185 protein-coding genes, 8 tRNA genes and 1 other RNA gene (1 of these 194 running past the window's edge) are annotated in these 230,686 nt (G+C 33.2%); 125 read left to right on the top strand and 69 right to left on the bottom strand.

Annotated features, from left to right (window positions below; translation table 11 throughout):
• From CLU81_RS04720 to CLU81_RS04735, 4 genes are all read right to left on the bottom strand, one after another.
• Positions 1-1,909: the 5' portion of a molybdopterin oxidoreductase family protein gene (locus CLU81_RS04720; RefSeq protein WP_099708770.1), read on the bottom strand. Its footprint begins 308 nt before the window's first position; the window shows 1,909 of its 2,217 coding nt (coding positions 1-1,909); it begins with the start codon at positions 1,907-1,909; its stop codon lies beyond the left edge, outside the window.
• A 134-nt stretch (positions 1,910-2,043) separates the two neighbouring features.
• Positions 2,044-3,096: an MFS transporter gene (locus CLU81_RS04725; RefSeq protein WP_099708771.1), complete on the bottom strand. Its 1,053-nt coding sequence runs from the start codon at positions 3,094-3,096 to the stop codon at positions 2,044-2,046.
• A 27-nt stretch (positions 3,097-3,123) separates the two neighbouring features.
• Positions 3,124-4,716, bottom strand: coding sequence for a magnesium transporter MgtE N-terminal domain-containing protein (locus tag CLU81_RS04730; protein WP_099708772.1), 1,593 nt, complete (start codon positions 4,714-4,716; stop codon positions 3,124-3,126).
• A gap of 27 nt (positions 4,717-4,743) precedes the next feature.
• A complete protein-coding gene (locus tag CLU81_RS04735) occupies positions 4,744-6,219 on the bottom strand; it encodes a nitrate/nitrite transporter (RefSeq protein WP_099708773.1) in 1,476 nt (491 codons plus the stop codon).
• Positions 6,220-7,508: 1,289 nt separating this feature from the next.
• Here CLU81_RS04735 and CLU81_RS04740 point away from each other — a divergent pair.
• The 17 genes from CLU81_RS04740 (at position 7,509) to CLU81_RS04820 (ending at position 33,844) form a co-directional block, all read left to right on the top strand.
• A complete protein-coding gene (locus CLU81_RS04740; RefSeq protein WP_099708774.1) occupies positions 7,509-10,640 on the top strand; it encodes a TonB-dependent receptor in 3,132 nt (1,043 codons plus the stop codon).
• 17 nt (positions 10,641-10,657) lie between these two features.
• Entirely contained in the window at positions 10,658-12,130 is a 1,473-nt protein-coding gene (locus CLU81_RS04745) for a RagB/SusD family nutrient uptake outer membrane protein (protein WP_099708775.1), read from the top strand.
• Between the two features lie 4 nt (positions 12,131-12,134).
• The gene (locus CLU81_RS04750; RefSeq protein WP_099708776.1) at positions 12,135-13,703 is read left to right on the top strand and encodes an arylsulfatase; all 1,569 of its coding nucleotides are present in this window, start codon (positions 12,135-12,137) and stop codon (positions 13,701-13,703) included.
• 239 nt (positions 13,704-13,942) lie between these two features.
• Entirely contained in the window at positions 13,943-15,838 is a 1,896-nt protein-coding gene (locus tag CLU81_RS04755) for an arylsulfatase (RefSeq protein ID WP_099708777.1), read from the top strand.
• A gap of 60 nt (positions 15,839-15,898) precedes the next feature.
• Positions 15,899-17,842: an arylsulfatase gene (locus tag CLU81_RS04760; RefSeq protein WP_099708778.1), complete on the top strand. Its 1,944-nt coding sequence runs from the start codon at positions 15,899-15,901 to the stop codon at positions 17,840-17,842.
• Positions 17,843-17,938: 96 nt separating this feature from the next.
• Positions 17,939-19,867 carry an arylsulfatase gene (locus tag CLU81_RS04765; RefSeq protein ID WP_099708779.1) on the top strand — a complete coding sequence of 643 codons (1,929 nt, stop codon included), beginning with the start codon at positions 17,939-17,941 and terminating at the stop codon, positions 19,865-19,867.
• 67 nt (positions 19,868-19,934) lie between these two features.
• A complete protein-coding gene (locus CLU81_RS04770) occupies positions 19,935-20,486 on the top strand; it encodes a DUF1254 domain-containing protein (protein ID WP_099708780.1) in 552 nt (183 codons plus the stop codon).
• Between the two features lie 290 nt (positions 20,487-20,776).
• The gene (locus CLU81_RS04775; protein ID WP_099708781.1) at positions 20,777-21,370 is read left to right on the top strand and encodes a DUF1214 domain-containing protein; all 594 of its coding nucleotides are present in this window, start codon (positions 20,777-20,779) and stop codon (positions 21,368-21,370) included.
• Positions 21,371-21,659: 289 nt separating this feature from the next.
• Positions 21,660-22,715, top strand: coding sequence for a sterol desaturase family protein (locus CLU81_RS04780; protein ID WP_099708782.1), 1,056 nt, complete (start codon positions 21,660-21,662; stop codon positions 22,713-22,715).
• A 12-nt stretch (positions 22,716-22,727) separates the two neighbouring features.
• Positions 22,728-23,447: a thioredoxin domain-containing protein gene (locus CLU81_RS04785; protein ID WP_099708783.1), complete on the top strand. Its 720-nt coding sequence runs from the start codon at positions 22,728-22,730 to the stop codon at positions 23,445-23,447.
• A 166-nt stretch (positions 23,448-23,613) separates the two neighbouring features.
• The gene (locus CLU81_RS04790; RefSeq protein ID WP_099712671.1) at positions 23,614-25,230 is read left to right on the top strand and encodes a sulfatase-like hydrolase/transferase; all 1,617 of its coding nucleotides are present in this window, start codon (positions 23,614-23,616) and stop codon (positions 25,228-25,230) included.
• Positions 25,231-25,454: 224 nt separating this feature from the next.
• The gene (locus CLU81_RS04795; RefSeq protein WP_099708784.1) at positions 25,455-26,717 is read left to right on the top strand and encodes a YeiH family protein; all 1,263 of its coding nucleotides are present in this window, start codon (positions 25,455-25,457) and stop codon (positions 26,715-26,717) included.
• Positions 26,718-27,379: 662 nt separating this feature from the next.
• Entirely contained in the window at positions 27,380-29,026 is a 1,647-nt protein-coding gene (locus CLU81_RS04800; protein WP_099708785.1) for an arylsulfatase, read from the top strand.
• 29 nt (positions 29,027-29,055) lie between these two features.
• Positions 29,056-29,880, top strand: a complete 825-nt coding sequence (gene epsC / locus CLU81_RS04805) for a serine O-acetyltransferase EpsC (RefSeq protein ID WP_099708786.1) — start codon at positions 29,056-29,058, stop codon at positions 29,878-29,880.
• A gap of 35 nt (positions 29,881-29,915) precedes the next feature.
• The gene (gene cysK, locus CLU81_RS04810; RefSeq protein WP_099708787.1) at positions 29,916-30,836 is read left to right on the top strand and encodes a cysteine synthase A; all 921 of its coding nucleotides are present in this window, start codon (positions 29,916-29,918) and stop codon (positions 30,834-30,836) included.
• A gap of 166 nt (positions 30,837-31,002) precedes the next feature.
• Entirely contained in the window at positions 31,003-31,923 is a 921-nt protein-coding gene (locus CLU81_RS04815; protein WP_099708788.1) for a family 2A encapsulin nanocompartment shell protein, read from the top strand.
• A complete protein-coding gene (locus tag CLU81_RS04820; protein WP_099708789.1) occupies positions 31,907-33,844 on the top strand; it encodes a family 2A encapsulin nanocompartment cargo protein cysteine desulfurase in 1,938 nt (645 codons plus the stop codon). The genes CLU81_RS04815 and CLU81_RS04820 overlap by 17 nt, the downstream gene beginning before the upstream one ends.
• 371 nt (positions 33,845-34,215) lie before the next feature.
• Here the strand turns inward: CLU81_RS04820 and rocD are convergent, their stop codons facing one another.
• Positions 34,216-35,469, bottom strand: a complete 1,254-nt coding sequence (rocD, locus tag CLU81_RS04825) for an ornithine--oxo-acid transaminase (RefSeq protein WP_099708790.1) — start codon at positions 35,467-35,469, stop codon at positions 34,216-34,218.
• Between the two features lie 194 nt (positions 35,470-35,663).
• Between rocD and CLU81_RS04830 the strand changes: the two genes are divergently transcribed.
• From CLU81_RS04830 to CLU81_RS04845, 4 genes are all read left to right on the top strand, one after another.
• Positions 35,664-36,116, top strand: a complete 453-nt coding sequence (locus CLU81_RS04830; RefSeq protein WP_099708791.1) for an Lrp/AsnC family transcriptional regulator — start codon at positions 35,664-35,666, stop codon at positions 36,114-36,116.
• 132 nt (positions 36,117-36,248) lie between these two features.
• Complete coding sequence (locus tag CLU81_RS04835; RefSeq protein ID WP_099708792.1) at positions 36,249-37,022, top strand: dienelactone hydrolase family protein; 774 nt, start codon at positions 36,249-36,251, stop codon at positions 37,020-37,022.
• A gap of 183 nt (positions 37,023-37,205) precedes the next feature.
• The gene (locus CLU81_RS04840; RefSeq protein ID WP_099708793.1) at positions 37,206-38,216 is read left to right on the top strand and encodes a DUF3667 domain-containing protein; all 1,011 of its coding nucleotides are present in this window, start codon (positions 37,206-37,208) and stop codon (positions 38,214-38,216) included.
• Between the two features lie 8 nt (positions 38,217-38,224).
• Complete coding sequence (locus CLU81_RS04845) at positions 38,225-39,241, top strand: M28 family peptidase (protein WP_099708794.1); 1,017 nt, start codon at positions 38,225-38,227, stop codon at positions 39,239-39,241.
• 283 nt (positions 39,242-39,524) lie between these two features.
• Here the strand turns inward: CLU81_RS04845 and rho are convergent, their stop codons facing one another.
• A complete protein-coding gene (rho, locus tag CLU81_RS04850; protein WP_099708795.1) occupies positions 39,525-41,417 on the bottom strand; it encodes a transcription termination factor Rho in 1,893 nt (630 codons plus the stop codon).
• Positions 41,418-41,600: 183 nt separating this feature from the next.
• Between rho and CLU81_RS04855 the strand changes: the two genes are divergently transcribed.
• The gene (locus tag CLU81_RS04855) at positions 41,601-42,008 is read left to right on the top strand and encodes a DUF4293 domain-containing protein (protein WP_099708796.1); all 408 of its coding nucleotides are present in this window, start codon (positions 41,601-41,603) and stop codon (positions 42,006-42,008) included.
• 161 nt (positions 42,009-42,169) lie between these two features.
• Positions 42,170-42,832 (top strand): response regulator transcription factor, encoded by a 663-nt coding sequence (locus tag CLU81_RS04860; RefSeq protein ID WP_099708797.1) that lies wholly within the window; start codon positions 42,170-42,172, stop codon positions 42,830-42,832.
• Positions 42,833-42,939: 107 nt separating this feature from the next.
• Here CLU81_RS04860 and CLU81_RS04865 read toward each other — a convergent pair whose 3' ends face one another.
• Both CLU81_RS04865 and CLU81_RS04870 read right to left on the bottom strand, forming a co-directional pair.
• The gene (locus CLU81_RS04865; RefSeq protein WP_099708798.1) at positions 42,940-43,434 is read right to left on the bottom strand and encodes a metallophosphoesterase; all 495 of its coding nucleotides are present in this window, start codon (positions 43,432-43,434) and stop codon (positions 42,940-42,942) included.
• Between the two features lie 203 nt (positions 43,435-43,637).
• Positions 43,638-45,554 carry an SPFH domain-containing protein gene (locus CLU81_RS04870; protein ID WP_099708799.1) on the bottom strand — a complete coding sequence of 639 codons (1,917 nt, stop codon included), beginning with the start codon at positions 45,552-45,554 and terminating at the stop codon, positions 43,638-43,640.
• 514 nt (positions 45,555-46,068) lie between these two features.
• Between CLU81_RS04870 and truA the strand changes: the two genes are divergently transcribed.
• The 30 genes from truA (at position 46,069) to CLU81_RS05025 (ending at position 71,714) form a co-directional block, all read left to right on the top strand.
• On the top strand, positions 46,069-46,809 hold the full coding sequence (gene truA / locus CLU81_RS04875) for a tRNA pseudouridine(38-40) synthase TruA (RefSeq protein WP_099708800.1): 741 nt from the start codon (positions 46,069-46,071) through the stop codon (positions 46,807-46,809).
• 89 nt (positions 46,810-46,898) lie between these two features.
• On the top strand, positions 46,899-48,653 hold the full coding sequence (locus CLU81_RS04880) for an ABC transporter ATP-binding protein (RefSeq protein ID WP_099708801.1): 1,755 nt from the start codon (positions 46,899-46,901) through the stop codon (positions 48,651-48,653).
• A 143-nt stretch (positions 48,654-48,796) separates the two neighbouring features.
• Positions 48,797-49,381: an NUMOD4 domain-containing protein gene (locus CLU81_RS04885; protein WP_099708802.1), complete on the top strand. Its 585-nt coding sequence runs from the start codon at positions 48,797-48,799 to the stop codon at positions 49,379-49,381.
• Positions 49,382-49,720: 339 nt separating this feature from the next.
• Complete coding sequence (gene lpdA / locus CLU81_RS04890; RefSeq protein ID WP_017496030.1) at positions 49,721-51,109, top strand: dihydrolipoyl dehydrogenase; 1,389 nt, start codon at positions 49,721-49,723, stop codon at positions 51,107-51,109.
• Positions 51,110-51,522: 413 nt separating this feature from the next.
• Complete coding sequence (locus tag CLU81_RS04895; RefSeq protein ID WP_099708803.1) at positions 51,523-52,272, top strand: DUF2314 domain-containing protein; 750 nt, start codon at positions 51,523-51,525, stop codon at positions 52,270-52,272.
• Positions 52,273-52,628: 356 nt separating this feature from the next.
• The gene (locus tag CLU81_RS04905) at positions 52,629-54,080 is read left to right on the top strand and encodes a DUF1254 domain-containing protein (RefSeq protein ID WP_099708805.1); all 1,452 of its coding nucleotides are present in this window, start codon (positions 52,629-52,631) and stop codon (positions 54,078-54,080) included.
• A gap of 168 nt (positions 54,081-54,248) precedes the next feature.
• Positions 54,249-54,740, top strand: coding sequence for a YgcG family protein (locus CLU81_RS04910; RefSeq protein WP_099708806.1), 492 nt, complete (start codon positions 54,249-54,251; stop codon positions 54,738-54,740).
• Between the two features lie 109 nt (positions 54,741-54,849).
• Positions 54,850-55,749 carry an arginase family protein gene (locus tag CLU81_RS04915; RefSeq protein WP_099712672.1) on the top strand — a complete coding sequence of 300 codons (900 nt, stop codon included), beginning with the start codon at positions 54,850-54,852 and terminating at the stop codon, positions 55,747-55,749.
• Between the two features lie 114 nt (positions 55,750-55,863).
• A complete protein-coding gene (locus CLU81_RS04920; RefSeq protein ID WP_099708807.1) occupies positions 55,864-56,538 on the top strand; it encodes a carbonic anhydrase in 675 nt (224 codons plus the stop codon).
• Between the two features lie 311 nt (positions 56,539-56,849).
• The gene (locus CLU81_RS04925; RefSeq protein WP_099708808.1) at positions 56,850-57,239 is read left to right on the top strand and encodes a DUF1801 domain-containing protein; all 390 of its coding nucleotides are present in this window, start codon (positions 56,850-56,852) and stop codon (positions 57,237-57,239) included.
• Between the two features lie 61 nt (positions 57,240-57,300).
• A complete protein-coding gene (locus tag CLU81_RS04930) occupies positions 57,301-57,981 on the top strand; it encodes a DUF4919 domain-containing protein (protein ID WP_099708809.1) in 681 nt (226 codons plus the stop codon).
• A gap of 18 nt (positions 57,982-57,999) precedes the next feature.
• Positions 58,000-58,431, top strand: coding sequence for a GNAT family N-acetyltransferase (locus CLU81_RS04935; RefSeq protein WP_099708810.1), 432 nt, complete (start codon positions 58,000-58,002; stop codon positions 58,429-58,431).
• A 169-nt stretch (positions 58,432-58,600) separates the two neighbouring features.
• The gene (locus CLU81_RS04940; protein ID WP_144444468.1) at positions 58,601-59,443 is read left to right on the top strand and encodes a hypothetical protein; all 843 of its coding nucleotides are present in this window, start codon (positions 58,601-58,603) and stop codon (positions 59,441-59,443) included.
• 36 nt (positions 59,444-59,479) lie between these two features.
• Positions 59,480-60,070: a hypothetical protein gene (locus CLU81_RS04945; protein WP_099708812.1), complete on the top strand. Its 591-nt coding sequence runs from the start codon at positions 59,480-59,482 to the stop codon at positions 60,068-60,070.
• A gap of 332 nt (positions 60,071-60,402) precedes the next feature.
• On the top strand, positions 60,403-60,942 hold the full coding sequence (locus tag CLU81_RS04950) for a DUF2975 domain-containing protein (RefSeq protein ID WP_099708813.1): 540 nt from the start codon (positions 60,403-60,405) through the stop codon (positions 60,940-60,942).
• Positions 60,943-60,945: 3 nt separating this feature from the next.
• Entirely contained in the window at positions 60,946-61,152 is a 207-nt protein-coding gene (locus CLU81_RS04955; protein ID WP_099708814.1) for a helix-turn-helix transcriptional regulator, read from the top strand.
• 79 nt (positions 61,153-61,231) lie between these two features.
• The gene (locus CLU81_RS04960) at positions 61,232-61,831 is read left to right on the top strand and encodes an NAD(P)H-dependent oxidoreductase (RefSeq protein ID WP_099708815.1); all 600 of its coding nucleotides are present in this window, start codon (positions 61,232-61,234) and stop codon (positions 61,829-61,831) included.
• A gap of 106 nt (positions 61,832-61,937) precedes the next feature.
• On the top strand, positions 61,938-62,405 hold the full coding sequence (locus CLU81_RS04965) for a hypothetical protein (protein ID WP_099708816.1): 468 nt from the start codon (positions 61,938-61,940) through the stop codon (positions 62,403-62,405).
• Positions 62,406-62,578: 173 nt separating this feature from the next.
• Complete coding sequence (locus tag CLU81_RS04970) at positions 62,579-63,064, top strand: SRPBCC domain-containing protein (protein ID WP_099708817.1); 486 nt, start codon at positions 62,579-62,581, stop codon at positions 63,062-63,064.
• Positions 63,065-63,157: 93 nt separating this feature from the next.
• Positions 63,158-64,054 carry an NmrA family NAD(P)-binding protein gene (locus CLU81_RS04975; protein ID WP_099708818.1) on the top strand — a complete coding sequence of 299 codons (897 nt, stop codon included), beginning with the start codon at positions 63,158-63,160 and terminating at the stop codon, positions 64,052-64,054.
• Positions 64,055-64,066: 12 nt separating this feature from the next.
• Positions 64,067-64,981 (top strand): AraC family transcriptional regulator, encoded by a 915-nt coding sequence (locus CLU81_RS04980; RefSeq protein ID WP_099708819.1) that lies wholly within the window; start codon positions 64,067-64,069, stop codon positions 64,979-64,981.
• Between the two features lie 66 nt (positions 64,982-65,047).
• On the top strand, positions 65,048-65,476 hold the full coding sequence (locus CLU81_RS04985; protein WP_099708820.1) for a hypothetical protein: 429 nt from the start codon (positions 65,048-65,050) through the stop codon (positions 65,474-65,476).
• Between the two features lie 26 nt (positions 65,477-65,502).
• Positions 65,503-66,183, top strand: a complete 681-nt coding sequence (locus tag CLU81_RS04990; RefSeq protein WP_099708821.1) for an aspartate/glutamate racemase family protein — start codon at positions 65,503-65,505, stop codon at positions 66,181-66,183.
• 83 nt (positions 66,184-66,266) lie between these two features.
• Positions 66,267-66,635, top strand: a complete 369-nt coding sequence (locus tag CLU81_RS04995; protein WP_099708822.1) for a nuclear transport factor 2 family protein — start codon at positions 66,267-66,269, stop codon at positions 66,633-66,635.
• Between the two features lie 52 nt (positions 66,636-66,687).
• Complete coding sequence (locus CLU81_RS05000; protein WP_099708823.1) at positions 66,688-67,113, top strand: DUF1801 domain-containing protein; 426 nt, start codon at positions 66,688-66,690, stop codon at positions 67,111-67,113.
• Between the two features lie 288 nt (positions 67,114-67,401).
• A complete protein-coding gene (locus tag CLU81_RS05005; RefSeq protein WP_099708824.1) occupies positions 67,402-68,508 on the top strand; it encodes an MBL fold metallo-hydrolase in 1,107 nt (368 codons plus the stop codon).
• Positions 68,509-68,722: 214 nt separating this feature from the next.
• Positions 68,723-69,253, top strand: coding sequence for a GNAT family N-acetyltransferase (locus tag CLU81_RS05010; RefSeq protein WP_099708825.1), 531 nt, complete (start codon positions 68,723-68,725; stop codon positions 69,251-69,253).
• A 19-nt stretch (positions 69,254-69,272) separates the two neighbouring features.
• Positions 69,273-70,397, top strand: coding sequence for a lactonase family protein (locus CLU81_RS05015; RefSeq protein ID WP_099708826.1), 1,125 nt, complete (start codon positions 69,273-69,275; stop codon positions 70,395-70,397).
• 125 nt (positions 70,398-70,522) lie between these two features.
• A complete protein-coding gene (locus CLU81_RS05020; RefSeq protein ID WP_099708827.1) occupies positions 70,523-71,041 on the top strand; it encodes a GNAT family N-acetyltransferase in 519 nt (172 codons plus the stop codon).
• Positions 71,042-71,132: 91 nt separating this feature from the next.
• Positions 71,133-71,714, top strand: a complete 582-nt coding sequence (locus tag CLU81_RS05025; protein ID WP_099708828.1) for a TIGR00730 family Rossman fold protein — start codon at positions 71,133-71,135, stop codon at positions 71,712-71,714.
• Positions 71,715-71,944: 230 nt separating this feature from the next.
• Here CLU81_RS05025 and CLU81_RS05030 read toward each other — a convergent pair whose 3' ends face one another.
• Positions 71,945-72,778, bottom strand: a complete 834-nt coding sequence (locus CLU81_RS05030; protein WP_099708829.1) for an AraC family transcriptional regulator — start codon at positions 72,776-72,778, stop codon at positions 71,945-71,947.
• A gap of 85 nt (positions 72,779-72,863) precedes the next feature.
• On the opposite strand from CLU81_RS05030, the gene CLU81_RS05035 reads away from it, so the two are divergent.
• The 6 genes from CLU81_RS05035 to CLU81_RS05060 all read left to right on the top strand — a co-directional run bounded on the left by CLU81_RS05035 (position 72,864) and on the right by CLU81_RS05060 (position 77,396).
• Entirely contained in the window at positions 72,864-73,256 is a 393-nt protein-coding gene (locus CLU81_RS05035; RefSeq protein WP_099708830.1) for a DoxX family membrane protein, read from the top strand.
• A 5-nt stretch (positions 73,257-73,261) separates the two neighbouring features.
• Positions 73,262-74,212: a polysaccharide deacetylase family protein gene (locus CLU81_RS05040; protein ID WP_099708831.1), complete on the top strand. Its 951-nt coding sequence runs from the start codon at positions 73,262-73,264 to the stop codon at positions 74,210-74,212.
• 335 nt (positions 74,213-74,547) lie between these two features.
• On the top strand, positions 74,548-75,015 hold the full coding sequence (locus tag CLU81_RS05045; RefSeq protein ID WP_099708832.1) for an SRPBCC family protein: 468 nt from the start codon (positions 74,548-74,550) through the stop codon (positions 75,013-75,015).
• A gap of 92 nt (positions 75,016-75,107) precedes the next feature.
• Positions 75,108-75,476, top strand: coding sequence for an iron chaperone (locus tag CLU81_RS05050; RefSeq protein ID WP_099708833.1), 369 nt, complete (start codon positions 75,108-75,110; stop codon positions 75,474-75,476).
• A gap of 6 nt (positions 75,477-75,482) precedes the next feature.
• Entirely contained in the window at positions 75,483-76,166 is a 684-nt protein-coding gene (locus CLU81_RS05055; protein WP_099708834.1) for a 2'-5' RNA ligase family protein, read from the top strand.
• A 111-nt stretch (positions 76,167-76,277) separates the two neighbouring features.
• The gene (locus CLU81_RS05060; protein ID WP_099708835.1) at positions 76,278-77,396 is read left to right on the top strand and encodes an acyltransferase; all 1,119 of its coding nucleotides are present in this window, start codon (positions 76,278-76,280) and stop codon (positions 77,394-77,396) included.
• 75 nt (positions 77,397-77,471) lie between these two features.
• Here the strand turns inward: CLU81_RS05060 and CLU81_RS05065 are convergent, their stop codons facing one another.
• The 4 genes from CLU81_RS05065 to CLU81_RS05080 form a co-directional block, all read right to left on the bottom strand.
• Complete coding sequence (locus CLU81_RS05065) at positions 77,472-77,849, bottom strand: VOC family protein (protein ID WP_099708836.1); 378 nt, start codon at positions 77,847-77,849, stop codon at positions 77,472-77,474.
• A gap of 45 nt (positions 77,850-77,894) precedes the next feature.
• Entirely contained in the window at positions 77,895-78,449 is a 555-nt protein-coding gene (locus CLU81_RS05070) for a hypothetical protein (protein WP_099708837.1), read from the bottom strand.
• A 68-nt stretch (positions 78,450-78,517) separates the two neighbouring features.
• Positions 78,518-79,261 (bottom strand): DUF2625 domain-containing protein, encoded by a 744-nt coding sequence (locus CLU81_RS05075; RefSeq protein ID WP_099708838.1) that lies wholly within the window; start codon positions 79,259-79,261, stop codon positions 78,518-78,520.
• A gap of 32 nt (positions 79,262-79,293) precedes the next feature.
• Complete coding sequence (locus tag CLU81_RS05080; RefSeq protein ID WP_099708839.1) at positions 79,294-81,441, bottom strand: cation:proton antiporter; 2,148 nt, start codon at positions 81,439-81,441, stop codon at positions 79,294-79,296.
• A 311-nt stretch (positions 81,442-81,752) separates the two neighbouring features.
• Here CLU81_RS05080 and CLU81_RS05085 point away from each other — a divergent pair, with 311 nt between their 5' ends.
• The 7 genes from CLU81_RS05085 (at position 81,753) to CLU81_RS05115 (ending at position 92,536) form a co-directional block, all read left to right on the top strand.
• Positions 81,753-83,180 carry an L-serine ammonia-lyase gene (locus tag CLU81_RS05085; RefSeq protein WP_099708840.1) on the top strand — a complete coding sequence of 476 codons (1,428 nt, stop codon included), beginning with the start codon at positions 81,753-81,755 and terminating at the stop codon, positions 83,178-83,180.
• A 236-nt stretch (positions 83,181-83,416) separates the two neighbouring features.
• Positions 83,417-84,235, top strand: coding sequence for a 3-methyl-2-oxobutanoate hydroxymethyltransferase (gene panB, locus CLU81_RS05090; protein ID WP_099708841.1), 819 nt, complete (start codon positions 83,417-83,419; stop codon positions 84,233-84,235).
• A 205-nt stretch (positions 84,236-84,440) separates the two neighbouring features.
• Positions 84,441-85,130 carry an RluA family pseudouridine synthase gene (locus CLU81_RS05095; protein ID WP_099708842.1) on the top strand — a complete coding sequence of 230 codons (690 nt, stop codon included), beginning with the start codon at positions 84,441-84,443 and terminating at the stop codon, positions 85,128-85,130.
• A 76-nt stretch (positions 85,131-85,206) separates the two neighbouring features.
• A complete protein-coding gene (locus CLU81_RS05100) occupies positions 85,207-86,535 on the top strand; it encodes an aldehyde dehydrogenase (protein WP_099708843.1) in 1,329 nt (442 codons plus the stop codon).
• A gap of 119 nt (positions 86,536-86,654) precedes the next feature.
• A complete protein-coding gene (locus CLU81_RS05105; RefSeq protein WP_099708844.1) occupies positions 86,655-87,449 on the top strand; it encodes a hypothetical protein in 795 nt (264 codons plus the stop codon).
• 92 nt (positions 87,450-87,541) lie between these two features.
• Positions 87,542-91,591, top strand: coding sequence for a PAS domain S-box protein (locus tag CLU81_RS05110; protein ID WP_099708845.1), 4,050 nt, complete (start codon positions 87,542-87,544; stop codon positions 91,589-91,591).
• Positions 91,592-91,684: 93 nt separating this feature from the next.
• Entirely contained in the window at positions 91,685-92,536 is an 852-nt protein-coding gene (locus CLU81_RS05115; protein WP_099708846.1) for a neutral zinc metallopeptidase, read from the top strand.
• Between the two features lie 590 nt (positions 92,537-93,126).
• Here the strand turns inward: CLU81_RS05115 and CLU81_RS05120 are convergent.
• The 5 genes from CLU81_RS05120 to CLU81_RS05140 all read right to left on the bottom strand — a co-directional run bounded on the left by CLU81_RS05120 (position 93,127) and on the right by CLU81_RS05140 (position 96,001).
• Positions 93,127-93,200 (bottom strand) — tRNA-His (locus tag CLU81_RS05120).
• A 330-nt stretch (positions 93,201-93,530) separates the two neighbouring features.
• A tRNA-His gene (locus CLU81_RS05125) sits at positions 93,531-93,604 on the bottom strand.
• Between the two features lie 76 nt (positions 93,605-93,680).
• Entirely contained in the window at positions 93,681-94,397 is a 717-nt protein-coding gene (gene bshB1 / locus CLU81_RS05130; RefSeq protein WP_099712673.1) for a bacillithiol biosynthesis deacetylase BshB1, read from the bottom strand.
• An 87-nt stretch (positions 94,398-94,484) separates the two neighbouring features.
• A complete protein-coding gene (locus CLU81_RS05135; protein ID WP_099708847.1) occupies positions 94,485-95,567 on the bottom strand; it encodes a chorismate-binding protein in 1,083 nt (360 codons plus the stop codon).
• Between the two features lie 5 nt (positions 95,568-95,572).
• Positions 95,573-96,001 (bottom strand): PaaI family thioesterase, encoded by a 429-nt coding sequence (locus CLU81_RS05140; protein ID WP_099708848.1) that lies wholly within the window; start codon positions 95,999-96,001, stop codon positions 95,573-95,575.
• Between the two features lie 127 nt (positions 96,002-96,128).
• Here CLU81_RS05140 and CLU81_RS05145 point away from each other — a divergent pair, with 127 nt between their 5' ends.
• From CLU81_RS05145 to CLU81_RS05185, 9 genes are all read left to right on the top strand, one after another.
• Positions 96,129-97,646, top strand: a complete 1,518-nt coding sequence (locus CLU81_RS05145; RefSeq protein ID WP_099708849.1) for a hypothetical protein — start codon at positions 96,129-96,131, stop codon at positions 97,644-97,646.
• A 568-nt stretch (positions 97,647-98,214) separates the two neighbouring features.
• A complete protein-coding gene (locus CLU81_RS05150) occupies positions 98,215-100,065 on the top strand; it encodes an endonuclease (RefSeq protein ID WP_099708850.1) in 1,851 nt (616 codons plus the stop codon).
• A 464-nt stretch (positions 100,066-100,529) separates the two neighbouring features.
• Positions 100,530-104,183: a phosphoribosylformylglycinamidine synthase gene (purL, locus tag CLU81_RS05155; RefSeq protein ID WP_099708851.1), complete on the top strand. Its 3,654-nt coding sequence runs from the start codon at positions 100,530-100,532 to the stop codon at positions 104,181-104,183.
• Between the two features lie 533 nt (positions 104,184-104,716).
• Entirely contained in the window at positions 104,717-107,122 is a 2,406-nt protein-coding gene (locus CLU81_RS05160) for a TonB-dependent receptor domain-containing protein (protein ID WP_099708852.1), read from the top strand.
• A 147-nt stretch (positions 107,123-107,269) separates the two neighbouring features.
• Entirely contained in the window at positions 107,270-107,701 is a 432-nt protein-coding gene (locus tag CLU81_RS05165; protein ID WP_099708853.1) for a hypothetical protein, read from the top strand.
• 179 nt (positions 107,702-107,880) lie between these two features.
• Positions 107,881-109,659, top strand: coding sequence for a long-chain fatty acid--CoA ligase (locus tag CLU81_RS05170; RefSeq protein WP_099708854.1), 1,779 nt, complete (start codon positions 107,881-107,883; stop codon positions 109,657-109,659).
• A gap of 473 nt (positions 109,660-110,132) precedes the next feature.
• Positions 110,133-111,647, top strand: a complete 1,515-nt coding sequence (locus tag CLU81_RS05175; RefSeq protein WP_099708855.1) for a reverse transcriptase family protein — start codon at positions 110,133-110,135, stop codon at positions 111,645-111,647.
• 19 nt (positions 111,648-111,666) lie between these two features.
• Positions 111,667-115,011, top strand: a complete 3,345-nt coding sequence (locus CLU81_RS05180) for a WGR domain-containing protein (protein ID WP_099708856.1) — start codon at positions 111,667-111,669, stop codon at positions 115,009-115,011.
• A gap of 3 nt (positions 115,012-115,014) precedes the next feature.
• A complete protein-coding gene (locus CLU81_RS05185; protein WP_099708857.1) occupies positions 115,015-116,661 on the top strand; it encodes a hypothetical protein in 1,647 nt (548 codons plus the stop codon).
• A gap of 292 nt (positions 116,662-116,953) precedes the next feature.
• Here CLU81_RS05185 and CLU81_RS05190 read toward each other — a convergent pair whose 3' ends face one another.
• The 12 genes from CLU81_RS05190 to CLU81_RS26750 form a co-directional block, all read right to left on the bottom strand.
• Positions 116,954-118,732: a CLH domain-containing protein gene (locus tag CLU81_RS05190; protein WP_099708858.1), complete on the bottom strand. Its 1,779-nt coding sequence runs from the start codon at positions 118,730-118,732 to the stop codon at positions 116,954-116,956.
• Positions 118,722-121,280, bottom strand: a complete 2,559-nt coding sequence (locus CLU81_RS05195) for a ribosomal protein L7/L12 (RefSeq protein WP_099708859.1) — start codon at positions 121,278-121,280, stop codon at positions 118,722-118,724. The genes CLU81_RS05190 and CLU81_RS05195 overlap by 11 nt, the downstream gene beginning before the upstream one ends.
• Positions 121,281-121,287: 7 nt before the next feature.
• Complete coding sequence (locus CLU81_RS05200) at positions 121,288-121,986, bottom strand: hypothetical protein (RefSeq protein ID WP_099708860.1); 699 nt, start codon at positions 121,984-121,986, stop codon at positions 121,288-121,290.
• A gap of 1 nt (position 121,987) precedes the next feature.
• A complete protein-coding gene (locus CLU81_RS05205) occupies positions 121,988-123,118 on the bottom strand; it encodes an AAA family ATPase (protein ID WP_099708861.1) in 1,131 nt (376 codons plus the stop codon).
• A gap of 44 nt (positions 123,119-123,162) precedes the next feature.
• Positions 123,163-123,789: a hypothetical protein gene (locus CLU81_RS05210; RefSeq protein ID WP_099708862.1), complete on the bottom strand. Its 627-nt coding sequence runs from the start codon at positions 123,787-123,789 to the stop codon at positions 123,163-123,165.
• Positions 123,790-124,048: 259 nt separating this feature from the next.
• Positions 124,049-124,594, bottom strand: a complete 546-nt coding sequence (locus tag CLU81_RS05215; protein WP_099708863.1) for a 3'-5' exonuclease — start codon at positions 124,592-124,594, stop codon at positions 124,049-124,051.
• Between the two features lie 170 nt (positions 124,595-124,764).
• Entirely contained in the window at positions 124,765-125,271 is a 507-nt protein-coding gene (locus CLU81_RS05220; RefSeq protein ID WP_099708864.1) for a hypothetical protein, read from the bottom strand.
• Positions 125,272-125,594: 323 nt separating this feature from the next.
• Entirely contained in the window at positions 125,595-126,725 is a 1,131-nt protein-coding gene (locus CLU81_RS05225) for a slipin family protein (RefSeq protein WP_233209662.1), read from the bottom strand.
• Positions 126,726-127,235: 510 nt separating this feature from the next.
• Positions 127,236-127,301 (bottom strand) — tRNA-OTHER (locus CLU81_RS26745).
• A gap of 272 nt (positions 127,302-127,573) precedes the next feature.
• Complete coding sequence (locus CLU81_RS05230; RefSeq protein WP_099712675.1) at positions 127,574-128,359, bottom strand: hypothetical protein; 786 nt, start codon at positions 128,357-128,359, stop codon at positions 127,574-127,576.
• 156 nt (positions 128,360-128,515) lie between these two features.
• A complete protein-coding gene (locus tag CLU81_RS05235; RefSeq protein ID WP_099708865.1) occupies positions 128,516-129,085 on the bottom strand; it encodes a hypothetical protein in 570 nt (189 codons plus the stop codon).
• Positions 129,086-129,350: 265 nt separating this feature from the next.
• Positions 129,351-129,422, bottom strand: a tRNA-Pro gene (locus CLU81_RS26750).
• Between the two features lie 1,436 nt (positions 129,423-130,858).
• On the opposite strand from CLU81_RS26750, the gene CLU81_RS05245 reads away from it, so the two are divergent.
• A complete protein-coding gene (locus tag CLU81_RS05245; RefSeq protein WP_099708866.1) occupies positions 130,859-131,734 on the top strand; it encodes a hypothetical protein in 876 nt (291 codons plus the stop codon).
• 4 nt (positions 131,735-131,738) lie between these two features.
• On the opposite strand, the gene CLU81_RS26950 is transcribed toward CLU81_RS05245, so the two are convergent.
• The gene (locus CLU81_RS26950; protein ID WP_199174550.1) at positions 131,739-131,885 is read right to left on the bottom strand and encodes a hypothetical protein; all 147 of its coding nucleotides are present in this window, start codon (positions 131,883-131,885) and stop codon (positions 131,739-131,741) included.
• A 165-nt stretch (positions 131,886-132,050) separates the two neighbouring features.
• Between CLU81_RS26950 and CLU81_RS05250 the strand changes: the two genes are divergently transcribed.
• On the top strand, positions 132,051-132,452 hold the full coding sequence (locus CLU81_RS05250; protein ID WP_099708867.1) for a helix-turn-helix domain-containing protein: 402 nt from the start codon (positions 132,051-132,053) through the stop codon (positions 132,450-132,452).
• A gap of 86 nt (positions 132,453-132,538) precedes the next feature.
• Here the strand turns inward: CLU81_RS05250 and CLU81_RS05255 are convergent, their stop codons facing one another.
• From CLU81_RS05255 to CLU81_RS05320, 15 genes are all read right to left on the bottom strand, one after another.
• Complete coding sequence (locus CLU81_RS05255) at positions 132,539-136,360, bottom strand: YecA family protein (protein ID WP_099708868.1); 3,822 nt, start codon at positions 136,358-136,360, stop codon at positions 132,539-132,541.
• 354 nt (positions 136,361-136,714) lie between these two features.
• Positions 136,715-136,790: transfer RNA gene (locus CLU81_RS05260), tRNA-Trp, on the bottom strand.
• A gap of 75 nt (positions 136,791-136,865) precedes the next feature.
• A tRNA-Ser gene (locus CLU81_RS05265) sits at positions 136,866-136,939 on the bottom strand.
• Between the two features lie 85 nt (positions 136,940-137,024).
• A tRNA-Gly gene (locus CLU81_RS05270) sits at positions 137,025-137,098 on the bottom strand.
• A 2-nt stretch (positions 137,099-137,100) separates the two neighbouring features.
• Positions 137,101-137,172 (bottom strand) — tRNA-Trp (locus CLU81_RS26755).
• Positions 137,173-137,176: 4 nt separating this feature from the next.
• The gene (locus tag CLU81_RS05275) at positions 137,177-138,547 is read right to left on the bottom strand and encodes an SDR family NAD(P)-dependent oxidoreductase (RefSeq protein ID WP_099708869.1); all 1,371 of its coding nucleotides are present in this window, start codon (positions 138,545-138,547) and stop codon (positions 137,177-137,179) included.
• A gap of 1 nt (position 138,548) precedes the next feature.
• Positions 138,549-139,238, bottom strand: a complete 690-nt coding sequence (locus CLU81_RS05280) for a hypothetical protein (protein ID WP_099708870.1) — start codon at positions 139,236-139,238, stop codon at positions 138,549-138,551.
• A 3-nt stretch (positions 139,239-139,241) separates the two neighbouring features.
• Positions 139,242-139,952 carry a DUF434 domain-containing protein gene (locus CLU81_RS05285; protein ID WP_099708871.1) on the bottom strand — a complete coding sequence of 237 codons (711 nt, stop codon included), beginning with the start codon at positions 139,950-139,952 and terminating at the stop codon, positions 139,242-139,244.
• 86 nt (positions 139,953-140,038) lie between these two features.
• A complete protein-coding gene (locus tag CLU81_RS05290) occupies positions 140,039-140,851 on the bottom strand; it encodes a hypothetical protein (RefSeq protein ID WP_099708872.1) in 813 nt (270 codons plus the stop codon).
• A 170-nt stretch (positions 140,852-141,021) separates the two neighbouring features.
• Positions 141,022-141,822 (bottom strand): TatD family hydrolase, encoded by an 801-nt coding sequence (locus tag CLU81_RS05295; RefSeq protein WP_099708873.1) that lies wholly within the window; start codon positions 141,820-141,822, stop codon positions 141,022-141,024.
• Between the two features lie 252 nt (positions 141,823-142,074).
• Positions 142,075-142,947, bottom strand: a complete 873-nt coding sequence (locus CLU81_RS05300; RefSeq protein ID WP_099708874.1) for an AAA family ATPase — start codon at positions 142,945-142,947, stop codon at positions 142,075-142,077.
• Between the two features lies 1 nt (position 142,948).
• On the bottom strand, positions 142,949-143,965 hold the full coding sequence (locus tag CLU81_RS05305; protein WP_099708875.1) for an RNA ligase: 1,017 nt from the start codon (positions 143,963-143,965) through the stop codon (positions 142,949-142,951).
• Between the two features lie 277 nt (positions 143,966-144,242).
• On the bottom strand, positions 144,243-145,013 hold the full coding sequence (locus tag CLU81_RS05310; RefSeq protein WP_099708876.1) for a hypothetical protein: 771 nt from the start codon (positions 145,011-145,013) through the stop codon (positions 144,243-144,245).
• A gap of 64 nt (positions 145,014-145,077) precedes the next feature.
• The gene (locus tag CLU81_RS05315; RefSeq protein WP_099708877.1) at positions 145,078-145,608 is read right to left on the bottom strand and encodes a hypothetical protein; all 531 of its coding nucleotides are present in this window, start codon (positions 145,606-145,608) and stop codon (positions 145,078-145,080) included.
• 752 nt (positions 145,609-146,360) lie between these two features.
• On the bottom strand, positions 146,361-147,878 hold the full coding sequence (locus CLU81_RS05320; protein WP_099708878.1) for a TROVE domain-containing protein: 1,518 nt from the start codon (positions 147,876-147,878) through the stop codon (positions 146,361-146,363).
• Positions 147,879-148,209: 331 nt separating this feature from the next.
• Here CLU81_RS05320 and CLU81_RS05325 point away from each other — a divergent pair, with 331 nt between their 5' ends.
• The 8 genes from CLU81_RS05325 to CLU81_RS05360 all read left to right on the top strand — a co-directional run bounded on the left by CLU81_RS05325 (position 148,210) and on the right by CLU81_RS05360 (position 158,464).
• Positions 148,210-148,824, top strand: coding sequence for a hypothetical protein (locus CLU81_RS05325; RefSeq protein WP_099712676.1), 615 nt, complete (start codon positions 148,210-148,212; stop codon positions 148,822-148,824).
• 439 nt (positions 148,825-149,263) lie between these two features.
• Entirely contained in the window at positions 149,264-150,277 is a 1,014-nt protein-coding gene (locus tag CLU81_RS05330) for a YafY family protein (RefSeq protein WP_099708879.1), read from the top strand.
• Positions 150,278-150,523: 246 nt separating this feature from the next.
• A complete protein-coding gene (locus tag CLU81_RS05335; protein WP_099708880.1) occupies positions 150,524-150,982 on the top strand; it encodes a MarR family winged helix-turn-helix transcriptional regulator in 459 nt (152 codons plus the stop codon).
• Between the two features lie 53 nt (positions 150,983-151,035).
• Positions 151,036-153,426: a 3-hydroxyacyl-CoA dehydrogenase/enoyl-CoA hydratase family protein gene (locus tag CLU81_RS05340; RefSeq protein WP_099708881.1), complete on the top strand. Its 2,391-nt coding sequence runs from the start codon at positions 151,036-151,038 to the stop codon at positions 153,424-153,426.
• A 91-nt stretch (positions 153,427-153,517) separates the two neighbouring features.
• Complete coding sequence (locus tag CLU81_RS05345) at positions 153,518-154,699, top strand: acetyl-CoA C-acyltransferase (RefSeq protein ID WP_055096034.1); 1,182 nt, start codon at positions 153,518-153,520, stop codon at positions 154,697-154,699.
• Positions 154,700-154,826: 127 nt separating this feature from the next.
• Positions 154,827-155,192 carry a four helix bundle protein gene (locus CLU81_RS05350; RefSeq protein ID WP_099708882.1) on the top strand — a complete coding sequence of 122 codons (366 nt, stop codon included), beginning with the start codon at positions 154,827-154,829 and terminating at the stop codon, positions 155,190-155,192.
• Positions 155,193-155,233: 41 nt separating this feature from the next.
• Positions 155,234-157,039, top strand: coding sequence for an acyl-CoA dehydrogenase family protein (locus tag CLU81_RS05355; RefSeq protein ID WP_083693002.1), 1,806 nt, complete (start codon positions 155,234-155,236; stop codon positions 157,037-157,039).
• Positions 157,040-157,369: 330 nt separating this feature from the next.
• Positions 157,370-158,464: a glycoside hydrolase family 18 protein gene (locus tag CLU81_RS05360; RefSeq protein WP_099708883.1), complete on the top strand. Its 1,095-nt coding sequence runs from the start codon at positions 157,370-157,372 to the stop codon at positions 158,462-158,464.
• A 70-nt stretch (positions 158,465-158,534) separates the two neighbouring features.
• Here the strand turns inward: CLU81_RS05360 and CLU81_RS05365 are convergent, their stop codons facing one another.
• From CLU81_RS05365 to CLU81_RS05380, 4 genes are all read right to left on the bottom strand, one after another.
• Positions 158,535-159,026 carry a hypothetical protein gene (locus tag CLU81_RS05365; protein ID WP_099708884.1) on the bottom strand — a complete coding sequence of 164 codons (492 nt, stop codon included), beginning with the start codon at positions 159,024-159,026 and terminating at the stop codon, positions 158,535-158,537.
• Between the two features lie 96 nt (positions 159,027-159,122).
• Entirely contained in the window at positions 159,123-160,046 is a 924-nt protein-coding gene (locus CLU81_RS05370) for a transporter (RefSeq protein ID WP_233209663.1), read from the bottom strand.
• Positions 160,047-160,082: 36 nt separating this feature from the next.
• The gene (locus CLU81_RS05375) at positions 160,083-160,601 is read right to left on the bottom strand and encodes a DUF4251 domain-containing protein (RefSeq protein ID WP_099708886.1); all 519 of its coding nucleotides are present in this window, start codon (positions 160,599-160,601) and stop codon (positions 160,083-160,085) included.
• 37 nt (positions 160,602-160,638) lie between these two features.
• Positions 160,639-161,073 carry an META domain-containing protein gene (locus CLU81_RS05380; RefSeq protein WP_099708887.1) on the bottom strand — a complete coding sequence of 145 codons (435 nt, stop codon included), beginning with the start codon at positions 161,071-161,073 and terminating at the stop codon, positions 160,639-160,641.
• 211 nt (positions 161,074-161,284) lie between these two features.
• Between CLU81_RS05380 and CLU81_RS05385 the strand changes: the two genes are divergently transcribed.
• Positions 161,285-161,812, top strand: coding sequence for a superoxide dismutase family protein (locus tag CLU81_RS05385; protein WP_089354302.1), 528 nt, complete (start codon positions 161,285-161,287; stop codon positions 161,810-161,812).
• Between the two features lie 106 nt (positions 161,813-161,918).
• Positions 161,919-163,121: an LETM1-related biofilm-associated protein gene (locus CLU81_RS05390; RefSeq protein WP_099708888.1), complete on the top strand. Its 1,203-nt coding sequence runs from the start codon at positions 161,919-161,921 to the stop codon at positions 163,119-163,121.
• 34 nt (positions 163,122-163,155) lie between these two features.
• On the opposite strand, the gene can is transcribed toward CLU81_RS05390, so the two are convergent.
• From can to CLU81_RS05410, 4 genes are all read right to left on the bottom strand, one after another.
• Complete coding sequence (gene can, locus CLU81_RS05395; RefSeq protein WP_099708889.1) at positions 163,156-163,794, bottom strand: carbonate dehydratase; 639 nt, start codon at positions 163,792-163,794, stop codon at positions 163,156-163,158.
• A 122-nt stretch (positions 163,795-163,916) separates the two neighbouring features.
• On the bottom strand, positions 163,917-165,566 hold the full coding sequence (locus CLU81_RS05400) for a SulP family inorganic anion transporter (protein WP_099708890.1): 1,650 nt from the start codon (positions 165,564-165,566) through the stop codon (positions 163,917-163,919).
• An 82-nt stretch (positions 165,567-165,648) separates the two neighbouring features.
• Positions 165,649-165,933, bottom strand: a complete 285-nt coding sequence (locus tag CLU81_RS05405; protein WP_099708891.1) for a hypothetical protein — start codon at positions 165,931-165,933, stop codon at positions 165,649-165,651.
• A gap of 133 nt (positions 165,934-166,066) precedes the next feature.
• Entirely contained in the window at positions 166,067-166,546 is a 480-nt protein-coding gene (locus CLU81_RS05410) for a Dps family protein (protein ID WP_099708892.1), read from the bottom strand.
• 108 nt (positions 166,547-166,654) lie between these two features.
• On the opposite strand from CLU81_RS05410, the gene CLU81_RS05415 reads away from it, so the two are divergent.
• Positions 166,655-167,596 carry a LysR substrate-binding domain-containing protein gene (locus tag CLU81_RS05415; protein ID WP_099708893.1) on the top strand — a complete coding sequence of 314 codons (942 nt, stop codon included), beginning with the start codon at positions 166,655-166,657 and terminating at the stop codon, positions 167,594-167,596.
• Positions 167,597-167,629: 33 nt separating this feature from the next.
• On the opposite strand, the gene CLU81_RS27075 is transcribed toward CLU81_RS05415, so the two are convergent.
• Together CLU81_RS27075 and mnmD are read right to left on the bottom strand one after the other, a co-directional pair.
• On the bottom strand, positions 167,630-167,827 hold the full coding sequence (locus CLU81_RS27075; protein ID WP_017496117.1) for a hypothetical protein: 198 nt from the start codon (positions 167,825-167,827) through the stop codon (positions 167,630-167,632).
• A 166-nt stretch (positions 167,828-167,993) separates the two neighbouring features.
• On the bottom strand, positions 167,994-168,659 hold the full coding sequence (mnmD, locus tag CLU81_RS05425) for a tRNA (5-methylaminomethyl-2-thiouridine)(34)-methyltransferase MnmD (protein WP_099708894.1): 666 nt from the start codon (positions 168,657-168,659) through the stop codon (positions 167,994-167,996).
• 307 nt (positions 168,660-168,966) lie between these two features.
• Between mnmD and CLU81_RS05430 the strand changes: the two genes are divergently transcribed.
• Entirely contained in the window at positions 168,967-170,037 is a 1,071-nt protein-coding gene (locus CLU81_RS05430) for a branched-chain amino acid aminotransferase (protein ID WP_099712677.1), read from the top strand.
• A 215-nt stretch (positions 170,038-170,252) separates the two neighbouring features.
• On the opposite strand, the gene CLU81_RS05435 is transcribed toward CLU81_RS05430, so the two are convergent.
• Positions 170,253-170,633 (bottom strand): nucleoside triphosphate pyrophosphohydrolase family protein, encoded by a 381-nt coding sequence (locus CLU81_RS05435; protein ID WP_099708895.1) that lies wholly within the window; start codon positions 170,631-170,633, stop codon positions 170,253-170,255.
• Positions 170,634-171,092: 459 nt separating this feature from the next.
• Here CLU81_RS05435 and CLU81_RS05445 point away from each other — a divergent pair, with 459 nt between their 5' ends.
• The 4 genes from CLU81_RS05445 to CLU81_RS05460 all read left to right on the top strand — a co-directional run bounded on the left by CLU81_RS05445 (position 171,093) and on the right by CLU81_RS05460 (position 173,767).
• Positions 171,093-172,226 (top strand): SRPBCC family protein, encoded by a 1,134-nt coding sequence (locus CLU81_RS05445; RefSeq protein WP_099708896.1) that lies wholly within the window; start codon positions 171,093-171,095, stop codon positions 172,224-172,226.
• Positions 172,227-172,297: 71 nt separating this feature from the next.
• Positions 172,298-172,840 (top strand): RNA polymerase sigma factor, encoded by a 543-nt coding sequence (locus CLU81_RS05450; protein ID WP_099708897.1) that lies wholly within the window; start codon positions 172,298-172,300, stop codon positions 172,838-172,840.
• 33 nt (positions 172,841-172,873) lie between these two features.
• Positions 172,874-173,293 carry a hypothetical protein gene (locus tag CLU81_RS05455; protein WP_099708898.1) on the top strand — a complete coding sequence of 140 codons (420 nt, stop codon included), beginning with the start codon at positions 172,874-172,876 and terminating at the stop codon, positions 173,291-173,293.
• A 15-nt stretch (positions 173,294-173,308) separates the two neighbouring features.
• A complete protein-coding gene (locus tag CLU81_RS05460) occupies positions 173,309-173,767 on the top strand; it encodes a sensor of ECF-type sigma factor (RefSeq protein WP_099708899.1) in 459 nt (152 codons plus the stop codon).
• A gap of 84 nt (positions 173,768-173,851) precedes the next feature.
• On the opposite strand, the gene CLU81_RS05465 is transcribed toward CLU81_RS05460, so the two are convergent.
• Entirely contained in the window at positions 173,852-174,913 is a 1,062-nt protein-coding gene (locus CLU81_RS05465; RefSeq protein WP_099708900.1) for an oxidoreductase, read from the bottom strand.
• A gap of 122 nt (positions 174,914-175,035) precedes the next feature.
• On the opposite strand from CLU81_RS05465, the gene CLU81_RS05470 reads away from it, so the two are divergent.
• The 3 genes from CLU81_RS05470 to CLU81_RS05480 all read left to right on the top strand — a co-directional run bounded on the left by CLU81_RS05470 (position 175,036) and on the right by CLU81_RS05480 (position 179,862).
• Entirely contained in the window at positions 175,036-176,379 is a 1,344-nt protein-coding gene (locus CLU81_RS05470) for a hypothetical protein (protein ID WP_099708901.1), read from the top strand.
• A 134-nt stretch (positions 176,380-176,513) separates the two neighbouring features.
• Entirely contained in the window at positions 176,514-178,487 is a 1,974-nt protein-coding gene (locus CLU81_RS05475; protein ID WP_099708902.1) for a KUP/HAK/KT family potassium transporter, read from the top strand.
• A gap of 145 nt (positions 178,488-178,632) precedes the next feature.
• Complete coding sequence (locus CLU81_RS05480; protein WP_099708903.1) at positions 178,633-179,862, top strand: RsmB/NOP family class I SAM-dependent RNA methyltransferase; 1,230 nt, start codon at positions 178,633-178,635, stop codon at positions 179,860-179,862.
• A 438-nt stretch (positions 179,863-180,300) separates the two neighbouring features.
• Here the strand turns inward: CLU81_RS05480 and CLU81_RS05485 are convergent, their stop codons facing one another.
• Positions 180,301-181,341: an AMP-binding protein gene (locus tag CLU81_RS05485; RefSeq protein WP_099712678.1), complete on the bottom strand. Its 1,041-nt coding sequence runs from the start codon at positions 181,339-181,341 to the stop codon at positions 180,301-180,303.
• Positions 181,342-181,348: 7 nt separating this feature from the next.
• Positions 181,349-182,278 carry a CPBP family intramembrane glutamic endopeptidase gene (locus CLU81_RS05490; protein WP_099708904.1) on the bottom strand — a complete coding sequence of 310 codons (930 nt, stop codon included), beginning with the start codon at positions 182,276-182,278 and terminating at the stop codon, positions 181,349-181,351.
• Between the two features lie 147 nt (positions 182,279-182,425).
• Here CLU81_RS05490 and CLU81_RS05495 point away from each other — a divergent pair, with 147 nt between their 5' ends.
• The 3 genes from CLU81_RS05495 to fumC all read left to right on the top strand — a co-directional run bounded on the left by CLU81_RS05495 (position 182,426) and on the right by fumC (position 187,610).
• Positions 182,426-182,770, top strand: a complete 345-nt coding sequence (locus tag CLU81_RS05495; protein ID WP_099708905.1) for an ArsC/Spx/MgsR family protein — start codon at positions 182,426-182,428, stop codon at positions 182,768-182,770.
• A gap of 93 nt (positions 182,771-182,863) precedes the next feature.
• A complete protein-coding gene (locus tag CLU81_RS05500) occupies positions 182,864-185,374 on the top strand; it encodes an outer membrane beta-barrel family protein (protein WP_099708906.1) in 2,511 nt (836 codons plus the stop codon).
• Positions 185,375-186,224: 850 nt separating this feature from the next.
• Positions 186,225-187,610 (top strand): class II fumarate hydratase, encoded by a 1,386-nt coding sequence (gene fumC / locus CLU81_RS05510; protein ID WP_099708907.1) that lies wholly within the window; start codon positions 186,225-186,227, stop codon positions 187,608-187,610.
• Between the two features lie 174 nt (positions 187,611-187,784).
• Here the strand turns inward: fumC and CLU81_RS05515 are convergent, their stop codons facing one another.
• Entirely contained in the window at positions 187,785-188,987 is a 1,203-nt protein-coding gene (locus CLU81_RS05515; RefSeq protein ID WP_099708908.1) for an NAD(P)-dependent oxidoreductase, read from the bottom strand.
• A gap of 240 nt (positions 188,988-189,227) precedes the next feature.
• Here CLU81_RS05515 and CLU81_RS05520 point away from each other — a divergent pair, with 240 nt between their 5' ends.
• The 3 genes from CLU81_RS05520 (at position 189,228) to CLU81_RS05530 (ending at position 191,849) form a co-directional block, all read left to right on the top strand.
• Positions 189,228-190,430, top strand: a complete 1,203-nt coding sequence (locus tag CLU81_RS05520; RefSeq protein ID WP_099712679.1) for a serine hydrolase — start codon at positions 189,228-189,230, stop codon at positions 190,428-190,430.
• A 67-nt stretch (positions 190,431-190,497) separates the two neighbouring features.
• Positions 190,498-190,893: a transfer-messenger RNA gene (ssrA, locus tag CLU81_RS05525) on the top strand.
• A gap of 137 nt (positions 190,894-191,030) precedes the next feature.
• Positions 191,031-191,849, top strand: a complete 819-nt coding sequence (locus CLU81_RS05530) for a helix-turn-helix transcriptional regulator (protein WP_099708909.1) — start codon at positions 191,031-191,033, stop codon at positions 191,847-191,849.
• Between the two features lie 2 nt (positions 191,850-191,851).
• Here CLU81_RS05530 and CLU81_RS05535 read toward each other — a convergent pair whose 3' ends face one another.
• From CLU81_RS05535 to CLU81_RS05550, 4 genes are all read right to left on the bottom strand, one after another.
• On the bottom strand, positions 191,852-192,298 hold the full coding sequence (locus CLU81_RS05535; protein ID WP_233209664.1) for a hypothetical protein: 447 nt from the start codon (positions 192,296-192,298) through the stop codon (positions 191,852-191,854).
• Between the two features lie 330 nt (positions 192,299-192,628).
• Positions 192,629-193,270, bottom strand: a complete 642-nt coding sequence (locus CLU81_RS05540; protein WP_099708910.1) for a porin family protein — start codon at positions 193,268-193,270, stop codon at positions 192,629-192,631.
• Between the two features lie 69 nt (positions 193,271-193,339).
• The gene (locus CLU81_RS05545) at positions 193,340-199,471 is read right to left on the bottom strand and encodes a M4 family metallopeptidase (protein ID WP_099708911.1); all 6,132 of its coding nucleotides are present in this window, start codon (positions 199,469-199,471) and stop codon (positions 193,340-193,342) included.
• 426 nt (positions 199,472-199,897) lie between these two features.
• Positions 199,898-201,508: a hypothetical protein gene (locus tag CLU81_RS05550; protein ID WP_144444469.1), complete on the bottom strand. Its 1,611-nt coding sequence runs from the start codon at positions 201,506-201,508 to the stop codon at positions 199,898-199,900.
• A gap of 435 nt (positions 201,509-201,943) precedes the next feature.
• Between CLU81_RS05550 and CLU81_RS05555 the strand changes: the two genes are divergently transcribed.
• Positions 201,944-202,918 (top strand): leucine-rich repeat domain-containing protein, encoded by a 975-nt coding sequence (locus CLU81_RS05555; protein WP_099708913.1) that lies wholly within the window; start codon positions 201,944-201,946, stop codon positions 202,916-202,918.
• 96 nt (positions 202,919-203,014) lie between these two features.
• Here the strand turns inward: CLU81_RS05555 and CLU81_RS05560 are convergent, their stop codons facing one another.
• From CLU81_RS05560 to CLU81_RS05570, 3 genes are all read right to left on the bottom strand, one after another.
• Positions 203,015-204,085 (bottom strand): ankyrin repeat domain-containing protein, encoded by a 1,071-nt coding sequence (locus CLU81_RS05560; protein ID WP_099708914.1) that lies wholly within the window; start codon positions 204,083-204,085, stop codon positions 203,015-203,017.
• Positions 204,086-204,152: 67 nt separating this feature from the next.
• On the bottom strand, positions 204,153-205,232 hold the full coding sequence (locus CLU81_RS05565; protein ID WP_099708915.1) for a hypothetical protein: 1,080 nt from the start codon (positions 205,230-205,232) through the stop codon (positions 204,153-204,155).
• 6 nt (positions 205,233-205,238) lie between these two features.
• On the bottom strand, positions 205,239-209,378 hold the full coding sequence (locus CLU81_RS05570; RefSeq protein WP_144444470.1) for a hypothetical protein: 4,140 nt from the start codon (positions 209,376-209,378) through the stop codon (positions 205,239-205,241).
• Positions 209,379-209,806: 428 nt separating this feature from the next.
• On the opposite strand from CLU81_RS05570, the gene CLU81_RS05575 reads away from it, so the two are divergent.
• The 13 genes from CLU81_RS05575 (at position 209,807) to CLU81_RS05635 (ending at position 222,229) form a co-directional block, all read left to right on the top strand.
• Positions 209,807-210,439, top strand: coding sequence for a hypothetical protein (locus CLU81_RS05575; RefSeq protein WP_099708917.1), 633 nt, complete (start codon positions 209,807-209,809; stop codon positions 210,437-210,439).
• Positions 210,440-210,463: 24 nt separating this feature from the next.
• Positions 210,464-211,666, top strand: coding sequence for a hypothetical protein (locus tag CLU81_RS05580; RefSeq protein WP_144444471.1), 1,203 nt, complete (start codon positions 210,464-210,466; stop codon positions 211,664-211,666).
• Positions 211,667-211,724: 58 nt separating this feature from the next.
• Positions 211,725-211,916, top strand: a complete 192-nt coding sequence (locus tag CLU81_RS05585) for a hypothetical protein (protein ID WP_099708919.1) — start codon at positions 211,725-211,727, stop codon at positions 211,914-211,916.
• Between the two features lie 247 nt (positions 211,917-212,163).
• Complete coding sequence (locus tag CLU81_RS05590; RefSeq protein WP_099708920.1) at positions 212,164-213,384, top strand: hypothetical protein; 1,221 nt, start codon at positions 212,164-212,166, stop codon at positions 213,382-213,384.
• Positions 213,385-213,644: 260 nt separating this feature from the next.
• The gene (locus CLU81_RS05595; protein ID WP_099708921.1) at positions 213,645-215,876 is read left to right on the top strand and encodes a pyocin knob domain-containing protein; all 2,232 of its coding nucleotides are present in this window, start codon (positions 213,645-213,647) and stop codon (positions 215,874-215,876) included.
• 439 nt (positions 215,877-216,315) lie between these two features.
• Positions 216,316-216,510 carry a hypothetical protein gene (locus tag CLU81_RS05600; protein WP_099708922.1) on the top strand — a complete coding sequence of 65 codons (195 nt, stop codon included), beginning with the start codon at positions 216,316-216,318 and terminating at the stop codon, positions 216,508-216,510.
• Positions 216,511-216,577: 67 nt separating this feature from the next.
• Positions 216,578-217,048, top strand: a complete 471-nt coding sequence (locus tag CLU81_RS05605) for a hypothetical protein (RefSeq protein WP_099708923.1) — start codon at positions 216,578-216,580, stop codon at positions 217,046-217,048.
• A 20-nt stretch (positions 217,049-217,068) separates the two neighbouring features.
• A complete protein-coding gene (locus tag CLU81_RS05610) occupies positions 217,069-217,626 on the top strand; it encodes a DUF6046 domain-containing protein (protein ID WP_099708924.1) in 558 nt (185 codons plus the stop codon).
• On the top strand, positions 217,619-218,923 hold the full coding sequence (locus CLU81_RS05615) for a hypothetical protein (RefSeq protein WP_099708925.1): 1,305 nt from the start codon (positions 217,619-217,621) through the stop codon (positions 218,921-218,923). The genes CLU81_RS05610 and CLU81_RS05615 overlap by 8 nt, the downstream gene beginning before the upstream one ends.
• Positions 218,924-218,933: 10 nt before the next feature.
• Positions 218,934-219,932, top strand: a complete 999-nt coding sequence (locus tag CLU81_RS26955) for a hypothetical protein (RefSeq protein WP_199174551.1) — start codon at positions 218,934-218,936, stop codon at positions 219,930-219,932.
• Positions 219,933-219,935: 3 nt separating this feature from the next.
• Positions 219,936-220,565 (top strand): DUF4280 domain-containing protein, encoded by a 630-nt coding sequence (locus CLU81_RS05625; RefSeq protein ID WP_099708926.1) that lies wholly within the window; start codon positions 219,936-219,938, stop codon positions 220,563-220,565.
• 10 nt (positions 220,566-220,575) lie between these two features.
• Positions 220,576-221,583 (top strand): hypothetical protein, encoded by a 1,008-nt coding sequence (locus CLU81_RS05630; RefSeq protein ID WP_099708927.1) that lies wholly within the window; start codon positions 220,576-220,578, stop codon positions 221,581-221,583.
• A 4-nt stretch (positions 221,584-221,587) separates the two neighbouring features.
• Positions 221,588-222,229, top strand: a complete 642-nt coding sequence (locus tag CLU81_RS05635) for a hypothetical protein (RefSeq protein ID WP_144444472.1) — start codon at positions 221,588-221,590, stop codon at positions 222,227-222,229.
• Positions 222,230-222,299: 70 nt separating this feature from the next.
• Here CLU81_RS05635 and CLU81_RS05640 read toward each other — a convergent pair whose 3' ends face one another.
• A complete protein-coding gene (locus CLU81_RS05640) occupies positions 222,300-223,100 on the bottom strand; it encodes an XRE family transcriptional regulator (protein ID WP_089350580.1) in 801 nt (266 codons plus the stop codon).
• A gap of 284 nt (positions 223,101-223,384) precedes the next feature.
• On the opposite strand from CLU81_RS05640, the gene CLU81_RS05645 reads away from it, so the two are divergent.
• From CLU81_RS05645 to CLU81_RS05680, 9 genes are all read left to right on the top strand, one after another.
• The gene (locus CLU81_RS05645; RefSeq protein ID WP_099708929.1) at positions 223,385-223,960 is read left to right on the top strand and encodes a hypothetical protein; all 576 of its coding nucleotides are present in this window, start codon (positions 223,385-223,387) and stop codon (positions 223,958-223,960) included.
• A 113-nt stretch (positions 223,961-224,073) separates the two neighbouring features.
• Positions 224,074-224,253 (top strand): hypothetical protein, encoded by a 180-nt coding sequence (locus tag CLU81_RS26625; RefSeq protein ID WP_110889218.1) that lies wholly within the window; start codon positions 224,074-224,076, stop codon positions 224,251-224,253.
• A 304-nt stretch (positions 224,254-224,557) separates the two neighbouring features.
• The gene (locus CLU81_RS05650; protein ID WP_099708930.1) at positions 224,558-225,889 is read left to right on the top strand and encodes a DUF2586 domain-containing protein; all 1,332 of its coding nucleotides are present in this window, start codon (positions 224,558-224,560) and stop codon (positions 225,887-225,889) included.
• A 130-nt stretch (positions 225,890-226,019) separates the two neighbouring features.
• Positions 226,020-226,445, top strand: coding sequence for a hypothetical protein (locus CLU81_RS05655; protein WP_035684757.1), 426 nt, complete (start codon positions 226,020-226,022; stop codon positions 226,443-226,445).
• Positions 226,446-226,876: 431 nt separating this feature from the next.
• A complete protein-coding gene (locus CLU81_RS05660; protein ID WP_099708931.1) occupies positions 226,877-227,221 on the top strand; it encodes a hypothetical protein in 345 nt (114 codons plus the stop codon).
• A 35-nt stretch (positions 227,222-227,256) separates the two neighbouring features.
• Positions 227,257-228,156 (top strand): hypothetical protein, encoded by a 900-nt coding sequence (locus tag CLU81_RS05665; protein ID WP_099708932.1) that lies wholly within the window; start codon positions 227,257-227,259, stop codon positions 228,154-228,156.
• 4 nt (positions 228,157-228,160) lie between these two features.
• Positions 228,161-228,670, top strand: a complete 510-nt coding sequence (locus tag CLU81_RS05670; RefSeq protein ID WP_144444473.1) for a hypothetical protein — start codon at positions 228,161-228,163, stop codon at positions 228,668-228,670.
• 170 nt (positions 228,671-228,840) lie between these two features.
• A complete protein-coding gene (locus tag CLU81_RS05675; RefSeq protein ID WP_099708934.1) occupies positions 228,841-229,191 on the top strand; it encodes a hypothetical protein in 351 nt (116 codons plus the stop codon).
• Between the two features lie 217 nt (positions 229,192-229,408).
• Complete coding sequence (locus tag CLU81_RS05680; protein WP_099708935.1) at positions 229,409-229,933, top strand: hypothetical protein; 525 nt, start codon at positions 229,409-229,411, stop codon at positions 229,931-229,933.
• Positions 229,934-230,686: the final 753 nt, after the last annotated feature.

The following is a 230,686-nucleotide window of genomic DNA, read 5'->3' on the forward strand; positions in this document are numbered from 1 at the left end:
GAAATTGATCTACCAATTTACCAATTCTTCGTGTTTGGGTTCCGCTTAAATATTGAGAAACCACACGACCTGTTGTCAAAATAACAGGATATTCAGCATCGGTAATTTCGCCCGGTAATTTGTAAGGCGCCGGATTAAAGTGTGCTTTTTTATCTGGTGTTGCAAATTTTTTATCTTCCCATAATCGTGGTGTTCCGGGATGATCGTCTGTTGGACATGGCCAAAAAACGCCCATATTATCTTCTACTTTTTTATATGATATTCCAAAATAATCTGCCGTTCCACCTTTTGAAGCTACACGTAACTCATTAAAAATAGCTTCACTACTATCATAAGTAAACTTATCTTCTTCACCTAATCGCTTGGCTATTTCCAGTAAAATAGAAGTATCTGTTCTTGCTTCTCCCGGAGGTGTTACTGCCTGACGAATTCGGATCACGCGACCTTCCGCTGAAGTTGTTGTTCCTTCTTCTTCTTCCTGTAAAGAACCTGCTAAAACAATATCTGCATGACGAGCCGTTTCATTCAAAAAGAAATCAATACAAACGTAAAACTCTAATTTTTCGAGTGCTGATCTTACATAATTATTATTTGGCAATGAAACTAGTGGATTGAAACAAATCGAAATAAGTCCTTTGATTTCATCTCTATGAATAGCCTCTATAATTTCATATGCCGTAAGCCCTTTTCCAGGCATATCTTTTTCATCGATTCCCCAAACTTCAGATATGTATTTTCTGTGTTCCGGATTCTCAATATCTCGGTTTCCAGGCAATTGATCACATTTATGTCCGTGTTCTCTTCCTCCTTGTCCGTTTCCTTGCCCTGTAATTGTTCCGTATCCACAATAAGGTCTACCGATTCTTCCGGTTGCCAGAACAAGATTTATACAACCCAAAACATTATCAACTCCTTTTGAATGGTGTTCAATTCCGCGTGCATGAAGTAGGAAACTAGTTTTAGCTTTTCCCCATAATTCAGCGGCTTCTTTTATTTTATTTTTATCAATACCTGTAATTTCTTCTGCCCATTCAAGGGTATAATCTTTTACAGCATCTATCGTTTCCTGAAAGCCTGATGTATAATTATCAATAAAATCGTGATCCAACATATCGTGATCTACGAGATATTTAAGCATTGCACCATATAATGCAGAATCTGTTCCCGGTCTTACATCTAAATGCACATCGGCAGTTCTTGCTAATGGAATCATTCTTGGATCGATTACAATTAATTTCGCTCCACGATCTCTGGCTTTCCAAATCCAATGTGTTAATGTTGGGAAAGTTTCACTGATATTTGCTCCGGCTACAATGATTACTTCGGCATATTCTAAATCAGAATAATTGTTTGAAGCACGATCTAGTCCAAAAGCTTTTTTGTTTCCGGCTCCTGCACTTACCATACAAAGTCTTCCGTTATAATCCAGATTTCTGGTTTTTAACGCTACTCGGGCAAATTTCCCAACTAAATAACTTTTTTCGTTAGTAAGTGATACTCCTGATAACATTGAAAAAGCATGTTTCCCGTATTTTTCCTGAATTCTTTTTATCTCTGATACCGTTTTATCCATTGCATCATCCCAAGACGTTTTCTCAAAGTCTTTTCCTTCTACTCTTTTTATGGGATGTAAAAGACGATCCGGATGATTATTTTGCAAATAACGCTGAACTCCTTTTGGACACAAACGTCCTTCATTGAAAGGAAATTCCATCCATGGTTCAAAACCAACGACTTTATTATCTTTTACTGATAATTGAATACCACATTGCATTCCGCAAAAACAACAATGTGTTTTTACCAAACTATCTGGCTCATCTCTACCTGCGTAACCATCTTTGGGCGCATAATTTAAATGAGGACCAAAATCTTCAATAATTTTCTCGGTTGATACGGGTAATTTTGCCATTTTCTTTGTTTGTTTTATTTTGTTTCAAGTTTGAAGTTTGAAGTTTCAGGTTATTATAGCTTGTCTATAAACTAAAGTCTATACAAAGTGCAAACTTGAAACCTGAAACAAAAGAAACCTGAAACCATATTTTTTTATCCAAATAACTTTCCGCCGTTCTCTAATCTTGCTTTTAAATGTGCCTGAGCTAAGCGAGATCTTTTTCCTTCGGGACTTAAATCTAAATGTGATGTTCCGTCTTCATGCGTGAAATCAAATCCTAATTGTTTTGTAACAATTTTTAAATCGGCGATATGTAGTTTGGTTGCAAATTCATCGCCTGTATGAGGACAAACTGCCATTCCTTTTTTAATTCCTTCTTGTTTATAAATATGTGCTCCAATCTGTGCGGGACGCTGAATTATGTGAAAAAACTTTCCAAAAGGAATCCATATCAAAAACATAATGACTGTTACGGCATGAATTACGGCTAAGAAATCATATGCAAATCCTTTCATGAACTGATAAGAGTACGTAAGACACAAACCGGTAACTGATATTGCTATCAATAAAATAAGCGGCAATAAATCTCCTTCAAAAGATTGAGTCGCAATTAAACCCGGATTTGTTAATCGCCTTCTTAAATAATAAACAGATCCAATTATTACTAACCATGAAGACCAGTTTAGGGCGTGAAAGATTAGAAATGCTAAGAAAGATCCAATCTTAAAATCCATCATTTTAAACCCAAAGAAATGCGCTTCATAAATCGAAATAGAATCTTGTGCCAATGTAAAATGTATCCAACCAAAGGTTAATGGGATTGTTATGGCAAAAGCTGACATACATCCTAATGCGATACAAAAATGGGCTGCCCAACGGTATTTGCTTCTTGGGTAAATGAACTTTTGAATTACTATATTTTCAACCGATTCTTTTCCTAAAAACCACATATGAGAAAATATTTTTCCCGTAAACAAAAATCTAAGACTTCGTTTGAAATACATCCATGTTGGCGGACGCTGTAACCAAACTGTATAACGATATACAATTCCAAAGAAAGCGAATATTGTCCCAAACAAGTAAGTAACTAACGCTGCATCAAAATTTTGCAGTTGTCTGGATCCGTAAAACACTAACACGATAGTTAATGCCGAAACCAGTGTTGCAACGAGTAAAGCTTTGGTATTAAAAGTTTTATTTTTCATCCTTAATTGAATTTAATGATTACTTTTTTAACTTGGTTTCTCGCAACCTTTACGATTATAGAACCACCAATTGATACCTGTAGCTAATATAGTGAAAACAGCAACACCAATAAAGAATTGATTTACAGTGCCATTAGCAGATAAATTATTTCCGATTAACTTAGAAAATATAAATGGTCCAAATGCTGCAATTGCTGCTGTCCATCCGATAACTCCAGCTGCCTGACGTTGATTTTCGGCAAAAATAATTGGGTATTGTCTAAATGTTCCAGCGTTTCCGATTCCTGTAAAGAAGAACATTGCTAAAATCACTGTTACAAATAGGGGAAATTGATCCATACTTGTTGGTGAAACTAATCCTTCTGTAACTAAAATTATTGATCCTGCTAAAATTCCTAAACCTGTGATTGTAGTTAGTATTGCGCCACCAACTCTATCTGCTACAAAACCAAAAGCAATTCTACTCGCTGATCCTATAAGTGGACCATAAAAAGCATATACTAAAGGATCTGGTGCATTTGGAAAATCACCATATAAAAACTTAATCATCAATGGAAATGCTGCTGATAAACCCGCAAAGGTTCCAAAAGTCATTACATAAGTAATGGTACAATACCAAGTGTGTTTATTAGAAAAAATATCCATTTGCTCTTTTATAGAAGCTTTCATTGGAATACTTTTTAAGTAAAACCAACTTATAAAGGCCAATAATATTAAAAAAGGAGCATACCAAAATGCTGCCGATTGTAAGTAGATTTCCTGGTTTTTAACCGCCGTATTTTCAGGACTGATATCATTTAGTATTTTTTCAGCCATTTTAGGGTTTGCATTTGCAATAGCCTTTGCTTTTGCTTTTACAGGCAATGCAGTAAAAAGAGCGACTTTATCATCTGATTTGATTGATGCACTTACGGAGTCTCTAATAGTTTCACTTACATTTGTCAATATTCTGGCTTGAACCTCAGGTATTAGACCTGAAAAAACTTCTTTTTGTTTTTCGATACTGGCATTTTGAAAAACAACTATTGCTTCTTTATGATCAATACTTGTAAATACTGATGCGGCACCATAGATACTAACACTAATAATAAGTGGAGTAACAAATTGAGCTACTGAAACACCAAAATTTCCGATTCCGGCTTGAATTCCAAGTGCTGTCCCTTTAAGTCTTTTAGGAAAAAACAAACTTGTACTTGGCATATAAGAAGAGAAATCTCCACCACCAAAACCGGTTGTAAAAGCTAACAAAGCAAAAACCCAAAACGGAGTACTTAAATCCATTACTGCGAAACCAATTCCAATTACTGGAATTAATTTAATTGCTGTAGCAAAAGAAACTACATGTCTGGTTCCGAAGATTGGTAATATAAAAGTGTGTATAATTCGTAAAAAACCTGCTGATAGACCCGGAATTGCTGTTAACCAAAAAAGCTGATCTTTGGAAAAATAAAATCCTAATCCTGGTAATTTAACAGCAATAACGCTCATCATAAACCATGAAGCAAAGGATAATATTAATGTTAATGTTGTTATTATTAAAGTTCTCCAGGCAATTTTACTTCCGGCAGCATTCCAAAACTCATCATCTTCGGGCTCCCATTTGTCTAACCAAGTTTTCATATTTGTGTATGTATTAAATTATTTGTTTTAATGATTGTCTTCAATATCTCTGGTGAAGTTGGGTGATTTTGTTCGCATTACATTTATGATTGTTCTATGCATCCAAAGCAAACAAAGAACAGAAATGACGAAAATAAATATCCATGAGCTGGTCCAGAGTCCAGTATAATTAAGTAGATAACCAAAGATGATAGGGCCAACAAATCCGCCCAAACCACCTATTAAACCAACCATTCCTCCTACTACACCAACTTCGTTAGGGAAATATTCAGGTATATGTTTGTAAACCGCAGCTTTACCAATTCCCCATGAAATACCTATAAGGATTACCAAAACTACATATACCCAAAGATTGGCGCTAAACTTGATTTGCGTAATACCCTGAGCTAATAGTTCTTTCTTTTTTACTTGCTGATTTTGCTCGACTACGATTTCCTGCCAGGAATTTTTTACAGGAAAAATTGCTGTGTCATGACTTTCTGAAGTTTCTTTTTTATTGATTTTATGAGGTTTACCATTTACCACTATTTCATTAGCAGAAATCTCAGTAACTACGCCATTTGTACTTGCTAAAACTCCGGGACCTGCTGTCAGAATTTCCATTTTTGGGAACATCAGTAAAAAACTAATTACTATCGAAGAGCCAAGAACCCAATACATTACTTTTCTAGCTCCAAACTTGTCTGATAAATATCCGCCAAAGGCTCTGACAATTCCGGATGGTAAACTGAACATGGTTGCAAACATTCCGCCCATTACCAATGTAGTATGATAGACGTTCATGAAGTTAGGAACCAACCATTGTGAATAAGCTACAAAACATCCAAAGACTAAAAAATAGTAGGTTCCAAATCTCCAAACTCGAATATTTTTAAGAGGAGACAGTAGTTCTTTCATTGTTTTTGAAACTCCGGGATTGGTTTTGTTTTTCGCAAAAACAATAAAAAGTATACCTATAACTACTAATACAGCACCATAAAGAAATGGCAGCATTTTCCATCCGTTTTGTGGATCAGTTTCTGAGAAGTTATTTAATAATGTCGGAGCAGCAAAAGTTGTAATTGCAGCACCTGCATTTCCCATTCCGAAGATACCTAAAGCTCTACCCTGCCAATCTTTGGGATACCAAATAGAAGTATAACCAATACCTACTGCAAAGCTTGTACCTACTAATCCGAAGAAAAAACTTAGTACTGCAAAACTCCAAAAAGAGTTAGCAAAAGGAAGAAGAAAAAGCGGAATTGAACACAGAATTAATAAGATCGAAAATATTACCTTACCTCCATATTTATCTGTCAATATGCCTATTGGAAGTCTAAATATTGAACCTGATAAAATAGGAATTCCAAGCAACCAACCTGTTTCGACAACTGTCCAGTTAAAGATTCCTTTATCAACAAGATATGTTACCAAAACACCATTTAAGGTCCAACAGGCAAAGCAAATAGTGAATGCTAATGTGTTTAAAAATAGAATTCTATGGGATTGAGACAGATTACTCATATAATTTTTTTTAAATATTTAAGATCAATGAGTACTGGTTTCCTCAACTAAAAGCAAAATTATAACGTTAAATTCTTACATAATATGATATATATCATATTAAAGGACATTCTTGTCCTGAATACAAAAAGCAAAATAAAAACCTATATATCAAGCAATTAAAACTAATAGAAATAATTATGTTTTTAAAGGCTTTTACTTTGAAATCTTATCTTGAGAATAATTTCAATCTATAATTTCCAGAAGGTATTTTGAATTCTTTTTTGGCTTATAAAATTCTAATGAGGAATACTATATTCTTTTAAACTTATGAATTTAAAAAAGTTAACACAATAAATGTAAGTAAAATTACCATATTAAACAATTGGAAATTAATTATTTACAAAACAAAACATACATTTCATTTATTTTAGCAGTAACTGACTCTAATTATGAAAGGCAATTATACCTTCAAAATATTGCAATCTGAAAATGCCTGATAAAAAGAAGTATTTTCATTAGATAAAAAATCATAGTTGATCTCACACAACTCTTTTCTCGACGTTTTTAGCTCATTTTCAATATTTTGGAGAAGTATCAAATCATAAAAACCAAGTAAAAAATACTACATTTCAATACTTTTTTATGACTATTTTTTAACATTTTTTTTAATTCAAATAAAAACACAAATAACTGATAGTCAATATGTTAAATACGAAAAAAATCAACTTAAGAATAGCCTTTATCCTGCCTTTTAAAAAAAAACTTATGAAATTTTTGGATTTTATTATATTAAAATTAACTTTGTCTATAGGATTAGTAGAGTTTAAAATCATATTTAAAACATAAAACACTATATTTTGAAAACAACCGCAAGCATATCGTATAACATTCTTCCTAAAAATGATACTTATAACAATTGTTGTTATATGTGCTTCTGTTGCTAAACCTCACAGCAATTTATTCGTTTTTCTGATTTTCCTTTAACAAATTAGATAAAAGCGAATTTCTAAATAAAAATACACCAAAATACCCTTTTACTGAAAAATACAAAAGTCTGTTTTATGCACTATTTGCATCAAAAGGATTCTTGAAACGATACCTATATATTAAAAAAATGACTAATAACTAAAACAAAACTAAAATGAAAAAAATGCAAAGCTGTTGCTGTAAATAAAAAAAGCCATTTCTGCGGCAACAGAAATGGCGAGGCCTAAAGAATATTTATCACTAAACCAAGAATACCTATAGAGAGTTGAAAATTCAACTTTCAAGGCGCCTTGTTAATTACTTAAAACCAATACAAAGAAATGAAAAAAAAATTAAACATATACTCATTGCTTTTTCTCCTGCTATTTTCGGCGGGAATTAATGCCCAGAATACCACCCCGCTTATTCAATCTAAACTTGACGGAACTGTTGTTGATGATGTTACAAATCAACCAATTATAGGAGCTTCTGTAGTAATTAAAGGTACAACACACGGAGTTCAGACAGATGCTGAAGGAAAATTTTATTTTCAAACAGGACAAAAATTCCCTTACACTTTAATCGTAACTTATATAGGATATAAGAAAACGGAAATAGTCGTAGAAAAAAATCCTGTTACTATTAACTTAAAAGAAGAACGTCAGGAACTGGATGAATTAGTAGTTGTAGGTTACGGTTCTCAAAAGAGAAAAGACATTACGGGTTCTGTAGCATCGGTTCCAAAAGCCAATTTATCGCAAGTAACTTCATCCGCAGATAATCTATTACGCGGTGCAATTCCCGGTGTGGTAGTTACACAAAGTTCGGGTCGTCCCGGAGCTTCTTCAAGTGTTCGTATCAGAGGAGGAAACTCAATTACAGCGGGTAATGAACCTCTTTATGTTGTTGATGGAATCCTGATTTATAATGACAATAATAATAGTACGGCGGGTGTTACGAATGCCGGTGCAACTGTAAATGTTTTGTCGACTATTAATCCCGGAGATATAGAATCTATTGAGGTTTTGAAAGATGCTTCTGCAACCGCAATTTACGGTTCTCGTGGTGCTAATGGAGTTGTAATTATCACAACCAAAAAAGGAGTAAAAGGTCAAGACAATATTTCGTATCAAGGTTATATTGGATTTCAAAATGTTTCGAAAAGATTACATTTAATGAATGCCAGCCAATGGGCAAGTTTACGTAATGATGTTCAGGCAAGTATTGGTCAGGCACCATCTTTTACACCGGCTCAAATAGAAGCTTTTAAAACTTCAGGAAGTTACAACTGGCAAGATGCTGTTTTTAGATCTGACGCGCCAATTCAAAATCATCAATTATCATTTTCAGGTGGAGACGATCGTTCTCGTTATGCTATTTCAGCAGGTTATTTTCAACAGGACGGGATTGTTATTGCATCTGATTTTAAAAGAATTTCGCTTCGTGCTAACTACGAAAGAAACTATTCTCAGAACTTTAAATTTGGTGTAAACGCTAATTACAGTAATTCAGTTTCAAATGGTATTGGTACAAATGGCGGTGCCGCTGCAGGAAGACAGCCAAATCCTTTGGTTGTAGCTTTATATCAACCGCCTGTAGTTCCTATTAAAAATCCTGACGGAAGTTATAATCTAACAAACAATCCATACGCAACTGCAACAAATGGTATTATTCCTAACCCAATTAATGATTTGGTTAGTACAACTAATGAAACAAAAATTAACAGAATTCTAACCAGTTTATTTGGTGAATACAAAATCACAAAAAAATTGACTGCAAAAGTTGCTGTTAGTGGAGATGTTATCAATACGAAACAAAATTATTATGCTCCGGCAACAACTACTTCAGGAGCCGGAACTAAAGGTTTAGCTTCTGTTGGAGACAGACTTGTAAGTTCTGTATTGAACGAAAATACCTTAAATTATAATACTAATTTCGGTGAAAACCATAAATTCTCAGCATTAGGAGGATATACGCTTCAATACACTCAAGGTGAAGTTGTTAATGCAGGAGCACAAACATTTGTAAACGACTCAAATACTTACAATGCTTTGCAGGATGGAGTTCCGGTAAAACCATATAGCGATGCATTTGAAAGCGTATTGAAATCATGGTTAACGAGAGTGAATTATTCTTATAAAGGGAAATATAACTTCACATTATCTGCACGTGCGGACGGTTCTTCAAGATTTGGATCAGAATCACTTTGGGGTTACTTTCCTTCAGCAGGATTCTCATGGAATATTACTGATGAAAGTTTTGCAAGCAACATAAAAGGTCTAACAGAAGCAAAACTTAGAATTACAGCCGGAACAACAGGAAATCAAGAAATTGGAAACTATCTTTCTCTAGCTCAAATGGGATCTGTAAACTATTCTTTTGGAGGTACTTTGCAAACAGGTTTAGCACCAACAAGATTAGCAAATCCGGATTTGAAATGGGAAAAAACAAATCAATACAACGTAGGTTTGGATTTATCATTATTAGATCGAAAAATCAACTTTGTATTTGATGTTTACTACAAGAAAACAAACGACTTGCTAATAAATGTACCAATTCCGCTTACTTCTGGTTATGCAACAGTACTTCAGAATATTGGAGGTGTTGAGAATAAAGGTATCGAGATTGGTTTGATTACAGAAAACATCAAAACTGAAAATTTCTCTTGGAATTCGAACTTCGTTTTCTCTGCTAATAAAAACAAAGTAGTTTCTATAGGAAATGGAGTTAATCAATTCTTTCCGGTAGTTCCAAACGGATCATTATTGCAACAACAACCAGTAACTGTAAAAGTAGGATTGCCTTTGGGAACTTTCTGGGGATACAGAACTGCTGGAATTTTCCAGACTCAGGAAGAAATCAATACACAACCTAAAATCAACAGTTTAGCCAATACTAAAATTGGAGACAGAAAATACGTTGATACAAACGGAGACGGCGTAATTACTGCACTTGACAAAGGAAATCTTGGAAGTTCTCAGCCAAAATTCGTAGGAAGTTTTAGCAACACGATTTCTTATCATGATTTTGATCTTAATTTCTCTTTCCAGGGCGCTTATGGCGGAAAAGTGTTTAACGCTTTGAATCAACAATTAGAAATTTCTACGCTTGGAACAAATGCAAATGTTACTTTGGATAATCGTTGGACACCAACAAACACAAATACCGATGTGCCAAGAGCAACAAGTTCTCCGCTTGGGATAGTTTCTGAGCGTTACGTAGAAGATGCTTCTTTCTTAAGATTAAAATTGATCACTTTAGGATATACATTACCAAAAAGCCTTTCGTCAAGATTGGGAACAAAAAGCATCAAATTTTATGTTTCTGCCGAAAACTTAATTACATGGACAAAATACACAGGTTTTGATCCAGAGGTAAGTTCTTATGAGCAAAATAACTTATATCCGGGAATTGATTTTGGTGCTTATCCAAACTCCAAAACATTCATTTCAGGTCTAAACGTAACTTTCTAAGTAAAAAAATATACACAATGAAAAAGATTATAATAACAATACTATTAAGCGCCGGTTTATTTTCGTCGTGCGCAGATTTAGAGGTAACACCTACCTCTTTTGTAACCGAAGACAATTACTTTAAAACTCAAGATGATGCAATTGCAAGTGTAACCGCAGTTTATGCCTCTTTGAGTCTTGATCCGGGAGAACAAAGTTTATTTGGCAGAAACCTGTATTTCCTTACAGACATGGGATCTGATTATGCTGCTGCAGGAGTTTCTGCTACAAATCCTCAGGTTAGAGCGATGAGCAGTTTGACTCATGATGCAACAAATGACCGTGTTCAGGTGGCTTGGCGCCAAATTTACGCTGGAATAAACAGAGCAAACGTAGCGATAGATAATGTGCCTAAAGTAGCTGGTAATGAAGTGATCAAAACCAGATTAATCAATGAAGCAAAATTCATAAGAGGATTATTGTACTTTCAGGCTGTTCGTATTTGGGGCGGAGTTCCAATCGTTTTACACGAACCAACTTCTATACAATTAGAAAGCCTTAAATCAAGAAGAGAAACCGTTGATGCAGTTTACACACAAATCATTTCAGACTTAAATGCTGCCGAAAATTTGCCTGCAACATATCCTGCAACTGATGCCGGACGTGCAACTTCTGGAGCTGCAAAAGCAATTTTGACTAAAGTATATTTGACCAGAAAAGATTATCCAAATGCAATCTTAAAAGCAAGAGAAGTAATCAACGGAGGTTACGGATATGCATTATTCGAAAACTTTCAGGATATCTTCACTAAAACAAAAAAGAACGGAAAAGAACATATATTCTCTGTTCAGTTTGAAGCTAATCAAGCAGGAAACGGATCAAGCGGAAGTACTTTTCAATCTACTTCTTTTACAGGATTTACAGCAACAGAACCTGCAGATATTATCTCTGACGTAGCATTATTCTATGATATTTATGCTGCCGGAGATGTTCGAAGAGATGTTAGTTATGCTAAGACTTTACCAATTCCGGGAACTGCAAATATTTATACTTTTCCGAAGCCAATTTTCAAAAAATATCTGGATTTAACCAATTTGGCAACACCAGGAAATGTGGCTATTAATTTCCCGCTTATTCGTTATGCAGATATTTTATTATCTCTTGCAGAATCGATTAATGAGCAAGGAGGTCCAACTCCAGAAGCTTATGAATTAATTAATCAGGTAAGAAGAAGAGCTTTTGCAAAACCAATTAACACGCCAGATCCAACGGTAGATTTGGTTGGATTAGATCAGGTAACTTTTAGAGCAGCACTTCAGGAAGAGCGTAAAAAAGAATTTGTTCAGGAAGGACAAAGATGGTTTGACCTTGTACGTTGGGGAACTCTTGTAACTGAAGTGAAAAAAGTAACGGCAAAAAACTCAGTTTCAGCACGTAATAATCTATATCCAATTCCGCAAAGCGAAAGAAATATTGACCCAGTTGGGTTGCCACAAAATCCAGGTTACTAATAAAATGAGAAAAAAACTGTTCCTACTAGCCTTTTTGGTTGTTACACAATTTCAGCTGTTTGCACAGGAAAAGCAACCTAATATCATCGTCATTTTGGCCGATGATTTAGGTTTCTCAGATATTGGCGCTTTTGGCTCAGAAATCAAAACTCCAAATTTGGATAAACTCGCCAAAAACGGGCTTATTATAAAACAGTTTTACAATGCAGGGCGCTGTTGTCCTTCTCGCGCTTCATTGCTCACAGGTTTATATCCGCATCAGGCAGGCGTTGGCGATATGGTTCAGGACAAAGGATTTCCGGCTTATCAAGGATATTTAAACGAGCATTGCATCACGATTGGGCAAGCACTAAAAGAAGCAGGATATAGTACAATAGTTTCAGGAAAATGGCATGTTGGTTTAGTGCCATCAGCCTGGGCGGTTAATAGAGGATTTGATGATTCTTTTACGTTACAAAACAACGGAAGCAGTTATTTTAACTCGCAGCCTTTATATAACGACGGAAGAAAAATTACTTTTTTGAAAGGAGATAAAGAAATTATTCGCACGGATACTTCAACATATCTGACTCAGGAAATTACCAATTTTGCCATTAGTTCTTTAGAAAAACAGCGAAACGAGCAAAAGCCTTTTTTTCTGTATGTTGCTTATAATGCGCCACATTGGCCAATTCAGGCATTGCCGGAAGATATTGCAAAATACAAAGGTAAATACCTGCAAGGTTGGGATAAATTGAGAGCAAGCCGTTTTAAAAAATTAAAAGAACTGGGAATTATTGATAAAAACTGGGGCTTATCAAATCGTTTTGAAAAAGTGCCTGATTGGGAAAAACTAAGCACCGATGAAAAAGATAAATGGGATACCCGAATGGCAATTTATGCCGCAATGATCGACCGAATGGATGCCGGAATTGGAGAAATTCTGCAGAAAGTAAAGTCGTTGGGAGAAGAAGATAATACAATTGTTCTCTTTCTTTCGGATAATGGAGGAAGTGCCGATGATGTGAAAAACTGGAATTATGTTACACAAAAAAATGGAACACCAGGTTCAGTTGCGTCGATTGATAGTTATGAAACTCCGTGGGGAAATGTGAGCAACACGCCTTTTCAATTATTCAAAAAGAACACGCACGAAGGCGGAATTGCTTCTCCTTTTATAGCTTATTATCCAAAGCATATTAAAGCAGGAACAGTAAGCAACCGAGTAAGTCATGTGATTGATATTTTCCCAACTTTTCTGGAATATGCAGGTCTTACATATCCAGATGCTTTTCAAGGAAAAAGTCTCACGCCATTAGAAGGAATTAGCTTAAAAAAAGAATTTGAAGGACAACAATCTGATGCACATGAAGCCTTGTTTTGGGAACATGAAGGCAGCAAAGCAGTTAGAAAAGGCAATTGGAAGGCTGTCGCCGAAAACAATCAGCCTTGGGAATTATACAATCTTGCTACAGACAGAACAGAAACAAAAAACGTAGCAAAATCAGAACCCAAACTGCTCGAATCCCTGATTGAATTACACCAACAATGGTCAAAAAAAGTAGGCGTCGAAGATTGGAATAAAATAAAATAAAATAAAATAACTCGTTGAGTATAACATTTAAACACATAGAAACATAGGTTTTTCCTTTATTTAAAGAAGATTAAAATAAATGATACATCATTTACACATAGCTATGTGTATTTAAATAAGTGAAACGCCTCTTTTGAGTATACAAAATCTATGTTTCTATGTGTTAAAAATTGCATACAACGAGTCAAAATAGCAGAGTTAAACAGTATTACGCATTAAATAACTAAAAATTTAATCTAATGAAAAAGTTTAAAAATAACATTGCAATCAAAAGTCCGCAAAAAGGGCTTTTGATTACTGCATTGCTTCTTGCACAAGTGAGTTTTGCACAAACAAAACCAGACGAATTTAAAGGAGTTATTGGCAAAACCTTAGCCGAATCTAAAGAATATTGGCCGGAACCGGTTACGCCTCCTAAAGGCGCGCCAAATGTCGTTTGGATTATTCTGGATGATGTTGGTTACGGAGCTTCAAGTGCTTTTGGAGGTCAGATAGAAACTCCGGTTTTAGAGAGTTTAGCCAACAACGGATTGCGATACACCAATTTTCATACAACGGCAATTTGTGCTCCTACCCGTTCCGCTTTATTGACCGGAAGTAATTCGCATAAAGTGCACGTTGGAGGATTTTCTCATACTATAATGTCGGCTGGATTTCCGGGTTGGGACGGAAGATTACCTTCTAAAAACGGAACCGTTGCAGAGATTTTACGTGATAAAGGATACAATACTTTTGGCGTAGGTAAATATGGAATTACGCCTGACGAAGAAGCAACAGATGCAGGACCGTTTGATCATTGGCCAACAGGAAAAGGATTTGAACATTTCTACGGATTTTTGGGTTCTGCAACAGATCAGTACAAACCAGATTTAATTGAAGATCAAGCTCATATTACGCCTGACGGAAGACATCTTAGCGAGCAAATCACCGATAAAGCAATTAGTTATATTCAGAAACAACAAAAAGCAGCACCGGGAAAACCATTCTTTTTATATTATTCTCCGGCAGCCGTTCATGCACCTCATCAAGTAGCTCAAAAATGGAGCGATCCTTACAAAGGAAAATTTGATGATGGTTGGGACGCTTACCGCGAAAAAACACTAGCCAATCAAAAGAAACTTGGTGTTATTCCTGCCGATGCTGTTTTACCGGAACGCAATTCACTTATTGCAGATTGGAAAAAATTAACACCGGATCAAAAGAAAGTATATTCAAAATTCATGGAAGTTTATGCCGGATATTTGACTTATACAGATTATGAAATTGGAAGATTGGTTACTTATTTAAAAGAAAGCAATCAGCTGGAAAACACTGTTGTTTTTGTTTTAATTGGCGATAACGGAGCAAGTAAAGAAGGAACATTGCAAGGAGCTGTAGACAGACAAACCTATGTAAATGGTGATACAGAAGAAAAAGTATTCCAAAATAACTTAAACAGAATTGGTGAAATTGGAACTCCTCAAACATACACCAATTATCCTTTGGGTTGGGCGCAAGCTACAAATACACCTTTCAAATATTGGAAACAAGATGCTAATTCTGAAGGAGGAACACATAATCCGTTGATTGTTTATTATCCAAAAGGAATCAAAACTCCGGGAATCAGAACGCAATACAGCCACGTAATTGATATTTTGCCAACAACTCTTGATATTTTGGGCGTTAAAGCACCGGAATCTATTAGAGAAGTTAAGCAAGACACGATTCAGGGATATTCATTTTACAATTCCTTGAATGATGCAAAAGCCGTTTCCTTGCATAAAATTCAACATTATTACATCTTTGGATCAAGAGCGATTTATAATGACGGTTGGAAAGCAGCTGCGGCACATCATCCAAATTCAATTGAAGTAAAAGAAGCTTTGAATAATAAAGCAAATCTTCCGCCAAGTGATTTTGACAAAGATGTTTGGGAATTGTACAACATCAACGAAGACTTCAACGAAAGAAAAGATTTGGCTAAAAAATACCCTGAAAAAGTAGCCGAATTAAAAAAACTCTTCGATCAGCAAGCCAAGAAAAACAACTTATACCCTTTAATAGACTGGCAGGATGTTTACCTGAGAAAAATACACAAAACGCCATCTACCGAAGGAAAATCTGCTCAGGAATTATTGACCAAAGCAAACAAGTAAAAAAATTTACTCAAAAACTCTACTAAATCCATAGATGTACAAATATTAAAAAAAGAAATAATGAAAAAATTTGAAATTAACTCAAAAATCAAAAGCCCTAAAAATGGGCTTTTGATTACTGCATTGCTAGTTGCACAACTGGGCTTTGCACAAGAAAAACAAGAAGAATTTAAAGGTGTAATTGGTAAAACTCTAGCCGATTCTAAAGAATATTGGCCAGAGCCGGTAAAAGCTCCTCAAGGTACGCCAAACGTAATCTGGATTTTACTTGATGACGTAGGATTTGGAGCTTCAAGCGCTTTTGGAGGTTTGATTCAAACGCCAACATTTGACCAATTGGCAAATAACGGTTTGCGTTACACCAACTTTCACACCACTGCTATTTGTGCTCCTACTCGTGCGGCTTTATTAACCGGAAGAAATTCAGGAAGAGTGCACGAAAGCGGATTTTCACATACTATTTTATCTGCAGGTTTCCCGGGTTGGGATGGAAGAATTCCATCTGATAAAGGAACAATTGCAGAGATTTTACGTGAAAACGGATACAATACTTTTGCCGTTGGTAAATATGGCGTAACTCCAGACGAAGATGCTACAGATGCAGGACCATTTGACAGATGGCCAACCGGAAAAGGTTTTGACCATTTCTACGGATTCTTAGGTTCTCAAACAGATCAATACAATCCTGATTTAGTGGAAGATCAAGTTCACGTTACGCCAGACGGACGTCACTTAAGCGAATTGATCACAGATAAAGCAATTAGTTATATTCAAAAACAACAAAAAGCGGCACCTGGAAAACCATTCTTTTTGTACTATGCACCGGGAGCAGCGCACGCACCTCATCAGGTGGCTACAAAATGGAGCGATCCATATAGAGGAAAATTTGACAAAGGTTGGGATGCTTATCGCGAAGAAGTGATTGCAAACCAAAAGAAATTGGGTGTAATTCCTGCCAATGCGGTTTTACCGGAACGTAATCCGTTAATCACAGACTGGAAAAAACTAAGTCCGGATCAGAAAAAAGTTTATGCTCGCTTTATGGAAGTTTACGCAGGATTCCTAACATATACAGATTATGAAGTTGGAAGAGTTGTGAATTATCTAAAAGAAACTAATCAATTAGAAAACACTGTAATTTTCGTTGCAATTGGAGACAATGGAGCAAGTAAAGAAGGGACTACAGAAGGAACTATTAACCAAAGTTTATTTTCTCAAGGAACATCTGACGATGAAAATCTAAAGAAAAACTTAGCTAATATCGACGAAATTGGTACAGCAAAAGGTCTTAACACCAATTATCCATTAGGATGGGCACAAGCAACAAATGTTCCTTTCAAAAACTGGAAGCAAGATGCACAATCTGAAGGAGGAACACACAATCCGTTGATTGTTTTTTATCCAAAAGGAATCAAAGAAAAAGGCGGAATCAGAAACCAATACAGCCACGTTACGGATTTATTGCCAACAACTTTGGATATTGCAGGAATTAAAGCTCCAGAATATATTAAAAATATCAAACAAGATATTATTCAGGGATCTTCTTTATACGCTTCATTAAATGATGCTAAAGCAGAATCTTTACACAAAGTGCAATACTACTATATCTTCGGAAACAGAGCAATTTACAAAGATGGTTGGAAAGCCGGAGCAGCACATTTACCGGATTCATTTGCTTTAAAAAATACTTTGGGCAAAAATGAAAAACCTGTTGCAAGTAATTTTGATGCCGATGTTTGGGAATTATACAACTTAAACGAAGACTTCAACGAACGTAACAATCTTGCTAAAAAATACCCAGAAAAATTAGCTGAGCTTAAAAAAGTATTTGATGAGCAAGCCAAAGAAAATAACGTTTATCCGTTAATCGACTGGCAAGATGTATACAACAGAAGAATTCATAATTCTGGTGCAGACAAAGGAAAAACACTTCAGGATTTAGTAAAACAAGTAACTAAAGGCGGAAATACTGAAAACAGTGCAAAATCCGGAAGTTCTAACTAATATAAATTCCAAAACCTGCAAAGTTTCTCAAACCTTGCAGGTTTAAATCATCCCGCAAATTTTCAAAAGCATTGCAGGATTACATCTTTACAAACAATGAAAAAAATAAAAAATAATATAGCAAGTATTAAATCGCCTCAAAAAGGGCTTTTGATTACTGCATTAATAATTGCGCAATTAAGCTTTGCACAATCAAAACCAGATCCTAATTACAAAGGTGTAATTGGTAAAACTCTGGCAGATTCTAAAGAATATTGGCCAGATCCCGTAAAAGCTCCGGAAGGCGCGCCTAACGTGGTTTGGATTTTATTAGACGATGTTGGATTTGGAGCTACAAGCGCTTTTGGAGGTTTAATCAACACGCCTACTTTGGAGAATTTAGCCAATAATGGTTTGCGTTATACCAACTTTCATACAACTGCAATTTGTGCACCAACACGTGCCAGTTTATTAACGGGTCGTAATCCGCATGCGGTTCATGTTGGAGGATTTTCGCATACGGCAACTTCAGCAGGTTTCCCGGGTTGGGACGGAAGAATTCCATCATCAGCAGGAACAATTGCCGAGATTTTACGCGAAAACGGATACAACACTTTTGCCGTTGGTAAATACGGAGTTACTCCGGATGAAGACGCTACAGATGCAGGACCGTTTGACAGATGGCCAACCGGAAAAGGTTTTGATCATTTCTATGGATTCTTAGGTTCTGAAACTGATCAATACAATCCTGATTTAGTCGAAGATCAAACTTGGTTAAACGGAAACACAAGATTAAATAGTTCCGGAAAAGATAAAACCAAAAACGAATTTATCGCCGATTTAAAAGGAAAACATTTAAGCGAATTAATTACTGATAAAGCAATTACATATATCGATCGTCAGAAAAATGCAGCGCCAAACAAACCTTTCTTTTTGTATTATGCGCCGGGAGCAACACATTCTCCTCATCAGGTGGCCAAAGAATGGAGCGATAAATACAAAGGCAAATTTGACGAAGGCTGGGATATTTACCGTGATAAAGTATTAGCAAAACAAAAGAAATTAGGTTTAATTCCTGCCGATGCAAAATTGCCAACGCGCGATTCTTATGTAAAAGCATGGAATACTTTATCTCCTGACGAAAAGAAATTATACGCTCGTTTTATGGAAATCTACGCTGGATATCTTGAATATACAGATTATGAAATAAGCCGAATCGTAAATCATCTGAAAACAATTAATCAATTGGACAATACGGTTTTCTATATTGTTTTAGGAGACAACGGTGCCAGTAAAGAAGGAACTGAATCCGGAACAATTGACGAACCATTGTTTAAAAAACTTTTTGCAAAAAATTCTAAAGAAGCTGATTTAAAAAATAATCTTGCCAAAATAGATTTACTGGGAACGCCAGATGCAATTGAAGGAAATTATCCTTACGGATGGGCATTAGCAGCAAATACTCCGTTTAGAAATTTAAAACAAGACGCACATTCTGAAGGAGGAACAAGAAATCCGTTGATTGTTTATTATCCAAAAGGAATTAAAACTCCCGGAATTCGTAACCAATACGGTCATGTAAATGATATTTTGCCAACGACTTTAGAAACTATCGGAATTAAAGCTCCGGCAGCAATTAAAGGAATTGCTCAGGATTCTATTCAGGGAACTTCATTGGCGTATTCTTATGCTGATGCAAAAGCGCTGTCAAGACATAAAATTCAATACTATTATATTTTTGGCTCAAGAGCACTTTACAAAGATGGATGGAAAGCTTCGGCGCCACATCATCCTGATTTTATTGACATTATTGATAATGGAGCTTTGGCTAAAAGTACAGGTCCAAGTACGTTTGACAACGACGTTTGGGAATTATACAACCTCAACACGGACTTTAACGAAAGAGTAAATCTGGCACAAAAAAATCCGGAAAAACTAAAAGAACTTCTAGCCGATTTTGACGATCAGGCCAAGAAAAATAACGTTTATCCTTTTATTGACTGGATAGATGTTTTGAAACAACGTACTCACAAGAAAAATAAATAATAACTTTTTCAGAGCTGTTAATGATTTTCGAAAAAATTAATGGCCCTGATATTAAATCTGGTAAATTATGGCAGCAGTAAAACCACTTATCAAAAAAGGCTTCTTTGCCTTGGTACTTGTAGTAATTGCAGTAAGCTTTTATTACTTAACAATTTGGGTAACTCCTTATTATGTTCAGAAGAAATTTGCAGAGAAAAGTTTGGGTGTTATCAATACGCCTCAATTTGGAAATCAGCCAAATGCTGAAAACAGCCGAGTGATTCCGTTACCGAATCCTGACTTTTTGTATTCGACAATTAATTATGATTTGAAAGATCAGGTATTGAAAATTTCAGGTATAGTGCCAGATTCTACTTATTGGTCGATCTCGGCTTATCAGGAAAACACGACCAATTATTTTGTTCAGAATGAAGAACAGGTAAAAGCAAAATTCGAATATTATTTAGCTCCGGAAGGAAGTACTTCTGAAGTATTGAAAAATATTCCGAAAGAAAAAATCATCTATAGTCCAACAACTAAAGGATTGATTCTGTTTCGTTATTTAGTTTCGAAAGCATATACGGTAAAAACTCTGGCTGAATTGCAACATGGCGTTACGGTAGAGAAATTAGTGAAGTAGAACGCGCGAATAGCTTTGTCATGGTACGCAGATGACACGGATTTGCTTTGCAAAGACGCGGATTTAAACAGATTTTTTTATTTTAATTCGAAAAAAATGTCAATGCTTGTCATCCTGAGCGAAGTCGAAGGACACGTAAGTAACTCGACAAAGAATATCCTAGCCCCGATAGAAGTGGAAATCCTTTTGTGGCACTTCTTTAGCGGCGCAAAAGATTGAAACGTCCCGAAGCTTCGGGAGCGGGATTAGCTCCTAAAAAAATTAAATATTCAACTTAAAATCAAATAGAAATGGCTTTAAATCAAAAAATAAAAAAGATAGGACTTGCGGTTGCATTAATTATTCTGTCTATTATATTGGGAAGTGCCGTTGGTGTTTACAACATTAAATCCGGCAAAAGCGACTCGCAACGCATTATTGGAAATTGGCAAACTGTCGATAAAGACAAAGATCTTAACACTGCCGATTTGCTTACAATTGCACAAGTTGCGGTTTATGGACCTTATGCTTTAACTAAAAAAGAAGTGATTTATGTAAGTACAAGCACTGATAGCGAAGGAAATGAATTAGATCCTAAAGCTGATTATATCATAAGCGGAAAAAAACTAAACGCTAAATATTGGAGCATTACGGCTTATGATGAAAACGGTTTTTTAATTAAAAACCCAATCAGCAAATACAGCTATAATCTTGAAAATGTAAAGTACGAAGCTGATAGTACTTCTTATAAAATCAACCTTTCGGGAACTGAGAAAAAAGAAAATTGGCTTCCAACCAGCGATGCCAAAAAAACAACTTTAATCATTCGTTTGTATTTACCATCTGATGAGCTTAGAAACAATTTAACTGTTGAAACGCTTCCAACAATTCAGAAGGTAAAATAAGGATTATAACAAATTTTATTAAAAACAATTAAATAAAACTCTACTAGATCTATAGAATTAGAAGTTTTATTTTTTATTTTTACATTTTATTAGCTTAAATATATCTATCAGAATAGATTACAAAATATTAAAAAAAAGAACAACACACCAAAATTTACCAATTATGAAACGAGTAGACTATGAAATTATAGGAAAAAAAATCATCGTGGGAGCGATCGTTTTTTTAGTTCCGCTAGTAATATTGGCGGGCGGTTTAGCATTAATTAATCAATTTTTAAAATAAGAAATCATGGCAATAGTACAACGAGAAAAACTAACAAAAGATTTATTGATCAGTCTTTTAATATACAGTTTGCCTGTAGTGGCAATTTTCCTTTATTTTAAATTAACAAATGGTGTTGTGGCAGAATCGCACATTGGATTACCATCATTTTTAGAATTTTCTAAACCCGCATTCGAACATATCAGAACCTGGGGATTAACCGTTTTCATGCTAGTTCTGGGATTTATTGAATTTGCAGCAGGTTTATACGACGATCAATGGACTGGTCAGGAACGCAAAGTAGATATCATTTGTTTTCTTGCTCCAAAATTGCTTTTACCGCCTGTAATTGCATTTTTCAGCTTAACAGCTTTACCATATTTAATTCCGAATTTAGCCAATACACTTTCATGGGTTCCGTTTTGGGGAGGGTTTTTCCTTATTGCAATTGCCGATGATTTAACACAATACTGGTACCACCGTTTACATCATCAAGTTCCGTTTTTATGGAGATTCCACAGAACGCATCATTCGGCTCCATATATGGGAATGGCGATGGCTTCAAGACAAAACTTTATTTATACGGTTTTCTTTTCTCAAATTTATTTGACTGCAACTTTAACTTATTTAGGTTTAGGATTGCCTGCATTATTTGTTTTGGTAATCAAAAGTATCATCACTTTAGGAGCACATTCAAGCCTTGCATGGGACAAACCATTCTACAAATACAAAGTTTTACATCCGATTGCCTGGGTTTTAGAGCGCTTGATTTCTACTCCTGCAACACACCACGCGCATCACGCAGATACTAGCGGTGACGGAGTTGGACACTTTAAAGGAAACTTTGGAAACATGTTTTTTATCTGGGATGTAATTTTCGGAACTGGATTAATCACGCGTAAATTCCCGGAATCATACGGTACAAAATCATACAAACAAGAAGAATGGTACGCACAATTTTTGTGGCCAATATTCAAATCTAAAAAAGAAGGAAGTCCGCTTGCCGAAGGTGTAATAGCGTTTCCATTAAAAACTAAACCCGTAGAAATTGCTGAACCAACTCAGGTTTTAGAGCAGGCTTAACCTTAAGAAACTATGAAAAAAAACAAAATAATAAGAAACAGTATTACAACCCTAATACTGTTTCTATCAATCGTTGGATTTTCGCAAGAAAAAAGCCCAACTACAGTTTCATTAGACGTGTATTATACCAAAATTCAAAGCGAGAAAAAGCCTCAAATAATTGATGCTCGCGGTCCCGAAGAATTTGCATTGAACCATATTAATGGTGCGGTAAATTTTAATCTCGAATCTAAAGATTATGCGGATCAAGTAGCAAAATTAGACAAAACAAAACCTGTATTCACCTACTCTATTGGCGCAGGGAGAAGTGTTTGGTTAGCCGAAGCTTTACTTAAAAACGGTTTCAAAGAAGCATATAGTCTTGAAGGTGGAATCGCCAACTGGATTGGAAACGGAAAGCCTTTTTATGCTAATTCTAAAAGCAAATTAACCCTTGCCGAATACAAAAAAATCATTGCCGAAAACAAAGATGTTTTGGTAGATATTGGATCTATATATTGTGGCGCTTGCAAAAAAGTAAAACCAGTTTTAGAAACTATCAAAGCACAATACGGCTCTAATCTAAAAGTAGTAGAAATTGATCTTGAAGACAGTCCGCAAGTAATCGCCGATTTAAAAACAGTAAAAGTTTTCCCTACTTTGATTTTATACAAAGACGGAAAAATTGTCTTTAAAAAAGAAGGATTAGGCGATTTGAAAAATGATGTTGATTTGGCTTTGGCTGCTAAGTAATCTCAATCATTGTCACACAGAATGTAAGCTTTGTCAAAGTTTTGAACTTTGACAAAGCTCTCGCAATATAAACACAAACCACTTAGCAGCAATTATTTGCAAAAGTTTTTAACTTTAACAAAGATTGTTGTTAACTACATCATTTCCAAAAAACCAAAACCAAACCATGGCATTATCCAAAGCAAAAAAGATTATTCTTCCAATAGTTGCTATTGTTTTTCTATTGGCTGTATTTTTATTCTGGCCTATTAATACAGATGGAACATTAATAAAACCGGACCAAAAACTACTTGAAGGAAAAAAGGAATTTCTATCAGAAAAAGTTTCCACAGACAGTTCCTTCAAAAAGCCAAACATCATTATTATTCTTGCCGACGATTTAGGGAAATATGATATTTCGTTATACGGAGGAAAATCAACACCAACGCCACAAATCGATTCTTTGGCGGCTTCAGGAGTTACTTTTCAGGATGGATATGTTTCCGCTTCGATTTGTTCGCCTTCGCGTGCGGGTATTTTAACCGGACGTTATCAGGAACGTTTTGGACATGAATTTCAGCCTGGAGATCGTTATCCAAAAAACAACTTAGAATATTATGGATTCAAATATTTAATCAACACTAATAATTGGCGATTAAACCCGAAAATAAATTACCCAAACGAAGCGTCTATAGCCACGCAAGGTTTGCCACAATCTGAAATTACCTTCGCTGATCTTGCCAAAAGAGAAGGTTACAACACAGCAATTATCGGGAAATGGCATCTTGGGCATAACAAAGGATTTTTTCCTTTAGACCGAGGTTTTGACTATCACTACGGATTTTATCAGGCATTTTCGCTGTATACACCCGAAGATGATAATCCAGATATTATCAACCATCATCATAAAGACTTTACCGATAAAATGATTTGGGGAAATGGCCGCGTCGGGATCGGGCAAATTCGTCGTGATACTACAATTATTCACAACAAAGCATATCTAACCGAAACCTTTGCTGATGAAGCAGAAGCTTTTATCGATAAAAATAAGAAGAAACCTTTCTTATTGTACGTTCCGTTTAATGCGCCACACACGCCTTTTCAGGTTCGAAAGAAATATTACGATCGTTTTCCTAATGTAAAAGACGAAAACAAACGTGTTTATTTTGCCATGATTAGCGCACTTGATGATGCCGTGGGAAGAATCAGAGCGAAAGTTAAAAAAGAAGGCTTGGAAGATAATACTTTGATCTTTTTTGCCAGCGACAATGGTGGCGCAGATTATACTTTTGCCACGACAAATGCACCTTTAAAAGCCGGAAAGTTTTCTCATTTCGAAGGCGGCGTAAATGTTCCGTTTGCACTTTCGTGGAAAGGAAAAATTAAACCGCATACCATCTATAAAACTCCGGTAAGTACATTGGATATTTTCAGTACAATTGCTGCTGCTATTCACTCGGATTTGCCTAAAGATCGTGTTTATGATGGTGTAGATCTTGTAAGTACAGTCAATGAAAATAAAGAAGCGCACAAAACTTTGTACTGGCGTTCCGGCGATGCAAAAGCGATTAGAAGCGGCGATTGGAAATTAATCATTAGCGGAAAAACGCACGAAGAATGGCTTTATAATTTAGCTTCAGATAAATCTGAAAAAACAGATCTGGCACAAAAAAATCCTGAAAAAGTAAAGGAACTACAGGTTGCTTTGCAAAACTGGGAAAAAGGTTTAGTGAAACCTTTATGGCCAAATCTAACGCATTATGAATTTGATTTTGGCAAACAAAAATACTTTGTTGATCTATAATTGATATTTCATTCTAAAAAAATGAATAGGCTCCAGCTTTAGCTGGAGTTTAAAAATGACGATATTCGAAAGGCTTTAGCCAAACTTTTTATTCGGCTAAAGCCTTTTTTCTCAAACCTGTTACCTCCAGCTAAAGCTGGAGTCTATTCAAAAAAATCAAAAACCAATAAATAATACCTAACAGTCCTGAAGACTCGGAACTGTTAGGATAATAAAACATTAAAATGTCAACCCCAACCAAATCATTCAACATTCACGAAGATTGGACTGTCGTAATTCTAGGATTTATAATCATCGGAATTTCTCTTTTTGTTTTTCTTCCTGAAGTTCCCGTTTTCAAATGGTCCACTGGAACCGATTTATTCCAGGATGTATTCGATTTTGAAAACCTGAAAATTCTTGGATTCCAGTTTTTATATTTCATTTCTATCGGAACATTCGGTGCTTTTCTAATTGGAAAATCTGTAAAATACTTTTTATTAGGTTTTCCAATCGTTTATATATTAACTGTTATCGCATTGATTATTGCAGGAAATACTGGCGTAAAAGGACTAAATCTTGAAGCTGTAATTTTCAGTTTAGCAATTGGTCTTGCAATTGGCAATTTCTTCAAACTTCCGGATTGGTTTCGATCTACTCTTTCTACGGAAGTATTTGTCAAAATTGGATTGGTTTTATTAGGAACAAGCGTTATTTTCTCAGACATTCTAAAAGCTGGTTCTTTGGGATTAATTCAGGCTTTAGTTGTTGTTTTATCCGTTTGGTATTTTGCTTTTTGGTTGTGTAAAAAACTAAAAGTCGATGACGAATTAACGATGATGATTTCAAGTGCCGTTTCCATTTGCGGAGTTTCTGCTGCAATTGCAACTTCGGGCGCGATTAAAGGTGATTCAAAAAAACTTTCTTATGTTATTTCGATTGTTTTGGTAACCGCAATTCCAATGATGATTTTCATGCCTATAATTGCCAAATATTTCAATTTTCCCGAGGAAGTTACCGGAGCATGGCTTGGCGGAAGTATCGATACGTCCGGAGCTGTTGTTGCTTCTGGTTCTTTGGTTGGCGAAACCGCTTTAAAAATTAGTACAATTGTAAAATTCTCGCAGAATGTTTTGTTAGGTATAGCTGCTTTTGCAATCTCCGTTTATTGGACTTATACTCATAATAAATCGGAGGAAGTCGTGGCGTCAAAACCTACTTTGGGCGTAATCTGGGAACGTTTTCCTAAGTTCGTTATTGGTTTTATTTTGGCTTCCTTAATCTTTTCTTTTCTGATTACTCCGGAAGTTCGTGATCAAGTTAAAGATAGCTTGAAGAATCTTCAGGGAATTTGGTTTGCATTAGCTTTTACGAGTATTGGTTTAGAAACTAATTTTAAAGATTTGTTGAGCAATAATAGTCGAAAGCCTTTGTATGCTTTTTTAATAGCGCAATTATTCAATGTTATTGTTACTTTGATTATTGCCTTTTTGTTATTTAGTAAATGATCTTTTTCACCATATAAGTTATATAAATTCATTTTAGATCAACGTGAAATTGATTTAACCGCAAAGAGCGCTAAGGTTTACGCAAAGTTCGCAAAGGAAAATTAACAAAGCTTTGCGAACTCTGCGTTTTAAGATCTTTGCGTTCTTTGCGGTTAATTTTTGTTAAGACCAAGATTAAAACCCAAAAGCAAGTAAGAAATGTATTTAAAATCCCATTTTTCACTTGCTTTTTTATTTTCTAAAAACCAACAACAAGATATTAAAAATCAACACATTAAAACAACAAAAAGCGACAACTCTCCTACTCTTCAAAAAAATAATTACAGATTTATTTGGATTTCTTTATTTTAAATTTAACTTTGTCTATAGAATTAGTAGAGTTTTAAATATCATTTAAATCAAATAGACTAAATTTTGAAAACAACAGAAAGCATATCGTATTACATTCTTCCTAAAAAGCACATCTATAACACCTTTTGTTATATGTGTTTCTGTTGCTAATTCTGTCCTTACAATTTCGTTTAGTGCTGATTTTTATTTCTAATATAAAAGCGAAAACGAATCTTTTTCAAGATACCACAAATTTCTTATTGCCAATTATCAAACACTGTTTGTTACAAATTTTGTATCAAAAGAGTTGTTGAATTATATCTAAAAACAAAATGAAAAAAGCATTTATTACCCTTAATTTCTTAATCGCATTTGGCTCTTTTAGCCATGCTCAAACCAACTCATCAAAACCAAATATTATTTTGATTCTGGTTGATGATATGGGATATTCTGATTTAGGGAATTATGGTTCAGAAATTAAAACTCCAAATCTGGATAAACTCGCTAATGAAGGTTTACGTCTACGCGAATTTTACAATAACTCGATTTGTGCGCCTACAAGAGGATCTTTGTTAACGGGACAATATCAGCATAAAGCGGGAATGGGATTTTTTGATGTGAATCTGGGATTACCGGCTTATCAGGGATATCTAAACAAAGAATCACTGACTTTGGGAGAAGTTTTCCGTTCTGGCGGATATAGCACTTTATTATCAGGAAAATGGCACGTAGGTTCTGAAGATCAAGCTCAATGGCCAAATCAAAGAGGTTTTGATAAGTTCTACGGAATCTTAAAAGGTGCATCCAACTACTTTGATACGAAACCTTTGCCTTTCGGGAAAACGCCTTATCCGGTAAAATTAATTCGCAATAATGAAGAATTACATCCAAAAGATGATTCGTATTATTTTACAGATGAAATTGGGAATAACGCGGTGACTTTTTTAGACGAGCAAAACAAAGAAAACAAACCTTTCTTTTTATATCTGGCTTTTACAGCTCCGCATTGGCCTTTGCAGGCAAAACCTGTTGATATCGCCAAATACAGAGGCAAATTTGACGAAGGCTGGGATATTCTTAGAGAAAAAAGAATTGAAAAACTAAAAGCAAACGGCATTTTACCGGCTGACCAAACTGTTGCCCCAAGAGATCCTGAAGTTCCGGAATGGAATAAATTATCGTACGACGAAAAACAATTCTGGAAAGCCAAAATGGAAGTTTATGCCGCAATGGTAGATAATATGGATCAGAATGTGGGCAAAGTTTTGGATAAACTAAAAGCTTTGAAAAAGGATAAAAACACGCTGATTATTTTCATTTCTGACAATGGCGCTCAAGGCGGATTTAATACTTATAATCCGTTAGGGAGAGGTTTGGTTAGAAATGACGGACCAGTTGGAACTTCGAGATCATTTGATTATCAGGAACAAAACTGGGCTTATTTATCGAATACACCATTACAACAATATAAAAATAATATGCACGAAGGCGGATTTAGTTCTCCGTTTATTGCGTGGTTTCCATCAAAAATAAAAGCTGGAAGAATCGATAAAGGAACCGGACATATTATTGACCTCGCTCCTACTTTTTACGAATTGGCCGGAATCGAATATCCCAAGGAATATAATGGTGTGACGACAAACCCTTTGGTTGGAAGCAGTTTGTTGCCTGTTTTATTTAATAATGTTTCGCAGGTCGATAGAGGCACACCATTATTCTGGGAAAGAGCGGGAAACAGAGCTGTCAGGGATGGAAAATGGAAACTGGTTTCGACTTATCCTTCTTACGAATGGGAACTTTATAATATTGAAACGGACAGAGGTGAAACTACAAATGTGGCGCAGCAAAATCCGGGAATTGTAAACAAACTTTCGGCTTCATATTTTGAATGGGCAGATAAAACAGGAGTTGTAGAATACAGTAAATTCAAATTAAAACCGGAAGTAATGCCTGGCGGAGCGCTTTTAAAAAGACAATAAGCAATTTTCTAATCCTAAAATAATCGATTATGAATTCATTTTATCAAGAAATAGCAAAACAACATCAACAATTATTAATTCTTCCGGAGAAGAAATTAATTCATAATTTTATTGATGAGTTATTCGCCATATTATTTTCAAACACTTCAAAATCATTTGGTTGTTTGACGACGATTGAAAATAAAATTGATGAACTGGAAAAGCAATTCGATGAACTGGTTTTAGATTTTGCGCCAAAAAACGAAAATAGCAAACAACAAACCAAAACGTTTTTTGAGGCTATTCCGTGTTTACATAAAAAAGCACTAAACGACGCTCAGACAATTTTTGCCAAAGATCCTGCTGCAAAGACTTTAGAAGAAGTTTTGTACTCTTATCCCGGATTTTTCGCTATTTCTGTTTATCGCTTTTCGCATCAGTTATGGGAGCAGGATTTGAAACTTCTTGCCCGAACGATTTCAGAATATGCACATATAAAAACGAGCATAGAAATTCATCCTGGAGCACAAATAGGAGACGATTTTGCCATTGATCACGGAACCGGAATTGTTATTGGCGAAACAGCTATTATCGGAAATAATGTTCAAATATACCAAGGTGTGACGCTTGGTGCTTTGAGTGTAAAAAAGGAAGAAGCGTTTATAAAAAGGCATCCAACTATTGAAGATAACGTGATTATTTATGCGAATAGCACGATTCTGGGCGGGCAAACAACTGTTGGACACGATTCGATTATTGGCGGAAATGTTTGGCTTACATACACGATTCCTTCAAATTCAGTGGTTTATCATAAAAATGAAATGAAGATCAAGGACAATAATCCTTTTCCCGAACCGATTTTTTATTCCATATAGAAAATACCAAAACCAAAATATCAAAAATATCAAACATGAAATACCAAAACATTTTAGAAACCATTGGCAACACGCCTCACATTAAACTGAACAAACTCTTTACAGATCATGAAGTTTGGATTAAACTCGAAAAATCAAATCCGGGTTCGAGCATCAAAGACAGAATTGCGTTGGCAATGATTGAAGATGCCGAAAAAAGAGGTTTTTTAAATCCTGATTCGATTATTATTGAACCAACTTCGGGTAATACCGGAATTGGACTTTCATTGGTCGCTGCCGTAAAAGGTTATAAAGTAATTATTGTAATGCCGGAATCGATGAGCGTTGAACGCAGAAAAATCATCGAAGCTTATGGCGCCGAATATGTTTTGACTCCAAGAGAAAAAGGAACTTCGGGTGCGGTTGAAAAAGCAAAGGAATTAGCGGCAACTATTAACAATGCTTTTTTGCCCTCTCAATTTACAAATCCTGCAAATGTCGAAGTTCACGAAAGAACAACGGCTCAGGAAATCCTTGCCGATTTTCCGGACGGAATTGATTACCTGATTACTGGCGTTGGAACAGGCGGACATATTACGGGTGTTTCTAAAATATTAAAACAACATTTTCCGAATCTAAAAACCATTGCTGTAGAACCTGCTTTATCTCCGGTTTTAAGCGGAGGAATTCCGGCTCCACATCCTTTACAAGGAATTGGCGCAGGATTTATTCCGGAAGTTTTTAATAGAGAATATGTTGATGAAATTATTACGGTTGAAAAAAATGACGCTTTTAATTTTGCTAAAAAATTAACGCAGAAAGAAGGAATTTTTGGAGGAGTTTCAACAGGAGCTGCTCTTGCCGGAGTTTCAAAAAAACTAAAAGATATTCCAACCGGTTCCGTAATTCTGACTTTTAATTATGATACGGGAGAAAGATATCTTTCGGTTGAAGAATTATTCGGGTTCTTTTCTTAGTTATGAAATTCAACAACTTAAGAGTTTTTTAAAACAAATTAAACATTATTTACTTTTAGAAATCTTTATCTTTAATAAAAATTCACTTTTAAGAAATAGGCTATGCAATTGAAGACCTATTATATCTTTTAAACAAAAAATAAATTAACCTTTAAACCATTAAATCATGGCTGAATCTAAACAACAACAAACCGCATTAGGCGATGTAGCAGCAAGACAATTAGCAATTGCGACACGTTCAGTTCCGCAAATCGGGACAATATCTCCACGTTGGCTCACACATCTTTTACATTGGGTTCCGGTAGAATCCGGGGTTTTCCGTTTGAATAAAGTAAAAGACGGAAGCCATATCGAAGTAGATTGTTCTGCAAGAGACGAAAGAATTTTACCAAACACTTTTGTCGATTATATTGAGAATCCAAGAGAATATAATCTTGCTGCCGTTCAAACTATTGTAGAAGTACATACGCGTGTTTCTGACTTATATAGCAAACCGTACAATCAAATTTCTGAGCAGCTTCGTTTGGCTATCGAAACTATCAAAGAACGTCAGGAAAGCGAATTAATCAATAATAAAGATTATGGTTTATTGAGCAACGTTGCTCCTTTTCAAATTATAAAAACAAGAACTGGCGCACCAACTCCAGACGATTTAGACGAATTATTGACTAAAGTCTGGAAAGAACCAGGTTTCTTCTTGTTACATCCTTTAGCAATTGCAGCTTTTGGTCGTGAGTGTACACGTCGCGGTGTTCCACCTCCAACAACTTCTTTATTTGGATCACAATTTTTAACCTGGAGAGGAATTCCGCTTATTCCATCTGATAAATTACCTATTAAAGATGGTAAATCAAAAATTATCCTTTTAAGAACCGGAGAAAGCCGTCAAGGAGTTATCGGACTTATTCAACCAGGATTACAAGGCGAACAATCTCCGGGATTATCAGTTCGTTTTATGGGAATAAATGAAAAAGCAATCGCTTCTTATCTTGTATCTCTATATTGCTCTTTAGCGGTTTTAGTAGATGACGCCATCGCAGTTCTTGAAGATGTAGAAATAGGAAAGTATCATGAGTATAAATACTAACAACAACGGTTTACCTAACATTGACGATTTGCAAAATTTAGCAAACGAATTGTTCAAGGCTTTACCCAACGAATTCCCGAAAGAGATTTCGTTGAGTCCGGATAAAAGCGAACATCCTCGTGCGACTAAAATTGCCGAAACGTTATTGCAATCGGGAGGCGCTAATATATTAGCTCCAAGTCCAACGCAAAATCCGGTAAATATAGCGCCAACTCCTAATTCCTTCACAGGTTTTGGAGCAACGCCAACTATTGCTAATTATGGCAGTAATACTGGTGCTTCGGCTTTATATCCAAATGCCGGAGCGGGATTTGATCCTCAAAGTGGTATAACAACGTCTGGAATTCAGGAAGATTATAATCTGAATATGAATGATCCGCAGACTGGTTTTTATGATCATAATTTAAAAAATGGAGGTTCGCCACAATTGACGGAAGACAAGTTTTTCTCGGAATTGCTTCTAAACAATCAATATTTGCCTTTTCAAACCGAAAATTCTTCTTTTGAAATTGAATTACAAGCTGCTTTGGCAACGGTTGATACGCAATTTAAAAGACGTGATATTTCTCCATCAAGTGGAAATGGACCTGGAAATAACTATTATTTCTTAGATCAGAATCCGTTTGCTTTTGACAAAAAAAGTCCAAATGCAATTATAGGAAGCACACTTGGATCAACAGAATTGAACGGAATTATTGGCACTAATTTTAATGCAGAATTAATCAAGAAAGATTTCCCGATTCTACGTGAAACTGTGAATGGAAAACCGCTAATTTGGTTTGATAATGCGGCAACGACTCAAAAACCACAATCGGTAATTGATCGTATTGCGTATTTCTACGAACATGAAAATTCGAATATTCACCGTGCTGCGCATGAATTAGCCGCTCGTGCATCTGATGCTTATGAAGCTGCCCGCGAAAAAGTAAAAACCTTTTTGAATGCGACTTCTGTAAACGAAATTGTATTTGTTCGCGGCGCTACTGAAGGTATAAATCTTGTTGCACAAAGTTGGGGTGATCATAATCTAGTTGCCGGAGACGAAATCATAGTAAGTAATCTGGAACATCATGCTAATATTGTTCCGTGGAAAAGATTGGCAGATAAAAAAGGATTGAAACTACGTGTGATTCCGGTAGATGATGACAGTCAGATCTTGCTTGATGAATATGCAAAATTGCTGAATCCTAAAACACGTTTGGTTGCTTTTACGCAGGTTTCAAATGCATTGGGAACTGTAACTCCTGCTAAGAAAATTGTAGAAATGGCACATTCCGCTGGAGCGAAAGTTTTAATAGATGGCGCACAATCCGTTTCGCACATGAAAGTTGATGTTCAGGATTTGAATCCGGATTGGCTGGTTTTTTCAGGGCACAAATTATTTGGTCCAACAGGAATTGGCGCTTTATACGGAAAAGAAGATTTGCTAAACGAAATGGAACCATATCAAGCGGGCGGAAATATGATTCAGGATGTTACATTTGAGGAAATAAAATACCACAAAGCACCCAATCGTTTTGAAGCTGGAACCGGAAACATTGCCGATGCAATTGGTCTTGGAGCTGCAATTGATTATGTTACCAAACTAGGAATTGACGCAATCGGACAATACGAACATTATTTGTTAGAATATGCTACAAAACTATTGAAAGAAATTCCGGGTGTACGATTGATAGGAACCGCTAAAGATAAAGCAAGTGTTCTTTCTTTTAATCTGCAAGGATATTCAAACGACCAGGTTGGACAAGCGCTTAACAAAGAAGGTGTTGCTGTAAGAACCGGACATCATTGTGCACAGCCAATTTTGAGAAGAATGGGCGTTGAAACAACCGTTCGCCCTTCATTAGCCTTTTATAACACGACACAAGACGTAGATACTTTTATCAAAACCTTGTGGGAACTTAAAAAATTTAAGTTTTAAAAATAAAAAAAGCCAATGCTTTATAAACATTGGCTTTTAAGAAATAGTTACTTTTTTTGATATTTTAAGTAATTATAACCAGAAGGCGTTCGCTCAGGCGAACGCCTTTTTATATAATAAAGATAAGTAAAAATGCTTATGTTTTCTTTTTAACACATAGAAACATGGCCATGCATCTCAAAACCTCAGATTTCAAGAAAGTACTTTTGACTTTTACACCCAAGCAATAGCGAACGGACGAAGTAAAGAGTTACTAACTTAAAAAGAATCTACTTCAAAAACTTTGCGACTCTGCGACTTTGCGAGATTAAATCATAAAGCGTCTTTCTCTCAACAGTGAAAAATCTGCGAAATCTGCATGAAAAAAATAATTAATCTCTAAAATCATTTAATGACTTCTCAATAATTTCAAGACATTCCTGAATTTGAGCTTCAGTCATTACCAAAGGCGGCGCTAATCTGATTTTATTACCGTGAGTTGGTTTTGCTAATAATCCGTTATCTCTGAATCTTAGACAAATTTCCCAAGCAAGATCTGAATCTTCACCACAATTAATTACGATTGCGTTTAGTAAACCTTTTCCACGAACAAGTGTAATTAAGTTGTTACGTTCAGCAATTTCGTTTAATCCTTTTCTTAAAATGATTCCCAAACGTTCTGCATTTTCGGCTAAGTTTTCTTCTTTAACTACTTCAAGAGCAGCAATTGCAACAGCCGCAGCAACAGGATTTCCACCAAAAGTAGATCCGTGTTGACCCGGTTTAATCACATTCATGATTTCGTTATTGGCTAAAACTGCTGAAACTGGATAAACTCCACCAGAAATCGCTTTTCCTAAAATCAAGATATCCGGTTGTACATTTTCGTGATGAACCGCTAATAATTTTCCAGTACGGGCAATTCCAGTCTGAACCTCATCGGCAATAAACAATACATTATGTTTCTCACACAATGCTTTTGCTTTCGCCAAATATCCTTCTGATGGCACATAAACTCCAGCTTCACCCTGAATTGGTTCAACCAAAAATCCAGCTATATTTTTTGATGATTCTAAAACTTTTTCAAGAGCTTCAAGATTATCATATTCAATTTTTATAAATCCTTCTGTAAACGGACCAAAGCTTTTACGCGCCGTTTCATCATTTGAAAATGAAATAATAGTCGTCGTTCTTCCGTGAAAGTTATTCTCACAAACGATAATTTGCGCAAGATTTTCATGGATCCCTTTTACTTCATAAGCCCATTTTCTACAAAGTTTCAAAGCCGTTTCAACCGCTTCTGCACCAGTATTCATTGGTAATACTTTATCAAAACCAAAATAATTAGTCACATATTCTTCGTAGTTTCCTAATTTATCATTGTAAAAAGCACGAGAAGTCAAAGCTAGTTTTTGAGCCTGATCAACCATTGCTTTCACAATTTTAGGATGACAATGTCCTTGATTAACAGCAGAATAAGCAGATAAAAAATCATAATACTTTTTCCCGTCAACATCCCAAACGTATACTCCTTCTCCTCTTTCCAGAACAACCGGAAGTGGATGATAGTTATGAGCTCCGTATTTGTTTTCTTTTTCAATCAAAACTTCAGACTTTGATGAAAGTATTTCTTGCTTATGTGCCATAATAATTTTTTTAGATTGAGACAAAAATATAAAATTTATTTATTTTAAAGCTATATTTAAGATGTTTTAACTCAATTATAGCTTTATTTAAATTAAAATCACTTATTTTAGCAGGAATATAAGTCATTTTAAATTTCGACTGCAAACATTAAATCAGACTTATTTTTATCTTTACAGAAATTAAAAATAAACGCATGGATATTTTAGATGAGTTTGACGTAAAAATTATAAAAGAACTGGAAAAAGACGGAAGAATTGCATTTTCGACTATCGCTACGAATCTAAAAATTTCAAATACAATGGTTCATCAGCGTATCAATCGTTTGTTTGAACAAGGAATTATTACAGGAATTAAACCTATTTTAAACGAAAAACAAATTGGTTATGATTGGGCTTCGTTTACCGGAATTACACTCAATAAAGATTCCGATTCTGAAAGAGTTATTGAAGCTTTAAAAGAAATTCCTGAAATTACAGAATGCTATTTTGTAACCGGATCTTTCACACTTTATCTTAAAATTACGGCAAAAAACCACGAGCATATGCGTAAGATATTATACGAGCAAATTGATAATATTCCGGGAATTGCAAAAACAGATTCAATGGTTGAATTGGGATGTGCTTTTAAGCGAAATATTACTTTATAAAGTACTCAGAATAATTTAGATTTCAGCAGATTAACAATTCAGTAAATCAAATGATATAAACCTCAGAAGAAATAGCTTTTGAGGTTTTTTTGTAACATAATATTTCTGATATTTGTTAAAAATTGTGAAATCATGAAAAATTCTGCCCTAATTATTTTTGCTACTATATTGTTTTCTAACACTATAAATGCACAATTAAAACCTGTAAAATATGCTGATGGTGATCAGGTATTAAATGGTTTATCTATAAAATCTGCTAAGAAAAGCAGCAATAATCCTGGTATTCTACTTTTGCCAGCCTGGTTAGGAATCGATAAAGCTTCAAAAGATATTGCAACAGAGTTATCTAAATTAGGTTATACGGTTTTCATCGCTGATATTTATGGCGAAGGAAATTATCCAAAAAACACTTCAGAAGCGGGAAAACAAGCTGGATATTACAAAACCAATTTTGCGGTTTATCAAAAAAGAATCAATGCAGCATTGCAGGAATTAGTAAAATCCGGTGCAAATGCAGATAATATTGTTGCTATTGGATATTGTTTTGGAGGAACCGGAGTTCTTGAAGCTGCCCGCGGACATTTGAATGTAAAAGGTGTGGTTTCATTTCACGGTAGTTTAGCCAGAGATGCAAGTCGCCAGGTAGAACCTATTACAGCTAAAGTTTTAGTTTGTCATGGTGCCGATGATCCGTTTGAATCTAAGGAAGAAATTACAGCTTTTCAGCAAGAAATGCGTGACTCAAAAGCCGATTGGCAAATGATTTATTATGCAAATGCCGTTCACTCTTTTACAAATCCTGAAGCCGGAAACGACAATTCTAAAGGTGCCGCTTATAATGCTGTTGCTGCAAAAAGATCTTTTGAGCATTTACAGCTTTTCCTGAATGAAGTTTTGAAAAAATAGCAATAGTACGCAAATGACGCGGATTTAAACAGATTTACGCTGATATTTTAATAAAATTAATTCGTGCTAATTCGTGTAATTCGTGGCAAAAAAGAAACCAGCGAAAACCCGTTTAAATCCGTAAAATCCGTGGGCAAAAAAGCATAAAAAACTAATCAAAAACTAAACCAACCAAAATAACCAATGTCACACAGTCCGATTAGAAAAGACAAAACCTGCTTAAATTGCAGACATGTTGTTGAACAAAAATTTTGTCCAAATTGCGGACAGGAAAACACAGATAGCAGGAAAACATTCCACCATTTGTTTATCCATTTCTTTGAAGATTTAACGCATTATGAGAATGCTTTCTGGAAAACGATTAAAAACCTGCTTTTCAAACCTTCGACATTAACAAAAGAATATCTTTCAGGAAGAAGATTGTCTTACCTTGCTCCTGTTCGTCTTTATATCTTTATAAGTTTTATTACATTTCTTTTAATTGCTTTATTTCCGAATCAAGTAAGTGAAAATCTCAACAAAAGTCAGGAAGAAATCACTTCAAATTTTGAAAAATCCAGCAAAGACAAAACTGAAAAACACGGTAAGAAAGACTACGTGGAAGAAAAAACGATGAAACAGCTCGATAAAAAATACTTTAAATTAAAGACGATGAAAGAAATCGATTCGATTCAAAAGTATGGAAAAGAGAGTGAAAAACTTTCTGATTTTGCCTATTGGACTTATGAAAAAGCTGTGCATGTTACTGAACATAATACAAAAAAAGAAATCATTGAAAAATTCATAGAATCTTTCATTCATAATATCCCAAAAATCTTATTCATTATAATGCCTTTCTTTGCTTTCTTTTTATGGATTTTTCATAACAAAAAGAAATGGTACTATTTTGATCACGGTATTTTTACTTTGCATTATTTCTCTTTTTTACTTTTAATATTTCTCATCTTGTTTATTGTCAACAAAGTAATTGGCTTATTTGGCGAAGACAGTCCGCTTACGGTTGTAGGTAATATTATTAATTTCGTAGGGATTCTTTGGATGTCTTATTATTTTTATCCGGCGCATCATCGTTTTTATGGCGAAACCAGGATAGTTTCATTTATTAAAAGTTTCATCTTATTTTTTATAAACTTCTTTTTTATCCTATTTTTACTTGTTTTTTATATGTTATATATATTTATCAACTTACACTAACCAATCTAATGAAAAAAATTGTAGTTCTATTATTAGTTGCTTCAGCGTTTTCTTGTAAAAACACACAAGCTGTTGTTTCTAAAGATAACTCAGATCCAACTAAATACATCAAAGTTATTAAGGAGAAAGATCTAAAAAAAATGCTTTATGTTGTCGCTTCTGACGAAATGGAAGGTCGCGAAACCGGATCTAAAGGTCAGAAAAAAGCAGGTCTGTATATGATCGAGCAATACAAAAAAAATGGAGTTTCGTTTCCAAAAGGAGCAACAGATTATTACCAACATATTCCTGCGGCTTTCTTAAATGCAAAACGTAACGAAAACCTACCGGATTCTGAGAATATCTGGGCGTATATTGAAGGTTCTGAAAAACCGGATGAAGTATTGGTTATTTCAGCACATTACGATCACGTAGGTATAAAAAATGGCGAAGTTTATAATGGTGCCGATGATGATGGTTCCGGAACTGTTGCAGTAATGGAAATTGCTAAGGCTTTTGCAAAAGCAAAAAAAGAAGGTCATGGTCCAAAACGTTCTATATTATTCCTTCACGTAACTGGCGAAGAGCATGGATTACACGGTTCTCGTTTCTACTCTGAAAATCCATTGTTTCCTATTGCCAACACGATTACAGATATCAATATCGATATGATTGGTCGTCGCGATGTAGAACATGCAAAAACGAACAACTATGTTTACGTTATTGGTGCTGACAGATTATCTTCAGATTTACATAATGCTGTTGTAGCTCAAAACGATAAATACACGAAATTAGATTTAGACTTTAAATTTAATGATCCTAAAGATCCAAATCATTTTTATGAGCGTTCTGATCATTATAACTTTGCAAAACATGGTATTCCGGCTGTTTTCTTCTTTAACGGAGTTCACGAAGATTACCACGGAAAAGGCGACGAACCTCAAAAAATTGAATACGACGCTTTGACTAAAAGAACACAACTGGCATTTGTTGTTGCCTGGGATCTGGCAAATAGAGAGAACAGACCGGTAGTTGATGAAAAATAAGACTCTAAGACACTGAGTTGCTAAGGTTCTAAGGTTTTTTTTATAGACTAAAGTCTAATTACCAAGAATCTTATCGTATTTCAAACATAGCCCAAGGTTTCAACCTTGGGATGCGAATAAAGATAATATATTGTGTCCCAAGGTTGAAACCTTGGGCTATGTTCAACATTATATTTGATAACAAAAAAGGGATGAGTTTTAAAACTCATCCCTTTTTTTATATTTATAGATTCCAAAGGAAAAACCTTAGAACCTCAGCACCTTTGTAACTTAGAACCTTCCTCTAGTCATTCATAGAGATCAAAAACTCTTCGTTGTTTCTTGTTTTCTTGAAACGATCGTTTACAAAATCCATAGATTCTACCGGATTCATATCTGATAGATATTTACGCATAATCCACATTCTTTGTAAAGTTTTCTCGTCTAATAATAAATCATCACGACGTGTACTTGACGATGTAAGATCGATTGCAGGGAAAATACGTTTGTTCGCAATTTTACGATCCAATTGTAATTCCATATTACCGGTACCTTTAAATTCTTCAAAGATAACCTCATCCATTTTAGAACCAGTTTCTGTCAATGCAGTCGCGATGATACTTAATGAACCACCATTTTCTACATTTCTTGCCGCTCCAAAGAAACGTTTTGGTTTTTGTAATGCATTTGCATCAACACCTCCACTTAATACTTTTCCTGATGCAGGCTGAACTGTATTATAAGCTCTTGCTAAACGTGTAATCGAATCTAATAAGATTACAACATCATGACCACATTCTACCAAACGTTTTGCTTTTTCAAGAACAATATTTGCAATTTTCACGTGTTCTTGTGGTTCACGGTCAAATGTAGAAGCGATAACTTCACCACGAACGCTACGTTGCATATCTGTAACCTCTTCAGGACGCTCATCAATCAAAAGAACAATAAGGTAAACTTCAGGGTGATTTGCAGCAATTGCATTCGCAATATCTTTTAACAACATTGTTTTACCCGTTTTAGGCTGAGCGACAATCATACCACGTTGTCCTTTTCCTATTGGAGAGAATAAATCAATAATACGTGTTGAAACTGAACTGCCTTTTTCGGCTAATTTAAATTTTTCAGAAGGAAAAACTGGTGTCAAGTGCTCAAAAGAAACTCTATCACGAACAACTTGCGGATCGTGACCATTGATTTTAAGTACACGTACTAAAGGGAAAAATTTCTCGCCTTCTTTTGGAGGACGAACCACTCCTTTTACTGTATCTCCGGTTTTAAGACCGAATAATCTGATTTGTGAAGTTGATAAATAAATATCATCCGGAGAAGCTAAATAATTATAATCTGATGAACGTAAGAATCCGTATCCGTCAGGCATCATTTCTAATACACCTTCACTTTCGATAATTCCGTCAAATTCAAAATCTGAATCTCTGAAATTATTCTTTTTATTTTTATGATTTGGGTTTTGATTTCCGTTATTTCCATTTCCATTCCCGTTTTGATTTGGATTCTGATTCGGGTTTTGATTTGAATTTGGATTTTGATTCGGATTCTGATTTTTATTCTGGTTAGGATTTATCTTTTTTACAGGAGCAGTAACTTCTGTTTTTTCTGTGATTTCCTTTTTTTCTTCTGTAGTAATTTGGGCTTCAGGAGCTGTTTCTCCAACCTCTTCAGAACCTACTTCTTTTGTAGCTTCTTTTTCTTTTTGCAAAGCAACCTTTTTCTCGTAAGCTGATTTATTAAACTTTACAATTTTAGGTCCTTTTTTTTGTATTTCTTTATTTTCAGAAGTTTCCTGAACTTCCGGTGTAACTTCTTCTTTTTGTATTTCTTCTTTTTGTATTTCTGCTACTTTTGAAGCTTGTTGCGCTTTTGGAGTTGCTTTTGAAATCGCAGGAGTTTTTACTTGTTTAGGAGCTTCTTCTACTTTATCAAATTCAAGAACTGGAGCATCTTTAGCAATAGGAGTTTTCTTCGCAGGAACTATTCTTGCTCTTTTCGGTTTGTCATCCTCCACTTTTTCGGACACAGCATTAGCTGGCGGCGCTACAGTCGATTCCTGATGTGCTAAAATCTGACTTATTAAAGTCTCTTTTTTAACGCCATTAAACTTTATAGTTTTAGCTAACTTAGCTATTTCTTGAAGCTCAGAAAGCTTCATTTCTTTTAATGCAGAAATATCAAACATGAATGTTCTATGAATTTAATTATTTTAAAGGAAATACTGTAAAAAGAATAGGTAGATATTTTTTTTCAATTGCCCGCAGTATGAAGTGCTTACGGTATTATGATGCAATAATACGAATAAAATTTAATCATACAATAGTATTTTAAAAAAAGAAAATATATTTTTGTAAAACAATTTTAGATCATGATACAAAGAATTCAGACCGTATATTTAATTCTTACCTTTATAATTACAGCAGTGTTATTGTTTTTTATACCGCTATGGACATTAAACGGTAAGCCATTTTATTTTATGCAGGACCAATTTTATACCATTTTATTAGGTCTAAGTACAATGCTTACTATTGTTAGTATTATATCATATAAGAAAAGACAAAATCAGTTTGTGATGAACAGACTGAACATAATATTAAATTTAATTTTATTAGGATTATTTGTATATCGATCTCTAAATTTATCTGGAGAAACTGTTGTTTCAGAGAAAGGTATTGGGATGTTTCTACCTATTGTTGCTATCGTGTTATTAGTTTTAGCTAATAAGGCCATCAAGAAGGATGAAGATCTTGTAAAATCTGTAGACCGTTTGAGGTAAACCTATAAACTTAATTTTTTTGTGCGAAGAGAACCCGAATTTTATATTCGGGTTTTTTTGTGCCTTATTTTTATAGCTTATAATGATATAAATTAACCTTATAAAGACCCATGTAAAACATCATTCCTTTTTAAGTTTGTTACAAATCTCAACAAACACAAATGATGAACAAAATAAGAATCCATCTTGCTGATGATCATCAAATACTCATTGATGGCTTGACTAACTTATTAGATACAATCGAAGATTTTGAGGTTGTAGGTAGTTCTAATGATAGTTCGACTATTTATGAGGATATTATACAAAATAATGCCCGTATTCTGGTTATGGATATTAACATGCCTAAAAAAGATGGCATTGAAGTTTTAAAAGAACTCAACGAAAAAGATGTTCGCTGCAAAGTAATTATTCTGTCCAGTTATGATGATCTAAAAAGCATAAAAGATACCATAAAACTAGGTGTTAACGGTTATCTCACAAAAAAATGTGCGGGTCAAAATATCATCGAAACAATTAAAGCCGTTCATCAAGGTCAGGATTATTTTTGTAATGCTGTAAGAGAAAAAATATTCAACAGCTTCACGCAAAACCATTCTGAATTAAATAAGAAAATCCACACTGAAAGTCATACTTTAAGCCCAAGAGAAATAGAAATAATTACTTTGATTTCACTTGAATATAGCGGAAAAGAAATTGGTGAATATCTTTTTATAAGTACCAATACTGTTGAAACGCATCGAAAAAATATTATGAGAAAACTACAAACCAAAAATACAATTGGTCTTGTAAAATATGCTCTTAAAAACAACTTGATTAATGCTTAATTAGATTCTAAAATCTTTATTCAATATTTTTATAGTTTTAATTCTACCTACTATTTATCCAACAAAATGCGCGATCAAAACAACATTTGTACCGTATCAATTAAACCTTACTTCTTTCCTATTTCAATAATGTCGAGATCCTTAATTTTATCATCGTCAATTACAAACCTAAGCATTGTGCGAACTTGGTGAAAACCACTTTTTCCAGCCGCCCCAGGATTCATATGCAGTAAATTGTTTTTCTTATCAAAAATCACTTTCAGAATATGTGAATGTCCGCAAATAAATAATTTAGGTGGATTCAAAGCCATTTCCTCTCTTATTGCAGGATTATATTTACCAGGATAACCACCAATATGAGTAATCCAAACTGAAACATTTTCGCATAAAAACCTGTTATGCAAAGGGAATTCTAATCTTGCTTGTGCATCATCTATATTTCCGTAAACGCAACGCAAAGGTTTAAGCTTTTTTATAGTATCCGTAACATTCAAATCACCAATATCTCCAGCATGCCAAACCTCATCGGCCTGATTAACATATTTTAAAATAGTATCGTCAATATGACTGTGAGTATCGGAAAGTAAGAGGATTTTTTTCATTTTTCTTGAGGGGCAAAGTTTCAGAGGTTCAAAGGTACAAAGGTTTTTTTTAAAGATGCTAAGGTTCTAAGTTGCTAAGATTCTAAGTTTTTTTTACATAAAAAATCCGATTTGCGAAAGCGAATCGGATTTTCATATTTAATGTTAGATGCGTTTTTTCACATCTTCACATTTGAAATCTAACGTTTAACACCTATTAACAATTACTGTTTCTTAGGATTCTTAACATCTTTAGAATCTTTTGTATCCATCATTTCCATTAGTTTCAAACCTAACAAACCACTGATTGATCCATCAGAACCACCGTTTCCGGAAATTAAAACATCTGGAATTACTTTGATGTTTCCTTTACCAATTTCTTCCGTTACTTTATATCTGGTAAAGTTATCACCACCCATTGCACTAACCTGAAGTTGGTATGATTCTGCAGTAGATTTACCAATTGCCATAATTTTTTCCGCTTCAGCCAAACCTGTTTTAGAAATTCTTTCTGCTTCTGCGCTTGCGTTTAGTTTCGTAGCTTCTGCCTGTGCTCCTGCTCTTGCTTTTGTAGCTTCGGCTTCTGCATTTGCACGCATTTTTGTTGCTTCGGCTTCAGCGTTTACATTCAGTTTTAAACTGCTTGCATCACCTTCTGCTTTCTTAACCGTTGCATCTGCAGTACGTTGTGCGATCTCAACACTTTGCGAAGCTCGAACGATCTCTTTTTGCATATCTGCAATCGCCGTTTCTTTCTCCATTCCCTGACGTTGTTCTTGCGCCATTCTTTGAGTTTGATACGTTTTTTGCTCTTCTTCGGCAAGTTTTCTATCTGTTAAAGTTTTCATCAATGAATCTGGCGGAACGATATCTCCAATCAAAGTATCAACAGCATTTACGTTATATTCGTCAAGTACTAATTTAATATGATTTTTAGCCGATTCCTGACGTTCTTTTCTTGTACTAAGGAAAGAAATTACATCGCTATCTTGTGCCGAGTTTCTGAAATAGTTACCAATTGTAGGTTCTAAAACCTGAGAAACCAAGTTGTTCATGCTTCCAAAACGTGCAATTACTTTTGGCGCTTCGGCAGCAGGAACGTGTATAATCTGAGCTACGTCCAGATTAAACGGGAAACCATCTTTTGAACGAACTGTAATTGTCGAAAGATTTTTATCTAAATCATGTGATTCACTTCTCGCATTTGCCCAGTTCAAAACTAAGTTTGTTGTTGGAACAGCTTCTAACTTAGTTGTATATTTATTCAATGCATATTTTCCCGGACCAAGTGGTTCCATCCAAACACCACGTTGTCCTTTCGAAACAATATTTCCGTGTTTAAAAGTATCTCCTGTAACATCTTGTCCGTCTTCACCAATATACGAAATCACAACACCAACATAACCAATTGGCACATCAGTCATTGGGTTTTGCTCGATTTGTATTCCCCACGTATTAATGTAATATGATCCTGCCAACATTACCTGAGGCTGCAAACCACGATTTCCACCAGTATCCAGGAACTTATCAAAATCCTGAAAGTTATTATGACCTTCAACAAATTTTCCGGCAATTTGTCCTTGTGGAATTGGTTCTCCATCAAGAGCCGTTACGATCCCAATCATGTTCTCATAAATCTTAATTTGATCTGCAATTACAATCTCGAATAAGAACGTATTAATACGATACGAACCAGTGGTAATAAATGCAGTTTGACGTCCTTTTTGTCCGCCATTGTCTAAGAAAAAAGTAGCATCCTGAAAGTTATCACTGTCTACCTTTCTAGCCAGGATTCTACCAGTTGGAATTTCCTGTCCGTCTTTACTTAAAACAAGTCCAATTTTCCCTTCGGGAATAACTGTAAATCCCGTCATATCAATTGAATATTGCCAAATCCACATTCCCCAGTACAAACCTGGAGCAAGCGTTTTTGCCTGATAACCTGCTTCTCCTTTTGTCGCAATAATACGACCATCAGGAAGTGACTTGTCTGCACCAAACAAAACGAATTTTTTGGTCACTAAACCAATTTTATCCTCTGGAACCATTACCATTCCGAAGAAAACGCGTAAAATAAATTTGTAAAAAATAATGGAGAATAAGATTAGAATTATCCACCAGTAAGAAGTAATTTCATTCATAGTTTTGATATTTAGACTACAAACATAGTAGAAATACTTCCTGTTAAAATGAAATATTTTAAAAATTAACTTTTGCCAATTTTCTCCAAAAAATGTTAAAAAAAAGGTTTGATTAAATCGTGTGAATTGTCAATTTCTGACACGATTTTTTGTTGGGTAAACTATGATTGGTATTTTTGGTTTTAACAGTTTTTTGACAAGGTTCTGAGATTCTGAGATGCTAAGGAACTAAGTTTCTCTTTTCAAATTTTTGAAATTGAGTTGTAAAGAAAAATACCAGTTTTTCTATTAGATTTTTGAGGTTTTCCGTAAAAAAGGTTACAATAATATTCGTAAAAGATGTTATCCCATTGTGTTAGACGCACTGCAGTGCGTCTCTACAATATATACGTTGCGAGAAAAAAACCTTAAACCTGTAAAGAAAAAAATCTTAGCATCTTAGCATCTCAGAACCTTAGCAACTTTTAAAAAAAACCTTTGTACCTTTGCATCTTAGAACCTTTGAACCTTCACCTTGAGATATTTTATTCAATTTGCTTATAACGGAACACATTATCATGGCTGGCAATTTCAGCCCAACGCTTCTTCTGTTCAGGAAACTTTAAACAAAGCTTTTTCGGTTTTATTAAATGCTCCTATTAATATAATGGGTGCAGGAAGAACTGATACTGGTGTTCACGCGCAGGAAATGTACGGGCATTTTGATTTTGAAAATCCTATTGATGTTCCGACTTTAGTACACAAACTGAATTCGTATTTACCAAAAGACATTGCGATTTTTGATATTATATTGGTTCATGATGACGCACATTGCAGATTTGACGCTACTAAAAGAACGTATGAATATCATATCAATACTGTTAAAAATCCATTTTCGGAGGAATTGAGTTGGTATTTTAACCAAAAATTAGACGTAGCTTTGATGAATGAAGCCGCGAAAATATTACTGAATCATACCGATTTTCAATGTTTTTCGAAAGTCAATACAGATGTAAATACTTTTGATTGCACGATTTTTGAAGCTTATTGGAAACAAGAAAATAACAAACTAGTTTTTACGATTTCGGCGAATCGTTTTTTACGAAATATGGTTCGCGCCATCGTGGGAACTTTGGTGAATATTGGTTTACATAAAATTTCTCTGAATGATCTGGAAAGCATTATTGCGAGTAAAAGCAGAGAAAAAGCCGGATTCTCGGTTCCGGCACACGGATTATATTTAACCGAAATTTATTACGATTACATCATAAAATAGCCCTGATTGAAGTGAAAATCCTTTTTTGTTTTTTCTTTAAAAACAAAAAAGATTGTAACGAAAAGCAGGAATAGCTCCATAAAATAAAAATGAAAGCAAAAGCATTTGATACCGGATTATTCAAACGAATCTTAAAATATACTAAACCTTATAAATGGCGCTATTATGGCGTTATCATTTTTGCCGTTTCGCTTTCGATTTTTGCGGCACTTCGTCCTTATTTATTAAAAGAAACGGTCGACGGCTATATCAAGACGCATGATAAGCATGGTTTATTGATGTACATTATATTGATGGGCGTTGTACTTTTATGCGAAGTTTTCTCTCAGTTCTATTTTGTGTTTTGGGCAAACTGGCTTGGGCAGGATATTGTAAAGGATATCAGAACCAAACTTTTCAAACATATTCTGAGTTTTAGAATGAAATATTTTGATTTGGTTCCGGTCGGACAATTGGTTACCAGATCAGTATCTGACATTGAATCGATTGCACGTATTTTCAGCCAAGGTTTATTTATGATTATAAGTGACTTGATGAAAATGTTGGTTGTTTTGATTTTTATGTTTTATATGAATTGGAAACTGACGTGGATTGTCGTTGTTGCAATGCCAATTTTGGTTTACATTACCCGAATTTTCCAGCGTAAAATGCAAGTTGCTTTTGAGGAAGTTCGTACGCAAATTGCAAACATGAACTCGTTTGTACAAGAACGCGTTACCGGAATGAAGATTGTTCAGCTTTTTAATCGTGAGAAAATTGAAGCCGAAAATTTTAGAGTTATCAATGATAAACACAGAGTTGCCTGGATAAAAACAATTCTTTATAACTCGATCTTTTTCCCAATTGCCGATATTATTTCGTCTATTACTTTAGGATTAGTTGTCGTTTACGGTGGATTTAAAATCCTGAACGGCGATCATTTTACGACTTTCGGAGATTTATTCTCTTATACTATGTTTATTGGAATGTTGTTTAATCCATTGCGTCAGATTGCGGATAAGTTCAACGAGATGCAATTAGGAATGATTGCTGCCAATCGTGTTTTTGATATTATTGATACTCAGGATCATATTCAGGATACAGGAACTATTGAAGCGCCAATTTTTGATGGAAGCATCGAATTTAAAGATGTTCGCTTTAGTTATATTCCCGAAGAAGAAGTTATAAAAGGAATTGATTTATCGGTTGATTCAGGGCAAACTATCGCTATTGTAGGTTCGACTGGAGCCGGAAAATCGACTATTATTAATTTACTGAATCGTTTTTACGAAATTAATAGTGGTACTATTTTTATCGACGGTCATAATATTGAGAATTATACTTTGGCTTCTTTACGAAAACAAATTGCTGTGGTTTTACAAGATGTTTTTTTGTTTGCCGATACAATTTACAACAATATTACTTTGCACAATCCTGAGATTACACGCGAACATGTTTTGAATGCTGCCAAAAAAATTGGCGTACACGATTTTATAATGAGTCTTCCGGATAATTATGATTTTGATGTAAAAGAACGTGGTGTAATGCTTTCGTCAGGACAACGACAATTGATCGCCTTTTTACGTTCATATGTGAGTAATCCAAGTATTTTGATTTTGGATGAAGCTACGTCTTCAATTGATACTTATTCTGAAGAATTGATTCAACGTGCAACCGAAACAATCACAAAAGGAAGAACTTCGATTATAATTGCACACAGATTGGCTACGATTGTAAATGCAGACAAAATTGTGGTTATGGATAAAGGTTTGATTGCAGAACAGGGAACGCACCACGAATTGCTCAATAAAATCGACGGATACTACAAAAATCTATACGATTCGCAATTTTCAGTCGCTAACTGAGATTTGAAATGCTAAAAAAGTTCTTAAAAAAGTTAAATTAGCGTTATAAGAATCATAAATGTGGCTCTTCGTAACCAGCACTATAGCAGTCTTTTTTATTGAATTCTTTATCTTTGAGATACAGAATTCAAATGTAAAAGAAAATGCCACAAAACAGATTTTATCCCAACGAACAGTTCAAAGAAATAGAAATAAATGCTTCATTACAACTACGTTATGCCATTTCAAACAGAGGCCGATTAATAAGCTTTACTGATGAAATTGAAAACGGCCGTCTCTTAAAAGGCGGATTAAGTGATGGATATCCAACTTTTAGATTTAAAGTAAAAAAAGACGACAAAATTGTCAATAAATATCTCTTTTTATACAAATTAGTTGCCCAATATTTCCTTCCGAAAAAATCAGAAGAACAAACTTACGTATTACATCTCGATTACAACCGAAGTAACGATGATGAAAAAAACTTACGTTGGGCGACAAAAGCCGAAATGATGGAACACAGCCGTAAAAGTCCGCGTGTTATTCAGGCAAAAAAGAACCTTATTGAACACAACTTAAAAGCTGACGGAAGAAAATTGACAACAACAAAAGTGATGTTGATCAAAAAAATCCTCGCCCGTCCGGAACAAAAAACGCGTCTAAAAATGATCGCGAAACAATTTGGCGTAAGCGAAATGCAAATAAGACGTATTGCCAGCGGAGAAAACTGGGGACACGTTAAGGTTTAATTGTTAATTATTAATTGTTAATTCAACGGAATGCTACATTGAGCAAAGTCGAAGAACTTTTCACTACGAAAGGTCTTCGACTTTGCTTTGTTAATGAAAGTTTTATTTTGCAGATTTAGAGTAAAAAACATAATTTTAAATTAATAATTGATAATTAACAATTCACAATTCGCACAATCTCTGTGAAAAGATCAAAATCAGTGTGGGTAAAAATAAAATTTCAAGTGTTTTTTAAAATAATTCCTTAAATTCGCAATCACAAATAACAAAGAACAAATCGGAAAAGAGTTTCGGAATTATAAACCTCATTTTCTGTATTAAATACTAAAAACCAAAAAAATGAAATACGACGTTATTGTTTTAGGAAGTGGTCCTGGCGGATATGTAACAGCTATTAGAGCTTCACAATTAGGCTTTAAAGTAGCTGTAGTTGAAAAAGAAAACCTTGGTGGTGTATGTTTAAACTGGGGATGTATCCCAACAAAAGCATTACTAAAATCAGCTCAGGTTTTTGATTACTTAAAACATGCTTCTGACTACGGATTGAAAGTTTCTGAATTTGACAAAGATTTCCCTGCAGTTGTACAACGTAGCCGCGGTGTTGCTGAAGGAATGAGCAAAGGAGTTCAGTTCTTAATGAAGAAAAACAAAATTGACGTTATTGAAGGTTTTGGAAAACTAAAACCAGGTAAAAAACTTGACGTTACTGATAAAGATAATAAAGTTACTGAATATAGCGCTGATCACATTATCATCGCAACTGGAGCCCGCTCTCGTGAGTTACCAAACTTGCCACAAGATGGTGTAAAAGTAATTGGTTACAGACAAGCAATGACTTTACCAACACAGCCAAAATCTATGATTATTGTAGGTTCTGGAGCTATTGGAGTTGAATTTGCACATTTCTACAACTCAATGGGAACTGATGTTACTATTGTAGAATTTATGCCAAACGTTGTTCCTGTAGAAGACGAAGATATCTCAAAACAATTTGAGCGTTCTTTGAAAAAAGCCGGAATTAAAGTTATGACTAACTCATCTGTTGAGCGTATTGACACAACTGGTGCGGGAGTAAAAGCATTTGTTAAAACTGCAAAAGGTGAAGAAGTTCTTGAAGCTGACATCGTTCTTTCCGCAGTTGGAATCAAAACTAACATTGAAAACATCGGTTTAGAAGAAGTTGGAATCGCTGTTGACAGAGATAAAATCTTAGTAAACGCTTACAACGCAACTAATATTCCTGGATATTATGCAATTGGAGACGTTACTCCGGGACAAGCTTTGGCTCACGTAGCTTCTGCTGAAGGAATTAACTGTGTGGAGAAAATTGCTGGTTTACACGTAGACCCAATCGATTACGGAAACGTTCCTGGTTGTACTTACGCAACTCCAGAAATCGCTTCTGTAGGTTTAACTGAAAAACAAGCTAAAGAAAAAGGATACGAATTAAAAATTGGTAAATTCCCATTCTCAGCTTCAGGAAAAGCAAAAGCTGCCGGAACTCCAGACGGATTCGTAAAAGTAATCTTCGATGCAAAATACGGAGAATGGTTAGGATGCCACATGATTGGTGCTGGTGTTACAGATATGATTGCTGAAGCAGTTGTAGCTCGTAAACTTGAAACTACAGGTCATGAAATCCTTAAATCTATTCACCCTCACCCTACAATGAGTGAGGCTGTTATGGAAGCTGTAGCTGATGCTTACGGCGAAGTAATTCACTTGTAAAAAATATTGTATTGATGTAAATACATTGATACGAGTTACATATTATTTTCAATTTAAAATCCGATTTGTGAAAGCAAGTCGGATTTTTTTTTGTTATTAAAAAAGAGATATAAACACCGATCAATACGAAAACTTGTGGAGCTATAAAAATTAAGGATGAATTTAACCGCAAAGGGCGCAAAGATTTTTTGTTATAGATTACCCTCATTAAACGCAAAGTTCGCAAAGCTTTATCAATATAGCTTTGCGAACTTTGCGGTTATATAAAACCTTTGCGTGCTTTGCGGTTAAAATAATTTTTGTGCTGATCCATAAATACATAAAACATTCTTAAAATCGACAATTATCGTTGGCTGTTTTGTAGTAAAAAAATTATATTTACTTAATAAAAAAATTATCATAAAATACATGTAATGGAAAATACACCAATATTTTTTGCAGACGGAGAAAGCCCTAAAATGATTGAGGCATTTAAAAAAGCACAGGAAACTTTTAAATATTTTTGGAGAGAATTATCATGGGAATATCGCCGAATAGTTCCAGCACTCAATGTAGCTTGCGTAAAACTAGCCTTTACACAAGAAATAAATAATGATACGGCAGTTGAGCACATGTGGATAAATGAGATTAATTTTGATGGCGAAAAAATAAAAGGCATCTTAGTAAACGATCCAAACGAATTAACAAATGTTGCTAATGGTGATTATGTCGAGATTCCGGTAAACCAAATTAGCGACTGGTTATTTGCTACAGATGATAAAACGTACGGAGGTTTTACGATACACGCTATGCGATCAGAAATGAGCGAAACCGAAAGAGAAGAACATGACGAAGCATGGGGTTTAAATTTTGGTGACTTTAATGATATTCTCGTTGTATATGAACAAAAAGAAAAACCAGAGAATGTCGTCGAACATCCTATGAGTAAAAACATGAAAGAAAGTCTTGTTGAGTTCATAAAATCAAATCCGAATGAACTTACAGCGCAAGATGAATCTGGATATACTTTTTTACATCGAGAAGCGATTGCCGGAAATAGTTCTATTATCGAAGTTCTACTAGAATCAGGTGCTGATAAAAATGTAAAAACTTATGGCGATAAAACTGCATTAGATTTTGCAGAACAACTAAAATGGGAACATTTGATTCCACTTTTAAAATAACATTATCCAAAATCCGATTTGTGAAAGCAAGTCGGATTTTTTTTACTTCGTATAATTCTCTTCTGAAAAAACTTCTAAAGAATACAATTCTACACGAGATAAAACAAAATACTGTAATACAATTAGATACATACAAATATTTTGAAATTTAATCTTTTTTCGTACATTTAACTATCTTATAAGCCTGATCTTCAATCAGATTTATCTTCGCCTGAATAACTTTTATATCAGCACAAAAAGAACAATCAAACAAACTTTATTCCAATCTGAATAGAAGTTCTGTTACACTCAGTCAATTTATTTAAAGGCTGAAAAGATCAAATCATAAAATTTATAATCATTAATAAATTGCTACTATGAAAAAAGTTCTTCTTTCTTTTTTGTCTGTGCTGTTGCTTACAGCCTGCAATAAAACCTCTACTACAGAAAATACCGAAAAAACAAACAATGCAGATACTGTAACTAATGCATTTAAACCTGCCAATATCAAAGAAGAAATTCTTTACCAACGTGGTGTTGAAGCTGCTATTTGGGGAATGCCAGGGGTAAATTATCAGCTAATGTATGATGCTTTGGCTAAAATAAACGGTGATTATAATCAGGTTGTTATCTGGCCAAAACTATTAGATTGGAAAAATCAAACCTTAACACCAAATCCTGATGTTATTTATTTAATGCCTTTCTTCAATACAGAAAAAGTTGGACCTGTAGTTCTTGAGATTCCGCCTGCTGACAATGGTGTTTTCAACGGAAGTATTATGACCTACTGGCAAAATGCACTTGAAGATGTTGGTCCCGGCGGCGTGGATAAAGGCAAAGGAGGAAAATATCTGTTTTTACCTCCAGGTTACGACAAAACCAAAATACCTGCGGGTTATATTCCTTTGCAATCTGATACTTATCGCGGTTATGCATTATTACGCTCTGTATTAAAAAGCGGAAGCGCAGCCGATGTTGCCACTGCTGTAGCATATTCTAAACGAATTAAAGTTTATCCATTGAGCGAAGCTTCAAAAAATCCTTCAACTGTTTTTATAGATGCCAGCGACAAAGTATATGAGTCAAACATCCCCTTTGATTTTAGTTATTACGAAACATTAAATAAGATCGTTCAGTCTGAGCCTTGGCTTAACAGAGATCGTGTAATGATAGGTCCATTAAAAACGATAGGAATTCAAAGAGGTAAACCATTTAATCCTGATGCTCGTACAAAAGAAATATTAGCACATTCAGTTAAAACTGCAAAAGCATGGCTGGAATATAATTATGAATCAACTGCGCCATTTTACAAAGAAACACATTGGTTTTTTCCTGCTGACGAGGATAATATCAAGAGTATAAAAAGTACCTACTCTATCTCTGAAATTTATCCAATTGACAATAGAGCAATCTGTTATATGATCGCATTTTTTAGTGCCAAACACCTTGGAGAATCACAATATTATCTAATGCAAATAGTAGATAAAGAAGGCAAACCTCTGGACGGAAACAGTACTTATAAAGTAAATGTTCCTGCCAATGTTCCCGTAAAACAATATTGGTCCATGACCGTTTACAATCGCGAAACCCACACATTTATTCGAAATGCAAAATGGGCAGGACGTTCCTCACAAACACCCGGACTTAAAACAAACAGCGATGGTTCTGTAGATCTTTACTTTGGTCCAACTCCGCCTGAAAGTGGTGAATCTAATTGGGTTCCAACAGATCCTAAAGGAAAGTTCGAAATACTGGCACGTTTTTATGGTCCAAAACCAAACTTATATGACCAAAGCTGGAAATTGAATGATTTAGAAAAAGTGAAGTAATTAAAAAACTGCATTTCTTAACTTTTAATAAAAAACGAAATCCGATTTGCGAAAACAAGTCGGATTTTTTTATCATTATATAGAAATAAAAATTAATTATAGAAACAATATAGAAACTGATTTTTAATAATAAAGCATTAATTTTGCAGCGCCCAAAACAAATCTTTCATGAAAAAATTAGTGTTCTTTTTAGCAATTTCCCTTTTTTTATCACATCATTTATTTGCACAAACAAAAGCTGAATCACCAAATATTTTTGAAAAATCATATGATTATGTAAATGATTTTGAAAAAATACTTACTCCAAGTCAGGTCAAATCTTTAAGCGAATTTTTAAAATCAAACGAAGCTAAAACCAAAAATAAAATTCTGATTGTAACAACAGCTTCAATAACTCCATATAATGATCTAAACGATTATTCTTTAGATTTAGACAAGTATTTAATTTCTAAATTAAATATAGACACAACTGTTTTAATTGTCATTAGCAAACAGTTGAGACAAATTCAAGTTCAGGGAGTTAATAAAATACGCTCTAAAATGAGTGATCAGGAAATGAAAGATATCATATCTACTTATGTAGTTCCGGAATTAAAAAAAGGCGATTACTACAAAGGTTTGCAAGAAGGCACAAGTCAAATCATTAAAAAGCTGGAATAAAAATAAAAGAACTCATTTGATACTAAAAGTTATTTTTGCGTAGATGCCTTTTGGCAAACAAAAAAACTATAGTCTTTATTTTCATAACTTTATACTAAATAATCAGGCTATGAAAGAAATATGCATTGTTGAGTTTCCATCTAATTTAGGTTTAAAAGAACCTCAACCCGGAAAAGAACCCGGCGTAAAAAAACTACCCGATTGGTTGTGGAAAAATAATTTGCACAAAGCCATAAATCCTGTAAACATTCTACGGTTAGATCCTCCCAAATATTCAAGTGTCAGAGATCTTGAAACCAATATTCTCAATGCAAATTCATTAGTTGATTATGCCAGAGAACAAGCTTATTTAATCAATAATCTATTGAGCCAAAACAAATTTCCTTTTGTACTTGGTGGTGATTGCAGTATACTTTTAGGACCAGCGATTGCATTAAAGCAAAAAGGCAATTACGGATTATTTTACCTCGACGGACATACTGATTTTATGAATGTTTCCCTTTCTGAAACCGGTGGCGTTGGCGGAATGGCGGCTTCTATTGTAACCGGAAACGGCCCCGAAAAACTTACCAATATCCTCAATTTATCTCCTTATATAAAAGAAGAAAACCTCTGGTGCGTAGGTAATCGCGAATATGATGACGAATACGAAGATCAAATCAAAAACTCGTCAGCAACCTATATAAGCCTTCAAACACTGCGAAAACAAAGTATCTTAAATTGCGTACAATCATTTCTCTCACAAGTTAAGAGCAAAAATCTCGATGGGTTTTGGCTTCATATCGATGTCGATGTTTTAAACGATTCGATAATGCCATGCGTAGACAGTAGAACTCCGGACGGCCTGACTTATGATGAGTTTAATGAACTTACCTCCTATTTATTTCAAAGTGATAAACTAAGTGGACTCGAAATAACAATTCTGGATCCTGATTTAGATCCAACGGGAAAATACACAAAAGATTTTGTTGTAAATATTACAAACACATTTACCTCATTTAATAATTAGATTTATGTGATATAAAAAAAACTTCTTGTGGCTATTTTATGATTAGAAGCGAAATAATTTTGCACAGTTTTATAAAGCATTTATAAAATCTCTAAAAACTTAAAAATCAGCAACATGAAAACAAAAATATCAATTCTTGCATTTATAGTATTTTCAATAATTTTTTCAATACTTAGTTGCAATAAAAACAACATTACAGAAGCAAACAAAAATCTAACTTCAATTGAAAAACTAACTGAAGGAAACAAACGTTTTCTGGACGAGAAATCAATTCATCCGCATCAAGGCAAAGAAAGTGTTTTAGCAAATCAAGACGGACAAAAACCTTTTGCTGTCATTATCACTTGTTCAGACAGCAGAGTTTCACCAGAAATCGTATTTGATCAGGGAATTGGAGATTTATTTGTGATTCGTAATGCCGGAAATTTAATTTCTGATATCGATATGGGAAGCATCGAATATGCTATCGAACATCTTGATACTAGACTAATTGTCGTTTTAGGTCACACTGAATGTGGTGCCGTAAAAGCATATATTAATGACAAAGACGGAGCTTACAAAAAACACTTCAATCATATTGATAATATAGTTGAAACAATATCACAAGAAAAAGAAGAGATCGACGCAGACAAAACAACTCCAAAAGCAACAAATTATTTAGGAGCAATTGACGCGAATATCAAACATTCTACAAAATTAATTCAGAACAATCCAATTGTAAAAGAACATAAAATTCAAATTGTTTCTATGCGATACGATGTACATACCGGAAAAGTGGAGCAATTGTAACCAACATTCAACATAAAATACTAAGATCCGATTTGTGAAAACAAGTCGGATTTTTTTTTATTTGGGCGTGTTTCGCCGCGACGAACCGTCCCGAAGCTTCGGGATCGCTGCAAGTCCTCGCACTTCCTACGTCAGGCTGTGGGCTTTTCACTATTATCCCTCACGCGAGCTCAGAATTCCAAAACAAAATTCATTTTAGATTGATTTATTGCAATAAAAAAAAGACTAATTTAGCTATGAGAAATAACTTTAAAAAAGCCTCATAATAAGTTATTCCTCAGTTCCAATTCAAATAAAAAAAGCTCATTATCATGAATGCAGCCGTACAAGATTATAATAATTCGCAAACTAATTCAGACAAAGAAATCTGCAATCAATTGGCTATTTTAATCAACGAAAACCTGACAGATTACGAAAACAAAATCTGGCATGCGCATCCGGTTTGGTTTCTTGACGGAAATCCAATTGTAGGTTACAGCAAACTCAAAAATTGTGTTCGCCTATTATTCTGGAGCGGACAATCTTTTGACGAAGAAAAATTGGTAAACGAAGGTTCCTTCAAAGCTTCAGAAATTCGTTTTACAGCTGCTGAACAAATAAATAAAGAAGACTTAAAACGCTGGCTTAAAAAAGCCACCGAAATACAATGGGATTATAAAAACATCGTCAAACGCAAAGGTTTACTCGAACGACTAAAATAACAAAGCCATTTAACTTCGATAATACGTACTTTATTTCAATCAAAACCAAAAAACCAAAACCATGATTAGAAAAATTTTACTCCTCACAGTATTATTACTCACAATTACGTCATTCTCGCAAGAAGCCAATTTTAAAGTTCCGGATTATAAAGCAATAGAAAAAGAGATCAAAGACCAAAAATCGCCTTATTATTATCCCAAATTAATGGAACGATTTGTTAGTAATGATACCCTTTTAACCACTGATGATTATCAACATTTGTATCTTGGATACGTTTTTCAGCCTAAATACGATGCTTTTTGGAAATCACCCGACGAAAAAAAACTTAGTGAATTTTATGCCAAAGAAAAACTAGAAGTCAACGATTATGACGAAATCATAAAACTTGCCAATCACTCTTTAATAGATTTTCCATTTGATTTAAGACAACTCAATTTTCTAACTTATGTTTATCATCTCAAAGGCGATGAAAAAGCATCTGATATGGCTTCTTTAAAATTTCATAACATTTTGAATGCTATTTTTTCGAGCGGAGACGGAAAACAATGCGAAACCGGATTTCATGTTATATTAGTAGAACATGAATATGTAATGCTTAATGTTTTTGAAGTCGAATCTAAATCTCAATCTCTCGTTGGTAATTGCGATTATTTAAGCTTCGAAAAAGGCGTGTACAAAGTAGACGGTATTTACTTTAATATCGAAAAAATGCTCGAAAACGAATCTAAAGTTTTTAAATAGAAAATTGTTTTACACCAAATGAAAATAGTACCGATTAGAAAAAGCGACTATGATTCCTTAAGAAAGTTGTTTTTAAAAGAAAGGCAAAACACCTTTCATTGGCTCGATCCTTTAGAATTTAAGTTGAATGATTTTGATCGATATACAAAAGGAGAATTTATATTGGTTGCTATTCTTGAAGATATTCCAGTAGGTTTTATTTCGATCTGGATGAAAGGCAATTTTATTCATCACTTATATATTGATCAAAACCAACAGGGAAAAGGCATCGGAACTGAATTATTAAAAGCAGCAATCCAAAAAACCAAACTTCCAATTACTTTAAAATGTCTCGAAAACAACACAAAAGCCGTTGAGTTTTATCTCAAAAAAGGCTTTTTCGCAGTAGAACGCGGACAATCTGAACATGGCGGATATATACTTTTTGAATTATTAAAAAAAATTGATTAAATTTTTATTCTCAAAAAGTCACATAATCATTAAAAACTTTGATTTAACACATAACATTTAAACAATGAAATTTCTTTGTAGTCTTATAATTTCGATTTGCATTTTTTCCTGCAAAAATAGCTTGCCACCTCTAAGTGAAGAAGAAAGTCATATAGAAATACATAAAGAAATGGATAAAATATCTGTTGAACTTGAAAAATTTGATAACCAATTGGTAGTGCTTTATTCAGAATCAGAAAAAAATCCAGAAATAGCAATCACAAAAGCAGATAGCCTATTAAATGCCTTTCAAAAAGAAAAAGACGAGTATAAATCCCGAATAAGAAAAAACGTAGAAAGTAGCATTAATTATTTTAAAGCAGAGTTGTATTATAAAATGGGCAAATACGACCAGTCTATTAAAGAATTAGATAAGGAAGGTTATGATGAGTTGAATTATGGTACAGCTTATGCTGCTAATTATGTTAAACTAAAACGATTTGACAAAGCCAAAATCGCAATTGACAAAATTGGAAAAGGTTATTATATTTATGATTATGTTTTAGGTAATTATAATGAAGTCATTGGAAATAAAAAAGAAGCCAAAATTATTTACAAAGAAATAAAAGAAAACAAAGAAATAAAGCATTATACTTATTATCCATGGGCTATTGCAAGATTTGAAGAACTTAACAAAACTAGTCCTAAATTATTAGATGAAACTTATTTTCCAACTCAAAATCCAAGTTTCGATATCGCGGATTCAGATAACGAAAATAGAACTAAAATTTTCGAAATGATTTTTGATATGCCGGAAGCAAAACACAAAAGTGTTTCTATATTTGAATCACCACAAATAAATGATAAAGATTATTATTGGATAAAAGTTGGCGAAAATACAGGATTTCAACCTGAAGATTTTGTAACACAATTTAGTTTTTTCATTTATCCTCAAAAAAATTTCGAAATAAAATATTACGATGAAAAAAACAATAAATTGATGACAATTGAAGAATGGAGAAAATCTAAATAAAACCAATTAATAAACAATAATCAAACAAAACCCCAAATGACACAAATTACAAAAAAAGACATCGACAAACCAATTGGAGGATTATTCTTCATGATTATCAATACAGCAATTTGGGCTTTTATAGCCGAATATTATCTCGAAAATAAAGATTACAGACTTGTTGGAGTCCTTTTAGGTTTTATCATTACAGCCTTTTTATACTTCTATTTTACGTTTACCAAAGCACAAAAAACACTGGCTGATACTGTCGAAGAAAAAACTGCCGAAGAAAAAAGTAAAGAAAAATGGTTCTTAATCATCTTTGGTTTAGAAGGTTTGGGAATACTAGTGGCTAAAAATGTTTTAATGAACATCAATCACAACGAATTATTTATTTCGTTTTTTGCTTTAGCTGTCGGTCTGCACTTTTTTCCGTTAGCCAAAATTTTCAACCGTACTTTTGATTATTATATGGGAACCTGGACTTGCTTCTTTGCCATACTTGGCATTTATTTAATAACCCAAAAAGTAATACCGGTAAATCTTGCAAACGTTGTGGTTAGTTTAGGTTGTGCAATTGCAACCATTTCTTATGGTGTGAGAATGATTAACGAAGGCAGAAAATTACTCCTGATTAAAGCAAATTAAAAAAAATCGAACTCTTTATTTTCAGCAGCAAAATCAAAGAAGGTTTTAAAAATCATAGATTTCTGGCATAGCCCCGATTGAAACGACATCCTTTTCATCCGCCTCAAGCGGATGAAAAGATATAGTGGAAAGCGGGACAAGACTTCTTGTTGGAAATATTTTTTCTGCTCCTAAAAAAATAAAAATCCCTTGTTTTTACTGAATACAATCCTTTTTTAAAGAGTCGAAAAACTTTTTAAAGGCAAATATTTTTTACTTTTAAATAAAAATTTATCGTTTATCAATAAATTTTTATTTACATTTGCTATATGTTTATCTAAAATCAAAATATTATGTCAACAAAATCAACCATCATTTTAAAAATCCTGAACGTTGTTTCATGGATTGCATTTATTGGAACTTGTGTAAAAGCGGGCTCACTATTAGTATCTTATTTTATAACTAAGAACTACCCCGAAATTGCAGCAAAAAATTTATCAATAGGTTTAGATTTATCGCAATTAAAAGCCTATGATGAAGTAGATTATACAATAATGGTTTTCTGTATTATTGTAATTACGATTTTTGAAGCACTGCTGTTTTATACCTTAATTCAGATTTTCATGAAGATCAATATGGTTAGTCCTTTTCATGAAACTATTGGTAAATTGATTCAAAAAATGAGCGCATTTGCTTTGATAATTGGGATTTTCAGTAAAGTAGTAGTGTCGTATTCTGAAAAATTTACGGCTATGAAAATACCTCTTCCAAATATTATGGACCATATCGGACTTGGAGATGCCTTTTTATTCTTTGCCATGATATTGTATTTTATCTCTCAGCTTTTTGCAAAAGGCGTTGAATTACAAAAAGAAAACGAACTAACGATATAAATCATGCCAATAATAGTGAATTTAGATGTGATGATGGCGAAAAGAAAAATGTCATTAAACGAACTTTCTGAAAAAGTCGACTTAACTTTATCAAACCTTTCGATATTAAAAACCGGCAAGGCAAAAGCGATTCGGTTTAGTACGCTTGAAGCAATTTGCAAAGTATTAGATTGCCAACCAGGAGATATTTTAGAATTTGTAGCCGACTAGTTTTTATTCGTAATTTAGTACTATAAAACACTTTACATTCTCTTTTCAATTTGATTCCTTTTAATTTAAAACATGAAAAATGAATATTTTAATCGTTTATAGTCATCCGAGCAAAAAATCATATACTTTTCAGGTCTTAGAACATCTGAAATCTGTCTTGGTAAAACAAAGTTGGAACATTGAAATTTCTGATTTGTACGCAATGAATTTTCAAAGCGATATGTCTGAAGAAGAATATGAAAGAGAAGGTTTTGCAAAAACGAATCTTCCTATTTCTAAAGATATTTTGGCCGAACATGAAAAAATTGAAAAAGCAGATTGTATTATTTTTCTATATCCGGTTTGGTGGAGTGATTGTCCGGCAAAACTAAAAGGCTGGTTTGATCGCGTTTATTCGGTTGGATATGCTTATGGACAAAATGAAACTTCAAAACCGATGAAAACAATTCCACTTGGGCTTGTAATTTGTACCGCTGGTCATCCAAATGAGTTTCTTGAAGAAATAGAAATGGCGCAAAGTATGAAAACCATTATGCTTGAAGATCGCCTTGGACAACGATTCAAAAATAAAGAAATGCTTATTTTGGGCGGAACTTTAGAGTTGGAAAAAGTGATGGAAAAACATTTTTCGCAACTTGATAAACTTGTAGAGAAAATTAAAAATTATATAGACAAATAAAAAAAGACTTTCTAATTAACGATTTCACAACAACAAACCCGACAGGTTTTAAAAACCTGTCGGGTTTAAAATATCGGTTCCTAAAAACAATAAATATCAACTTATAATGAACATTAAAAAATTTAAAGTTTATGACTTATTCTGGATTACCTCCGTTCTTATTTTAATAATTGGGTTTATTTATCAAATTAATGATCCCAAATCTACATTAGATGTCAACATTCATGATACTTACCTTATTATTGCAAATTATCAGTTAACCATTCTTTTATTTACATTCTATTTTTTAATGGGATTAGGATATTGGCTCGTTCAGAAGTTATTAAAGAAACAGCTTTTAAAGTCTTTAACCATAATTCATACTATAATTGTAATTGGAAGTTTTATAATTTACTGGAGTGCTTTTTTCTACGGAAAATTGTTTCTACAAAATCCCGTGTTCCCAGAATACTTTGATGACCGCCAATTAATGAACATTATTTTGGTTAGTGAATTTTTACTCATTGTGTTTATTGCAACACCAATTTATATTATCAATTTATTGATTGGATTGTTTAGAATGAAAAATATTTAATGAGTCATCATCACAGACTCCAACAATCTATATTCTATATTCTATATTCTAAACTCTAAAATCATAAAATTATAAATTTGTCTGAAATCCCCCTTATAATTGTCAGCTTAACACCCTAATATATTGATTATTAGAAAGTACATTTGTTATACTAATTTCTAAAAACAATAATTATGAGTGCATCAGATTTTACCACAACTATAAAAGTAGACCAATCTCCTCAAGAAGTTTTTAATGCCGTTACCAATGTTCGCGGTTGGTGGTCAGAAGAAATTGACGGAAACACTGCAAAACTTAACGACGAATTTGAGTATCATTATGAAGATGTTCATCGTTGTAAAGTAAAATTAATCGAAGTAATTCCGAATCAGAAAATTGTTTGGCTAATCGAGAAAAACTATTTCAAATTTACAGAAGATAAAACCGAATGGACCAACACAAAACCTACGTTTGAAATTTCGGAGAAAGACGGCAAAACCGAACTTCGCTTCACACATTTTGGTTTGGTTCCGGAATATGAGTGTTTTGATATTTGCAGAGACGCCTGGACAACTTATATTCAGAAAAGTCTAAAAAATTTAATTACTACCGGAACCGGAAATCCAAACGGAAAAGACAAACCTCAAACCGAAAATGAGAAGAAACTTTCTGCAAAATAATACATGTACTATTTTAGGCTAAGACAATCGTAGATTTGGCTAAAGCAATTGATTTGTTGTTATGGAACTTTGTAACAACAAAAAAATAGAACGATGAAAATTATAATTACAGGTTCTCTAGGGAACATCAGCAAGCCATTAGCGACGAAATTAGTTCAAAAAGGACACGACGTTTCGATAATTACAAGCGATGCAGGAAAACAAAAAGAAATTGAAACTTTAGGAGCCAAAGCTGCAATTGGATCTGTAGAAGATGTAGTGTTTCTTACGCAAACTTTTACAGGCGCAGATGCCGTTTATTGCATGATTCCGCGCGCCAATTATTTTGATCCTAATCTTGATTTGGACGCTTTTACCCGCAAAATCGGAAATAATTATGCCGAAGCTATCCAAAATTCAGGCGTAAAACGTGTAATATTTTTAAGTAGTATTGGCGCACATTTAGAGAAAAACTCAGGAATAATTCAGCGTTATAATGAAATCGAAAGTGTCTTGAACAAACTTTCAGATGTTGGGATTACTTTTATGCGCCCAACTTCTTTCTATTATAATCTGGAAAGCTATATTCCTATGATTAAATTTCAAGGTCATATTACTGCCAATTATGGTGCTGACGAAATTATTCCGTGGGTTTCACCTTATGATATCGCAGAAGCAATTGCAGACGAAATCACAACTCCGCTTGACGGAAAGAAAATTCGTTATGTTGCAAGCGAGGAATTAACAGGTCACGAAACAGCCAGAATTTTAGGTGAAGCGATTGGAAAACCAGATTTAAAATGGGTTTTATCAACAGATCAGCAAACTCTGGATGGTTTGGTAACTATTGGAATGCAACCCAAAATCGCCGCAGGTTTGGTCGAAATGTACGCTGGACTTTACAACGGTTCTCTTGGTGAAGATTACTATAACAACAGACCAGCAGAAATGGGAAAAGTAAAACTGGCAGAATATGCAAAAGATTTTACAGCTTTGTATAACCAAAATTAAGTAACTTGTAACATGGCAAATCAGCAACCTCATCGTATTAAAAGTATAAGCGAATTTCATGAATTTAGAGATTTGCCAAAGCCCGAACATCCGTTAGTCAGCGTTTATAACTTTGAAGATCTTAAACATCTGAACGAAGCGGAACCTAAAAGTTTGATGCTTGATTTTTATTCGATTGCATTAAAACGTCATGCAAATGCAACCATGAGATACGGTCAGCAGGAATATGATTTTAAGGAAGGTGTTTTGCTATTTATTGCGCCGGGACAGGTTTTTTCTATAGAAGGAAATGCAGAACTTCAGCATACAGGATGGTCCTTATTGGTCCATCCTGATTTTTTGTGGAATACGCCACTTGCCAAAAAAATTAAACAATACGAGTATTTTGGATATTCAGTTCATGAAGCTTTACATCTTTCTGATAAAGAAGAAAAAATGATTATTAACATCATCAAAAACATTCAGAACGAATATCAATCTAATATTGACAAATTCAGTCAGGATGTGATTATTGCCCAAATCGAATTACTGCTTACCTATTCTGAGCGCTTTTATAACCGCCAATTTATTACCAGAAAAATCAGCAATCATAAAATGTTGGAACGTTTAGAGAACTTACTCGAAGATTATTTTTCGAATGATTCTTTATCCAAAAAAGGATTACCAACGGTTCATTATATTGCCGAAAATTTAAACGTTTCGCCAAATTATCTAAGCGGATTATTAAAACTACATACCGGTCAAAGCACACAACAGCATATTCATGATAAATTGATCGAAAAAGCCAAAGAAAAGCTCTCGACAACTAATTTATCGATTAGCGAAATTGCCTTCGAATTGGGTTTTGAACATCAGCAATCCTTCAGTAAATTATTCAAAATCAAGACAAATGTTTCGCCTTTAGAATTCAGGCAATCTTTTAGTTAATTAAAATCCGGTTTCAATAAATACAAGCATTAATTTTCATAAATTCGTTACCATTAAACGAAAGATATGAATCCGATTTTCAAAAGTGTTCTGGCCGTTATTATTGGTCTTTTTGTGGGAAGCGTTGTCAATATGTTCATCCTATTATTGAGCAACTCGATTATTCCAGCTCCAAATGGTGCCGACGTTACAACTGTAGCAGGCTTAAAAGCAACCATACATTTGTTTGAACCAAAACATTTTATTTTTCCATTTTTAGCACACGCACTCGGAACTTTTGCCGGCGCAATAGCCACCGTTTTAATTGCTTCGACTCACAAAGCAAAACTGGCTTTAATAATTGGCTGTTTCTTTTTGTTAGGCGGTATTGTAAATACTTTCACATTGCCTTCTCCTCTTTGGTTTACCATTGTAGATTTAGTTTTTGCTTATTTACCAATGGCATATCTGGCAATAAAATTGTTCTCAAAAAAGGATCAAAAAGTTGTAATCTAACTTAAAGAATAATCCAGAATAAATCAATGAAAAAAATTGGACTTGTTGGCGGAACCAGTTGGGTTTCTACAATCGATTATTATAAATTCATTAACGAAGGCGTTAATAAAAAACTGGGCGGATTGCAATTTGCAGAATGCCTGATTTATTCTTTGAACTTTGGAGATATTCAGGAAAAAACCTGGCCAAACTCATATGAACTGATACTGAATGCCTGCTTAAGTTTAAAGAAAAGTGGCGTTGATGCCATTGTACTATGTGCGAATACAGCTCATATGCATGCGGACAAAATCGAAAAAGAAATTGGATTACCACTAATTCATATTGGTACAGAAACCGCAAAAGCCATAACGCAAGAAAAAATCACCACCGTTGGACTATTAGGAACTTCGTTTTCTATGGAAATGGATTTCTATAAAGATCGTCTAAAAAGTTTTGGCTTAAATGTATTGATTCCGGAAAGTCAGGAAAGCCGAAATTATATACAGCACGTTTTAAAACAAGAACTAGGTAAAGGAATTATAAATCCGGATTCTAAAGAAAACTATATTAAAATTGCAAACGAATTAATCTCGCGTGGAGCCGAAGGTATTATTTTGGGCTGCACCGAAATTCCTTTGTTAATCGATCAAACTGACTTTTCAGTTCCTGTTTTTGACACCACAAAAATCCATTCAGAAGCCATTGTAGATTTTATTTTATCCTAAAAATAAAAGGCAATAAATCTGTACTTGTTTTTATTTCAGAGAAGTAAATTTCATAACTTAGTTAGCTTTTAAATTCTAAAATCATGACTAAGAAATATATTGCGCAGGAATTCCTGAAACTCGCAGCAAATGGGCATTCTCACGAAGCTTTTCGACTTTATGTAGGCAAGAATTTTAAACATCACAACGCTTACTTTAAAGGCGATGCCGAAACTTTAATGCTTGCAATGGACGAATCATCACGAAAAAATCCATATAAAACTTTTAAAATTCATCACGCTTTAAGAGACGGAGATATGGTTGCGGTGCATTCGCATGTAAAACAAAACTCAACTGATTTAGGCGCAGCTGTTGTGCATCTTTTTAAATTTGAATCAGATAAAATAGTAGAACTTTGGGATTTGGGACAATCGATTCCAAAAGATATAAAAAATGAAAACGGAATGTTTTAATCTTCAGTATTAGCTGAAAACTTGAAACCTGAAACAATTATAACCAGTAAAAATGGCAAAAAATAAAACAACAGAAACAGAAAACAATGTCGAAGATTTCATAAGTGCTTTTGTTGATGATGAAACCAAAAGAAAAGATTCTTTCGAACTTATCAAAATAATGCAGGAAGTCACCGGTTTTGAACCTAAAATGTGGGGACCAAGCATTATTGGTTTCGGAAGTTATCATTACAAATATGCCAGCGGTCACGAAGGAGACGCACCATTGGCAGCATTTTCTCCAAGAAAAGCAGCAATTTCACTTTACGTCTATTCTCCTTCTGATGAGAAAGAAGAATTACTTTCGAAATTAGGAAAACACAAAGCTTCGAAAGGATGTCTTTATGTGAAAAAATTAACTGATATTGACGCCGAAATTCTGAAGAAAATGATTTCTCTTTCGATAGAAAACACAAAGAAATTATATTCTGATAAATAATTTTTCAAAACTTAAATGAATACAATATTCCTGCAGAATAACTCTCAAAAACAAAATGATGATCTAATTTTAGAGTTTATATTCTTTTTTATTTTCATAGCGCTCCTTTTCTATTGTATTTATAACTACAAAAATGTTAGTAAATTTTTCCAGAAACATTTCCCCGTTAAAGATTTTCGAAGCTTTAGATTATATCTGGGATTGTTTATGATAATTGTAATTTGCATAAAATTATCTTTTGATTTTATCCTAAAAATATGTTGCCAATAATTTCACACAAACTAAAATATGATCACAGCCTTATTACTTATAATTTTTACTTTAGGAATTGCACTTTACTTTTATTTACAACATCCAAAATTCGGGAAAGCACCTTCTGGAGAAAGACTGAAATTGATTCAAAAATCGCCACAGTATAAAAACGGAAAATTTCAAAACGAAAATTTCACGCCGGAACTTGCCGAAGGTTACGGATACTTTTCTGTAATTTCTTATTTCTTATTTAAGAAAGTAGATCGAAAAATTCCAACCGATTTAATCCCATCTATAAAAACAAATTTACTCCAACTTGATATCAATCAGGATGTTTTAGTATGGTTTGGACATTCTTCTTATTATATTCAGCTTGAAGGAAAACGTTTTTTGATAGATCCTGTTTTTAGCGGAAACGCCTCGCCTATTGCCGGCACAACAAAAGCATTTAAAGGAACCGATATTTATACCGTTGATGAACTTCCGGAAATCGATTTTTTATTAATCACACACGATCATTATGATCACTTAGATTATGAAACGATTATAAAATTAAAGTCGAAAGTAAAAAAAATAATCTGTCCGCTTGGTGTTGGTTCACATTTCGAATTCTGGGATTTTCCAATTCAGAATATTATAGAAAAAGACTGGCACGAAAAAGTCAAACTAGATCAAAATTTAACCCTTTATACGGCTCCGTCTAGGCATTTTTCGGGCAGAAGCTTTAATCGCTGTAACACGCTTTGGACTTCCTTTATACTAGAATCCAAAGATTTTAAAATGTATTTGGGCGGTGATAGCGGTTACGATTCTCACTTTGCGAATATTGGCGCAAACTATGGTCCTTTTGATCTTGCACTTATCGATAACGGTCAATATAATCCTGCCTGGAAATACATTCATAACTTACCTGAAGATGTTATAAAAGCCATGAAAGACTTGAATACAAAAAGAGTTTTTCCGGTTCATTCTTCCAAATTTTCATTGTCGCTCCATTCTTGGGATGAACCTCTGAAAAAAGTAACAGAATTAAATGCAGCATCAGAAAAACCGATTCCGCTTGTAACACCAATGATTGGCGAATTAGTCGAATTAAAAAATGAAAAACAAGAATTTAAACAATGGTGGGAAGGAGTTAAATAGATTGCAGATTATAGATTATAGATTATAGATTATAGATTATAGATTATAGATTATAGATTGGAACACGTTTACTTTGTCATTCCGAGGAACGAAGAATCTCCGTGAGAAGCTCGACAAAGATTGGGTTTTCTTTACGGAGTTACTTGCGAAGATTCCTCGTTCCTCGGAATGACAAAAAAGAGAATAAAAAATTACGCCATTAATAAACAAAAAAATGAATAACTCAAACTATACTATCCGAAATGCTTTTCCTTCAGAATTTGAAGAAATAGGCAAATTATTGATTCGTGTTTATTCGCAATTAGATGGTTTTCCGAAAGAAAATGAGCAACCTAATTATTATAAAATGTTGGCCAATATTGGCGATTTTACCAATCATCCCGAAACAGAACTTTTAGTTACAATTGACGAAAACAATACGATTCTTGGAGCCGTAGTTTATTTTAATGATATGAAATATTATGGTTCCGGCGGAATCGCAACTCAGGAACAAAATGCAGCCGGTTTTAGATTATTGGGCGTTGATACAAATGCTCGCGGAAAAGGAATTGGGAAAATTCTAACGCAGGAATGCATCAAAAAAGCCACTGATAATAAACGTCAGCAACTTATAATTCACTCGACTTTGGCAATGAAAACTGCCTGGAAAATGTATGAAAACCTAGATTTTAAAAGATCTGAAGATTTGGATTTTATGCAGGGAGAATTGGCTGTTTTTGGATTTAGATTAAAGATTATTTCATAATATAAAACGGCAACAAACCTTGAAATCAAAAATATCTTTCTTAGTAATTGCGCTTCTGTTTGCTGTAAGTGCGTTTTCTCAAAATACGTACGTCTTTCTGGGATCTTATAATCCTGATAAAACCGCCGAATCTATTCAGGTTTATCAATTAGATACTATAAACGGAAAATTGAGCAAAATAACAGCTGTAAAAAATGTTGTAAATCCGTCGTATCTGACTTTGTCACCAAACGGAAAATATCTGTACGCTTGTACAGAAACTAAAACGCCAAATGCCGGAAGTGTTAGTAGTTTTGAGTTTAATCCCGAAAATAAAACTTTGACCTTTTTGAACAGTCAAAAAAGTGGCGGTGAAAATCCTGTTTATGTTGCTGTTCATAAAAGCGGGAAATGGCTCGTAAATGGCAATTATACGGAAGGAAGTGTTTCTGTTCATCCGCTTTTAGAAGACGGAAAAATAGATTCTCTTGCTCAAAATTTTCAGTATATGGATGGAAGTATCCATAAAGAACGACAAACGAGATCACACATTCATTCTACTGTATTTTCGCCTCAAAATGATTATTTATTCCTGCCCGATCTTGGCGCCGATAAAATACGTTGTTACCAATTTGATGCAACTCAAAAGCAACCTCTTGTAGAAACAGATCATCCTTTTATAAAAACCGATTTAGAAGCCGGACCTAGACATTTTACTTTTCATCCTAATCAGAAATTTGGTTATTGTATCGAAGAAATGGCGGGAGCAATAAGCGTTTATCAATATGAAAATGGTATTTTGACCAAAATTCAACGCATAAACACACATCCGGATAAGATTAAAGAAGGTTTTGAAAGTTCTGACATTCATATTTCGCCCGACGGAAAATTTCTATACGCGACAAACAGAGGAAAAGAAAACAATATCGCGATATTTTCAATTGACCAAAATGGACTTTTGAAAAACATTGGTTATCAATCGACTTTAGGAGAACATCCAAGGATTTTTGCTATCGATGAAACCGGAAAATTTCTTATTGCAACCAATGTTCTTACAGGAAATGTGGTAGTTTTTAAAAGAAATTCAAAAACGGGATTACTTAAAAAAGTTGGAAAAGAAGTTAAAATGGAGAATGTTTCTTGTGTTCAGATTACACAGATTTAATTTAGTTTGCCCACGGGTTTTGCGAATTAAACAGATTGACACAGATTTTTTATTCTCAATTTATCTTCACATTTTATGTCATTTCAACGAAGGAATTAACAACATAAACTAAAAAAAAAAAAATCATGATATCAAATTTTAACTTACAACCTGAAATTTTAGAAAATGAAGTTTCAAAGTTAATCCCGTTAAAAGATAACCATTTTGAAGCATTATTTGAAGCTGCTTCCGACCCGTTAATTTGGGAACAAAATCCTGTAAAAAACAGATATGAAAGAGAAGCTTTCAAAACTTATTTTGATATCATAATTACAAAAAATCCGTTCTTAATTATTGATAAGCAAACCAATGAAATAATGGGAACAAGCAGTTTTTATGATTATAATCCGGAAAAATCCAGCGTTGGGATTGGCTACACGTTTATATCCAGAAAATTTTGGGGAGGACCATATAACAAATCAAACAAAAAATTAATGATCGATTATGCTTTTCAGCACGTTAATTCGGTACTTTTCCATATTGGAGCAGAAAATTTCCGTTCGCAGAAAGCCGTTTTAAAACTCGGAGCAGAAAAAATCAATGATATTCTATTTAGCGTGAATGGAGTTGATTTACCGTATTTTGAATATGAATTGAAAAAATAAGTTGCTCAAAGTCTACAGCATCAATTGAATATAAAGAACAAATTTATAGCAAAACATCAAACTTTTACTTTTATAATTTCACATAAAAAAAATGAAAAGAATAACAGTCTTCTGCGGATCAAGTTTTGGTACCGAAAAAATTTATAAAGAACAAGCAACATTACTTGGACAAACATTGGCCAAACAAAATATAGAATTAGTTTACGGCGGAGCAAACGTTGGTTTAATGGGCGCTGTTGCTGATGGCGTTCTTAATGAAGGCGGAAAAGTAATTGGAGTTCTCCCGAACTTTTTGAAATCTAAAGAAATCGCACATCTCGGTTTAACCGAATTGATTTTGGTCGAAAGTATGCACGAAAGAAAAACCAAGATGAACGATTTATGCGATGGCGTTATCGCGCTTCCGGGTGGTTTTGGAACTCTCGAAGAACTTTTTGAAATGCTGACCTGGGCACAATTAGGTTTGCATAAAAAACCAATCGCAATTCTAAACATCAACGGATTTTATGATTCCTTAATTGAATTAACGAAAGTTATGGTAGAGAAAGGTTTATTGAAAGATGTTAATCAGCAAATGCTTTTGGTGAGCGATAGTATTGATGATTTATTAGATCAGATGCAAAATTATGATCCTCCAACAGTTGGAAAATGGATTGATGGAAAAAAGCTTTAGATTAATCTTGAATGTAATTAGTTTTTACATCAAAGCTCCAGAGGAGCAATATATTTATAGCAAATTTTGTGTGAGATCCTACAATCAAGCTCCAGCGGAGCGACATATTTATGATTATTGAATAGATAAATATTTCGCCCCGATGGGGTTCTACTGCATAAATTCTTGATTTTCTATAAATATGTCCCGCTGGGACTTAAAATCGAGTAGATCTAACGATCCACTTTAATCTATTTTTTAAACTGCTTCTTATAATCACTCGGATTCAATCCTGTATATTTTTTAAACAATCGATTCAGGTGGCTCGCATCGCTAAAACCAAACTCGTACACAATTTCATTGATTTGCATATTAGTAAATTTCAATCTGGTTTCGATGAGTTTTACTTTGTAGGCAATCGTATATTGCTGAATGCTTTGTCCCGTTTTAGTTTTAAAATACTCACTAATATAAGTAGGCGAAACATTGAATTTTAAAGCCATTTTTGTTGCTTTTAATTCCTCCGGCTGATAAATATTATGATGCACATAATTCAGTAAATCTAAACTGGACTCTGCATTAGATTGATTAAGAGCAAGTGGCGAAATAAGCGAAATATTTCTGGCAGCAATCGTAATAATAGTATTCAAAATTTGTTTGATTACTTCTTGCTGCTGCGGAAAATTACTGCTTTCTTCTCTAATCAACGCTTCTACCATTGCACGCAACAAAGGTTTATCGGTTACGGTTTTTAAAATACATCCCGGTAAATGATTGTGGTTGTGAAAGATAAACTCCAATTTCTGAATCCAGTCGTTGCTTTGTGTTTTGAGATAACTGTCATGAAATCTGATAAAGAAAAACTTTGTTTTCTCTATAACCTCAAAACTATGCGTATCTTGCGGAAAAATCAAAAACAATTTATCGTTGCTATAAGGCAATCGATGATCGTTGATTATCTGAATTCCTTTCCCTTCTAAAACAAAAACCATTTCAAAAAAAGTATTTTTACGTTCTTTGACTTCATATTCCGAAACTTCCAAAAACTGAAGTTCAAAAGGATGGTATAAGTTTCTAATTTCCATCTTCCAAAAATACAAATTAATCCCATGATTGTACAAATTTTAAAAAGTTGTTCTTCGCAACTTTGTACTATAAAATCATACAAAAATGGAAACAACCTCTTTTTTATTATTACGCCTTGCCATCGCCATTAGCATGTTTGGACACGGATTGGTACGCTTACCAAAACTAACCACTTTCAGTAATTGGATGATTGGCAGTTTTGAAAATTCTATGTTACCAAAATTCATCGTAACACCTTTTAGCTACATTTTACCAATAGCCGAATTCGCAATTGGTTTACTCCTATTGCTTGGCTTGTTTACGAAACCATCCTTAATTGCCGGAGGCATTGTAATGCTTGCCTTATTATTTGGAACATCAATGATTGAGAACTGGGAAGCAGTTCCATCACAACTTATTCATATTGCATTTTTTGCCTTATTATTACATTTTATTGATTCGAATAGCTGGGCAATTGATTTATTAATTAAAAAATAAAAACTATGAGTTCAAGACGAAATTTTATAAAACAAACCGGAATTATCGGTATGGTTGGAATGATGAATCCTCTGGAAACTTTTTCGGAAGTTTCAAAAACGGCTCCTTTATTTACGCCTCAAAAAACAAAATGGGCGGATGGTTCCAGATTAATTGTTTCTATTTCGATGCAATTTGAAGCTGGTGGACAACCCCAAAATGCAGAAAGTCCATTTCCTCAAAATATACAAAAAGGATACATTGATCTTCCTGCTGCAACCTGGTACGAATACGGTTATAAAGAAGGTGTTCCGAGAATGCTGGACAATTGGGATAAATTAGGCGTAAAAGTGACTTCGCATATGGTAGGAACTGCGGTTTTGAAAAATCCTCAACTCGCCAAAGAAATTGTACAAAGAGGTCATGAAGCTGCTGCGCACGGAATGAGCTGGAGTACGCAATACACAATGCCTTATGACGAAGAAAAGAAATTCATAAAAGATGGTGTTGACGCCATAAAAAGTGTTACAGGTTTTACACCGGTTGGTTACAATGCAAACTGGCTTCGCCGCGGAACAAACACTTTAGAAATCCTTCAAGAACTTGGTTTTAAATACCATATTGATGATTTAAGTCGAGATGAACCTTTTATTATTCAGGTAAAAAACAAAGATTTTGCTGTGATTCCGTATACAATTCGATGTAATGATATTGTTTTAATTGAAGGAAAAAACTTTTCGGCAGATCAGTTTTTACAACAAGCCAAAATGGAATTTGACCAACTTTATGCCGAAAGTGAAACACAACGCCGACAAATGTCTATTAGTTTTCATGATCGCATTGGCGGAACTCCACAAATGGTAAAAGCGACAACAGATCTTATAAAATACATGCAACAACATCAAGGCGTAAGCTTTAAACGTAAAGATGAAATTGCCGAAATCGCTTTGCACGACAAAACAACTATAAGAGAATAACTAATATATTTTAGATTGCTGATTTTAGATTTTAGATTATAATCCATGCAGGTAAAAACTTGTGTGGATTTTTTAATTAATCTTAATTGGAATTTCTTTCTTAAATTAGATGTTCGAAAAAAACATTGAAAATTTCAAGTTTACACGCCAGTTTTGTCATTCCGAGGAACGAGGAATCTCCACAAGTAGCTCGCCAAAGATTGACTTTTCTTTATGGAGTTTCTTACGGAGATTCCTCATACCTCGGAATGACAAACGAAACTTTTTCACATTTTACAAATAACATTTTACATCTCACAAATAACATTTTACAAATAACATCTCACAAGTCAACAATGAAAGTAGAAAACAACCACTTCGCAAAAGCCGAAATGCTGATTAGAAAACCTGTTTCAGAAGTTTTTCAGGCTTTTATTGATCCGGAAATCACCCGCAAATTTTGGTTTACCAAAGGTTCCGGAAAATTAGAACAGGACACAAAAACCGAATGGACATGGGAAATGTATGGGTTTTCGTTAACGGTGACAACGCATGTTTTACAGGAAAATAAAAAAATTGTAATCGAATGGGGAAATCCTGATGAAACCACTTTGGTCGAATGGATTTTTACTCCGTTAAACGAAAATGAAACTTTTGTGAGCATTACAAATTCCGGTTTAAAAGGAGATTCAGATAAAATAATCGATCAGGTTCGCAATTCTACAGAAGGTTTTACGTTAGTTTTGGCTGGAGCCAAAGCGTATTTAGAACATAATATTTTGTTGAATTTGGTCTTGGATCGTTTTCCGAAAGGTCTTGCGTAAAGAAAGTTTCAAGTTTCAAGTTTTTTTTGTTTCAAGTTCGTGACGACAATCCAAAACCTGAAACTTGAAACCTGAAACAAAAAAATAAAACTATGGAAACCAAGAAACCTTCAAATATCGACGAATACATTGGCACATTCCCAAATGATGTTCAGGAAATTTTGGAGAAAGTTAGAATGACAATTCAAAAAGCGGCTCCGGATGCCAAAGAAAAAATCAGTTATTCGATGCCGGCTTTTGAGCAAAACGGAATTGTGGTTTATTTTGCTGCCTTCAAAAATCATATTGGTTTGTATGCTTTACCAAGCGGACACGAAGCTTTTGCGGCTGAACTTTCGAAATATAAATCAGGGAAAGGTTCTGTACAATTTCCTTTAAATCAACCAATGCCTTTTGACTTAATCACAAAAATTGTGAAATTCAGAGTAAAGCAAAATCTCGAAAAAGTCAAAAAGAAATAATATGAAATGAATTTACAAGAACACTATAACGAACTTTACAAAAAATCTTCTGAAGCTATTTTAGCAGGAAATTACAAACTGGATTCTCAAATTAATGACAAATCTGATTCGCGTTTTGGGATTACATTATTAATCAGACCAAGCGAAACTATTAAGGCTAATATCCAGTTGTTTTTAGACAAATTAAAAGCGATCGATCCTTTACAATATTATTATCCGGATTCTGATATTCATATTACTGTAATGTCGATTATTTCGTGTTATGAAGGTTTTAGTTTAGACAAAATTATAATTGCAGATTACGTTGAAATTATCAAAAAAAGTCTGATCGATGTCAACGAAATCAAAATTAAATTTCAAGGCGTTACAGCTTCACCTTCTGCTTTGATGATTCAAGGTTTTCCAACGGATGAATCTCTTAATAACTTACGCGAGAAACTACGCGAGAATTTTAAAAAGTCAACTTTACAACAAAGTATTGATAGCCGATATGCCATTGCAACTGCACATTCTACTGTTTTAAGATTTCAGGAAAAGCTTCAAAATCCAAAACAATTAATAGATGTTGCAGAGAAATTTCGTGATTTTGATTTCGGGGAATTTAAAGTCGAAAATATTGAATTAGTTTATAATGATTGGTATCAAAGAGAAGAAAATACGGTTGATTTATATCCTTTTTATTTAAGATAATTTTAAATCTACTTCTTTTAATTTTGTTAATAAAAGTTGAATTCTCAAAATTTTAAATCTTGTGATTTCAATTACCTTTGAGTTTTAAAAACTTAAAAAGCAAATACTGAAGTGCAGAAAAAATTATACGGATTAGATCATTTAAGAGCTTTTGCAATATGTTTTGTCTTCTTATTCCATTATCAAATCCCTATTTTCGGTTATCCTGAATGGTTGACAGGTGTAGCTAAATTTGGATGGACTGGTGTCGATTTATTTTTTGTTTTAAGCGGATTTTTAATTTCTTCTCAACTGTTTTATAAAATTAAAAATGGAGAAAAAATTTCCTTTAAAAATTTCTTCTTAAAACGTTTTTTCAGGATTCTTCCCCTCTTTTGGTTTGTTACTGCAATTTATTTTGCCTTTCCTTTTTTCAGAGAAAAAGAAGCACTTCCTCCTCTATGGAAATTACTAACTTTTACTCAAAACTTTGGATTGAATATAAGAGATTTTGGAACATTTTCTCATGGTTGGTCTCTTTGTGTTGAAGAACACTTTTATTTGATTTTACCAATTCTATTGATCTTTTTACAGTCAACTAAGTTTTTTAATAAATCGTATTGGTTATTAATTGTTGTATTTATTCTTGGATTTGCAGTTCGATTGTATAGTTGGTACAGTTTATATTTACCAAATATTGATAAAGACGATTCATGGCTTTTTTGGTATAAATTTATTTATTATCCAACATACAATCGTTTGGACGGGCTTTTAATAGGAGTTACAATTGCTGCGATCTACCAATTTAAACCTCTTTTATGGAATAAACTATCCAAATTTGGAAATCTTTTTTTAGTTATTAGCTTATTACTGTTAACAGGAGCATATTTTTTATGTTATGAAGAAAGATCTTTTTATGCTACAATTTTTGGATTCCCATTAATTGGCTTAGGATACGGTTTTATGCTTATAGGTGCAATATGTCCAACATGTTTTTTATATAAATGGAATTCAAAAACAACTACATTTATTGCTACGCTTTCTTATGGAATTTATTTAACACACAAAGGAATTATTCATCTTACACAACAATTTCTTTTGCGCTTTAATGTCGATATTAATAGTAATTTCACACTTGCAATTTGCATTTTATCATGTTTGTTAATTGCTTTTTTACTTCATGAATCAATAGAGAAACCATTCATGAAATTAAGAACAAAATACAGCGCATTTGCAAGCGAAATGAACTAACAAGTTAATTTGAAAATATAATTTGTCAATTTGTAACTTGAGCGATAGCAAACAGGCGAAGTAAATTCGGGACAACTATTTTTTATACTCTTTACCAGAAAAATTCCCAAAATGCCACAAAACTCCGGATGGATCGTGTAAAAAACATTCGCTTCCCCAATCAAAATGTTTTGTTGGAGTTAATTTTACGCCGTATTTCTCTGTCAGATTGAGTTTCAAAAGTTCGTTGTAATAATAATCAACATCTTCGACTTCGACAAAAATCATTGTGTTTTCAATCCAGCTTTTATCATAATAATCCTGAAGATAAAAGGCTAAATCTCCTGTTTTAAAAACAGAAAACTTTGGATCTAAAACGCCTTCTTCAAAACCTAAATCCTGATAGAAGCTTCTGGAGATTTCAAAATCTTTGGCTCCAATAAATGGTCGGATTGATACTGCTTTGTGTTTCATAATTCAGGTAATAAAAATTAAAAATAGTTATCAATAACTTTAACTCTAGAATACATCGTAACTTTCTAAAACCTCAAAACCAAGTGCGCCTTTTTTGATATTAATTTTGACACTATTGGCTGAACTAACTTTCTCTGTATCTTTAAATTTAAAGACAAGTTCTTTCTCAAAATCAAAATATTTAAATCTAACCAAAGGTTGTCTTTCGCTTCGACTTCCTTTTGGTCCCGGCATAGAACTTTTCTCTATTATTTTTGCTTCATAATTTTTAACAACTGGATTTGCGAAATAGTAATTTGCAGCCATAAATAAATAGCAAGAAATAAAACCCCAAGAACCAAAATTCTGTACTAGTAGAATAAAATTACCAGATGTTGAATATACTTTTTTTAAATGTTCTCTACTAAAATAAAAGCCAATAAATCCGGTTACTACTACAATTGAAATTGGAATATATACATTAATTAATGTTTTTCTAAAAATGATTATTTCAAAAAATCCCAAAATAAGACCAATTATAAGAACAACGAAATAAAAAACTTCCCATTTCCATTCTTTTTTTGGTTCAGGGGTCTCTTTTACAGCTTTAACTTTCTTCATGAAAACGATTCTGTTTCTAATAATATTTTCTAAATCTCTACCAATTTATGCAATCTCAAAACCAAATTCTATTGCTCAAAACCAAGTTGTTTTCGTAGATCAATATTTAAACTGTATTGTTCCTGAACCGGAATTATTTTTCTTGAATTTTTACTAATATCGCTTCCTTCAGCGGTCCATAGAAAAGGGTAAAAATTAAAAACCTCATCACCTTTTAATTTCGAAACTTCTTGTCGCCAACCATTCCATCTGTTGCCTTCATAGAATTTATCCAAATCATTGCTAAAACAAAATCCTAAAAATTCAGAATACGTAATATCAAGTGGTTCGTATTCCAGATTATCCGGAGAAAAATAATAAACCTTCCCTAAATCAGTTCCTAATCCGCCTCCGTTTAAAAGGTAAAAACCACCAATTGCATCATCAGCAATTAATACAAAAGAAGGTGTTTCACCAAACTCTTTAAACGTTTTTCCTTTATTCCAATCTGAAAGTGTACGATTAAATTTTGAATTTCCCGAACCCAGAATTCTAATCCAGCCATCATCAACCAAAATTCCGCCAGTCATAAAAATAACCGCTCCCAATGACGAACGTGTTGTAACTTGAGTATTATATAATGTTTCTTTGGCTTTTGAAGCGTCAACGGGCAAAACCTCAACTTTGTTTTTTGCCGTTTTAATCCAGTCTTCAACAATTACCCAACCCGGATCTTTTTTGTCTATAAGTTCTTCAACGCTTTTCATTTTGTTTTGTGCTGTTATTGTAAAAGTCAAAAACAGGAATGTAATTAGGGAAAACCTCAGTGTCATTTTATTTAAATTGTAAGAATTATCTCTTAAAACTAGCTTTTCTTCAAAATATTGCCTAGACCCCGACCAATTTGCTCAATCGCTTCAAGACCTTTTGTCAATGGTGTTGCCGTAAAATCTTCGTAAGCATCCATCGAAGTTTCTTTGCGATCTTCTTGAGCATAAACCAAAATCAGGTTGTTATCGTTGAAAGATCTTTCGAATTTCTGAGGCAATTTATCAAATATAGAATGATAGGAAACCGAACCTTTTCTGGATAAATTGAAGACAATCAAATCTGTTGGTTTTATTTCATCTGAAATGGATTCAAAATTATCCCAATCTAAAATGCTTTTAAAGCCCAACTTCGCATTCAATTTTAACTTAGTCGCGATTTGTTGAATCGCTTGATGTGTTTTATACTCGGCGTAAATCACAATCGGAATACTTAATTCTTGTGATAATCGGCAAATTTTCTGCAACAAAAGATGGAATCCAACGCCTCTTTCTGAAAAAGGAGGACAAATGAAAACCAATCTTTTCTCTTCGATAAATGTTTTTTGAAACCTACAGATAAATAAACTTTTGTCTACATTATTGATAATTGAATCAACATTTTCACCAAATATTTTATCTAAGAAACCTGTTTTTCTTGGCCAGCCAACGATCACAATATCTGACATGATTTCTTTTGAAGTTCTTGCAATTCCGCTTGCAGGATTGTGGTCAATTCTGGCAATCGTATTAATTTTCACTTCTGATGCTGAACCTTGAATTACAAATTTATCAACGGCTTTTCGATACTTTAATATATTTTTTTCGGCCTGATCGTTATTAGGAACAATCGTTAATAAAGTAACCGGATTGGCTGATTTTTTATCTTTTATCAAAAGGGCAAAATCTAATAAACTGGCTGTAGCCGAAGTTTTTGCCAACGGAATTAAAATATGTTCGTCTAATATTTCATCACTGTTTGCTTCTTCATGCGAAATTTCTTCTTCGCAAATGGCAATCTTTTTAGCCGCTTTTTCTGTAGCAAAAGAAGCTACAATACAAGTAATCAGAATTAAAATGATGGTTCCGTTTAAGATGTTTTCATCCAGAATTTTTGCTTTAAATCCAACCAAAATAACTGCCAGAGTTGCCGCCGCGTGTGCACTACTTAATCCAAAAATAAGTTGTCTTTCTGTCTTTGTGTATTTAAAAACAATTTGGGTGAAAAATGCTGCGATCCATTTTCCAAAAATAGCCACAACACTCAAAGTTCCGGCAACAATTAAAGCCGTTGGTCCGCTAAGAATCACGCTTATATCAACCAACATTCCCACAGAAATCAGGAAAAACGGAATAAACAATGCGTTTCCTATAAACTCGATTCTATTCATCAATGCTGACGAATGCGGAATTAATGGATTCAATGCCAAACCGGCAACAAACGCTCCAATAATAGGCTCTACTCCTGCTACTTCGGCCAAAAACGCGGCGAAGAAAACTACAGAAAGTACAAATATGTAATGGGCGTGTTTCTCACTTTCTAATTTCTTAAAGAACCATTTTGCAATCCTCGGAATAACAAAAAACATAATCGCTGAGAATATTGCTAATGAAACAGTTAGTTTTATCCAGAATGCCTGATTTAGATTTCCCTGACTGCTTCCCATAATAATCGCCAAAATAATCAAAACCGCTGTATCCGTTAAAATCGTTCCTCCAACAGTTATGGCAACTGCCTGATTTTTTGCAATTCCTAGTTTACTTACAATTGGATACGCTACCAAAGTATGTGTTGCGAACATACTTGCGGTCAAAAAACTGGCATTAAAATCGTAATTCAGTAAATAAAAACAAACCGGAAATCCTATCGAAAGCGGAAAAATGAAAGTAAAAAATCCGAATAATAAACTCTTATTTCGATTGGCTTTAAACTCATTCATATCGAGTTCAAGTCCAGCAATAAACATAATATAGAGAAGTCCAATTGTCGAAAATAAATCGACGGCAGAATTTTTTGCCAGGATATTTAATCCGTGAGGTCCAATGATTACACCCGAAATAATAAGCCCGATAATTCCCGGAATATTAATTTTTTTAAGTAAAATTGGGGACAAGAGTATAATAAAAAGTATTAACGAAAAAATCAATACTGGGTTAGTAAGCGGTAATTCGAATTCGTGTATGAAATGCTTGAAAAATTCTATCATATTATAATTTTATCTTCTTTGTGGTATTTTAATTTTTCGCGAAAGAAAGTTCAAATTAAAATGATATTTCAGAAGTTATTATGTACCGATTTATTTTAAATCAAATCGGATTCTTTAGTGATTGCTTCTCTACAAAAATACCTAAAAAAATTGCGAACTTTTCACGAAAACCTCATATTAAGCAATAAAATTTGTTTCATTACCAAATTGATAAAATTTAATATTTATTTTAACAAAATCGCAAGATTTCTAATTCAAAGTAAATCATCTTTGCATTATTCAATTATCTTTGTCTTAATAAAAATTACGCAATGGAAGAATGTATCTCTGTTTTTGATATGCTTAAAATTGGTGTTGGTCCCTCAAGTTCACATACTTTAGGGCCTTGGAGAGCCGCAGAACGTTTTTTGGAAGAGCTGAAAGACGAGTCAATTTTAGACCAGATTAAACGAGTAAAAGTCGATTTGTACGGATCACTTTCTTTAACGGGAAAAGGTCACGCAACTGATTTATCGGTTATGTTGGGTTTAAGCGGGCAAGATCCCGAATATATTCCTGTTGATAATATCGCCGGAATTATCAAAACGATCGAAGATACAAACGAAATTATTCTGGCTAACGAATTCAAAGTTCCGTTTTACTTTCTTCAGGATATTGTCTTCAATAAAGAGTTTCTTCCCTTTCATGCAAATGGACTAAAATTTACAGCTTATAAAGAAGATGATTCTGAATATGAGTCAACTTTTTATTCGATTGGTGGAGGTTTTGTTGTGAAAGAAGAACGCACAAATGCCAAAATCAAAGAGGAAATAAAATGTGCTTTCCCATTCCCGATTCAAAATGCTGTTGAGCTTTTAAATTATACGATTTCAGAAAACAAATCGATCTCAGAAATTGTTTATGAAAACGAGAAATCGATGCGTCCGGAAGTCGAAATTCACTCAGAATTAATGCGTATCTGGAACACGATGTTAGAATGTATGTACATTGGTTGTCATACCGGAGGAATTCTTCCCGGCGGATTAAACGTTCGCAGAAGAGCTTTTGATATGCACCAAAATCTTATAGGTTTATCAAACTATTCGAACCCGCAAACGTGGCTGGAAGAAATTAGAAAAACCGAAGTAAAATTTCGCCAGATTCTAAAATGGGTAAGCTGTTTTGCACTTGCCGTGAATGAAGTAAACGCTTCTTTGGGTCGTGTTGTTACGGCACCTACAAACGGAAGCGCTGGTGTAATTCCTGCCGTTTTAATGTATTATTTGGTAATCGAAAACCATAATGCAGGCGAAAAAGAAATCAAACAATTCCTGATGGTTGCCGGAGAAATAGGAAGTATTTTCAAAAAAGGATCTACAATTTCTGCTGCAATGGGCGGTTGTCAGGCCGAAATTGGTGTTTCGTCATCAATGGCTGCCGCAGCACTTTGCGAATTAATGGGTGGAACTCCTGCTCAGGTTTTAATGGCTGCCGAAATCGCAATGGAACATCACCTTGGTTTAACTTGTGATCCAATTGGTGGTTTGGTTCAGATTCCGTGTATCGAAAGAAATACAATGGGCGCAATAAAAGCAATAAATGCTGCCGAATTAGCGCTTGAAACTGATTCTAAAAATGCAAAAGTACCTTTGGACAAAGTAATTAATACAATGTGGCAAACGGCAAAAGACATGAATTCTAAATACAAAGAAACCTCTGAAGGCGGATTGGCAATTGCTGTAAACATGGCGGATTGTTAAAATAATTATTAGCCACAGATTAAAATGATTAACACAGATTCAGTAACAGAAATCTTTTTAAATCCTTTAATCTGTGGCAAAAAAATCATCCCATTATTATTCTATCATTAAAATGAAAAGCATTCAGTTCATCCTTGAATTTGAAGATGGAAAGCTATTTTCTGTTGAAATATTTATCGAATGCTGATTTCAATCTATAATTATTCAATACTTTTACACCTTCAAAAAAAAACAAAATGTCAGTAGCAAAAAAAGATTATAAAAGAATCACAACAAAGTCATTAATCGAAATGAAAAGTAACGGAGAAAAAATCTCTATGTTAACAGCTTACGATTATACAATGGCAAAAATTGTTGATACCGCAGGAATCGATGTGATTTTGGTGGGAGATTCAGCATCAAATGTTATGGCGGGTCACGAAACGACGTTGCCAATTACTTTAGATCAAATGATTTATCACGCTTCTTCTGTAGTTCGCGCTGTCGAAAGAGCCTTAGTTGTGGTAGATTTACCTTTTGGAAGTTACCAATCTGATCCAAAAGAAGCTTTGCGTTCTGCAATTAGAATCATGAAAGAAAGTGGCGGTCACGCTGTGAAACTTGAAGGAGGAAAAGAAATTAAAGAATCAATCAAAAAAATATTAAACGCAGGAATTCCAGTTATGGGGCATTTGGGTTTAACTCCGCAATCTATCTATAAATTTGGTACTTACAGCGTTCGTGCAAAAGAAGATCAGGAAGCCGAAAAATTAATCGAAGACGCCAAATTACTAGAAAAAGTAGGTTGTTTTGCAGTTGTTTTAGAAAAAATCCCTGCTCATCTTGCTGAACAAGTTGCTAAAAGTATTTCGATTCCGGTTATTGGAATTGGTGCCGGAGGTGGCGTTGACGGACAAGTTTTGGTTATTCACGATATGTTAGGAATGAATAATGAATTCAGTCCGCGTTTCTTACGTCGTTATTTAAACTTATACGAAGAAATGACAAAAGCAATTGGTCAATATGCAGCGGATGTGAAATCTCGTGATTTCCCGAATTCTGGGGAACAATATTAGTTTTTTAAGGTTCTGAGACTCTAAGTCGCTAAGACACTAAGATTTCTTAATTCTACTAAATAAGCTATTATAATTATTTCTCGCAAAGACGCAAAGTCACAAAGAATCAAATTTAAACTTTGCGCCTTTGCGTCTTTGCGAGAGATTTAAGCACTACAATTCTCAATCTAAAATCACATATCTAAAATTCCCACACACGTTTAAAATGAAAATAATTTCAGATAAAAACAATCTTCAGGTATTGCACGAAGACAATCACATTATTGTGGTTAACAAACGCGTAGGCGATATTGTACAAGGTGATAAAACCGGAGATAAACCATTATCTGATGTTGTAAAAGAATACATTAAAGACAAATACAATAAACCTGGCGATGTTTTTCTGGGTGTGATTCATCGTTTAGACAGACCTACAACCGGAATTGTTGTTTTTGCCAGAACCAGTAAAGCATTAACACGCATGAACGAAATGTTCAGCAATCGTGAAACTCAAAAAACGTATTGGGCAGTTGTTAAAAATAAACCTCAGGAAACAAAGGCTAAATTGGTTCATTATCTCAAGAGAAATGAGAAAAACAATACTTCAAAAGCACATTTAAAAGAAGTTCCTGATAGTAAAATTGCCAGTTTGGATTATACTGTTTTCAAAGAACTTCAAAATTATGTGGCATTAGAAATTAATTTACATACAGGTCGTCATCACCAAATTAGAGCTCAATTGGCTGCAATTGGATCTCCAATTAAAGGAGATTTAAAATATGGTTTTGACCGAAGCAATCCTGATGGAGGAATCCATCTTCATGCCAGAAAGTTAGTTTTTGTGCATCCGGTTTCTAAAGAAAACATTACAATCGTTGCTCCTACTCCAGATGAAACAATTTGGAATGCGATATGATTTTTATGATACAATTGTTAATTTTTTAATTTTTATCGATTAACTTGCATAGACAAAAATCAAGTGAATCATAAAAATGGACTATAAAAACGACATCGGATACAGAAAAGAAACGCTCAAAAAATTGTTGTATAACATTCAAAAAAGCGAAGATTTAATTGTAAAAGCTTTATACGATGATTTTAAAAAACCAGAATTTGAAGCGGTTTTAACGGAAACGAATTATGTTATTTCCGAACTAAAAGACACAATCAAAAACATTCACAATTGGGCAAAACCAAAACGTATTTTGCCTTCTCTTCTTAATTTCCCTTCTACAGATTATATTTTTAAAGAACCTTACGGAAACGTTTTGGTTATTGCGCCCTGGAATTATCCTTTTCAATTGGCATTATGTCCTTTGATTTCTGCCGTTGCTGCAGGAAACAGAGTGGTTTTAAAACCATCAGAACTTACGCCACATACCTCAGAAATAATTGCAAAAATTATCCAAAAAACATTTCACGTCAATCACGTCGAAGTTTTTGAAGGCGGCGTTGAAGTTTCAAATAAATTACTGGCAAAACGCTGGGATTATATATTCTTTACCGGAAGTGTTTCTGTTGGAAAAATCATCGCAAAAGCTGCAGCCGAAAATCTGACTCCGATTACATTAGAATTAGGCGGGAAAAATCCTTGTATTATTGATGAAACGGCAAATTTGAAATTAGCCGCAAAACGTATTGTCTGGGGAAAATTCATAAATGCCGGACAAACCTGTATTGCGCCTGATTATATTTTGATTCAGAAAAACATGAAAGTCAATTTCCTTTCGTTTTTGATGGAAGAAATCATAAAAGCTTATGGCAAAAAAATGGAAAAATCTCCAGATTTCGCTCGTATTATCAATACCAAAAACTGGGTTCGTTTAGACAGTATGATCGAAAAAGAGAAAGTAGTTTTTGGAGGCGAAACAGATGCGGACAAACTTTATATTTCTCCAACATTAATCGAAGAACCCGCACTTGACAGTCCGGTTATGCAAGAAGAGATATTTGGTCCAATTTTACCAATTCTGACTTACGAAACCGAAGCTGATCTTCAAAATGTAATCAGCCGATATGAAAAACCGCTTGCTTTCTATGTTTTTAGCGAGAATAAATCTTTTGCAAAAAAACTAATTACCACTTATTCCTTCGGTGGCGGATGCATTAACGATACCGTTGTTCATTTTTCGAACAAAAGATTGCCTTTTGGCGGTGTTGGTCATAGCGGCATTGGCGCTTATCACGGTCAATTAAGTTTTGACATCTTCTCTCATCATAAAGCGATCGTAAAAAAAGGAAACTGGCTAGATTTACCAATGCGATATGCACCTTACAAAGACAAATTGGCTTCAATTAAGCGTCTATTAGACTGGGTGTAAGTATAAAAAAACGATTTCGTAATGTTTTGTAGATTATCATACGGAATTGATTAAAAATATTATATTTACGTCAGATTAAATAGCTTAAATTACAAGAATATAAAACAATTTTACTTATAATGAAATCTACACTTGACCAAATTGAAGACATCAAAAAAAATGGATATACCATAGATTTTGGTTCCACTTTTAATTACGCTTTCGAGAACTACAAAAAAATAGCACTTTATTCCGGGCTTATTATATTGATTTTTTCAGTTATTATGGCAGTCCTTGCCATGGGATTAGCCGTTACCTTTTATGGTGTTGCAGCAATTAGTAAAGATTTTATTCTGAATTTAGAAAATCACAAACTTTCTTATCTGGAGCAGCTACTTTCTATTGGTGCAGTTTCTCTATTTGCGGCTTTACTGGCTCCTTTTGGAGCTGGATTTCTTAAAATGGCAGATTCCGCAGATAAAGATGAAGAATTTAATGTTTCAACTATGTTTACGTATTACAAAGCACCATATTTTGCTCAGTTATTTATCATGGCTTTAATCATAGGATTAGTAAGCAATGCTATTTCGGCTGTTATCGAGAGCTTTGGAATTATACTTTTAGGAAATGCAATTTCAATTTTTATATCCTTTTTCACTTTTATAGCAATTCCGCTAGTAGTTTTTGGAAATTTAAATGCTGTAGACGCCATAAAAGGAAGTATAATTGTAGTAACTAAAAATCCATTATTAATTTTTGCATTATTTATCACAGGTATAATTGGCTCTGTAGTCGGTATTTTCGGATGTTGTATTGGAGTACTTTTTACTATTGTCTTTAATACTTCTGTAACATACGCAACTTATTACTCGATTTTTACTGAAGAAGAACAGATAGATGTAATTGACTCAATTGGACAATCAGATTTAGAATAAAACCGAAATTTCTAAGTAAAAAAAGGGCTTAACCTACTCTTTTTAGAACTTTCAAAATTGTTATTTTACTAAACCAACATACCCCGAATTCTATGGTAGTTAACTGTAGTTTCTTCAATTCATTGATTTCAGGAATTGCCTTACTTGGTAATGTCCTGAAATCAATTATAACAAATTGGTATGTTTACAACTCTGACATAATTTTTTACAACAATCCGAAACTCATCATCTTAGGATTATCCCTTTTTGGGTTTCTGGCATTATTGGTTTATCAGTTTTTTAGAATAAAAGCCAGAATTGGTTATTTTATCGAAAAAAAGAAAGAAGCCGAAACAGCAAGCAAAGAATATCAATTGTATATTTTATTCTTTGGAATTGCAGTTATTGTAATCGAAATTATTAACGAAATCTTCAAAATCAGACCAAAGAGTTTACTTATCGTAAACGTTTCCATTGGTTTTACAGTTCTCCTTATTTATTTAATAACAGACAAAGTCAAATGGCTTCGAGATAGAATTCAGCAAATTTTCATCTTCTGTTTCTTTATATATATCACCTATGTTTGCTACAATATTGTTCGACTTGGAAATGATGTTGTTCCGGTTATTGTATTTTTAATCTCCTTTTTCTTTTCTTATAATATTCTAAAACCAATAAAAACCTACTGGTTTTTCGTTGCTCTGGTTTTTGTTTTTCTTCTTACGACAGTAGTTTTTCATTTAATTCCGATAAAATCTTCTGTATTATTAATTAATTTCTGCATTCTGATTTTCATTATCAATCAGGTAAAATATGCTGTTTTATTAAACAATCGCGATAATTTTAGGTTTGCAAACGAAATTGTTCACAAGGGTAATTCATTGACAATTGCCACAAATCAAAAAGGCTCGATACTATTTTGCAGCGAAACGGTAAGCTCTATTTTAGGTTATTTACCAGACGAAGTAATGGGTTTTAACTTCTGGAAACTCACAAAAGACGAAGGATTTATCCAAAACAATTTTCCTATACATTATCAAGAAAACAAACTTTATATTCGAAAATTAAAAAGTAAAAATGGCGAATTTAAATACATTCAATGGAAAGATAAAAAATTCTCAGACAACTTAATTATAAGTATTGGTCAGGATGTTACGGAACAAATTAATGTTCAGGATCAATACAAAAATTTAATTCAAACCGCGACTGACATTATTTTCGAAATTGACGCCAACGGACATTTTACTTTTATCAATGAATTTGGATTTTCAATTTTAGGCTATTCTGAAAATGAAATTATATCGAAACATTACTCAAATTTCATTCACGAAAATTACATTAGAGGCGCTGTAGATTTTTATGAAAATCTGGTTATCAACGAAAATAATTTTCCCACGATAGAATTTCCGGTTATAAAGAAAAACGGATTAGAAGTATGGATTTCTCAAAAGATTATTGTTCGCAAAAATGATCTTGGCGAAACTGTTGGTTTTGCCGGAATAGCCAGAGATATCACTGAGATTAGAAATATAGAAAACGAGAAAAAAAGACGTCTCGAAAAAATTGAAGCCTACAATAATTCTACAAAAAAACTATCGACAACAGACTTTAGTAAATACGATAATTTAAACACCGTTATTGATTATATCGTTAAGGAAGCGGCAACGGTAAGCAAAACAAACCGAGTAAGTTTCTGGAAATATTACAAAGACTTAATTACTTGCAAAAACTTATTTAGTGTTGATAATCAAAATTTAAGCGACAAAAACATATTAGATAAAGAATCGTATCCAATTTATTTTGAAACCTTAAAAAACAAAGCGATTATTAATGCTCCGGATGTTTTTAATAAGCTTGAAACTTCTGAATTTCAAAAACTCTATTTCACCAAGAATCACATCAAATCGATGCTTGATGTTCCTGTATTTTTAAGCGGACAACTTGCTGGTGTTGTTTGTTTTGAAAGTACCGAAGAACAAAGAGAATGGGACAACGAGGACATTAATTATGCCCGAACAATTTCTGATGTAATTTCGCTGGCTATTTCATCGCAAATGCGTTTAGAAGCTGAGCGTAAATTAGAATTCAAAAGTCAATTGTTATCTGCACTTTCTCTATGTACAGAAAAATTTTTGCTAAGTAAAACGACTCAGGAAATGTTTCAGGAAACTTATGATTTAATTGGAAAAGCCGCCAAAGTAGATCATATGTATTATTACGAAAGAGACTTTACAACCAATACTGTAAGTCAGAAATATAAATGGTCAAAAAGCGGAGTTACACATCAAATCACTCCATTAAGACAGCTTACAGAAGATAATTTAAAAGAAATTTACAACGTCGCTCAAAGCAAAAAAATTCTTAACACGCTTACGCGAAAGCTTGACGACACGTTTTTTAAGCAGCTTTTGATCGATAATGAAATCAAATCAATTTTGATTTTACCTCTTTATATCAACGATATTTTTACCGGATTTATAGGTTTTGATGATTGTACGAATGAGAAAAAATGGTCTGAAGAAGAGATTTATATTTTTCAGGTTCTTGCCAATAATATCTCCTCTGCTTTAGAGCGAAATCGGAATGAAAACAAAATTCTAGAAAGTGAAGAAAAATTCAAATTAATAGCCAATAACATTCCAGGAACCGTTTATTTATCCAAATTTGATGCTTTTTCGACTAAAATATTCCTTAACGATGAAATTTTGAATTTAACAGGTTATTCAAAATCAGAGTTTATTGAGAACAATTTATCCTTTTTATCCCTAATTCATCCGGATGATAAAGAGGAAGTAATTAATAGCCAGATTGATAATTTGCAAAGCGGAACGCCTCTTCATAATGTATACCGAATTCAGCGAAAAACAGGTGAATATATTTGGGTGGAAGAATTTGGCGATGTAATCAAAAAAGGTGACGAAATTGAATTTGTGGGCGGAATCTATTTTGATATTACCAACAAAAAAGAAACCGAAGACGCGATAAAAGCCAAGCAATTAGCGGAAGCTGCCAATAAATCCAAATCTGATTTTCTGGCCAATATGTCGCACGAAATCAGAACTCCGCTAAATGGTATTATTGGTTTTACACATTTATTGATGAAAACCGACCTTGAAGAAATTCAGGAAAAATACATGACTACGATTAATCAATCGGCACATTCATTATTGGAAATCATCAATGATATTCTTGATTTTTCTAAAATTGAAGCCGGAAAACTGGAGCTTTTCATTGATTTGTACGATATTAAAAAAGTGCTCGGTCAGGTTTTTGATTTGATTGTTTATGAGTCAAATCAAAAAAATCTTCAATTAGAACTCAATGTAGATCCGGATGTTCCTAAATACATTTGGACAGATATTGTGCGTATAAAACAAATCCTGATCAATTTACTTTCGAATGCAGTAAAATTCACCAATGAAGGTTCTATAAAGCTAAATGTTTCGGTTCTGGAAAAATTCAAAAGCAACAATTGCGTCATTCGGTTCTCTGTAATTGATACAGGAATTGGAATTTTAGAAAAGAATCAAAAGAAAATTTTCAAGGCATTTTCACAAGAAGATAGTTCTACAACGAGAAAATTTGGAGGAACCGGTTTAGGATTGACTATTTCGAACCAATTATTGGCTCTAATGGAAAGCCGATTACAACTGGAAAGTAAAATAGATATTGGAAGTAATTTTTATTTTGATTTAAATCTAAAAACAAGCAATCAAAGCATTAATGAAAAATACAATGACGAACTAAAGAAAATAAATTCAAAAACGGATTGTATTAATGAATTAAGGGATAAATCAATAACCTTTTTGATTGTAGAAGACAATAAGGTAAATATGATGCTGTTAAAAACTATCATTAAAAATTTATACAATAATGCTTTTATTTATGAATGCGAAAACGGATATGAAGCCGTACAACAATTCGAAAACATTAATCCAAATATGGTCTTTATGGATATTCAAATGCCAATAATGAATGGCTACGAAACCACAAAAGCAATTAGAAATACAAGCCGCGGAAGAGATATACCTATAATTGCCGTTACTGCCGGAGCCGAAAAAGAAGAACGCAACAAATGTATCTCAGCCGGAATGAACGATTACATTTCGAAGCCAATAATGAAAGGAACCGTGGAAGATGCTTTGACAAAATGGCTAAAATAATTAAAAGTAAATGAGATCGATTAGTCTCTAATTCCAAAAAAAAATATAAATTCGTAGAGGTTTACCCTACAATTATTTTAAATACAATATACTATGAAATGGCAAGGCAGAAGACAAAGCGATAATGTAGAAGACAGAAGATCAATTTCTGGCGGAAAAGTAGCCGTTGGCGGCGGTATTATTGGAATAGTAATTTTGCTGCTAAATGTTTTTGGTGGTGAAACCGGACAAACTATAGGATCTGCTCTGGAACAAATACAAGGCGGACAACAACAAACAACTGAAACTGCAGCTCCGTTAAGCAAGGAAGATGAAGAAATGGGGCAATTTGTCAGAGTTAATTTAGCCGATAATGAAGACATCTGGGGCAAAATATTTGCCAAAAACGGACTAACATACAAAAATCCAAAATTAGTGCTTTTTAGAGGCTCTGTAAATACTGCTTGTGGCGGAGCATCATCTGCGTCAGGACCATTTTACTGTCCGGGAGATCAAAAAGTATATATGGATTTGGCCTTCTTTGAGGAACTAAAAACTAAATTTGGTGCCAAAGGTGGTGACTTTGCAATTGCGTACGTTATTGCGCACGAAATTGGCCATCACATACAAACCTTATTAGGAACCTCAGCTAAGATGCGTCAGGAACAAGAAGGAAAAAGTGAAGCCGAAGCTAATAAACTTTCGGTTGCATTAGAACTACAAGCTGATTTTTACGCCGGAGTATGGGCGCATTACAATGAAAAAAATCTCGATCCTGGTGATATTGACGAAGCTTTGAGCGCTGCAAATGCCGTTGGAGATGATGCAATTCAAAGCAAAATGCAAGGTCATGTTGTTCCGGATTCCTTCACACACGGAACATCTGAGCAAAGAATGTACTGGTTCAAAAAAGGTTTCAAAACCGGCGATATCAAACAAGGAAATACTTTTGACGAAATTCGTTAATCCGCAAACCAAATATAATAACCAAATAAGCATGACTTAAACGTCATGCTTTTTTTGTGCTTTGTTGCGTGATTTTTGAACCATATAAGTGATATGTAGAGATGCACAGCAGTGCATCTAACACAACGTAAGTCAACATTTTTTTGTCACATTAAACCATATAAGTGATTTAAGTTCATTTTACGTCATTTATTTATATGATAAACTAAAACATACTCCAAGGTTTCAACCTCGAAATACCCATCCTAATATGGATTGTGTGATATATTGTGTACCCAAGGTTGAAACCTTGGGCTATATTTAATAAGAGCGCATTCTCAATGTAATTTCTTATTCCTGAAAAATGAAAAGATTGTATTAAAACATTATCAAAAATTTAAATCCTCAAACTAAACATAGCCCAAGATTTCAACCTTGGGTACGCATTGCAATACGAATTGTGTGATACACATCGTGACATCTATTTAGTTCCCATAGTTAAAACCACGGGCTATAGCTGAAATCTAAAATGAACTTAAATCACTTATATGGTAGAAGAAAATTAAACGCACAAAAAAAGCCTTGAATTTCTTCAAGGCTTTAAATTTCTGGGTGGCTGACCGGGTTCGAACCGGCGACCCGCGGCACCACAAACCGCTACTCTAACCAGCTGAGCTACAACCACCATTTTTGCTTAGCGAGTGCAAATATACAACTAATGTTTACTTCTCCAAAGAAAAAAAGGTTGAAAACTGGAGATATGAGGCAAAAAAGTACTTTTGATGAAATAAAATGATTTATAAACCAAACCATAATAACCAATAAACCAATACTAAACGTGTTTTTTTTTTGTGTGAAAAACAAAAACAAAAAAAATCCAAAATTTAAATCCCAAATTCTAAAATCTTAGTCACCGTAATATTCACCATCTTGGAATTTGGAATTTAAAAAAAATTGGGATTTAAATTATAAGCACAAAAAAAGCCTTGAATTTCTTCAAGGCTTTAAATTCCTGGGTGGCTGACCGGGTTCGAACCGGCGACCCTCGGCACCACAAACCAATACTCTAACCAGCTGAGCTACAACCACCATTTTTCTTTGCGGTTGCAAATATACAACAAAGGTTTACTTCCGCAAATATAAAACAGAAAAAATATTAAACTTTTTATATCAAATCTTCTAAACTATTGACTGCCAAACATCTTTCAACAGTAAAACCTTCAGCAAAATCTTTCCCAACTAACCTTCCTAGGTCCTGCGCACGATAATTTAGGCTTTCAAAGAAGTTTTTACTTGTAATTGGCGTTACAGGTTCTGTTGAATTTGGATCATAAAACTGCGTTTTATAAGCCATAATCGCTTCTACCTTTTTCTCTTCAAAACCTGTGATGTCAACTACAAAATCCGGTTGAATGTTTTTCCACTGAATATAGTGATAAACCACTTTTGGTCTCCATGGTTCTTGATTCTCTCCATCAACCGAAGTTTCAATCTTTACCAATCCCGATAAAAAGCAAGCATCAGAAACTAATTTACTTCCTTTTCCGTGATCGATATGACGATCGTCAATTGCATTACACAATACGATTTCAGGTTTATACTTACGAATCATTTTTATAACCTCTAATTGGTGTTTTTCGTCATTTACAAAAAATCCGTCACGCATCTCCAGATTTTCACGAACCAAAACACCTAATATTTTTGCTGCATCTGCAGCTTCAGAATCTCTGGTTTCTGCAGTTCCGCGTGTACCTAATTCGCCACGCGTTAAATCTACAATACCAACTTTTTTTCCAAGAGATACTTCTTTTAAAATTGTTCCCGCACAACCTAATTCTACATCATCCGGATGTGCTCCAAAGGCTAATATATCTAATTTCATACTTTTAATTTTGTTTTCTTTTGTTTCAGGTTTTCTTTGTTTCAAGTTAACAATCAGAACGTGAAACTTGAAACCTAACACTTTTCTCTAACAATTACTATTCTTTTTTACGTTCAAAACTCTTTTCATCGTCATTGATTTATTGACGCTTTCCTCCCATTCATTTTCGGGAATACTTTCTTTTGTAATTCCGCAACCCATGTATAATATTGCTTTATTATCCTTGATTTGCATGCTGCGTAAATTTACAAATAAATCAGAGCTTGCTATTTTGTTCGCAAAACTGCTATTTAATTCGCCAAGAAATCCTGTATAGAAAGTTCGGTCATAATTTTCATTTTCGATGATAAAAGCTTTTGCTTTCTTTTTTGGCAAACCACAAACCGCAGGCGTTGGATGCAAAGTATCGATAACTTCTTCAAGCGTTGAATTATCATTTAAAACTCCCGAAATGTCAGTTTTAATATGCCAGATCGATCCAGCTTTCAAACTATAAGGTTCCGTAACATTAACCGAAGCTGCAACTTCACGTAATCTTTTCACGATAAAATCAGTAACATATTGCTGTTCGTCTTTTTCTTTTTGCTGCCAAAGAATCTCAGATTCTTCCGTCGTTTTCTGAGTTCCAGCCAAAGCAGTCGTTTCAAAAACATTTCCGCTTGCTTTCAATAATTGTTCCGGCGTTGCTCCCATCCAAAGTCCAATTTGAGGATGAAAAAAACAATACGAAAAAGTCGTTGGATATAAATGAATCAAACGCTGAAAAATGGTGCTGAAATCGAAATTAACCAAGTCAATTGTTTCGCTTCTGGATAAAACCACTTTTTTGAATTCGTCATTTTTAATCGCTTCAATTCCTTTTGAAACCAAATCTTCATATTGATTTTTGGCTTCCAAATCAAAATTAACCTCTTCGATTTCACTAAAATCAAAATTGACTTTAGTTTGTTCGGCACTAATAATTTTTGATTCTTCTTCCGGAATTAAAATCAGTTGTTTTTCATCAAAAGAAGCAAAAACAAAACCCTTCTCGCTATAATCCGAAACCGTATACAAAGTATCATTTTGCTGTAAAAGCGCATAAATACTTGACGAGTTAGGTTTCGAATAGATTACAAAAGGTAAATTTTGCTCTTGATGTTTTTTTACAGTAGAAAAAAAGTCATTCATATTTTCTACGCTTTCTTTTTGTCTAAAACCATATTCGTCAATTTGCAAAGCGAAATCAGGTTTCCGGCTTCATCAGTAATTTTAATTTCCCAAAGATGAATACTTCTTCCTTTATGAATGATTCTCGCCGTCCCAAAAACAAAACCTTCACGAATACTTTTCAGGTGATTTGCCGAAATTTCGATTCCGCGAACTTCCTGTTCTTTTGGATCAATAAAAAAGAAAGATGCTGCACTTCCCACACTTTCAGCCAAAGCTACTGAAGCGCCGCCGTGCAATAATCCCATTGGTTGGTGAACGCTTGGATTTACAGGCATTTTTGCAGTTAAAAAATCTTCGCCTGCGTCTATATATTCAATTTTTAGCGTTTCCATCAAAGTGTTTTTAGAAAACTGATTGCAACGCTCTAATATTTGTTCTTTTGTGTAATTCATTTAAAATAGGCTTTAAAATCGTAAAATTAAAGAAAAGATGAGATACAAATTAGAAAATACATTTCTAATATTAAAAATCATCTTCAAACGTGTAAGTTTTTTGCTATTTTTACAAAAAAGATTTTAAATGCGTCAATACTTTATACTCTTCATTTTCGGTTTCCTTTTAGCTTTCAGTTCATGTCGAACAGATTTTGATACCGTTGCCAGTTCCGGAGATTTAAAGTTCTCAAAAGATACCGTTTATTTAGATACTGTTTTTAAAAACATTGGTTCAAGCACGTACCAACTTAAAGTCTATAATAAAAGTAAAAACGACATTTCGATTCCAACAGTTCAATTCAAAAAAGGCTTAAGTTCAAAATACCGAATGACTGTTGACGGAATGACCGGAAATAATGGTAAAATCTTTAATAATGTTACGCTTTTGGCGAAAGACAGTTTGTACATTTTTATAGAAACCACTGCCGATATTACAGACGCGAATCCAACAGATTTTTTATATACCGATGAAATTCAATTTGACAGCGGCGCAAATCTTCAGGAAGTTGCTTTGGTTACCTTAATTCAGGATGCTGTTTTTCTTTATCCGAAACAAAATGCTGATGGAACTAAAGAAAAAATCAAAATTGACGGTAAAGATGTTGATGGATTTTATCTAAACGAAAATGATCCTGTAAACGGAAATGAACTGATTTTTACAAAACAAAAACCTTATGTAATCTATGGTTATGCAGGAGTTCCAGAAAATAAAACTGTAACTTTTGAAGCCGGAGCTCGAGTGTTTTTTCACGCAAGTTCAGGACTTTACGTCGATAATAAAGCTTCGTTACAAATAAATGGAACAACATCAACAACCGAAAAACTTGAAAATGAAGTTGTTTTTGAAGGCGATCGATTAGAATCTCTTTACGATGATATTCCGGGACAATGGAAATCGGTGATATTATCCAGCGGAAGTACAAATCACACGATAAATCATCTGACTTTAAAAAATGCTATTACTGGTTTAGATATTAGAAACCAAGACAATACAACAATTCAAATTAAAAATACTCAGATTTACAATTGTGCAGAATATGGAATTCTAGCTCAAAATGCCCGAATTAATGGTGAAAACATTGCAATTAGTTATGCTGGTTTAGCAAGTTTATCATGTGTTTATGGCGGAAATTATATTTTTACACATTGCACTTTTAATAACAATTGGCCAAGTGCACAATTTGCTTTGAATTTAAGCAACAGTTTGGCTGGAGCAACTCCGGAAACAAATCCTTTGACTCAGGCAACTTTCAATAACTGTATTATTTATGGTTCGAATACCAATGAATTTAATTTGGATAAAAATACCAGTGCAGCATTTGTATATCAATTAAACAATTGTCTATTGAAATTTAGCAGTTCAAGCACAAATCCGGATTATCAATTTACCAAAGATCCCACACATTACAATCAGATTATTCTAAATCAGAGTCCAAAATTCTTCAATGTTTCTCAAAACAAACTGAATATTGACAATACTTCTGCCGCTTTTGCGAAAGGAAATCAGGATTATATCATTCCATTAGATATTATTGGAGCCACGAGAACTTCCCCGCCAGATTTAGGCGCTTATCAGAGTGCTGCTTTTCCTAAATCTAAATAAAGTTTTGCCGCTTAAGATGCAAAGTTATCTTCACCATATAAGTGATGTAAGATAATTTAAGCTTTATTAATCGATCGAGTATATCATTTCTCGTTCCTCGAATGACATAAAATGAGACAATTTTGTAAAGCTATGATGGATTAAAATCCATCCCTACAATATAAATCGAGCCGAAGGCTCTTTACAAAAGTTCCGGAGGAACGACCAATTTTGTAGCAACGGATTTTAATCCGTTGAATCGGAATGTAATTAATCCCATTTTATGTCATTCGAGGAACGAGAAATCTTCGCAAGAAACTCCGTTCCTAAAATCACCAATCTTTGTCGAATTACGCGTGTGATTTCTCCCTCCGGTCGAAATGACAAACTTCGTGAGACTCAATTCTACACCCATTCCAAAATGAACTTATATAACTTACATGGTAAAAATCTACCCGTAAGAAAATATATCTAAAAATAATCTTTCCTTAACGCAACGCATTCATAAAAATAGTAGATTTGCTACAATAACTAAATTAACTCACTAAAAATCAATTTATTATTAACTCAAATCTTAAACCTACATTTTATGAAAAAACTCTACACTTTTTTATTATTACTCGTTTTTACGGCAACGTTTGCTCAAATTCCGTCTGGTTATTATAACACAGCAACCGGAACAGGTTACACTTTAAAAACACAATTGTACAACATCATTAAAGGACATACTGATAATGGATATGCTGGTTTGTACACAACATATCAAACCTCTGATGTTGATAATTTTTATGAGAATGACGGAACTGTTCTCGATATGTATTCAGAAAATCCATCTGGAACAGATCCCTATAATTATAGCACAGGAAGTACACAAAGATGCGGAAATTATTCTGCAGAAGGCGATTGTTATAATAGAGAACATATTATTCCGCAATCGGTATTTAATGAACAATCTCCAATGGTTGCCGATGCACATTTTATTACTCCAACAGACGGAAAAGTAAACGGAGTACGCTCGAATTACCCACACGGAGTTGTAAGCACGCCAACTTATATTTCTCAAAACGGAGGAAAACTTGGTCCAAATTCAACATCTGGATATTCAGGAACTGTTTTTGAACCAATCAATGAATTTAAAGGTGATATTGCCAGAATGTACTTTTATTTTGCTACACGTTATGAAAATACAGTTGCAGGATATTCATATGCAATGTTTGACGGTTCAAGCAACAAAGTATTTACAACTGCTTTTTTAAATATTCTTTTGGCATGGAACGCACAAGATCCTGTTAGCGCAAGAGAAATTGCAAGAAATAATGCGATTTATGCACGCCAAAACAATAGAAATCCATATATCGATCATCCGGAATATGTTAATCAAATTTGGAATCCTTCTGCAGATACTCAGGCTCCAACTGCTCCAACAAGTTTAGCTTCTACAACAAAAACAGCTACTTCGATTACAGTTTCATGGACAGCATCTACAGATAATGTTGGTGTTACAGGATATAATGTTTATTCAAATGGCGTTTTGAAAACTACCGTTACCACATTAACTGCAACAATTACAGGATTGACAGCTTCTACTAGTTATAATATAAATGTAACTGCCAAAGATGCTGCAGGAAATACATCTGCTTCAAGTAATAAAATTGCAGTAACTACAAATGCCAGCGGTGGAACCGGAGGAACGGCAACTGACTTGCTTTTCTCTGAATATATTGAAGGTTCTGGAAATAATAAAGCTTTAGAAATCGCCAATAATACAGAAGCTTCTGTGAGTTTATCTACTTATACTGTAAAAAAACAAACAAATGGTGCCGGAGCATGGAGCACAGGTTTAGCCTTGAGCGGAACATTGGCATCAGGAAATAAATTCACGATCGTGAACAGTTCAATGGCTTCAAGCTGTTATCCAACAAGTTCGGCAAATATTTCTACAACTGCTACAGAATTGACTTTCAACGGAAATGACGCTGTAGGTTTATTCAAAAACGGAGTTTTAATAGACATCATCGGAACTTTTAATGGCGGAACAGCAAATTTTGCTGCAGATGTTACTTTAAGAAGAAAATCGACAGTTACGGCTCCAAGTACTACTTTTAATTTGGCATCACAATGGGATTCATTTACCACAGATACGTGCTCAAATTTAGGTGCAAAACTAGTTAAAGATATAGCTCTTGAAACACCAGAAACTGTAGATTCAACAGGAATCATTTTATACCCAAATCCTTCTAACGGAAACTTCACAATCTATTTTAATAATTCAGAAGCACCCTATTCTATCGAGATAATTTCAATATTAGGTCAGAAAATATTTGAGAGATCAAATATCGCAGATTCATTATCAACGATAAATAATTTACCGAAAGGTATCTACATTGTTCATATTAGTAAAGGTTCTGAAAATTTCAACAAAAAGATCCTTATCAACTAATTAAAAAATGAGTGCTTACTAAACTAAAAGCGGCAATATTGCCGCTTTTTTTTTGTTTTTTTAACCATATAAGGGATATAAGTTCATTTTAGAAGAATGAATAATACATAATCATTTTTTTAATCACGTAAAGTCGCAAATTTATTCTCATTTTATGTCATTTCGACGAAGGAGAAATCTTCACGAGAAGCTCGACAAAGATTGGACTCTCGTTGCAGAGTTACTTGCGAAGATTTCTCCTTCGTCGAAATGACAAATAATACGATTAATCATTACTTTAAATAAAACTTTGCGACTTCGCGACTTTGCGAGCAAAATTCACACAATCCTTAAATGAACTTATATCACTTATATGGTAGAAAAAAGCACCGTATATATTTTTTCAAAAGAGTTTGTTTTCAAATTTGCGCTTACTATTTATTTACACTAAATTTGCACCTCAATACAACAAACTACACATCACAATGATCCATTTCTTTGAAAACCAAAGCAAAACTGTTTTTGCCGTACAAACGCAAAACGAAATTTCGGCTCAAGACATTTCAAAATTAAACTGGCTTTTTGCCAACTCTAATAAGATCGAAAAATCCGCCTTGACGGATTTTTTTGTTGGTCCACGTGCCACTATGATCACACCTTGGAGTACAAATGCTGTAGAAATTACTCAAAATATGGGTATTCCGGGCATTATCAGAATTGAAGAATTTCATCCGGCAACGGAAGATTTCACGGATTTTGATCCAATGCTTTCACAAAAATTCAATCAATTAGATCAGGAGATTTTCACGATTAATGTTCAGCCAGAACCAATTTTGGAAATCGATGATATTGCGACTTACAACAAAGTAGAAGGTTTGGCTTTAAGCCAGGAAGAAGTTGATTACTTAGACAATCTTGCTGTAAAACTAGGAAGAAAGTTAACTGATTCTGAGATTTTTGCTTTCTCACAAGCGAATTCAGAGCACTGTCGTCACAAAATCTTCAACGGAACTTTTGTTATTGATGGTGAAGAAAAAGAAACTTCTCTTTTTAAATTAATCAAAAAGACATCACAGGAAAATCCTAACGATATAGTGTCTGCTTACAAAGACAACGTTGCTTTTGTAAAAGGACCAAAAGTGCAGCAGTTTGCACCAAAAACAGCTGACAAACCAGATTATTATGAGATAAAAGAATTTGATTCGGTTTTATCTTTAAAAGCAGAAACACACAATTTCCCAACAACTGTAGAGCCTTTCAACGGAGCTGCAACAGGTTCAGGAGGAGAAATTCGTGACCGTTTAGCTGGTGGTCAAGGTTCACTTCCATTAGCTGGAACTGCAGTTTACATGACTTCATATTCTCGTTTGAATGATGACAGAAAATGGGAAAATGCTGTTGAAGAAAGAAAATGGTTGTACCAAACTCCAATGGATATTTTGATCAAAGCTTCAAACGGAGCTTCTGATTTTGGAAATAAATTCGGTCAACCGTTAATTACAGGTTCGGTTTTAACTTTCGAACATTCAGAAAACGACCGTAAAATTGGTTACGATAAAGTAATCATGCAAGCGGGCGGAATTGGTTACGGAAAATTAGATCAGGCAATTAAAAAGAAACCACAAGAAGGTGATAAAATCGTAATTCTTGGTGGAGAAAATTATAGAATCGGAATGGGTGGAGCTGCGGTTTCATCTGCAGATACCGGAGCTTTTGGTTCAGGAATTGAATTAAATGCAATCCAACGTTCAAACCCTGAAATGCAAAAACGTGCTGCCAACGCGATTCGTGGTTTAGTAGAAAGCGACAATAACCCAATTGTTTCGATTCACGATCACGGAGCTGGAGGACACTTAAACTGTCTTTCGGAATTGGTGGAAGAAACTGGAGGTTTAATCGACTTGGATAAATTACCAGTTGGAGATCCTACACTTTCTGCAAAAGAAATTATTGGTAACGAATCTCAGGAAAGAATGGGATTGGTTATTGGTCAAAAAGATATTGATACTTTACAAAGAATTGCTGACAGAGAGCGTTCGCCAATGTATCAGGTTGGAGATGTTACGGGAGATCACCGTTTTACATTCGAATCAAAATCTACTGGTTTGAAACCGATGGATTATGCTTTAGAAGATTTCTTCGGAAGTTCTCCTAAAACGGTTATGACTGACAAAACTATCGATAGAAAATATGCTGATGTTGCTTACAACGCAGGAGATTTTGAATCATACTTAAAAGACGTTTTACGTTTAGAAGCAGTTGCCTCAAAAGATTGGTTAACTAATAAAGTTGACCGTTGTGTAGGTGGAAAAGTAGCTAAACAACAAAATGCAGGACCGCTTCAATTGCCTTTGAATAATGTTGGGGTTATGGCTCTTGATTATTTAGGAAAAGAAGGAATCGCAACTTCTATTGGTCACGCTCCTATCGCTGCTTTGATTGATCCGGTTGCAGGAAGTAGAAATGCTATTGCAGAATCGTTATCAAACATTGTTTGGGCGCCAATTAAAGATGGTTTAAAAGGAATTTCATTATCTGCAAACTGGATGTGGGCTTGTAAAAACGAAGGTGAAGACGCTCGTTTGTACGCTGCCGTTGAAGGTTGTTCAGATTTTGCAATCGAATTAGGAATCAATATTCCAACAGGAAAAGATTCACTTTCGATGAAACAAAAATATCCAAATGACGAAGTAATTGCGCCGGGAACGGTTATTATTTCGGCTGGAGGAAACTGTACAGATATTAGAAAAGTAGTGGAACCGGTTTTACAGAAAAACGGAGATTCTATTTATTATATCAATTTGTCTCAGGATGATTTCAAATTAGGAGGTTCTTCTTTTGCACAAATTAGAAACACAATCGGAAACGAAACTTCTACCATAAAAGATGCTTCTTTCTTCAAAAATGCATTTAATACCGTTCAGGATTTAATCGGCGAAAGCCAAATTTTAGCTGGACATGATATCGGAAGCGGTGGTTTAATTACTACTTTATTAGAATTGTGTTTTGCTGATGTAAATCTTGGAGCAAAAATTGATTTCAGCGCTTTCGCGGAAAAAGACTTATTAAAAATTCTTTTCGCTGAAAACATCGGAATCGTTTTCCAGGCAAAATCTGATTCAGCTGTAGAAGCTAAATTGAAAGCTAACAATATCGAATTCTTCAAAATTGGTACAGTTCAAGAAACTGCAGCTTTAGAATTTGGAGATTATAAATTGGATATTCCAACTTACAGAGATATTTGGTTTGAAACTTCTTATTTATTAGATCAAAAACAATCTAAAAACGGAAGAGCTCAGGCACGTTTCGAAAACTATAAAAATCAAGTCTTACAATATACTTTCCCAGCGCACTTTACAGGAAAAAAACCAGTAATCGACGCTTCAAAACCGAGACCAAAAGCAGCTATTATCCGTGAAAAAGGAAGTAATTCTGAGCGTGAAATGGCAAATGCTATGTACTTAGCCGGTTTTGATGTAAAAGACGTTCACATGACGGATTTAATTTCTGGTCGTGAAACTCTTGAAGATATTCAGTTTATTGGTGCAGTTGGAGGATTCTCTAACTCTGATGTTTTAGGTTCTGCTAAAGGTTGGGCCGGAGCATTTTTATACAACGAAAAAGCAAAAACAGCTTTAGATAAATTCTTTAAAAGAGAAGATACATTATCTGTTGGAATCTGTAACGGTTGTCAGTTGTTTATGGAACTTGAAGTAATTAATCCAGAGCATGAAGTTCACGGAAAACTATTGCATAACGAAAGCCAGAAACACGAAAGTATCTTTACTTCTGTAAAAGTTCAGGAAAACAATTCAGTTATGTTATCGACTTTGGCCGGAAGTACTTTAGGAGTTTGGGTTTCTCACGGAGAAGGAAAATTCAATTTACCTCTTGCTGAAGAAAACTACAACATTGTTTCTAAATATGCTTACGAAGGATATCCTGCAAACCCTAACGGATCTGATTACAACACAGCAATGATGTGTGATAAAACAGGAAGACATTTGGTTATGATGCCTCATATTGAGCGTTCAACTTTCCAATGGAACTGGGCTCATTATCCAAAAGACAGAAACGACGAAGTTTCGCCTTGGCATGAAGCTTTTGTTAACGCAAGAAAATGGATTGAGAAAATCTAAAAAACATATTTTATTAAAAAAGCGCTCAAAATTTTGAGCGCTTTTTTTTTGCCACGGTAAGGATAATAACCAACTGGCGAAGCAATTTCACTAATAAAGTTTTCCCCAAAAAACAGATTCATGAAATCAGAAAAATTCGTGATAAAAAAAACACTTATAATCCTTATATAAAAAATACCTCAGTGCTATCCCTAAAACTGAGGCATTTTTATTTTATTTTTTTTGAAAGTTGTGGCAATACTGACATACAATTCCCCACCAGATCATTGCTAAAAAAGCAGTTAACATTTGATTTAGTATTAAATTAATGCCTACTCTTTTGCTTTTCGGCTTTCGCATTTTAATAAAATAAAAATACTGTTGTCGTTCTTCAAATCACTGGTGGTTTTTCCTGTTTCTTATAGGGGAAAAACACCCTTTTTTTGATACCAAAATCTATCGCTTCAGAAAATTAAATATCATCTAAGACTAATTTAATAATATCTTAAGGCAGTTTAAGCAAGCGCATTTACTGGGATAAATATCTTTGTCTCATGAAAAATTGCAGACAACACCTTTTACTTTTTATTTTCTTATTTATAATAAGCCAACTTTCTTTTGGTCAAAATCAGGCAGCTATAAAAGGAACTATTTCTGACGGAAAACTTCCAATAGAATTTGTAGATGTTATTTTAAAAAATGCAAATGATTCCACAAAAGTTGCAGCTTATGCAGTAACTGATGCTTTAGGAAATTTTGCATTAGACAATATTCTAAATGGTGATTATCAATTGCAATTCAAATTAATTGGGTTTAAAACCAATATTCAAAAAGTGAAATTTTCAGGTTCTGCTATTTCTATTGGAACAATCACTTTGCAAAACGATACTAATTTATTGAATACTGTTGTTGTTAATTCGGCCAAAAAACAAATTCAGAAAACGGATGAAGGTTTTATTTTTAATGCTGTTTCGAATATTTCTCAATCTGGCGGAACTGCGACCGATATGCTTAAAAATATCCCAACCGTTGCTGTAGATGCTGAAGGCGGAATAACTTTGAGAGGTAAATCGCCGATGATTTTAATTAACGGAAAAAATTCTGCGATTACCAATATGGATCAAATTGCTGCGAGCAGTATCGAAAGTATTGAGATAATTAGTAATCCAACGGCAAAATATGATGCTAATGCTGAAAGCGGAATTATCAACATAAAACTAAAGAAAAATAACCAAAGCGGTATGAATGGCGCAATGGTTCTAGGCGGTGGTTTTGGTGCCAAAGGGAGAGTAAACAGTTCTATACTTTTAAATCATAAAACAGAGAAATGGAATTTCGGTCTTGGATATGACAATCGTTTTGCCGGCCGAACAAAAAAAATAAATGCTGAACGAACCAATTATTTTATTGATGATGAACATTTCATTAATCAAAGGCGAAATGACGAACGTACAGAAGGTTTACAGAATTTAAAACTGAATATCGATTTTTCTCCAAATGATAAAAACAGTTTTTCATTTGAAGCTTTAGGAAATCTGGAAACTCAGGATAATGACGAAACTTTATACACGCATGTTAATACGAGCGCAAATCAGTTTTACTCGGACAATAGAAGACATTCTCTGGAATTGGAACGTTCAAAAGTGGGTGAATTGGCTTTTAATTATGATCGAAAGTTCGCTGACGATCGAAAAAGCCTGAACGTTAGTCTTACCTCATCTTTTAACAGACACAAAGAGAATACCAATATTGATAATTATAATTACGATCAATATCAGGAACAAATTGATGATGCTTTTTTGCAAAGAACACACAATTACGAACACGAAAACATCTCGAATGCAATTGTAAATTATGCTTTTCCGGTTTCTGAAAAATCGATTGTAGAAACGGGTTATAAAGGAACATTCCGTTCTTTTGATTCCGATTTTCAAAGTGCTGATTTGGTTAATGGCGAATATGTTATTAATCCAATTTCGAGCAATAGTTTTAAATACAACGAACAAATAAATGCTTTTTACGGAATGTTGAATTCTTTTATTGGAACTGCCGATAATCCAAAATGGAAATACAATTTAGGTTTGCGAGCCGAAAATGTTTCTAATAACGGAGCAACACAAAATAATAGTGATCGCTTTAATAATGATTATCTAAAACTCTTTCCTTCGGCTTCTTTACAACTGAATTTAGAATCAAATGATTTTGTCAAAATTGGTTATAGCAAACGTATCAATCGTCTGGATTTAGATGATTTGAATCCGTTTATGGATATTACAGATGCTTTGAATCCACATAGTGGAAATCCTTATTTGAAACCGGAAATCATTCATATTGCCGAATTAAGCTATAATAAAGAATGGTCAAAATATTCTTTCTCTACAAATGCTTTTTACAGAAATGCAACTGATGCAATCAGGCAATATGCAGAACTTAAAGACAATGGAGTAATTTTATTAATGCCAAAAAATATTGGAAGTACTATTACTTATGGAGTTGAAACAATTTTCAGCTTAAAACCAATTGGTTTCTATGACGCTAATATTAGTGTAACTGCTTTTCAGCAAAAAATAAACGCTTCAAATTTGGCGCAGGATGTCGTGAGCAATGCTTTTAACTGGTACGGAAAAATCATCAATAATTTTGTTCCGTGGAAAGGCGGAAAACTTCAAATAATTGGCAATTACAACTCGGCATTGGCAACTCCACAAGGAAAAAGAATACCTATATATAATGTAGATATGGGTTTTCAGCAAAAATTAGGAAAAGGAAATGCCCGTTTAGGATTAGTCGTTACAGATATGTTTAATACGCTTGAAAGCGGATACAAAAATAATACAGCTTTGTTTAGCAATAACCGAACTAATAAATCAGATACGCGCGCTTTGATGTTGACATTTGCTTATACTTTTAAATCTGATTTTAAAGAAAAATTATTAGAAAATCAGTTTTCTACAGAGTAATATTCAGGCAAAACCAAAATGTTAAAAAATAAATTCATTCTTGTAATTGGGATTCATTTTTCTATTGAAATTTGAACTATATTCGCAAAAAAGAATCCTGCCACTGGTTCTTTTTTGAAACTCCAAAAACAATTAAACCTACAAAGAATGAAATCTTTACGTCTTTTATTTATTGCATTATTTTTTGTTTCTACACATTCTTATTCTCAAGTTCAGGTAGATAAAATTACTTATAATGGTCGCGATCATTATATTACAACAACTATTGGTTATCCGGTTCCGGGAACTTTTGTAATTACGGGACAAAAAGAACCTACTACAGTATTAAATCCTGATGGTACAGGAGTTATTCAATCTGATGATTTAAGCAAAAAAAAGATCAACTGGGGAATCGAATGTACTGAAGAAGGCATTCCGGTTTTCAAGGAAGGTTTTAACAGTGCTTCGTACACATTTTGGTACAGAAACAATGATAGTGACGATTGGATCTATTCTCAATTTTCAATTCATTTTGCCAAGAAAAAAATGTTCCTGATGGGAGAACGCGTAAAAGAATACGTTGATTACAATGTTCAATAGTTTACCTGAAACTTATAGCAAAAAATAAATATTTCTTGATTTTTCGAAAAAATATTACAAAAAAGAAAACGTTTTCGTTGATTTTCAAGAGTACTTATAAATTTTACCATAAAATTCCACAAAATTAAAAATTATACCTAATTTTTATTTAATTTGCAATAAAATTCAATAAAACAAACATGGCTTCAATTACACGTCTTTTTGATTTTCCCTATTATCAACAAGAAACTTATAACTTACCAGTTGCTTTGGCAACCAAAAAAAATGGAGTCTGGGAAAAAACATCTAGCCAGGAATATATCGCAAAAGCTAATGCCGTTTCAAGAGCATTATTGCGTATGGGCGTTCAAAAAGATGATAAGATTGCATTAATCACTTCAAATAACCGCACTGAATGGAATATCATGGATATTGGTATTCTGCAAACCGGAGCGCAAAACGTTCCTATTTACCCAACAATTTCTGAAGAAGATTACGAATATATATTAAACCACAGCGGTAGTATTTACTGCTTTGTATCTGATGATGAAGTACTTCAAAAAGTAAATGCTATTAAAGCAAATGTACCTACTTTAAAAGAAGTTTATTCGTTTAACGAAATTCCGGGTTGTAAACACTGGAGTGATTTATTATTACTTGGTGAAGACCAAAGCAATCAGAGTGAAGTTGATGCCAGAAAAGATAGTATTCACACAGATGATTTGGCTACAATTATCTATACTTCAGGAACTACAGGAAGACCAAAAGGTGTAATGCTTTCTCATAAAAATATAGTTTCAAATGTTTTGGACAGTGCGCCAAGAATTCCGTTTGATCCGGGGAAAAGCACTTCTTTAAGCTTCTTGCCTATTTGCCATATTTTTGAAAGAATGATTTTGTACATCTATCAATATTATGGTGTTTCTGTTTATTTTGGAGAATCAATTGACAAGATTAGTGACAACCTAAAAGAAGTTCGTCCAACTGTTATTACGGCTGTACCAAGACTTTTAGAGAAGGTTTACGATAAAATTTATGCAAAAGGAACTGAATTAACCGGTATCAAGAAAAAACTATTTTTCTGGGCGATTGATTTAGGTTTAAAATATGAACCATACGGAGCAAATGGCTTTTGGTATGAGTTTCAATTGAAGATTGCACGAAAACTTATTTTCAGTAAATGGAAAGAAGGTTTGGGAGGAAATTTAGATTTAATGGTTTCCGGAAGTGCAGCTTTACAACCACGTTTAACAAGAGTTTTTGCTGCTGCTGAAATTCCGGTTATGGAAGGTTACGGTTTATCTGAAACTTCTCCTGTAATTGCAGTAAACGATCAAAGAAATAAAGGTTTCAAAATTGGAACTGTTGGAAAAGTAATTCGCAATGTTGAAGTAAAAATTGCTCAGGACGGAGAAATTCTTTGCAAAGGACCAAATGTAATGTTAGGTTACTTTAAAGATCCTGAAAAAACTGCCGAAGCTTTAATCGACGGATATTTCCATACGGGAGATATTGGTGAAATTGACAGCGAAGGTTTCTTGAAAATCACGGATCGTAAGAAAGAAATGTTCAAAACTTCTGGTGGAAAATATATTGCTCCTCAATTGATTGAAAATGCAATGAAACAATCTCGTTTTATTGAGCAAATCATGGTAATTGGTGAAGGCGAAAAAATGCCGGCAGCTTTTATTCAGCCAAATTTTGAATTCGTAAAAGAATGGGCTAAAATTCATAAAATCACTTTAGGAAGTACAGACAAAGAAATCAGCACAAATCCTGATGTAATCAAACGTATTGATGAAGAAGTTGAAGGAATTAATGAAAAATTCGGACACTGGGAAAAAATCAAACGTTTTGAGTTAACTCCGGATGTTTGGTCAATCGATGGCGGACAACTTACTCCTACTTTAAAATTGAAACGTAAAATTATTAAAGAAATCTACAAAGATCTTTACGTTAAAATTTATGGTCAAAATTAATAAATCAGAATAATATAACCACGAAAACGGCTGTTCCAAAAGAACGGCCGTTTTTAATTTTAGCCCAATAGAAGTCGTTTTACAAGGTCTGTAAAGCGTTATTTTTCTTTCAGAATTAGATTCATAAAATTGTTAAAAAAAGTTCAATCTATTTTCACTTTTAGTAGTATTCAATTAAAAGTTTTTTAGTATGTTTGTTTTGAGTTTAAGAAATACCTTGCTTTTCTTGTATAAAGAAAAAGATGATGTTTCGTCATCGGTGTAAGATTATTTAACATTCAGCACTACTTCTATCTTATGGATGAGAAAAGGTACTATGCGTACAGTTTCGGTTCCACCTCCTCGAGATTAACTGTACGCATAGTACCTTTTCTCGGGAGTTGATAGACATAGTCCTTAGAAAATACGAAGGTTTTAAACTTTAAGCCCTATTGCTACAATAGGGCTTTTTAATGTAAAATAGCGATTGTAATATGTCTGAACAGCTTAGTAAACAACAAATTTATGATAGAATAAAAGCTACCTCAAAAGATAGCTACATATTAGAAGAAATGCAACGTTTAGGTTTCTGGCAATCAGGATCTGAACCTACTCTATCTGAGATTCTTATCAAACAAGAAGCAAAAGTTGAGAAGGAATTAAATGAGCTTTTGGCACAAGACAGGAAGTTTAGCAATCGAGAAGCAATGATTCTCGAAATGCGTAAAGCCCGAATGAAAATCGCCAAAGAAAAAAGGGCTGAAACCAAATTAAACCAAGAGAAAAAAAGGATCGAAAAAGCTGAAAACTGGAAATTACTTCAGCAACAGCAAATTCTCTATTTGGGTGAAACCGTATCTAAAGGTTTAAATACTAAAGAATCCAATCCTGAAATTTTAGAAAAATACAATTTGCCTGTTTTTAAAGACGCATTGGCTCTTGCCAAAAGCATGCAAATCGATCTGAAAGCATTACAATATCTTGCTTACAACAGAAAAGTTTCTAAGATTAACCATTATCATACTTTTGAGCTTGAAAAGAAATCTGGCGGCAAACGCAAAATTTCAGCTCCAAAAGCAAAATTAAAAGAAATTCAAACCTGGATTTTAGAAAACATACTTCATAAAATACCTTATACTATTGAAGCGCATGGTTTTATAAAAGAACGTTCTATTGTAACCAATGCAATGCCTCACGTTAATAAAGACATTGTCGTTAATATCGATTTAAAAGATTTTTTCCCAACTGTAACTCATAAACGAGTAAAAGGATTATTTCATAAAATTGGCTATTCTGAAGAAGTTGCTACGATTTTAAGTCTTTTATGTACTTATTCTGAGATTAACGAAACCACATTAGACGGCGTTACATATTATGTACAATCCGGTGAACGCAAATTACCACAGGGTTCTCCAGCAAGTCCGGCGATAAGCAACATGATTGTTTATAAAATGGATCAGAAAATCAAAGGATTAGCTAAGAAATTAAACTTCAGCTATACGCGTTATGCAGATGATATGAGTTTTTCGACTACTGAAGAAAACAGCCAAAATGTTTCTCGTTTATTGTTTTTTACCAAAAAAATTATTGAATCAGAAGGTTTTATAATTCATCCCGATAAAGTTCATGTCATGCGAAAAGGCATGCAGCAAAAAGTGACCGGAGTTGTTGTAAACAAGAAACTAAATGTTGACAGAATTCAGTTGCGAAAATTCCGTGCCGTATTGCATAATATTGAAAAAAACGGATGGAAAGACCAGCAATGGGGAAAAGCAATTCACCTGATCAATGCCATAGAAGGTTACATCAATTATGTAAATATGGTGAATCCTGAGAAAGGGAAAATCTTCAAACAAAATTTAAAAAACATAATTGCCAAACACGGTCAGCCTCATATTGAAAAAACAAATATTCCTGAAAAAGTGATTCCAATTCCTGTGATTATTCCTGAGGAAATAAAAGAAGTACAAATGGAACAAAAGCCAGAAAACTGGTGGAATATTTTTTAATTAATACCCTTTTTGAATCATGAAATTAATTAAACAGATTAAACTTTTCTATAAAGAAGGGAATTCAGATAAAGTATACGAAATCGACTTGTGCAGTATCGATGCCAATAATTATGTGGTAAATTTTAGATACGGAAGAAGAGGAAGCGTTTTGAAAGACGGAACTAAAACACCGGAATACGTTTCGGAAGAAAAAGCACAAATCATTTTTGATAAACTCGAAAATGAGAAAAAAGTTAAAGGATATGCTTCAGAAATAGAGACATTAATCGATCTACCTTCTTTTGAAAGTGTCGAACCAGATTCTATAAACGGTGTGATTCTTCAGCGTTTAGAAGATGCTGTAATGGGTAAAAACAGTTTTAAAACCCAATGGAAAACCAGCCGGGTAATCTGGAAAGCAGGTTTATTAGAAGTTAAAGAAGCGATTCCATATATCATTAAATTAGCCTCAAAAGGTGATGATTTACAAACTTATTCTGCGATTTGGGCTTTAATAAAATTTAAATCTGATACTGCCGAAGAAGTTTTTAGATCATACGCTTTACAAAATAAACAAAAAGATTACATAAAAAATCTGGCTCACGAAGGATTATTAGAAATCCTGAAAGAGACAGAGTTACAAAAACATATCTCGACAATTCTTGAAACGATTCCGCAAGAAGCAAGATATTATATCGATAAAAAAGATTATGATTCGTTAGTAAATTTTCTAAAAGAAGAATTACAAAACAACGCTATCAATTATCTGACGGCTTTATACTTAGTAGCGAAGTTTGATCGTAATTTACATGAGATTATTGTTTTCTTACTGGAAGCTGTTCCGTTCAGACCGCCATATTTCAAACATATCAGAGCCATTTACAAATTAGCTCATTTAAGAAACGATGCTGATGTAATTGCCGTTCTTGCTTATAGATTTGAGAATGAAGCTCCAATGTTCACCAGAACAGTTTCATTGGAAGATGACTATTATAACTCGCAATTTATTAGCGCTATAAATGAAAGGTTAAATATTGGAAAGGAACTTAGAGGAAAAGACAGTAAAATTGCCTTCTCGAATTTTACCAAAACCTATTTCCAGAAAAATAGTCTTCGCTTTTTAAACGAAATGGATTCTGAAACAGATGCTAAAAAATACCTGAAGTTTGCCGTTTCAATTTTATCAAAGTACACGGAAAATGATTATAGCAAAGCCCAAAAAGAGCCTCTAAATACTTATGGACAATACAATTATAATGATAAAAAATATTATTATACTGTTGTAGATTATCCTGAATGTTCGAATTTACTTCTATTGTCAACTATTTTATTTGGGAATGACAAGAAGCGAATTTTGACTCCATCGATGAAATTCATTTTAAATCAGGAAGTTTTCTCGAGTAAAAATTATTATTTCGATATAAATCAGGCAACGAGAGTAAGCAGTAAAGTAAATACTGACGAAAAGAAAACAAATACAACAACAGATCAGAATTCAGGTTCTGTATTAGACGTTGCTAAAAAAGCATTTTCAACATTTTTTGGTAAAAAAGAAACAGAGCAAAAACCTCAAAGTCTAATAGTTCCCGAAGAACCAAAAGTTATTGTAGAAACCGTTTCAAACCGTTTAGAATTGTTTCCGGAACATTGGGATGCTTTTCCGGAAGCTTATGTTCATCTGATAATGGAAGCACAAATGAATATCATTCATAATTTTGCTTACGGAAATTTAAAGGCGAGAAATGACTTTAATACTATCATCAATAATTTTGATGAAACCAATATTTTAACTTTACTGAATAGTAATTTTAGGATTCCAAACAATTTAGGATTTGAAACTATAGTCCTGAAAAACAATACACTTTCTACTCAGATTGGTTTTATTGGCGATGTATTAAATTCTAAAACCGAAGCTGCCAGAAATTGGGCCAAAAATCACATTTTATCAAACAAAGATCTTTTTCTAAATGACACTGAATTTGTTGTAAAACTAATTTTTAATGAAGTTCCCGATTTAAAAAGTTGGATAACGAGCACATTGGAAAACTTTAGATTTACAGAAGATAAAGCCAAAGCAATAACCGGAAAAGTAATAATTGAACTTCTTACGTTTGAAGAATCTGATGCAAACAATGCTCTTGCAACTCTTGCCATCGACAGACTTAAAAAAATAGCTACGCCACAACTTGAACAATTAAGCTGGGATATTGTTGCGCGTTTAATTTCTTCTGATTTAAAAACGAATAATCTGTTAGCGAGTTCTATTCTAATTCTAAAATCTAAAACAGTCGATTCTAAGGAAATTCCGTTTTCGTTGATCGCTTTGTTTTTAGAAGATACAAATAATGAGATTAGAAAAAATGGAATTCAGCTGTTAAATAACTATCAGAACGATTACTTATTGGCAAATACTGAATCTTTATTAGATTTATTAAACAATGAGAATCAAGATGTTTTAGAATCTGTTATAGAACGTATTACGCAATTAGGCAAATCAAATTCTAATATCATCGACATTGCACTTCGTAATACGGTTTATGCGATGATTCGAAAAGAAAAATTTGAAGGCGCACATTTGATCTTCAAAAAATTCATTCTTGAAGAAACCACAAATCATTGGAATACAGCATTAGAACCGCGAGATGTTATAAAACTAATTCACGCTAATTACAGAGAAAGTCAATTAACGGGTTATGAAATATTGAAAAAATATACTCGTAAAGACGATTTTACAATTCGCCAGATTATCTCTTTAGGAAACCATGAAATCCTTGCCATTCGTCAATGGTGTTGGAATTATTTTATGGACAAAAAAGAACGAATTCGTGCTGAAAGAAACAATGCATTAGCAATATTAGACACTACTTGGGACGATACGAGAACATTTGCTTTTCATTTTTTCAAAACCGAATTTGATGAAACAGATTGGGATTTAGAATGTCTGATTAGTATCGTAGATTCTGTATTGCCGGCGGTTGAACAATTTGGAAAAGAAATCATTACCAAATATTTTAATCCGGATGATGGCGTAACTTATTTGACCAAATTAAGTCAACATCCAAGCGTAAATATTCAGTTTTTTGTGACTAATTATCTCAATACATACGCTACAGATAATTTGCCTAAGTTGAGAGAACTTGAATTCTATTTCCGTTCTGTATTAACGCGTGTACACAAAGCGAGAATTGCCAAACAGCGTATTTTTGAATTCTTACTTCAGGAAGGAAAGAAAAGCGAAGATGCAGCCGTTTTTGTAACGCAAATTATCGACGAAATTTCGGCTACTGTGACCATACAGGATAAGGCAAATTGTATCTCTATTTTGACGGATTTAAAAACGTTATATCCGCAATTGCATACCCATTTAATCCTTAAAAACTAAGTTATGTTATTTGATTATAAATACAGCGGAAGCACCACTATAAATAACACTTCGAATAGTACCGGAATGAGTTTTGCGCCGGATACTTTGAGAGAACCTACTTTTTTTGTTGGAAAACTAAACCAAAAAATCGCTTTTAGAGAAGCTATTTCGGCACTACATGATGTCGTGATTTCGGATTTACGTTTTTTCCCTAAGGATAAAGAAGAATACAAATCATGGGCTGCAGAACAAGAAAAATTGTGGCTTAGCGAATATATGGCCGATTTTCAGATTGAAACTGTTCGCACACGCATTCAGGAATTAAAAGAAGAATTAAGCACCGTTCAAAAAGAGAAAAGTAGAATTCTGGGGCCTTTTAACAAAGCTAAAAGCGCCTATTTTGATTATCTCTATAAAAATGACAAAGATGCCTGGTACGTTTTAGATCCGGTAATTACGGTACATCCCGATGAAGTTTTTTTCGAATGTTTCAGTAAAGATGAATCATCTTATGGAAAATTAAGCTGTAACTATAATATTTTCACAGAAATAAGCGACTTTAAATGCGGAACAACAAACATTGATTATTCAGAAGGATTGTATAACGAATTCCAGAAAATAAGAAATTATAAAGAAACCGAATTTAAGATTGATCCGTCTGGTTTTGAAGCCAAAACCACAAATGAACAAGTCTATAAAGAGGTAAAAATAGACTTACCGGATTCCTGGGTTAGAGGATTTTTGCAAGTAAGTTCTGCAATGACGCTTCCGGCAACTGTGTTGGATTTACATCCAATGGATATTTTTAGTTTATGTCAATATTTGCGTCGTTTCAAAGAAAAGAAAGGACCAAGAGCTTTGCGTTTTGTTCTGGAACCGGACAAACCTATCAAAGCCATATTTGAACCTACGCATGACGAAATCACCTTTCATCGTTCGATTTTTCAAGGAAATGAAGCCAAAACAATTCGTATTTGGGGAAGACGCCGTTTACTAATTTTAGAAAGACTAATTCCTATTGCGAAGAATTTTAAAGTCGTTTTATTAGGTTCTGGTTTGCCTTCTTTTTTCATTGCCGATTTAGGCGATATGTCTTATACTTTAGGATTATCCGGCTGGACTAAAAACGATTGGAGTACTGCAGGAAATTTCGATTTAATGGCGCCAAGAAATAACGTCGATTTATTTACGCAGGAAAAAGTTTTCAATGCATTGAAAGAAAACTGGTTTGATACTTCTGATAATTTAGCCAAAAAACTAAATCTTGATCCATCAACAGTTTCTGCCTCATTAACGGCTTACACGCAAGCCGGAAGAGTAATCTACGATTTAAATCTAGGATTATATCGTGTGCGAGAATTGACACAGGAACCTTTGAATATGAAAACATTGCGTTTTGCAAGTCCGCAGGAAGAGATTGCGAATCAATATATAGCAGAAAATCGCATAAAAATCACTTCAGATGTAAAAGGCGATCAATTGCAAATCAAAGGAAAAGTAACCGATAAAAATTTCACTTATACAACTCTAGCGGTTATAGACAAAGACAACCGACTTATTGAAGGGAATTGTGAATGTTCTTTTTTCAAATCAAATCAATTACGAAAAGGACCTTGCGAACATATTCTCGCAACCAGAATGGCATTACATACCAAAATAACAGCATAACATAAAAAAGCCGTTTCAAATTTGAAACGGCTTTTTTCATGACAATTATGTCTTAAAAAATTTCTCGTAATCCCGAGGCTAAGAGAGCAAAATCTCAATACTTAAACACAATCTTGTCATTTCGACGAAGGAGAAATCTTCGCAAGTAACTCCGCAACGAGAATCCAATCTTTGTCGAGCTTCTCGTGAAGATTTCTCCTCCGTCGAAATGACAAAACAACTACTCCCGATCCCGAAGCTTCGGGACGGGACTATCTGTTCAAATAACATTTTACAAATTACGTCCAACAGTCTACGCTTTCCCTTTAATCTTTATTTTATACTTCATAACATCTTTTAGCATTGATTTATTCCTGATGTTAAAACTCAATAATTCTGAGGCAATATCCGGTTTTTCATCAATGCGTTCTGCTACGATTTCATAAGCGATATTCTTTGTGATTTCTTCAAGCGCTTCGTATCTGCTAAATTCATGTTTTAGCAAATGAAGAAATGTTACTGCATTTTCTGAATTCACTTCGTTTTCGTAAATATTTGGTATCGCAACAGCTAAATCTTCAGCCGATTTTATATTTGCAAAATAAACATTAAGACATCTTCCGGCATCTTTATTTGTCTTCCAGCCGTCTAATAATAATTCTTGCGCATCACTTATATCGCCAATTTTATCTCTGTAAACCAATGATGCTTTTACATATTGAAAATTCGTTTTATAATCTTCAATTACTTTCATAAAGTGCTTATCAGCTTCTTTTTTGTCTTTTAAAATCACATACAAATCACCTACTTTTTCATCATTATTGAGCTCTTTAAAGATTTCAATTGCTTCTTTGTACGCGTGACCTTTCTCATAACATTCGGCTGCTTTTAGTTTGTTTTTACAATACTTTAAATAGATTGCCGCCGCTTCCGGATACAATTCTCCCTTTTCCAGAACTTCGGCAGCTTTTTGATAATTTTTTAATAATTTCAAATAAATGTGCGCTGCTTTCTGATAGTCTCCTTTGGCAATAAATTCCTCAGCAAGTTTTTCATATTTGCTTTGCAAAGTGCTGAATCTCTGAGAATCGACCATAAAAGATCCTCCCGAAGCTGAACCTGAACCGCTTCCACTTGATTTTCCTTTTGATAAAAGTGCTATAATCAAAACTATTATAATTATGACAACTACACATACAAAAAAAGTCTGACTACTAAAACTCGATTTTCCAGAGCTGCAACTGCGAATAGTGGACATAAACAACAAAACAGCAATCAATCTAAAGATTATAGTTAAACCGTCATTTTGATTTGAGTTACCACTTTTTCTATCAAAAAAATCTCCAATTTTAGCAAAACCAGTTTGGAAAACATTTCCACCGGAACCAAAAGAAAACTTCCCATAATTATCTCCTCTTGAAGTTCCTAATGTATCAAGTGGAATCGCATATTGTAAAGCTAACTTTGGATTTTTATCCAGAAAAGCCATAAACTTATCCATTTCCTTCTGATTCCCTTTCATTACTTTTTGCATATCAAAAGGCAATTTCCCAATCATTTCTTCTTCTGAAGGCGGATTTTCAATATTTTCCAGAATCTTTTCTTTGTCAACCTCAACACGCAAGGACGAAATAAACTGAGGCGCATAAACCGTTTTTGATGGTTCAGTAATCTCAACTTCTTTAGCTTTTGGCATTTGAAGTAAAGCTGTCCATTCGACTTGATCTTTCAGTTCGACCAAACCAATTTCTGGATGCAAAAAATGATATTCATCTGAAAATAAAGTATGCCATTCCTCTTTTGTTAATTCGGGTGAAATCGTTGTGTTTTCAGGAATAAACAATTTGTTTTCGATCAATTGCAAGAAATTATTCCCTCGAATATCGACTTTATCTATTCTTTGATTCAAAACCAATAAACAGCCATATAATTCGTTTGCAACTACGCCCGGAACAGGATAAACCTTAACCGATTCAAGCTTTAAACCAATATTTTGAATCTCGTGAAGCCACACTTCCGGTGAGGCACTTTTTATAAAAATGCCTCCTTTAGGAAATGTGTTTTTTGAATGTATTTTTAATTTAAGCTCCATGATGTATAATATTCTGAATGAATCGTTTCAAGTATTTTGTACTAAATCTATCTTCTCCAATATTTTCTCTCTTAGCATCCTCAATGAAATAAGAATTTCCTGCAAAATCGTTTTCAGTTGCCATAACAGTAGTTGTACCAATTACAAACGGAATATAAATTTTTTCGATTTGTTTGTTACTGCTTTCAAAAATCAAAATTCCATCCTGATTTCTAATCGTGCTTCCGTCCACAGCTTCAAAAAGTACGTTTTCGATATAACAAACTGCTCCGTTTTTTTCGATTTCCTTTTTTAATTTTTCGGCAACTTCTCTTTTTACACTTTCCAAAATAACTCCAAAAGGTTGCTCCGTAATAGTTTTGCAATCTCTCAACGATATATCTGTATTTGTTTTTATGGTTTGGATAACCGCTAATGGCGATGTTCCAACATTCTTTAAAACAAGGTTTACTTTTTCTTCCAATTTTATAGCGGAATCCTCAGACATTCTACTTGAAAACTTACTCTCTTTCTCAAAAAAGAAATTTGAAAGATAGAAGTTATTTATCTTAAACACATCTTTCTGGATTACAACACTTTCCAATCGTTTAACAACGCCATATTTGAATTTGTTGTATCTGTAATTTCGAACAAAAACAGTTTGCTTTTCAAAATGAGTATCGAAAGCTTCTTTTATACTTTTGCTAAATGCTTTATCTAAACTAAAATCATCATTAATACGCCAAAAATAAATATTGTTCATAAAGAAAAAATCCTGATTATACTCAAATACTGCAAGTTTACCTTCATTAAGCTCATCGTCAATAAGCTTAAATTTTTTGATTTCTCTGGTCTCAAGATTTATCGTACTTACGTTTTGTGCCGAATCGAAGAAATAATAAAGCATCGTTTTTTCGCCCTTATCATTCTCTTTGATCGCATATTCACCATTCCCAAACGGAAGATTTGAAGCTATTTTTTTTAATCCTTTGTCAAAACTATTATCGAAAAACTGATACAAACTTCCATTCAAATAAAAGTAAAAATTACCTCCACTCTCAAAAACATTCTTGTAAAACCTTTCAACCGGATATAAAAGCGGAATCTCAACCGACGTACTATTTTTTGCGACAGTTATAGTTTCTTTACTGTTTCGAACCCACAATTCGTCTAAAGGCATTATAATATGCTGAAGCATTTTTTTGCCTTTATTGTGGTTTTTAAAAACCGTAACATCCTGCATTCCTACTGAAAAAGTATATTTTATATCAACAAAATAATCGTTCGTAACTTTCTGCATTGGAGCCAGTTTTAAACTTTCTTCGGATGAAAAAAGAAAAACTTCCTGATTTTTACTACTGATTTTATTCTCAAGAAAAAAAGAATTTAATCCGTCTGAACAATCCAATTTTCCACTAAGATTACTCAAAGCATCAATCACATTATTTACATTGTCAAAAGATACTTCTTCATAGTTTTTTCCAACTATAAAAGCTTTACATTCGATATCAGTTTTTGGATGTCTCGCTATTGCAATTGCCGAAGCAAACGAAAGAATCTTAGGATTTCCCCAGTTTTTCAACGAACTATCTATTAACAAAATACGCACAAATTTATCGGCTTCAGGCGGAACTTCTCTTTGAATATAAAGCGCTTCGTTATTGGCAATTCTAGACATAAAAACATCATCGTCATAAGCAAACTCAGAAATAACGAGTTTGTCAAAATCACCTTTATTGGTCAAATCAGAGATTCCTCCCAACGGTTGTTCGCTTGGATGATTGTGATGCAACGGAATGTTCAAACCTGACCAAAGTCGCTTGATCAGACTTCCAACATGAAAAGTTTTATCTTCTTCAATAAGCTGATCTACAAAACTGGTTACATTATCAGACAGGTTTTTTTCTTCTAAAACTTCTTCTTTTAGTTTGTCTCCTAAATCTTCATGCGGAATATCTTCCATCGCTTTTAGCAAAGACTGAACCGTAGGAAACTTAACTTTTAATAAAGCTAATGTTCTGAAATCCTTTATAAAATTAGCCTCATTAAACGCATCTTTTACTCCGGCTCTTGCCAAATGATGTCTGTGTTCTTTATATTCTTTCAGGATTTTTTTTGCTTTCTCATCAGAAATTCTGTTATGACATTGGTGAAATATCGTCTGAAAAAGTTTCATTCTTTTCTGCCCAACTTTATATTCTTCCGGCAAAGAAGCCAATATTTTTATAAAACCAATACTTGCGCCAATCCTAAAGAAATCAGAAGCTTCGGTAGATTTTATAGTTCTAAAAGAATCTGATTTATCTTTGCTTTTTGCTAATTCATAAATCATCTGAACAGAAGCACAATTCTCAGGATTCGTAGCAATTATAGCCAACAATAATGATCCAAATGGCGGAATTGAGTCTTCTGATAAATATTCTAAAATTTCAAAGACAAATTTTTCGTAACCAATCGTTTGTCCATTCGGAATTGCGAGCGACTCAAATACACTATCTTCAGAAAATATCTGATTGTCCCATTCCCAGAAATAGTCCTCGTATGATTGAAAGTATTTTTGAAATTCCATTTTTGTTTTATGAAAAAGTTAAGCGAAATGAACTAATTGAAAGTGGTCTTATTTTTATTTTCGGAATACTGGAATAACTATTATCCGTGTTCCATAATATGAGGTTTTCTCCTGATGGATTTAACTTTTCCTGAAATGTTTTCGCTAAAGCAAACCATTCAAAATTATATCCCGTTGGCAACAAAAAATTATCCGCTAACCAATATGTTTTTCCTTTTATGGGCAACAATGGATTTCCTATAATTAAGGCGCTTTTATCGATCACAATCCATTGTAGAGACTCTAATCTATATCTTGGCGCCGTTTCTATATACAGTTTTAATTCGTCATAATCTACCAGCAAAGCACAAGCTTCTTTTACCTCTTCAGAAGCTTTTATAGTGATTTGAAGTTGATGATCAATCCCAAAAAAGTTGTGATTAAACTTAGACAAAGAAACCGGTAATGCACGCAAAATTGGCGTCCATAATAATCCTGACGGAAGTTTTTTTGACGGTAAAAGATTTCCATATTCAAACAACAAATTTTCCTTTAATTCATAGACTTTTTTATACGGAATCTGCTGAATTTCCGGAGCATTTATTTGTTCCTGTAAAAAATCTTTTACCCATACAACATCGGCTTCAAAAGCTATTTTTAGATTGTCCCAATGTCGTATGGATCCCAGAAAATCCTTGTGTTCTTTTTTTATTTCTAAAAAATACATATTAAATAGTTTGAAGGATTTTCTGCCACAAAGATTCTATATGATTCTGAATATATTTCTTTTGTTCGGCATCTTTAATCCAGTCACAACGCGTTTGAATGTATCTTAATTTATCTTTAATGACGTTTTGTTCTTCAAACGAAAGACTATCATCCTGCCATTTTTCGATTAAATAATTAACCTCTTTCATCACGCTTTCGGCATCCGGAGTTTTATTATACATCGCTTGCGGATGTGCCAAAATCGAATCGTCTTTTTCGATTATCTGATTAATGATTCCTTCCAGGATTTCGATTTGTTCTTCGTTATCCCAAATATATTTTAAAACCCATAAATCAGATAAAATCGCTTCATTTCGACCACACATTAATGCGCTTGCAGCAATCAGATTCTGCAATTTTACAGCACGTCTGTCGGAAACTTTTATTCCAGTATTTCTAAGACTATGCACAATATCAACATATTGATTGCGTATTCCGGTTAAATCAACCTGACGGCAAAGCAATTGCAATTCTCTAATTTCGTCTGCCTGAATTGTTGGAACTTCTTTAGCGTTTCCGGCTTCTAATTTCCAACCTGCCAAAAGTACTTCGTGAAGTAAATCCGGTTCTACATAATCACATTTTATACGAATTAAAAAACGGTCTAATAACGCGTTTAATGATTCGTCTTCGGGCAAAACGTTACTTGCTCCAACAAACATAAGCGCTGGCAACTTTCTGGTTTCTTTACCTCTACGGAATATTTTTTCGTTAAGTGCCATTAACAAACTATTCAAAATTGCTGAATTGGCATTAAAAATCTCATCGAGAAATACCATCGAAGCTTCCGGCATCATTCCGTCAGTATTCGTGATTAATTCTCCTTCTTTTAATTTTCGAATATCAAAAGGTCCAAAAATCTCGTTAGGTTCTGTAAAACGCGTTAACAGATATTCGAAATTTTTCCCGCCGTCAATTCCATTTGATAAAGCTCTGATAATCGCACTTTTTGCCGTTCCCGGAGGCCCTAACAAAAAGGCATTTTCTTTGGCCAATAATCCAATTCCTAATAAATCTATGATTTCGTTTTTTCCAACAAAAGTTTCTTTGATATGCTTTAAAACTGCATTTAATTTATCTGTAGCGCTCATTTACTTTGCTTCTATTTTTGATCTTAATTTGTTTTATTTTCTCTTTATAATTGTGGCCAGAATACCTTTTTATAATCGCCAAAACCTATTTCTAATTGTTTCTTTATAAAATCCGGCTCAGCAAATTTGACTGCTTTTCTTTCGACAATTCTATTAAGATAAAGTCCTTTTAACGAATCATTTACAGCCAGAATATCAAAATTTATCTTTTCGATTTCAATCTCATATCCAATCACTGAATAATGAAACTGAACCAAATGATTTTCTAATATTGGTATAACCAAATCATCTGCGTCTAATCTTTTCATTTCCAGAATAATCTGAGGCAAAAACCGCAGACAAATATCAGCAGACAACAAAGCAGAAGCGTCTATTTCGCCATGATATTTCGGTAAGAAATCAAGCAATTCACTTATTTTATGTTCTCTGAACAATAATAACTGCGCAGCGCTATATACTGTTTTTGCAGCCCATAATGCAGCGTCAGGATTAAACTTTGGCGCAACATCCGGATATTCTAAAATCTCGTTTTCATACTCTGTTTCCAGAAATGAAGTCGTATCGATTTCTTCACTTCGGGAAACGGTCATGATTTTATTGTACAAGATAATCTGCTCAATAGTTCTGAGGTGATAAATTGTATCTAAAAAAGGTGTTTTTGTACTTTCCATTTTACTAAACGTTGCTCCGTTTTTAAGCAATTACATTTGTTATAATCTGCTTTTATTTAGCCAATTTAACAAAAAACGTGTCTTAACAAATATATAATTATATTGGTAGTTTCTTAAAATTTTAGGCTCAATTATCTGATTAAATTTCGAACAAAAAAAGATTGCTAAATCGTAAAAATAAGAACTGCAAATCACTAAAATTCGCAGTTCTTTTACTGAATATTGCTTTTTTCGAATTGATACAAATACAGATTGCTATCTAATTCTGTAAACACCAATGCAAAATTTTAGCGATATTCTTTGCATCATCAATTCCTCTGTGATGCGTTCCTTCCAGCGGAATATCCAGCAAATGCAAGGCTCCGTTCATTCCGGTTGGTTTTACTAAACCAAATTTATCTCCAAACGAGGTTTTCACATTAATATGCTCCTCACCCATTGGATAGGGAATCCCGAATGATTTACATTGCTTTCTCAGCATATTGAGATCGTATTGACCGTAACTCGCCCAGGTATATAAATCCGGATTATATTCGTCAACCAATTTCTCGATTGCTTCCTCAAAACTCACTCCGTTTTTATCCAGTAAATCTTGGGTAATCATTGTTAATTCTGTACAAAACGGACTCACAATCGAGCGTTGTGGTTTGATCAAAATACCTTGATTTTGAGTTATCGCACCAGTTTCTGAATCCAGAACTGCCAAACCAATCTCTATAATTTCATTTTCCTGACCTTGCGGGACAGTCGTTTGCCAACATGTGGCTTCTAAATCGATAATAATAATTTTATCTGTAGTTTTCATTTTTTTAATTTTTTAATATTTTACCCACATTGGGTATATTTCTTTTAACACATAGAAACATAGTTTTTGTTTGCTTAAAAAAGGCGTTTCACTTGTTTGAATGCACATAGTTTTCTATGCGAAATAAATGTGTGTTTTTGTCTCCTTTTTTATACTTCAAATCTATGTTTCTAGAAAAGAGCCATAACCTGACGAAGATTTCTTTCGATAGTTTTATAACGTTTCCGCCATTTGAAAATGTTTATGACTTTTTTATCGCTTTCAACAACTGTCGTGGCTTTATTGCTTTTTCCAAGTTGTTTAGCTTCTTCAAGTCTGCATTTTTCGTTAAACTTTTTAAAAGGACGCGGTTCAAAATCAACCATAATTGCTGCCAGATTAATTGCATCAATATTTGTTGGATCTGTTTGGCCTTTAAAGAACGTTTCAATAGGTCTGAACTTATCTTTTTGGTCTTTAAATTTTTTCTTTTTAGCAGGATCAAAATCCATAGAAAATAGATTTTTAAAAACTTTTAGATCATCTTCTGTTGGGTTATTTTCGAAAATCAACCAACAAAAGTCACGTAGTTTTCCACGAGAAGGACTTTGCAAATAATCAAAGTATTCTCTTTCTTTTTCTATCTCATATTTATTTCTGATCGCTTTTTTATATTCTTTTAATGTATTAGTACGCATGATATATTTTCTTTTAGGAATCCTTTTGGAACCTCAGAAAAACTCGGGAATTCTGCGAATCCCTTATCTGCAAAGCTTTAAAAACACTTTTACCTGATCAGAGATATCACTTAAATGATACATAATTCCTTGTACTTAACTTTTGATTCCAGCGTTTAATGAGCCCTAAATCCAAATCCATTTCTTCTACAAAAGCAAACGGATGCTCATTAAACCTAATTATATTGGTCTGATCAAAATGATGATCTGACATAAATAATATTTCTTGATTCATTCTTAATTTTATTTTTAATTAAACCTTCAACATTTACTGCTGATGATTTCTATTTTACGAAGATTTCTTTCAATTGACCAATTACGTTTCCGCTTCCTGAAATTGTGATTTCTCCAATTTTGTCGGCGATTTTTTCTACGTATTCCATCTCTTTCAATTTCCACAACATTTCGTTTTCTTCCATGAGCTTTGCTGTGTTTAGCAAACTTCTTGTTGCGGCAGTTTCTTCTCTTCGCATAATGCTGTTGGCTTGCGCTTTTTTCTCGGCAACCAAAACCTGATTCATGATTTCTTTCATATCTCCTGGCAAAATCACGTCTCGGATTCCAGCATCAGAAATTGTCAAACCTAACTCAGTGATTTTAGTAGTTACTTCTGCCAAAATCGATTCTGCAATAGAGTCTTTTTTCGCCAATAACTCATCCAAAGTCAATCCGCCAACAAAAGCTCTCAAAGCCAATTGCATTGCTACATACAATTGTTTCTCGAAGTCTTTGTTATCAACAAGCGCTTTCATAATATCAATAACCTGGTATCTCACAAAGAAATTGATTCTTAATCCTGCCTTATCTTTTGTCAACAATTCTTGTCCGGAAATCTCTACTTGTTGTTGTCTTGCATCAACAGTTTTAACTTCGATTGTAATGCTATTGTTCCAGAAATAATGCGTTCCCGCTTTTAATTCTTTCACGAAAGTTCCATTCACAAACAACAAAGCTTTGTCGTTGCTCGAGACAATGAATTTTCGAACATAGTATTTCAACTGATTGTGTTTTAACAAATTCGCCGAGATATTCTCTGTGATTTCAATCTTAGAAAGATCTACTCTGGTAAATTCATTTTTCACAATTCCTTTCCAGAACGCATATCTTCCTGCGGCCAAAGTCCCTTTAAAGTTCCCGTTCACGAATTGCAAAACAATCTCATTATCAGCAACCGCAACAACTTCTAACATTGAAGCCAAAATTTCGTTTTCCAACAAAATATTCAACTCAAATGGCGCAATGAAATTCGCATTCATATCGTAAATCATTACATTCTTGTTTCCAAAAATCCAATGTAAACCTTGCTCAATTACGTTAACTAATTTTCTATTTTCGAACACCAAACCCACTTGGTACGCCTCGATTTTTACTTTTTTTATCATCTTATATTTTTGTTTCAAGTTTTTTGGTTTCATGTTTCATGTTTTGTAACCGTAAAAACTTAGTTCTATTTTCTCAAATTTTTGTTTCAAGTTTTTCTGGTTTCAAGTTTCAAGTTTCGTAACCGTCAAAACTTAGTTCTATTTTCTATTCTCTATATTCTATCCACAACAATCTTGCTTCTAAAATCTTGCATCTATCTTATCTAAAAAAATAAAAAAACATCAATGTCTCTCTCCTCTGAGAAAACGGATGAATAGTTGGTGTTTTGTATATTCTAAATGTTTTGCAATTCTATTTTGTGACAGCGATTCTAAATTCTAAAAAAACCGCTAAAACAATCAAACCGAAAAGAAAAAGAGTATTTCAAAATACGTTTCTGTTCGCACTGGTTTTATCTTGAGTGTGAAACTTTTGGATCCTCAAATCCAGGTTTCACTGACAAAGACAAATCAGTTTTTTTTCAATGGTCATCTTTTTAAGAGTGATGGTCTCTAAACACAGATTTTCAGTCTGTAGTTGACTTACCGTTTGTCTAACCGAACTTAATCGGTGCAGGACTCGAACCTGCAGAAATTTCTATTACTCTAACCGATTGAGTTACCGCATTGCTGCGAATGGGACTCGAACCCACAACACATAGATTGTGATCGTTTTTTGGAAAACAACCTAAAACCTCCAAATCAAGTTGCATAGAAAAACATAATACGCTTTCGCGAAAAGTTCCCTACAATGGTGCTATACAGAAACACGCAACAAGACTTGTTTGATATTGTAAATCAAAGTTTCCTTTGATGTATTTCATTTTTTAAAAGAACGTTTTTTATTTCCTGAGCAAATATTCAAATTACACTGCGCAATGATTTTGCGCAGTGCAAAAAATTTATTTAATCCATTCAATTACCGTTGATAAATAGACTTGTCGAACGTCTTCAAATCGGGTTATATTTGGGATATGATTTACTTCTAATAAATATTTAGAACCGTCTTTTGCAACGATATAATCATTACCAATCATATCCATATTCAAAGTGTTTTTAATGTGCAAAGTATCAGCAAGTAACTCAGGATCAACCTCCATAAATCCGGCATTATCCGGGTGAATTGATTTTAGCCACGAATCACCTTCGAGTTTTATCTGCCAATAAACTTCACCAATTATCATAATCCTAACAGCTTCACCTTCATAATAAGGTTCTGTTGTTGCGGTAAATTCGCTTTCCCATTCTCCTGTAAAACGATGTTTATTTTCGCCACAATGCCAGTTTCCCCATTTAGCAACAGTATCATTGCCAACATTTACAGAAGCGCCTGCGCTAATAAATCCTCGTGGCGCACTAAATCTCGAATGAGCTAAAGCTTTTACCAAACACGGAATCTTAAAGCGACAATCCAACATCGCAGCAGCGTTAGGATAACAAGCACCTCGCCAGATTGCTAAACCAGAAATAAAGTCGAAATCATTGTCGTAAATTCCATAATAAACCACTTTGTCTACCGGCAACATTCCTATTCCGTTTGATTTTTCCATATAAAGAACTTCATCTTTAACAACAATTTTTGGAATTGATTGATGCCAAATAATATGTCCAGAATAATTGGCTTTTATAATATCATATTCTTCTTGTTCTATTCCTACAAGAGCAATTCGGTTGTAATCTTGTTTCATAATCATTGTTATTAAATTTTTATTTTTTTTATCACAAAGGCACTAACTTTTTTCTTTGCGCCTTTGGTCAATCTCTCGCAAAGACGCTAAGTTGCAAAGTTTTTAACCTCTGTGCCTTTATATCTCTGCATCTTTGTGCCTTTGCAGCACCACTTTTTAAACTTTTTCCAATTCCAGCCGTTTAATTCCGAAATCAGATTTTCTTAACTTACACATTCTGTCATCTGCGATATGATGAAAAACAATTCCTTCGATATCATTTTCCGACAAGAATTTTTCTAGATCCTCAAACCCAAGGTTTACAAAATCAAGCACTTCGCTTCCGTGTTTAATTAAAGTATGTTTCTCTAATTTCTCAGGATTTCCCTGTACTTTTGGTCCGCATAATTCGTAAGTTCCATCTTCTTTAATTTCTAAAGAATCAAATCCTTCGAAGAAAAATTTATCTTCAGATTTCATGCGATCACATTTTATCCAATGCGGGTGATGTCCTGAAATCAAATCTGCTTCCTGACACGGAATTGCTCCTAACGGAATTGCGCGTCCTTTTTTGGCATCAAATCTTTTGAACAATTCACCACCAATAATAGCAACAGATGTTCCGTCAAATTTTCTTGTTGCAATGGCATCACCATTAATTACCCAAGCATTTTCGGCATTTATCTTATTTATTACTCTAGCCAAGTTCTTTGGATCTTTAGCGAATAGTGTACTTATCTTTTTCATCTTTTATTTTTTTTAGCTTGCACATTATTTTGTGCAACATTTTAGTTCAGGAAAAGAGATTCGAACTCTCAAAATACCGATTCTAAATCAGTCGCGTCTACCAATTCCGCCATTCCAGCATTTTTTTTAAAGGTTCTGAGGTACTGAGATTCTAAGTTGCTAAGTTTTTTTTCTTAGCGCACTTGGTCAATCTCTCGCAAAGACGCTAAGTCGCAAAGTTTTTAACCTTTGAACCTCTGCACCTTTGTACCTTTACAAAACCTTGTCTGAGAAGTAGGATTCGAACCTACGACCTCCCGCATCCAAAGCGGGTAAACAACCACCGTTATCTTCTCAGTTTTTTTTTTTAAGGTTCTTAGGTACTAAGTTTCTAAGGCGCTAAGCTTTTTTTCTTTTTAACCTTAGTACCTCAGTAACTCAGTACCTTTTTAAAACCTCAGAACCTTAGTACCTCAGTACCTCAGAACCTTAACATATTCCTTCTAGAGAATTTGTTATTCCGGAAGGACTCGAACCTTCATACGATTAACCTCTGTATATCGATCTACCTGTTGAATTACGGAATCATTAATTTTTGGGCATAAAAAAAACACCCGATTAAAGGTGCTTCATGAGATCTAATAAGATATGCGTATCCTATTGCCTGTATTCATGCACCTGTATTGCTATACGTCCAAGTTCTGAGCTCGGGTATAGGGATTGTACGTTATATATTTTTTTACTGAAATCCATTTTGTGTATTGTATTATAAATTGAAATCGTTGTTATTATTTTAAATCCGTGTTACAGATTTTCTTCGGCAAAGATAAAGTCGAAAAAATCAATTATCCAAATCTTTTTTGAAATTATTTTACTGATAATCAAATAGTTAACTATAAAATAAAGCGATAGAAATCCCTGTCCGCCAACTGAAGCAGATCTCCTTTTGTATCAAATGACTGTCCCTCAACAGATTACTTTTCAAGATTATATTTCGCTATTTAGTTTAATCATTAAACATTTGGTCGATTATTTTTTTAATTATTTTTAGTTAATGGTTATTTTTTATCTTTTTATTGTCACATTGAGCGAAGTCGAAGTGTCAAGCTGAGCATTTTTATTGTCACACTGAGCGAAGTCGAAGTGTCTAAAACAAAAAAAGCGCCCCAATTAGGACGCTTTTATATATTTATGCTGAGTTCGAAACTACAATTTACTCTTCTATTCCATAAAATACATATTACGCCCTGAATCTTTAGCCGGAAAATCTTCCGCTAAACGATTGCTATTTTTTATTGCTGACAGGTTCATATGTATTCTTTTATTTTTATTTCGAGAGCAAATGTAGTTTATTTTTTTAATTAATATAACTTTTCTTGCTTCATTTGTTAAAAAATAGTTAAAAGACGTGTAATGCTGTGGCGAATAAATCTCTCGCAAGCTTTTTTTGCCATTAAATAAAAAGACGATTTACAATGTTATGGCGAATAAATTTCTCGCAAAGACGCTAAGTCGCAAGGTTTTTTTCATTTCTATTTCTATAACAACATTTCCGTCTAGTTTGTCATTTCGACGGAGGAGAAATCTCCAAGAGAAGCTCGACAAAGATTAGATTCTCGTTGCGTCCCGAAGCTTCGGGATTGGGAAGATTTCTCCTCCGTCGAAATGACAAATATTGGGGTTAATTTAATTTTATAAAGACATCAAACAACTTTACTCATACTTCTTTAGAACATAAAATATTTTGAGTTTGAATAAAAGTTTTAACTATTTTTATCTCACTTAAATCTACATATGAAAGAATTTATCGATAGCATTAATTGGTCTGAAATTTGGGAAATAACAAAAGAATATGTTTTACCCAATATTGGTTGGTTTATTTTCTGGATCGTTTTATTTGTAATTATTGGACTTATTCTCGGAATCGTTTTCAATGTATTCTTGTACCGAAAAAACATTTTCTTTCGTGACAGAAAATATTACAATTGGTTTGCCAAGCTTTGGATTCCGTATTTTATGATTGTTTTTCTGTATTTTTCTTCTATGATTGGGCTTTTTTACGGCGTACATTCTGTTTTGCGATCTGAGAATAAAAGCATAACCTCCAATATTTATTCCAGGACTATTGGTACGACATTTTCGTCTGAAAAAGAGAAAAAAGAGTTCTTGAATTCGCTTCAAACGTTATCCAAATCGTCTGAAGATGTGAGTAAATCTATGACTCAGGCATTGGCGATTTACATCAAACAAAATAATAGCGGCTACGCTTCTGTAGATAATTTTAAGAATTCGTCGACTTCGTATTTGCTTAAAAAATATGAATCCGAAGTTTACAGCGCGTGCGTATATGGTTTTATGAAAGTTGTGGACGACAAAGCCAACATGAAAAACGTAAAAGATATTGATTACACACAATTCAAATCGCTTTTGCAGAAATTAGATCAAATCGAACCTCAACGAATCGAAAATTCGATACAATCTGAAATGGGACGCAAATTGCAAGCTATTTTAGATTATATTTTTAAAGAAATCCTGAAACATGAATTGTTCTTTTTCTTCTTGTTTTTGCTGATTCCGTTTGTTGAATATTTTATTTATTTGAAGTTTATAAAAACTAAAGAATCTGATATAAACAGACCAAAACCTGTTGAAAATGTAATTAAATATTAATCATTTAACGTTCTTTCTTTGCTTTTGATTTGCTTGCCTGGCTCAAACGTTGCGCTTGTGCTCTTGCTTTTTCTAAAGTAACCGGAGATTGTTTGGATAATATCTCCATACCGATTTTTGCTCTTTCCTGAAACGATATTTTGTAATTCATTTTTTATGAAGTTTATAATGCAAACATAAAGTTTTAAAGTTAAATAAAGTAAGAAAAAGCGTATTTTTACTAAATCTAAAAAACACCCAAAACGGTATTTTATCGAATCAATCTTGTTTTTTACCGATCAGTATTTTTTAAAAGAATTTTAAATACCTTTGAATTATGAGCACAGCAACTAAACCAAAACACATTGGCAGAAATATTAGCCGAATCAGAGAACTTCGTGGTATGAAACAAGAAGCACTTGCGCAGGCAATTGGCTCAAACCAACAAGCTATCTCCGGAATTGAAGGAAGCGAAGAAGTTGATTCTAAAAAACTTGCCGAAATTGCAAAAGCACTTGGCGTTACAGTTGAAGCACTTGAAAACTTCACAGAAGAATCTGTGTTTAATTTCTTTAATAGCTTTTACGACAATAGTTCTAATACTGGTGCTCAAGGAAATACTCATAACAATCATTGTACTTTCAATCCTCTTGATAAAGTTGTCGAGCTTTACGAACGTTTGGTTCAATCTGAAAAAGAAAAGGTTGAATATTTAGAAAAATTGTTGAAAGAGAAATAATATTCTTTTTCTTTATATAATAGAAAAGCGCAAATTTTTATGATTTGCGCTTTTTTTTGTTTTTCCTAAAAAAATAGTTGAGATGACTATTTTAGATTCTTTTCAAATAGAATTAGAGGATTATTTCTCATGTCATATATTGTTAAGAATCGATAATTTATATCTTTTATAAAACTTAATGGGATTGTTTCTTTAGTTAGAAAAACATATTCTATAGAGAAATTAGAGTAATCAACATTATTTTTAAGTGCCTTTAAAGAATTTTTATTTTCATTGAGCCATTTCTCTCTCTTTTCAACTTTTTGAATCCAGCCTTTATCACTTTTTTTTAGAAAATTTTTTATTTCTCTATTCATTTCGTAAGCTGTCCTAGCAAAATTAGTATTCTTACTTTCAACACAAATAATTTTATTTAAAATATTGTCAACTAATAAAATATCAAAATCTCCCAAGTCTTTATCATTAACCAAAATATGTGATTTCTGTGGACCTATAGTAATTTCCTTTTCTATAATTAAACAATCTAATTTTGATTTAATAAGATCATATAATTCATTATTAAACTCATCTCCTTTCTCTTGATTTATTTTTGACAAAAATGAATTCATCTTTGGCTTATCTGAATTAAATCTCGCAGAAAATATAATATTATGGAGGTTTACAAAGGAATCATACACCTCTCTTGAACCATAAAAAATTTTGTCATCTTTTCCATCATTTTTAAGAATAAATGGTTTTTGTAAAAGTGATATCTTTCTATTGTATCTCCAAGGATAATTTTCATTGTTTTTTGAATCAAAATAATCAATGTGATCATCACGGTTTACAGTTATCGAAAATATGTTAATAATTTTATTAACTTCAACGATTTCCATATCTAGCTTTTTACTTAAAATTGAAGCAATTTTCTCTCTATTATCAAATATAACAGAGTACTTTTCTTCAAATGCCAAAAGCATACTTCCAAAAATAACATCACAATAATTATTATAATCTATTCCAAATTCATCTTCAAATGCAATTTCAAATTCATCTTTACTATTAATATCATTTATTGAATTAATATTATTTTCTGGTAGTTTAAAATGGTCATTCATAAAGACGCTGGAATAATCTACAATATCTTCCTTAAATTTTTCATTATAAAACGCCGCAATATGGTTATTTCTAAAATCTTTATTAGTACCAAGCCTACCTGATTTCAAAATAGTTATATTTTCATTTGTAATATTAAAAATATGCTCATCATATAAGGTTCCCCAATTGATAATATTACTCATTAAAGCGATAGATTCATCAAACGCATTACTATCAAAAGAATCATTCCCATTTGGTGGATTATTTACAACATATTCGATTAAGCATCGTACACTTAATGAAATCTGAGTATTTTTTCTAATATCATCTGAAATTATCTTTTCTATATCACAGTGATTCTTAAAACATTCTATTTTGGGAATTAGTTGAAATTTACTATGCTCTCTTTTAAAAATAATTAATTCATAAAAGGAAAGCAATTTTGTGAGTAAATCATCAAAATCAAATTTTGCTATATTTTTTTTTATTAAATTCTGAAAATGATTAATAACATTTTTAAGTAATTCTTCTTTATCAGTTCCTTTTAAAATTATTTCGTGAGTAAAATCAGAATAACCTAAAAATTGCGAAAGATTATCTAGCTGTTTATTGACGTGATACAATGAAATACCTCTATTGTATCCTATTAGATTTCTAGGATTACTTCGCACATCAAAATCAGATATTTGAAATAATATTTTCTTCTTTTGATTCAGAGGGATTTTTTTTAAAATAAGAGCATCAATTTCTTCAAAATTTAAGTTTAAGATAGACAAGTTATTTGAGTCCTTTATTTGGGATAAAACATATAAAATTCTTTTCATCAACAATTGTTCTCCCAAATTATCATTTCTGTACAACGCTTTATAAAAAACTGAATTTAGTTTAATAGTAATTTCATTCTCATTAACAGAACAAATAATATTCTCAAATGCATCCAACGAATCATCCAATTTTTCAAATTCATCAAGAATATTTTCGACATAATCAAAATCTATTTTAAAAACTAACGGTTTTATTTTTCTTAGATTTAATAAAATTGAGTTATCTAATGATAATTCATTAAACCAAAATGCAATTGCAATACATATTTCCAATGCAAATTTCTTCTTATCATTTTCATCTTTAGTAATATTAACTGGTTCAATCCAAATCTCTCTTTGAAATGCCCTACATAATATCTTATCTGAAAATGGATCAATATCTTTAGTTCTATATATAGGCAAATTAATTGGAAAATTTTCTCTCTCAACAGGAAGGTGAATAAAACTCCCTGCATATGGATAAATCCCTAAATGCACATCATTTTTTACAATTGAATCACTTTTGAAATCAAGAGCATTGCCTACTCCTACATAAAAAACATCGGGAACTGTATTATCATCCCTATAGAAACTTTCATCATTTTTTATAAACATTGAAATATTATCTAAAAAAAATGGTGACATTAAACGACTTTCTGATTTCGCTTTAGCAAAATTAAATAAGGTAAGATTATTTAATTTATCACTTTTATGAAGTATAAATAATTCCTCAATTTTTAAACTTAAATAAATATTACTTTCCTCTATTGGTCTCGTAACCACATAAGCTGGTCTACCTATACCGAAAGTCAAATCTAATTCAAAAATTTGATGTTTAGAAAATTCATCCTTTTCAATTAAACTATCATATGTGTTTTTTTTATGGTTAAAAATATCATCTAAAAGACTTTCTGAAAAATAGGGAGTCATTGGATTTATTGAATCATAATTATCCCCATTATCATATTGATATGATAGATAGGCTAATTTATCTGTATCAAAAATATATAAAGCTTCACGAATAGGCAACTCGGTTTTCACTGATGTCAATTGAATTCTTTTAAAGCCTAAATTGTCTAAAATAAAGTTACATTGTCTCCAACCTTCTTTTGATAAAAGTTTTATTAAATCTTTCAAACAATTATACTTTGAAGCTAATCGATAAATATTAAAAACTGCTGAAAAAACTATATTTGTCGGAGAAACAACAATATACTCATTATCAACTTCCTTTATTGGCTTAAAAATCAATGGGTTTTCATTCAAATCGTCTGATTTAAAATTATCCTCGTCAATATTGATTAAAAAATCATCTATTTGATTATGTTTAATATCTAGCGTATCACACAAATTTTGAATTTGAACTTTACTAAAGACTAATTTATTTATATTATTATCAATAAATCTATCATCAGGAAAATAAATATCATTCGAATCAGTATCAACAAAAGATTGATTTCTTTTGTAACCTAAAGAATTACAAATCAAATCAGATATCTTTAATATTAGAAATGTTGACCCCAAAGAATCATTTAAAAATTCCTTAGGCAAAAAATTTTCATTAGAAAGAACATTTACTAATAATTGTAAAATAGAAACTTGTCCTTCTGTTATTCCTGATAGAACCATCATATTACCTAATGGTGTCATTATATTTTCGGTAAATAAATTTTCAGGAGGATCTTCGTTGTGATCAAATGAATAATTCCTAGACAAATAATCATTTAACTTCACATAATTTACGGAGCTATTTTGATTATCTCTCAACTGCAAAACTATTTTTTGAATTTTCTCTAATCTAATATTTTTACCATGATTTTGAGGTAAAGATTTCAACAATGCAATTACTAATAAAAGCTCCTTTTTATTAAACATACTCAAGAATGATGAATCATCTTTATCTATTCTATTGATTAAAATTTTGTCTATATGTTTTCCTAGATTATTGTTACTATTATTTAAGCAACATTTTTTATATTTCAAACCACTGTCACACGGACAAGAATCATTTCTGCCAATTTTACTCATATTATTTCGTTTCTGATATTTAAATTTACTGCCTATTTTACGTCATATAATATCAAATCTAATTAGAAAAATTTTCTTACCATTATGGTAATCCATAACTAACCTATAAATCTGTTGAACAGTCATTTTTATGTTAAAAAAGAATAATACATTTAAGTTCCAAGAAAAATAAAATTCTCTATAGTTTCCTTCGAAACTATTATAAACTGTGAAACTACTACCACAACAAATAGCAGAAAAATAGTTTAGCAATAACTATTGTGGTGTTTTTTAAAGAGATTATTTAGTAAATATCTTAGAAATATAAATTCCCCTAAATACAGAGTATTTCAAGCTTTTAATCCAAAAAAAAAATAAAGGTGCGCAAGGACTCGAACCTGCATCCTTCCCCCTTGGTGGGGAACGCTCTTCCAATTGAGCTAACACCTTCATTAGGATTGTATTTTTTATGCCACGAAGGCGATAAGTCGCAAAGTTTTATTTTAAGCTTTGAACCCAAAAAAGTAAAAGCGTGCAAGGACTCGAACCTGCATCCCTCAGTTTAGCAAACTGCTGCTCTTCCAATTGAGCTAACGCTTTCATATAAATTTGCCACAAAGGCAACCAAACACAAGTTTCAAACCCTTTGAACCTTTGCCACTCTGAACCTCTGAGCCTTAAAAATAAAGGTGTGCAGGGACTCGAACCCGCAACCGCTCGCGTGGTGGGCAAGTGCTCTTCCAATTGAGCTAACACCTTTGTCGGATAGTTGGGACTCGAACCCAAAACCAATGCGGTGGCTGCACTTATTTTTCCAATTAAACTACTATCCCATTTTTACCATTGAGAAACCTTATAGTTTTTCAATAAGACCCCAAATATACTTTTTCCGTTGATTCCGTCAACTATTGGATCAAAAATTCTACTGGCGCCATCTACAGAATCCAGCGGCGGAATATATCCTTCTTCAAATTGTTTTTTTCGCAAACTTTCTTTTGCTCCTGTCGAAATCCAGCCAACATCTACGCTGGTCATAAAAATAGAATCAACAGCAAATTCCTTCGCCGATGTCAGCGTCATCATATTCAGCGCCGCCTTTGTCATATTGGTATGCGGATGAAAAATGGTTTTGTTGGTATAACTAAAAATCCCTTCAGACGAAGTTACATTTACAATAAAACGTTCCTCAAAATCTGAATTCAGAAATAATGGTTTTAACTCTTTTATTAAAAAATAAGGCGCAATTTGATTGATCAAATTAACCTCAACCAATTCATACATACTTATTTCTTCCAAAGTCGAATTCCAACTTGTCTTTTCGCGATTGTCAACCGGTTGTCCAAAACGTGTGAGCTGTACTTCGGTTTTCTCTCCAGAACTATATTCTAATGCTTTTACTTCTTTTGTAACGGCAGTTTGATTTGCTATTAAATTTATATTCGACTGGAATATATCCAATAACTTATCTTCTTTTTGAATCAAAGGCTGATAATATTCATCGGTATATTTTATGGTTTGTGCAGCATTGTTGATCAAAATATCCAAACTCTGAAATTTAGATTTATAAAAAGAAATAAAGTCGTTAATTGCGTTTAAATTTCTCAAATCTAAACCGTAAACAATTAGGTTTTCTTTCCAGTTTTCGAAATCACTTTCCTGCATAAATTGTTCTAAAGCAAGCGCGGGAAAACGAGTTGTAAGCACAACATTAGCATTATTTCGCAACAATCTTAGCGCTGTTGCAAATCCAACTTTTACGCGTCCGCCGGTCAAAATGACGTTTCTGCCTTTTAAATCAAGATTCTGAAAACGTTTTGCATAATTTTCTACAGCACAATCCGGACAAAGTCTCGTGTAGAAACTATGCGCCAACTTATAAGATTGATTGCAGCAATAACAGTTTTTAGGCAAATTTAATTCGGTAAATTGCTGTTCGTCAGGATTCTCTTTTTCCGAGAATAGAGTGATTCCGTTTAAAGCTTTTGAAACCAATTCTGCATTGAGACTTGTTTGAAGATCTTCCTGCTTTTTTGAACTATAACTTACAGTCCGAATATTCTTTTTGGCATTTTTGTGAATTTTAGTAATCAAACCGGCAAACAAATTGTTATCCGGATTCTCAAACGGATTCTCTTTCAACGCTTTTAAAACCTTTATACAGCTTTGCCATTCTTCGTCACTAAAAGTATATTTTATATCTTCTTTCATTTTATTCTTCTAAAAAATGTTCTAAAAACCCAATGAATTTCTTTCCGTCCCGCGACCATCTCATTCCTTGTCCGTTTGGAATTCTAATTTCATAAACGACATCATGTTTGTAATGAAAAAACACATTCCACCATGTTTTATTTGCAATAATATAGTGAACCAATTTTTCTACCGTTTCCTGTTTCTGTTGGTTATTTCCTTTTATTTCGCCAAAAATACTGTCTTTTTTTCTGCCAACATGTTTTTCCCAAGCTCGCACTACAATCGAGGTTTCTGTATTAAAAGGCTGTAAACAACTTTCTAAAAGTATTTCTTTTGAAGGCGGAATTGCGGTTTCATCACGAACACTTGCCGAGGTTAATCGTTGTCCCAAAATAAGCAAAATAATTTCGAATGGCGTCTTTTCGAACATATTAATAATTTCGAATTTCACTTGATCCAAATTACTTTCTAAAGCTTCAAAAACAGCTGTGAAATAAGGCAGAAAAACTTCTTTAGAAATTACAATCTCTTCTTTAAAATAAGGCAATCCTGAAACTTCAGAATTTGGATTTTGATACCAATAAAACAGGTTTTTCGAGAAACCATTTAGATTTTCATCGGTAAGAAACAAAGCATATTTATCTTTCCATTCTTTTGGCAAGTCTGGTATTGTTGCTTTTAATTCGTTACAAAACTGATTTTCATTCATTATTTATTGGCTTTCGATTATGGTTTCGTGAATATCTAATTGAGCCAAAACATATTTTATCAAATTAAAATTAACTTGACTATTATCCAAAATCCAGGCATCAGAAGTTATTGCGATCAAATTACTTTCGGCAATTATTTTATCTGGATTATTGACCAAATCAACTTTCCAGTTATAATTGTTTAAAGTTGCCATTTCTTCTATCATTTGCTTTAGTTTTCCGCTATTCGAAACTGGTTTATCAAAAACCCATTGTATCTTTTTAATCTTTTCTTTTATAAAAAAATCAGCTATAATTTCGATTGCCTGCGAGGTTTGCTGCACTTTTTTATAAGTTCCGTAAACACTTGACAAATCTCTGACAAATCCGTCTAATCCTTTAAAAACATAGGCATTCGACAAAATACTTTCTAACAAAATCAGCACATTAAATCCATCAATAATGATTTCTTTTTCGGCCAGATTTTCAATTTCTTTTGATTTTCGATTTTCAATTTGACTTTTAGAAGCGCTCATTCCGCGAACGGCTTGTTGCTGACGCGAATTTAATCTGTAACGATTTCCAACTAAAACCAATGTTGCTTTTTCGCCATATCCTCTGCTTAGAAAATAATGCATATCGGCAACGGCTTCTTTCAGTTTTTCCTGCATTTTTAATGTGCCGAATAAAACGTCGTCGCTCGCTTCTTTTCCTCGGTTTTTAAGATTTGTCATTTTGTGAAATTATAAAACATTGTATCATTTAGAATCTTCATGCTTAACCGTTTTTTGACAAAATGAATCGTTTATTTATTCAATTATCAAACTAAAAAATCTGAAATCAATCGTTGTTTGAATCGATCTATAGGTTTTAGATCGACATTTGTATCTCCGTTATGAATATCAAAAGGATCGTCTAAACCGCTGATTAATAAATACAAATAGCAAAATATAAAGGTGATCGCAGAAGTCACCAAATAATCTGCCGAAGGACTTTTGAATTTGCTAATCAATAAAAACGACATCACGATAAACAAAATACTTTGAAGCAAAATATAGGCTGGTTTGATAAAGTTATTTCTCGAAATCGAATAAGCACGCGTAAGTTGTTTTCGCATTGCATTGGTATTTTCCTGTATGCCTTTTATGGCTTCTTTGTCAACACCTCTTTCGGCAAAATAATAGGCGATTTCATTTGACTTTCGAATTAAAGGAAAAATAACGGTAGAATCTTTTCCGCTCGAATATATCCAATCAATAATGCCATTTGTAATAAAAATCATTTCCTCGCGCAAAAAAGCACGGTTTAAATCTTCCTTGCACAAATCAGAAGTTCCAGTTCTTGGCGCTTTAAAAGCCAGATAAATCCAATCTTTTATCGCTTCCAGATTTGAAGCAACTTCTCCCGGGATTTTTTCGCTTTCTTTAAAATCCGTCATCGTTGCTGCCAGTAATAATCCAAAAACAAAAAATGCGCCTGTAAAAATAATCGTGATATCTGATAATTCTATCAAATAATGAAAATCCTGTCCGTAGAAAGATAGATTTTTGAATACAAAATTTTTAATTCCTAATATAGCCAGAGCGGCAATTAATGATTTTATGATTATGGTTCTGTGTAGTACGAATTTCATTATTATTTTTTCGGCAAATTAAATAAATATTTATATCTCCTACTCTATGCTGATATAAATCTGTTTGTTTTTTTATTCTCTTGGTCTGGTTTTAATCTCGCAAAGACGCGGAGTCGCAAAGTTTTTTTTGTTTTTATCCTTTGTCCCTCTGCACCTTTGCCACTTTGAACCTAAATCTCAAAAAAGCTTTTTGCATTCTTCGTCGTTTCCTCAGCAACTACAATTCCCGAAACTCCTTTGAACTGTACAACTGTTGCTGCAACAAAAGGCAGAAAAGCTGGTTCGCAGCGGCGTTCGTGGTATTTTTTCAAGAGATTATTAGGAGTGTTTTTAGGAAGCATAAATGGCGCATCGGTTTCGATCATTAATCTATCAAGCGGAACGTATTGAATTACTTCTTTTAAATGTTCAAAACGTTTACTGTCTGAAATCGCTCCGGTAAAACCAAGATAGAATCCGTTATCGAGATACGTTTTGGCTTCTTGCAAACTTCCTGTAAAACAATGTACAACGGCTTTTGGTAATTGTGGCAAATACTCTTTTGTAATGCTCATAAACTTTGCAAAAGCGGCTCTTTCGTGCAAAAACAAAGGTTTCTGAACTTCGATCGCCAATTCTAGTTGGGCTTTATAACAGGTTTCCTGTACATTTCTTGGCGAAAAATCACGATCAAAATCGAGTCCGCACTCGCCTACCGAGACTATGTGTTTCTGTTTTAATAAATTTCTCAGTTTCGAAATGCTTTGTGCATCAAAACTCTTCGCATCATGTGGATGAATTCCTGCCGTTGCATATAATATTCCCTGATATTCTTTTGCTATTCGAGCAGATTCTTCACTATTTCTTACGCTTGTTCCCGTTAGTATCATTTGCGATACATCGGCGTCTAAAGCGTTTTGTACAACATCGTCTATGTCGTTTTGGAATTGTTTATTGGTTAAATTAATTCCTATGTCTATGTATTGTTTCATTTTTTTTTAAGTTGCTAAGGTTCTGAGAGGCTAAGGTGCTAAGGCTTTTTTCCTCTCTGTTACCTTATTTTTTTTATTTTTTTGGAGAGTAAAGAGACAAGAAGCAAGACTTTATGTTAAAACCTCATTTCTTTCTTCTTGTATCTTACTTCTCACCCTTTTTCATCTTGCTTCTTGCTTCTTGCTTCTCACATCTTTCATCTAACTTCTCACGCCTTTGTCCCTTTGTTACTTTGAACCTTTGAACCTTTCCTAAAAATCCCCATAATAAACTTGGAAGCACGGTAATTTCAAGTCATTTCTCCAGGTGTCAACTACTTGGTTTCTATCGTCGAGAACAAATTCTACAAAGTATTTATCTTTTATAGATTCGTTGTAGATTTCGGTTTTGATGATCGAGTCTTTTCGGCTATCCTGAGTTTTTCGCATGATTAAAGCATCGTATTCGATTTCGTGTTTTTCAAGAAACCTCAACGTTGGTGCTTTGTATCGGTCTTCTCTTCCCGAAACTAATAATATCTCATAACCCAATTTCTTGTAATTTCTCAACACATTTGCCACCGGATCATTGATTTCGTCCTGATCACATTTGCTTGCATCAAACGGGTTTCTTCCGTTCATTAAAGCCAAAGTTCCGTCAAGATCGCAGATAATTGCTTTTGGCAAATCTGGGTTTTGGATCGCGTATTCCGGTGAATCTTTAAAGAATTGTCGGTGCATTTTTTTGATCACTTTTTCGCCAACAGGTTTTTCTCTCAAAGCATCTCTTTCGATACAAATCGCAACATCTGTATTGACTTCCATAACCTCAACTTCTACCTTTTCGTTGAATTTTGTGTTGTATTCTTTAACTAATTGTGAAACTCGTCTTAAATTAGTTTCTGACAAATTGGTATCATCAATCACAATGCTTTTTCCTTCTTCTAAAGCTTTTACGATTAATAAATCACGCACTTTTTTAACGAATTTCTCGTTGCTTTGGCTTGTATTTCCGTTATCAAACATAGCGCGCAAATCGTCTCTGTTGATTCTTTTATAAGTTTCTGGATTATCTGCAATTATCTTTTTTGCCAAAGTAGATTTCCCACTTCCCGGCAATCCTTTCATTAAAATTACTTTTCTCATTTTATTCTTCTTCTCTATTAAACGGTTTTTCAAATGTTGGCCGAATCATTTTCCATATAATGACCGAATAATCTTTGTTATTCAGCATTGCAAATAATACGCCCGGATGTTTACAAGTCATGAAATACAAAGCGGTTTCTTTGACAGTTTCTAATACTTTGAAATCCTTTTTTGCCTGATTTTTTATTACCGCATATTGATTTTCTAAATCTTTCTTAGTTTCTTTTACCCAATCAAAAAACTCATCGGGAACACGTTCCAGAATTTCTTCCATTGGCTGATTTGTTTTCAAATATTCCCAGATATTCAAATTAGAAACCTGAGTAATAATTCGGTGTAAACGAAGATACTCTTCAAATTTAATTTTTACTCTAAAGTTGTTTGCATATTTAATTATAAAACCTTCTTTGTTCGCAATATCCATTTCTTTTAAAAGGGAAATATCTTTGATTCCGTTGTATTTTTCAACCAAAGGAAATCCAATATCTTCCAGCGGAAATTCTTCACCTGTTTGTGTATCAATAATGGCAAGTAAAACCAATTCTTCCGCCGAACCATAATCTAAAACAATTCGGTTTTCAGGATAAATAATCTCGAATAAATAGGTTTTGTTTTTATCCAAAAGTGACCATGAATTTCTATATTTTCCGTGTAACATTTTATTCGCTTTATCCGATTGTTCGCTTGCAAAAGAACCTCGGCTTGCCATAAACGGAACCTCATCTATCCAATACAAGATTCCCATTGAACCATCCATTTTATCATAAACTTCAAAAGTGGTATCCGGAAGTATTTGATTTTCCATTTCGCCCAAATTAAAAAACTTAGGAAAAGGTCTTGCAATTACATTCTCTTTTTCGTCCAAAATTAAACCTCTGCACGCCAAAGTAACATCATTCCAAATTCTTTCAAATTGTGCACTTTGTGTGTAATTATAAATATATAAATCATGTTTAGGATGTTTGTTTACCCTTACATAATTTTTGGAAATCATCTCTTTTAAAAGCGTTATATTCATTAGTTCTTTTCTTTGAACAAATATTCAAAAGTTAGTGCGCAATCATTTTGCGTAGATTTTTTTTTTAAGGGACAAAGTTGCAATCCCGGAGTTTCGGGACATAGAGACAAAGGTTTTGTTTCGTAACGATTTTCTCATTTTATGTCATTGCGAGGGACGAAGCAACCACACTAATAAAATCACACCAGGAACTCCTCAGTCAAAATCGCCAATTATTGTCGCGCTTCTTGCGAGGATTTCTCCTTCGTCGAAATGACAAACAGAACGATTAGATCAATTAAAATTTTTCATTTAACATATCAATACATTCCTCTTTACAAGTCAAAAATCCATTTGCAGATTTAAATTCTCCAAAATTTTGAAGCAGTTTCAACCAATGATTAATATATCGCTGTAAAATCATTTTATCATCTGCAGTAATTGTTTTTCTATAGATAAAGTCACTCAAATCATTGTAATGGCTTATGAAGTTCTTTTTGGTATATATTTCAATATCATTTTCGATAAGTGCAATATTTTGTCCAATATAAAAAGCTATGATTTTCCAAATATCTGCATCTGGTGTATTCTTCTGATGAAACTCTGAAAGTGAAAGAAAATCTATTTTGCCAAGTACTTCCAATTTCAAATTAAAATCATGTATTCCTTTTATAATTGGGCGAATCTGAGTTCTGTATTCTGTTCGTGTTAACATGGTTAAAACGGTACGAACAGCTTTGTAAATCGCCAATGTTTTATTCCTGGTTTGTCTTTCGGTTATTAATAAATCATATTCCTGTTGATGTAAACTATAGGTTTCAAGAACAGCATTATTAAGCGAATCAATCCATGATTTGGTAAAAATTGTATCCGAAATTTTCCCGTTTTCGATAACCGCTAATGTTGCATTCCATTTCAGATCATATTCTTTCAAAAGAAAAAAGACCTTGTTTTTTCGGTCTTCCTGCGTTTCCGGCATATCTTCTTTTGGAACTATAATAATAACATCCTGATCTGTAGAATCATCAGAACCATAAATATAATAGGGATATGGGAAAATATTTTTCATTATAAATTGTATTAAATGAAGCCGCAAAATTGCTGCATCATTATATCATTATTTCGTATAATTATTAATGATTTAAGAATTCATACTTCAGATATTCTTTCAAATTGTTTCTGAATACAATTATATCACCACCCATAACAGAAATAACTGGAGAAAGATATTTATTCTCGAAAACAACAAGTACTCTGTGGTTGTAAATTGGAATGTAACCTACAATTTTAGAAACGTCAAATCCTGCTTCTGTTAAAACTTCTTCTGCATAAAACCTGAATTTGTTTATATCTTCAATCAACCATTTTGATTTCTCAATATCTCTTGGATATTGGTAGAAAAAATCAACAAATCTTATTTCCTCTTCTCCATCTGGATCAATTGAAATTTCCGGAGTATCTAATCCTCCCAGAATTAAAAGCATTTCTCTATAGTCCCAAGGAAAATCAAAGCCAAATAATACTTGTAATTGATCTATTTCTTTTCTGCTAATACCTTTTGTAAACTTGGTATTAGGTTGTATTTGAAATCCATAACAATCATCTCTGAGTTGTATCTTTTGAAACTTCTTTTCGGCTTTATATTTTATTTCTTTGATTGTCATAATCTAAAATATTTATGTTTTTAATTTTAAAAGAGGTAATGTTTAGGAATGGTCTAATTTTCTTTGGAACGAAGTAACCATTTCCTGACGACACTCTTTTTTTTAAGAGCAATATTGTATAAGTGATGATTTTCATGTAAGACGAAGTAACACTTTATACACGGCATCTTATAATTTTGAAAAAGCAACAATTGATGAGAATTCTTTTTGGAACGAAGTATTTCTCACACACGACATTTTTCGAATTAAAAAGAAGTTAAAGGCAATAAGAGAAACGGGGCTTGTCTTGCCAGAGTCGAACTGGATAACCTTGCTGCTTCTAAAACTTCGCTATTCCTCCCCAAATTTGAGACGAAGTAACCCTTATTTACGACATTCTTTTTTATTTTTAGTATTGGATAATAAGCAATAAGAGACTATATAATTGTGTGTTACCATTTCACTATCAGCCTAAACTGAACAGGATTCGAACCTGTACTACAATTCCCCTGAAGTAACTCTTATCTACGAAACCAATACTTATTTTTTAAAACAAGGCAACTGGCAATAAGTGACATATCCTGCTCTAACCACTGAGCTACATTTCTGTAATTAAACAGAATTGGTGGGGATCGAACCCACGTCCCGGGCGTTATCAATGCGAAGTAACACTTATCTACGACACTTGTTTTTTATTCTTATTTTCAATGAACATTTCTATTGCAAAGATTCAAATACTACTGCGCGATTATTTTGCGCAGTAGATTTTATTTTTACAATTCTATTCGGTTGATGTAATTCAAAGCGCTGCTTTTATCGTCTAAAGCATTCAATACATCAAATACTTTATCTGACCAACCGGCAATTAAATACACATCGTTTTTCTCGACATTTATTGGTGCCTGACCGTAACCTGCCAAATCAAACAAATACAATTTTGCATTTGGTGCGATATTTTTATAGCGGTTCCAGGAGTTTGCAAATGAATCTTTTGTGTAATTACTATTCCACATTTGAACATCTGTAAACAACATTACTTTGTCTACTATTTCTTTTCGGCTAATCAAATCTTCCAAAACCAAATAACCGTTTGTCGAATAACCTACTTCACCTTCGCGTTTGTAATACTCGTTTACATTTGACAATATGGCTCGTTTTGGCATATTGATTATTTTCCATCGATCACCAAACATACCGCTTACGACATTTTTACAACGGTTTTGCATCAACATACCCAACATCAAACCAATATCATAAAGCATTACTTTACTTTTTGGCGAGATATTTTTTTGCATCGAACCCGAAACGTCACAAGCAATTACAACTGATGTATGGATATCGAAACCTTTTATATTTTGTGCACTCACCAAAACGGCATCTTCTAAAGCATCCAAAATCATGGATATATATTTAGAATCTAAGGTTTTTAACTCGCGATAAGCGGCTAAAAATCGGAATGGTAATTGTTTCGAATTTGCAACTGCTTTTTCATTAGAAAGATAATCACAAACTTTTAATATATGAAATCGCGAAACGTTGGCTTCGACTATATTTCGTAAATTTCGCAACAAAGCCATGTAACCAATTTTGTTACTATCGATCAATTCTTCCCATTTTTGAGTGAATGCTTTTTGTTTTTCGGCTTCGTTAAAATACTTTATCTGACCTATTTTTGACAATTCGGTTTCCCAGGTATATGGCGTTTCTAAACTATCGTTTACTATTTTATTGAATAATATTTGTTGTGCTTCGTCTTTTGCTTTTGGATGTACCAAAAACAATGCATCTTTTAATTTTACTGCACCATCTCGGTTGTATTTTGCGAATTGGTATTCATCAAATTTATTGAATGAATGCGCCAAACCTTTTTGTATTTGTTTAGACAAACGGTTTAATTTTTTGATTCCGTTTCGCTCGTTTGCCATTTGGTAATACGCCAATAATTCGGTTATTTCGTCTGCACGTTGTATAACTTGTGTAATCATTTTACTGATTAAGGAATCACCGGAATATATTTTTGCCAATTCAACAATTAATACTAATGGAACTGAACGCATATGCATTTCGTTTCGGGCATAAACGGCTAGTTTTGCAACAAAAACAGGATCAGCTTTTTTGATCAACTCTTTAATTCTTTCTAAACGAGTTGTATCTTTTTCATAAAATGAAGCATTCAAACTTGTTGTTACAACCGCTGCATACAATTCATAATCTGTTGTTAATGTATATGCTGTTGCATTTTCGTAATTCATTACGGTGTTTTTTTCTTTTGCTAAAAAATTGAATTTCATAATTTCTCGTTTTTAAAAATTAAACAATCTATCGTTGTTCCTTTTTGACATTACAAAGATTTCTGAACTACTACGCAATTATTTTGCGCAGTAAAAAAAGAATTCTATATTTGAGTAAACATTTATTTAGCAAAATCGTGTAAGTCCCTTTAGGGATGGCATATTTATAATTTTTTCAGGTACATTTCAAAAACCTCATCGAGGTGACATATTTTAATAATAAAGATAAAACCGAAAATACCGCTCCTATGGAGCTTTGCTATTACATCAGAAATCAGTTATAAATATTATGCTCCTCTGGAGCTATTTACCAGATTTAAACAAAAACAACATGAATCTAAAGGAAAAATACACTGAATTGCTTGCTAATATTGGCTTTGATGAAAAAGCGATTCAGCAAAATTGGCTTGATTTAGAAAAAACATATTCCGGTAAATCAAGGCATTATCATAATCTGACACATATTAAGGATATGATTCTCTGTTTTGAAACGTATTCTGACAGACTTAGAAATCCTGATGAAATATTATTTTCTATTTTTTATCATGATTATGTTTATAAGAGTTCTAAAAAAGATAATGAACTCAAAAGTGCTGAATTTGCGTTATCGATTTTACCTGAAAATAGTTCATTTGATCGTCAATTGGTTTTTGATGCGATTTGTGCAACGCAACTTCATCAGTATAATGCAAATGAAGATATTAATTGGTTAATTGATTTTGATTTGAAAATTCTCGCCCGCAATTGGGATGAATATCAGATTTACTTTGAACAAATTAGAAAGGAATATCGCATTTATCCTGATTTTCTCTATAAACCTGGACGCGCAAAAGCTTTGAAACATTTTCTGGAATATGAGTTTATTTTTCAGACTGAGGAATTCAGAGGTTTATATGAAGAGAAAGCGAGAATTAATATTGAAAAAGAGATTTTATTGTTGAGTTAGATATTAATCGCGCAGAGTCGCAAAGTTTTTTTGCCACAGATTAAAGGATTAAAATGATTGCGTTATTTGTGCGAAAATACGATGATAGCACAAAGTATTTCCGTAGAGGCGCACAGCAGTGCGTCTTCCGCAACGTGAATAAATTGTGGTTACATTGTGTGAGACGCACTGCTGTGCGCCTCTACGATAATTGGAATAAACAATTGAAACGGAAAGCCCGACTAGGAGGGACATGCCCAAAAACAAGAAATAATTATAAGAAATTAAAATATCTAAAATTTGAATCTCGCAAAGTCGCGAAGTCGCAAAGTATTTATTTTTTTTTAAGCTAAAGATTAAGAGATTAAAATGATTAAAAAAATCTGCTTAATCTACTTAATCTGCGAGAGACAAAAAAAACTTTGCGACTTCGCGACTTTGCGAGCAAAAACATAAAACTATGTCACAAAACAAAAATGCCTTAATACGGTACAAAACCATTGACAAATGTCTGCAGAATAAATACAGGCAATGGACTTTGGAGGATTTAATCGAATGTTGTTCTGAAGCTTTATTCGAATATGAAGGTCGAGCAAACCCAATTAGCAAACGAACAATCCAAATGGATATTCAGTTGATGCGAAGTGAAAAACTGGGTTATAATGCGCCAATTGTGGTGTATGATAAGAAGTTTTACAAATATGATGACGACGAATTTACGATAACGGATATTCCCCTGACGGAAACAGATATGAATGTTTTGACGGAGACAGTTTCGATGTTGAAGCAGTTTAAGGATTTTTCGTTGTTTAATGATGTGTCAGATATTTTGCAGCGTTTGGAGGATAAAATCTACTCGGAGAAATCGCATACGAAACCTGTTATTTATCTGGATAAAAACGAAGGTTTGAAAGGTTTGCATTATTTAGATGAGATTTATCAGGCGATTATTAAGAAGGTTGTTCTGATGATTACGTATAAATCTTTTAAATCTAAGGAAGAAAGTAAGTTTCATTTTCATCCTTTTATTTTGAAGGAATTCAATAATCGTTGGTTTCTAATTGGAAAGACTAAGGGTTCTCAACCGATTACGAATTTAGCTTTGGACAGAATTATTGCGATTGATTACGATTTTAGCCTTCCTTACATAGAGGAGGATTTTGATGCTGATGTGTATTATAAGAATATTATTGGCGTGACGGTAAATACTGGTTTGAAACCGAGAAAAATAGAACTTTGGATTGATGCAACAAACGCGCCTTATGTTTTGACAAAACCGCTGCATCATACGCAAAGACTGATTCAGGAAAATGAGGATAAGAGTATTATTGTTCATTTGTTTATTTCTGCAAATTTTGAAATGGAACGCATTATTTTGGGTTTTGGAGACGGAATTGAAGTTTTGCAACCTGAAAACCTGAGAAACAGAATGAAAAAAATCCTTCAAAATGCGATTCAGCGATATGAAGACTAAAGTTTATTCGCACTTTATTATACCTTTTTTTACATAATGAAGAATTTTAGAGACTTTTTGACTCGGAAAACATTTTTTAAGTCTTAAATTTTGTTAAAATCCCAAAAAAGAATAGTATATTTCAATTAAAAATTAACCCTAAACCCCTCTAATTCAGAGATATTTTTTTACTAACCAAAAATTTATCATAAATTAATATGCATGCATAGTATTTTTTGATTATATTTGAAATCGATATAGTTACTTATGAAAGACAAAACAATAGATTATATTTTGAGAGCTACATGGCAAGCCGTATCAAGAATGTATAATGAGGAGGCTGCAAAATACGATGCTACAATGGCGACGGGATTTGCGCTTTTGAGTATAGATAAAGAAGACGGAACTCCATCGACCGCTTTAGGGCCAAGAATGGGTATGGAAGCCACAAGCCTTACGAGAACATTGAAATCAATGGAGGATAAGGGTTTGATTGTTCGTAAAAAAAATCCAAGTGACGGCCGTGGTGTTTTGATCTACCTGACGGATTTTGGAAAAGAAAAAAGAGAATTATCTAAAAATACGGTTTTGAAATTTAATGAGAGTGTTAGAAAACATGTTTCTGACGAAAAGCTGAAACATTTTATCGAAGTCTCAGAAATCATAAATGAACTTATTCAGGATAAAAACATATTTAATCAAACAGAAAAACTGGAAAATGAATAACCTTATTTAATAAGGAAACCTCAAATTCAAACAAAAACAAATATTAACGACTTATGAAACGCACAATTAAAAAAGTTGCTGTAATTGGATCCGGAATTATGGGTTCAGGAATAGCTTGTCATTTTGCCAATATTGGTGTTGAAGTTTTATTACTTGACATCGTACCACGCGAGTTGACAGAAGCTGAAGCTAAAAAAGGATTAACGCTTGAAAGTAAAGTTGTTCGCAACCGTGTAGTAAACGAGCACTTAGCGAATTCATTAAAATCGAAACCGTCTCCTATTTACAGTCAAAAATTTGCTAACAGAATTACGACTGGAAATACTACTGATGATATGGCAAAAATTGCCAATGTTGATTGGATTATCGAGGTTGTTGTAGAACGTTTGGATATCAAAAAATTAGTTTTTGAGCAAATCGAGAAATTCCGTAAACCGGGAACTTTGGTTACTTCAAACACTTCTGGTATTCCAATTCATTTTATGAGCGAAGGAAGAAGCGAAGATTTTCAACAACACTTCTGCGGAACTCACTTTTTTAACCCTGCGCGTTACTTAAAGTTATTTGAAATTATTCCTGGTCCAAAAACTTCTACTGAAGTATTGGATTTCTTAAACGAATACGGATCTAAATTCTTAGGAAAAACTTCGGTTGTTGCTAAAGATACTCCGGCGTTTATTGGAAACAGAATTGGTATTTACGGAATCCAAAGTTTATTCCATTTAGTTAAAGAAATGGGATTAACGATTGAAGAAGTTGATAAATTGACTGGTCCGGTTATTGGTCGTCCAAAATCGGCTACTTTCCGTACTGTTGACGTTGTTGGTTTAGATACTTTGGTACACGTTGCCAATGGTATTTATGAAAACTGCCCAAATGACGAACAACACGAATTGTTTAAACTTCCTGATTTCATCACAAAAATGATGGAGAATAATTGGTTAGGAAGCAAAACAGGTCAAGGTTTTTATAAAAAAGTAGATAAAGATATTCTTTCTTTAGACTTAGATACATTAGAATACCGCGCTGCTAAAAAAGCAAATTTTGCTACGCTTGAACTGACAAAAACTATTGATAAACCAATCAACCGTTTTAAAGTTCTTGTAAAAGGAAAAGATAAAGCGGGAGAATTTTACCGTAAGAGTTTCGCCGGAATGTTTGCTTATGTGTCAAACAGAATTCCTGAAATCTCAGACGAACTATTCAAAATTGATGATGCGATGAAAGCTGGTTTTGGATGGGAAAATGGTCCATTCGAAATCTGGGATGCAATTGGTGTTGCAAACGGAATCGAAATCATGAAAGCAGAAGGTCTTGAACCAGCTGCGTGGGTTACTGAAATGTTGGCTTCTGGAAGCGAAAGTTTCTACTCTGTAAAAGAAGGAGCAACTTATTTCTATAACATTCCAACAAAATCACAAACTAAAGTTCCTGGACAAGATTCATTCATTATCCTAAACAACATTCGCGAAAGCAAAAAAGTTTGGAGTAATAGTGGTGCAATCATTCAGGATTTAGGAGATGGAATCTTAAACTTAGAATTCCAATCTAAAATGAATACAATTGGTGGCGATGTACTTCAGGCTATCAATAAAGCAATCGACTTATCTGAAAAAGAATATCAAGGTTTAGTTATTGGTAATCAAGCAGCGAATTTCTCTGTTGGTGCTAATATCGGAATGATTTTCATGATGGCAGTTGAGCAGGAATATGACGAGTTGAACATGGCAATCAAATTGTTTCAGGACACGATGATGCGCGTTCGTTATTCTTCTATTCCAGTTGTTGTAGCGCCTCACGGAATGACTTTTGGTGGTGGATGCGAAATGAGCTTACACGCTGATAAAGTGGTTGCTGCTGCTGAAACTTATATGGGATTAGTTGAATTTGGTGTTGGTGTACTTCCTGGTGGTGGTGGATCTAAAGAAATGGCTTTGAGAGCTTCAGATTTATTCCGCAAAAATGATGTGGAATTAAACGTTCTTCAGGAGTATTTCTTAACAATCGCAATGGCAAAAGTTTCTACTTCTGGTTATGAAGCTTTTGATACAGGACTTCTTCAACATGGTAAAGATGTTATTGTGGTAAACAAAGATCGTCAGATCGCTGAAGCTAAAAAACATGCTTTGTTAATGGCTGAAGCTGGTTATACACAACCGATCAGAAGAACTGATGTGAAAGTATTAGGAAAACAAGCTCTTGGAATGTTCTTAGTTGGAACGGATCAAATGGAAGCTGGAAAATACATTTCTGAGCACGACAAGAAAATCGCTAACAAACTTGCTTATGTGATGGCTGGTGGTGATTTATCTGAAGCAACTTTAGTATCTGAACAATATTTATTAGATATCGAACGTGAAGCTTTCTTGAGTTTATGTACTGAACGTAAGACTTTAGAGAGAATTCAGTATATGTTAACTAAAGGAAAACCACTTAGAAATTAGAAAATAGAACAAAGAGAATAGAATATAGATTTTAAGACTTCAAAGTCTATTTTCTATACTCTATCTTCTATACTCTTAAAAAACGAAACAAATGAAAACAGCATATATAGTAAAAGCTTACCGTACTGCGGTAGGAAAAGCACCAAAAGGGGTTTTTAGATTTAAAAGACCTGATGAATTAGCTGCAGAAACCATTCAGTTTATGATGGATGAATTGCCTGATTTTGACAAAAAACGTATCGATGACGTTATGGTAGGAAATGCCATGCCGGAAGCTGAACAAGGACTTAACGTTGGACGTTTGATCTCTCTTATGGGATTAAAAGTAGAAGATGTTCCTGGTGTAACAGTTAACCGTTATTGCGCATCTGGATTAGAAACTATCGGAATGGCAACTGCAAAAATCCAATCAGGAATGGCAGATTGTATCATCGCTGGTGGAGCTGAAAGTATGAGTTTTATTCCGATGGGAGGTTACAAACCAACTCCGGATTATAAAGTTGCTGCTGCAGGTCACGAAGATTACTATTGGGGAATGGGTTTAACTGCGGAAGCGGTTGCTAATCAATATAAAATTTCAAGAGAAGATCAGGATGAGTTTGCTTACAACTCTCATATGAAAGCCTTGAAAGCTCAAGCTGAAGGAAAATTTGACAAACAAATCGTTCCGATTACTGTTGAGCAGACTTTCATTAATGAAAATGGTAAAAAAGAAACTAAATCTTATGTTGTAAAACAAGACGAAGGTCCAAGAGCCGGAACTTCTGTTGCTGCTTTAGCTGGTTTAAGACCTGTTTTTGCTGCTGACGGAAGCGTAACTGCCGGAAACTCTTCTCAAATGAGTGATGGTGCTGCTTTTGTTTTAATCATGAGTGAGGATATGGTAAAAGAATTAAACCTTGAGCCAATTGCAAGACTTGTAAACTTTGCTTCTTCTGGTGTTGAGCCAAGAATCATGGGTATTGGTCCTGTAAAAGCAATTCCGAAAGCTTTGAAACAAGCTGGATTAACATTAAATGATATCGAGTTAATTGAATTAAACGAGGCTTTTGCTTCACAAGCTTTAGCAGTAACTCGCGAATTAAATATAAATCCAGAAATCGTAAACGTAAACGGTGGAGCGATCGCTCTAGGACACCCTCTGGGTTGTACTGGTGCTAAACTTTCTGTTCAGTTATTCGACGAAATGAAACGCAGAGGTAATAAATACGGAATCGTTTCTATGTGTGTGGGAACTGGGCAAGGAAGTGCTGGGATTTACGAGGTATTGTAGACTGTTTTTAAGAGGAAAGAAGCAAGAAGCAAGACTTAATTTTGGAATAAATAGGTTCTGAAAACAAGATTTAAAAAAGTAGTAAAAAGACTACTTTAGTATTTCTTTCTTATCTTGCCTAAAAAACATGAGACATAATTTTAAGAATTTGAAAATTTGGATTTTAGCAATGAATATTACAAATGATATTTATAAACTAACCTCAACTTTTCCAAAATTCGAAATCTATAGCTTGACAAGTCAAATGAACAGATGTTCTGTTTCGATGCCCTCTAACATAGCTGAAGGCTCAAATAGAGGTGCTAAACATTTTCAGCATTATTTGAATATTAGTTTAGGTTCGTCATTTGAATTGCAAACCCAATTATTGATAGCTTTTCAAAATGATTACCTATCTAAGACAAAAACAGAAGAAATAGAAAACAAAATAATTGAATTTCAAAGGATGACCACAGGTTTCATCAACAAGTTAGACAACAATCTTTCTTCTTGACTCTTGCATCTTAATTTAAAAACATACAAAAAACAAAAGCAATGGCAGATACAATCGAAAAAAACGTAACCCGTGGTGGTCAGTTTTTAGTTAAGGAAACAAAGTGCGAAGATATCTTTACACCAGAAGATTTTTCGGAAGAGCAGTTAATGATGCGTGACTCTGTAAAAGAGTTCGTTGACAAAGAATTATGGGCACACAAAGATCGTTTTGAGAAAAAAGATTATGCTTATACTGAATCATCTATGCGTAAAGCTGGTGAACTTGGACTTCTAGGAGTTGCGGTTCCTGAGGAATACGGCGGATTAGGAATGGGATTCGTATCTACAATGCTAGTTTGTGATTACATTTCTGGTGCTACAGGATCGTTCTCAACTGCTTTTGGTGCTCATACAGGTATTGGAACTATGCCAATTACGCTTTATGGTACTGAAGAACAAAAGAAAAAATATGTTCCTAAATTGGCTTCTGGAGAATGGTTTGGAGCTTATTGCTTAACTGAACCAGGTGCAGGATCTGATGCTAACTCAGGAAAAACTAAAGCTGTTTTATCTGAAGATGGAACACATTACTCTATTACAGGACAAAAAATGTGGATTTCGAATGCAGGTTTCTGTAGCGTTTTCATCGTTTTTGCTCGTATTGGAGATGACAAAAATATTACTGGTTTCATCGTAGAAAATGATCCGTCAAACGGAATTTCTATGAATGAAGAAGAGCATAAATTAGGAATCCGTGCTTCTTCTACTCGTCAGGTTTTCTTCAACGATACTAAAGTTCCTGTTGAAAACATGTTGTCTGAAAGAGGAAACGGTTTCAAAATTGCAATGAACGCTTTGAACGTTGGTCGTATTAAATTGGCAGCAGCTTGTTTAGATGCGCAACGTAGAGTTACTACAAATGCAGTTAAATATGCTAACGAAAGAATCCAATTTAACACTGCAATTTCATCTTTTGGAGCGATCCGTTCTAAACTAGCTGAAATGGCAACTAATGCATACGCTGGAGAAAGTGCTTCTTACCGTGCTGCAAAAGATATCGAAGACAGAATCGCTGCTCGTGAAGCTGAAGGAACTTCTCACCAAGAAGCTGAATTGAAAGGTGTTGAAGAATATGCTATCGAATGTTCTATTCTTAAAGTTGCAGTTTCTGAAGACGTACAATCTTGTGCTGACGAAGGAATTCAGATTTTTGGTGGAATGGGATTCTCTGAAGACACTCCAATGGAAAGTGCCTGGAGAGATGCTCGTATCGCTAGAATCTACGAAGGAACAAACGAAATCAACAGAATGCTTTCTGTAGGTATGTTGATCAAAAAAGCAATGAAAGGTCACGTTGAATTACTTGGACCAGCTATGAAAGTTCAGGAAGAATTAATGGGAATTCCATCTTTTGATACTCCTGATTTCTCTGAATTATTTGCTGAAGAAAAAGGAATTATCGCTAACCTTAAGAAAGTTTTCTTGATGGTTGCTGGTAGCGCTGTTCAAAAATACGGACCAGATTTAGATTCTCACCAACAGTTATTAATGGCTGCTTCTGATATCTTAATCGAGATTTACATGGCTGAAAGTACTATTCTTAGAACTGAAAAATTAGCTAAAAATCAAGGTGAAGCTAAAGTACAAGAGCAAATCGCTATGGCAAAATTATACTTGTATAAAGCTGTAGATATTGTTAACTCAAGAGGTAAAGAAGGAATTATTTCTTTTGCTGAAGGAGACGAACAACGTATGATGTTAATGGGACTTAAACGTTTCACAAAATATACAAACAATCCAAATGTTGTAGCCTTAAGAGAGGTTATTACATCTAAATTAGTTGCAGAAAACGAATACTGCTTCTAATATAAAAATAGTTTTTAGCTTTTAATTTGTTTAAACCCGCACTAATCCGAAACAGTGCGGGTTTATTTTTTTTCATCATACCATTGTAGAGGCGCACAGCAGTGCGTCTACACAAACCAATTTATCACCATGTAAGTAATATAAGAAAATGTAAGTAAGTTGGTTTATTTTTTGTCTATTTTTTTGTTTAAATGTGAAACAACGATTCGCAATAATTTCGCAACAATTTGCAATATTTTGTTAAAATTGACTTTCTGATCTTGTCAGAATAGTTAAATATTAAATGTATTACTTTATATTTAACATTCTAAAAACTCAAAAAAACATAAAATGAAACAAATTAACCTAATTGTCTTATTTGTTTTGTGCTTTTGTACCACAAATACATTTGCTCAAAAAAACAAAAAGATGGACATTATTGCTTACTATACTGGCGATGACAAACTAATTAATGAATACGAGGTAAACAAACTCAATCAAATTATTTTTAGTTTCTGCCATTTAAAAGAAGGTAAATTAAGTGTTGATTCTCCTAAAGATTCTACAACTATTAAATATTTAGTTTCTCTAAAAGCAAAAAATCCACAACTTAAAATTATTCTTTCACTTGGTGGCTGGGGAGGTTGTGAACCTTGTTCTGCCGCTTTTTCTACTGCTGAAGGAAGATTAACTTTTGCTAAATCAGTAAAAGAAGTTAGCAATTATTTCAAAGTAGATGGTTTAGATCTTGATTGGGAATATCCTGCAATCGAAGGACTTCCTGGGCATTTATATCAAGCTGCGGATAAACCAAACTTCACAGAATTAATCAAAATTTTACGTTCGACATTAGGCAAAAAATACGAATTGAGTTTTGCTGCCGGTGGTTTTCAAAAATATTTAGACGAATCTATCGATTGGAAAACTGTTGCGCCACTTGTAAATCGTATCAACATTATGAGCTATGATTTGGTAAACGGATATTCTAAAGTTACCGGACATCACACGCCTTTATACAGTACAAATCCAAAGGAGGAATCAACAGACAGAGCGGTTACTTATTTATTAAACCAAGGAATTCCTGCTGAAAAATTAATTATTGGAGGCGCTTTTTATACCAGAACATGGAAAAATGTAGAAAACGTAAACAATGGTTTATACCAAGCTGGAGAACATATTCCTGGTGTTGATTTTAAAAACTTTGCAACTACTTATACGGAGGCAAATGGCTGGAAATATTTTTGGGATGATAAAGCTAAAGCGCCATATTGGTACAATGAAAAAGAAAAAACATTTGCTACGGGAGACGATTTAACTTCTATAAAAGCTAAAACAGAATATGTAAAAGCTAAAAAATTAGGTGGAATCATGTTTTGGGAACTTCCTCTCGATTCTCCGCGCGACGGAATGGTAAATGCCATTTACGAAGTTAAAACTTCTAAATAAATCTATTTTCCAGAATATAAAAAAAAGCCGTTATTGAATCAATAACGGCTTTTTGTATATTAAAAAATAATTAATTTAATTGAACTTTTGATTTGTCTAATTCTCCAATAAAAGGAATTGACTCCAGAATTTCGGCTCTGATTATCGTTTGAAGATATACTTCTAATTGGATAAATTTTGCAGCATTTATGGCTCCAATAGCTTTCTTTGACTGTCCGTAAGTTTTAGAATATAATTTTTCATACCCTAAATGATTTTTCAAAGTTCCTTTTGCCAATTCATCTGCTTTTTCATCTGTTAAGGTTGCATAATTTGCGGCATAATCATTAATAAGCTGAAATTTCGTTTGCCCAAGTGCTTTACGTTCAGTTTCATAATTATCATACACTTTTGTAAAAGCAGCAGATTGTGCATCTGACAAATTCATGTATTGTTTTACAAGATCACTTTTTGATTTACCATAAACACTTTGAAGAACATCAATATCCTCTTTAAATGATGATTGAGCATAAGAAGAGAACGATGCAATTGCCACAATAAGAATAAGACTTAATTTTTTCATACTTATAAATTTTAATTTGTTTATAAATGGGTATCTATTTTCAAATATACTGATTTTTAAGCTATTAAAAAATACTATATAAAAATATTCTTACGATTAAAAAAACGAGTATTGATAGGCAACTGATAACGCATAATAATTTAATCCGTTATTAGTATACGCTCCTACGTGATATTGAAATTTAACTGATTGTCCTTTTCCAACTGGCGTAGAAAAGGTTCCTCCTACTCGCCAATTATCAATTTGGCTATCGTCTGAAACTCCATCTATTACGGTCTTTCCGCCAAAAAACCAATTGGTATTAAAACCAATCCACATATTATTTTTGAAGTAATAACTTGCGTGAGCTTGCAGACTATATGTTGCTTTTTGTTCTAACTTTTTACTTTTTAGATAATCGTTATTATTGGTATAAAACCAAATCCCACCATAAGCTTCGGCGTAGAGATGCGCAAAACGTTTTGAAACTCCAATTTCAGGTTTAAATCCCCAACGGTTTGTACCTATATTTACTTGTTTATCATCGTAGTATTTTCCGGTTGGAATTGATGTAACCAAACTAACTCCCAGAATTGTTTTTTGTTCAAAGTTTCTAAACTCGGATTTATCGAGCGCGGGCGAACCCAATAAATTGATTCCAAATCGCACTTTCATATCAGCAAAACCAGTTCTTGAACCCGTTAAAACATCTCCGTTTGTACTTGTTAACGATCCGTCCATAAAAGAATATGGAAGCGAAACCTGTATACGCGCTAATTTATTATACAACCCAAAAGTTCTAATATAATTTGCAGCCACATTATGACTCTGAATCGTGAAATCCTTTATAGGTAATGCAGGATCTGTTAATACATTTCCATCCATAAAAACATAACCAACAGCAATTACGTTCAGGTTTTTGGCAACATTTGCATAAACTCTGGGTTCTAAATCCTGACTAAAAGCTGTTATCGTAATGAATAAAAACATCGTCATGAAATGATGTTTCTGCGGCAAAATAAAAAGAGTCTTTTTCGGCATAAACAATAGAAATTCGGGACACAATGATTAGGTATTCTATTTCTTGCTTTCGTCTTTTTTAGGAGCTGAAACAACTCCTTGGTAAGAAATCGCAACTTTATTATTACTATTAATAGAAAGCGTTGCTCCTCCATCAGGAAAAACAGAAAAATACAAACTATAAACATCATCCTTACCTTTTACGGTCGCATTGATGTTGTAACTCTTTTTCTTTTTTTCAATCTGAATATTCTCCGGTACGCCTTCAAACTTCATTCCGCCATCTCCGCCATAAGGCACATAATAGGCACGACCAAAAAATGGTAAATCGCAAGTTGTTTTTGTTGTATTAAAATTCAAAAAATAAGTATTGTAATCTAAGTTTATCAGTCTTGAACCTAAAGGCTGTGCTTTTTGCGCTTCAAAAACAAAATTCTTAGAATTAATAAGATCTTCAATTGCTTTTTGTTTTTGTAATTCCCTTTCTGCTTTTAATTCTTTCTTTGTCTTTTCCTGAGCAAAAACAGTTATATTAAAAAAGCAAAACAACATCAATACTGTTATTTTAGTTTTCATGAAACATTTATTTAATAAAGTTTAGAAAAGCCTGATTCTATTTTTTGGTAAATCGCATCATTGCAATATCTCCAGAGATAAAATTTAATGTTTTACCATTATCTGTAACATCATACGAAGTGATTTTTTGCAGTGTACTCATAAAAACCTGTTCACCTTGTCCGTCCATACACATCATTTTGGTCATTGCCATAGGTTGTGTAAAATCGATTTTGTTTCCGGTTACGCTTAGTTTTCCATTAAAATTATTACAACTGCTATTTCCTGAAACTCGATTTCCTTTGACATCAAAATTAATTGTTGGCTTCTTATTCGGGTATAAACCATCAAAAGCTATTCTTGGTCCGCTGATATAATTTAATTCCCAGGTTCCTTCAAGTTTAGAAACCGAATCTTCTTTTTGAGTTTTAGAAGCATTGCAAGACATTAAAATAACTCCTAAAAAAACTAAGGTTAAAACATTTTTTATCATAATTCTACAGATTAAATTAAAAAACAATAAACACTAATTCTCAAGCTTTTAAATTCGAAGCCATACGAATTTACATAATAATTTTGGGTTTTCGGCTTAAAGTGTAATTAAATTATGGCTTATACTTTTAGATTTATTTAACTCTAAGCTTCAATCAAAGTCGGAATTTTATGTTAAATTTACTTAATCTTTAATTCAAAAAGCCTCGTATATGAAAAAAATAATTGTTTCTTTCGCAATAATTACTGCCTTAGTCATTGGCTGTAAAACCAATACAAAATCGGCTGATGCCAAAACTTTAACTGTAGCATTAGAGCCAAAAAGTAATAGTACTGTTAGCGGAACTGCAACTTTTACAGAGAAAAACGGAAAAGTAACTTTTACTGCAAAAGTAGCTGGTTTACAACCGGGAGTTCATGCAATTCACATTCACGAAAAATCAGATTGTACTGCTGCTGACGGAAGTTCTGCTGGTGGACACTGGAATCCAACTTTCAAAAAACACGGAAAATGGGGTTCAGCTGAATATCATAAAGGAGATATCGGAAACTTTACTGCTGATGCAAAAGGAAACGGAACTATAACTTTAACTACTGACGAATGGTGTATTGGTTGTGGAGATGCAACCAAAGATGTCTTAGGAAAAGGTTTAATCGTACATCAGGGAACTGACGATTTTACAACACAACCAACTGGAAATGCCGGCGGTAGAGTTGCTTGTGCAGGAATCATCAAATAAAAAACACGATAACCACTATATTTTCACAAAATGTAGTGGTTATTTCATTTAAAATTAACCCCAAAACAAGAAAAAGATATAGCTTTGCAGCTATAAATTAAAGTTAATGATTAACCCATCAGCTCCAGGTTGGATAGACAAGTTTTTTAGTGAACAAAAGTTTTCAGAAGCTATTCCTTTTGAGACTACAGATTCGTTCTACTATAAAGTCAGAGAAACCGGTTTTATTTATGGCCACATCATTTCTATAGATTCTCAAATTCCAATTGAAATAAAAGGCTGGTTTAAAACCGAGATTTCAAAAGTCGCCTTATTAAATACTTTGTACGGTGTTTTTTGTATTGAAAAAAGAAGTTCTGAACCTAATAATTTTATTACAGAGGTTTTAAAATTTTATAAAGAAATGAATCCTGAGGGATTTAGTATTTTCAAAATTTTACTTCCAAAAGACACTCCTTCCCTATCTTTAGAGAACATAATAGATCAGCGCGTTCAGACGAATGACAGTATTATCAGTAAAAACTTTTCGCATTTAGTAACCAATGCGCTTTTGTTTATTGATGTTTTGGCTTTCAGACAATATCTGGAACACGGATCAATTCCTGATAAATACCTGAAACGTATTGAAGAAACAGTTCTTGGTATTGTAGCTTTGGCATTAAAAACCAAAACTGCAAAATCTCAACATGATGATTTACTAATCAAACTTTTTGAAGCTTCAATACGATATTCTAAGTTTTCAAAAGTTACGGTTGACACTTTAGAAACTTTACAATTAGATTATTTCAATAATAAACTTGAGCAATATTATTTAATTGATATGGCCGGAATGGCTTTATGGAGTGATGGCGTTGTAGAAAATGAAGAAGCCTACTTTTTGTATTCATTAGGATCGATGATGCAAGTTTCAGATGAATTTGTAGCCAAAAGCGTTGAAACAACCAACAACTTTATTACTACTCATAAAAAGAAGATTCCCTATTTTAATTACTCAAATCCGGTAAAACATTTTTATGATCAAATGACGCACAGCGTTGTAAAACTGATTATAAGAAACAAAAACAGATTGGTCAAGGAAATCGTGCAAAGCAAAGAATTAATGATTCTCTTAGCTTATTCAACAACCAGAGATTTGGATGCTAAGGAAAAGAAAAAAGTTAAAAAACAACTTTTGGATATTTGCAAAACGATTCCGTCACTAACAATATTTTTACTTCCGGGCGGAAGTTTATTATTACCGATTTTAATAAAGTTTATTCCAACAATGTTACCATCGGCTTTTAATGAAAATCTTGACGAAAACGAATAAAAAAAATCGCCCTTTTGAGGCGATTTTTTATTTTTTATAGATTACTTAGTTGGTAAACTTCGTCTAATTCAGCATTCGAAGCAATGTTTACATTTAAATCGGTTACAAAACCAGAATTTAATCCGTAAACCCATCCGTGAAGCATTAAATCCTGACCGTTTTTCCAAGCTCCTTGTACAATCGAAGTTTTCGCTAAGTTGTAAACTTGTTCTTTTGCATTGACTTCAACAAAAGCATTAAAACGCTCTGTTTCATCTTCAATAGAATTTAGGTATTTATCGTGCAAACGGTATTCATCTTTAATGTGACGAATCCAGTTGTCGATAATCCCAACAGACATATTACCCATTGCAGCTTTTACACCACCACAACCATAATGTCCGCAAACAATAACGTGTTTTACTTTTAGAACATTTACTGCATAATCAAGAACACTCAACATATTCATATCAGAGTGCACGACCATATTAGCAATATTACGGTGTACAAAAACTTCACCTGGCTTAGCACCAATAATTTCGTTTGCAGGAACACGGCTGTCAGAACATCCAATCCATAACAAAGGCGGTGTTTGACCTTTGGCTAAATCTGCAAAATAATTTGGGTCTAATGCTAATGATTTTTCAACCCATTGTTTGTTGTTTTCTAATAACTGCTTATAAAACTCTCTCATTTTTTTGTTTTTTGAATGGTACTTCTACATGTTTAAACATATCAAAAATAACTTACTGTAAAGTTATCTAATTTTTTAATACTTCTCACACTGAAGAAATACCTTAATTAAAATTAATTTGTTTAAATGTTTTCTTTTACCGTCTCTTTTTTAACCAAAGCTCTTTTTGCAACATCATAATAATGTTCTATAGAAACGTGGTTACCAATGTCTGGTGAATTTTCAAGCTCGTAAGCTTGTTTAAATCCTTTTAGTTTCACTTTAATGTTTTCGTCAACAGCGCGCGTTTCTTTAAACTCGCGAATTAAATCCAAAACATCGTGCGCAATATACTCTGTATCATGTGCATTGATGATTACTTTTGAGTTTTCAGGAATCTCATTCAATGTCGATTTGATAGCCGCTTTGTTTAAGAATGAAACTTCCTGAGCCAAGTCGATATGAATTACATCTCCGTCTTCATACTCTTCTTTCTTGAAGCTGTATGCTCTTTTTAAGTTTCCTCTTAATACAAAAATGATACTGATGATAATTCCTAAAGCAACTCCTTTAAGTAAATCTGTCGCTACAACAAATACTAAAGTTGCAATAAAAGGTACAAACTGGTATTTTCCTTTTTCCCAGAAATGAAAGAAAGTCGCTGGTTTTGCTAATTTATATCCCACTAAAATTAATACAGTCGCCAATGTTGCCAATGGAATTTTGTTTAAAAGCATTGGAATTGCCAAAACACTTATTAGCAAAAGTACTCCGTGAATAATAGCAGACATTTTAGATTTCGCTCCAGCGTTATTATTAGCAGATGATCTTACAACTACAGATGTCATTGGTAAACCACCTAAAAGTGAACTCACAATATTACCAATTCCTTGTGCTCTAAGCTCAACATTTGTATCAGTATAACGTTTTTGAACATCCATTCTATCAGAAGCTTCAATACAAAGTAATGTTTCTATAGAAGCTACAATGGCAATTGTTATAGCAACTACCCAAACTTGCGGATTTGTAATAGCGGTAAAGTTTGGAGTAATTATAATAGATTTAAATTCATCAAAAGATTTTGGAACTGGCAAAGAAACCAAATGTTCTTTTGCAATTGCCAATGAGCTTCCTGTTGAAACAAAAAATTCGTTCAAAAGGATTCCGACAATAACAGCTACTAATGCACCCGGAACTAATTTTAATCGTTTTAAAAATGGAACTTTCTCCCATGAAATTAAAATTACAAGTGAAATCAATGATATAACGACTGCTCCTAATTGAATGTGATTCAAAACATCGAATAAAAACGAAAATGAATTACTTCCGTCATTTTGTATAAATGCCTGATCTCCTTCAAAATCTGCGTCATAACCAAAAGCATGAGGCAATTGTTTTAAGATAATGATGATACCAATACCGGCTAACATTCCTTCGATTACATTTGTTGGAAAATAGTTTGAGATACTTCCGGCTCTTAAAAACCCTAATGCTAACTGAATTAGTCCTGCAATAAAAACCGACAGTAAAAACACATCAAAAGCACCAAGATCCGAAATAGCGGTCAAAATAATCGCTGTTAATCCAGCTGCTGGTCCAGATACACTGATGTGTGATTGGCTTAAATAACCTACCACAATACCACCAATTACACCTGCGATAATTCCAGAAAATAACGGCGCTCCAGAAGCCATTGCAATACCTAAACACAATGGAAGAGCCACCAAGAAAACCACTAAACCTGAAGCAAAATCAGATTTAAGGTTGGCAAAAAGATTGATTTTTTTTGTCATAACACAATACTAAAAAAATTATTCATTAAAGATTGACCACATTTATTCAAAAATGCAGTTCAGTTCAAAATAATCGGAAGTATTATGCCAAGTTTGGAGGTGGAGCAAAAATGCTCGGAGAAATATTGTCTAGTTTTACAATATTTTCAGACACTATGGTCTTTTTTTCAATATAAACAGGAATTATAACTTCGTGTTGAAGTATTGCCGGATAAACGGCTGCCTTAAGTTCTTTGTGTGAATGCTCCTCTTCAGAAAAACTGAAAAACATAGACGTATCATTACTTTTCTTAAGCACGGTAACAATAGTTGGCGTTGCTAAGAAAGCAATAAATATGAATAATAATATGCGAGCGATTAATTTCATTGGAGCAAAAATAGTGTTAAACTGATAAAATCAAAGCGAGAGGGGCAAAAATTTTATACAAATTTAACAATCATAAAAAAACAGAATGAAGGCACGCCCTCATTCTGTTTATATCTTACTAATAAACAATTAATTACAACTCTTCTTCTAACCAAGCGTTCATCATCCAGATCGTTTTTTCCTGCTCTGCAATGAAGTCGCTCATCATAGAATTTGTTCCTTCGTCGTTGATTTCGTCTGATTGTTTTAGAATTTCTCTTTCGATTTTTAATAAATCAGTCAAAGAATGAACAATTAACTGAACTGCTTTTTCGTCGTTTGAGATATTCTTTCCAACTGCTAATTTGTTGTTTTTAATATAATCTTCAAAAGTATGTAAAGGAGTTCCGCCTATTGTCAAAACTCTCTCGGCAATCATATCTATTTTTAATTGTGCATCCGTGTACAATTCTTCAAATTTTACATGTAAATCAAAAAAACGTTTCCCACGAATATTCCAATGTATTCCTCTTAAATTTTGATAGTAAACCTGAAAGTTTGACAATAATACATTTAGTTCTTTTACCAACAATTCAGACTCTTTTACAGGTAATCCTAAAATATTTGTTTTCATAGTTATGCGTTTTATAATATGTTTACTACAAATTTAAAACAACTTCTTTAAAAATAGAATAAAAAAAAATTATATTTACTTATTTTTGCATCAAAAAATACTATCAAAATGACTATAACTCAATTACAATATGTCTTAGCCGTTGCCGAACATAAAAACTTCACGCTTGCTGCTGAAAAATGTTTTGTTACACAGCCTACTTTAAGTATGCAAATTCAAAAAATTGAAGAAGAACTCAATATTTTGATCTTCGACAGAAGTAAAAAACCTATTCAGCTTACTGATATTGGTCAGAAAATTGTTAATCAGGCAAAAAACATTGTCAATGAAGCAGACAGAATCAAAGATATTGTAGAACAACAAAAAGGTTTTATTGGAGGCGAATTTCGTTTAGGAATTATTCCAACGATTATGCCAACGCTTTTACCAATGTTTTTAAATAATTTCATTAAAAAATATCCGAAAGTAAAACTCTTAATCGAAGAGTTGAATACGGACGAAATTATTGTGAAGCTAAAAAATGGTCATCTTGATGCTGCAATTGCTGCAACGCCTCTTGAAGACGAAAAAATAAAGGAAATCGTTTTGTATTTTGAGCCTTTCGTAGCTTATATTCCGGAACATCATGCAAGTTTTTATAAGGAAGAAATTGAAGTTTCTGATCTAAACCTCAACGAAATTTTGCTTTTGCAAGACGGACATTGCTTTAGAGACGGAATTTTGAATTTATGCAAAAACGGTTCTGATATCGATCAGACTAATTTTCAGATTCAAAGTGGAAGCTTTGAAACCCTTATAAAATTAGCCGACGAAGGTTTGGGTACAACGTTACTTCCGTACTTGCACACCTTAGACTTAAAAGAGTCCGATAAACTGAAACTGCGTAACTTTAAGGAACCAAAACCTGCTCGTGAGGTAAGTTTAATTTACCCTAAGAGCGAATTAAAAATGCAAATCATTGACGCATTACGATCTACAATCGCCGGAGTTGTAAAAGGAGCAATTGTTTTTCAGAACGTTCAAATCATTAGTCCGCTACAAAAGAAATAAAAATAAAAAAGGAGCCAATTTGGCTCCTTTTTATTATACTTTAATTAGTAGTAAACTTTGTTTTAATTCTGGTTTTTCAATAATGAAATTTAATAACCATTCTTGCAATTGTTCCATTTCGTACGGTAACAGTGTTTTGATAGCTTTCTCTAGTTCTTTGCAGAAAAGTATCGGATCGAAACTTACTCTCTCAAGTATTGATTTCGTGTAATCAAACATCATTTTTGACATAATAAAATAAGATTTTCGGGGGTTATCTATATTTTTAAACTCGCAACAAATTTAAACAAATATCATTCATATACATTCAATTTAACTTATTTTTTTAAAAACTTTAGCAACGAATACGTTTTCTTAATAAACATAAATCAATATAGAACGATTCTAAACAACTCATTTAAACCTTTTTAAACGCTCGAAACATCTCTCGTTTCCCCGGAGGCCCTGCTAATTTTTCGACAGTAAATCCAACTTCAATCATGCTTCTTTTAACAACTCCGCGAGCGGCATATGTTACCAAAACGCCATTTGGTTTTAAACTATTGTACATTTTTTGAAAAATTTCAGTACTCCACAACTCCGGTTGCACGCGATATCCGAAGGCATCAAAGTAAATCAAATCAAAAATTTCAAAATCGTCTATTTCATGAAAAAATTGTTTCCTTTTGGTTAACGAAAAATCAGTGCTAATTTCGGTTTTCTCGTTCCATTCGCATTTATGCATTTTTTCAAAAACGTTCTCAAATTCCAATGCGTCAAGTTCCGTAACATAATTCATTGCCAAAACTTCATTCGCATCAACCGGATACGCTTCTACTCCAACATAATCGATTTTCTGTTGTTTTGCATTAGACTCCAAAAAAGTTATAAAAGCATTCAAACCTGTTCCAAAACCAATTTCAAGAATACTAACTGGATTATTTTCAAACAATGAAAGTCCGTTTTTTATAAATACATGTTTTGCTTCCTGAATTGCTCCGTGCTTAGAATGATAACATTCATCCCATTCCTTCAAATGAATTGTTGTTGACCCATCCAGCGTTTTAATTATCTCTCTTTCCACTATTTATAAATTTGTAGTACATTTTTGTACGATTTCAACTCATTTTGCGAGTCAAAATTAGTCAAAACAAATGCGTAAAGCCTTAAAAATCCGTACTTTTTTCATAAATTCTTTATAAAACCGAACGTTTTTTTTGACTTTATTATAAGATAAATAAATCTCAGTTAAAGGCTCTAAATAATGCAGTTTTACTAAGTAAATTATATATTTTTACTTAATTTTGCATTCAATAAATACTATTTATACCACATCATTGCTTTAGATACATTCTATTGTAATGAAAATTACACAAAAAACTTACATTATTATGAGTACAACTCAAGCAAGCAAAATTGAAATCAGAAAAGCGACTTCGTCAAAAATAAGCGAAGTAGACTTTGAAAACTTAAGCTTTGGTGCTGTTTTTACAGACCATTTATTCGAATGTGATTTTAAAAATGGAGAGTGGCAAAATCCTGTCATTAAGCCTTATGCTCCAATTTTAATGGATCCTTCTTCAAAAGTCTTTCATTACGGGCAAGCTATTTTTGAGGGAATGAAAGCTTATAAGGATGATAATAATGATGTTTGGTTGTTTAGACCAGATGAAAACTTCAAACGTTTTAACAATTCTGCAGTTCGTATGGCAATGCCAGAAGTTCCGGAAAGTGTTTTTATGGATGGTTTGAACGAATTATTAAAAATTGATCAGGAATGGATTCAAAGAGGAAACGGAGCGAGTATGTATATCCGTCCTTTTATGATTGCAACCGGAGCGGGAGTTATCGCAAATCCTTCTGACGAATATAAATTCATGATTTTACTTTCTCCTGCAAAATCTTATTATTCAGGTGAGGTAAAAGTTATTATTGCTGAACATTATAGTAGAGCTGCAAATGGTGGAATTGGTGCTGCAAAAGCTGCCGGAAACTATGCTGCACAGTTTTACCCAACTAATTTAGCAAACAAAGATGGTTTCCAACAAGTAATCTGGACAGATGATGCAACGCATACGAAACTGGAAGAAGCTGGAACTATGAATGTTTTCTTTAGAATTAACGATACTTTATTGACTGCTCCAACAAGCGAAAGAATTTTGGATGGTATTACCAGAAAAAGTTTGATTGAAATGGCAGAAAAAGAAGGTCTTAAAGTTGAAGTTCGCCCAGTTATTGTTTCAGAATTAGTAGAAGCTGCTAAAAACGGATCTTTAAAAGAAATCTTTGGCGCAGGAACTGCTGCAGTTATCAGCGTAATCAAAGGATTCTCTTATCAGGATGTTTATTATGAAATGGCTCCAATTGAGAATACTTATGGTGCTCTTTTAAAAGAAAAATTAACTAGTCTTCAAAACAAACTTTCTGAAGATACTTTTGGATGGACAGTAAAAGTTCAATAATCAAAAGATTGATATAAAAACAAACCCGATAGCTTCACCGTTATCGGGTTTTCTATTTATATTATATCATAAAATGCAAAGCTAATTTTACCGCAAAGTGCGCAAAGATTAAACGCAAAGTTCGCAAAGCTTTGTATTGATCTAGCTTTGCGAACTTTGTGTTTTCTATGCGTAAAGAAAAATTAAATCCTAGCGTTCTTTGCGGTTAATCCTATTTACAATAATTTCGAAAAATCAGGTTTAAAATAATTCGGACCTTTCATTACTTTTCCGTCTTCTCTATAAATTGGTTGTCCGTCTTCGCCAAGTTTACTCATATTACTACGCTGAATCTCGTCAAAAACAGCTTCTATTTTATCTTGTAAACCATGTTCAATAATTGTTCCGCACAAAATATACATCATATCTCCCAGCGCATCAGCAATTTCAACTAAATCATTATTTTGAACTGCTTCAAGATACTCTTCGTTTTCTTCTTTCATTAAATTATAACGAAGCAGTTTTTTAGATTCTCCCAAATCAGCAATTGGAGATTGACTATGACCTATTTTAAAAGCAGTATGAAATTCAGTTACTGCATCAAGTTGTTTCCTCATGATTTTAATTGATTAAATGAAGTGGCAAATTAGCAACAAATCATATACAATTCTCTAAATTTGTCAAAAATAATTTTTTACTATGTTTAGTCAAGGACAATTAATATTCGCTCTCTGTTTTTTTATTGCATTTGTAATTGTAATGATATTTGCTTATCGAAAAGATCTCGCATTACACAAAGTTTTCTACAAAGGAAATTATAAAGTCTTAATTGTATTCTTGCTTTTTATTGCGATTTTGTTTGTAATCAAATTCTTTTTCAAAAGATAGTCCTTAAATAATATATCAGATTTATAAATAAAATAAATCTCAAAAAATTACAATTAAACTTCTTCAAAATCGTTTTATTTGAAACTTTTTTTGATCAAATAAATTTATAAAGTGTACTTTTATTGCGGCGCTATTAGTGCGACTAGTAATAAAATTTATAACTTTACGACACCAAACAATCTACCACAATGAAGATTCTAAAATATTTATTTCTTTTATTATTACTAAGCTTAGTTGCTCTCACTGTTTTTGTCGCTACCCAAAAAGGGATTTTTTCTGTAGAAAGAAGTAAGGTGATTAATTCGCCAAAAGCGACTGTGTACAACTATGTAAATGATTTTAGAAATTATGAAGATTTTGAGTCTTGGTCTGTAGAAGATCCTTCGATAAAAATGACCTTTCCAAATAAAACATCCGGAAATGGAGCTTCATTTTATTTTGCAAGTCCAGATGGTGCCGGAAATGTAATTACGCTTAAAACTAAAGACGGTGAAAGTATTCAGCAAAAAATGAAATACGACGGAACTGAAGCTGATGTAAACTGGACTTTTAAAGATACTCTTGCCGGAAAAACAAAAGTTACCTGGAAAGGAACGGGAACAATGAGCTTTCTTTTCAAAATTTATACTGCTTTAAACGGAGGTTCTGATAAAGTTATTGGAACGATTTACGAAAAAAGCCTTGCAAACATTGACAAAAACTTAGATTTCGAAACAAAAACTTATGCTATAAAAGTAAATGGTGTTGTTAAGAAAACTGAAACTCCTTATATAAAACAAACTTTTACAAGTGAAATTTCGAAAGTAAATAAAAATGCCCGCGTTGTAATTCCTAAACTTATTGAGTTCAGTAAAAATAACGGTTTAGCAACAAACGGAAAACCTTTTATCATTTACCATACTTATGATACAACAACCGGATTGGCAAAAATCTCAATTTGTTTACCAACAAGCAGAGAAATTACAACAACTTCAGGAAGTGATATTTTAGGTGGAAAATTAAATGGTTTTGAAGCTGTAAAAACAACTTTAACGGGAGACTATTCACATACAAATGAAGCAATTGCAAAAACAACTGCTTATATCAATAACGAAAAAATCTTCCCGGATTTATCTTGGTCACATCTTGAAATTTTAACGATCAGTAAATTAGACGTAAAAAGTCATTCTAAGTTAATGACCGAAATTTATTTCCCAACAAAACCAAAAGTAGTTCCTGTTGCAAAAGTTCCGGTTTACAAACCACAAACAACAGAACCTGCAAAACCAAAACCTGCAGCAACTCCAGCCGCAAAAACTCCAGAAGAAGAATCTGAATTTTAAAAACACAGGTCTAATTAAACCTTTTGCTTAAAATTCATTCTAATACTATATAGTTTGATAAATCAAAAAGTTTGATAGACGAAAAGGAATTCATACAACAGTTACTTGATCCTAAAACGCAAAATATTGCGTTTCAAAAACTCTTGTCTGAATATCAAAAACCTTTGTATTCTCATATTCGAAACATTGTTTTGAATCATGATGATACTGATGATGTGTTGCAGAATACATTTGTAAAAGTGTATCAATATCTAAAAAACTTTAAAGGAGAAAGCAAACTTTTTTCCTGGATGTATCGAATTGCCACTAATGAAGCTTTGACTTTTTTGAATCAAAAGGCAAAACTAAATGGCATAACATCTGAAGCGCTACAAAATAAAACCATCGACAACTTAAAGGCCGATGTTTATTTTGATGGTGATGAAATTCAAATAAAACTTCAAAAAGCCATAATTACCTTGCCGGAAAAGCAACAATTGGTTTTTAAAATGAAGTATTTTGAAGAATTAAAATACGACGAAATAGCAGAAATTTTAGGAACTTCAGTAGGCGCTTTAAAGGCTTCTTATCATCATGCTGTAAAAAAAATTGAAATATATGTTACATCAAATTAAACCTTTTGTAACAAAATCTATCTTATTGTTATTATGAAAGCATTTAAATTAGAAAACGAACCGAAAATACCAACCGGATTTAAAACTCCGGATCATTACTTTGATGACCTTTCGGCAAAAGTTTTACAACAGATTAACGACGATAAAAAAGAAGTAAAAGTAATTCCGTTTTACAAACGTAAAAGAGTACTTTCAATTCTTGCCGCCGCCGTTATTGTTATTGCCTTAATGATTCCGATAGTAAACAATTATAACGCAACTTCTAAAGAACTTGACGAAGACACTTTAGAAACCTATCTAGCTTATCAATCTAATTTGAATCAATATGATTTGATTCAGAATTTAGATAGTAAAGACATTCAAAAGCTAAATAAAAATGTTGCCATAGAAGATGAAACTCTTGAAGATATTTTATCATCAAGTCCAAATATAGAACATTTAATTTCCGAATAAAACAAAACTTAAAAGATGAAAATCAAAAAAATACTTCCGATAATTCTGTTTTTAGTAAGCTTTTCTTTTTATGCTCAAAACGGAAAAACAGATGAGAAACGCGAAAAAATTAAGGCTTATAAAGTCTCTTTTTTAACAACTGAGTTAGAATTAACTTCTACTGAAGCTGAGAAATTCTGGCCGATTTATAATGCTTATGACGATAAACAATTCGAATTGAGACATCAGAAAATGAAAACGTTTTTACAACGATTAGATGATGACAATATCAATTCGATTTCTGAAAAAGAAGCAGCATCATTACTTTCTCAAATGGAAGCCACTGATAAAGAATTATATCTTTTAAGAGTTAAATACAACTCAGATGTAAAAAAGATACTTTCGGCAAAAAAGATATTGAAGCTAAAAAAATCTGAAGATGATTTTAATCGAAAATTGCTAAAACAATATCGAGATAAAGCAGGAAAAGATTAAATACCTGCTTACAAAAAACAACAGCGACAAGAACCCTATATAATAATACTTACTTTATTATTTAGGGTTCTTGTTATTTTAAGACTATTTGAAACGAAGTCTAACTACTTTATTATGACCTGCGGCAATCGCAAGGTTTCTATTTACAAAACGAAGTGTAAAAAGTTTTGAATCTGTAGATAATTGTGTCCAGTTTTGTCCACCATTTTGAGAATATTGTATTCCTTCAGATCCCACACAAACAATTTCTTTACCATTTCCGCCCGGAACATATTGCACACATGACGCGTAACCAAATCCCATTTCCTGACCAATTAATTGCCAAGTCTTTCCACCATCTTTAGTAAAAGCTTTATTGTCTGATTTTTTGTTTGGAGATTCATAATCACCACCGGCAATAAATCCGTTTTTTGAATCGTAAAAATCTGCTGTAAAAATACCAGTCATTGTTTTTCCGTGAACAATTGGTGTTTCAACTACTTTCCATGTTTTTGCTTTATCCGGAGAATAAAAAACACGTGCTTTTTTTCCTCCAGAAACTAACCATGTATCATCTCCCTGTATTACAATATTTGTATTACTGGCTGCAAAAGCTGCTTCGCCTGTTGCATTTGTTGGTAATTTATCAGACAAAATTTTAGTCCATGTTTCTCCTCCGTCACGAGTCACAATAATCGAAAAAGTATCTTCGGTTGGATCTCCAATTGCGATCCCTTCTTTATCATTCCAGAATTGCATACTATCGTAAAATATTTTAGGATTCACTTCTTTATACACTAATTTCACTTTATTTGTTTTTTTAGAAACAGAATAAAGTAACGCCGGATTACCAATACTTAATAAGAAAATATCTTTTGAAGTTTGAGCAATACTTCTGAACTCTAACTTTAAAGTATCACGATAAATATGCTCTTCGAATTTCTCTTTTTTGTCTAAATCATAGTATCCAAAACGGGAATTATCAGCTCCGTACCAAATTTTATTTTTATCAATTGATATTGCTCTAATACTAATTTTATCCTGAAATAAAGTATCAATTTGTATTGACGTGAAACCACTATAAAATACTCTTTTATCACTCTCACTCAACGTTTTAAAAGACATAAATAAAATAAAAGCGCCACAAAACAATAATACTTTTTTCATATAGGTTAAGATTTATTTATTGCTAAAATACAATTATTTATCACATATAATTTAAGTTTTGTTTTTTTTTCTGGCACAGTAATTGGATATCTACAAAATATCAATCTTAATATGATTTTGCCATGAAAACGAAATTACTTTTAATAGCTATTATAGCAATAGGTTTCAGTTCTTGTAAAGCACAAAGCCAAACTACTGTTTATGCAAAAAATTCAGATATCAGCGATAACTTAGATTTAAGAGCGGTTGCTTCTATGTTTGGAGAATCAGCTAATCTTCAGGATTTTGAAAGACGTTTGAACGATCCAAAATATCAAATTTCAAATCTTGACTTAAATGACGACAATGAAGTTGATTATTTAAGAGTTATTGAATCAGTAGAAAACAGAACACACGTTGTAATTATTCAAGCAGTTCTTGATCGCGATGTTTATCAAGACGTTGCTACAATTGATGTAGAAAGAGATAATTATAACAAAGTTAGCGTTCAGGTTGTTGGTAATACTTACTTGTACGGAGACAACTATATCTACGAACCAGTTTACAGCGTTGCTCCAGTTATTTACAGCTCGTTTTGGGTTACAAATTACAGACCATATTATTCTACATGGGGCTGGAATGTATATCCGACTTATTACGCGGCATGGAGACCTTATCCAATTTACAGATATAGAAACAACATAAATGTATGTATCAACGTAAATAATCATTACAATTATGTAAGCACAAGAAGAAGTTATGTTGCGCCAGTTTTATACCAATCAAGACGTAGTTATGGTTATGAAACAAGACGTCCTGACTATGGTTTTTCTCAAAGACATGCTAATGTGACAAACAGATATGATCTTGATCAAAGACGTGTTGCAAGCAGAGATTATAACAGAACTCAAAATACGTACAACACAGACAGATCTAATTCTGGAAGAGTTTCTACTCCATCAGATAACAGAACTCCAAACAGAAATTATACAGACTATAGAACTAACTCTGATAGAAGTTACAACACAAATCGTGTAAGCACAACAAACAGAGACAACTCTGGAACTGTAAACAATCCTGTAAGAGTAGACAGAACAAACTCTGACAGAAGCTACAACACAAATCGTGTAAATACGACAAACAGAGATAATTCTGCAACTGTAAGCAACCCTGTAAGAGTTGGTAATACAAATACTACAAATAACAGAAGAAATTACGGTCAAAATAACGGAAGTTATAACAGAGGTGATTCTCAAAACAACGCAAATACTAACAGAGTTTCGACTCCACAAAGAACAGAATCTCCAAGAAGTTATTCTGATAACAGAGCAAGTGAACCGAGACAACAAGCTCCACAACAGAGACAACAAGCTCCTCAAAACACACAACGTTCTGAAGCTCCGAGAGCAAGCCAGGAATCAAGAGGCAGTCAACCTCAACGTGAAAGCGGATCAGGCAACAGAAGCTATGGCGGAAGAAGAGGTTAATATTAAAATCGCATTTTCAGATAAAAATCAAAAGCACAATTTAACGATTGTGCTTTTTTTTATCTTTTTAATTATAATTGATGCTAATTTGTTTTAAAACAGTAAATTTGCAACCGTCTTTTATAAAAACATACATGAGCGCATCGCATAAAAACTTACATAGTAAGTTGTCTATAGGGGGTTTATTGATAACACTGGGAATTATTTATGGAGATATTGGTACTTCTCCATTATATGTAATGAAAGCCATACTTGGCGATTATGCAATTAATGCCGATATTGTTTTAGGTGGTATTTCTTGTGTTTTCTGGACATTGACTTTGCAAACTACAATTAAGTACGTACTTATTACTTTAAGTGCCGACAATCATGGTGAAGGTGGGATTTTTGCTCTTTATGCTTTAGTTAAAAAAACAAAGATTCAGTGGCTCATTGTGCCCGCCATTATTGGAGGAAGTGCCTTACTTGCGGACGGAATTATAACGCCGCCCATCTCGATTTCATCTGCTGTAGAAGGTATTAGAGCTTTCTATCCAACGATGGAAACAGAGACAATTGTTTATATTGTTATCGGGATTTTATTCATTCTATTTACAATTCAACAATTTGGAACTAAACTAGTTGGTAAGTTTTTCGCACCAATGATGTTGATCTGGTTTGCCATGTTGGGAACTTTGGGTGCTATTCAAATCATGAATCATCCTGAGGTTGTAAAAGCTATTAATCCATACTACGCATATCACTTATTATCGATACATCCTGATGGATTTTTCGTTCTTGGTTTTGTATTTTTATGTACAACAGGAGCCGAAGCTTTGTACTCAGACATGGGACACTGCGGAAGAAAAAACATTAGAATTAGCTGGATTTTTGTAAAAACTACTTTAGTATTAAACTACTTTGGTCAGGCAGCCTATTTAATTCATCATGAAGGAAGCACTTTGCAACAATTAGGCGGAGAAAACGGGAATCCATTTTACCTGATTATGCCACATTGGTTTTTACCATTTGGAATTGTAGTTGCAACTCTTGCTGCTGTAATTGCCTCTCAAGCGCTTATCAGTGGATCATTTACTTTGATCAACGAAGCAATGCGTTTGAATTTCTGGCCGAAAGTAAAAATCAAATATCCTACTGAAGTAAAAGGACAATTATATATTCCGTCAATTAACTGGTTATTATTCTTTGGTTGTGTTGGAATCGTTTTACACTTTCAGAAATCAGGAAATATGGAGCACGCATATGGTCTTGCAATCATTTTGTGTATGATCATGACTACGATTTTACTTAATTATTATCTAATAATGAAAAGAGTAAAACTGTATTTAATGGTTCCGCTTATCACAATTTATTTATTGATTGAGTTCAGTTTCTTGTTTGCAAATATCACAAAGTTTGCCGAAGGTGGTTACGTAACATTAATCATTGCAATACTTTTGATTTCGATTATGACGATTTGGTATTTAGCTAAGAAAATCAACAAAAGCTATACTAAAATCATCAAAATTGACGATTATAAAAAAGTATTAATGGAGTTAAGCGAAGACTTATCTATCCCGAAATACGCAACGCATTTGGTTTATATGACTAATGCAAACCGTGTTGATGAACTGGAGGAAAAAGTAATTTACTCAATTTTACAAAAACGTCCAAAAAGAGCTGATATTTACTGGTTTGTACACGTAAACATTCTTACAGAACCTTATAAAACACAATATAAAGTTACTGAAATTGCAAAAGACGATATCTACAGAATCGATTTTAACTTAGGATTCAGAGAACCTACAAAAATCAATTTGATGTTTAGAGAAGTAATCCGAGATATGGTAAAACGTGGCGAAGTAGATATTACAAGCCGTTACGAATCTTTGAACAAAAACAACATTATTGGCGATTTCAAATTTGTATTGTCTGAGAAATTCTTATCAAATGATAACGATTTAAGATGGCACGAAAATATTATCATGAACTCTTACTTCTTTATCAAGAAACTGAGTTTATCTGAAGAAAGAGCTTTTGGTTTAGATAGTAGTTCTGTTAAAATAGAGAAATTCCCAATGGTGCTTCACGCTCCGGAAAATATCGGATTGACCAGAATTATAAAATAAAGCATTTACAAATACATTCAAAAAACACTCTTTTAAACTTATTAGAGTGTTTTTTTTTCTTTTTAAAGAAAGTTAAAACAACAATCAAAATTAAAAATTTAACTTTCAATCAATTAATAGTACCTTTGCAACTCAAATAATTAAAATGAGATTACACAGAAATTTAGTTTATACTACCATCGATTCTTTAAATGCAATTTTCAATGAAGGAGAATATGCAGATAAAGTGGTAGCTAGAGCCTTAAAAAAAGACAAACGTTGGGGAAGTTCTGACAGGAAGTTTGTTGCTGAAACGATATACGAAATTGTTCGTTGGAAACGATTATATGCAGAAATTGCCGAAGTAAAAGAACCTTTCGATAGAGATAATTTATGGAGAATGTTTGCTGTTTGGGCAGTTTTAAGAGGATATCCAATTCCTGATTGGAGACAATTAGAAGGAACTCCTGAAAGAAAAATTAAAGGACGTTTTGACGAACTTTCAAAAGTCAGAGCACTTAAAGAATCTATTCCGGATTGGATGGATGAATTGGGTGTAAAAGAATTAGGAGAAAAAGTTTGGTCGACAGAAATTGCGGCTCAAAACCAACCTGCTAAAGTTATTTTAAGAACAAATACTCTTAAAGGAACTAAAGAAAGTTTGAGAAACACGTTGATGGATTTGAATATTGAAACAGAATATTTAAAAGATCAACCTGAAGCTTTAGTTTTAAAAGAAAGAGCAAACGTGTTTTTAACTGATGCTTTTAAACAAGGACTTTTTGAAGTGCAGGATGCAAACTCACAATTGGTTGCCGGTTTTCTTGATGTAAAACCAGGAATGCGTGTTGTTGATACTTGCGCCGGAGCTGGAGGAAAAACATTGCATATTGCCTCTTTGATGGAAAACAAAGGACAATTGATCGCAATGGATTTATACGAAAGCAAACTGAAACAATTGAAATTAAGAGCAAAAAGGAATGGCGCTTTTAATATTGAATATCGTATTATCGATACCACAAAAGTGATCAAAAAACTACACGAGAAAGCTGATCGTGTTTTAATCGATGCGCCTTGTAGTGGTTTAGGAGTTCTTAAAAGAAATCCTGATGCAAAATGGAAATTACAACCTGAATTTATTGATAACATTCGTAAAGTACAAGCTGAAGTTTTAGAAAGCTATTCTAAAATTGTAAAACCAGGTGGAAAACTGGTTTATGCAACTTGTTCGGTTTTACCATCTGAAAACCAAGAGCAAGTAGAAAAGTTCTTAAAAACAGAAATCGGAAAGCAATTTACTTTTATTAAAGATCGTAAGATTCTAGCTTCTGAATCTGGTTTCGACGGATTCTATATGGCATTGTTAGAACGCAAAAATGCTGTGATTGCAGAATAATTCAGACACATCAAAATAAAAAGAAAGCCTTTAGAAAATTAAATCTAAAGGCTTTTTTATTTTTACTCCTCACCATATAAGTGATATAAGTTCATTTAAAGTTTGTGGCATTTATAATCCCTACAGGCAATATCATTAAGTCATGGAAAGATCTATAATGCTATAGCAAACAAATCTCTCGAAAAGACTCAAACCCGAAGCTTCGGGAGCAAAGATTTTGTCATTTCGAGGAACGAGAAATCTCCGCGAGAAGCTCGACAAAGATTGGATTCTCGTTGCGGAGTTACTTGCGAAGATTTCTCGTTCCTCGAAATGACAAGATTGCGTTTAAACATAAGAGTTTTACGATATTGATTTTATTTTCTAAAAAATATTGAACTTCGAAACAATACAAAAACAGCTTTCTAAATGAACTTACATCACTTATATGGTAAAAAACTACACCAAGCTAGGTTTACGCAATAACTTCCCGTTTTCATTCTCTTTAAACTTTGGAACAAAAACAATTTTTTTTGGTTTTTCAAATTTCCCAAGAACATCAAAAAAGTCAGATGCAAATTCTTGTTTTTCACCTTCTATAACCAGAATTAATTTTTCGCCTAAAATAGTATCTGGAATTCCGGTTACAAAAAATCTGGCGTCTATTTTCCCCGTTAGCTTTGCTTCGATTTGCTCCGGAATCAGCTTCACTCCTCCGCTATTAATCACATTATCGATTCTTCCTAAAAAGATAAACTGATTCTCATTTACCAATTCTACAAGATCATTCGTAACAATTGGTTCATCAGAAATAGACGGAATTGTAATTACTAAACAATCGCGATTATCTTTAGCAATTTTCACATTTGGTAAAATCGAAAATACGCTATCGCCTACTTTTTTGGCAGCAATATGTGTAATGGTTTCGGTCATTCCGTATGTTTCGTAGATTTCGGTTTTTAATGGCAAAAGTTTCTCTTCGAGAGAACTATCCATTTTGGCACCACCAATAATCAGTTTCTTTACATTTTTCAAACCTTCGATTGAATTTTGAACTTGCAAAGGCACCATTGCTACAAAATCATATTTTGTCGAATTATTCACTAATGGCTCTGTACTAGGCGAAACAACATCAAGTTCCAAACCTAAAATCAAGCTTCGAACCAGCATCATTTTTCCAGCTATAAACTGAACCGGCAAGCACAATAAAGCTTTATTTCCAGGCTCTAAAGCAAAGAAATCTCCCGTCGCTAATGCAGACTGAATCATGGCTTGTTTTTCTAAACGAACTAATTTAGGAAGTCCCGTTGTTCCGGAAGTTGTCATTTCGATATAATCTTTATCATCAAACCAATCCAGCAAAAATTCACCGATGGCTCTTTCATAAACATCACCTTCTTTGATGTAACTATATCCTACCGTACATAAATCTTTTCCGTTTAAATGATAACCATTTAGCTTGAAATAATTATGTACATTTTTATGTGTTAAGTTTGGCATTTTAATATTAATTTGTTGATTGTAAAACATTTATTTTACCCGTTAATCTTTCTTTCCAATTGGTCCAGTTGTATTTTTTACTAAAAATAAAAAGCAAAATAGGATAAACTACTACAACTGGCAAAATCACATCAAAACCCGCCGAAGGCTCAGACATATCTTTGAAAATCGAGTTTGTCTGAAAAACAGACCAATCTGATGTAACCAATAAAGCTCCAATCAAATTGTTTGCAGCATGAAATCCTAAAGCTAGTTCCATTCCTTCATCCATAAGCGTGATGATTCCTAAAAACAAACCCGTTCCTATATAATAGATCATTATAATATTTCCCATTTTGGTCACTTCAGGATTAAACCAATGCATCGAACCAAAAATAAGCGACGTCATCATAAGTGGAAACCATCTATTTTGGGCCAAATTTGCGAATCCCTGCATTAAATAACCTCTAAAAACATATTCTTCGGTACTGGTTTGAATAGGAATCAATATCGATCCAATCACAACTAAAATTAAGAATGGAACTAATTTAAAATTCCACACAAAATTCTCAGGTGATTTGAAGTAAACAAACAAGAAACTTAAAATTGAGAAAAAGGACCATAAAAGGAATGAAAATAAAATACGGTTCCAATCTATTTTTTTTCTTGAAGTAGTAATAGACAAAAGCGTTTGATGGTGCACATATTTTACCACAAACCAGACTCCGGCAAGGGCAAATGCAAAAGAAATCATAACTAAAAACAATGTTAGATTTGGCTCAAAAATTTTCAAAGCCGCATCACTATTCGTTGGAAAAGCGCCTTTGCCATTATATCCAAAATAAACCGCTATTGAAAAAGGAATCTGCCCGATGAATGAAGCCGTAATAATAAAAACTGATCCTATCAAATATTTCCAAAAAACATTTTCAGGCTTAATTCCTTGTTCTAAAAACATAAATTTAAAATTTTAAAAATGAGAAATAATATCTTTAATAATCCAGCATTAAAAGATATTTAAATTAATAAGTAAATCTTATTTTTGGTCTTGCTAAAGTACCAAAAATTTACTTTAACTTAATTAGAACACCTTAAATATAATAAAATGATACAAGTTTACCATAATCCACGTTGCGGAAAATCAAGAAATTGTTTGGCATTTATCGAGCAAACCAATCAAAAATATAAGATTATTCCTTATTTAACAGAGACTCCAACTTTTAATGAACTAAAAGATTTACTTGGGAAATTAAATCTGGATCCGATACAATTAGTTCGCATAAAAGAAAAAATCTGGATCGAAAATTACAAAGGAAAAGAATTGACAAACGACGAAATTCTCCAAGCGATGATTGACAATCCTATTTTAATAGAACGTCCAATTGTAATCAAAGACGGAAAAGCCATTATTGGAAGAGATTTAGATAATGTCGCTTCTTTTTTAGAATAGTTATAAAAAGCCATATTAACATTTTTTTGTGATTCTTGTCTTTAAACCAAAAGGTACATTTGCGGTCTAAGAAGAAAAAGACACCAAAAAACGATGAAAAAAATCAAATTCGCTGTATTACTTGTATTCCTTTTTACAAGTTTTTACAACTATGCACAACAACCTCCAGCTGGTAAAAACAAAGTAAAAGTTACCGGACAAGTTTTCGAAAAAGTAAGCAAGCAACCGCTTGAATACGCTACAATTTCGTTAATGGCTCCAAATGACACTAAAGTTATTGCCGGTGGAATCACAAATCCAAAAGGGGAATTTGAGGTTGCTGTTGCTCCGGGAACTTATGATATAAAAGTTGAATTTATTTCGTTTAAAGCAACTGAGATCAAAGGAAAAAATATTTCAGGAGATACTAATTTAGGAGTTGTAAATCTATCTGAAGATGCCGCACAATTGAATGAAGTTGTCGTTCGTGCCGAAAAATCAACAGTAGAAATAAAACTAGACAAAAAAGTATACAATGTTGGTCAGGACATGATGGTAAAAGGTGGAACTGTAAGTGACGTTCTGGACAATGTACCATCGGTTTCTGTTGATACAGAAGGAAACGTAAGTTTAAGAGGAAGTGATAATATCCGAATCTTAATTGACGGAAGGCCTTCAAACGCAATCAATGTTGCTGAAGCATTACGTCAGCTTCCTGCTGATGCTATTGACAAAGTCGAAGTTATTACCAATCCATCAGCACGTTACGATGCCGAAGGTGGATCAGGAATCATCAATATCATTCTTAAAAAAGGAAAAAATCAAGGTTTAAACGGAACTTTCATTGCCTCAACGGGACTTCCTGAAACGTATGGTTTAAGCGGAAACTTAAATTATAAAACAGAGAAACTAAACTACTTTACAACTCTTGGATACAACAGTAGAACAAGTGAAGGTGCAGGTTTAACAAACACTGAATATCTTGATGCAAACGGAATTCCAAAAGGATATCTTGACGAAGATCGTGATACTAAAAGAACTTCTGACGGATTTAACGGAAGAGCTGGTATAGAATGGACTGTTGCTCCAAATACATTCTGGACAAACGCTATTAACTACCAAAAAAATTCCGGCGATACAAGAGATTATATCACTTATAGTAATTTTGACGCGGCACATGCTTTTACAGGCAATTCATACCGATTAAATGATGGTGTTACCGGAAGTGAAAACGTAGAATATACGTCAAACTTAATCAAGAACTTCAACGATAAAGGACACAAACTTACTGCCGATTTATCGATTTCAAGAAATACAGACGATAGTAATAGCACCATTACAGCATCACCAAATTTCAATACTTCATTGAATGATCAGGTTCAGAAACAAATACAATTACAAGCAGATTATGTATTGCCATTAGGCGAAGGAAGTCAGTTTGAAGCCGGATACAAAGGAAGTTTTGGCGACCTGAACAACGAATATATAATAACCGGCATTGACGGTAAACCAGATCCGGATCTTTCAAATACTTTAGAATACAAGGAAAACATAAACGCAATTTATACGCAATACGGTTTCAAAGTAAATAAGTTCTCTTATTTATTTGGATTGCGTTGGGAAGATACCAATATTCAGGTTAATTTACTTGATACTAACAATTTCAACAGTAAAAAATACAACAATTTATTTCCAAGTGCATTTGTTAGTTACGAAATTTCAGATAAAAGCAACTTCACAGCAAGTTACAGCAAGCGTTTGACAAGACCTAGAGGACGTTTCATGAATCCTGCGACGAATTACTCAAGTAACGTAAATATCTTTCAGGGGAATCCGGACTTAGATCCATCTTTGACAGATAAATTCGATATTGGATACATCAAACGTTGGGATAAATTAACTTTTAATACCTCAGCATATTTCGAAAACACAAAAGACGTTTTCAGTTTCGTGAGAACTCCTACAGGTAAAGTTGTAACTCCTGATGGTCAGGTCATAACTCCTACACCGGGTCAACCAGTAGATGGAATTCCGGTTATTTTAAGCCGACCTATTAACTTAGGAAAAGAGCAAAAATTTGGTTTTGAGTTTACGCTGAATTACACACCATTCAAAATATGGAGAATCAACAGTAACTTCAACTTTTACAACGTAAAAACTACCGGAGATAACACATATATCGATTTTAACGGAAATACAGTTGTACAAAATCTAGACAATCAAGCTAATACTTGGTTTGCCAGAATCAACTCAAAATTAACATTACCGTACAAAATAGACTGGCAATTAAGCGGTACTTATAATGGTGAACAAAAAACAGCTCAAGGTAAAAACTTAGGTCAGTTTGGTATGAATACGGCGTTTAGCAAAGATGTTCTAAAAGACAAAGCAACGATAGCCTTCAATATTAGCGATATTTTCAACTCAAGAATTATGAAGTCTTACACTTATCTTGAAAACGATGTGACACACGAAAGCCAAAACGCTTATAGCGAAATGCAATTCCGTAGACGTCAATTCAATTTATCGTTTACCTATCGTTTTAACAAAGCCAAAAGCGATCGAGATAAAAATGCAGCACCTAAAAATGATGGAAATGATGGCGGAGGAGATTATCCGGGATAATATAAGTTAAAAACTAAACGTAAATTTAACCGCAAAGTACGCAAGGTTTTTTATTTATAAGATTTTATACAAACGCAAAGTTCGCAAAGCTGTAATTGATAAAGCTTTGCGAACTTTGCGTTTATAATAATAAGACAAAACCTTGCGTACTTTGCGGTAAAATTTATCCCTTTATTTTATCAGCATTAAGGTTTTCCGTCTCGCTATAGAAATTCATTAAACAAAAAAAAGGACTCGTATAAACGGGTCCTTTCTTATTGAAGTCAATTTAAAATTAAATTGATTGCTCTTCTTGTCTCTTTTTTGCTCTTTTCTCTTTGAACATTTCCCAGCTTGCTCCCGTAACCCAATAAGATACGAAACCAACTAAGAAAAACATCAACCAAAACCCTATAGTTAGTATGGTCAAGAAAAGTAAAAAGCCTAAGTACTGTGAAAATTCAAACATGTTTTCCGGAATTTTTGAATGTAAGGACAAATGTAAGTTTTATATTTTTCGTTAGCAATAAAATCCAAATCAATTTTTATAAAATCACAATAATCCGTATATTTAAACTCATTTTAAATAAGGATTTTTTCCGATAATTATTTAACTATCTAAATTAGAAGAATATGAATGTTTTCAGGAGCTGTTTCCCGCTATCCGCTACAATCTTTTATGTTTTTAAAGAAAAAACAAAAAAGGATTTTCACTTCTATCGGGGCTAAAAATTCATTTTCATAAGAACTTTCAATCATAAAAGAAAAAGATCAGTTTTTATCCGCGTCTTTACGAAGTAAATCAGCGTCATCCGCGTCCCATTCACCGCAACATTTTACAAATCACATATAACCTTTTACAAATAACAACATGAAATACAGAATAGAGAAAGATACGATGGGAGAAGTTCAGGTTCCAGCCGATAAATATTGGGGAGCACAAACAGAACGTTCCCGAAATAATTTCAAAATCGGACCATCGGCATCAATGCCACACGAAATCATTGAAGGCTTTGCTTATCTTAAAAAAGCTGCCGCTTATGCAAACTATGATTTAGGCGTTTTACCAATCGAAAAACGTGATGCGATCGCAGCCGTTTGCGACGAAATTCTTGCCGGACAATTAAACGACGAATTTCCGCTTGTAATCTGGCAAACCGGTTCAGGAACACAAAGTAACATGAACGTTAATGAAGTTATTGCCAATCGTGCACAAGTTCTAAAAGGATTTAATATTGGCGAAGGCGAACAATTTATCAAAGCCAACGATGATGTTAACAAATCACAATCATCAAACGACACTTTCCCAACCGGAATGCATATTGCAGCTTACAAAATGATTGTTGAAACCACAATTCCCGGTGTCGAAAAATTACACACGACTTTAGTTAAAAAAGCAGCAGAATTTAAAGATGTTGTCAAAATTGGACGTACACATCTTATGGATGCAACACCATTAACATTAGGACAGGAAATCTCAGGATATGCCGCTCAATTATCATTCGGATTAAAAGCGCTTAAAAATACTTTAGCTCACTTATCAGAAATTGCTTTGGGCGGAACCGCAGTAGGAACCGGATTGAATACTCCAAAAGGATACGATGTAAAAGTTGCTGAGTACATTGCGAAATTCACGAATCATCCTTTCATCACAGCCGAGAATAAATTTGAAGCTTTGGCTGCTCACGATGCAATTGTAGAAACACACGGCGCTTTGAAACAACTGGCAGTTTCTTTGAATAAAATTGCAAATGATGTTAGAATGTTAGCTTCTGGACCGCGTTCAGGAATTGGCGAAATCCATATTCCGGAAAACGAACCTGGATCATCAATCATGCCCGGAAAAGTAAACCCAACACAATGCGAAGCCTTAACAATGGTTTGTGCACAAGTAATAGGAAACGATATGGCAATTGCCGTTGGCGGAATGCAAGGACATTATGAACTAAATGTCTTCAAACCTGTAATGGCAGCAAACTTTTTACAATCTGCAAGACTTTTGGGCGATGCTTGTATTTCCTTCGACGAACATTGCGCACAAGGAATCGAACCAAACTACAAACGAATAAAAGAACTTGTAGACAATTCGTTAATGTTAGTTACCGCTTTAAATACAAAAATCGGTTATTATAAAGCCGCCGAAATTGCACAAACAGCTCACAAAAACGGAACTACTCTAAAAGACGAAGCCGTTCGTTTGGGTTATGTAACTCCCGAAGATTTTGACGCGTGGGTAAAACCGGAGGAAATGGTTTAAAATAATTGTGAATTATGAATTATAAATTATTTTAAAGCCTTAATTATAGTTTACCATTATGCACTAGCACAAAAAAAAAGAGCTTTCTAAATTTTTTAGAAAGCTCTTTTTTATAAAACATAATCCTCAATTAAGATTGCAAAACATTCACAATTTATAATTCATAATTCATAATTATTTACCGTCTACATAATCTTGCAAATAAGCAAATCTTGGAGTTAACTTTCCGTTTTCGGTTATTTTTGCGCGTTTTAGGATTCCGTCTTTATCATTATTAAAGAAAGCAGGAATTACGTGTTCCATGAATTGCTCTCCAAAACCTTCACTTGCATCTTTTGGGATTTCGCATGGCAAATTATCAACCGCCATTACGACAACCGCTGCAGGATGAAAAACATCTACTTCTCTATCTTCCAAAGGAAAATAGCCATATAAAGGTTCTGCAATTGTCGAAGAACGCAAAGTACAGGCAATTGGTCCGTTTACATCGCATGAAATATCAGCTACAACTTTAAGTTTGCAATCATTGGCATTTAGCATTTCTTTTGTCAAAATCATTGGAGCTCCACTTGCATAAAAATGACCTGCAAAATAAATATCTGTGACTTTAGTAAATTTTTCGAAATCAGAAACATAAGCTTCCGGATGTGCAATAAAATCATTAAAATCTAAAACCTCACCGTCGATACGTTTATTATATTCTAAAACATCCAACTGAACATAAACAGCTTGTGTATAATTTTTAGTTAGATAATTCTCAACTGTTATTTCTTTTATTTTAATGGCATCCAGAATTTCTTTGGCTCCGCTCCCAACCTTTCCAGTTCCAGTGATTACAAACTTCAAAGCTGGCATTGTAATACGCTTCAAATGCTTAATTAAATCGTCTTTGCCTGCAAGAGTTTCCGCTTTTGGTAATTTGAACAATTCAAATTTTATCCCAAAAGCACGGATTCCGTTGTAAACACCAACCATTCCGGCATATTTTCCAAAACCAATTAAACGTCGATTTTCTGCATCAACAATAGTTTCATGATCATACAAATCGATATTCTTCTCTAAAATAGCTTGTAATAATTTTCTATTGTAAGGTTGCTTTTTGATGGTATGAGAAAAGAAAAAATAAGCTTTATTTGGAATTAAATTTTCTACAGGAACTTCTTTTACACCAAATAAAACATCACAACCAGAAACATCTTCTGTAACGGTAATGCCCATACTTTTATACTGAAGGTCTGAAAAAATTCTGATATCTGAACTTTCTACCTCAACAACAGCATCGTGATACGTTTGTTTGAGTTTTGCCAATTCACCCGGAGCAAAAACAACACGGCGATCTGGTGGGCTTTTTCTTTCTTTTATGATTCCAAATTTCATTTAAATAGGTTTGAAGTAATTATTAATATAACTTTTTGCATCTAATTTGTTTCAAATATAACAATTTCAGTTAAAGTTTTGTTGTCAAAATACAATTTAGAATCTTTAAAAACCGTTAAAAGCTGAATAACAATCGACTAAATAAAAATCAAGTTAATATTATGTTAAAAACTGCTTTTTGGCTAACTAAAAATATCAAAACATAAATATTGAATTCGATATATTTGTTTTTCAAGAATGATGCAAATGAATTTCCTTAAGAGAACAAATATACCACAAATACTTATTCTAATTTTAGTTTTAAGTTCGTGTGGAAAAGATAAAAAAACGAGTGTTGACAAAGCTTCAACAATAGAAGATACCTTACCAAAAATGAAGCCTTTAGGTCCTGAAAAACGAATTTCACAAGCCTATATAAATTCAGTAGCCGGAAGAATAAATCACTTTTACAACAAGAACTGGCCAAACAATAGTATGAACGGAAGTTTTTTGGTTGCCAGAAATGGTCAAATTATTTTTGAACGCTATAATGGTTATGCAAACAAAAATGAAGGAACTAAAATAACCGCCAATACACCTGTTCAAATTGCTTCTGTAAGTAAAGTTCTTACTGCAACAGCGGTTTTAAAATTGGTTAATGCCGGCAAAATTGATTTGGATCAAAAGGTAAATACGATTTTAAAAACGTTTCCGTACGAAGATTGTACCGTTAGAATGTTGTTAAGTCACCGTAGCGGAATGCGTAATTATGCTTATTTCACAGATCATGATAAATCGGTTTGGGACAGACATAATCAGCTTACCAATCAAGATATTTTAGACATTCTAGCCACAAAAAATATTGGATTAGAATCAAAAACAGGAACACGTTTTGGTTATTGCAATACTAATTATGCAATGCTGGCACTTATAATTGAAAAAATTACGGGTTTAAAATATAAGGAAGCAATGTCTCAAATGATTTTCAAACCTTTGGGAATGACAAATACTTATGTTTTTGACGATGATAAAGATCGTAAAACAATTGTACCTTCTTATAAAGGTAATGGTGCAGAAATTGGTTTTGATTATCTGGACAATGTTTACGGAGACAAAAACATTTTCTCTACCGTTAGAGATCTTTTGAAATTTGACAGAGCCAGAAATTCACCTGACTTTTTGAAACCGGCTTTATTAAAAGAAGTTTATACTGGTAACAGCAATGAACGAAAAGGAACGAAAAATTACGGTTTAGGAATTAGAATGATTAATTGGGAAACCGGACAAAATTATTATTTCCACAATGGATGGTGGCATGGAAATACCTCATCTTATATTCCTTTGATGAAAGAGCATGTGACCATTATTGCATTATCTAACAAGATGACCAGAAACACTTATGCTGTTCGTAAACTGGCTCCTATTTTTGGTGATTATCCTTTTAATTTTAAAGACGAAGAATAATATTATTTTTCTGTAAATTTTATTACCAAAGTAACTTCAAATAGTATAAATTTGCAAACTCATTTTTGGGGTCGACTGGTTTTGACAGCAAGTCGAATTGAAAAGTAAGCACGTCGAGCATTGAGACCTTGCTCGTAAATATAAGATCTTACAATTTTACACGGCGAAAATAACTACGCTTTAGCTGCATAATCTGAATTATAGTAAGATTAGCCACGTCCCTATAAGATAGGGAAGCTGGATTCTCCTTGAAAGCCTTGGTTTGTGGCGGTCAGTACAGGGGAACCGTAAAAATAGACCTAGATTTCCATGAGCTTCGGGTGGATTTCGAAATTAAGAAGATAAGTGTTGAGTGGTTGTTCCTGACCTAGCTCAACATCGAAAATTCAATCAGGAAATAAACGCGTAGAAAGCTCTTTAGTTGCTTGTTTGGACCCGGGTTCGATTCCCGGCGACTCCACAAAAAAAATCGCAATCACCATATTTTTAGGTAATTGCGATTTTTTTATTTTATACATTATTTCCTATTACATTTTTTTCTAATTTCGAACAAGCTATTAATCAATAGATTAATTTCGAATTACGGCAAAAAATAATTTTATGGAGATTTTACCTTCCGCTGTTTTAGCGCCATATATAAAGAATTATACCGTTGTTACGATTAACAAACATCTTAATAACGAAGTTTTTTATCCAAGTGGATATGTAGATTTTATTGTCAATATTTCCGAAGGTGCTGCCGCAACTATTATCAATGGCAAACGAAAAGACACACCGGCGATAGAATTGCTGGGGCATCTTACTCTTCCTACCCGACTTACTGTTGCGCAAGGCACTTCGGTACTTATAGCGAGAATTTATCCGTATGCAAGTGCATTGTTTTTTTCTGATCCTTTATCTGAATTTACGAACTATGCAACCGATATGTACGATGTTGCATTGAGCGAAAATAGGGAATTGTATTTTCGGATTATGGAAACAAATGAACTCGCTTCTAAAATTAATATCTTAGAAACTCATTTTCTTCAGCAATTGAAAAAAAATGAAGCTCGATTAAAGAAAGTATCAATCGTTCAGGCTATTAATCAACAGCTTTTATTTAATGATCAGCAATTGGATTTACCTGCTCTGGCGAAACATTCAGGGTTATCAGAAAGATATATTCAAAAGCTTTATCTCTCAAATATTGGTATCAGTCCTGCAGCTTTTACTTCGGTAATGCGATTTAATAAAAGCTTGCAACTGGTGCTTAATACCTCGCAATCGTTGACTGAGATTGCTTACGACTGCGGGTATTATGATCAGGCTCATTTTATTAAAGAGTTCAGAAAGTTTACAGGCATTACTCCTTCTGTTTCCAGAAATTCACTACTTAAAAATGATACCGATTTTCAGCAAGCTGTTAACATTGGTTTCTAGATTTACTTCGCCGGATGATTGCTGCTAAACATGTCGCGATGCATCTTCCATCCGTTTTTAGTGTTTTTCCAAATGACAATCACTTTTCCGTCGTCTAGTTTTTTACCATCCATATCAGTCATTTCATAAAAACTTTCCTCTGTTACAGAAGTTTTACCATCTCCATACAAATGCTGAATCATAAACTTAACATACACTTTGGGTCCGCCTTTAAAGAATGCGAGCATTTGAGCACCTCCACATACGGGTTCTCCATTAGGCGGAAACAAACAGGCATCATCGGTATATCTGGTGAGAATAGATCCGTCGTTTTTGTTAGCAAGATCTGCATAAATCTCATTACTGGCTTCTATTGCCTTTCTTGCAGACTTTAATGCAGGAGTTTCAGTTTGAGCATTACACCAAAAGGTAAGCATCAATAATCCGTTTAGAATAATTCCTTTTTTCATTGTATTTGTTTTTTTATACAAACAAAGGAAGTAATTCTGAAAAGCAGGAAATTGTAAAATTACGAACAACTTTCGCTTTAAGCGTTCTATATAAAAACCTCATCAAGTTTACAACAACACTCTTCATTCAGGATTTTCAAAACTTATTATTGATATTGTAATTAAATATTCAATTATGATTTCTAAATTCCACAAAAAAAAAGCCCGTAAATAAAATATCTACAGGCTTTTTTACTTTAATAAAAATACGTTTCTATAACCTCTACAAGTCAAAACCAGAGAGTTCTATTTTCTCTAAATAGCTTTGGAAACATAAAAAACTAATTCATTCTATTTAAAAAAGTAACCAATTGTTATTTGAAATACTCGGTTTTTCATATCATTATTAATGAAGTGATTTGCATCTCCTTCTTTGAAAGCATTCGAATACGAAATGTTATATCTTGCGTCTGCATAGAATTTATCTTTAAATTGATAACCCAATCCAAAATTTACAGAAGTATCGATACCTGTTGAATAATCTTTCAGATTGAAACTTTCGTGATTTTCATATCCTAAAAAATTATCCTGATATTTATTATTTGCCTTTAAAAGTATTCCTATTTGAGGTCCTGCTTGTATGCTTAATCCTTCGAATACATAATATTTTAGCATTACAGGAATGTTCAGATAATTCAGGTCTATTGTACTTTTATAATGCGAATTGGTTACGTCTTTATCAGAAAAAGAAGTTTTTGATCCTTGCTGACTGTATAACAATTCCGGTTGAAGCGAAAAGCTTTTAGCCATTGGAATTTCGACCATAAACCCTGCCGTGAATCCCGTTTTGCTTGATGAGTTTAGTTCGCTTTCATCAAAATTAAGGCTTGCTAAATTTAAACCTGCTTTTACACCTAGTTTAATTTTTTGGGTTTGAGCCATAACAGTCACACCAAAAAATAGTGTGCATATAATGAGCATTGATTTTTTCATATGTATATAATTTGTTTTAAGAATGGTAACTCCCACAAAGGAGAGTTACCTTTTTCTATCTGTAGTTTGCTATTTTTTAATAACCTTGGCTGTATATTTTTTATCTTTTACAACACATTCTAACACATAAATTCCAGGAGTTAATCCGCTTAGATTTATAGTTGACGGAACACTTGTATAAGTTTTATTCCATACCGCTTTTCCATCCATAGCGTACATTTTGATTTCTGTTGCTCCTTCAATTTTTTCAGCTAAAAAGATGTTTACATTATCAACCGCCGGATTAGGGAATACTCTAAAAGCATTTGTAATTTTTCCAAGCAACATACCTTTTGAATCAAATGGCGTCGAAATTCTGTTACAACCGTTATCATTAGTTATTTGAAGACTATAACTTCCTTCCCAAATTGCAATAATCGATTTTTGAGTTGCATTTGGAATAGGTCTATCATTCAAAAACCATTGGTACGAAGCTGCATCAACTGAAGCTGTTAATTTTTTCTCGCCTACAACCTGAATTTCCGGTACAATATTGTTTTCAAGAATTGAAATAGTTGTACTTAAAGTTTTACCGATTCCGTTTTCATTATAAACCGTTACGAAATAATCACCACTTTCTTTTGTAGTATAAGTTGGCTCTGTTGAACCGTCAAACCATTCGTAAGATTTGTAGTTTCCAGGATTTAAAACAACTTCAGGACCACAAATAGCTCCACTTTCTAAATCAGATTCAAAAGTGTCAAATGTCGCTGTGATTTTTTCTGTAAGCGTACATCCGTTTCTCAAGACTACGGTTACGGTATAATCTCCAGCTTTGTCTATTTCGATACCGTGAGAAACTTCACCTGTACTCCATTTGTATGAAGCAACTCCAAGTTTTTTGGCATTAAAATTAGTTAAGGCATCAATGTATAAAGTTTTACCTGCGTATCCGTGAATTGATGAGTTATCAAATATTTTAAAATCTGATGTAACTTCCTGATAGATATAATTCTTTATCTCATTGTTTTGTTGAATTGGATTATTTTCCAATTTGGCACTAATATTAAAGACATGCGAATCACCACTTAAATCAAGTTTTGGCTGTTTTTTGAAAATATATTCAATACTTTCTCCAACAGGAATTGCCGTTTCAACAGATTCCGAAATAGTTTCAAGTGTGTTTACATATTCTAAATTTAACTGAACTGCATTTGCTGCAATTGCAAGTTGTCCCTGATTGGTCAATTTAACTTTAAAATCAGTTCCGCCACATATATCTTTTGGTGATAAAATTTGCATCGATATGTCATACACAGGCTGATTGATTACTTTTAAATCATCTACTACCATATAAGAATATCCTTGTCCCAAAGAATGTCTAAACCTCAACATTACAGATTTTCCTGCATATTTATTTAAATTAGCGGTTGCTTTTTGCCATTCTTTATCCACATAATTTCCTTGTTTAGTGGCTCTCCATACTTCTGTCCATTCACCTCCAATAGTTTTCACATCTACAGCAAAAAAGTTGTTGGTGTTACTTTCCATTGCATAATAAAATTCAACTGCAGTCGCATTTTCGGCTAACTTATTCATAGGGAAGATTAATTCTCCATAGTTAGAACCATTTTCAAGCGGATGATAAAGCATTTTTGCAGCACTATCTCCGGTATGATCTTTCACCGGAATAGATAAATATTTATTATCAGGTTTAGCAACTGCTTTCCACGCAAAATCTCTATCGCTTTGACCTGAAACAAATCCTTTTGTTCCAAACAAAGATCCTTCAGTTAAAGTAGAAAAAGTTTCAGTATCTAAATTTGGCGTTTTTGCAATAACTTCAAAAGTTCCTTTAATACTTTCTGCCAATTCTCTTGATTGTCCGTCTGCAAATAATTTTACGCTAATTTCATAATTCCCGGCTGCTAATTGCGGAATACCATTTATTCTATAAACAAGTCCCTGATATTCTAATATCTCTCCTTTTCTTTCTAAAACAACTGGTTCACCTACAGCAACACCGTTTTTACTAATTTGATATTCGATGTTAACTTTTTCAATATCACCATAGGAATTATTCTTTGCTGTTACCAAAAATTCATGTGAAGGCGCATCTTCATAAACCGTTTGAGCTACGCTTAAATTAGACAGCATCAAATAATCAGCTGTTTCTTTTAGTTTAATATTATCTACTGCAAAACCATCGGCAAATAATCCATTATCATCGTGCTGAAAAGCAACAACAACACACGGTTTTCCTGCATAAGCACTTAAATCTACATGATACTCGATCCAATTGTTAACATAAGGCACTTTAAATACAGTATTCCAGGTTGCACCTCCATCTGTGCTCACCTTTACATATCCGTCTGAAAGTCTTTTTACATCTGCAAAACCATCAAATGACAAGTGCGCTTCTTTATAATTGGTCAAATCAAACACAGGAGAAATTAACATATCGTTTGATGCATCACAATTGCATTGATCATCATTACTTGCCATAAATTGTGTATGTTCTGTCAGGAAGAATCCAGGAGAACTTAACTCTTTAATTGTTCCATGTCTCCAGCCTGAACTATTTTCATTTTCAGAAGTTCTCCAGCCTTTATATTTAGTCGCATCTTCAAAATCCATTGTATATGGAAGTACCGATACTTTTAGATCTTCATTATTCCAATTATCATATTTTAATGTATACGAATTATCGTCTGGTCTAACATCCTTAGTCACATCATCAGGAAAAACAGAAACCGTAATTGTATTCTCTCCAATATTTTTCAGATTAATATCCGGAATAGAATATGTTATAGTATCTCTGAATTTAGCAAATGCTAATGTTACTTTATCTGTTTTTGAAAAAACTTCATTATTTGCATTATCCAGAATTTTCACTGTCACATTAACTTGCTCAGAAGTTGTTGCAAAATTATTAATGATCTTAGTTGTTATTTTTGCTTTACTATTATCAATAATACAACTACCAGCATCTACTTTTGCTTCTGCAAGAACTAAATCATAAGGTGCATTATCTACATGAATATTATCCAGAAAGGCTCCTAAAAATCCGTCGTTATAATCATCTGTAACAACACGGAAACGAATAGCAACTTTTTTACCTGCAAGGTCATTTAAACGTACTCCAAAAGGTTTTTTCTTGAAATCGTTATTAATTCCGGTAAACCATGGTCCTTTTAAAGTTCCTTCATCATCAAGATGCAAACTTGTCGGATAATCGATACCTGTAACTTTTTTCCAGTTTTGGTTATCTTCAGAATATTCAAGAATTAATCCGTCATATCCGTTATGAAACAATGAAATAATATCAAACTCAAGATAAGGGAAAGCAACATTGGTAAAATCGAATACTGGTGATTCTAATGTAAAATCAGCATTTAAAGCCATTCTATCAGTCGTACCAAGTTGTGTAGTCGCCCATAAATATTTAGAATTAGTATCTCTAAAAGAATAAGCAGATGGCTGCCATATAAATTTTTGATTTGTAGACAAAGACTCTGAATACCAACCACCTGGTGTTCCTTCAAAATTTTGATTGTAAGGAAATTGATTTACAACACCACTATAAACAGCATTTATAGTACTATTATTAGTTGTTACCAAATCCTCGCTATACGTTACAAAAGCCTCATACGTATGCAATCCTGTTTCAGATAAATCGATATTAGTACCAAAAGGAATTGTTATTTCCGACTTGCCTTTTAAAGCCGTATCCAGTGTAATATCTTTCCATATTGTTTGATTTCCGGAAGTTTTATCCTGATATCCAATTTTCAACTGAGATCCCGCAGGTATATCCTGACAACCCAAATTAGAGATCGTAACCGCTAACGAATGACTTGCTGATAATGTTGCACCTGAATACGCAGGAAGATTTAATCCCGCCACTTTAAGATCAAAATCTTTTGCCGCAGGAGGATTCAAAAAGTTGGTCACAAAGGAAATTCCGTTTTGTCCACCAAATGCTGCAATAGGTTCAAAATCAAATTTAACTTCGACATAATTTAAAGTAGTCGGACTTACAACATAAGGAATGTTGTCCTGAACTTTTAAAATCGTTTCTTCGCCTACCGCCAAATCTTTGGTTAAATTAATAGTACCATCGTTAGTATAAATACTATTTAATCTACCACCAAAACCAGGTGTCATTAATCGCAATTTGTAATTTAAAGTACTTGCTTTAATTACAGTAGTTCCTGTGTTTTTAATAGTAACATAAAAAGGTTCATCTCCTTTTAAAGAAGCACAAGTAATAGCAGGTTTTTCAACTGAAACAATTGCTATTTGTTTATCCAAATAAGGCGCTCCAACACCAATAGCATACCAGGCATTTGTTACTTGTTTGTACTCTTCAGAACTTAATCCGTATAGATCTTCTGTAGCCATTAAAGTTGCCTGACGCATATCGCTAAAGTTTGATGAAGGCGATAAATATTCTGTAAGAGTGATATAGGCTATTTTCTCAGCTTTGGCAAGGCCAATAGCTTTAACATCATAACTATTTTTAAGGTCATTGACACCTTGCCCACCTTCATTTAAAAGATAGAACCAGTAATTTGTGATTCCGCTATTAAAGTGTACACCTCCATTGTCGTAACTAGTTGCTAATGGATTTACCCAGTTTACTCCTCCATAAGTGTCAGGCTGACCCGCAGCTTTTGGATTAGACATGCTTCTCATACTTCCGTGGGTATACAATTCGTTACCCAGCATCCAGATGTCTTCTTTTTTGTCTTTTCCAACATACAGCTCAACAGATATACCAAAGATATCACTGAAAGATTCATTCATTGCACCAGATTCTCCACGGTAGATTAATCCGGCAGAAAATTGTGTTACAGCGTGCGTTAACTCGTGTGCCGTAATTCCTAAACCAACATAAGGAGTGTCATAACCGTCTCCAAATTGTGCCCATCCACCGGTCCATGAAGCATTTTCAACATTTGTCCCTAAATGCGCAAGACCAATAATTTGCATCCCTTTGTTATCGACACTATTTCGGTTAAATTTTTCCTCATAATAGTCAATTGTTCTTTGCATACCCCAATGAATATCCAAAGCAACCTCATCATTATTCTTGTTATGCAATTCATTCCAGATATTATCTTCATCGATAAATTCTGTAATCACCTCATCAGCAGCCTGATCAGCGTGATTCATATTCCAGGTATAAATTGGCACATTGTATTTTCCTTGCAAAGCTTCCAATCTGAATCCATCAGCATATTGCTTCGTGTTGAATTCTACTTCGCCCGAATAACGTGATTTACCCTTACCAATACTTTGACCTGTAAAGCTTGAATCTCTACTTAAATTGATAGTCAAAATTACTTTTCCAGTATTGGCATCGACATAAATCGTTTGGCTTGATTGTGGATTAGTTGCGTAGATATCAAATTTCCAAGCCAAATAGTAATCCTTTAATTCTGCAGCAAAATTAGGTCCAACATAAACCAATTCACCTTGCGGTTTCGTGCTTATATTTTTATTAAGGGCAGCACCAAGTTTTTTACTTTCCCAAATATATTGTTTCGCATTTACAGTTCTTAGTGCATTTTCTAAAGCTGTAGCTGCATTTATTTTATAGTTGCTGCTTACTGTTAATTTCTTAGCAGTAGAACCAAATGCATCGATCTTGGTTTTATTTTCTCTAACCTTATAAATCGCTCCTTCAACCGGAACAGAATTGTGCAATTGCTGATAAGTTGCTACGGTTCTGCCATTATTATCAGAGATTGATTTTAATTGCATTTTATCAGTTGCAGCTAAATCAAATTCTCCTTTTTTAACTTCAAAAATATTTTTTGCCGTCAAAGCGGAAGATTTTGCAAAAGATCTCACTTTTGTACTAACCGAATCTTGTGCGTTTGTTTTCGCAGTTGTATTCGTTACTTTTTGTGTAAATAACTTTTCACTTTGTTGTGACTGTTTCAGCACTGCTTTACTTTCTGCTTCAGAAAGTTCTTTTCCTGTTCTCTTTTCTTCTTTTTGCGTTAAAAGCCCATAAGGATCATTACTAAAATTTGGATCATTGGTTTTATTATAAACTTGATCTTTTGTTTGTTTTGCGACTGGTTCTTCAAGTTCCGTTTTCGCATTACCCGTTTTTTTGTTTGGTAAAGGTGACTGCGCCATTCCCACGGAACAGGCAAAGAGACCCAGTAAAACAAACAAATACTTGGTTTTGAAGTAAATTTGGTTCATTCGTTTTAAATTTAAAAATTAATATATAGTGTGCTTAGTTAATAGCAATACACTTCTTTGATTCATAGCAAAACCAGAAAAGTGTTTTCTAAAAATCAATTCGGTTTTTGATCTTTAGGATTTTCCTTTGTTATTTTTTCCAGTATTTTCAACAGGGTTTCTTTTTTTGTTTTCGTTTCCTCTAAAAGCTGCTCTAAGCTTTTAGTAGGAACATCTTTCTTCTTCCGATTCATTATAATTTATTTACTCCCGACCAGATAACTAATCGATGTTGTAAATGTAGAATGGACGTTTTTGTTTTGGAAAAAAAGGACTATAGCAAAAACACTCTCAGGCAGAAAAGCTCCACCCAAAAAGCACTCAAAAAAAAATAAACCAAACTAAATCAGATCATTAGTTTGGTTTATTACTTTACAATTAATTAACTTAAATTGTATTTAGATAGGTAGAAAGATTTACTTTTTCATTTGTCAAATCGAACTTTTTACGGAGTCTGGTTCGGGCATTTTCAATTGCTTTAAAGGATTGTCCTGTAATTTGAGAAATTTCTTTTGTAGTTAAATCCAAATATAAAAGGGCACATAATCTTCGATCTTTTGGAGTAAGAGAAGGATAATCCTCTGATAATTTGTCGAAAAAAGACTGATGAACCTGCTCAAAACTTATTTCAAATTCTTGCCAGATATCTGTATTCAAATTCTTTTCCAAACGCTTTAAAACTATATCAATAGCTTGCTGCATTTCTTTATTGACCGTTTTGAGTTTTATACTTTTAAGATCCGTCAGAATTTCATTAATAGTATCTGTACGATGTATTTCGGCCATCGCTTTTCCTATCAAAACCTTATTTTTAGCATCAAGATTTTGGTTTAATGCCTGCATTTTGGTTTTTAATTTCTCTTTTTCAAGCTGACTTTTAATATTCTTGTTTCGGTATTTTATCAGGAAAATAATTAAAATCAATATTCCTACAATCAATATCAATCCAATTACATAATATTTAAATCGCTTCTTTTCTTCGTTAATTGTTTTTATTTGAGCCCGCACTTTATAATCTTGCTCTAATTTTATTTTTTCCAGGTTTACTAACTTTTCTTCGACATGAATACTGTCATTTATTGTATTATACTTCTGGAAATAAAAGACTGCATTTTTATAATCTTCTTTACTGATATAAACTTCATAAAGCATTTTATTCAGGTTTAAACCCGAAAGACTATATTCATTATCTTTAGATAATTCCAATGCTTTTTTTGCATTGACAATTACGGCATCATAATTTTTTTCTTTTAATTTATAATTAGAATAAGATTCATAAACAAAAGCTTGTATTAAATGATCAACCGGGTCTTTTGCCAAAGAAAATGCCTGATCAAAATAATAATCCGCATTTTTCTTGTCGTTTTTCAAAACATAAGCCCGAGCTATATTGGTAGAAACATAGACTTTTAAAACATCATCTTTTATGGTTTTATTTATTAAATATGCTTTGTGAAAGTAGTACAAAGACGAATCTACATTTACATCTAAATATGTAGTTCCTATATTATTTAAAACTTTGACAATCTTAACCGAATCATTTTTTGACTTTTGATAGCGATATACTTTTAAGAAATATTTTAGTGCTTTATCTTTATCTTTTCCTTGTCCGTAAATAATTGCGAGATTGTTTTCCAGTTTAGATGCTTCCTCAAGATTGCCGGTGTTTTTGTAAATATCGTAGGCTTTTAGATAATATTGCAAAGCAACATCCAATACTTCTTTTGAAGAATACATTTTTCCTGCCGTAATATAAATATTAGCCAAAGTATCTTCTGAAACCTGTGAATTTTTGGCTTCGGTTTCGGCTAATTCGATGTATTTTATGGCTCTGTCCCAATCCGTTTTTTTCAATCGCAATGCAATTGTACGGCACAGTTCTGCTTTTTTCTGATGATCGTTAATACTATTTAAATTATCAATCAGCTCTTTTGTCGACTGGGAATGTAAACTAAAAGAAAGAATAAGAAACAATAAGAAAAATAATCGTGACATCATATTTAAAAATTCAATAAAGAATTTCAAATTTAAAGAAAACAAACAAGATTAGTCTGTTAAAATGTTGGATAAAGTCTTTGAAAATCTTACTATTTTTAAAGTAAATATATTTTTAAGATTTGCAGTAATATAATTGAGCTTTATTACTGATAACCAATCGTTTATTTACAGCTCTCTAGATAGTAAATTGCTTTTTTTAATCTTTTGCGCCAATTAATATTTGTATTTTTCTTTTCCGATTTAGCATTCACATTTAACCAAAAGAGTATTTTTAACCTCGTAAAATTCCTATAATATAAAAATAAAGTTTTTAATCTTATACGAAAAATACCATTATTTTAATTTAATCTTAAAAAAGAAAGAATTTAATTTGTGAGAAAATTAAGTACATTAAATAACTTTTTAACATTACCACTAATTAAAATTTGAATTTTTATGAGAAAATTACTTCTTATTGCGCTAGCGCTTAACTTCGTAGCTTGTTCTACAGACAACAATGAATCTGCTTCTAATGCTTCGGCTCAAGTGACAAAAACTGCCTTTAACGCGAATCCAACTCCAGAAGATTACAAACTTTCAAAAGACCCTAATTATCTTCGAGATGAAAAAGCTATATCTGAATTAAAAAAAGGTTCTGCTACAGGAAAAACTGCAGCAGTTTGGGTTAATACCTATGTTCCGGATCCTAATTTTAGATTAGCATTAATTAATGCTGGCGCAGGACAGGAAGATGCCGTAGCTGGTGATAATTACATCAATATTGATAAATCACGTGTAGGATTATATGTAGCTGGGGCAAATATTACTGATGCAACTGGTATACAAGCTTTTACTTCGCTACAGCAATTACTTATAAACGGAAACCAATTGACTTCTTTAAACGTTTCTGCAATTACTAGCTTAAGCTGGTTAGAATGTCAAAATAATAAATTAACAACTTTGAACCTTTCATCAAACGTTAATCTTACTCAAATCTGGTGTCATAGTAACCAACTTAATAGTTTAACAATTCCTTCTAATGTTGCAGGTCTTTGGGGACTTTGGTGTTATGGCAATCAATTAACTACTTTGAATCTTAATGGAAACACTAAGCTTACAAGTTTATTCATTCAATCTAATCAATTGACTGCATTGAATCTGTCTCCATTAACTCTTTTAGAAAAAACAAACGTTTCGTCAAACAAATGGACTGGTTTAAATTTTGACTCAAATTCTAAATTAACTGCTCTTTGGTGTTTTGGTAATACATTATTGACTGATTTAAGCATCAAAAACAATAATAATTTTGCTATAACTCTTCAAGATTTTACTCAAAACACAAAACGTCCTAAAATACATGTTGATGCTGCTTTTCTACCTCAGGCATATACTTTATGGCCTGCTAGTGGAGGATCTGTTTATCAATTGTAATAACAAAAAACTCTTCCATAATGAAGTGCCCCAAAAAGTTAGAAACTATTTGGGGCACTTTATTATATATATATGCTTTTTGCAAAATTTAATAACTTATTTTTTATCGATTTTTACCCATTCGTTATAAGTTCCTTCACCTCCAACTCCTCTGATAAAATATTTTTCTCCGTCTTTTTTTATTCGGTAATTAGGTTTTGATTGCTTACAACGATCATCATTTTCGTTGTAATACAATTCTAAAATACCCTCTTTTTCAACTCCTCTATAATTTCCTTCGCATAAAAAATCTCCCCTAAAAGCTTCTGACTTTAATACAATTCCGTTTGTTGTAATCGTAAAATAATAAGTGGTACTTCCTGTACCTTCGTTAGTTAATTCGCCTTTCGTGCTTACTTCAAATTCGCCTTGAAATTTTTCTGCGATTGGTGTGCTAAGTTTTGCTTTATCATTTAGCTGATTCAATAAATTATAAATTTCCGGATCATTAGCTTTAGCATAACTTAAGGCTGAAGTTTCTTCTAAATCGACTTGATTTACATCGGCACCTTTTTCTAATAATAGTTTAACTGCTTCTTTATTTTTACTCTTTACAGCTTCTATTATAGGAATAGAAGCCATTTCAGTTGCTGGATTATAATTTCCTTTTATGTTAGCATTATGATTAATTAATGCTTCAACAATATGAAAATTAGAAAATTGACAGGCCAGCGAAAGTGGTGAAAGACCCGATTCTGTATAGGTACTATTTACATTTGCTTTATTTTCTAAAAGTAAATCAACTATTTTTTCATGTTGATTTTCTATTGCAACATAAAGAGCATCATATTGATAATCTTCATCTTCTTCACCTAATTTTATATCGGCTTTTTTTGAAATAAGCTTTTTTACAAAATCATATCTGTCAAATTTGCAGCAATATCCTAATATTGTATAGGAATTGGATCCGTCAAATTTGTAAAAAGCATCTATATTTTTAGTTGTATCTATATAATGAACAAAATCTGTTTGGTTTAATTCGATCGCTTTTTTGATATAATTTTGATCTTGATTTTCTTTAGCAGATTGAGTTGAAGACGTTTTAATTACATTTTCATTTTCTGATTTTTTACAACTCAAGAATATAATTTGTAATAATAGCAGACAGACTAATTTTGATTTTTGCATTTTTTAATATTAAGGATGAATGGGGTTACATTTTTGTAAACTTTTTTTACTGATCAAATGCATAAAATTAATTCGAAATCGAAGCAAACATCGCAACTTCATTTAAAACTATGTAATATTCTCCTGCTAAACTCGAACCTTCATTTTCTAACACATTGATTTTTGCAAAATATTTTTTTTGTCCATCCTTTTCAATCATTTTAATTTCTCTCAGATAATTAAACGAAATATAATTCTTATTATATGCAATAGGTTTATAAGTGTTTATTTCATACAGCTTTATAGAAACATCCTTATTAATCTGGGATTTGTCTTGTTCAATGATTAAATTTTGACTCTTAAAATCAAAATTAGTTAATGGTTTTACAAAATTTTCATAATTACCTTTTGCATAACAAACATCTAGATTAAATAAATTTTGTGCAAAATATAATTCATAAACTACATCATCATAATTACTAGATAAAACTGGCTTATTTTCTTTAATTGTATAGTTTGTTTTTGAATTGTAACAATCTAAAAAACTCTCCTTTTTATTTGGATCTATTATCTCTGAAGAATAAAAATTATCTTTATTTATATATTTATAAACTGTAGAATATTTTAATTTCTTAAGGTCATTCTGTATCTCTTTTACATTCTTATCGGTCCTATAATACAAAATTTGCTGTACCATTGTTATCTGGTTATTGTTAAACAAAAAATGGATTGTATCATATGGTGTTGGAAAATTAATAGTTCTAATTTTATCTGAACCTAATAAACAATAACAATCTTTTGCAAAATAACTTTTTTTATAAATTTCGGGTGAAATTATTTCAACATCTTTTTTTGATATATAAGCATCCTTTCCTTTAAAATTAATTTTTATGAAAGTTTGATTTTTATGAAAGTTAATCGTATTTGCTTTTTCGGCGTACTTTAGTTTCCCTATCTTTTCTAAGGTTAAAGTATCTTTATCATAAATATTGGCTCCATCAATGTTAGCTACTAAACCAATACTATCCGGTTTAGTAGCTCCCATTTTTTCAATAGGTAATGAATTATTATTTTCTTTGCAAGAAATAATTATAGAAGAAAGCAAAATGAGCTTAACAAAATTCTTTAGCATAAATATTTTTTTACGAAAATAAGATATTTTATTCATTTCCTTCTATTTCACTTCAACATGAAAATGATTATGATGTTCTTTTTTAACTTTGTCATTAAGTTTATTCCAGACTAACAATGCTCCATAACTTAAAGCTTTTAATCTAAATTCTTCTATTAATTTATCTGAGACTTTCGGATTTGCCACTGCTTCATCTCCAATTCCTTGACCTATATCTAATCCATTTATCTCAGAAACATCAAATGCTTTCCCAAAATAATGTCTACTATTTCTAGAATGATCTGCTCCACTAATTTCAGATACTTTAAATGTATAATCTTTACTTAATTGATACATAATATATAGTAGTTCAGATAAAATTTCTATCTCACCACCTGGTGCCCTTTTATAATTACTCCTTTTTGCATTCTTACCAAGAGATGTATCAGTTATGTTATCCTGAGCCATTGCTTTATCCATTTTATTTGAAACATGAGAATCTCCAAAAGTTACTCTTCCTCCCTTTATTATTTTTTCTGCCAGAACTTGATTAAGTTTTCTACCTTCATTGATATCAATAGCATATCTTAATCCTTTATTCTCCATTTCTCTGTATCTGGCCAACAATTCTCCAGATTGAATTATACTATCATTATCCCCTTTGTTAAATCCATCATTCTTGATGTCCATTGCAGCATTATCTCTATAATTCGGATTTACTTTTCCTTTATTTTTATCTTCTTCTGTTAAAAATTTTTTATAGATATTGACATTATCTCCTTTTCCTGCAGCACTTGGCGCAAATATAATCATGTAAACATCTTCTGGTCTCCTAACCTTTTTATAGTTATTGAATAACATAAAATATGTTTTAACATAATCTAACTGATCTTCGGGAGATAATAATGCTAATTTTTGTTTATAATCATTAATTTCTTTTAGGGTAATAGTTGCAATCGATTTTTCGTTTTCCGGAATTCCTCTTTCATTTAAAATAAGCGATCGAACTGCTTTAAATGTAAATTGAGCTAAACCAATAGCGTTTCCTTTTACTAAATCCGGATTATCTCTATGTTCTTCTTTAGAAACAGCAACATATCCATTTTTTGTTAATCTTATTAATGAACTACTGAATGTTTCAGCGGTTTCGACAGACATAGCAATCATTAAAGCGTTTGCCATTTCATACTTTTTATCTTCTCCCCACAAATCTCCACAAATTTTAACAACTTTTTGCCTAAATTTAACACTTACTTTTCCTCCCCAAATCATACCCAAGCCAGTAGCATCTATTTTTCCTGTGTTACCTGTAGTTAGTTTTGCACTAGTTCCCACAATCATATTGATCAATTTATCAGTCAAGTGTTTAGTAGAATACCCTTCAATTCCCACATAATACTTATTTACTGTTCCGTTTTTTGCCCCTTTAGCGGGCATTATAATAAAACTAACAATAGCATCACCTTCTGAATTTACTTTTGCCGCGTGTCTAAAAGCTGGTTTTTCGCTCACTTTATGGGCAGTTAATACAATTTCCTTTCCAACCATATTTTGTGTTTTGGCAACTATGGTTACAGTGGTACCTTCCTTACTAAACGGAATTTTATCCTCCGCTTTTACACGATTACCGTCATACATGAAATAAGCATCGGTTATTTTTGCACTCGTCGTAACATTTAATGAAGTTTCTTTATAAGCGTTGGCATTTACCTTAAATAAATAAGGCACATTTCCGTTTTGTAATCCTTCGAGTTCAAATCTAATTTTGGCAGTTTTTCCATTTTTAAGTCCAAAATGTTTCTGCAAATTGGCATCAAATTTTAAGATTTTATTGATTTCACCTTCACTATTGGTTGTAGTATCATTATAATAATTAACTTCTTTACTGTCATTTAAATAGAATTTAATTCTTACAAGCTGATTAAGGTATCCTGGAATACTTGCCTTGATATGATTGATTTCTCCGGCAAAACCAGATGTTTTCTTTTTGTTGCCGTCATTATAGGTCCAATAAGCTTCGGTTACTTCCGGATGTTTTACAAATATTTTTTTGCTTGATGTTGATTTAGATCTTTGTTTAACATTACTATAAGCTTCAATTGTAAATTCACCTTCTATTTTAGGAATTGAAAAGGTAAAAGATTCTCCTTTAACCAGATATTGCTTTCCTGCATCATTGCTTTCTAATTGCAATGGCAAACGATCTGGAACGTATATTAGACCATTTTTATCATAAACCAGCCATTTCACGTTTTGTTTTTCCTGTGGTGTAACTGGCTCAATCATAAATTTTTGAGCTTTAAATATGACCTTTTGATCTGTTTTACTCCATAAATAAATATCTTTTTCGGCCTTGTTATCTGTTATCTCGATGCTATTAATAAAGTTTTTGATTGTCTTAATACTGTATTTTTGATTTAAAGTATATTGATCTTTACTCACAACTTTAATACTGTACTCTCCTATATTTGGCATAGCTAGCTTAACAATACCTGTCGAATCCAATTCTTGTTCGTCTGAAACTGTGGTTACTTTATCTGCATTTGTATAAGCAATCTGGTAATAAAGTTTTAGCGGATTCAATGTTTTTACTTCAGGATTTTTTAATCCTACTTTAAACAACTGTTCTTCTGCAAAAGGTCTTACAAAAGTGGTTTTAATAGTTCCCGGAGGTACGATTGTAATTTCCTGAGCGATTATTTCTACTTCTACAAAAGCTGCTAATTTTAGATTTTTCTTATTCTTACTATTTGATCCAGGATTTCCACCATAAGCTTCGACCTTGTATTTTCCTGGAGCATCAAAATTATAACTAAACGAAGTTCCTTCGTTTATAAAATCAATTCCTTTGTCATTTTTCTTTTGGCTATTATAAACAATCCAATTGATATCTTTCTTTTCAAACTTAATATCGTTTACTAAAAGCTCATCAAGAATGAAATCCAAACTTTCTCCAACGATAAATTTAGTCGCGTCAGTATTTTTAATTTTAACGGCTCCTTTATTTACAGCACTTCCTGTAATTTCCTTGTTATTTATTTCTTTTAAGAAAACATAAACATTTTCTTTCCCAATTTCGGCATAAAGTCTATCGGCACTTAAATTAGGATAGATTTTTGTTTTTGTAGTTATTGTAAGCGTGGTTGGTAAGGAATCCAATCCTTCAACTTCTTTTAGCAATAAAAATAGTTCGTTGTATCGTTCAAATAGATTTGCGACATTGATTGTATCATCCTTTAATTGTTTTTGGATTAGTTTCCAACGTGCTGTACTATCACTAGAAATTTTACCTTTAAGTATATTAGCATCAATCGATTTGATCATTTTTTCGCGAACGATCTCCCAATTAAAATTTTGAGCCATTACAACCTGATTTGCTTGCTTTAATGCAGCATACATTTGTGTAAACAGTGCATGTTCTGGCTTACCGTCAAAATCTTTTGCAGAAGTATTTATATTATTAAAAGCTTCAGAAATCTTGGTCCAATAATCTCTTCCAACTATATCATTGATAGCAGTAGCATGATCTAATTTCTTTTTAATTTCTTCTTTAATAATTTCGATACTTGGTTCATCAATTCCAGCCTGAAGCATTTGAGGAACTGCCAGGGTTTGTTGCGCTGCCACACTTGCATAAGTCTGAGACATTATAGTGTTAGCATTGTTTTCGGCTCCTTGAATCGGAGAAGTAATGTTGGCTGATTCGGCAGAACTCATTATTGGACCGCCAGTGTTATTAGCAACGCCTTCTCCGATTGAAGCATTGGAAGTTGATGTTGTTGTTGTCTCTGCAACTGAAGAAGTATTACCAACCGACTTTGATGCGTCGTTGATGCCTTCTCCTGCTGAGACTGTGTAATTTGCTTTTATTCCCTCAGAAACCGAAGAAGTATTGCTGACAGATACTAGTTGCTTTTCATTTTTTTCAGCAGTAGTATTTGTAGCGCCTTCTCCGATTGAGGTACTAGAATTGTTTGCAACAGCATTTAGAGTTTTTTGCTCCTGCCATATTTGCTCTATATCTTTTTGCTGATTTATTTCTTTTGAAACTTTGGCTAACTCTTTTATGATAGTTTCTGTTAAGTGTTCTGAACTTTTTATATCAGCACTTTTTTTTATTGAAAGATTGAAATTGTGAATTGCATTTTTACTCATCGCTATAGTGTTTTTTCCGGATGTAAAAGTACTATTGATATGTGTCAATTTAAAATTTCAAACCGCTTGTATTCAGTAGTTTCAGCAAGTTTACATTCTACTGAAACTACTGAAAACAGTAGGCTTTTTTCTCTTCATTTTGTATTCTTCTGACTTACTTTTACACCCTCAAATATCAAATAGAGGCATCTAATTTTAGGCAATAATAACTTGCTCACTCTCCTCTGATTTTCTCAAAAAATAATCACAACATTTTATATTAATCATTTTAAAAACAATAACCATTATGGATTATGTATTACCGAATGGCATTACTAAAATGCCAAAAATACCTGATAAGAATAATTTTCAATTTTTGCTAAATCAAACATTCAAAGAAAACATTCGCACTCTATAAAAACCAAAATTCCACTCATTATAGAGGTAACAACAAAAAAATCATTAAAACTTAATTACATAATTTAAAAAAGATAAAAATGGCTATACAATCATTAAAAACTATTAGAAGCTGGTTTAGAACAGGTTTACAACCTACACAATTGCAATTTTGGGACACTTGGGATTCCTTCAGACATAAAAGCGAAAAAATTCCAGCAAGAGATATTGAAGGGATTGATACATTATTTGGGGATAAAATTATTCCATCCGGACAGTTTCTGATTTTTAAAGTTGACCCAAATACAGCTGATGAATTAGAAATCGGTGATAGCGTCATTGGATACTGCGAAAATAATTTCCTGTGTGAAGCAACGTATTATGGCGGAGATACAAGTTTGATGAGCAGTTTTACTAATTCAAACAATAGTGTAGGGAGAATTATATCATTCGGTTATAACGATCCAAACTACGGTGACTTTATTATTTATGAAGTTAATGAAGAAGTATTGCAAAGGGCATATAGCTGTGGTACATATAATGGAGTTACACTTATGTCTAAAAGACCAGGACAACTAGAATTTTCAACAGAATATTTTAGTTCTTCTTACCCAAAAACATCTGTACAATGGTTTGAATTTTCTCCAGGCACTATTATTAAATTAAGAGATACTATTGGTGACTTTGACGACTCGAAAGAATTTATGATACCAAATGTAGAAAACCCTAAATAAAACATCACAAAAAAAAAAATCAATATGAAAAAAGTAATTATACTGTGCATGTTAATCATGGGGATGATGGCTGGCGCACAAAATCAGATTATTACAAAACCCTTACAACTGAGCACAGTCAACAAAGGCTTTGCTAATGATAGCGTACTTGTTTGGGGAAAAGATAAAACTGTAAAGTTTATGCCTAAAAGCAGTTTCGGTACTGGAGCATCAACTCATATTACAGCCGGCTACAACGTAACTATTAACGGATCAGGAAATATAAACAATCCATATGTAATCAACTCCAACTATCCAACAAATGGAGCAAGTTATTCTGATAATCCGTTTACAGCCTACTGTTTTATTTATCCAGACAGAGGTTTTCAATACTACAAACAACAATCTCCAGATAATGAAGGAAGATCTATTCAAACCACCTATTCAGATTCAAGTATAAAATATTCGTTACAAGCACCAGAAAATAATAGTTTTAATATTGGATTCGAATTAAAATTTCCAAAACCTATTTCTAGCTACTATACCAGAACCTTCCCAATATCTGTTAATGGGAATTTTGCTGATGCAAATGGAAATATATCATTATCTCAAAATGAAGTTATTCCAACTTTGCAATCTGTAATTAATGCGGGAAATTCTATTTCAAATCCTGAGGGAGATAACTTAAAAATACTACAAGACGATGGAGAAGGGTCTATAAATAGAAAGCTGATCGATATGACCACAAATGGTGTAGGTTTGAAGATCAATAACACTAACATTGGTATTTACAACGAAAGTTCGGGCAATTATCAATATGGTATGCTTTTATTAGACTCTGAAGGATCTAAAGGAATGGCACAGCTTAATGCTATCAAATACTCACAAGGCTGCGCAATATCATTTAACAATCAAGAAGGCGCGATTGGAATTTACGGTACAAGCGCTTCATCAAGGCCAATGATTGAACTTCAAAAAAGCTCAAAAGGTCCGGCAATTTACATAGAATCTACAAGTACTTCAGCGCCTTTAGTAGTTTCTAAAGCAAGTTCCGGGGGTTATTCTCCTTCAAACAATCTATTTTCTATCAATAGTACAGGTAGTTTTCAGGTTAATTTTTTTGATGTTATTGCTCCAGCATCTGCCACTCAAAAAGGTGTTGAAGGTGAAGTAAGAATAACCCGTACTCATATTTATGTTTGTACTGCAACAAATACTTGGGTTCGTACTGCTTTATCTACCTGGTAATAAAATGCTCTAACATCTTGAAACTACACTATTCTACTAAACTTAAACCTAATATTATATGTATAAAACAAAAATTGCTGTAATCGTTAGTCTTTTAATTGTCTTAACAGGCTTTATCGATACTAAATTCGATCTTTTGCAAGAAGCAGGTTTTTCATTGATAACCGTCAACAGAATTAAATTGATTGGTTTGTTTTTATCGGCTGCATTACCAAGTATTACACCTTTGTTTTTGAAAGAAGAAAAGTAAAATAATTCTAAAAAGCAGAAAAAAACTGTATTCAAAAATAAAGTATTACGTCACTTTTAAACTGAGACACTCAAGATTATTGGAGGCATATATTTTCTGATAGTCTTGGGTGTTTTATACAAATGTATTAATACAAACTTAGCCTCATTATTGTGGTTAAAACAAGTTTATATTAATACTGAAATAATCAATTTTCCGCTAACAAACTTCATGTAACAAAACAACTTAATTCAAAGAAAACGAACAAATGAAAGAAAATATGGAAAAACAACCTGACAAAACACAAGCATTATTACACACTCAAAATATAAATAAACCTTTAAAATTAAATACCGTCAATAAAGGTGAACCAACTGACAATGTTTTAGTTCATGGTGCTAATAATGAAATAAAATCTATTCCTTGGCGTGAGTTTGGCATTAGTTCAATCGAAATTAAGGGTGAATATTCTAACAATCAAGAAGCTCTACAAAACGGTTTAGTTGATGGAGATATTTATAGCTTACCCTTAGATACAAACGGAAATAATACTGCCTTTTTAGCAGTAGTTAAAAATGCGTCTCTTGCAATTCTAACTTTAACGTGGGCAAATATTGATGCGGACCTTTCCTCTTTTAGGATTAATGACAAATATAGTTTATCTCAATGGGAAGATCATTTTTTATCCAGACTAGATTCGTCAACTATATCTAGTTTAAAAATTACAGGAAATACAATTATTTTCAAATTCCAAAATCCAACATTAATATCTAATGTCGATTTATCAAATATGCGTTTAATTGATGTAGAATTAGAAAATTTTAATCAAATGACTTATTTAGGATTAGATAATAATAACCTAACTCACTTCGATCCTAATATACCTTTACCTGAAAGTTTAAACCGAATAGGTTTAAGTGGAAATCAACTAACAGATTTCAATCCTACACTCCCGTTGCCTTATAATTTAAATACCTTAGAAATCAGATTTAATCAATTAACAAATTTTAGCCCAAAATTACCATCTGGTTTTATGACGCTTTGGTTAGACAGTAATAATTTAGAAACGCTAGGAATTATTGATTCTTTACCTTCTAATTTAAGATTTTTAGAATTAGCTTATAATAAATTATCCGATTTTAACCCTTCTATTCCTTTACCGCAATATATGACAAATTTAGGGTTAATGGGCAACAATCTAACGGATTTTAATCCAACATTACCTTTACCAAATTCTCTGAATTATCTAAATTTAAACGGTAATAAATTAACGAAGTTTAATCCTTCATTACCATTACCTGATTCACTCCGTCAAATATACATAACCTCAAATCTAATAAATAACTCAAGTTGGAATAATGAAACCCAATGGATAAGTACAGCACCCGACAAAGGAGTTATTAGTTCAATGTCTAACACAAACACGATTATAGGTACAACAACGGAAACGCTGCTTTTGGCAAAAGACTGGAAAATTCAAATATTTTAAAAATAATTTCCTTCTAAAAAAACAAAAGCTCTTACAAAAAAACACTCACAAAACCAGCAATTATTTGTTTTACAAAACATTAGATTAATTAGTTTTCTACTGAAACTACTGAATATGAACTGCTTATCTTTCATTTTTCAGCCTTCTTCTGCCGTATTTTTACACTCTCAAATCACAGTACATTCTGTACAAAAGCGACACTCACAAATTCGAGTTTCTCAAGATCTACAATTTAATTTCGTAATCAATTCCACTATAATATGGCAACAAATATCAATACCATTTTAGGCTGGTTTAAAACTGGCAATAAACCAACTCAAACACAATTTTGGAATTCCTGGCAGAGCTTTTGGCATAAAGATGAAGCAATACCACAAAGTAGTATTACCAATCTGAAAAGTACACTGGATTCTAAAACAGATGAATCACAATTCGAAAGTCACAAACTTGATCGAGCAGCTCATGCTACTTTGTTTGCGGCCAAAGAAGATAAAACCCAAAAAGGTATTTCTAATGGATATGCTCCATTAAACAGTTTTACAAAATTGGCAAGTCAATATTTAGACATAATAAATGACTTGGTTTCCGGTGGTTCTACTTCACTTTTAAGCGCAGAGCAAGGAGTGATTCTGCAAAACCAAATTAACAATATAAATATATTGTTAGCTTCAGACAATATAAACCTCAACACATTTCAGGAAATTGTTGATGCTATTGAAGTCGTTCAAACTTCAATAAATTCTATTTTGGTAAATGATTTGACAACTGGCGGAACAACCAAAGCTTTGACTGCTGAAATGGGAAAACTGTTGCAGACTACAAAAGTCGATAAAGCTACAGGGAAAAGCTTACTTGCTGATTCCGAAATTAACCGTCTTACAACGCTCTTCAATTATGTACATCCGGCAAATCATCCGCCAAGTATTATCGCTCAGGATATCAATAATAGATTTGTAACAGATGTTGAGAAAGCAACTTGGAATGCTAAGCAAGCTTCACTTGGATTTACTCCTGAAAATGCAATCAATAAAAATATTCCAAACGGATATGCCGGACTTGGTGTTGACGGAAAACTGATCTCTTCGCAAATTCCTTCAATAACCATTAATGACACTTTTGTTGTTACTTCAGAAACTGAAATGTTGGCTTTAAGTGTAGAAACCGGAGACATCGCAGTAAGATCTGATTTAAATAAATCTTTTATCTTAAAAGGTAAAAATCCAACAATAGTATCAGATTGGCAGGAATTGCTTACACCAACTAGTGATGTAACAACCGTTTTTGGTCGTAATGGAGCAATTACAGCTCAAACCGGAGATTATACAGCTGACCAAATCACCGAAACAGCAACAAAGAAATTCCAATCTGCAAATCAGCAAGCGTTTAATGATGCAACGTCCAGTATTCAGACACAATTAAATTCAAAAGTATCAAATGCAACCCATACAGGTGATGCAACAGGTTCAACAACTTTGACGGTAAAAGGAATTAACGGAACTTTACTTTCAGGATTAGCAACAGGCATCTTGAAAAACACAACTGCTACTGGCGTTCCTGTAATTGCAACGGCAAGTGATTTTCCAATATTAAATCAGGATACTACAGGAACGGCAAATAATGCAACAAAGCTTGGTGGGCAATCCTCTACATATTATGCTCCAATTAATTCACCAACATTTCAAGGAAGTCCAACAGCTCCAACTCCGGCATTGGGAACAATCAATGAGCAATTAGCCACTACAACTTTTGTCGCACTTACAAATTTAGATAACGTAAAAACATCTGGAAATCAAACTATAAACGGTAGTAAATGGTTTAATGGTTCTGTATTATTTGACTCTGGAGTTATCTTTTTAAAACAACCTTCTAATTCAGCATACAATACGATAATGACACTGCCGGATGGAATAGTAATTAGCCATAATTCTATTGGTAATTTTAGCACGGAATTAAACTCGCACGGTATAAAATTTGGTAGAGCAACAGTTCAGGCAGAATTAAATACAGATAATTTAACAACTTCCAGAACTTTTTTAATTCCAAACCAATCGGGAACTCTGGCATTAAAAGGAGATTTTTTAACAACACCCTCAGGTGACACTTTAAGACCTGCACTGATAATTCCAAATGGACATTTAACTACAACTCCACAAGATGGAGCAATTGAACGTGATTGGAACGGAGTATTATGGGAAACTCATGGCGGACTGAGAGAAAAAATAAACGTTCCGGATGTTCCTTATAAAAGTATTACGAATCTAAACACGTTATTTACAAGTTACAGACGAAGCTCTGTTAATACTTGTCAGGTAAATTCTCAAAGTGAATTTGCTCCTGATACTTCTCCATCATGGGGAATGTTAACAAGTTGCAAAACAGATGATGCCGGAGATTATGGAACTCAAACCTATATTTCGATGGGAACGATTCCTAATACTTATGTTCGAAATTGCAACAATGGAACATGGTCTGCGTGGGTAAAATTAAATTAAGCTACACATTAAAAAATAGATATCTAAAAACAATATTGACCTAAACCTTACGCCAAAATCAATTGAAAAGTAAAATCCCTTTTCTCGATTTTGGCGTATTTTTTTTGACACTAAAAACCTGTTTTGACTAATCCAAAAAATCATTCATTAAACCTCTATCAAATAACCATAAACAACAACAACAACAACAACAACAACAAACACCTTAAAATCAATAAATTAAACACCATTTATTTTCTACTGAAACTACTGAAAACACGGCTCCAATTTTTCTTTTTTCTCGCACTTCTGCCGTATTTTTACATACTCTAATTCCAACTATTAGTTTGCCGAAAAGGCACAAAAAAACTCCTGCTTTCAAAATATTTCTGAAAGTGGACACCTCAACTATACACGTAATTCAAATCATCATATTAACAATTAAAACAATAAGCGAATCATGGATTATACACCAAAAGATTTAGGAGAAACACCTAAAACACCAGACATGAGTAATTTCAAAAATCCTTTAACGCAAGCATCAGAAGGAAGCATTTTTATAGAAAGCTTTAACATCGCAACTTTAAGTGTATCTGAAAAAAGCGAAAGTCTGTGCGAAGCCATTAAAAAAGAAAGCAGAGATTCTAATATTTAATATTCGAAAATTATAAAGTTTAATTCTGCACCGGAATAAAAAGACAAAACCGCTAAAAAACAAAAAAATGCCAGACGAAACAGCCATACAAAACTTAAAAGAAAAATACGGAACCGTATTAAAACTTACCTCAGCCGACGAATTAACAACCACTTATTGCAAAAAACCTTCGTTCAATACCTTCTTAAACTATCAAAATATATACAAAGACAATCCGCATGAAGCAATCTTGTTTTTATTTAAGGAATGTGTTCTTGATCAGGAAAACTATGATGATGAATTCATGCTTTCGGCAGGAAATTCAATTGTTGCTATGATCAAAAAAGACAGCGAATTTACGATAGATGCAACTCCGCAAAAAGACGAATTCAAAAAATCGGCTGCACTTATTAGACAAGCTTTTCAGGTCGATCCTTATCAACTTTCTATGGATGAGTTTTACAAACTTCTAGAAGAAGCTCTTTGGTTACAAAAACACAACGAGAAAAGAATGGAAAATACAATCATGACCGCTTTTGCACAAACATTTTCAAATTAAAAAACAAAAAATAAATCATTATGAAATTCAATTTTAATGTAAATGAAGTTTTAGATACCAAAGATCCCGAATACACAGGTATTAATTATAACGAATCTGAATCGAAAGATTTTATTATCGACAAAACCGGAGGCGAATTTAACTTAAGAGTCTTTGCTCCATTAGTTTTTGAACCTTTGGTAAAAGCCGATCTTAATCTGCCAAGTTTACGAATAGATGCCGTTACCGTAAATCTAAATCGTTCAAAAGTCATCAAAAAAGAAGGAATCGAAGGAAGAGATTCAACCATAAAAGAGCACATTACAAATGGCGATTTCAGCGTTTCGATAGAAGGATTAATTGCAAGTGAAACCGGAGATGAATATCCAAAAGAAAAGCTTTTTTTATTGAAACAATTCTTAAATGCGCCTTATTCTTTAAGAGTAACACACGCAATTTTGAACCGATTTGGTATTTATGAATTAGTGATCGACTCCTATTCTATCCCATCAATTTCGGGAACAAAAAACATTCAAAAATTTACTGCCAGCGCCACATCAGATGAAACTGTAGAACTAATAATCAGAGACAATGCTTAAACTAAATGCCCGAATCAAAGTCTACGAAACGATACGACTTATTCCAACTCCAAAATATTATGAATTTACTTATGTCAAAAATGTAGACATAAACAGTTCGTACAAATCCCTGACCGATACAGCAACTCTTGTAATGCCCAAAAAAGTATATACGGATACTAAAGGATTCGACCAAAACTTATTTGCAAATGCAAGCGGTGAAGAAAAAACAATACATGATTTCTTTAAAGTCGAAAATTTCATCGAAATATTTCTGGGATATGATGGCGATTACAAACCGGCTTTCAGAGGTTATATTACAGGAGTTCAATCAGATATAACAACTGCTACAATAACTTGTGAAGACACAATGTATGCTTTCAAAAAAGTAAAAGCCGTAAAAGATGACGATGTTCAAAACAAAAATGATGTTCTAAATCTTGTTGCAACAAATCCAACAACAAATGTTGAAAATTTTAATCCTAAAACTTTTTTCGAAAAAAGAATTAAAGAATTAAAATTACCTTTTAAAGTAAATGCACTTGACGAAGAATTGGGTAATATACTGGTTAACAGAAACCAAAGTCTGGCACAAGTTTTTGAAATGTTAAAAGACAAAGGAATCTATACTTATTTTAAAACCGAACTAACCGGTCCTGTTCTTACCATTACCAATAATCCGCAACAGCATACTTTTGCTGAATTGGGCGGATTTATCACTCGAAATTTCATCAAAAGTCCGTTGGCTGGAACACTTGTCAAAAAGTTAATCAATCAGGGACTTAGTATTTTAAGTTCTCAATTGGATAAAGCCGGGAAATCAATTTCCGGAAGTTTTCCCGGAAAAGCACGTTTTAGATTTCGTTATAATATTATCGAAGACAAATTAGTTGTCGTTAACGAATCTACGAAAAACACGCGTACTCGAGTTGAGAAATACTTTAAGAACTCAAACACTCCAATTTACATTGAATTAGGCGATCCGAACGGACAATTAACAAAAACCCATGTTTTGCATAATGATACTGACGATTTGCCAAATGATCCAACTGCTTTCAAAAAAACAACTACGCAAATAGCTTCAGAATTGTATCAATATGCCGCTTTGAGAGCAATGGAATCTAAGCCAAGCGGGTTTGAGGGTTCTTTCCTGACTTTTGGTGAGCCTTTTGTGCGACCTACAGACAAGGTGATTCTTGAAAACGCAAAGGATAAAGAGAAAAATGGAACTTTTCAGGTCGAAAAAGTAGAACGAAGTTTTGGCGAAAACGGTTACAGACAAAGGATTTTTATAGGACGAAGAGTAGAAGCAATTTAAAAAAACAAAAATGGGAAATATAACAGATCTAATAAAAGATGTCGCCAATAAAAATCAAATGATTGAAACTTTTGCGGCAAAAGTCATCGAAATAAATAATGAAACAGAATCACCTCATAATACAAAAGATGCTTATACGGTAAATATTATGCGTGCCGATGGCGCCATACTTAAAAACGTACGATTGAAAGCTTCAATACTTGATGTAGAACAAGGAATTATTACTATTCCTAAAAAAGACAGCTGGGTTTTAGCTACCATTATTGACGGAGTAGAAACGAGAGCGTTTGTTTCGCAGTTTTCTGAAGTCGACAGAATTATGGGAAGAATACAAGCTACAAATGACCCAAAGTTATTTCTTGATTATAGCGCTGATGGCAATAAACTATATGTCCGCTATATAAAAACCGATATCCAAACGGAAAGCGATGAAAATAAAATTGTAAATATTGCGCAAATAGAATTCAACAAGAATCAAGATTTTAAAATTAGTTATTTTGATGATGATGAAAAACCATTGGCAATTACAGATTTCACATCTAACAGCTTAACAACAACTTTTAACTCCATTGAAAACAAAGAAGTAAAGGAGCGCTTAGTTCTGACTGCTTCAAAAGAAAATGTTTCTTTCAAATTTAAAAACAGCACAGGCAAAGAATTAAATTCAATGGTTGCAACTCCTGAGAATTATGCCATTTTATTAAAAAACGATGACGATAAAAAGCAAGCTTCTCTCGCTATTGAAAGAAGTAAAATAGCAGCATACTTATTCGAAGATGATGAGCTTAAGAAACTATCATTTGAACTAAACGGAGAAAGCGATAGTATTCGATTAAAAAAAGATGATCAGAATTTAATTGAACTAAAAGGAAAAACAGCCATTACTTTAAAAAGCGAAGGAGATATTAACATCGAAGCAAAAAATATAAATATTAAATCGACTGAAAAAATCAATATTAATGCCACAGGAGATACTATTATTAGCGGAGATAATGTAAAAATCAATTAAATTATGGCTACCAAATATGTATGTAAAGGTGCATTATGTGCCTGCGATAAAGGTGGTATTGGGGGTGTTTTGGACGTGAAATCTCAAAACAAAATTTTTATTCAGGAAAAATTGATGGCTACCGATAGTGATATAACTTTCGAAACTCCTCTTACTGGAATCTGTTCAATAACTCAAAAAACATGTAGTCCTGCTTTAGTGCCTAAATGGGAAAAACCTGCAAGTAATGTATTCGAAGGAGATAAAAAAGCTCTTTTACAAACCTCAACCCTAAAATGTACTGTTGGAGGAAATATCAATATTACAGATCCGCTTCAAACTGGGCCAAAAATAGTTGTACTTGATAATTATTCACCGCCTGTGATAACACCTTTGACAAAGGAAATATTAAATATTACCTGGAAAAATGGAGATTTGGATAGTGAAATAGATACTGCAAATATTGGAGACAAAGTAAGTCTGGTTGTAGAAACAAAAAACTACAAAGAAGGAGAAACAGTCGTTGTTATAATAGATGAGATGGACGGAAAAGACGTCAAAGAAAACACCAAACAAGTAAAATTTACTGGTGAAGTAAATGCAGATGGGCTTGCCATTTTAAAAGAAGAAATCGCAATTGAAAATGTAAACTAATAACTAAAAAATGGACAGAACATTTAGAATAAAAGAAGTTAATGGTAACACTAGTTTTCAAGATAAGAAGTTATTTGTAAAAAAAAAGCCAATAAATCTTATGATTGTCCTGGACGATGATAGTAAGGACCAATTTAGCGATACAAAAAATAATATTTGGGCGATAAGATACAATCAGACATTTTCTGACATCGCTTTTTTTCAAGCTTTAAGCGACAAATACGAATTTAAAAACATTTGTATTGTACATCATGGATATACTTTTTCCGATCGCTCTTTCAATGAGGATAACAAAATACATTTGGATACGACGGTTATGAAGGAAATAAAGAAAGCTGTCTTAGCTGTTGGAGAAGAACCCCTAAAAATTACGGACGAATATATAATGCAAGTTTTTGAAAAAAGTAAAACGATCACAATTTTAAACATTCCATTACCTAATAAAACAACGAAAAAACTAATTGGTGTTCCAAAAAAATGGATTCAGGCTTTTTTTAGTTTAAAAATTATAATAAAAGGTTTGTTAGATAATGGTTGTCTGTTTTCCGCCGCATGTTGGGAAGGAAAAACTCCAGATTTTCTAATTGAATTGGCTAGCTTTTCAGATAAAAAAATTAAAGTATTTGGAAGTATTAATTACATTAAAGTAAGTCAAACTAATGAATATGAACAACAAGGAAAGCTACTTTTTAATGGATATGGTTCCATATTAAATAACTTTTTGGTAGCACCAGAAGATTGGGTTGACACTGGCGGATGGGTATATTATGATTCTGAAACAGCTACCACAACTACCACAAAAAAAGACTTATGGATATTTAGTCATAATAGTTCAAAAATATATCAACTAATAAGCAGGACTAAAAGATTAACAACAGAACAAGCTGAAAAATTAAATTATGCTCAACAATATTTTTCAAAAAGTTGGGAAACATTTTACATCACTAAATATAAAAAACCTATTTTTGATATTTGGAAAAAAGCAGTAGAAACTAAGTATCCTGAATTTAAAGAATAAATTTATGACGATTATAAGAATCATTTTGTGTCTTAGCTTATTGACTACAACTATTGCAAACGCACAACGTAAGACTTCAAAGCCAAGCGGACCTGAAAGCAATAAGAGTCAAAAAGTAACTGAAACAAACTTTAACCTTTCAAAACGAATTAATTTTTATCCTTTTAATAAAACTTCTCAAATAAAAATCATATCGTACAATTTAAATTCTGATGGTATGACCAGAGTTTCAAGCGAAACTTATGACAAAGAAACAGGAAAAACTGTAACAAATCTTGATTATAATATTGGTATTGAGCTCCCAAGAAAAAACCTAGATTCACTTTCACTGGAAAATGTAACTCAAATTAAAACCTTAAATCTTTCGCAAGTAGAAAAATTATCGGATATATTGTACAATACTTGTTCCCGATTAAATGCTAATTGCTCACAGACCATCAGAGGTTGTTACCTGCCAAGAAATGCTATTTTATTTTTTGACGAGAACGGTAAAGTATTTGAGTATTTAGAAATATGTTTTGAATGTAAAACAAAAGAAACATTTGGAAAAATAGAAAACTTAGATTTAAGTGATTATATGTACAACGATTTAGAAAAATATTTTAATAATCTAGGTATCAAAACAAAATACGAAGCATCAAAATAAATTGCTTATCCAAAGTAAGCATGAAAACAAAAAAAAACTGCAACATAAAGTTGCAGTTTTTTTGTTTTATTTAGTTTAGCTTTTTCCTCAAAGTCTCTTCCATTTCGTAGAATTTACTTTCGAGATCGTGAATCTTTTCATAAATATTAATTGGATCCGGCATTTGTTTAGAAGCATACATACTTGCGTACCAAACTTCCAGAATATCCTCGGCATAAATAGAATACATCGGGTAATTTCCGTCTCTGTTATCAGATTTCAGGATTAATTTTCCGCTTTCTCTAATTCGGTTTAAAACCCTTTTTACCACTACTCCATCATTCTTGCTGATAATAACATAAATTCTTCCGTCAAGAATATCATCAAAATTATCAACGTATTTCCCAAAAAGATAATCTCCGTCATGGATTGTTGTAGACATCGAATTTCCTTTAATTTCAAAACATCTATAAGTTCCGTTTTTTAGCATTGGCATACTAAATGAAGGAAGCGTTTCCATATATTCCGGATCCGAATAACCGTCTAAATAACCTGCACGGGCTTTTACTCCAACAAAATTAATATTTTCTTCACCGTCTTCATTTACCGTAATAATCTTTGGCAGATTTAAACCAACTTCAGCAGTTGTTTTATTGGTAAAAATTTCATCACTATCTCCAAAAAAATAATCCGGATTTACATTGCAATGTGTAATTATGCTTTGGAGCAAATCAAAACCAGGTTTTGTTCTTTTTCTATCTCCGTCAGCTTGTAATCTTCCAATCGTGATACTATCTATTGTAGTACTGGTTACTCCTATTAACTTCGCAAATGAGTTATTGTTTAACTTCATCTCGTCTATAATACGTTTGATCTTAGTATGTATTTCCATGTTGTAGTTATCTTTATTGTTTTATGTAATATGTTTTAGTCAAAACAAAACATTCCACTATATGTTGCAAAGCTAAATAATATATCTTGAATAATTGCACTCTTTTACTTTTTTTCTTTAAAATAGCTGATTTACAAGCTATTTGTAACTCATTTCTTATTGTATTACTTGAACATCCAGGATAAATAATTAAATCATATTACTGAAATAACTGCATTTTTTAGTGTAATATGTTGTGCAAATCAAAACATATGTTGTATATTTGTAGAAAATAAATCCATCATATGATTCTAAAAGACTTTTATACCGAAAAAAAGAACGCAATCGAAGCGGAGTTCACTTCTAATGCGCCAACAGTTCAACTTTATAGTGATGCTGTTTTTAAAACTTCTATCGAAACGCCGTTAGCAATGTTTAAATACGACACTGTAAACTGGGAAACATCTTCTGAAAAAAATTACAAAGCAGATGTATCATTTTGTTTGTATATCGTATTGCCAGTTGATACTATTTCATCTACAAGTTATGCAAATGCATTTGATATTGCGCAGCGAATTGACAAAGCTGTATTATCTGGCAGCAATAGTAATGCTCATATTGACACTAATTCGACATTTAAAATTAGAGAAAAGCAATGTACAAACGAACATACTTACTGGAACAAAAATGATTATTTCATCTGGGAGATCACTTATAAAACAACATTGATCGAAAACACCTTAAAAAAGAAATACATCCTTTTTAACAACGGACTAAGCAATGAAGAATTAGAAGATCTGGGATACGACTTAACTTCAGGAATAATCGGGATAAATCCAAATCAGCTTCAGGGAGATATTGATCTAAACACAAATAATTAATCAAAAAAAATATTCATCTAAAATCGTTACATCTATGAATTAAAACTCATAAAATCTAAGCCACCAAAAAACCTAAAGCTAAATCAAATTAATCCCATCATTAAATACCACAAATGAAAAGAAGCAGAACACTATTAGACAAAAGGAGAGATTATGTTATTAACTATCTTAATAGAAATCAAGCTAAACAAATGAAAGTTGTAGTATCTGAACTTTCGGATACTTTGTTCCTGACAGAGCGTACTATTTATACTATTATAAATGAAGGTCTCGCTACTGAAGCCCGAGCTTAAAGCACTGAAACTACTGACTTTGACCATCAAAAAAATTGGAAAAAGCAACATTGAATCTTAAATTTGTACTCGATATCAAAAGCAAATTTATCTCTTGGCCAAGAGCAAAATTCAATTAAAAAATCAGTTTTTACAAATCATCCAAAAATAGAAATTCTGCTTTTTGGATTCTGAATTACAAATAGCATTTCAAATAATAAACCATTGACTATAACAAGTTTAACAACTTGTTACAACCCCTCTTTTGCCCTTTTTTGAGCAAAAACCCAAAAACAAATTTTTAAACAATTAAACATTTTATATTATGAGTACATTAAATGATGTAGTAATTACCAAACTATCAGGCGGATTAGGAAGAAGAAATCCAGAACAAGACATGGTTTCAGGATTACTTTTTGACGGAGTTGCGACTGCAAACCTTGCAATTGACAAAGTAGAACGTTTGGCTTCATTAGAAGATGCTGAAGCATTAGGAATCACAGCAGATTATGATGTAAATGGACAATCAGCTTATTACCAAATTCAACAATTCTTCAGAATGAATCCTTCAGGAGATTTGTATGTTATGCTAACTAAAGCAACTTCTTATGACGAAGTAGCAGGAAAAGCAAAAGAAATGCAGGAAAAAGCAAATGGAAACATTCGTCAAATGGCAATCATCTATTCCGGAGAAGCAACATTTGAAGATACATTAGACGCTGCAGCTGTAGCAAAAACACAAACTGAGCTTGCATACGCAGATTACATTCCTTTTGAAGTTATCCTTGAAGGAAAAGGATTTGAAGTTAATGAAGCTACATCTTTGGCCGAATTAAAAGCCGAAAACGTTTCTGTAGTTGTTGCTATGGATGCTGAAAAAGCTTTTGAACAAAAATTATTTAAAAAAGGTACTACTCCGGAAGATGACAAACTATACACTTTAGGTTCTAAAGAAAAATTAGTATTAAAACTGAATTCTACGGATGTTTATAACGTTAGCGATGAAGAAGGTTTAAAAACAGAAAACGGTATCGCTGTTGAATTCATTTACAAAGATTCATACAAAAATACTGCTGCAGTTGGATTAGCATTAGGAGCAATTTCTAAAGCAAAAGTATCTGAGAACATCGCTTGGATCGAAAAATTCAATCTTACTGGTGAAGGTTTTGTAAAAGCAGGCTTCGTAGGAGGAGATGAAGTTAAAACTCTTGGAACTTTAAGCGAATTAAACGAAAAAAGATACATTTTTGCAAGAACACACACTGGTTTAGCAGGAGTTTATTTTAACGATAGTTCTACTTGTACTACAGGAACATCTGATTTTGCTTATGTAGAAAACAACCGTACAATCAACAAAGCAACTCGTTTATTGCGTGCTGCTTTATTACCAAAATTGGCTTCTCCGGTTTTAGTAGATATTGATGGAAAATTGCCACAATCAGTTTCAAAAAGCTTTGAAGGTTTATGCAGATCTGCTTTAGAAGGAATGATCGCAAATCAGGAAGTTTCGGCTTTTGATGTTTATGTAGATCCAAAACAAAACATTTTAGCAACTTCAGAATTAAAAGTAAAAGCAGAAATCACGCCAGTTGGAACTGCTCGTAAAATTATGGTTGACCTTGGATTTAAAAATCCTTTTGGAATCGACAAAGCATAATTTACCATTCACAAAACAATAAAAATTCACCAATGTTATTGCCACAATTCACTTGCTGCAAACGCAACTGAAACAAGGTTATAGCTCCTGAACGTTATCGGGATTATTAAAAAAACAAATAAAGCTACATATGAATAAATTACCATTAATTAACGGACAACAACACAGCTGGTCATCAATTGAAGTAAGTATTGCAGGTAACATCGTTACCGGAATTACAGCTGTAAACTATAGTGACTCAGTATCTAAAGAAAACCATTACGGAGCTGGAGATATGCCAGTTCACAGAGGTAGAGGAAAATATGAGGCAAAAGCTTCAATCACTTTATACAACTATGAGGTAGAAGCAATCTTAGCTGCTTTGCCAAAAGGACAAAGATTACAGGATATTAATCCTTTTAGCATCATCGTAAGTTACCTTGACGATAGTAACGAAGTGATTACACATACAGTAAGAAACTGTGAGTTTAACTCAAACAGCAGAGGAATTAGCCAGGGAGATACTAAAATTGCAGTTTCTTTTGACTTGATCTGTTCTCACGTTGAGTGGAACTAATCTGCCGATAAATTCCTAAAACCATAATCCCCTTCCCTGTCTCTAAAACCGACTAAAAAGAGAAAACCAATATCTAAATGCGTTACGCAAAAAAGAAGTTCAAAAGCAACATGATTTTTGCAAGCAAACTATTCTACATGCTCTTTATTCGTCCGTTTTAAGCAGGGAATTTACTTCAGGAGGCTGCTTTGAGGGTATTCAACTTCAATAGAAATAACTCTGGCAGCCTCTTTTTTTTTAAAACTCCGTTTTCATAAATAATTCAATTTCTATAAAAATAGAAAACCGTCAATCAGTTGCTTTAACTGACATGACATTTATACCCGTGTCTAGCAAGATTACACATTCTTATTGCATTTCAGCAAAAGCAAAAGACGCCACTAAATCTGACATCAATTACCCTATCATAAAAACAAACAATACCTCTCAAAATGGAAAACACAATCTCTAAAACTGCCGATGTTCTTGACGGAAATATTACTCAAGCACAACTAAACCAATGGAAATACAAACATAAAAAAGTTGTTAAACTGACCATTTCTGATGATGATGAAACTACACTTTTCGCCTATTTCAAAAAACCAGATATGAGCATTAGATCAGCTGTATTGCAAGCTTCAAAAATGGATGAATTCAAAGCTCTCGAAGTATTATTCAAAAACTGTTATTTGGGCGGCGATGGCAAAATCGAGCAAGAAGACGATTTGCGTCTCAATATTACCACAGCATTCTCAGATCATATTCAACCCAAACCCGTAAAAATAGAGGTAATCTAAAAAACATTTTCTGTTCTCCCTAAAACTCCATAATAATGATTGTTAAAAACCACGATATAGAACTAAAAGATACCAGCGCTTCTGAAATGGCCAGGTTTAGGCAAATTATGCTGAGTATTTGGCGCCAACAAATAGAAGATGATAAAAACAGCCTTGAGATGAATACGTTTATTCAACAATTGCCTGGAAAGAAAAAGAAAAAGAAAAAATCTAAATCTAAATCTAAAGCACCAACCGTTCCTCCTATCTGTAAAAATATTTACATAACCTTAGACTATGATGGAACTCAATCAATTGATCGAAATCGAGAAGTCGTAGAATACACACTAATGGAGAAATCCGGATGGAAAGGAATTTATGCATGTAATATTCAAGAAGCAAATGAACAGTTAACTGCATATTTGAACGGAGTATTAGTAGATAACGTACTTTTTGAAACTCACGGAGGTCCTGAAGAGTATAAGACCCGCGATGGAGTATTAGTTGGAACAGGAACGTACATGTCTGTAGATAACAACAACCATAGTCACATAGGACAAAAAGATTTAGCAAAAAGTATTGCCGGAACTAACACCAAAAATCAAGCCGACGTTAATGCACTTACAGGTATAATAAAACAAATAAAACCGCAAGGTAATTTCTACTTACAAAGCTGCAATACTGCCGATAGCGATATTTTTTTTAACAATTTACGTACATTAACCGGAAACATCGTAAATTTGTTAGGTAGTACTGAGTTTACTTCAACAAAAATTATAGTAGATCGGAATAAACCTGGTATAGCAAATTATACCCCTGCAAATCTTTTTGATAGAAATACTATTGTAATAGATGGAGGTGGTAAACTTTATAAGGCTGATTCTAACGATGAGCCCCCAATAATATTAAATAATATACAAATTAATAAATCCGGAATCATTCCAATACACAATTAACTATATGAAAATATTGTTTTTTTACTTCATAGTATTGTCTACGTATTCACAAACTACTTTTCATAGTGTAGTAAAATCACTTAATGAAGTTTCGGAAACTAATATTTCAGCATCTAATAGAACTCCATTTTATTTAGGAAAAGATGATTTTAGTAAGTTTTCCTCAAACAAAGTTTTAGATCTTTACAAAGATTCTAGTACAAAATCAGAAAAATGTATTGTACCGATAAGCATATCTGGCGACTTTAATATTTATGTTGAAATGGCCTCATTTTTACTAAAAGAAAAAGTTAATATGGCTACCTTTAATGTATATGGCGGTTATTTGATTTTCGATAAAAAAGAGGGTAAATTATATCGAATAGATTCTGAAAGTTCTTGTGGTTCTGTATACAAAAAGAATAAAAAAGTTTTAGTTACTTATAGTAATTTTAATGAATTATTGCCAACTGTTTTTATTCTTGATAAAAATCTAAACGGCGTAAAAATGCCAAGTCCCAATAATTTAAATTAGATTTTTAATCTCCTTTTTCTACTTGAGAAAATAGTTTTCTTTATAATTACGAGTTAATCCTATGAAAATCATAATACGAGTATTATTTTTTAGGATTTAGGTATTGTCCTTCTAAAATTGAATTTCGAGTAAGAGAGTTTAGTAATAATATATTTGTATCCATTTTACGAATGAGCAATAATAAAAGAGAAAATTTATTTGATGGTTTTGAAAGTGACATAATCCATCAAACATTTGAGGTCGAGCATACAAATGAAAAAATCAAATTTAAGATTACTGATTTTGTTGATAATCCCTTAGAAGATTTATTGAACTATATAAATGAATCCAATTTAAACCAAATTGTATCAGATCTAAATCTTAGTAAAGTAGATTCTTTTATTCCGAAATATAAATCAGTTGATAATCTCGACATGTATTTTTGTATTAAAGAAGATAAAATATTTCTGTTTTCTTTTGGAGAAATACAGCCTATGAGATATGTAATGTTCCTGGAAGGAATTTATGATTTAAAGATATAACAGCAAAAAAAGACCAGGTTAAAATGTTTGTTTTGCGTATTTTAATACCGAAACATTAGAATTGCTTTATGTAAGTAAAAAAGCATGATATATTGAGGTTGATTGTTCTTATTAATTAACCATCAAATTTCTAATATCGCTTCTAAAAAACAACTACGATGAATTCACGAAAACCAACTTTTTCAGTATTCCATAAAGATTTTATTAAAACCAAAAGATGAATACAAAAGAAATAGGAACTAAAACAGAAATTTTCATTTCGATAGATCATAACGTTTCCGGCAAATGGTTTTCAAAAATATCATTTATTATAAATGAGTATGATTTTCAATACGATGAAGAAGAAAATCTTAGTTTTTTATGTGTAAATTTTGAAGTTTTTAAAATCGCAATTGACAATGAATCCCAGATGTTTAATGACAATTACTTCTGGTCTTTTACTGATGATGAATTAATTCAAAAATGGAATAAATACTATAATAGTAAAACAATTGAGGAAATGGAAGATCCCGAAATTGAATTGTTTGATAAAAAGTTTAATGATGTTAAAATACCTTTTAATAGCAGGTTTTTCAATTTATGGATTTTTATAGGATATATAAAAGATGATGTATGGCACTGGAAAGTTTGGGAAACAATAAATCCGAAAGAGATCTTAAACTTTAAAATTTCTGCACAAAGTTTAAATGAAGTTTTAATTCAGACGCCAATTTATCTTAGAGAAAATATCTTATTAGATTAATTGTTTGTCATTCTTGAATAATCATTTTCTACTTTGAGAAACGATGATTTTTTATAATTACAATTGTTAGTTAAACCTATGAAAAGCATAATACGAATATTCTTTTTTGTCGGAATTCTTCTTTTTCTTCTAAGCTATTTTATTAGCCCATATACTGTCAATGAAGGAGATTTAATAGTTATTGACGCAGATGTTGTAGGTTTCTTAAAAATGCTATATATGATCACAAGCATTATTTTTGGATGTTTATCTTTTGTATTTCTCAGGATTTTTAAAAATAAAAGTTATCTGATTTTTTCTCTTATTTTACTTATTCTCAATTTAATATTTTTAGGCAAAATGTTTTTTTATTTTGATACATTTCTAGAATAAAGAAATAATAAATATTGAGGTTAATATTCACACTAACTATAAATTAATTTTCATTTTATTAAATCCTCGTTTTGTAGAAAAACGAGGATTTTTTTTGCCTTTAGTTTTTATTTTTACTTCCAAAATAAAACTACAAAAAGCGCCAAATTCTCTACTGAAACTACTGATTTGCAACATCATATTATTTTTACAAGCCGCTATTTCGGCGTATTTTTACACTGTAATTAAAAGCACTTATTCTATCAAAATTATTGTTCTAAAAAAAGAACATTTTCAGGATTTATTTAAGGAATCCTTTTAATCGAAAATAAGTTTCAAAACACAAATAATCTTACCAAATAATTAAAACCGTGATTGTTTTTCGAACAATCGGGAAAGGCT

The organism is Flavobacterium sp. 9, assembly GCF_002754195.1.
Classification (GTDB): Bacteria; Bacteroidota; Bacteroidia; order Flavobacteriales; family Flavobacteriaceae; genus Flavobacterium.

What these genes read in the sequence shown, in the direction of transcription:
- panB (WP_099708841.1), top strand. Translation starts at nt 83,417, where the DNA reads ATGTCAGTAGCAAAAAAAGATTATAAAAGAATCACAACAAAGTCATTA.
- CLU81_RS04785 (WP_099708783.1), top strand. Translation starts at nt 22,728, where the DNA reads ATGAAAAAAAACAAAATAATAAGAAACAGTATTACAACCCTAATACTG.
- CLU81_RS05680 (WP_099708935.1), top strand. Translation starts at nt 229,409, where the DNA reads ATGAATACAAAAGAAATAGGAACTAAAACAGAAATTTTCATTTCGATA.
- CLU81_RS04990 (WP_099708821.1), top strand. Translation starts at nt 65,503, where the DNA reads ATGAAAAAAATTGGACTTGTTGGCGGAACCAGTTGGGTTTCTACAATC.
- CLU81_RS04835 (WP_099708792.1), top strand. Translation starts at nt 36,249, where the DNA reads ATGAAAAATTCTGCCCTAATTATTTTTGCTACTATATTGTTTTCTAAC.
- bshB1 (WP_099712673.1), bottom strand. Translation starts at nt 94,397, where the DNA reads ATGAAATTAGATATATTAGCCTTTGGAGCACATCCGGATGATGTAGAA.
- rho (WP_099708795.1), bottom strand. Translation starts at nt 41,417, where the DNA reads ATGTTTGATATTTCTGCATTAAAAGAAATGAAGCTTTCTGAGCTTCAA.
- CLU81_RS04885 (WP_099708802.1), top strand. Translation starts at nt 48,797, where the DNA reads ATGCCACAAAACAGATTTTATCCCAACGAACAGTTCAAAGAAATAGAA.
- CLU81_RS04760 (WP_099708778.1), top strand. Translation starts at nt 15,899, where the DNA reads ATGAAAAAATTTGAAATTAACTCAAAAATCAAAAGCCCTAAAAATGGG.
- CLU81_RS05290 (WP_099708872.1), bottom strand. Translation starts at nt 140,851, where the DNA reads ATGAAATTCGTACTACACAGAACCATAATCATAAAATCATTAATTGCC.
- CLU81_RS26955 (WP_199174551.1), top strand. Translation starts at nt 218,934, where the DNA reads ATGGGAAATATAACAGATCTAATAAAAGATGTCGCCAATAAAAATCAA.
- CLU81_RS05170 (WP_099708854.1), top strand. Translation starts at nt 107,881, where the DNA reads ATGGCTTCAATTACACGTCTTTTTGATTTTCCCTATTATCAACAAGAA.
- CLU81_RS05540 (WP_099708910.1), bottom strand. Translation starts at nt 193,270, where the DNA reads ATGAAAAAATCAATGCTCATTATATGCACACTATTTTTTGGTGTGACT.
- CLU81_RS05345 (WP_055096034.1), top strand. Translation starts at nt 153,518, where the DNA reads ATGAAAACAGCATATATAGTAAAAGCTTACCGTACTGCGGTAGGAAAA.
- CLU81_RS05565 (WP_099708915.1), bottom strand. Translation starts at nt 205,232, where the DNA reads ATGAATAAAATATCTTATTTTCGTAAAAAAATATTTATGCTAAAGAAT.
- CLU81_RS05150 (WP_099708850.1), top strand. Translation starts at nt 98,215, where the DNA reads ATGAAAAAACTCTACACTTTTTTATTATTACTCGTTTTTACGGCAACG.
- CLU81_RS05520 (WP_099712679.1), top strand. Translation starts at nt 189,228, where the DNA reads ATGCAAATGAATTTCCTTAAGAGAACAAATATACCACAAATACTTATT.
- CLU81_RS05495 (WP_099708905.1), top strand. Translation starts at nt 182,426, where the DNA reads ATGATACAAGTTTACCATAATCCACGTTGCGGAAAATCAAGAAATTGT.
- CLU81_RS04910 (WP_099708806.1), top strand. Translation starts at nt 54,249, where the DNA reads ATGAAAAAATTAGTGTTCTTTTTAGCAATTTCCCTTTTTTTATCACAT.
- CLU81_RS05210 (WP_099708862.1), bottom strand. Translation starts at nt 123,789, where the DNA reads ATGGAAAGTACAAAAACACCTTTTTTAGATACAATTTATCACCTCAGA.
- CLU81_RS04940 (WP_144444468.1), top strand. Translation starts at nt 58,601, where the DNA reads ATGGATAAAATATCTGTTGAACTTGAAAAATTTGATAACCAATTGGTA.
- CLU81_RS05105 (WP_099708844.1), top strand. Translation starts at nt 86,655, where the DNA reads ATGAAATCTACACTTGACCAAATTGAAGACATCAAAAAAAATGGATAT.
- CLU81_RS05230 (WP_099712675.1), bottom strand. Translation starts at nt 128,359, where the DNA reads ATGAAACAAGATTACAACCGAATTGCTCTTGTAGGAATAGAACAAGAA.
- CLU81_RS05400 (WP_099708890.1), bottom strand. Translation starts at nt 165,566, where the DNA reads ATGACAAAAAAAATCAATCTTTTTGCCAACCTTAAATCTGATTTTGCT.
- CLU81_RS05350 (WP_099708882.1), top strand. Translation starts at nt 154,827, where the DNA reads ATGAGACATAATTTTAAGAATTTGAAAATTTGGATTTTAGCAATGAAT.
- CLU81_RS04750 (WP_099708776.1), top strand. Translation starts at nt 12,135, where the DNA reads ATGAGAAAAAAACTGTTCCTACTAGCCTTTTTGGTTGTTACACAATTT.
- CLU81_RS04975 (WP_099708818.1), top strand. Translation starts at nt 63,158, where the DNA reads ATGAAAATTATAATTACAGGTTCTCTAGGGAACATCAGCAAGCCATTA.
- CLU81_RS04955 (WP_099708814.1), top strand. Translation starts at nt 60,946, where the DNA reads ATGCCAATAATAGTGAATTTAGATGTGATGATGGCGAAAAGAAAAATG.
- CLU81_RS05195 (WP_099708859.1), bottom strand. Translation starts at nt 121,280, where the DNA reads ATGGAATTTCAAAAATACTTTCAATCATACGAGGACTATTTCTGGGAA.
- CLU81_RS05300 (WP_099708874.1), bottom strand. Translation starts at nt 142,947, where the DNA reads ATGAGAAAAGTAATTTTAATGAAAGGATTGCCGGGAAGTGGGAAATCT.
- CLU81_RS05500 (WP_099708906.1), top strand. Translation starts at nt 182,864, where the DNA reads ATGAAAAAAATCAAATTCGCTGTATTACTTGTATTCCTTTTTACAAGT.
- CLU81_RS05275 (WP_099708869.1), bottom strand. Translation starts at nt 138,547, where the DNA reads ATGAAAGAAGATATAAAATATACTTTTAGTGACGAAGAATGGCAAAGC.
- CLU81_RS05285 (WP_099708871.1), bottom strand. Translation starts at nt 139,952, where the DNA reads ATGACAAATCTTAAAAACCGAGGAAAAGAAGCGAGCGACGACGTTTTA.
- CLU81_RS05515 (WP_099708908.1), bottom strand. Translation starts at nt 188,987, where the DNA reads ATGAAATTTGGAATCATAAAAGAAAGAAAAAGCCCACCAGATCGCCGT.
- CLU81_RS04740 (WP_099708774.1), top strand. Translation starts at nt 7,509, where the DNA reads ATGAAAAAAAAATTAAACATATACTCATTGCTTTTTCTCCTGCTATTT.
- CLU81_RS05630 (WP_099708927.1), top strand. Translation starts at nt 220,576, where the DNA reads ATGGACAGAACATTTAGAATAAAAGAAGTTAATGGTAACACTAGTTTT.
- CLU81_RS04950 (WP_099708813.1), top strand. Translation starts at nt 60,403, where the DNA reads ATGTCAACAAAATCAACCATCATTTTAAAAATCCTGAACGTTGTTTCA.
- CLU81_RS04970 (WP_099708817.1), top strand. Translation starts at nt 62,579, where the DNA reads ATGAGTGCATCAGATTTTACCACAACTATAAAAGTAGACCAATCTCCT.
- CLU81_RS04830 (WP_099708791.1), top strand. Translation starts at nt 35,664, where the DNA reads ATGGATATTTTAGATGAGTTTGACGTAAAAATTATAAAAGAACTGGAA.
- CLU81_RS05390 (WP_099708888.1), top strand. Translation starts at nt 161,919, where the DNA reads ATGATTAACCCATCAGCTCCAGGTTGGATAGACAAGTTTTTTAGTGAA.
- CLU81_RS05460 (WP_099708899.1), top strand. Translation starts at nt 173,309, where the DNA reads ATGAAAATCAAAAAAATACTTCCGATAATTCTGTTTTTAGTAAGCTTT.
- CLU81_RS05485 (WP_099712678.1), bottom strand. Translation starts at nt 181,341, where the DNA reads ATGCCAAACTTAACACATAAAAATGTACATAATTATTTCAAGCTAAAT.
- CLU81_RS26625 (WP_110889218.1), top strand. Translation starts at nt 224,074, where the DNA reads ATGAAAAGAAGCAGAACACTATTAGACAAAAGGAGAGATTATGTTATT.
- CLU81_RS05010 (WP_099708825.1), top strand. Translation starts at nt 68,723, where the DNA reads ATGAATAACTCAAACTATACTATCCGAAATGCTTTTCCTTCAGAATTT.
- CLU81_RS05190 (WP_099708858.1), bottom strand. Translation starts at nt 118,732, where the DNA reads ATGGAGCTTAAATTAAAAATACATTCAAAAAACACATTTCCTAAAGGA.
- CLU81_RS05650 (WP_099708930.1), top strand. Translation starts at nt 224,558, where the DNA reads ATGAGTACATTAAATGATGTAGTAATTACCAAACTATCAGGCGGATTA.
- CLU81_RS05135 (WP_099708847.1), bottom strand. Translation starts at nt 95,567, where the DNA reads ATGAATGACTTTTTTTCTACTGTAAAAAAACATCAAGAGCAAAATTTA.
- CLU81_RS04780 (WP_099708782.1), top strand. Translation starts at nt 21,660, where the DNA reads ATGGCAATAGTACAACGAGAAAAACTAACAAAAGATTTATTGATCAGT.
- CLU81_RS05365 (WP_099708884.1), bottom strand. Translation starts at nt 159,026, where the DNA reads ATGAAAAAATTAAGTCTTATTCTTATTGTGGCAATTGCATCGTTCTCT.
- CLU81_RS05475 (WP_099708902.1), top strand. Translation starts at nt 176,514, where the DNA reads ATGAGCGCATCGCATAAAAACTTACATAGTAAGTTGTCTATAGGGGGT.
- CLU81_RS05360 (WP_099708883.1), top strand. Translation starts at nt 157,370, where the DNA reads ATGAAACAAATTAACCTAATTGTCTTATTTGTTTTGTGCTTTTGTACC.
- CLU81_RS05315 (WP_099708877.1), bottom strand. Translation starts at nt 145,608, where the DNA reads ATGACAATCAAAGAAATAAAATATAAAGCCGAAAAGAAGTTTCAAAAG.
- CLU81_RS05550 (WP_144444469.1), bottom strand. Translation starts at nt 201,508, where the DNA reads ATGATGTCACGATTATTTTTCTTATTGTTTCTTATTCTTTCTTTTAGT.
- CLU81_RS05100 (WP_099708843.1), top strand. Translation starts at nt 85,207, where the DNA reads ATGGACTATAAAAACGACATCGGATACAGAAAAGAAACGCTCAAAAAA.
- CLU81_RS05675 (WP_099708934.1), top strand. Translation starts at nt 228,841, where the DNA reads ATGAGCAATAATAAAAGAGAAAATTTATTTGATGGTTTTGAAAGTGAC.
- CLU81_RS05605 (WP_099708923.1), top strand. Translation starts at nt 216,578, where the DNA reads ATGCCAGACGAAACAGCCATACAAAACTTAAAAGAAAAATACGGAACC.
- lpdA (WP_017496030.1), top strand. Translation starts at nt 49,721, where the DNA reads ATGAAATACGACGTTATTGTTTTAGGAAGTGGTCCTGGCGGATATGTA.
- CLU81_RS05375 (WP_099708886.1), bottom strand. Translation starts at nt 160,601, where the DNA reads ATGAAAACTAAAATAACAGTATTGATGTTGTTTTGCTTTTTTAATATA.
- CLU81_RS05415 (WP_099708893.1), top strand. Translation starts at nt 166,655, where the DNA reads ATGACTATAACTCAATTACAATATGTCTTAGCCGTTGCCGAACATAAA.
- CLU81_RS05320 (WP_099708878.1), bottom strand. Translation starts at nt 147,878, where the DNA reads ATGAAATTCAATTTTTTAGCAAAAGAAAAAAACACCGTAATGAATTAC.
- CLU81_RS04895 (WP_099708803.1), top strand. Translation starts at nt 51,523, where the DNA reads ATGGAAAATACACCAATATTTTTTGCAGACGGAGAAAGCCCTAAAATG.
- CLU81_RS04745 (WP_099708775.1), top strand. Translation starts at nt 10,658, where the DNA reads ATGAAAAAGATTATAATAACAATACTATTAAGCGCCGGTTTATTTTCG.
- CLU81_RS05185 (WP_099708857.1), top strand. Translation starts at nt 115,015, where the DNA reads ATGTTATTTGATTATAAATACAGCGGAAGCACCACTATAAATAACACT.
- CLU81_RS05455 (WP_099708898.1), top strand. Translation starts at nt 172,874, where the DNA reads ATGAAAGCATTTAAATTAGAAAACGAACCGAAAATACCAACCGGATTT.
- epsC (WP_099708786.1), top strand. Translation starts at nt 29,056, where the DNA reads ATGAATTCATTTTATCAAGAAATAGCAAAACAACATCAACAATTATTA.
- CLU81_RS05665 (WP_099708932.1), top strand. Translation starts at nt 227,257, where the DNA reads ATGATTGTTAAAAACCACGATATAGAACTAAAAGATACCAGCGCTTCT.
- CLU81_RS04770 (WP_099708780.1), top strand. Translation starts at nt 19,935, where the DNA reads ATGGCAGCAGTAAAACCACTTATCAAAAAAGGCTTCTTTGCCTTGGTA.
- CLU81_RS05070 (WP_099708837.1), bottom strand. Translation starts at nt 78,449, where the DNA reads ATGAAGAAAGTTAAAGCTGTAAAAGAGACCCCTGAACCAAAAAAAGAA.
- CLU81_RS04820 (WP_099708789.1), top strand. Translation starts at nt 31,907, where the DNA reads ATGAGTATAAATACTAACAACAACGGTTTACCTAACATTGACGATTTG.
- CLU81_RS04965 (WP_099708816.1), top strand. Translation starts at nt 61,938, where the DNA reads ATGAACATTAAAAAATTTAAAGTTTATGACTTATTCTGGATTACCTCC.
- CLU81_RS05140 (WP_099708848.1), bottom strand. Translation starts at nt 96,001, where the DNA reads ATGAATTACACAAAAGAACAAATATTAGAGCGTTGCAATCAGTTTTCT.
- CLU81_RS05405 (WP_099708891.1), bottom strand. Translation starts at nt 165,933, where the DNA reads ATGAAATTAATCGCTCGCATATTATTATTCATATTTATTGCTTTCTTA.
- CLU81_RS05080 (WP_099708839.1), bottom strand. Translation starts at nt 81,441, where the DNA reads ATGATAGAATTTTTCAAGCATTTCATACACGAATTCGAATTACCGCTT.
- CLU81_RS05180 (WP_099708856.1), top strand. Translation starts at nt 111,667, where the DNA reads ATGAAATTAATTAAACAGATTAAACTTTTCTATAAAGAAGGGAATTCA.
- CLU81_RS04960 (WP_099708815.1), top strand. Translation starts at nt 61,232, where the DNA reads ATGAATATTTTAATCGTTTATAGTCATCCGAGCAAAAAATCATATACT.
- cysK (WP_099708787.1), top strand. Translation starts at nt 29,916, where the DNA reads ATGAAATACCAAAACATTTTAGAAACCATTGGCAACACGCCTCACATT.
- CLU81_RS04915 (WP_099712672.1), top strand. Translation starts at nt 54,850, where the DNA reads ATGAAAGAAATATGCATTGTTGAGTTTCCATCTAATTTAGGTTTAAAA.
- CLU81_RS05030 (WP_099708829.1), bottom strand. Translation starts at nt 72,778, where the DNA reads ATGGAAATTAGAAACTTATACCATCCTTTTGAACTTCAGTTTTTGGAA.
- CLU81_RS04795 (WP_099708784.1), top strand. Translation starts at nt 25,455, where the DNA reads ATGTCAACCCCAACCAAATCATTCAACATTCACGAAGATTGGACTGTC.
- CLU81_RS04775 (WP_099708781.1), top strand. Translation starts at nt 20,777, where the DNA reads ATGGCTTTAAATCAAAAAATAAAAAAGATAGGACTTGCGGTTGCATTA.
- CLU81_RS04855 (WP_099708796.1), top strand. Translation starts at nt 41,601, where the DNA reads ATGATACAAAGAATTCAGACCGTATATTTAATTCTTACCTTTATAATT.
- CLU81_RS05050 (WP_099708833.1), top strand. Translation starts at nt 75,108, where the DNA reads ATGGAAACCAAGAAACCTTCAAATATCGACGAATACATTGGCACATTC.
- CLU81_RS05355 (WP_083693002.1), top strand. Translation starts at nt 155,234, where the DNA reads ATGGCAGATACAATCGAAAAAAACGTAACCCGTGGTGGTCAGTTTTTA.
- CLU81_RS05560 (WP_099708914.1), bottom strand. Translation starts at nt 204,085, where the DNA reads ATGCAAAAATCAAAATTAGTCTGTCTGCTATTATTACAAATTATATTC.
- CLU81_RS04790 (WP_099712671.1), top strand. Translation starts at nt 23,614, where the DNA reads ATGGCATTATCCAAAGCAAAAAAGATTATTCTTCCAATAGTTGCTATT.
- CLU81_RS05335 (WP_099708880.1), top strand. Translation starts at nt 150,524, where the DNA reads ATGAAAGACAAAACAATAGATTATATTTTGAGAGCTACATGGCAAGCC.
- CLU81_RS04920 (WP_099708807.1), top strand. Translation starts at nt 55,864, where the DNA reads ATGAAAACAAAAATATCAATTCTTGCATTTATAGTATTTTCAATAATT.
- CLU81_RS05480 (WP_099708903.1), top strand. Translation starts at nt 178,633, where the DNA reads ATGAGATTACACAGAAATTTAGTTTATACTACCATCGATTCTTTAAAT.
- CLU81_RS05595 (WP_099708921.1), top strand. Translation starts at nt 213,645, where the DNA reads ATGGCAACAAATATCAATACCATTTTAGGCTGGTTTAAAACTGGCAAT.
- CLU81_RS26950 (WP_199174550.1), bottom strand. Translation starts at nt 131,885, where the DNA reads ATGAATTACAAAATATCGTTTCAGGAAAGAGCAAAAATCGGTATGGAG.
- CLU81_RS05115 (WP_099708846.1), top strand. Translation starts at nt 91,685, where the DNA reads ATGAAATGGCAAGGCAGAAGACAAAGCGATAATGTAGAAGACAGAAGA.
- CLU81_RS05380 (WP_099708887.1), bottom strand. Translation starts at nt 161,073, where the DNA reads ATGATAAAAAATGTTTTAACCTTAGTTTTTTTAGGAGTTATTTTAATG.
- CLU81_RS05645 (WP_099708929.1), top strand. Translation starts at nt 223,385, where the DNA reads ATGATTCTAAAAGACTTTTATACCGAAAAAAAGAACGCAATCGAAGCG.
- CLU81_RS05610 (WP_099708924.1), top strand. Translation starts at nt 217,069, where the DNA reads ATGAAATTCAATTTTAATGTAAATGAAGTTTTAGATACCAAAGATCCC.
- CLU81_RS05330 (WP_099708879.1), top strand. Translation starts at nt 149,264, where the DNA reads ATGTCACAAAACAAAAATGCCTTAATACGGTACAAAACCATTGACAAA.
- CLU81_RS05095 (WP_099708842.1), top strand. Translation starts at nt 84,441, where the DNA reads ATGAAAATAATTTCAGATAAAAACAATCTTCAGGTATTGCACGAAGAC.
- CLU81_RS05225 (WP_233209662.1), bottom strand. Translation starts at nt 126,725, where the DNA reads ATGAAACCAAAAAACTTGAAACAAAAATATAAGATGATAAAAAAAGTA.
- CLU81_RS04860 (WP_099708797.1), top strand. Translation starts at nt 42,170, where the DNA reads ATGATGAACAAAATAAGAATCCATCTTGCTGATGATCATCAAATACTC.
- CLU81_RS05435 (WP_099708895.1), bottom strand. Translation starts at nt 170,633, where the DNA reads ATGAGGAAACAACTTGATGCAGTAACTGAATTTCATACTGCTTTTAAA.
- CLU81_RS05580 (WP_144444471.1), top strand. Translation starts at nt 210,464, where the DNA reads ATGAAAAAAGTAATTATACTGTGCATGTTAATCATGGGGATGATGGCT.
- CLU81_RS05255 (WP_099708868.1), bottom strand. Translation starts at nt 136,360, where the DNA reads ATGAGTAAAATTGGCAGAAATGATTCTTGTCCGTGTGACAGTGGTTTG.
- CLU81_RS05165 (WP_099708853.1), top strand. Translation starts at nt 107,270, where the DNA reads ATGAAATCTTTACGTCTTTTATTTATTGCATTATTTTTTGTTTCTACA.
- CLU81_RS04800 (WP_099708785.1), top strand. Translation starts at nt 27,380, where the DNA reads ATGAAAAAAGCATTTATTACCCTTAATTTCTTAATCGCATTTGGCTCT.
- CLU81_RS04945 (WP_099708812.1), top strand. Translation starts at nt 59,480, where the DNA reads ATGACACAAATTACAAAAAAAGACATCGACAAACCAATTGGAGGATTA.
- CLU81_RS04815 (WP_099708788.1), top strand. Translation starts at nt 31,003, where the DNA reads ATGGCTGAATCTAAACAACAACAAACCGCATTAGGCGATGTAGCAGCA.
- CLU81_RS05490 (WP_099708904.1), bottom strand. Translation starts at nt 182,278, where the DNA reads ATGTTTTTAGAACAAGGAATTAAGCCTGAAAATGTTTTTTGGAAATAT.
- CLU81_RS05040 (WP_099708831.1), top strand. Translation starts at nt 73,262, where the DNA reads ATGAGTTCAAGACGAAATTTTATAAAACAAACCGGAATTATCGGTATG.
- CLU81_RS05005 (WP_099708824.1), top strand. Translation starts at nt 67,402, where the DNA reads ATGATCACAGCCTTATTACTTATAATTTTTACTTTAGGAATTGCACTT.
- CLU81_RS05035 (WP_099708830.1), top strand. Translation starts at nt 72,864, where the DNA reads ATGGAAACAACCTCTTTTTTATTATTACGCCTTGCCATCGCCATTAGC.
- CLU81_RS04880 (WP_099708801.1), top strand. Translation starts at nt 46,899, where the DNA reads ATGAAAGCAAAAGCATTTGATACCGGATTATTCAAACGAATCTTAAAA.
- CLU81_RS05535 (WP_233209664.1), bottom strand. Translation starts at nt 192,298, where the DNA reads ATGAAAAAAGGAATTATTCTAAACGGATTATTGATGCTTACCTTTTGG.
- CLU81_RS05445 (WP_099708896.1), top strand. Translation starts at nt 171,093, where the DNA reads ATGAAGATTCTAAAATATTTATTTCTTTTATTATTACTAAGCTTAGTT.
- CLU81_RS05635 (WP_144444472.1), top strand. Translation starts at nt 221,588, where the DNA reads ATGACGATTATAAGAATCATTTTGTGTCTTAGCTTATTGACTACAACT.
- CLU81_RS05075 (WP_099708838.1), bottom strand. Translation starts at nt 79,261, where the DNA reads ATGACACTGAGGTTTTCCCTAATTACATTCCTGTTTTTGACTTTTACA.
- CLU81_RS05160 (WP_099708852.1), top strand. Translation starts at nt 104,717, where the DNA reads ATGAAAAATTGCAGACAACACCTTTTACTTTTTATTTTCTTATTTATA.
- CLU81_RS05640 (WP_089350580.1), bottom strand. Translation starts at nt 223,100, where the DNA reads ATGGAAATACATACTAAGATCAAACGTATTATAGACGAGATGAAGTTA.
- CLU81_RS05545 (WP_099708911.1), bottom strand. Translation starts at nt 199,471, where the DNA reads ATGAACCAAATTTACTTCAAAACCAAGTATTTGTTTGTTTTACTGGGT.
- CLU81_RS05470 (WP_099708901.1), top strand. Translation starts at nt 175,036, where the DNA reads ATGAAAACGAAATTACTTTTAATAGCTATTATAGCAATAGGTTTCAGT.
- CLU81_RS05555 (WP_099708913.1), top strand. Translation starts at nt 201,944, where the DNA reads ATGAGAAAATTACTTCTTATTGCGCTAGCGCTTAACTTCGTAGCTTGT.
- CLU81_RS05145 (WP_099708849.1), top strand. Translation starts at nt 96,129, where the DNA reads ATGCGTCAATACTTTATACTCTTCATTTTCGGTTTCCTTTTAGCTTTC.
- CLU81_RS04930 (WP_099708809.1), top strand. Translation starts at nt 57,301, where the DNA reads ATGATTAGAAAAATTTTACTCCTCACAGTATTATTACTCACAATTACG.
- CLU81_RS04905 (WP_099708805.1), top strand. Translation starts at nt 52,629, where the DNA reads ATGAAAAAAGTTCTTCTTTCTTTTTTGTCTGTGCTGTTGCTTACAGCC.
- CLU81_RS04980 (WP_099708819.1), top strand. Translation starts at nt 64,067, where the DNA reads ATGGCAAATCAGCAACCTCATCGTATTAAAAGTATAAGCGAATTTCAT.
- CLU81_RS04865 (WP_099708798.1), bottom strand. Translation starts at nt 43,434, where the DNA reads ATGAAAAAAATCCTCTTACTTTCCGATACTCACAGTCATATTGACGAT.
- CLU81_RS05215 (WP_099708863.1), bottom strand. Translation starts at nt 124,594, where the DNA reads ATGAAAACTACAGATAAAATTATTATTATCGATTTAGAAGCCACATGT.
- CLU81_RS05175 (WP_099708855.1), top strand. Translation starts at nt 110,133, where the DNA reads ATGTCTGAACAGCTTAGTAAACAACAAATTTATGATAGAATAAAAGCT.
- CLU81_RS04870 (WP_099708799.1), bottom strand. Translation starts at nt 45,554, where the DNA reads ATGAATGAAATTACTTCTTACTGGTGGATAATTCTAATCTTATTCTCC.
- CLU81_RS05200 (WP_099708860.1), bottom strand. Translation starts at nt 121,986, where the DNA reads ATGTATTTTTTAGAAATAAAAAAAGAACACAAGGATTTTCTGGGATCC.
- CLU81_RS05280 (WP_099708870.1), bottom strand. Translation starts at nt 139,238, where the DNA reads ATGAATGAAAATCAGTTTTGTAACGAATTAAAAGCAACAATACCAGAC.
- CLU81_RS05590 (WP_099708920.1), top strand. Translation starts at nt 212,164, where the DNA reads ATGAAAGAAAATATGGAAAAACAACCTGACAAAACACAAGCATTATTA.
- CLU81_RS05025 (WP_099708828.1), top strand. Translation starts at nt 71,133, where the DNA reads ATGAAAAGAATAACAGTCTTCTGCGGATCAAGTTTTGGTACCGAAAAA.
- CLU81_RS05310 (WP_099708876.1), bottom strand. Translation starts at nt 145,013, where the DNA reads ATGAAAAATATTTTCCCATATCCCTATTATATTTATGGTTCTGATGAT.
- CLU81_RS04755 (WP_099708777.1), top strand. Translation starts at nt 13,943, where the DNA reads ATGAAAAAGTTTAAAAATAACATTGCAATCAAAAGTCCGCAAAAAGGG.
- CLU81_RS05530 (WP_099708909.1), top strand. Translation starts at nt 191,031, where the DNA reads ATGGAGATTTTACCTTCCGCTGTTTTAGCGCCATATATAAAGAATTAT.
- CLU81_RS27075 (WP_017496117.1), bottom strand. Translation starts at nt 167,827, where the DNA reads ATGTCAAAAATGATGTTTGATTACACGAAATCAATACTTGAGAGAGTA.
- CLU81_RS05220 (WP_099708864.1), bottom strand. Translation starts at nt 125,271, where the DNA reads ATGCGTACTAATACATTAAAAGAATATAAAAAAGCGATCAGAAATAAA.
- CLU81_RS05305 (WP_099708875.1), bottom strand. Translation starts at nt 143,965, where the DNA reads ATGAATATAACGCTTTTAAAAGAGATGATTTCCAAAAATTATGTAAGG.
- CLU81_RS05600 (WP_099708922.1), top strand. Translation starts at nt 216,316, where the DNA reads ATGGATTATACACCAAAAGATTTAGGAGAAACACCTAAAACACCAGAC.
- CLU81_RS04730 (WP_099708772.1), bottom strand. Translation starts at nt 4,716, where the DNA reads ATGAAAACTTGGTTAGACAAATGGGAGCCCGAAGATGATGAGTTTTGG.
- CLU81_RS05110 (WP_099708845.1), top strand. Translation starts at nt 87,542, where the DNA reads ATGGTAGTTAACTGTAGTTTCTTCAATTCATTGATTTCAGGAATTGCC.
- CLU81_RS05325 (WP_099712676.1), top strand. Translation starts at nt 148,210, where the DNA reads ATGAATCTAAAGGAAAAATACACTGAATTGCTTGCTAATATTGGCTTT.
- CLU81_RS05660 (WP_099708931.1), top strand. Translation starts at nt 226,877, where the DNA reads ATGGAAAACACAATCTCTAAAACTGCCGATGTTCTTGACGGAAATATT.
- CLU81_RS04995 (WP_099708822.1), top strand. Translation starts at nt 66,267, where the DNA reads ATGACTAAGAAATATATTGCGCAGGAATTCCTGAAACTCGCAGCAAAT.
- CLU81_RS05085 (WP_099708840.1), top strand. Translation starts at nt 81,753, where the DNA reads ATGGAAGAATGTATCTCTGTTTTTGATATGCTTAAAATTGGTGTTGGT.
- CLU81_RS04925 (WP_099708808.1), top strand. Translation starts at nt 56,850, where the DNA reads ATGAATGCAGCCGTACAAGATTATAATAATTCGCAAACTAATTCAGAC.
- CLU81_RS05245 (WP_099708866.1), top strand. Translation starts at nt 130,859, where the DNA reads ATGAAAGAATTTATCGATAGCATTAATTGGTCTGAAATTTGGGAAATA.
- rocD (WP_099708790.1), bottom strand. Translation starts at nt 35,469, where the DNA reads ATGGCACATAAGCAAGAAATACTTTCATCAAAGTCTGAAGTTTTGATT.
- CLU81_RS05250 (WP_099708867.1), top strand. Translation starts at nt 132,051, where the DNA reads ATGAGCACAGCAACTAAACCAAAACACATTGGCAGAAATATTAGCCGA.
- CLU81_RS05020 (WP_099708827.1), top strand. Translation starts at nt 70,523, where the DNA reads ATGATATCAAATTTTAACTTACAACCTGAAATTTTAGAAAATGAAGTT.
- CLU81_RS05045 (WP_099708832.1), top strand. Translation starts at nt 74,548, where the DNA reads ATGAAAGTAGAAAACAACCACTTCGCAAAAGCCGAAATGCTGATTAGA.
- CLU81_RS05235 (WP_099708865.1), bottom strand. Translation starts at nt 129,085, where the DNA reads ATGAAAAAGATAAGTACACTATTCGCTAAAGATCCAAAGAACTTGGCT.
- CLU81_RS05575 (WP_099708917.1), top strand. Translation starts at nt 209,807, where the DNA reads ATGGCTATACAATCATTAAAAACTATTAGAAGCTGGTTTAGAACAGGT.
- CLU81_RS04735 (WP_099708773.1), bottom strand. Translation starts at nt 6,219, where the DNA reads ATGAGTAATCTGTCTCAATCCCATAGAATTCTATTTTTAAACACATTA.
- CLU81_RS04985 (WP_099708820.1), top strand. Translation starts at nt 65,048, where the DNA reads ATGAATCCGATTTTCAAAAGTGTTCTGGCCGTTATTATTGGTCTTTTT.
- CLU81_RS04845 (WP_099708794.1), top strand. Translation starts at nt 38,225, where the DNA reads ATGAAAAAAATTGTAGTTCTATTATTAGTTGCTTCAGCGTTTTCTTGT.
- can (WP_099708889.1), bottom strand. Translation starts at nt 163,794, where the DNA reads ATGAGAGAGTTTTATAAGCAGTTATTAGAAAACAACAAACAATGGGTT.
- CLU81_RS05410 (WP_099708892.1), bottom strand. Translation starts at nt 166,546, where the DNA reads ATGAAAACAAATATTTTAGGATTACCTGTAAAAGAGTCTGAATTGTTG.
- CLU81_RS05625 (WP_099708926.1), top strand. Translation starts at nt 219,936, where the DNA reads ATGGCTACCAAATATGTATGTAAAGGTGCATTATGTGCCTGCGATAAA.
- CLU81_RS05340 (WP_099708881.1), top strand. Translation starts at nt 151,036, where the DNA reads ATGAAACGCACAATTAAAAAAGTTGCTGTAATTGGATCCGGAATTATG.
- CLU81_RS04725 (WP_099708771.1), bottom strand. Translation starts at nt 3,096, where the DNA reads ATGAAAAATAAAACTTTTAATACCAAAGCTTTACTCGTTGCAACACTG.
- CLU81_RS05465 (WP_099708900.1), bottom strand. Translation starts at nt 174,913, where the DNA reads ATGAAAAAAGTATTATTGTTTTGTGGCGCTTTTATTTTATTTATGTCT.
- CLU81_RS05000 (WP_099708823.1), top strand. Translation starts at nt 66,688, where the DNA reads ATGGCAAAAAATAAAACAACAGAAACAGAAAACAATGTCGAAGATTTC.
- CLU81_RS05655 (WP_035684757.1), top strand. Translation starts at nt 226,020, where the DNA reads ATGAATAAATTACCATTAATTAACGGACAACAACACAGCTGGTCATCA.
- CLU81_RS04935 (WP_099708810.1), top strand. Translation starts at nt 58,000, where the DNA reads ATGAAAATAGTACCGATTAGAAAAAGCGACTATGATTCCTTAAGAAAG.
- purL (WP_099708851.1), top strand. Translation starts at nt 100,530, where the DNA reads ATGATCCATTTCTTTGAAAACCAAAGCAAAACTGTTTTTGCCGTACAA.
- CLU81_RS05430 (WP_099712677.1), top strand. Translation starts at nt 168,967, where the DNA reads ATGAGTACAACTCAAGCAAGCAAAATTGAAATCAGAAAAGCGACTTCG.
- CLU81_RS05205 (WP_099708861.1), bottom strand. Translation starts at nt 123,118, where the DNA reads ATGAGCGCTACAGATAAATTAAATGCAGTTTTAAAGCATATCAAAGAA.
- CLU81_RS05370 (WP_233209663.1), bottom strand. Translation starts at nt 160,046, where the DNA reads ATGCCGAAAAAGACTCTTTTTATTTTGCCGCAGAAACATCATTTCATG.
- CLU81_RS05055 (WP_099708834.1), top strand. Translation starts at nt 75,483, where the DNA reads ATGAATTTACAAGAACACTATAACGAACTTTACAAAAAATCTTCTGAA.
- CLU81_RS04765 (WP_099708779.1), top strand. Translation starts at nt 17,939, where the DNA reads ATGAAAAAAATAAAAAATAATATAGCAAGTATTAAATCGCCTCAAAAA.
- fumC (WP_099708907.1), top strand. Translation starts at nt 186,225, where the DNA reads ATGAAATACAGAATAGAGAAAGATACGATGGGAGAAGTTCAGGTTCCA.
- CLU81_RS05585 (WP_099708919.1), top strand. Translation starts at nt 211,725, where the DNA reads ATGTATAAAACAAAAATTGCTGTAATCGTTAGTCTTTTAATTGTCTTA.
- CLU81_RS05615 (WP_099708925.1), top strand. Translation starts at nt 217,619, where the DNA reads ATGCTTAAACTAAATGCCCGAATCAAAGTCTACGAAACGATACGACTT.
- CLU81_RS05385 (WP_089354302.1), top strand. Translation starts at nt 161,285, where the DNA reads ATGAAAAAAATAATTGTTTCTTTCGCAATAATTACTGCCTTAGTCATT.
- CLU81_RS05065 (WP_099708836.1), bottom strand. Translation starts at nt 77,849, where the DNA reads ATGAAACACAAAGCAGTATCAATCCGACCATTTATTGGAGCCAAAGAT.
- CLU81_RS04840 (WP_099708793.1), top strand. Translation starts at nt 37,206, where the DNA reads ATGTCACACAGTCCGATTAGAAAAGACAAAACCTGCTTAAATTGCAGA.
- CLU81_RS05295 (WP_099708873.1), bottom strand. Translation starts at nt 141,822, where the DNA reads ATGAAACAATACATAGACATAGGAATTAATTTAACCAATAAACAATTC.
- CLU81_RS05670 (WP_144444473.1), top strand. Translation starts at nt 228,161, where the DNA reads ATGAAAATATTGTTTTTTTACTTCATAGTATTGTCTACGTATTCACAA.